The sequence below is a fragment of the Streptomyces sp. NPDC037083 genome, assembly GCF_055606485.1.
The window spans coordinates 1-227484 of sequence record NZ_JBVJSQ010000001.1 but is presented as its reverse complement, the minus strand read 5'-3'; the positions used below and the strand labels follow the sequence as shown (position 1 = coordinate 227484).

The window sequence follows — 227484 nt, the reverse complement described above, 5'->3', positions numbered from 1 at the left end:
GGTTTCTCAGCATGTTGGGGTAGTGAAAGAAGCAAATCCGTTCCCAGAACGGTCAGTTGTAGTGCTGAATGGGGAGTGCGGGGATACGCAACGGCGCACGCCCGGCACGGCGGTAGGGGTGTGCGCCCACTGGCGGCTGAGAGGGGTTGTTCGTGCCAGCTTTCCCATACAGCACCACATACAGCACCACCGCGACGGTGACCGCGCCCGTGGTCCCGCCCTCGCTCTCTCTTCCTGTCATCGAGGCGGCGTTTCCCCGGCAACTGCATCCATATTGGCCCCAGTTGCAGGAGAAGACCCGCTCCTGGCTGCTGGAAAAGCGGTTGATGCCGGCGGACAAGGTCGTCGAATATGCCGACGGTCTTTGCTACACCGACCTGATGGCGGGCTACTACCTCGGCGCACCCGACGACGTCATGCAGGCCATCGCCGACTACAGCGCCTGGTTCTTCGTCTGGGACGACCGGCACGACCGTGACGTCGTGCACGGCCGGGTCTCGTCCTGGCGACAACTCAGGTTCCGCTTGCACGCGGCCCTGGACTCCCCGGCGGCCCATCTGCGCCACCCGGATCCGCTGGTCGCCGCGCTCGCGGACACCGTGGCCCGGATGTTCTCCTTCCTTCCGGGCACCTGGAACGCACGGTTCGCCCGCCACTTCCACTCCGTGATCGAGGCGTACGACCGGGAATTCCACAACCGAATCGAAGGGCGCATTCCAGGCGTTGAAGAATATCTCGCGCTGCGTCGGCTGACCTTCGCGCACTGGATCTGGACCGACCTGCTGGAGCCGAGTGCCGGGCGCGAACTCCCCGACCTGGTACGCAAACATCCCTCCTATCGGCGCGCGGCTCTGCTCAGTCAGGAATTCGCCGCCTGGTACAACGACCTCTGCTCCCTTCCGAAAGAATTGGCGGGCGACGAGGTACACAATCTCGGGATCAGTCTCATAACCCATCAGGGGATGACGCTGGAAGAGGCTGTCGAGGATCTGCGGCGACGCATCGAGGAATGCATATCCGATTTCCTCCTCGTCGAGCAGGGCGTCTTACGTCTCGCCGACCGGCTCGCCGACGGGACGGCATACGGAAAGGAACTCGGCGCAGCCGTTGAGGCCTGCGTCGGCAATATGCGGAACTGGTTCAGTTCCGTCTACTGGTTCCACCACGAGTCCGGCCGGTACATGGTCGACAGCTGGGACGACCGGTCCACGCCCCCGTACGTCAACAACGAAGCGGCAGGTGAGAAATGACCGTCGAGTCGGTGAAACCCACGACCCCCGCGGCGCCCGAACTGCGTGAGCCACCGTTGGCCGGTGGCAGGGTCCCGCTCCTCGGGCACGGCTGGAAGCTGGCCCGCGACCCGCTGGCCTTCCTGGCGCGGCTGCGCGACCACGGCGACGTCGTCCGCCTCAGGCTCGGTCCCAAGACGGTGTACGCCGTCACCGCGCCGGAGCTCACCGGGGCCCTCGCGCTCAGCCCCGACTACATCATCTCCGGGCCGCTGTGGGAGTCCCTGGAGAGCCTGCTCGGCAAGGAGGGCGTGGCCACGGCCAACGGCCCGCTGCACCGCCGCCAGCGGCGCACGATCCAGCCCGCGTTCCGGCTCGACGCCATCCCGGCCTATGGGCCGATCATGGAGGAGGAGGCGCACGCGCTCGTCGAGCGCTGGACGCGGGGCGAGGTCGTCGACGTCACCGCGGAGGCCTTCCGGGTGTCCGTGCGCATCTCGGCGCGCTGTCTGATGCGCGGCAGCTATATGGACGCCCGGTCCGAGCGCATCACCTCCGCGCTCGCCACCCTGTTCGCCGGTATGTACCAGCGCATGGTGGTGCCTCTCGGGCCCCTTTATCGGGTACCGATTCCGGCCAACCGCGAATTCAACCGGGCTCTGGCCGATCTGCATCGGCTGGTGGACGAGATCGTCGCCGACCGCAGGGCATCCGGTCAAAAACCGGACGATTTGCTGACCGCTTTGCTGGAGGCGAAGGACGAGAATGGGGACCCGATCGGGGAACAGGAGATCCACGACCAGGTCGTCGCGATACTCACCCCGGGCAGCGAAACCGCCGGCTCAGTGGTCATGTCGCTGCTCCACGTCCTCACCGAGCACCCGGATCAGGTGGACAAGATCCGCGAAGAGGTGAAAAACGTTGTCGGCGACCGTCCGGTCGCATTCGGCGACGTCCGAAAGCTCCAGCACACCGCCAATGTCGTCGTCGAGACCATGCGGCTGTATCCCGCCGTATGGATATTGACCCGGCGCGCGGTGACCGACACCGAGCTCGGCGGCTACCGCATTCCCGCCGGCGCCGACATCGTGTACAGCCCGTACGCGGTTCAGCGCGATCCGCGGTCGTACGAGCGGCACGCGGAGTTCGACCCCGACCGCTGGCTGCCCGGCCGCTCCCCGGAGGTGCCGAAGTACGCGATGACGCCGTTCGGGGTCGGCAACCGCAAGTGCCCGAGCGACCACTTCTCGATGGCCGAGCTGACACTGATCACCGCGGTGGTGGCGTCGGCGTTCCGCTTCGAGCCGGCCCCCGGCTCCGACGCGCGGACGCACATCGGCATCACGCTGCGCCCCCGCAAGCTGCTGCTGCGGGCGATACCGGGGTGAGAGGCACGGCTCAGGCGACGGCCTGCGGGCCGCGGAACGTGCGCCGGTAGGCGTTGGGGGTCGTCCCCAGCGCCTGCACGAACTGGTGGCGCAGCGCGCCCGCCGTGCCGAAGCCGGCCCGCCAGGCGATCGCGTCCACCGTCTCGTCCGTCGCCTCCAGCAGGTGCTGGGCCAGCAGCACCCGCTGGCGCAGCAGCCACCGGTAGGGGGTCGTGCCCGTCTCCTGCTGGAAGCGGCGGGCGAAGGTGCGCGGGGACATGTGGGCGCGCTCCGCGAGCTGTTCGACCGTGACCTCCTGGTCGAGGTGCTGCTCCATCCAGGCGAGCACCTCGCCGACGGTGTCGCACCGCGACCGGGGCAGCGGCCGCTCGATGTACTGGGCCTGGCCGCCGTCCCGGTGCGGCGGCACCACCATCCGACGGGCGATCCGGTTGGCGATCTCCGGGCCCTGCTCCTTGCGGACGATGTGCAGGCAGGCGTCGATGCCGGCGGCCGTTCCGGCCGAGGTGATCACCGGGCCCTCGTCGACGTAGAGCACGTCCGGCTCGACCGTGGTGCGCGGGTACAGCCGGGCCAGCTGCTCGGCGTGCCGCCAGTGCACCGCGCAGCGCCGCCCGTCCAGCAGCCCCGCCGCGGCCAGCACGAACGCCCCGGAACAGACGCTGAGCACGCGCGTGCCCCGGTCCACCGCCCGGCGCAGCGCGTCGAGCAGCTCCGGCGGGAAGTCCCGTCGGCCGTACGTCTCCCCGGCCGGGACGGCGATCAGGTCGGCGCTCTCCAGCCGTTCGAGCCCGTGCTCGGTGCCCACGGTGAAGCCCGCGTGGGTGCTCAGCGTCGGCCCCTCCGCCGAGGCCACGGCGAAGTCGTAGACCGGCAGCCCCTCGTCGCTGCGGTCTATCCCGAAGACCTCGCAGACGACGCCCAGTTCGAAGGGGTGCACACCGTCCAGCAGGATCGCGGCCACGTTCTTCAGCATGCCGACAGTATGCCGCGGCAGTGGCAGTAATTTGAAGATGTGCGGCAGTCCTGCCACTCACGGTCAGGGGCGTCCGGCACAACACTGGTGTCCATGAACGCAAACCAGATCGAAGGCCTCATCGGAATGCTCATGGTCCTCGGGATCCTCGTCCTCCTGGTCCTCCCGTCCGTGTTCGGCATCGTGCGCGACCGTCGCGCCGACCGGCAGATCAGGGAGGCCCAGGAGGCCCGGGGCGAGAGGGAGGGTCAGAAGTCCTCGTCCAGGTCGACGGTGCCCTCCACCGCCACCTGGTACGCCGAGGGACGGCGCTCGAAGAAGTTGGTCAGCTCCTGAACACCCTGGAGCTCCATGAAGGAGAACGGGTTCTCCGAGCCGTAGACCGGGGCGAAGCCGAGCCGCGACAGACGCTGGTCGGCGACGCACTCGAGGTACTGCCGCATCGAGTCGGTGTTCATGCCCGGCAGACCGTCGCCGCACAGGTCCCGCGCGAACTGCAGCTCGGCCTCGACGGCCTCCCGGAGCATGTCGACGACCTGCTCCTGGAGCCGGTCGTCGAAGAGCTCCGGCTCCTCCTTGCGGACCGTGTCGACGACCTCGAACGCGAAGCTCATGTGCATCGTCTCGTCGCGGAACACCCAGTTGGTGCCCGTGGCGAGGCCGTGCAGCAGGCCCCGGCTGCGGAACCAGTAGACGTACGCGAAGGCGCCGTAGAAGAACAGGCCCTCGATGCACGCGGCGAAGCAGATCAGGTTGAGCAGGAAGCGACGGCGGTCGGCCTGGGTCTCCAGGCGCTCCAGCTTCTCGACCTCGTTGATCCACTTGAAGCAGAACTCGGCCTTCTCGCGGATGGAGGGGATGTTCTCCACCGCGTCGAAGGCGGCGGCGCGGTCCTCCGGGTCGGGGAGGTAGGTGTCCAGGAGCGTCAGATAGAACTGGACGTGGACGGCCTCCTCGAACAGCTGCCGCGACAGGTACAGGCGCGCCTCGGGGGAGTTGATGTGCTTGTACAGCGTCAGCACGAGGTTGTTCGCCACGATCGAGTCGCCCGTCGCGAAGAACGCGACCAGCCGGCCGATCATGTGCTGCTCGCCCTCGGACAGCTTCGCCAGGTCGGCGACGTCCGAGTGGAGGTCGACCTCCTCGACGGTCCAGGTGTTCTTGATGGCGTCCCGGTAGCGCTCGTAGAAGTCGGGGTAGCGCATGGGGCGGAGAGTCAGCTCGAAGCCCGGGTCGAGCAGGTTGGTGTTACGGCTGGTCATTACTGGCAGGCCTCGCAGGACTCGGGGTTCTCAAGGGAGCAGGCGACGGCGTCGGGGTCGGCCGCCTGCTGCACGGGGATGGTCTTCTCGGGCTGCGCCTGGGCCTGGGCGGCGCGCGCGATGCGGGTCGCCGGGCGGGAACGCAGGTAGTACGTCGTCTTCAGGCCCGACTTCCAGGCGTACGCGTACATGGAGGAGAGCTTGCCGATGGTCGGCGTCTCCAGGAACAGGTTCAGCGACTGCGCCTGGTCCAGGTACGGGGTACGGGCGGCGGCCATGTCGATCAGGCCGCGCTGCGGAATCTCCCAGGCCGTGCGGTACAGGGCGCGCACCTCGGCCGGGATCCACGCGAAGTTCTGCACCGAGCCGTTGGAGTCGCGCAGCGCCTCACGGGTGCGCGCGTCCCAGACGCCGAGCTCCTTGAGGTCCTGCACCAGGTAGGAGTTGACCTGGAGGAACTCGCCGGACAGCGTCTCGCGCTTGAACAGGTTGGACACCTGCGGCTCGATGCACTCGTACACGCCCGCGATGGAGGCGATGGTGGCGGTGGGCGCGATGGCGAGCAGCAGGGAGTTGCGCATGCCGGTCGCGGCGATCCGCTCGCGCAGGGCCGCCCAGCGCTCGGGCCAGGTGAACTCGACGCCGTAGTGGTCGGGGTGCAGCACGCCCCTGGCGGTACGGGTCTTCTCCCAGGCCGGGAGGGGGCCGTTGCGCTCGGCCAGCTCGGCGGAGGCCTCGTAGGCGGCGAGCATGACGCGCTCGGCGATGCGGGTGGACAGCGCCCTGGCCTCGGCGGAGTCGAAGGGCAGCCGCAGTTTGAAGAAGACGTCCTGCAGGCCCATCGCGCCCAGGCCGACCGGCCGCCACCTGGCGTTCGAGCGGCCCGCCTGCTCGGTGGGGTAGAAGTTGATGTCGACGACGCGGTCGAGGAAGGTGACGGCGGTGCGGACGGCCTCGTCCAGCCGCTCCCAGTCGATGTCGCCGGCCGTCGTGTCGACGAACGCGCCGAGGTTGACCGAGCCCAGGTTGCACACGGCCGTCTCGCCGTCGTTCGTGACCTCCAGGATCTCCGTGCAGAGGTTGGAGGAGTGCACGACGTGGCCCGGCTCGGCCGTCTGGTTGGCGGTGCGGTTGGCCGCGTCCTTGAAGGTCATCCAGCCGTTGCCGGTCTGCGCGAGGGTGCGCATCATGCGGCCGTACAGGTCACGGGCCGGGATGGTCTTCTTCGCCAGGCCGTCCGCCTCGGCCCTGCGGTAGGCCGCGTCGAACTCCTCGCCCCACAGGTCGACCAGTTCGGGCACGTCGGAGGGGGAGAAGAGCGACCACTGCTCGTCGGCGTTGACCCGGCGCATGAACTCGTCCGGGATCCAGTGCGCGAGGTTCAGGTTGTGCGTACGCCGGGCGTCCTCACCGGTGTTGTCCCGCAGCTCCAGGAACTCCTCGATGTCGGAGTGCCAGGTCTCCAGGTACACCGCCGCCGCGCCCTTGCGCCGGCCGCCCTGGTTCACGGCGGCGACGGAGGCGTCCAGGGTCTTCAGGAACGGGACGATGCCGTTGGAGTGCCCGTTGGTGCCGCGGATCAGCGAACCGCGGCTGCGGATGCGGGAGTACGACAGTCCGATGCCGCCGGCGTGCTTCGACAGCCGGGCCACCTGGTGGTAGCGGTCGTAGATGGAGTCCAGCTCGTCCAGCGGGGAGTCGAGGAGGTAGCACGACGACATCTGGGGGTGCCGGGTGCCGGAGTTGAAGAGCGTGGGGGAGGACGGGAGGTAGTCCAGGCGGCTCATCAGCCCGTAGAGCGCGGCCACCTCGTCCACGGCGCGGACGGTGTCATCCTCGGCGAGGCCGGAGGCGACGCGCAGCAGGAAGTGCTGGGGCGTCTCGACGACCTTGCGGGTGATCGGGTGCCGCAGGAGGTAGCGGCTGTGCAGGGTGCGGAGCCCGAAGTAGCCGAAGCGGTCGTCGGCCCGTTCGTCGATCAGGGCGTCGAGGCGGGCCGCGTGGACCCGCACGAACTCGGCGGTGCGGTCGGCGATCAGACCCTCACGGTGACCGACGGCGACCGACGCGGTGAACGAGGTGACGCCCTGCGACGCGGCCTCCGCGGCGATGCTGATCGTCAGCAGCCGGGCGGCCAGCTTCGAGTAGGCGGGGTCCTCGGAGATCAGGCCCGCGGCCGCCTCCGTGGCCAGCTCGCGCAACTCCGCCTCGTCGGCCCGCGAGGACCGGCCGCGCAGGGCGGCGGCGGCGACCCGGCCGGGGTCGGCGTCGGGCAGGTCGGCGGTCAGCTCGGTCAGGGTCCGCAGCAACGCGGTACCGGGACCGTCGGACTCCAGTTCGGCGACTGAAACCGGTTCGGCTGGCGCGATGGTCACGTGGGGGCTCTCCCTCGCTCGGCAGGGGGCCTTGCGCAGGGCAGGGGGCAGCACGCGAGCACGCGGAGGCGTCGCGTCCACCGGCCCACTCCACGAGGCCCGGACGTCAGGGCGCCCGGACCGGAGGGCCGGGCACGCTGTCGGCAGGAGGTCGGACTGAACAGGCGTGCGCATATGGGTATGAATGCACGCGAGTACACCGTTGCGGGACAGTTCCGGATTCGCGCCGGATTCCCCTGTGGCGACAGCGAGCATGAGCATACATCTTGTGCTCGGCTGTCACGCCACCCCCAGATGTTGTGTCGCGCTGGTTTCAGAGCGTCAACTGGTAGGTGAGCAGAGTGATGTCGAACAGGTCCGGCAGGGGCGCCCAGTCCCGCTCGGGTGTGCGAACGAAACCGAGGCGTTCGTAGAGGCGGTGGGCCGTGTCCATGGTGCGCTGGGTCGACAGGACGACGGCCGTGCAGCCTTCCAGCGCGCGCGCCCGCTCCACGCAGGCCCGCACCAGGGCCTCGCCGGCCCCTCTGCCGCGTGCCCGGCGCGCGACCGCCAGCATCCTGATCTCCGCCTCGCCGGGGCGGGCGAGGTCGGCCATGGGGCCGGGGGCGGGGACGAAGGCGACCCCGCCGAGCAGGCGTTCACCGTCCACGGCCACCAGGACCTCGGCGGTGGCCGCCCGCTTCGCCACGTTCTTCAGCTCGTGCAGGTACGCGTCGCCCGACCCGAAGTCGAGCAGGCCGTCCTCCAGGTAGGCGTCGGCCGTGATGTCGCCGAGCGCCTCGTACTCGGCGGGTCGCGCCGTTCGGATGCGTATGTCCATGCCGGGCATTGTGCGGCACACGTACGACGGCGGGCCGCCGGATCTCTCCGACGGCCCGCCGACACCGAACCCGTGGACCGGCCTCGGCCGGTCCGGCGGCAGGGCCTAGTGGGACGCGCCCGCGGTCGCCGGCGGCAGCTCCGCCTGCACGCCCGGGTCGCCCGCGTCCGCCGTGTAGTCCTCGGGCTTCGTCTCGTCGACGCCCTCCGGGGCCTTGGCCGCCTTCAGGACGAACGTCAGCACCACCGTGACGACGACGTTGAGGACGAACGCCGTCAGGCCGATGTAGCCGATCTCGCCGATGCCCGGGATCTCCTTCGACGAGCCGCCGAAGTGCTTCTGGGTCGGGGACGCGACGCCGTACGCGGCGAAGGTGCCGTAGACCATGCCGACCGCCCAGCCGGCGAGCAGGGCCCAGCGGTGGAACCAGCGGGTGAAGAGGCCGCCGACCAGGGCCGGGAACGTCTGCAGGATCCAGATGCCGCCCAGCAACTGGAAGTTGATGGCGACTGTCTTGTCCATGGTGAGGACGAAGACCAGCGCGCCGACCTTCACCAGCAGCGAGACGAGCTTGGAGACGCGGGTCTCCTCCTTGGGCGTCGCGTCCGGCTTGATGAAGTCCTTGTAGATGTTGCGCGTGAAGAGGTTCGCGGCCGCGATCGACATGATGGCCGCGGGCACGAGCGCGCCGATGCCGATCGCCGCGAACGCCACGCCCGCGAACCAGGACGGGAACATGTCCTCGAACAGCTGGGGGATCGCCAACTGCCCGTTGGTGACCTTGACCCCGGCCGCGATCGCCATGAAGCCCAGCAGCGCGAGCAGGCCCAGCATCAGCGAGTACAGCGGCAGGATCGTGGTGTTGCGGCGGATCACCTCACGGCTGCGCGAGGACAGCGTCGCCGTGATGGAGTGCGGGTACATGAACAGCGCCAGGGCCGAGCCCAGGGCGAGCGTCGCGTACGTCCACTGGCCGGGTTCGGCCGGGGTCAGCGCGCCACGCGGCTTGCCCGTCGCCGGATTGGTCTGGCTGAACGCGTCGCCGGCCTTGGCGAAGATGTCGTCGAAGCCGCCCAGCTTGATCGGGATGTAGATGATCGCCACCGCGATGACGATGTAGATCAGCGTGTCCTTCACGAACGCGATCAGTGCGGGAGCCCGCAGACCCGAGGAGTAGGTGTAGGCGGCCAGCACGCCGAACGCGATCAGCAGCGGCAGGTCCTTCACGAACCAGTTGGTGTCCTCGCCGCCGCCGACGCCCATCACGTCGAGCACGGCCTGGATGCCGACCAACTGGAGCGCGATGTACGGCATGGTGGCCAGGATGCCGGTGACGGCGACCGCCAGCGACAGGCCCTTCGAGCCGAACCGGCCGCGCACGAAGTCCGAGGTGGTGACGTAGCCGTGCTTGTGCGACACCGACCACAGGCGGGGCAGGAACAGGAAGATCAGAGGGTAGACGAGGATCGTGTACGGCACCGCGAAGAAGCCGGCCGCGCCCGCCGCGTAGATCGCCGCGGGCACGGCGACGAAGGTGTACGCGGTGTACAGGTCGCCGCCGAGCAGGAACCAGGTGACCCAGGTGCCGAACGAGCGGCCGCCCAGGCCCCATTCGTCGAGGCTGTGCTCGTTCTCGGCCTTGCGCCAGCGTGCGGCCAGGAAGCCCATGACCGTGACGGCCAGGAAGAAGAAGATGAAGACGGCGAGCGCCACGCCGTTCACGCCGTCCTTCACTCCGACGCACCGCCCTTCGCGGAAGCAGAGCCCGCGCGACCGCGCTGGTCGAGCTGCCACAGCTTGTACGCGACCACCGTGAGCAGCGTGGAGATCAGCACCCACAGCATCTGGTACCAGTAGAAGAAGGGGATCCCGATGAACGCCGGATCCACCTTCGCGTACGAACCCACCCACAGCATCGCCACGAAGGGCGCGATCAGACACAGGGCGATGGCGACGCGCGTCGGCGTCACCACCGGTTCCCTCGTTTCCTCGTCGGACATCGGCGGCCGTCCCCTCACTCTGATCGCCTTGATCACAGATGTAATGCGCAGGCAATGTAAGTGACGGATAAGCCCAGCGGAAGACCCTCCACAGACCCTCTACTCGGTGGGCCGCTTCAGCCGCGCCACGAACTTGTACCTGTCTCCCCGGTACACCGACCGCACCCACTCGACCGGCTGGCCCTTCCGGTCCAGCGAGTGCCGGGAGAGCATCAGCATGGGCAGGCCCACGTCGGTGCCGAGCAGGCCCGCCTCGCGCGGGGTGGCCAGGGAGGTCTCGATGGTCTCCTCGGCCTCGGCGAGATGGACGTCGTAGACCTCGGCGAGGGCGGTGTACAGCGAGGTGTACTTGGCCAGCGAACGGCGCAGGGCCGGAAAGCGCTTGGCCGACAGGTGGGTCGTCTCGATCGCCATCGGCTCGCCGTTGGCCATGCGCAGGCGCTCGATGCGCAGCACCCGGCCGCCGGCCGTGATGTCGAGCAGCCCGGCGAGACGGTCGTCGGCGGTGATGTAGCCGACGTCCAGCAGTTGTGAGGTCGGCTCCAGACCCTGGGCGCGCATGTCCTCGGTGTACGAGGTGAGTTGGAGCGCCTGGGACACCTTCGGCTTGGCGACGAAGGTGCCCTTGCCCTGGATGCGCTCGAGCCGGCCCTCGACCACGAGCTCCTGCAGGGCCTGACGGACGGTCGTGCGCGAGGTGTCGAACTCGGCCGCCAGGGTGCGCTCCGGCGGGACCGGAGTGCCCGGCGACTGCGTCTCCGTCATGTCGAGCAGATGCTTCTTCAGGCGGTAGTACTTGGGCACGCGCGCGGTACGGACGGTCGCCCCACCCTCGTTCTCCGCACTGCTGACGTCGGTGCTCATGGCCTGCCTTCCCGGCTGCGGGTGCCGAAACGGCCGACACGCCGTCGGCCGCGGCTCACATCGTGGCACGGACGCGGCGGTGCGTGCGCCACCGTTCCGTGATCCCTCTGTATACCGTCGCAACCTTTGCTGGTCTAGTCCACCAGGGCAAATGGTCTACCGGAGTGCCGCCCTCCGAGGTCGATGTTTTCGACGGCTTCTTACTTAAAGGTTCCTGCATATGTAGGTCCCATAACGGCTGGTCGGAGGGGGTTCGGCCACCCTTGACAGGCTTATTGGTCTGAGCCAAGCTCTGCGCACTGGTCTACACCATTGGTCCAGATCGAGGTCCCGGCCCGTGGGCGGGGGGTGTGGCATCCCTGAGGAGGATGGCGTGAAGCGCAAGCTGATAGCCGCGATCGGTATCGCGGGCATGATGGTCTCCATCGCGGCATGCGGGGACGACAGTGGCAGCGGGGACTCGAAGGGCGCCGACGCCAAGGAACTGACCGTCTGGCTCACCGTCGACGCGCAGAACAACTGGCCCCAACTGGTGAAGGCCGCCGACGCGGCGGTGCAGAAGGCGCACCCGGGCGTCAAGATCAACCACGAGTACTACGGCTGGCCGGACAAGAACGCCAAGCTCGACGCCGTGCTCGCCACCGACAAGGCCCCCGACGTCGTCGAGATGGGCAACACCGAGATGCTCGGCTACATGGTCAAGGGCGCCTTCGCCCCCCTCGACCCCGCCAAGTTCGACAACTCCTCCGCCTGGCTCGACGGACTCAAGGCCTCGGTGACCTACGACGGCAAGACCTACGGCGTGCCGTACTACGCCGGCGGCCGCGTCGCCAACTGGCGCAAGGACGTCTTCGCCTCGGCGGGCGTCAAGTCCACGCCGAAGACGTACGCCGAGCTGACCGCCGCCCTGGACAAGGTCCAGAAGAAGGAGGGCGGCAAGTTCTCCGCCTGGTACCAGCCCAGCCGCGACTGGTACGCGGCCATGTCCTTCGTCTACGACGCCGGCGGCTCGATCGCCGAGGAGGACGGCGGCCAGTGGAAGGCCAACCTGTCCTCGCCCGAGTCCCTCAAGGGCCTCAACGAGTTCAAGACCGTCCTCGACACCTACATGCACGGAGACAAGACCAAGGACGAGTCCGACCGCTACATCGTCTACGGCCAGGGCAAGTCCGGCATGATCTTCGCCCCGGCCTGGGAGGGCGCGACCGCCGCCGCGAAGGAGAACGACAAGACCGGCAAGCTCGCCGGCCACGTCGAGAACTTCGTGATGCCCGGCCCGTCCGGCAAGAACCTCCCCGTCTTCCTGGGCGGCTCCGACCTCGCGGTCCCGGTGAAGTCGGACGCACAGGCCCTCGCCGCCGAGTGGATCAACGCCTTCACCGGCCCCTCCGGCCAGAAGGGCCTGATGGCCAAGGGCAACCTGCCCAACAACAAGACCGACCTCGCGACCCTCAAGAACGACCCGGCGACGGCCGTCCCGGCCACCGCGGCCGAGTCCAACTGGTTCGTCCCGATGGCCCCCGGCTGGGGCCAGGTCGAGAAGGCCCAGGTCCTGCAGACCATGCTGCAGAGCATCGGCACCGGCAAGAAGACGGTCGAGGCCGCCGCCAAGGACGCGGACGCCGCGATCGACAAGGTCATCAACAACAAGTGACCTGAGGGCAGGGCCCCGCAGCGAGCCGGGCCCTGCTCCCCGTACGACCCGAGGGACCGCTGAGGAGCGCGCGGATGAGTGCCGCAGACACGACCACTGCCAAAGTGCCGCCGACGCGGCAGTCGCCACCGCCACCGCCCCCCGGCGCACCGGGCGCCAGGAGACCGCGGGGCGGCCGCCGTTCCGGCGGGCCCGCGACACCCTGGCTGCTCCTCGCCCCCTGCCTGCTGGTCCTCGCCCTGGTGATGGGCTATCCGCTGGTCCGGCTGGTCACCCTGTCCTTCCAGAAGTTCGGCCAGTCCCAGCTGTGGGGCTTCCAGCCGGCCGAGTCCGCCGGGTTCGACAACTTCGCGGAGGCGCTCGGCGACGGGGAGTTCTGGCGGGTCGTCGTCCGCACGATCGTCTTCGCGGCCGGCTGCGTGATCTTCACGATGGTCCTCGGCATGCTGATCGCGCTGCTGCTGCAGCGGGTCTCCGGCTGGGTGAAGACCCTCGTCAACATCGCGCTCGTGGCCGGCTGGGGGATGCCCGTCATCGTCGCCACCACCGTCTTCAAGTGGCTGTTCGACGCCGACTACGGCATCCTCAACGCGGTCCTGAGCAGGCTGCCGGGCGTCGAGCTGATCGGCCACAACTGGTTCGCCAGCGGACCGCAGGGGCTGGCGGTCATCATGCTCCTCGTCGTCTGGGGCGCGGTGCCCTTCGTGGTCATCACCCTCAGCGCGGGCCTCACCCAGGTCCCCGCCGAGCTGGAGGAGGCGGCCCGCCTCGACGGCGCGGGCGCGTGGGGAGTCTTCCGGTACGTCACCCTGCCCATCCTCAAGCCGGTCATCGTGATGCTGACGACCCTGTCGGTCATCTGGGACATGGGCGTCTTCCCCCAGGTCTTCGTGATGCGCAACGGACATCCCGAGGCCGAGTTCCAGCTCCTGACGACGTACTCCTACGACCGCGCCTTCGTCGTCAACGACTACGGCCAGGGCTCGGCGATCGCCCTGATCACCGTGGTGCTGCTGCTCGGGGTGGTCGCCGTCTACATGCGCCAGATGCTGAAGATCGGAGAGGTCGAATGAGCGCCGTTGCCTCCGAGGCGAGCCGGGCGGGAAGCCGGTCCGGGCGCCGCAGGACCAGGTTCGGCTGGAACCTCCTCGGCCTGCTCGTCTTCGCCGTCGCCGGCTTCCCCGTCTACTGGATGCTCAACACGGCGTTCAAGCCGGCGAAGGACGCCATCGACCCGGACCCGAGCCTGCTGCCGACGGGCCTCACCCTCGCCAACTTCCGGCGGGCGCTCGACATCGCCGACTTCTGGGGCCCGGTGGGCCGCAGCCTGATCGTCTCCCTCGCGGTCGTCGGGATCGGCGTCGTCGTGGGCATGCTGGCCGCCCTCGCCATCTCCCGGTTCGCCTTCCGCGGCCGCAAGGTCGTGATCGTCGGCATCCTGGCCGTGCAGATGGTCCCGCTCGTCGCCATGATCATCCCGGTCTTCCTGCTGCTGAACGACCTGAACCAGTACGACAAACTGTCCGGCCTGATCATCACGTACCTGACCTTCATCCTCCCCTTCACGGTGTGGACGCTGCGCGGCTTCATCGTCAACATCCCCAAGGAGCTGGAGGAGGCCGCGATGGTGGACGGCTGCAGCCGCACCGGCGCCTTCGTCCGGGTCGTCTTCCCGCTGCTGGCCCCCGGCATGGTCGCCACCTCGGTCTACGGCTTCATCCAGGCCTGGAACGAGTACCTGTACGCCCTGATGCTGCTCAGTCAGAAGAACCAGACCGCGACCGTGTGGCTCAGCAACTTCTCCACCAAGCACGGCACCGAGTACGCCCCGATGATGGCCGGCGCCACCCTGATGGCCGTACCGATCGTCGCCCTCTTCCTCCTCGTCCAGCGCAAGATGGCCGCGGGGCTGACCGCGGGCGCCGTGAAGGGATAACGCCCCCGATGACGACACTCGCCAGCGGCACCACCACGTTCGGCAAAGACAGACTCACGCGCGACGCCCTGACCGTCCTGCAACCGGGCTTCCCCGGCACCACCGCCCCCGACTGGCTGCTGCGCCGGCTCGGCGAGGGCCTGGCGTCGGTGGGCCTGTTCGGCAGGAACATCACCTCCCCCGAACAACTCGCCGCCCTCACCGCCCAGTTGCGCGCCGAGCGGGACGACGTCCTGGTCGCCATCGACGAGGAGGGCGGAGACGTCACGCGCCTGGAGGTGCGCACCGGCTCCAGCTTCCCCGGCAACCACGCCCTGGGCTCCGTGGACGACGTCTCGCTCACCCTCGAGGTCGCCGCCGAACTGGGCCGCCGCCTCGCCGAGTGCGGGGTCAACCTCAACTGGGCGCCCTCCGCCGACGTCAACTCCAACCCCGCGAACCCGGTCATCGGCGTCCGCTCCTTCGGCGCCGACCCCGACCTGGTCGCCCGGCACACCGCCGCCTACGTCACCGGCCTGCAGTCGGCGGGCGTGGCGGCCTGCACCAAGCATTTCCCGGGCCACGGCGACACGGCCGTCGACTCCCATCACGCGCTCCCGCGCATCGACGCCGACCCGGCGGTCCTGACCGAACGCGAGCTGACCCCGTTCCGCGCGGCCATCGCCGCCGGCACCCGCGCGGTGATGAGCGCGCACATCCTGGTCCCCGCCCTGGACCCGGCCCGCCCGGCGACGTTGTCCGCCCGCGTCCTGACCGCCCTCCTGCGCGACGAACTCGGCTACGACGGTCTGATCGTCACCGACGGCATGGAGATGCAGGCCGTCGCCGCGACCTACGGCATCGAGCGCGGCAGCGTCCTCGCGATCGCCGCCGGCGCCGACGCCATCTGCGTGGGCGGCGGCCTCGCGGACGACGACACCGTGCGCCGTCTGCGCGACGCGCTGGTCACCGCCGTCCGCACGGGCGAACTCGCCGAGGAGCGCCTCGCGGACGCGGCGGAACGCGTCCGGGCACTGGCCCGCTGGACGGCGTCGGGTCCCGGTCCGACCGCCGCGCACGCGGGCGCGGCCGAGGGGGAGCCGGGGCGCACGCCCGCGAACGGCGTGCGCGCCGACGTCGGCCTGATCGCCGCCCGCCGCGCCCTCCGGCTCACCGGCGGCGAGGTGTTCACCCCCTTCGCCGAGGCCCCGTTCGTCGCCTCGCTCACCCCGGTCGCGAACATCGCGGTCGGCGACGAGACCCCGTGGGGCGTGGCCGCGGAGCTGGCGGCCCTGCTGCCGGGGACCGAGACGGGCAGCTTCGCGGGCGCGGACGCGGGGCACGCCGCGCTGGCCGCGGCGGGGGAGCGGCGGATCGTCGCCGTGGTCCGGGACGAGCACCGGCACGCCTGGATGGCGGCGGCCCTCGGCACGCTCCTGGCGGCCCGCCCGGACACGGTCGTCGTCGAGATGGGCGTCCCCCAGGCCCCGCCCCGGGGCGCCCTGCACATCGCCACCCACGGCGCGGCCCGGGTGTGCGGCCGCGCGGCGGCGGAGGTCATCGCCGGACGCCGGCGCTGAGACGGCGAAGGCGCCGGTTCCCGACCGGGAACCGGCGCCTTCGCCGTCGTCGTGCGCCGGTCTCAGATGCCCTGCCACTCCGGCTTGGCGGCGTACGTGTGCCGGAAGTACTCCGCCAGCTTCAGCTTGGACGCGGCCGCCTCGTCGACGACGACCGTGGCGTGCGGATGCAGCTGGAGCGCCGAGGCCGGGCACACCGCCGCGACCGGGCCCTCGACGGTCGCCGCGACGGCGTCCGCCTTGCCCTCCCCGGTGGCGAGCAGCACCAGGTGCCGGGCCTCCAGGATCGTGCCGATGCCCTGGGTGATGACGTGGTGCGGAACCTGGTCGATGTCCCCGTCGAAGAAGCGCGCGTTGTCGACGCGGGTCTGCTCGGTCAGCGTCTTGATCCGGGTGCGCGAGGCGAGGGACGAGCACGGCTCGTTGAACCCGATGTGCCCGTCGGTGCCGATCCCGAGCAACTGGATGTCCACACCGCCGGCCTCGGCCAGCGCGCGGTCGTACGCCTCGCAGGCCGCCTGTACGTCCTCGGCCGTGCCGTCCGGTCCGAGGAACGCCCCCATGCCGACGCCCAGCGGCTCCAGCACCTCCCGGCGCAGCACCGAGCGGTAGGACTCGGGGTGCTCGGCGGGCAGTCCCACGTATTCGTCGAGCTGGGCGATCCGCGCCCGCCGGGTGTCCACGGCGCCGGAGCGCACCTTGGCCGCCAGCGCCTCGTAGACGGGCAGCGGGGTGGAGCCGGTGGCCACGCCGAGCAGGGCCTCCGGCTTGCGCCGCAGGAGCTGCGCCATGGCCTCGGCGACGAGCTCGCCGCCCGCCCGGGCGTCCGGAACGATGACAACTTCCACGCTGGCCCGCCGTTCTCGTGTCCGTGTGGTGTGCACGTCTGGGTGGACGTCTTGGGGACGTCCGGAGTGGACATGTGGTTTAGACCAATCCAGGGGTCCAATCTAACAGAATCGGGTGTCCCGGCCCAGGCCGGGACGGGTCCGGCACCGGTACCGCAGGCCACCGAATGTTCTCTAGCGGCCGCTATAAAATGCCCCCATGGTGAGCAGCGAGCAGACCCGGCCCCGGGGCCGCCCCCGGTCCTTCGACCGCGGGGCCGCGCTGGAGAAGGCGGTCCGGGCGTTCTGGGAGAACGGCTACGAGGCGACCTCCGTCTCCGATCTCACCCGGATCATGGGCATCGGGGCCCCCAGCCTCTACGCGGCCTTCGGTGACAAGCGGTCGCTGTTCGAGGAGGTCGTGCGCGTCTACGACGACACCTACGGCTCGTTCCCGCGGCACGCCCTTCAGGAGGAGCCGACGGCCCGCGCCGCCGTCGAGCGGCTGCTGCGGGAGGCGGCCTCGGAGTTCACCGACCCCGACCACCCCTACGGCTGTCTGGTGATCCACGCGGCCGCCAACTGCTCGACGCCCGAGGTGGCCGACGCGCTGCGCCGGCAGCGCGGCGCGAGCATTGCCGCCGTGCGGCGGCGGATCGCGGCGGGCGTCGAGGCGGGCGAGCTCGCGCCGGACGTCGACACCGCGGCGCTCGCCCGTTTCGTCGCCGGGGTCTTCCAGGGCATGTCGCAGCAGGCGCGCGACGGGGCGAGCAGGGGAGAGCTGGAGGCGGTCGCGGAAATTGCCCTGTCCATCTGGCCCCGCACAGGAACCCGCACAGGCTAGGCTGCGTTGTGGATGATAGGGCGTCCGAATACTCACACCAACGAACAACCTCCCCCGCATGGACACCCCTAGTGGTCTAGTCCACAATGACGAGGGGAGAACTGCACACAGAGCTTCCGTCTTCCCCGCACAGGAAGGCGGACCGAGGATCCGGTGCTCTCTGCCCTGACTGCCCCGGCTCCTCACCTTCGGTCGACGGGACCGCACACCCCGCGGCCGATATTGCTCCGGGCTGCGGTGCCGGGAGGGTTGAGGGTCCCTCCCAGGCGCCGCGGCCCGCGGGTGTTTTCACACCCCGCAGATACCCCCAGGTACGCTCGCAGCGTGCCCTCCATGAACGAACTCGTACGCCAGCACACCGCACTCGACGACTCCGACCTCGAGTGGCTGCACCTGCTGGTCTCGGAGTGGCAGCTGCTCTCCGACCTCTCCTTCGCCGACCTGGTCCTGTGGGTCCCCACCAGCGACGGCGCCCGCTACGTCTCCGTCGCCCAGATGCGCCCCAACACCGGCCCCACCTCCTACCAGGACGACATGGTCGGCCACCTCGTCCCCCGCGGCCGCCGTCCCCTGCTGGACGCCGCCCTGGACGAGGGCCGGATCGTGCGCGAGGGCGACCCGGAGTGGCGCGAGGAGGTCCCCGTCCGGGTCGAGTCCATCCCCGTACGGCGCGACGGCCGCGTCCTCGGCGTCATCGCCCGCAACACCAACCTGCTCACCGTGCGCACCCCGAGCCGCCTGGAGCTCACCTACCTCCAGAGCGCCTCCGACCTCGCCCAGATGATCGCGGCCGGCTCGTTCCCGTTCCCCAACCAGCAGATGGACATGGACGCGGCCCCGCGCGTCGGCGATGGTCTGATCCGCGTCGACGTCGACGGCGTCGTCCAGTACGCCTCCCCGAACGCGCTGTCCGCCTATCACCGCATGGGCCTCGCCTCCGATCTGGTCGGCCAGCACCTCGGTCAGACCACCGCGGAACTCGCCCCGACCCGGGGCCCGGTCGACGAGGCGCTCGCCAAGGTCGCCAGCGGATGGGCGCCCCGGGAGTTCGAGATCGAGGCGCATGACGGCGTCATCCAGTTCCGCACGATCCCGCTCAAGCCCAAGGGCACCCGGATCGGCGCGCTCGTCCTGCTCCGTGACGTGACCGAACTGCGCCGCCGAGAACGCGAGTTGATCACCAAGGACGCGACCATCCGGGAGATCCACCACCGGGTGAAGAACAACCTCCAGACGGTGGCGGCCCTGTTGCGGCTGCAGGCCCGGCGCATCGAGTCCGAGCGCGGCCGCGAGGCCCTCGAGGAGGCCGTGCGCAGGGTCGGTTCGATCGCCATCGTGCACGAGACGCTGTCCCAGAACCTGGACGAGCGCGTGGAGTTCGACGAGATCGCCGACCGGGTCCTGGCCATGGTCGCGGAGATCTCGCCGGGCAAGGTCACCGGCCGGCGCAGCGGACGCTTCGGCATCCTGGACGCCGAGGTCGCCACCCCGTTGTCCATGGTCCTCACCGAGATCCTGCAGAACGCCCTGGAGCACGGCTTCCGCGAGGGGGAGACGGGGACCGTCGAGGTCTCGGCGGTCCGCGGCGGCACCACGAAGGAGGGCCGCCTGCTGGTCACCGTCCAGGACGACGGTGTCGGCCTGCCCGCCGGGTTCGACCCGCACACCTCCGGAAACCTCGGCCTGCAGATCGTGCGGACGCTGGTGGAGGGCGAGTTGAGCGGAACCTTCGACATGGTCCCGGCCCCGGAACGCGGCACGCGGGTCATCCTGGACATCCCCGTGCTCGCGCAGAAGTAGGACGCGAGCGGCGCGGGGCCGCGCAAGAGCGTGCGCGCACAGCAAGAAGCCCCGGACCGTTCAGGGGTCCGGGGCTCGAATGCTCGTTGCCAGCTTGTGCTGCGCATCGGGGGTACTGCGCGCTGCGGCTCGGGGGCGGGAGAAGCGTACTCGCTGTACGCGCCGCCAAGCTCAGGCTTGCGGGGTGGGTGTTGTCAGGCGGAGGCCTGACGGGCCCGGTTGCGGGCGGCGCGGCGCTTCATGGCGCGACGCTCGTCCTCGCTGAGACCACCCCAGACGCCGGAGTCCTGGCCGGACTCGAGCGCCCACTGCAGACACTGCTCCATAACCGGGCAGCGACGGCAGACGGCCTTGGCTTCCTCGATCTGCAGCAGCGCAGGACCGGTGTTGCCGATGGGGAAGAAGAGCTCGGGGTCTTCCTCGCGGCAAACGGCGTTGTGACGCCAGTCCATGGCTGCTACCTCTCCTTGGTATTACATGCAGGTTGCTTGTGAATGTGAACGCTTTCACGAATCCCTCAACAGGTGAAGGGCCACCAGCCAGGTTTCCCTGGCGCGGTCCTGATGTTTGAAGAGGGGTTCCGGTGATCAGTGGATGCCGGTGTTGCGGGCTGTCCCGATCGCCACGTAGAGACTCGCAAACCTCAGCGGCGGATACAACCCCTTCCGGAAAGTTTTTTTTGATTCCTCGGTGTCGACTAGGTCACAGCCGTACTTCCATGGGGTGGATCCTGGCCTAAACGTTCGAGTGAAAGGACTTCAGCCCTTTCTGCTCACACAATCACACGCAGTGCACGGCGTACGCCTGTGAACGTCACGCTGGTTCGCAGGCCGAGGTGGTCACCGTCCATCTGGAGGGGGAGTGGGACCTTCGAATGCAAGGTGAACTGGTCCAGATCGTGCAGTGAGACGGCGTGCTTTCCATGCGGTCCCCGCTCGGGGGACGAAGTGAGCAACTGGGTGCCATATCGGGCAACCGCGGCGGTGGACAGACGGCTGAGACCGAGTACGTCGAGCCCGGTATCGAACGAGGCCTTAGGTGACGCGTACACCGGGCGATTGCCCAGATAGGTCCACGGAGCCGTGTTGCAGACTATGGACAGCACCAAATCGGTCACCGGTTCCGCGCCCGGCCGCTCCAGGGTGATCGTCCCGTGCCGGCGCTGCGGCTCGCCCAGAAGCTGGCGCACGGCCTGGCGGATGTAAAGAGCGTGGGTGGATTTCCTGCCCCGTTCGCGCTGCTGCTCCACACGGCCCACCACTCCGGCGTCGAAGCCGAGGCCGGCGTTGAACGTGAACCAGCGCGACGGCACCGCCTCGTCCTCCGTACCGGGCGTCCCCGCGGCCAGCCCGAGGCCGACCGTGCGCTGGCGGCCCTCGCGCAGGGCGTCCAGCAGGGCGCCGGTGGCCTCCACGGGATGGTTGGGCAGGTCCAGGGCGCGCGCGAAGACGTTGGTGGAGCCGCCGGGGACCACCGCGAGGCCGGGCAGGTTCTCCGGATCCGGGCCGGCGTGCAGGAGACCGTTGACGACCTCGTTCACCGTGCCGTCGCCGCCGAGGGCCACCACCAGGTCGACGTTTCCGCTCTCCGCCGCCTGGCGGCCCAGGTCACGCGCGTGCCCGCGGTACTCGGTGGTGACCGCCTCGAGCTTCATCTCGCTCGCGAGCGCGTGGAGGAGGACGTCGCGCGTCCGTGCACTGGTAGTGGTTGCCGCCGGATTGACCACGAGAAGTGCACGCATGAGTTGCAGCGTACCTACTGGGTGGTACCGGGCACAGGCCGAGGTGGGGATCGGGTAAGAGATCACCAAGTGAGCCTCGACACCAGCGCTGTCCCCGTGCGGACCGGCGGTCGGGGGGCCCACGGGGCCTGCGGGCTACCCTTCAGGGGTGAGCAGTGAGCAGACCCCGACAGCCCCGGAAACCGCAGAGCCCCGCCCGCGCCGGGTGACGTACGCCGCCGCGCTCTGCGCCCTGGAAGGGCTGGCGCTGGTCGTCGGCGGGGTGTGGATGCTCGTCCTGGGGATCACCGGAGATCCGGACGACCGTCAGCAGGCCGTCACCGGAGGAGTCACGCTGGTCGTGCTCGCCCTGCTGCCGCTGCTGGCCGCCCGCGGACTGCTGGGCCTGCGCGGCTGGAGCCGCGGGCCCGCCGTCATGACGCAGATCATGGCGCTGCCGGTGGCCTACAACCTGCTGCAGGCCGACAGCATGGCCATCCCGGCGGGCATCGCGCTCATGGCCGTCGCCGTCGCCGCGCTCGTGCTGCTCGTGAACCGCGAGACGACCAGGGCCCTCGGCATCCGGGGGCCCGGCCGATCGTCTGAGTGACCGCCGCGGCGGCCCGTCACTCCCCGGCTGTTCCCCGCCCGTCCGCGTTCTCGTCTACTCCTCGACGAGGAGCTTCTCCCGCAGCTGCGCCAGCGTGCGCGCCAGCAGCCGGGAGACGTGCATCTGCGAGATGCCGACCTCCTGCGCGATCTGCGACTGGGTCATGTTGCCGAAGAACCTCAGCAGCAGGATCCGCTTCTCGCGCGGCGGGAGGTCCTCCAGGAGCGGCTTGAGCGACTCCCGGTACTCGACGCCCTCGAGCGCCTCGTCCTCCGCGCCGAGGGTGTCCGCGACCGCCGGCGACTCGTCGTCGGTGTCCGGGACGTCCAGGGACAGCGTGGAGTACGCGTTGGCGGACTCCAGGCCCTCCAGCACCTCCTCCTCCGAGATCGCCAGCTTCTCGGCGAGCTCGTGGACCGTGGGGGAGCGGCCGTGCTGCTGCGACAGCTCGGCCGTCGCCGTGGTCAGGGCCAGGCGCAGCTCCTGGAGTCTGCGCGGTACCCGCACCGCCCAGCCCTTGTCGCGGAAGTGGCGCTTGATCTCGCCGACGACCGTCGGGGTCGCGTACGTGGAGAACTCCACGCCGCGGTCCGGGTCGAAGCGGTCGACCGACTTGATCAGACCGATGGTGGCGACCTGGGTGAGGTCGTCCAGCGGTTCGCCGCGGTTGCGGAACCGGCGCGCGAGATGTTCGACCAGCGGCAGATGCATCCGTACCAGCTGGTTGCGCATCTCCGCGTACTCGGGGCTGCCGTCCTGCAGCTTGCGCAGCTCGACGAACATCGCCCGTGCCCCGCTCCGGTCCGCCGGAACGTGGGGTGGTGGTTCGTGCTGCGTGCCCGGCACGCTGTGTTCGCCGTCTCGCTCGTGCTCGCTCATTGTCCCGCCCGTCGCCCTCTGTCGAGCCCTCGCCCCTGCTCGGCCTGGGGGCGAGCCCCCGGTCCGCCTCTCCCGGGACGAGTCCTGCACGGCAGCTTCCGCCAGACCCGCCCGCGCGGAGGCCGAGTCGTCCTCCGGATGCGGCCGGGCCTGCTCGGGAATGCCGTCGATGCCGTCCGCCATGCGTCGGGAACCGTCCGGAGAGACTGGAATCCCGGCGTCGCCGGCCGGCAGCTCCCGTGTGCCGCGCTCTTCGTCCCGCACCGGCCCGTCCCCGTTCCTCACGCCGGCCCGGGTCCCGCGCCGCGCTGTTTGTAGAGGCTGATCGACACGGTCTTGTCCTCGTCGACGGCGGAGGACACCTTGCCCGCCAGGGCGGACAGGACGGTCCAGGCGAAGGTGTCACGCGAGGGGGCGTGGCCGTCCGTGGTCGGCGCCGAGACGGTGACCTCGAGCGAGTCGTCGACGAGTCGGAACACGCAACTGAGTACCGAGCCGGGCACGGCCTGCTGGAGCAGGATCGCGCAGGCCTCGTCCACCGCGATGCGCAGGTCCTCGATCTCGTCCAGGGTGAAGTCCAATCGGGCCGCGAGGCCGGCCGTGGCCGTCCGCAGCACCGACAGGTAGGCACCCGCAGCCGGCAGCCGGACTTCCACGAAGTCCTGGGTCGCGGGCTCGCCTGCGATCTGGGACACCCTCACCTCCAAGGTGGTACAAGCTTTTCGGGGCCGAGGGTCGCCCCCCGGGGTAACGCGTGTGTGGTGCAGCGGTGACGCTATCGCGCTCTCAAGTTTCCTGTCCCCGGGACCCCAACCCCCTGGCGTCACTCACAGTAAAGCTGTGAACACGCTCCGTGTCTAGAGGTCTGCGGACCCAAATGGGAAGAGGGCGCGCCGGGTTGACGTACCCAGGCGTCAGATGGTCGAACCGTACCCGCCGGACGACCGGGGCGTCTCATGAGTTCAACGGTCGCACGGCCTCAGAAGTTCACGCGAGGCCACGCCGTCCGGAACCGGACGCCGGAGGCCGGGGCATACGGGGACGGGAGGTGCGGGGACGGGGCATACGAGGACGGTTCATACGAGGACGTGGTCGACGAAGCACCAGCGCCAGTTCTCGCCGGGCTCGAAGGTCCGCATCACCGGGTGGCCGGACTCCTTGTGGTGCTCGGTCGCGTGCCGGCTCGGCGAGGAGTCGCAGCAGCCGACGTGGCCGCACGTCAGGCACAGTCGCAGCTGCACCGGGTGGGTGCCGTCCCGCAGGCACTCCGGGCACGTCTCGCCGAGCGGGACGGGTTCGGGGTGGGGCAGCGCGTCGGCGTGGGTGCACTGTTTCATGATTGCCAGATTACGACGGGTGTGCGGACGACCGCGCGGAAAAACGAGGGCGGGCCAGACATGGACGTGATGCCACTGCTGTTGCTGGTGGCCGGCAGCGCGGCGACCGCCGCGGCGGCCCGGCGTACCCCGGTGCCGGCGCCGCTGCTGCTGGTGGCGGTCGGCCTGCTGGTGTCGTACGTGCCGGGGGTTCCGGACTACACCCTGGACCCCGACGTCGTCCTGCCGCTGCTGCTGCCGCCGCTGCTGTACACCTCGGCCACCGACAGCTCCTACCTCGACCTGCGGGCCCAGCTGCGGCCGGTGGCGCTGCTGTCGGTCGGGTACGTGCTGTTCGCGACCTTCGTCGTCGGCTGGGCCGCCTACCTGCTCGTCCCCGGGCTGCCGCTGACGGCGGCGCTGGTGCTGGGCGCGGTGGTCGCGCCGCCGGACGCGGTCGCGGCCACTGCGGTGGCCCGCCGGGTCGGCCTGCCCTCGCGGATCACCACGATCCTCCAGGGCGAGTCGCTGCTGAACGACGCCACCGCGATCACCGCCTACAAGGTGGCCCTCGCGGTGGTGGTCGGCGAGGGCGCGTCCTGGGCCGGCGGCATCGAGGAGTTCCTGGTGGCCGCGGTCGGCGGCACCGCCGTCGGCCTGATCCTCATGGCCCCGCTGCACTGGCTGCGCACCCACCTCAAGGAGCCCCTGCTCCAGAACACGCTCTCCCTGCTGATCCCGTTCGTCGCGTACGCGGCCGCCGAGCAGTTCCACGCCTCCGGCGTCATCGCCGTGGTCGTCGTCGCGCTCTACCTCGGCCACCGCGCGTGGGAGGTCGACTTCGCCACCCGCCTGCAGGAGGAGGCCGTGTGGAAGATGGTGGCCTTCGTGCTGGAGTCGGCGGTCTTCGCGCTGATCGGCCTGCAACTCCCGGTCGTCCTCAGGGGCCTCGGCGCCTACGAGGGCCTGGACGCCGCCTGGTACGCCGTCGCGCTCTTCCTCGTGGTCGTCGCGGCCCGCTTCCTGTGGGTGTACCCGGCGACCTTCCTGCCCCGGCTGTTGTGGCCACGCATCCGCGCGCGCGAGGAGAACCCGACCTGGCGGGGCCCGATCGTCATCGCCTGGGCGGGCATGCGCGGCGTTGTCTCGCTGGCCATCGCCTTCTCCATCCCGCTCACCGTGGACGACGGCGACGCGCCCTTCCCGCACCGCAACCTCATCCTCTTCCTCACCTTCACCACGGTCATCGGCACCCTCGTGGTGCAGGGCCTGACCCTGCCGCCGCTGATCCGCCTGCTGAGGTTCCCCGAACCCGACCCGCAGGCCGCGACGCTCGCCGAGGCCAATGCCCAGGCCCAGGCCTCCCGGGTCGCCGAGGAGCGCCTGGACGCGCTTCTGGCCGACGAGCGCAACGCCCTGCCCCCTCCTCTCGCGGACCGGCTCCGCAACGTCCTGGAGCGCCGCCGCAACGCCGTCTGGGAGCGCCTCGGCCAGGTCAACCCGGTCACCGGCGAGACCGTCGACGACACCTACCGGCGTCTGTCGCGCGAGATGATCAGCGCCGAGCGGGAGATGTTCGTCCGGCTGCGCGACGGCCGCTACATCGACGACGAGATGCTGCGCACGCTGCTGCGCCGACTGGACCTGGAGGAGGCGGCGGCATACCGGGAGACGACGTGAACGGGCCTCGCGCGCGGTCTCACGCGTCGAACGGCGAGCCCGTCACCACGGCCGCGAGGCGGGTCCCGGGCGGGAAGGCGCCCTCCTCGGCCAGGACGACGAGGGCGTAGAGCGACTTGGCGACATAGAGACGTTCGACGGGGACGCCGTGCCGTCGCCCGAAGTCCTCGGCGAAGGCCTCCAGCGCGGGGGTGACGCGCGCGTACCCGCCGAAGTGGAAGCGCTCGTCGAGCCGCCACTCGCCCCGCCGGCCCCCGAAGGCCTCCTCCTGCAGTGCGAGTACCGCCTCACCCAGGAAGCCGCCCTTGAGGACCGGTATCCCCAGGGCCCGCTGGCCGGGCGCGAGACCGGCGGCCAGGCCGGCGAGCGTGCCCCCGGTGCCGCAGGCGAGGGCGACCACGTCGGCACGGCCGCGCAGCTCCTCGCCGAGCGCCCGGCAGCCGCGCACGGCCGCCGCGTTGCTGCCCCCCTCGGGGACGACGTACGCGCCCTCGGCGCCGGCCGCGCCCAGCAGCCTCTCCAGCACCTCGGGCTCGGCCTTGCGGCGGTAGGTCGAGCGGTCCACGAAGTGCAGCCGCATGCCGTCGGCCGCGCAGCGGGCCAACGAGGGGTTCAGCGGCCGCCCGGCCAGCTCGTCGCCGCGCACCACGCCCACCGTGGGCAGCCCCAGGAGCCGGCCGGCGGCGGCCGTGGCCCGCAGGTGATTGGAGTAGGCGCCGCCGAAGGTCAGCAGGGTCCGTCCCGCCGCCCGTTCCAGGTTGGGCACGAGTTTGCGCCACTTGTTGCCGATCAGCTCCGGATGGATCAGGTCGTCCCGCTTCAACAGCAGCCGGACGCCGTGCCGCTCGAACCGGTCGTCGTCGACCTCCTGGAGCGGGGAGGGCAGGCGGGGGTGGAGGTCGCTCACCCGCTCATTGTCGAACATCGTTCGGTGAAACGTGCCTCTTCCCAGCCCACGATGATCCATTCCCGCTCGTTCGGGTAATAGCACGAGCACACTCCGTGATGGAAGGCTGGTCTGCGTGAACAGTGCATCGGCGCAGATCGGCGCCCGTGCATGAATCGGGAGGGCAATTTCTCATGTCGGTAGGCGAAGAGGTCCGCACGGAGTCGGGCAAGCCGCAGCAGAGTCTCGGCACCGCGGCCGCGCGGAACCTGGCCACCACGACCAAGTCCGCACCGCAGATGCAGGAGATCAGCTCCCGCTGGCTGCTGCGGAATCTGCCCTGGGTCGACGTGCAGGGCGGTACGTACCGGGTCAACAGGCGGCTCACGTACGCGGTGGGCGACGGCCGCATCACGTTCGTCAAGACCGGCGACCGCGTCGAGGTCATCCCGGCCGAGCTGGGCGAACTGCCCGCGCTGCGCTCCTACGAGGACGACGAGGTGCTCGGGGAGCTCTCCCAGCGCTGCCGCCAGCGGGAGTTCGGCCCCGGCGAGGTGATCGCCTCCTTCGGCAGCCAGACCGACGAGGTCTACCTGCTGGCGCACGGCCGCGTGGAGAAGGTCGGCACCGGCCCCTACGGCGACGACCAGGTGCTCGGCGTCCTCGCCGACGGCGCCTACTTCGGCGACCAGGCGCTGCTCGACGCGGACGCCATCTGGGAGTACACGGCCCGTGCGGACACGGCCTGCACCCTGCTCGTCCTGGCCCGGCAGGACGTCGAACAGGTCGCGGAGCGCGCCGACTCCCTGCGCGAGCACCTCCGGCAGCTGCGCGCGATCCCCCAGCAGCGCACCAACAAGTACGGCGAGAAGGAGGTCGACCTCGCGGCGGGCCACGCCGGCGAGCCGGACATCCCGCACACCTTCGTGGACTACGACGCCCGGCCCCGCGAGTACGAGCTGAGCATCGCGCAGACCGTCCTGCGCATCCACTCGCGCGTGGCCGACCTGTACAACCAGCCCATGAACCAGACCGAGCAGCAGTTGCGGCTGACGGTCGAGGCGCTCAAGGAGCGTCAGGAGCACGAACTCGTCAACAACCGGGAGTTCGGTCTCCTGCACAACTGCGAGTACGACCAGCGGCTCCAGCCGCACGACGGCGTGCCCGGCCCGGACGACCTGGACGAACTGCTCAGCAGGCGGCGCGGCACCAAGATGCTGCTCGCCCACCCGCGTGCGATCTCCGCGATCGGCCGTGAGCTCAACAAGCGCGGCCTCGTGCCCGAGACGATCGACGTCGGCGGCAACCGGATTCCCACCTGGCGCGGGGTGCCGATCTACCCGTGCAACAAGATCCCCGTCACCGAGGCGCGCACCAGCTCGATCATCGCCCTGCGTCTGGGCGAGCAGGACCAGGGCGTCATCGGCCTGCGCCAGTCCGGCATCCCGGACGAGATCGAGCCCAGCCTCTCCGTGCGGTTCATGGGCATCAACGAACAGGCGATCATCAAATACCTGGTCACGGCCTACTACTCGGCCGCGGTCCTGGTGCCGGACGCGCTGGGCGTCCTGGAGAACGTCGAGATCGGCCGCTGGCGGTGACCTCCGCCGTCAGGCGGTACGGGGGCGAGGCGCGCGAGGGGCGGAAACCCATCGGGAGCCAGGGCGAGGGCGCCCCGGGCGCGGCCGACGGGCACGAGGCGACGGAGATCCTGGAGCGTTCCCGGGCGTCGGTCGACCCGGCGCTGCGGGCGGCGATCGATTCGCTGCCCGGCTCGATGCGCAGGATCGCGCTCTACCACTTCGGCTGGGAGCACGCGGACGGCACTCCGGCGGCGGGCAACGCGGGCAAGGCGATCCGTCCGGCCCTCGTGCTCGCCGCGGCCGCGGCGCTCGGCGGCCCGGCGGCCCGCGCGGCGGCGGTCCGGGCCGCCGCGGCGGTCGAACTGGTCCACAACTTCACGCTGCTGCACGACGACGTGATGGACCGGGACGCCACCCGCCGCCACCGTCCCACCGCCTGGACCGTGTTCGGCGACGCCGACGCGATCCTCGCGGGGGACGCCCTGCAGGCCCTCGCCCTCGGGCTGCTCGCCGCGGACCCGCACCCCGCTTCCTCGGCGGCCGCGGCCCGGGTCGCGGCCTGCGTGGTCGAGCTGTGCGCGGGCCAGCAGGCGGACACCGCCCTGGAGAGACGCGGCCCCGCCGAGGTCACCCTCGACGAGGTGATCGTCATGGCCGAGGCCAAGACGGGCGCGCTGCTCGGCTGCGCCTGTGCGGTCGGCGCGCTCTACGCGGGGGCGGCGGAGGAGGACGTCGAGGCGCTGGACGCGTTCGGCCGGGAGGCCGGGCTCGCCTTCCAGCTCATCGACGACGTCATCGGGATATGGGGCGACCCGCGGCACACCGGCAAACCGGCCGGCGCGGATCTCGCGGCCCGCAAGAAATCCCTCCCGGTGGTCGCCGCGCTGACCTCCGGCACCCCGGCGGCCGGCGAACTGGCCGAGCTGTACGCGGCGCCCTACCGACCGGCCGACCTGGACCGCACGACGACGGCCGTCGAACGGGCCGGCGGCCGCGCGTGGGCACAGGAGCAGGCGGCCGACCGGATGTCCCGCGCGATGCACGAGCTGGCCCGGGCGATCCCGGACCCGGAGTCGGCGGGCGGCCTGCTGTCCCTGGCGGAATTCGTAACCCGCCGCAACAACTGACCCACCCGCCCGCCCCCCCGTGGGGCTCACCAGGCCTCGCCTCACCCACCGGCCGACCAGGGCCGGCCGACCAGGGCCGGCCGACCGCCGGACCCACTCGACCGGCCCGGCCGGCCAGCGCGGGCCAGCCGGTCCCGAGAGTCCCCGTGCCCCCCGTGACCGCGGCTCAAGGCCGTGGGTTCGGGGGGCTTGAGGGCTTGAGGGCTTGAGGGCCTGAGGGGGCGGGGGTGGACGGCGGGCAGTTCGGAAGGGCCTGGGGGCTGTCGGCGGTTCGGCCGGGTGGGGCGGCGTGCCGGCGGACGTCAGGGGCCGGCGGTCGGTACCACCGTTTCGACGATGCGCTCGACGAGGCCGTCCGGCACTCCCACGTCCGGCAGGACGCCGTCGACGACGAGATCGACGAGCCGGTGACCAAGACCTACCCGATCGTCTACGGCGCGGGCATGCCGATGTTCGGCGCCGGCTTCGACCTCGCCCGCTTCACCCTGGGCGCGGTGCGCTCCTTCGGCAACGGCGCGGTGGTCCGTACGTACGGCAGGGCACGCTGACGCTCGGCGGGGGGCCGCTTGCGTACGGCGGGGGGCGCTTGCGTACGGGCCGTCCTACCCTGAGGACATGGACAGGGAACAACGCGTCTGCCCCGCCTGCGGGAAGCCCGTGCAGTCCGTCATCCGCCGGCACAAGACGCTGGGCGCGTGGGTGCCGCGGTGGGTGCCGGGGCCGTGCCACAACCCGGAGTGCGAGGCGTACGTGGAGCCGGGCGCCCAGCGCGAGCACGCCGACCCCGAGCACTCCGACCCCGAGCACGCCTCCTCGCCCGAAACCGTCGCCCCGCCCGGAACTGTCTCCGCGCCCGAACCCGTCTCCTCGTCCGAACAGGAGCCCGGCGCCCCGACGGCCCGTACCTCCTGACAGCCGGCGTCACTCGTCCGGCGGCTGCCTCTGCGGTCGCTCGCGATCCGGCATCCGCATACGGCGGGCGCGGCCCCGGGCAGCCGGCGCAGGACGGCGGGCAGGGCGCCCGCCGGCACATGCCGTGCGGGACGACGAGCGGTCAGCGACCACCTGTCCGGGGAAGTCCGCCCGTATCCGCGTCACGCCCGGTCAGGCAGTACAGGCCGCCCGCCGGATCGCGCATCACCGTCCAGTGGGGGTGCCGGGCGACGAACCGCGCGCCGAGCCGCTCGTGGCGGGCGCGCGCGGCGTCGACGTCCGCGCCGCAGGCGAGGTCGAGGTGGGCGGAGACCGGGCCGCCGTCCTCCGGCCGCTCCTCGTCGAGCCGCTGCAGCAGGATGCGGACCGCGAGCCCGGGCGGCGGTTCGAGCACATGGAACTCGGGCCGGGATCCGGGCCGGGCCGACCAGTCGGACAACAGGGCAGTCCAGAAGGCGACTTCCGCGTCGAACGCAGACGGCGGGAGGTCGACGCACACCTGGTCGAGACGGCTGCCGGCCACCACGGGCGGCCGCACGGCCTCGCCGTGCCACGGCACCGCACAGAACGGCTGCCCGGCCGGGGAGCGCAGCACCGCCCAGTCCTCGTGCGCGGCGGCCGATTCCGCCCCCAGCTCCAGCGCCTCCTCGACGAACCGGGGCACGTCCTCGACCGCGAAGTCGAGATGTGCGCCGCCGGCGCCGTCCGCGACGCCCTGGATCTTCACGCAGGCATCCGTGCCCTCGGCCAGCAGGGTGACGAACTCCCCCTTGTCGCCCCTGGCTTCGGACAGGCGGGTGTCCGTGACGGCGGTCCAGAAGGCACAGGCCCGCTCGAACAGCGCGGCGGGCCGGTCGACGAAGGCGTACGTCCAGCGGACGGGTCGGCTCACGCCTTGCGCTCCATGAACCGCAGCATGTTCCCGGCCGGGTCGCGGAACGCGCAGTCGCGCACCCCGTACGGCTGGTCCGTCGGTTCCTGGAGCACCTCGACGCCGGCCTCCTGCACGCGCGCGTGCAGGGCGTCGCAGTCGGCGGTGGTGAAGATGACCCCGCGCAGCACGCCCTTGGCGAGCAGCCGGGCCATCGCCTCCCGGTCGGCCGGGGAGAAGTCCGGGTTCGCGCCCGGCGGCTCCAGCACGATGTTCACGTCCGGCTGCAGCGGAGACCCGACGGTGACCCAGCGCATCCCCTCGAAGGAGACGTCGTTGCGGACTTCGAGACCGAGCACCTCGACATAGAAGTGCAGGGCCTTGTCGTGGTCGTCGACGGCGACGAAACACTGGTGGAGTTTGAGATCCATGGCATCCACCCTAGGGCCGGCCCCGCCGGGGCCGGGTGAACGTGCGGGCCACGCACGGCGGGATCACCGCGCTCTCGTCGTGCGACCGCGCCCGGTACGCGCTCGGGGTCTCGCCGACCAGCTCGGTGAAACGGGAGCTGAACGAGCCGAGCGAGGTGCAGCCGACCGCGATGCAGACCTCCGTCACGGTCAGGTCCCCGCGGCGCAGCAGAACCTTGGCACGCTCGACGCGGCGGGTCATCAGATAGCCGTAGGGCGTCTCGCCGTACGCCTCGCGGAAGCTGCGCTGGAAGTGGCCGGGGGACATCAGCGCCGTGCCGGCCAGTGCGGCGATGTCGAGGGGCTCGGCGTACTCGCGGTCCATCCGGTCGCGCGCCTGCCGCAACCTCACCAGGTCCTCCCGTGTCATCACGCCAGGATCGCACGATCCTTACACGTCGGGCGCGGAGAGCGGAAACAGGCTTTGCCTCCAGTTCGCCTCACGTATGGAAGCGCTTGCTCCCCTGAGGGAATGGACCACATCACGTTCCTCGTGGCGGTCGTCATCGTCACGGCCCTGGCCTTCGACTTCACCAACGGATTCCACGACACGGCGAACGCGATGGCGACCTCCATCGCCACCGCCGCGCTCACACCGAGGACCGCGGTCCTGGTGAGCGGAGTCCTCAACATCGTCGGCGCCTTCCTGTCCACCGAGGTCGCGAAGACCATCTCGGGCGGCATCGTGGACGACAGTCTCGTCTCACCGGGGATGATCTTCGCCGGGCTGGTCGGGGCCATCCTGTGGAACCTGCTGACCTGGCTGGTCGGCCTGCCGTCGAGTTCGTCGCACGCGCTGTTCGGCGGGCTGATCGGGGCGGTGTGGGTCGGGGCCGGGTCCCATGGGGTGCACTTCGACAAGGTCGTCGAGAAGATCCTGATCCCGGCCGTGGCCTCCCCGCTGGTGGCGGGCGTGGCGGCGCTGCTCGCGACCTATCTCGCCTACCGGCTCACCGAGCGCGCCCGGCGGGGACCGGTCACCCGGGGTTTCCGGATCGGGCAGATCGCCTCCGCCTCGCTGGTCTCCCTCGCGCACGGCACGAACGACGCGCAGAAGACCATGGGCGTCATCACCCTGACCCTGATCTCGGCGGGCGCGCTCGGCCATGACGCAGGGCCGCCGGTGTGGGTGGTCGCCTCCGCCGGACTCGCCATCGGCCTGGGCACCTATCTCGGCGGCTGGCGGATCATCCGCACCATGGGCAAGGGCCTGACCGAGATCCAGTCCCCGCAGGGCTTCGCCGCCGAGACGGCCTCCACGACCGTCATCCTCACCTCCGCGCACCTCGGCTTCGCCCTGTCCACCACCCAGGTCGCCTCCGGCAGCATCCTCGGCGCGGGTCTGGGCCGGCGGCTTGCGGAGGTGCGCTGGGGCGTGGCGGGCCGCATGGTGATCGCATGGCTGGTCACCCTGCCCGCGGCGGCGCTGGCCGGCGGCCTCGCGGCGAGCGCGGTCACGCACGGCGGCAACCTCGGCACGACGGTCGTCGCCCTGGTGGGCATCGCGCTCGCCGCCGGCATCGTCGTGATCTCCCGCCGCAACCCCGTGCACGCCCACAACGTCAACGACGGCCGTGAGGTCGCCCTGCGCACCGCCCCGCCCACCGACGTCCGAACGGCCGCCTGAGCAGACACCGGAGTTCACGCCATGAGTATCGACTGGACCGCACTCGGCCAGGTCACCGCGGTGAGCGTCGGCGTCACCGTCGCCGTGGTCACCGTCTTCGCCCTGGGAGTCCTGGGCCTGGCCCGGGCGGACGGCACGCGCGAGGAGAGGCCCGGCGTCTCCGCCGCGGGCCGGGCGCAGGCCGCACTGTGCTTCCTCGCCTGCGCGGCGGTGGTGGCCTACGGGATCCGCCTCATCGTGCCGCAGTTCCACTGAGTCCCGAGATCCGACCCCCGAGACATGACACGCGACACGAGATCCGAGACCGGGAGACAGACGCCGTGACGACACCGCCCCCGCTGTCCGAACCGGCCGACCTGCGGGTCGACTACAGCGACCACGACGACCCCGTGCTCGTCCGGCCGGACGGAAGCCCGGTGGACACCTGGCGGGAGAACTACCCCTACCCGCGGCGCATGGAGCGCAAGGAGTACGACTGGCACAAGCGGCTGCAGCAGATCGAACTGCTGAAGCTGCAAAGCTGGATCAAGGAGACCGGACGTCGGCTCGTGATCGTCTTCGAGGGCCGTGACGCGGCCGGCAAGGGCGGCACCATCAAGCGGTTCACCGAGCACCTCAACCCGCGCGGCGCCCGGGTCGTGGCCCTGGAGAAGCCCACCGAGCGCGAGCGCGGGCAGTGGTACTTCCAGCGGTACGTCGAGCAGCTGCCCACCGCGGGCGAGATCGTCCTCTTCGACCGGTCCTGGTACAACCGGGCCGGCGTCGAGCGGGTCATGGGCTTCTGCACCGACGACGAGTACGAGCGCTTCGCCCGCCAGGCCCCCATGTTCGAGCGGATGCTCGTGGACGACGGCGTCGACCTGGTGAAGTTCTGGTTCTCGGTCTCGCAGAGCGAGCAGCGCACCCGCTTCACGATCCGCCGGATCGACCCCGTACGGCAGTGGAAGCTCAGCCCGATGGACCTGGCCTCGCTGGACCGCTGGGACGACTACACCGCCGCCAAGGTCGCCATGTTCCGCGAGACGGACACGGCGTACGCGCCCTGGACGGTGGTCAAGAGCAACGACAAGAAACGGGCCAGGGTCGAGGCGATGCGCAGCGTGCTCGCCCGGTTCGACTACGACGACAAGGACGAGGAGGTCGTCGGGACGCCCGACCCGCGCATAGTCGGCGCGGCGGCGGGACTGCTGGAGGTGGGCGAGGACGACCCGGCCGGCGGGGCCTGAACGTCACGACGGAGGGGCCCGGTCGGCTGTCCGACCGGGCCCCTCGCGCAAGGTGTGACGAGCGTTCCCCACGACCCGCGACGGTGCACCTGCCGCAGGTCATGGACGAGGAACGGCCGGTCAGGCCTTCTTGGTCTCCCAGAAGATGTCGCTGATCTCGGCGATGAGCTCCAGGGCCTTCTCGCCGGTCTTCGGGTCGGTCGAGCCCTTGGCGGCCGACAGCGCCTTCAGGGCGTCGTTGACCAGCTGGTGCAGCTGGGGGTACTTCTCGAAGTGCGGGGGCTTGAAGTAGTCGCTCCACAGCACGGAGACGTGGTGCTTCGCGAGCTCGGCACGCTGCTCCTTGATGACGGTGGCGCGCGCCTGGAAGTGCGGGTCGTCGTTGGCGGCCATCTTCTCCTGCACGGCCTTCACCGACTCCGCCTCGATGCGGGCCTGGGCCGGGTCGTACACACCGCAGGGCAGGTCGCAGTGTGCGCTGACCTTGACCGTGGGGGCAAACAGGCGGGAAAGCATGGAGCGTTCCTTCCTCGTGATCGTCTTCTCAGGTGGGACATTACTCCCTGAGCGACTGCTTTTGGCGGGTGCCCCCATGGGCTTAGGACAAAAGTCCGGGGTCAGACTGAGACTGGTGGACGAACGGACCGGGGAGGTGCCGGGCATGCCGGAACCGTCGCAGGAGACCGAGCGGGGCATGGCCCCCGCGCCCTTCGGGCTGGCCGAGGTGACCGGTCCGTCCATGGTGCCCACGCTCCACCACGGGGACCGGCTGCTGGTGCAGTACGGCGCGCGGGTGCGGCCCGGTGACGTGATCGTGCTGCGGCATCCCTTCCAGCAGGACCTGCTGGTCGTCAAACGGGCCGTCGAGCGCCGTGAGGGCGGGTGGTGGGTCCTGGCGGACAACGCCTACGCAGGCGGCGACAGCACGGACTACGGGACCGTGCCCGACGAGCTGATCCTGGGCCGGGCGCGGCTGCGCTACCGTCCGCTGAAGCCGGATCAGCGCTCCCCGCTGGCGGTGGTGCGCTGGGCGCTGTCGGCGGCCAGGCCCGTGCCGGCCGTGCGGTCCGCCTCCAGGCGCTTGCGGGCGCGGTAGGCGGCCACGTTGGCGCGGGTGGCGCAGCGGTCGGAGCAGTAGCGCCGGGAGCGGTTGGTCGAGGTGTCGAGGTAGGCGTTGCGACAGGGGCTCGCCTCGCACAGGCCCAGCCGGTCGACTCCGTACTCGGTGAGGTGGAAGGCCAGGCCCATGGCCGCGATGGCCGCGTAGCCGGCGGTCGCGTTGGACGGGTGGTCGGCCAGGTGCATGTGCCACAGCGGGCGGCCGTCGTCGTCGCGGAAGTCGTGGCCGGAGATCTGCGGGCTCACCGGGAACTCCAGCAGCAGGGAGTTCAGCAGGTCCACCGCGAGGGTCTCGTCGCCGCCGTCGGCCGCCTCGAAGACCGCGCGCAGCCGGCCGCGGACCGAGCGGAACCGGGTGACGTCCGCGTCGGTGGCGCGGCGGGCGGCCGACTGGTTGCCGCCGAAGAGCGCTCGGACGGCCTCGACCGAGGTCAGGGCGTCCTTGCCGCGGGTCGGCTCCTCGCTGTTGACGAGCCGCACGGCGTAGTCCGAGTAATAGGCCAGTTCCACTTGTAGTCCTTACGGGGGCGCTCTATGGTCGGGATGCGGGCGGAGTAACGGCCGTTCGTGCTTCCAGGGTATTACGTGACCTATGCGGAGGATGGCGATGACGGACGCGCAGACGACCCCGACCGGTGCCACGGCCGACACCGAGCCCGATGCCTCGCCCCACGCCACGACCGCAGCCGCGGCCGGTGCCGACTGGGCTGCCTGGCAGCGGAGCTGGGACCGCCAGCAGGAGTGGTACATGCCCGACCGCGAGGAACGCTTCCGGATCATGCTCGACATGGTGGAGGCGCTCGTCGGGCCCGCCCCGCGCGTCCTCGACCTCGCCTGCGGCACCGGCACCGTCACCGCCCGGCTGCTGGCCCGGCTGCCCGACGCCACCAGCACCGGCGTCGACCTCGACCCGGCGCTCCTCGCCATCGCCGAGGGGACCTTCGCGGACGACGACCGCGTCACCTTCGTGACCGCCGACCTCAAGGACCCCGACTGGCCGGCCCGGCTGCCCCACGAGTCCTACGACGCCGTCCTGACCGCCACGGCCCTGCACTGGCTGCACAGCGAACCCCTCGCGGCCCTCTACGGTCGGATCGCGGAACTCGTCCGCGACGGCGGTGTCTTCATGAACGCGGACCACATGATCGACGACGCGACGCCCCGGATCAACGCGGCGGAGCGCGCCCAGCGCCACGCCCGCATGGATCAGGCCAAGGGCGACGGGGCCCTGGACTGGGCCGAGTGGTGGCAGCTCGCCGCCAAGGACCCGGTGCTCGCCGAGCCGACGGCCCGGCGCTTCGAGATCTACGGCGAGCACGCCGACGGCGACATGCCCTCCGTGGGATGGCATGTGCGCGAGCTGCTGGCGCGCGGGTTCGGTGAGGCCCGGGCGGTGTGGTGCTCGCCGTCGGACACCTTGGTGCTGGCGCTGAAGTGAGCGTGCGGGGGCCGCGGCCCCCGGCCCGGAGAAGCGGCGGCGACGGCGAAGGGGCGGCGACGGCGAAAGGGCGGTACGGCGAAGGGGCGGTACGGCGAAGGGGCGGTACGGGATCCCGTACCGCCCCTTCTTCGCGCGCCGTTCCTGCTACAGCACCTTCGACAGGAACGCCTGCGTCCGCTCCTGCTGCGGGTTGGTCAACACGTCCCGCGGGTTGCCGGACTCGACGACCACACCGCCGTCCATGAAGACCAGGCTGTCGCCCACCTCGCGGGCGAAGCCCATCTCGTGGGTGACGACGACCATCGTCATCCCGGACTCGGCCAGGTCGCGCATGACGTCGAGGACGTCGCCGACCAGCTCCGGGTCGAGGGCCGAGGTCGGCTCGTCGAACAGCATCAGCTTCGGGTCCATCGCCAGCGCCCGGGCGATGGCGACGCGCTGCTGCTGGCCGCCGGAGAGCTGCGAGGGGTAGTTGTCGGCCTTGTCGGCCAGGCCGACCCGGTCCAGCAGCTCCCGCGCCCGCTCCCGGGCCTGCGCCTTGCTGACGCCCTTGACCTGCACCGGGGCCTCGACCACGTTCTCCGCCGCCGTCATGTGCGGGAACAGGTTGAACCGCTGGAACACCATGCCGATGTCCCGGCGCTTCAGCGCGACCTCGCTGTCCTTGAGCTCGTACAGCTTGTCGCCCTTCTGGCGGTAGCCCACCAGGTCCCCGTCGACGTACAGCCGGCCGGCGTTGATCTTCTCCAGGTGGTTGATGCACCTGAGGAAGGTCGACTTGCCGGAGCCGGACGGGCCGATGAGGCAGAACACCTCACCGTTCTTGACCTCCAGGTCGATGCCCTTGAGGACCTCGACCGCGCCGAAGGACTTGTGGACGCCCTCCGCCTTCACCATCGCGGTCATGCCGCACCCCTTTCGCGGCCGATCGTGAGCAGGTTCGCCCTGATCCTCTGGAAGACCGTGGGCGGGAGGCTACGGCTCGAACCCCGTGCGTAGTAACGCTCCAGGTAGTACTGGAAGACGCTGAAGATGCTGGTCATGACCAGGTACCAGATGGAGGCCACGAAGAGCAGTTCCATCACGGCGAACGACGAGGAGCCGATCACCGAGGTCGAGCGCAGCAGTTCGTTGTAGGTCACCACGTACACCAGCGACGAGGTCTTCAGCATGTTGATGAACTCGTTGCCGGTCGGCGGCACGATCACCCGCATCGCCTGCGGGATGACGATCCGCCGCAGCGTCTTGCCGTGGCTCATGCCCAGCGCGTGGGCCGCCTCGGTCTGTCCCTCGTCCACGGCCAGCAGGCCGGCCCGGCAGATCTCGGCCATGTACGCGGCCTCGTTCAGGCCGAGACCGAGCAGGGCGCACATGAACGGCGTCATGACGTCCGTCATCTCGTCCTTGTAGATCGGACCGAGGTTCAGGACGGGGAAGATCAGCGCCAGGTTGAACCACATCAGCAGCTGCACGTACACCGGGGTGCCGCGGAAGAACCAGATGTACAGCCAGGCGACCGTGCTGGTCACCGGGTTCTTCGACAGGCGCATCACGGCCAGCAGGACGCCCAGGACCACGCCGAGCACCATGGACAGGATGCTGATCAGCAGGGTGCGCCCGGCGCCCGCGATCACCGTCGAGTTGAACAGCTGGTCGCCGACCGTGTCCCACTGGATGTCGCCGGCCGCGAACGCGTTGACCAGCAGGGCGAGGAGCGCGATGACGACGACGGCGCTCACCCAGCGGCCGTAGTGGCGCACCGGAATGGCCTTGATCGCCTCCGGCGGGCCGGAGAACGCCGGCTCCTTGGCGGCCGGTGGGGTGTCCTCCGGCGGTGCGCCCGCGGAGGACTTGTCGAACTTGTCAGTCATGGGGACTGCCCTTCGAAGACTTCAGGAGGTGCGGGTGGATCACTTGCCGCCGTTGATCGCGGCGGCCTTGATCGCGCCGCTCTCGGCGCCCCACTTCTCCAGCACCTTCTGGTACGAGCCGTCCTTGATGATGGCGTCGACGGCCTCCTTGAGGGCGTCGCGCAGCTGGGTGTTCTTCTTGTCCACGACGATGCCGAACGGAGCGGCCTCGTACTGCTTGTCGAGAACCTCGAAGGTGTTGCCGTTGCCCGCCTTGCGGGCCATGTCCACGGCGACCGGGTAGTCGTTGACGCCGGCCACGGCGCCGCCGGACTTCACTCGGGTCTGGGCCTCGGTGTCGTTCTCGAAGGACTCGATCTTGAGGGCCTTCTTGCCGTCGGTGGTGCACTTCTTCGACTGCGTCTGCAGGGCCTCTTCGTACGTGGTGCCCCGCTGCACCGCGACCGTCTGACCGCAGAGGTCGTCCAGCGTCTTGATGCCCTTGGGGTTGCCCTTCTGGACGTAGACGGCCGTGCCGGCGGTGAAGTAGTCGACGAAGTCGACGCCCTCGCCCAGCTTCTTGCCCTTGTCGTCCAGCCCCTCCTGGCGCTGCTTGTTGTCAGTGATCGACGACATGGCGACGTTGTAGCGGCCTGTGTTGACCGCGGTGATCAGGGTGTCGAAGCCGCCCGAGGTGAACTGGAAGTCCACGCCGAGCTGCTTGCCGAGCGCGGCGGCGATGTCGGGGTCGACGCCCACGATCTTGCCGCCCTCGACGGACTCCATCGGGGCGTACTCGGCGTTGGTGCCGACCTTGATGACACCCGCCTTCTGGATGTCGGCCGGAAGCTTCGAGAAGAGGGGAGCCTTGTCGGAGCCGCTCGACGACTGGGAGGAGCTGCCGCCGCCCTCGGTCTGGTCGCCGCAGGCGGTGAGCAGCAAGGCGCCCGCGACCGCGAGGGATCCGACCGCTGCCAGGCGGGTGCGCGCGGCGGTCGTGCGTCGGGTGGAGCTTGCGGTCATGGTGGATTCCTCCGGCGGATGGATGGAGATGCCGATGGGTCGACAAATGCCGATGGGTCGACGAGAACACACACCTTCGGGTGTCGCGACCTCGTGTGATGACGGCATCTTGCCATTCGGACGACGGCATTCAGGGGGCCAGCCATGTCAAAATCGGATAACGGGCGACCCCCGAACCGCATCAGTCCGGTACATCACGACCGGACGGAGCCGGACCATCTGCGGGAATCCCCCCTTCCGGCCGAAAGATCTTCGGTTCATCTCACCATGTGATCGCTCGTCGTGCGCCCCATACGTTGACTTGAGTGCGTGTCAAGGCTTGTCAAGGGCTTCGGTGACCCCGGCCGTTCTTCGTGCATGACTCATGTCACTCGCGGTGACCTCTGTCGAAGGTCCACAGGCCCGGGGATGTGACCTTGCACCGAATGGACTCGTCGGCTGTGGTCTCCGTCCGGTAAGAAGGTTTTTTACACCCCTCATCCGGGGCTCAGGGCGCGTGTGCGGCGCGCCCGACGCGCAGGCGCTCGTACGCATCACCTCAGGGCCCTGTGCGATGCCCGCCCACTTCTCAATCAGGAGTGGCCACCCTCAAACCATGCAGACCTAAGGGGTAAGACACAGTGGCAGCGGAGATCGTCAATCCTCGCAGCGAGAGCGCCGACCGAGCGGGCCAGGAGGGCGGTGCGGAGCCCCTCGACTCGTTCGACCCGGTGTTCGCGCTGCACCGTGGCGGAAAGATGGCCGTCCAGGCCACCGTCCCGGTCCACGACAAGGACGACCTGTCCCTCGCTTACACGCCCGGCGTCGCGCGCGTGTGCACCGCGATCGCGGAGCAGCCGGAGCTGGTGAACGACTACACCTGGAAGTCGTCCGTCGTCGCCGTCGTGACCGACGGCACGGCCGTGCTCGGGCTCGGGGACATCGGCCCGGAGGCCTCCCTTCCGGTGATGGAAGGCAAGGCGATTCTTTTCAAGCAGTTCGGCGGTGTGGACGCGGTCCCGATCGCGCTCGCCTGCACGGACGTGGAAGAGATCATCGAGACGGTGGTGCGCCTCGCGCCCTCGTTCGGCGGAGTGAACCTGGAGGACATCTCGGCGCCGCGGTGCTTCGAGATTGAGCGCCGCCTCCAGGACGCCCTCGACATCCCGGTCTTCCACGACGACCAGCACGGCACGGCGATCGTGACGCTGGCGGCGCTGCGCAACGCGGCGCGGTTGAGTGGACGGGCCGTCGGCGAGCTGCGGGCCGTCATCTCGGGAGCCGGCGCGGCCGGGGTCGCCATCGCGAAGATGCTGGTCGAGGCAGGTATCGGGGACGTCGCGGTCGCCGACCGCAAGGGCATCGTCTCCGCGGACCGGGAGGACCTCACCGACGTCAAGCGCGAGCTGGCCGGGTTCACCAACAAGGCCGGGCTGAGCGGCTCGCTGGAGGACGCGCTGGCCGGCGCCGACGTCTTCATCGGCGTCTCCGGCGGCACGGTGGCCGAGGAGGCGGTGGCCTCGATGGCGAAGGGCGCGTTCGTCTTCGCCATGGCGAACCCGAACCCGGAGGTGCACCCGGACGTCGCCCACAAGTACGCGGCCGTGGTCGCGACCGGGCGGTCGGACTTCCCCAACCAGATCAACAACGTGCTGGCGTTCCCGGGGATCTTCGCGGGCGCGCTGCAGGTGCGGGCGTCCCGGATCACCGAGGGCATGAAGCTCGCGGCCGCCGAGGCGCTGGCCGGGGTCGTCGGGGACGACCTCGCGGCGGACTACGTGATTCCGTCGCCGTTCGACGAGCGCGTGGCTCCTGCGGTGACGGCCGCGGTGGCCGCTGCCGCTCGTGCCGAGGGCGTTGCCCGTCGCTGACGTGTGCCACGGATGGCCCCGCCTGCCCAGGCGGGGCCATCTCCTTTTTTTACCCACCGGTCTGCCCGTTCGGGTGATGACGAGGCGTCGGACGGGCTGAATCGTCCTGACCGGGGCTCGGCCGGGGCTCGGTCGGCACCGTCCGGTCAGGGCCGGGGCGGACGGAGCGCAAGAGGGCATGTCTCACAGTGCCGTCCGGTTTCGCTCGCCGCCGCGGGACCCTAGGGTCGGGTGCATGTTCGCCGCCTACGCCGCCCGAATCGACCGTGACCAGCCGCTTTCCGGCCTGGAGTTGGGGGAGCGCCCGGCCCCCGAGGCCCGTCCCGGCTGGAGCGTCGTCGACGTCAGGGCCGCCTCCCTCAACCATCACGATCTCTGGTCGCTTCGGGGCGTCGGTCTCCCCGAGGGCCGGCTGCCGATGATCCTCGGCTGCGACGCCGCCGGTGTCGACGAGGACGGCAACGAGGTCGTCCTGCACTCCGTGATCGGACAGACCGGACATGGTGTCGGCCCCGACGAGCCCCGCTCCATCCTCACCGAGCGCTACCAGGGCACGTTCGCCGAGCAGGTCGCCGTGCCGACCTGGAACGTCCTGCCCAAGCCCAAGGAGCTCTCCTTCGCGGAGGCCGCCTGCCTGCCCACGGCCTGGCTGACGGCGTACCGCATGCTGTTCACCAACGCCGGGGTGCGTCCCGGCGACTCCGTCCTCGTCCAGGGCGCCGGCGGCGGTGTCGCCACGGCGGCCATCGTGCTGGGCAAGGCGGCCGGGTTGCGGGTCTTCGCCACCAGCAGGGACGAGGCCAAGCGCAAGCGGGCCCTGGAACTCGGCGCCGTCGAGGCGGTGGAGTCCGGTGCGCGGCTGCCGCAGCGGGTGGACGCCGTGATCGAGACCGTCGGCGCGGCCACCTGGTCCCACTCGGTGAAGTCCCTGCGGCCCGGCGGCACGCTCGTCATCTCCGGCGCCACCAGCGGCGACCGGCCCTCGCACGCCGAGCTCACCCGGATCTTCTTCCTGGAGCTCAAGGTCGTCGGCTCCACCATGGGCACCAAGGACGAGCTGGAGGACCTGCTCTCCTTCTGCGCGGCCACCGGTGTGCGTCCCGTCATCGACGAGGTGCTCCCGCTCGACCGGGCCCGCGAGGGCTTCGAACGGCTCGCGTCCGGCGACCAGTTCGGCAAGATCGTGCTCACCAACGGCTGATCTCCGCCACGCGTGTGAGGCGGGTCCGGGGTCCCCGGGCCCGCCTTTTGCGCGCCCCATGCGTCAATCACGGTTGACAGATGCGGAGTGTCAACGTAGGTTGACGTCATGACCGAAGCAACGGATCTCGCCGCGCGAGCCGGCGACCGCGATCCACGGGTCGGGCTGCGCGCCGTCGCGGCGCTGCGCAGGCTGCTGGAGCAGCTGGAGGCGGTGCAGGTGCGCAGTGCGCGCAACCAGGGATGGTCGTGGCAGGAGATCGCCGCGGAACTCGGGGTCAGCAGGCAGGCCGTGCACAAGAAGTACGGGAGGCAATGATGTTCGAGCGGTTCACGAAGGACGCGCGGGCCGTGGTGCTGGGCGCGGCGGTGCATGCCGAACGGACGGGGGCGGAGCGGGTCGACGAGACGCATGTGCTGCTCGCCCTCCTCGACAGGGAGGGCAGTCGCGGCTCGTTCGCGCTGGCCTCGCTCGGGCTGCCGCCGGGCGGCCGTGCGGGACTCGTCCGGGATCTGGGCGAGGTCCGACGCCGGGGCGGCCTCTCCCGGGCCGACACGGACGCCCTCTCGGGGCTGGGCATCGACGTCTCCGAGATCGTCTCGCGGGTGGAGGAGGCGCACGGGGAGGGCGCGTTGGCGGCCGACGGCAAGGGCGGCTCCGGCGGACGCCTCTTCGGCGGGCGGCCCTTCGACCGCGGAGCCAAGGAGCTGCTCACCGACACACTGCGCATCGCCCTCGCCCGCCGCGAACGGAAGATCGGCGACGAGCACCTGCTGCTCGCCCTCACCGCCCGCCGTGGCGTGCCCGCGGAGATCCTCGCCGACCACGGCGTCACGCACACCGCCCTCACGCGCGTGCTGTACGGGGGCGTGGACGGCCGCGCGGACGGCGGTGACGGCGGCGGCCGCGCGGCCAAGGCGAGCTGAGCAGGATCCCGGCCGAGGCGGGGGCGGGCTGAGCAGGATCCCGGCCGAGGCGGAGGCGGGGTGAGCGGCGTGCCGGCCGAGGCGGAGGCGGGGTGAGCGGCGTGCCGGCCGAGGCGGAGGCGGGCTGAGCAGCGTCCCGGCCGGCGCGGAGGCGGGGTGAAGCCGGCTGGGGGCTGCTCGAGGGTGGAGGCCGGTCGAGGTGCGAGGCCGGGCCCGGCCCCCCGTCAGGACCTCGGGGCTCGGAGCACCACGCCGATGTGTGCGGCCGCCGTCGACAGATGGCGTCGGGCCTCGCGGAGCTGTTCGCCGGTGACGCCGTGGTCCCGGGCCGCGTCGCGGATGTCGTCCCGGAAGCGGTCGAGGAGGCGGTCCAGGTCGCGGGCCGGGTCGCCGCTGGGGTCCTCGTGGGCCCAGGTCGGCTCGTACTCGGCGGGGAAGGCCTCCGGGGTGTCGGAGTACTCCGGGGTGGGGGAGTACTCGGGACGCGCCGTGGCCGCGGCCGCTCCCGTGGTGCCGGGGCGGCCGAAGCCGAAGTCCCTGCCGTACTCGCGACCGAAGTCCTTGCCGAACTCCCCGAACTCCTTGGCGAGTTCCGTCAGGCCCTCTCGGACGCCCGTCGGCCAGTCGCCCCGCGTGAAGTGGTCCTGGACCTGTTCCTGCACCCGGCGCGCTATGCGCTGGACCTCTTCCTGGGCCTGGGAGCGGGCCCGCTCCTGCGCCTCCTTGGCCTGGCGGCGCGCCCGCTGGGCCTCCTCGCGTGCGCGTCGGCTCTCGTCCTTGGCCCGGCGCGCCTGCTCCTTCCACTCCTGCTTGACGCGGCGCATCTCCTCCTTGGCGGCCCGCCACGCCTCCTTGTCGCCGTACTCTCCGTACTCTCCTTGCTCGCCCGGCTCGGCGGAGCCCGTCCCCGCGCCCTGGCGCGCCTGTGAGGCCGCCGCCCGCATCTCGCGCCGCAGATCGCCCGCGGCGCCGCGCACATCGGCTCGGATCTCCGCGGCCAGCTCGGCGACCGACTCGCGGATCTCCAGCTCCAGATCGGCCAGTTCGCCGCTGCGGTCGGCCAGTTCGGCCCGGCCCGTGTCGGTGATGGCGTACACCTTGCGGCCGCCCTCGGTGGTGTGGGTGACCAGGCCTTCGGCCTCCAGCTTGGCCAGCCGGGGGTACACCGTGCCCGCCGACGGCGCGTAGAGACCCTGGAAGCGTTCCTCGAGGAGGCGGATCACCTCGTAGCCGTGGCGCGGTGCCTCGTCCAGCAGTTTCAGAAGGTAGAGGCGGAGACGGCCATGGGCGAAGACGGGAGGCATGTCAGAGCACCTTCTTGTCGGTCGTGCTGTCGGCCTGGCCGTCGGATGAGCTCTCGCCGCCCGGGCCGGAATCGGCATTGTCCCCCGAGCCGGAGCGTGGGCCGGATCCCGCTTCCCCCTCCGGTACGACTGTCGGTGTCGGTGCCGTGGCGGACGTCTTCGCCGGGTCCGCGCGCTCCCCGGCCTGCCGTGCCTCGCCCTCCGCCTCGTCTGCCGCGGGCCTGCGCAGCAGGGCGATCGAACCGGAGACCGTCGTGGCCTTGAGGCTGCCGTTGCCGGCGCCCAGGCGGCCGGTGATGCGCTTGGCGCCCCACTGGCCGCTGACCCGGAGATCCTCGAAGGCGTTGGAGACCGAGCCGCTCGCGGTGTTGGCCTCCACCTGCGCGTCCGCGGGGTGGGGCAGCCGGATGGCGATCTCGCCCGAGATGCTGGTGAGCGCGATGTCGGTGGGCCGGCCGACCGGGTCGAGGTCGACGATCATCGACCCGCTGACGGAGTCGGCCTTCACGGAGGAGCCCGCCTCGACCACGGTCAGGTCGCCGGAGACGGAGTTGAAGCGCAGATCGCCGGTGAGCGCCTGGGCGTCCACGCTCCCCGAGACGGTGTCCGCGCGCACCGGGCCCGCGAGACCCACCAGGGTCGTGTCGCCGTTGACCCCCTTCACCTCGGCGGGGCCGTCGATGCCCGAGACCACCGCCCCGGCGCTCACCACGCCCACCTCCACCCGGGTGCCGGCCGGCACGGCGAGCGAGACGACGGCGCTGCGCCGCCAGCCCTTGCGGTCGAGCCACTTGAGGAAGCCCTTCCAGGGCAGGTCCTCGTAGGCCACCGTCAGGGTTCCGTCGAGATGACTCACCACCAGGGGCGGTCCCTCGATTTGGGACACCTCCAGACGGGCGGATCGGTCGTCGGTGCCCACCACGTTCACGGTGCCGTCGACGATGCGCACGTGCAGTTCGCGCACGGGCTCGTCGAAAGACAGCTTCCTCGGCTCGGCGACGGACCACTCGGACATGGTGCGGACCTCCCTCACGACGACACGACACGCAATATCGCGTCTCCGTGAAACACGATATATCGCGGCCGCCGAAAGTCAAGGCACCCGATCCGGTGATCCGTCCGGGCCCGGAAACACGAAAGAGGGGCGTCACCCGACGCCCCTCCGTGCACGGCCGGCCGCGAACGGGCCGCCGGTCGGCCCTGACCCCGCGCCGCTCACCGGCGCGGGTCGCCGCCTCTCGCCGCCGTCGGCCGCGGCTCGCCGCCGGCTACTCGTCGTCCTCGTCGTCCAGTCGCGCCAGCCACGTCGCCAGCCGTTCCACCGGCACTTCGAAGTCCGGATTCAGGTCGACGAACGTCCGCAGCTGCTCGGCGAGCCACTCGAAGGTGACCTCCTCCTCGCCGCGCCGCTTCTCGAGTTCCTCGATTCCGCGATCGGTGAAGTACATGGATCGTGCTCCGTGGGTGGGTCGCAGGGATAGGGATCCCCCCTCGGGGGAATGACCTTTGTTCCTGCGAGGGAGGAAGGGGTCGCCCTCCGGTGCGGAGGGGACAGGAAAAGGATAGGCGCAGGGGGACGGCGTCCAGCGGGCCGCCGGGGGCCCCTGCGCGATCGGGGTCCTGCCGCCGGCCTGTGGGCGGGCGGGGCGGGATCAGGGGGACCGGGGAAACGGGGGAGTGGCATGAGCGGTGACGACGTGACACGGGTGGCGCGGATCGCGCTGCCGGACGGGACGCCCGTGTGGGCCCGCATCTCGGGCGCCGGCGAGCTGTCCGCGCCGTCCGGGCGGCTGTCGTACAGCGACACCGGGTTCGCCGAGCGGGTGGAGGCGAGCGTGGAGAGCCTGCACGCGCTCGTCACGGGCGTCGCGCGGTCGCTGGCCGAACCACTGCGCGCGGTGCGGCCCGACGAGGTGAGCGTCGAGTTCGGCATCGAGCTGACCGCCAAGGCCGGGAAGGTCGTGGGCCTGCTCGCGGACGGCGAGGCCAAGGCCGGCATCACGGTCACCCTCACCTGGAACAGCGGCCCGCCGGACCTCGACGCGCCTGCCCCGGCCGCCGGGGCGCACGGGGCACCCGCGCGTGACGGCGCGGCGCCGGGGCGCGCGCCCGCCCCCGCCCCCGCCCCCGGCGCGGGCCCCGGCCCCGACCGCCCTGCGGCGAACGCACCGCACGTCCCCCGTCCACCCCACCCGCCCCGCCCGCCCCACGCACCCCCCGTGCCGGACGCACCCCCCGGCGCGGACGCCCGCGCGGGAGGCGCCCCGTCGGGGGACGCGGACGGCGCCGGGCGCGCGGGGGCGTCTCCCGGCGCGCCGATGCACGGGGGCGGCGACGGCCCCCTCGGCGGGGGCGGGGCATGAACGGCGGGCACGCCCCGGGCGCATCGAACGCGTTCGATGCGGCCCGGCGTGCGCTGCGTGGACTCGTCGTGGCGGCGACCGTACGCATTCATCGTCCGGTGGTCGGGTATGCCCTGGAGGAGCCCGGCACGTTCCTCGGGAGCGGCTTCTTCGTCGCCCCGAACTGGGTTCTGACCTGCGCACATGTGGCCTGCGGCGGGGAGGGGGGCGAGGTCGCGGTGGTGTACGAGACAGCGCCGGGGCGGGGCGTGTCCACCGCCCCCGGCAGGGTGGTGGCGACCCTCCCCGACTACGCCGACGCCGCCGGGCGGACCGCGTCCGGCGGCAACTGGCCGGCCCCGGACCTCGCTCTGGTCCAGCTGACCGAACCCGTCGTCGACCACGAGTGCGTCTACGTCTCGGAGCGCCCCGCGGCCTATTACGGCGAGGGCCGGGTGCTGTACGCGGGCTGGACCGAGAACGAGGGCCGCCTACAGGTGATGGACGGCACGCTCACCGTGCAGGGAACCATCGGCGGCTGGTCGTCCGACGTGCAGATGCGCCTCGGCGACAACGATCTGCCGTACGGCGTCTCGGGCGGCCCGGTGATCGACCCCGTGCGCGGCGAGGTGATCGGCGTCCTCAAGGCGCGCTCGGACCACCGTCCCGGCGGCACGTCCACCGGAATCGAGCAACTGCGCACCCTGCGGGTCCCCGCGGAGCGGGCGACGGCCGAGCACGACGACGTCTACCAGGCCGTCTTCCACGCCCACGACCGCTACCACCGCGACCGGCAGCGCCACCCGGCCTCCCGGCGGCAGACGTGGACCGACGTACAGGGCCGGCTCGGCGCCCGCCCGGGCCACACGCTCAGCCCCGACGAGCGGATCCAGCTGCTGGGCCGGCTCGCCGAACTCCCGCCGCCCGAGAGCACCCGCGGTCTGCTGGACGTCCTCGACTCGCTCCCCGACTTCCAGGCCTCCACCCCGCTGCCCGCTCCGCGCGGCTGGCGCGACGGTCTCGGGGCGCTCTACGAGAGCGCCAGCGACGACGGGGCGCTGGAGCTCGTGCTCGACTACGCGATGCGGGCGATGTCCGCGCCGCGCCCCTTCGTCGTGCCCAGCACCCCCGACGCCGAGAAGGCGCTGTGGGTGTGGGTGTGGCAGGCCGCGCAGCGACTGGGCGTCCGCTATCGCTCCGGCCTCGCCGAGCAGCGGATGGAGCGGTTGCGCAGGCGCGAGGAGGAACAGCGGTCGGCCCCCGAGGACGAGCCCCGCACGATCCTGCGCAGTGCGGCCCGGCCATCCGCCCTGCTCGAACTGGTGCGGCGTGGCTGGGAGCCCGACCGCTGCGACTGGTCGGTCTCGGTGGCCGCGCCCGGCGGCGAGGCGGTCCGGCTGCACGAGGCCGAGCGCACGCCCCTCGCCGACCTGCCCGCGCACCTGGCCGGTCCGCTCGCGGAGGCCTTCCGGCACTGCGACGAGCCCGGCAGACCCGCACTGCTGCAGGTGGCGCTGCCCCACGCGCTGCTCGGCCTCGAGGTGGACACCTGGCAACTGCCGCCCGAGACCGAGCCGTTGGGGGCGCTTCGGCCGGTCGTCGTGCGCTGCGCCGACCGCGACCGGCTGCCCGAGGAGGCGTTCGACGCGTACGGCGAGGTCGACCCGGACCACGCGGGCGGCTCCCACGGCACGGCCGGCGGGGGCGGCGGGGACGACGTGGACGAGGAGCGCCGGGCCCGCTGGCGCTGGCTGCACGCGCACCGCGCGCGGGCCGAAGTCCTGGACTGCGACGAGGGGTTGCGCAAACCCGTGCCGTCGGTGGAACAACTGCGCGCCCTGTCGCACGGCACCGTACCGGTGCTCTGCCGGTACGGCGATCTCCGCTTCGAGGACGACGCGGAGGCGCTCGCCCGGATCGTGCTCGGCGGCTACGGGGTGGCCCTGTGGCGCCGGCGGCGTGGCCGCCCCGACGCCGTGTGCGGGGAGTTCCACCGCGGCACGATCGACGAGATCGCAGAACCGTCCAGCGCGCAGTACCTCCCCGAGGCCGTGCACGACCTCCGCATGCGGCTGCGCGCGGGCCGCACGGAGTCCTTCTGGGCCGACGGCGTCGCCCTGCTGTACGACGATCCCCACCAGCCCCTCCCGGGCGCCGGTGACCTGCTGGAGGCCCCTTGAACCCAGCCGCCCGCGGGGCGGGTCAGCCCCTTACCAGGCACCCTCAGGATGGATAACGTGATGCACGTTCGGACGGCCGCGGCGGTGGACGAGTGACGAGGACCGGATCATGACCGAATCCAGCGAGTGGCTCATCTACCGAGGCGCCGGCGAACCGCACGACGGGATCGACCGACTGCCCTCTCCGCCCCCCTGGCGGGACTTCACCAGCCGGGACGCGGCGGGCTCCGGCGACGGCTCCCAGGACCGCAGGCTCGGCGCACACCGGCACCTGGCGGAACTGCACCGGCCGGGCGCCGAGGAACTGGAGATGATCAACGCGGCGCTCTATCTGCGCCGCCCTCTGCTCGTCACCGGCAGCCCCGGCGCGGGCAAGAGCACGCTCGCGCACTCGGTGGCGTACGAACTCGGACTCGGCAACGTGCTGCGCTGGTCCATCGTCAGCCGCTCCGCGCTCCAGGACGGGCTCTACCACTACGACGCGATCGCCAGGCTGCAGGACGTCCAGATCGCCGCGCAGGGCGGGTTCGGGTCGGCGGCGGGCTCGCCGGGCGCGGTCGAGGGCATCGGCAGCTACATCAGGCTCGGCCCGCTCGGCACCGCGCTGCTGCCCTCCGACACCCCGCGCGTGCTGCTCATCGACGAGCTGGACAAGAGCGACATCGACCTGCCCAACGACCTGCTGAACGTCCTGGAGGAGGGCGAGTTCGCCATCCCCGAACTGGAACGCATCGCCGACCGGCTGCCGGACGGCGAGGCCGAGGTGCTGACCGCCGACGGCGTGAAGGTCCGGGTGCGCGACGGCCGGGTGCGCTGCCGGGCCTTCCCGTTCGTCGTGCTCACCAGCAACGGCGAGCGCGACTTCCCGGCCCCGCTGATGCGCCGGTGCATCCACCTGGAGCTGGGGCGCCCGGACCACAACCGGCTCGCCACCTTCGTACGCGCCCATCTCGGCGACGAGGCGGCGCGCGCGGGGGACGATCTGATCACGCGGTTCCTGGAACGGTCGCACACGGAACTCCTCGCGGCGGACCAGCTGTTGAACGCTATCTACCTCACCGACGCGGCCGCGCCGCCCAGCCGTGACCGCCTGGCCGACCTGCTCATCCAGCGACTCGACCGCCCGAGGTGAGGGCCTGATGCCCGACGCAGCGGCCCGCCACGGCCCCGTCCCGCCCGAGGGGAGCCGCCCCGACGCCCCGGCCCCCGCGGCGCACGGCGGCGATCCGCTCGCCGAGTTCGTCGCCCGGCTGCGCGGCGTCGGACTCGACCCCGACGTGACGCAGTTGTGCGACGCCCTGTGGCTGGCCCGGTGGACCAGGCCGCCTGCCGCCCCGGACGCCGAGGAGGCGTCCGCCGCAGGCGGCGGTCGTCCGGCGCCCCGGCTCGGCCGGCCGCCGGCCGCCGGTGGAGCCGCACCGCCGGACGGCGGCCGGACCGAACGCCCCCGACCGCCGCGGGGCGTGGGCGCCGACGGGCGGGTGAGCCTGTACCCGGTGCCGCAGGACGGCGTGCCCCGTGCCCGTGGCGCGGGCCGGACCACCGCGCTGCCGGTGGGCGTGCCCGCCGCTCCCGCGCTGCCGTCCCCGCTCGAACTCCAGCGCGCCCTGCGGCGGTTGCAGCGCTACCGCAGCCCCGCGCCGCCGCTGCGCACCCGGCTCGACGAGACCGCGACCGCCGAGCGCAGCGCACAGGCGGGTGGGCTGATCATGCCCGTCCACCGGGCCGTCGTCCGGGGGGACGCCCGGCTGCAACTGGTGCTGGACGCCTCGTCGTCGATGCGCGTGTGGGACCGGCTGTTCGTCGAACTGCAGCAGGTTTTCAGCCAGTTGGGCGCCTTCTCCGACATCCAGGTCAGCCATCTGCACCAGGGCCCGGACGGCGAGGCCGCCGTCAGCCGCAGCCCGGACGCCTACGCGGCGCCGCTGCACTCCACGGACCGGCTCAGCGACCCCACCGGCCGCCGGATCGTCCTGTTCGTCAGCGACTGCGCCGGACCCCTGTGGCACAGCGGCCAAGCGCACCGGCTGCTGCACCACCTCTCCCGGCAGGGCCCGGTCGCCGTGCTCCAGCCGTTGCCGCAACGCCTGTGGAACCGCACCCGGCTCCCCGTGGTGTTCGGCGAGTTGAGCCGCGGCGAGACACTCGGCGGAGCCGCCGCACTGCGCCTGCGCACCCCGGTCGGCGTCCCGTCGGAGGCCCGCAGGGGAGCGTTGCCCGTGCCGGTGCTGCCGCCCGAGCCGGTGGCGCTCGGCGCCTGGGCGAGGCTCCTGGCCGGCGGCGGGCCCGTGCCCGGCGCCGTCGGCTGGGTGCGCGCGGACCAGCCGCCCGCCCCGGCCTCGCGCGCGGACCGGCGGCGCACGCCGTTCGAACGGGTCAGCAGGTTCAGCTCCAGCGCGTCCCCGGCCGCCGGACGACTCGCCGTCTACCTGGCCGCCGCACCGCTGTGCCTGCCGGTGATGCAGCTCGTCCAGCGCACGATGCTGCCCGACTCGGGCCCGTCCGAACTCGCGGAGGTGCTGGTCGGCGGCCTGGTGACGCGCGCGTCGGAGGAGTACGCCGACGGCGGCGCCCAGTGGTACCGCATCGAGCCGGACATCCGGGACGCCCTGCTGTCCCGGCTCGGCCGCGACGAGGCCGTGCTCGTGCTCAAGCACTGCTCGGAGTACATCGAGCAGCGCTTCGGCAAGGGCGGCCCCAACTTCCCCGCGCTCGCCCTGGCCCAGCTCGGCGACGGCGGCGCGGGCCGCCCGAACGCGCCCGCCGAGCGCCCGTCCGACCACGGGGACCACGGGGACAACGGCGACCACGGGGACAACGGCGGCAACGGCGAGGAGGCCTCCGTGCCGCAGCCCTTCGCCGAGGTCGCGGCCCGGGTGCTGCGACGGTTCATGCCGCTGCCCGAGCAGTTCGAGAGCCACGCCGGCCACACCGGCCCGGGACAGCCCGCCGACCGGCCGACCCACCAGGCGGTCCGCCGCGCCCGCGAGCTCATCGAGCGCTTCGACAGCGAGGGCATGATCCAGGACGTCATCGACGCGGTGCAGTTGCTGCGCGGCGCCACCGAACGCGAGCGGCCCGCCGGCGCGGACCCCGAGCTGTGGGCCGAGTACGCGCACTGCACGCTGCGCCTGTGGGAGGTGCAGGGCGGCGACGACCTGCTCCAGGAGGCCGAGGCGGCCGCGGAACGCGCCGCCGCCCATCCGCGCCGCCTGCACGAACGGGCCGTCCTGGCACGGGTGCTGCACGCGGCCGCGACCGACCGTCGGCGGCGCGGCGACCGGACCGGCGCCCTGGACCTGCTGCGCCGCGCCGACCGCGAGTACGCCGTCGCCTGCGCGGCGCCCGAACTCGACGAGAACCAGGCCCTGAAACTCACCCTTGAGCGGGTGCGCGCCCTGGACGCGCAGTGGCGGCTCGGCGGGGACAGCGCGCTGCTCCAGGGCGCGGTCGGCATGCTGGAGGCCTTCGCCGACGTCTGGCCCGACCGTCGCCAGCGCCCGCCCGAACTCCCCCTGGAGCACGGCCGGATCCTGCTGCGTCTGTCGGGCGCCACCGCCGACCCCGTCCAGGCCCGCCTCTACGCCGAGCAGGGCGCGCAGTCGCTGCGCAACGCCCTGGACACCGGCGTCGAGCCGTACACCGCCGAGTCGGCACGCGCGCGGGTACGGATCCTGCTCGACCTGGTCGACGCGCTGTTGCAGGCGGGCGGCCCGCTGGACGACGCCCAGGCCCGGGTCGACGAGGCCCTCGACCTGGTGCGCGAACAGGGCCGGCGGGCGGCTCTGCTGGCGCGGTCCGGGCGGATCGCCGTGGCCCGCTACGCCGAGTCGGGCGAACCGGCGGAACTGGAGGCGGCCGCCGACCGCTTCGCGCAGGCCGCCCAGCGCATGTCCCGCGACGCGCCCACGCACGCCGACGTTCTCGCCGAGTGGGGCGAGGCGCTGCTGCGGCTGGCCGGCCTGCAGTCCGGGCAGCGTGCCGAGGGCACGCTGTCCCGGGCGATCCGGGTACTGCGGGACTGCCGGATGGAGACCCCGGCGGGCAGCCGCCGGATCGCCCACCGGCTGCTGCTGCTCGGCCGTGCGCTGATGCTGCGCTACCGGGGCCGCGGGGACCGCGTCGACCTGCGCGAGGCCGAGCACCTCTTCGGCCTCGCGGCGGCGGGCGCGGAGGATCCGCTGCTGGCCGCCCGCTGCCGGCTGGACCTCGGCCAGGTCCAGTACGAGGCCTACCGCAGCCTGCGCCGCCCGGCCCGCCTCGACCTCGCGGCCGACGCCTTCCGGGACGCGGCGGAGTCGGCGCGGGAGGCGGAGGGGATGGCCGAAACCGACCGCCGACGCCAGGAGGCGGTCGAACTGTGCGCGCAGGCGCACCACTGGCGGGGTAGGTCCTATGAGGCGGCCGCGCGGCCACGCGCGGCCCGGGAGGCCTACCGGATCGCCCGCGCGGAGTGGTCGCGGTTGCCGGAGGGCACTTTGGTCGCCGAAGGCCCGACGCCCGACGAGACGGCGGAGCGGCTGGCCGCGCTGGAGCGGGCGACCTGAACGGGGCGGAGCCGAGAGGGGCGGGGCATGGACGTACGGGACGAGTTCGCGGGGGTGACGGCGGCGCCGGAGGGCTTCGGCGCCGGTGAGCCGCTGCCGGATCTGCTGGCGTTGGGCCTGGCGGAGCTGGCGACGATCGGGCATCCCGTGCTGCGTGAGGTGGTGGCGGAGCTGCGGGACCGCTCGGGCGAGTCGAGCGAGCCGCTGTGGGGGTTCGCCTCCGCGCTCTGACCGACGGACGAACCCACGGATTCCGGTCGTGGGCCGGTGCGTGGCCGGTGCCGGTGCTGGGCCGGTCGCAGGTCGGCCGGGGTCGGCCATGGGCCGGTCGTTGTCCGGTGTCGACCGGTGTCGATCGGCGCCGACCGGTCGCGTTTCGGTCGGATTTCAGTGCGATTCCGGTCCGATTGTGGATTCTCCCGAACATGACTCGGACAAGTTCGGTCGGCCCGGGTTTGTGCCCGGCCCGTGTCCGGGCATGCGCCCTGTGCGGCGCGCGCCGCCGCGCGAGGGGCGCAGGAGCGCGGGCCCTACGGCATGGGGGTGCTGGAGTGTCTGGAACACCTGGACATGCCTTCCGGCAGTTCATCGTGAAGATGCACAGCCGCTGCAACCTCGCCTGCACCTACTGCTACGTCTACGAGGGACCCGACCGCACCTGGCGCTCCCGTCCCGCCGCCGTCGCCCCGGAGATCCTCGACCACACCGCGACCCGTATCGCCGAGCACGCCCGCGCCCACGCCCTCACGGACGTCTCGCTCGTCCTGCACGGCGGCGAACCCCTGCTCGCGGGCGCCGGCACACTGGCCCGCTTCACCGCGCTGGTCCGTGAACGGGCCCCGGCCGACTGCACGGTCCACGCCGTCGTCCAGACCAACGCCACCCTGCTCACCCCGCGGCGGCTGGCCGTCCTGGCGGACGCCGGGATCCGGATCGGCGTCAGCCTCGACGGCGGTCTGGCCACGCACAACGCGCGCCGCGTCGACCACGCCGGCCGGCCGTCCTGGCCCGCCGCCTCGCGCGGCGCCCTCCTGGTGGCCGAGCGGGCCCCCGGGACGTACCTCGGCGTCCTCACCGTCGTGGACGTCACGCTGGACCCGGTGGAGACCTACGAGTCCCTCCTCGCCCTGCGGCCGCCCGCGCTGGACTTCCTGCTGCCGCACGGCAACTGGTCCGCCCCGCCGCCCCACTGGGCGGGCGTTCGTCACGGGGAGTGGCTGTGCGCCGTCTTCGACCGCTGGTGGGCGGCCGGCCGGCGAGAGACCAGGGTGCGGCTCTTCGAGGAGTGCGTCGCGCTGCTGCTGGGACTGCCCTCGGCCACCGAGTCCCTGGGACTCGCGCCCTTCGACGCGGTCGTCGTGGAGACCGACGGATCCATCGAGCAGGTGGACTCGCTGAAGTCCGCGTACGACGGCGCCGCGCGGACCGGCCTGCACGTCTTCCGGGACGCGTTCGACGAGGCGCTGCGGCATCCGGCCGTGGCGGCCCGGCAGGCGGGCGCGGCCGCCCTCGCGGACCAGTGCCGGGCCTGCCCCCTGCTGGCCGTCTGCGGAGGCGGTCAGTACGCCCACCGCTACCGGGCGGGGCACGGTTTCCGCAACCCGTCCGTGTACTGCGCCGACCTCCAGCACTTCATCCGCCACGTCGCCGGGCGGCTCGCCGCCGACGCGACCGCCGCGAACGCGACCGCCGCGACGCCGGCCGGCCGGGAAGGAAACGCGTCGTGACACGGCGGACGGTCCCGGACCGGGTCCTCGTGGAACTCGGCCGCACCGAGGCCGGTCCCGACACCCTGGCCCTCCTGACCCGGGACCAGGACACCCGACGGCTGCTGGTGCTGCGTGCGGTTCTCGACGCGGTCGAGGCGGCGGACCCGGCCCTGTGCCCGCCGGAGCTGAAGGTGCGGCTGCGGGAGGACTGGGCACTGCTCACCCAGGCCGACGGCCCGCTCCAGCCCCCCGGACCGCCCCCACCTCACGGCCCCGCCGATCCGTGGGGTGACCCTGCCGCATCGGGGCAGGGTCCCGGCGGGCGGGGCCGGAGCCCCGGCAGCCCGGGCGGTCAGGACCTGAGCCCCGCCGGCCCGGGCCATCACCCCCCCGCCGAGCCCGGCGATCACCGCTCCGCCGGGCCGGGCCACCACCGTTCCGCCGGCCCCCCGCCTCGGACGCCCGGCGCGCCGCCCCCGCCCCCCGGCACCCCGCACGCCCCGCCCCCCGGCACCCCGCACGCCCCGCCCCCCGGCACCTCGCCCGGTGCCGGGCTCTCGCCCGCGCGTGCGCGGCTCTTCGCTCCCCTGACGGGCCCCTGGGCCCTGAGCTGTCTGCGGGGGCTCGACGAGCGGCGCGGCCGACCGGACGAGCACCGGATCCGTGGACTCCGGCAGGACCTCGCCCATTTCGGCGCGATCGCCGCCGCGGCCGCCGCACGCGCCGGAATCCCCTTCACCCTGCGGCTGACCGCGCGCGCCGGACTCCTGGCTCTGCCCTCCCTCGGCGCGCTGCACACCGCGGCGTCCGGTGACGCGCCCGTCGAAGCCACCCATCGCCACGGCCGTCTGACGTTGCGCCAGTGCGACGCGCCGGACGTCGTCGTGCAGTTGGAGAGCGGCATCGGGGCCTGGTCCGGGGCCCTCGCCTGGACGCCGCTGCACGCGCTGCCCGGGCTGCCGCCCGCCACCGCCCCCCTGCCCCTGGACGACGTCGACCCCTATCGTGTGGCGCCCGGCCCCCGGCACCGGACGTTCGGCGGACCGGCCGTGCTCGACGACGCGGACCGCAAACGATGGCTCCAGGCCTGGTCGGGCGTGGCCGCGGCGCTGCGTGTGGGCGGCGAGCACCGCGTGGCCGAGACGGCGGCCCTGCTGCGCTGCCTGGTCCCGCTGGAGCGGCCGCCCGGCGCCGACGGACGGGACTCCTGCAGCGCGACCCGGCACGAGGCGTTCGGCGCCCTGCTCGCCAGCACCCCGCAGGACGCCCTCGCCCTGGCCGAGACCCTCGTGCACGAGCTGCATCACGCCAAACTCGCCGCCCTCGGCGACCTGGTGACACTGCATCACGCCGACTCCGAGCCGAAGTACTTCGCCCCCTGGAAGACGGACCCACGCCCCTACGACGGCCTGCTGCAGGGGACTTACGCACACCTTGCCGTGGCCCACTACTTCCAGCGGCGGGCGCTCACCGCGCCCGCGCCCGACAGCGAGTACGCGTGGTCCCGGCACGCCCGCTACCGCGCCCAGGTGGGAGCAGCTCTCCCGGCGCTGGTGGGCTCGACCGACCTCACGGTACGAGGACGCCGGTTCGTCGACGAGATGGCGGCCACCTTCGAACGCATGGCCGAGCATCCGGCGCCCCGGGCTCACACGGCGCGAGCACAGGCGTATGTGAAGGCGGCGCGCGCTCTGTGGACACAACGTCATGCTCCCGCCTTGCCACGCCCGAAAGAATGAGGATGGCCTGCGCGGGGCGGTCCGGTGCGCGAAGATCTTCCCGCCGAGGCGCGCGTCGGACAGGTCGGCGCACTTACGCACGATGCGCCGAGGTCCTAGGATTTTGGTACTACGCGCTGGAGGCCGCTGCATGTCTGGAGCTCGTACGCCGGTCGGGGCAACCGGGAGAGGGGCCGCGAGGCAGACGGTCACGATCCACTTCGCCGGCTTCAACCGAGCCTGGGCGGCCTGGATCGGGGACCGGCTGGAACGGCGCGGCCTGCGGGTCGTCTACCTGCGCTGGGACTCCCCTGCCGAGGTGCCCCTCGTGGACCTGTTGCGCGACCTGGAACTCGCCGAGGGGCGCATCCTCATCGTCGTCAGCGAGTGGTACTTCCAACTCGGCCCGCGCACTCAGGAGGAGTGGAACGCCGCGCTGCGCGAGGTCGTCGCCCCCGACGCCTCCCGGTTCGCGGCCGTCTCGGTCACGTCGGCGTCCGTGCCGTCGGCGACCGCGGTCCTCGCCCCCGTCGACCTGACCAACATGGGCGCCGAGGAGGCCGAGCGCCGGCTGCTCGACCGACTCGACCTGCCGACCGACCCGCTGCCCGACACCGGCGACGGCGCACGCCGCGGCCCGCGCTTCCCCTCCTCGATGCCCGAGGTCTGGGGCGGGGTGCCCCGCCGCAACACCCGCTTCACCGGACGTGAGTCGCTGCTCAACGACGCCTACCACGTGCTGAGGGGCGCCGAGCCGGGCGCGGGCGTGGTCACGTTCCACGGCATGTCCGGGGTGGGCAAGACGCAGATGGCCGCCGAGTACGTGTACCGGTTCGGCTCCGAGTACGACGTCGTGTGGTGGGTCAACGCCGAGAAACGCGTGACCTACCGACGGCTGCTGGCCGAACTCGCCCCGAAACTGGGCCTGCAGACCGGCCAGGAGTACGGCGAACGGCTGCGCGCGGTACGCGACTCGCTGCGCCGCGGCGAGCCGTACGGACGGTGGCTGCTGATCCTCGACGGCGCGGACGAACCGGACCAGATCTGGGACCTGGTGCCCACCGGCCCCGGCCATGTCATCATCACCTCCCGCAATCCCGAATGGACCGAGCACAACAGCAAGTTGCTGGAGGTGCCCGTCTACGCCCGCGACGAGTCGGTGGCGTTCATCCGACGCCGCGCGCCCCGGCTGTCGGAGGCGGAGGCCGACCAGCTCGCGGAGGCGCTGGAGGACCTGCCGCTGCTGCTGGACCAGACGGCGGGCTGGCTGAACGACTCCGACCTGTCGGTGCGGCAGTACATCGCCCTGCTGGACGGCGGCATCGACAGCGACGTGGTGAAGGTGTCGGCGGACTTCCCGCTCGCCTTCCAGACCGCGTGGTCGATACTGCTGAACAAACTCCGCGAGACCGTCCCCGAGTCGGTCGACCTGCTCCGGCTGTGCACCTTCTTCGCCCCGGGCTTCATCCCCATCCGGCTGCTGCGCGAGATGTCCAGCGACGAGCTGCCCGAACAGCTCGCCGGGCTGCTCAACGACCCCCTGCTGTGGAACAAGGCGATCAACCAGCTCCGCCAGTACTCGGTGGTGCGCCTGGAGTCCCACGAAGCGGTCGGCGACGAGGCGGCGGCCTCCGGGGAGTCCCTGTACCTGCACCGCATGGTGCACCAGATCGTGCACAAGGACATGCCGGACGCGGACCGCAAGGAGTTCATCGACGTCGTACGGCAGGCCCTCGCCGCGGCCGACCCGCGGCGGCCCACCGACCCCGAACTGTGGCCCGGCTACGCCCAGATCGTGCCGCACCTGAAGTACGCGGACGTGCTGCAGACCCAGGACCCCAACGTCCAGCGGCTGGTCTTCAACTGCCTGCGCTACATGTACTTCTCCGGCGAGTACAACGCCGGCATCAAGCTCGGCGAGCGCGCCATGGCCGCCTGGCGCGAACTGCTCGGCCCCACCCATCCCAGGATCTGGGAGCTGAGCTACCACTTCACCAACCTGCTGCGCGCGGTCGGCGACTACGCCAGGACCGAGTCCCTCAGCCGCGCCGCGTCCGAGCACCTGAAGGCCGAGCGGGGCCCCCAGGACCTGGAGCATCTGCGGGCCGCCGCCGGCCTCGCCGCCGACCTGCGCGGCCTCGGCCGCTACGACGAGGCGCTGGAACTGTCCCAGTGGGTCCTGGTGGGCTACCGCGACCTGCTGGGCGAGCAGGACTCGCGCAGCCTCAACTCGCTGAACAACCTCGCCGTCTCCCTGCGCCTGCTCGGCCGCTACCAGGAAGCCCTGGACATCGACCGGCAGACCCTGGAGTCCCGGCGGGTACTGCTGCGGGCCCGCCATCCGTGGACGCTCAGCTCCGAGATCTACTACGCCATCGACCTGCGGCTCCTCGGCCGCTACGCCGAGGCGGAGTCCGTTCAGGCGAAGAACGTGCGCGAGAGCCGTCTCGTCATGGGCCGCGACAACCCCCAGACCCTCAGCGCCGAGCACAACCTGGCGCTGTGCCGCTACCGCCTCGGCGAGCGCGACCGCGGCAGGGACCGCGCCGGCGAACGGGAGGAGCCCGGCGAGCTGCTGTCCAGCGTGCTGGAACGCGGCGAGCGGGTGCTGGGCGAGACGCATCCGCTGACCCTGATCTTCGCGACGGCCCAGAGCTGCTACGCCCGCGAGCACGGCGACATCGACCAGGCCCGCGAGCTCAGCGAGGCCGTCGTCGCGCGCTACGAGGTGATGCTCGACGAGGGGCACCCCTTCGTCGCCGGCGCCCGGGCCAACCAGGCGCTGATCCTGCGCAACGTCGGCGAGCGGGAAGCCGGTCACGTCCTCCTGGAGCAGGCGCTGGCGTCCATGACCGAGGCGGTGGGGGAGAACCACCCCTGGACGCTGGGCTGCGCCCTGAACGCCTCCGCCCTGCGCAACATCGTCGGCGATCCCGAGAGCGCCGCCGACCTCAGCCGGGAGACCGTGACCCGGGCCATCGAGTCGCTCGGGCGCACCCACCCGCTGACCCTGTCGGCCCGGATCGCGTACGCGGCGGACCTGCGTGCTCTGCGGGACCGGCGGCAGGCGGAGAAGGTCGAGCAGGAGGCCCTCTCCGACTTCGACGCGACGCTGGGCAGCAAGCACCCGCACACCGTCTCGGCCCGCTCCCGCAACCGCCCCTACTGGGACTTCGAACCCCAGGTCATCTGACACCCCGCGAACCCCGCGGCCCGCGCGCCCCGGCCGGGCACGCCGAGGAGCCCGGCCAGACGGCCAGGTGCGCCGAGGAGCCCGGCCCCGGGCGAGAGGTGCGCCGAGGGCCCGGCCCTGCGGCCAGGCATGCTGGATGGCCCCGGCCCCGGCCAGCAACGCCGAGGAGCCAGCCCCCGCCACGCACGCCGAAGAGCCCGGCCACGCGGCCAGGCACGCCGAAGGGCCCGCCCCCGGAAACCTCCGGGGGCGGGCCCTTCACCGTCGAACGGGTGGCCGGGGGGCCGAGGCTCAGGCCTCGAACACCTCACGCACCAGCTGCTCCTGCTCCGCCTGGTGGCGCTTGGCGGAACCCACCGCCGGGGACGAGCCGTGCGGGCGCGAGATGCGGCGCAGGCGCTCGCCGTGCGGCACGTCCGCGCCGACCGCGAGGTCCAGGTGGTCGATCAGGTTCAGGGCGATGAACGGCCAGGCGCCCTGGTTGGCCGGCTCCTCCTGGGCCCACAGGTACTTCTCGGCGTGGGGGTACTTGTTGACCTCCGCCTGGACCTCGGCGCCCGGCAGCGGGTACAGCCGCTCCAGGCGGATGATCGCCGTGTCCGTGACCCCGCGCTTCTGACGCTCGGCGTCCAGGTCGTAGTAGACCTTGCCGGTGCAGAAGACGACCTTCTTGACCGCGTTCGGGTCGACCGACGTGTCGCCGATGACCGGGCGGAACTGGCCCGTGGTGAACTCCTCCGCCTTCGACGCGGCGGCCTTCAGGCGCAGCATCGACTTCGGGGTGAAGACCACCAGCGGCTTGTGGTGCGGGTTGTGCACCTGCCACCGCAGGAGGTGGAAGTAGTTCGACGGGAGCGTGGGCATCGCGACCGTCATGTTGTTCTGGGCGCAGAGCTGGAGGAAGCGCTCGACACGGGCCGAGGAGTGGTCCGGGCCCTGGCCCTCGTAGCCGTGGGGGAGCAGCAGCGTCACACCGCTCGTCTGGCCCCACTTCTGCTCGGCCGCCGAGATGTACTCGTCGACCACCGTCTGCGCGCCGTTGACGAAGTCGCCGAACTGCGCCTCCCACATCACGAGCGCGTCGGGGCGGGCCAGCGAGTAGCCGTACTCGAAGCCCATGACCGCGTACTCGGACAGCAGGGAGTTGTAGACGTTGTAGCGCGCCTGGTCCTCGGCGAGGTACTGGAGCGGGGTGTGCTCCTCGCCCGTCTCACGGTCGATGAGGACCGCGTGGCGCTGGCCGAAGGTGCCGCGCTGGGAGTCCTGGCCGGACAGCCGGACCGGGGTGCCCTCGAGGAGGAGGGAGCCCACGGCCAGCGTCTCGCCCATGCCCCAGTCGATCGTGCCGTCCTCGACCATCGACGCCCGGCGCTGCAGCTGGGGCAGCAGACGCGGGTGCACGTGGAAGTAGTCGGGGATGTTGACCTGGGACTCGGCGATGCGCTTGACGACCTCCGTGGAGATCGCGGTGTTCACGGCGACCGGGAACTCCGCCTGCGGGTCCGAGACCGGTCCCGCGCTCGGCTGGGCCGTGACGGCCTCGCGGACCTCCGTGAAGACCTTCTCCAGCTGGCCCTGGTAGTCCTGCAGCGCCTGCTCGGCCTCTTCCAGGGTGATGTCGCCGCGACCGATGAGGGACTCGGTGTACAGCTTGCGCACCGAGCGCTTCTTGTCGATCAGGTCGTACATCAGCGGCTGGGTGAAGGCCGGGTTGTCCGACTCGTTGTGACCGCGGCGGCGGTAGCAGATGAGGTCGATCACCACGTCCTTGTTGAACGCCTGACGGAACTCGAAGGCGAGCCGCGCGACGCGGACCACGGCCTCCGGGTCGTCGCCGTTCACGTGGAAGATCGGGGCCTCGATCATGCGCGCCACGTCCGTGGCGTACATCGACGAGCGCGACGACTCCGGGGCGGCCGTGAAGCCGACCTGGTTGTTGATGACGATGTGGACCGTGCCGCCCGTGCGGTAGCCGCGCAGCTGCGACATGTTCAGGGTCTCGGCCACCACGCCCTGGCCCGCGAAGGCCGCGTCGCCGTGCAGGGCGACCGGCAGGACGGTGAAGTCCGAGCCGCCCTTGTTGATGATGTCCTGCTTGGCGCGGGCGATGCCCTCGATGACCGGGTCGACCGTCTCCAGGTGGGAGGGGTTCGCGGCCAGCGAGACCTTGATCTGCTCGCCGTCCAGACCGGTGAAGGTGCCCTCGGCGCCCAGGTGGTACTTCACGTCGCCGGAGCCGTGCATCGACTTCGGGTCGAGGTTGCCCTCGAACTCGCGGAAGATCTGCGCGTACGACTTGCCGACGATGTTCGCCAGGACGTTCAGGCGGCCGCGGTGGGCCATGCCGATGACGACCTCGTCCAGCCGCGACTCGGCCGCGCTGTCCAGCACCGCGTCGAGCAGCGGGATGACGGACTCGCCGCCCTCCAGGGAGAAGCGCTTCTGGCCGACGTACTTGGTCTGCAGGAAGGTCTCGAAGGCCTCCGCCGCGTTCAGCCGGCGCAGGATGCGCAGCTGCTCCTCGCGCTCCGGCTTGGTGTGCGGGCGCTCGATGCGGTCCTGGATCCAGCGGCGCTGCTTGGGGTCCTGGATGTGCATGAACTCGACGCCGGTGGTGCGGCAGTACGAGTCGCGCAGCACGCCGAGGATGTCGCGCAGCTTCATCAGCGACTTGCCGGAGAAGCCGCCGACCGCGAACTCGCGCTCCAGGTCCCACAGGGTGAGGCCGTGCTCGGTGATGTCGAGGTCGGGGTGCTTGCGCTGGCGGTACTCCAGCGGGTCGGTGTCGGCCATGACGTGACCGCGGACCCGGTAGGAGTGGATCAGCTCGAAGACGCGGGCGGCCTTGGTGACGTCGTCGTCGTGGCTGGCGTCGATGTCCTTGAGCCAGCGGACCGGCTCGTAGGGGATGCGCAGCGCCTCGAAGATCTCGTCGTAGAAGCCGTTCTCGCCGAGGAGGAGGTTCGCGACGATCCGCAGGAACTCGCCGGAGGCGGCGCCCTGGATGACCCGGTGGTCGTAGGTCGACGTGAGCGTCATGACCTTCGAGATGCCGAGCTTGTTCAGGGTGTCCTGGCTGGTGCCCTGGAACTCCGCCGGGTAGTCCATGGAGCCGACGCCCATGATCACCGACTGGCCGGGCATCAGACGCGGCACCGAGTGCACGGTGCCGAGACCTCCGGGGTTGGTCAGGGAGACCGTGACGCCGGTGAAGTCGTCCATCGTCAGCTTGCCGTCGCGGGCGCGGCGGACGATGTCCTCGTAGGCCTGCCAGAACTCGAAGAAGTTCAGCGTCTCGGCCTTCTTGATGCCGGCGACGACGAGCTGGCGGTCGCCGTTGGCCTTCACCAGGTCGATGGCCAGGCCGAAGTTGACGTGCGGCGGCTTGACGAGGGTGGGCTTCCCGTCCTTGTCCGCGTAGTGCCAGTTCATCGACGGCATGGCCTTGATGGCCTGCACCATCGCGAAGCCGATCAGGTGCGTGAAGGAGATCTTCCCGCCCCGGGCGCGCTTGAGGTGGTTGTTGATGACGATGCGGTTGTCGAACAGCAGCTTCACCGGGACCGCGCGCACGGACGTGGCCGTGGGCAGCTCCAGCGAGGCGTTCATGTTCTTGGCGACCGCGGCGGACGGGCCGCGCAGCGTCACGAACTCGGGGCCCTCGGGGGAGGCGGGCGCCGCGGCGGCGGGCGCGGGCTTCGCGGCGGCGGCGGGCTTGGCGGCCGGAGCCGCCTTCACCGGGGCCGGAGCGGCGGCCGCGGGCTTCGGCGCGGCGGCCTGGGCCGGCGCTGGAGCCGGGACAGCGGGCGCCGCCGGGGCCGGAGCGGCCGGAGCGGCGGGGGACGCCGGAGTGGTGGTGGTCGCTGCGGCCCCCGCGGCCGCAGTACCCGCCGGAGCCGAGGGGGCAGCGGCCCCTGGCTTGTAGTCGGCGAAGAAGTCCCACCAGGCACGGTCGACCGAATTCGGGTCCTGGAGGTACTGCTGATAGATCTCGTCGACGAGCCACTCGTTCGGTCCGAACGCGGCCGCGGGATTCTTGCCCGCTTGGTCTGCGTCGGTCGAGATGCTCGATGCGTTACTGGGGGACTGTGGCGACACGGCGGCAACCGCCCTCTTCCGCTTCACAAGGTGATGGACAGCGGGAATAAAGGCTACGCCCCCTTGAGGGGGAAGGTCAGGCCGGGCCGGTGCAACGTCGCGCAAGTCACATCGGAAAGCGTGTTTCGGCGCTGGAAATGGCGGGAAACAAGCGCGGTTGCGCGTCAAAAGGGATGAGTTGATGCAGGCCGCGCGCACAAGGCGTGCGGACCCGTGCCGACCTGGGCCGGTTCTCTGCCTGATCACACGTGTCCGACTGCGCGGACGCCCGTGGATCTTGTGGCTCCGCTTCGAACTTTACGTCAACTTTGAACGGATGACTCTCCCGGAAGAGTGATAAGAATCCGGCAGCCCCGCTCGGATTCGGCCACTCCGATCCGGCCTCCGTGGAGATCGACGGCCCAGCGGGCGATCGCCAGCCCCAGCCCCGTGCCGCCGTCGCTGCCCGGCCCGTGCGGCCGGCGGACGGCTCCCCGGTTGAACCGCTCGAACACGCGGTGCCACTCCGAGCGCGGAATGCCGGGCCCCTCGTCCAGGACCTCCAGCTCCAGTGACTCCGGCTGTGCCCCGCGCCGCGCCTTCACCGTCACCCGTCCGTGCGGCGGGCTGTGCTTGACCGCGTTGTCGATCAGGTTGGCGACGACCTGGTGGATGCGCTCGGGGTCGGCGTGCGCGGTCAGCTCGGGCGGGGTGACGTCCAGGTGCAGATGGACGTCCGTGCGGGTGTGATTGCCGCCCGAGCCCATGGTGGCGCGCGCCGAGGCGACCATGTTGGCCTCCTTCAGCACGCCCGACAGGTAGGGCCACACCTCGAAGCGCCGCTTGCGCAGCGGCACGACGCCGTTGTCCAGGCGGGACAGGTCCAGCAGCGTCTCCACCAGCCGTCCGAGCCGCTCCGTCTGCTTCAGCGCCGTGCGCATCGTCTCGGTGTCGGCCTCGGCGATGCCGTCGACGACGTTCTCCAGGACGGCGCGCAACCCGGCGATGGGCGTGCGCAGCTCGTGCGAGACGTTGGCCACCAGCTCCTTGCGGTGCCGGTCCTGCGCCTCCAGCTCGTCCGCCATGACGTTGATCGTCTGGGCCAGGTCGCCCAGCTCGTCACGGCGGTTCTCACTCACCCGGCGGGTGTAGTCGCCGTGCGAGATGGACCGGGCGACCGTGTTCATCTCGCCCAGCGGCGCGGTGAGCGAATGCGCCACGAACTGCGTAATGAGCAGCGTGGCGATCATCGAGAAGACCGTGATGAAGCGAAGCTCCGTCTTGGTGTGCACCGCGATCATCGACAGGCCGGTGGTGATCAGCACCGAGATGACGACCAGCGCACCCAGCTTGGTCTTGATCGAGAACGGTCGCACGCCGCCCCACGGCTCCCCGGCTCCGGGGCTTCTCGGTCCGTCCGGCCCGGGGCTCATGGCGTCGGGGTCTCCAGCGCGTAGCCCACGCCGTGCACCGTGCGGATCCGCTCGGCGCCGATCTTCCGGCGCAGCGCCTTGATGTGGCTGTCGACCGTGCGGGTGCCGGAGGCGTCCGCCCAGTCCCAGACCTCGGCCAGGAGCTGCTCACGGGAGAGCACCGCGCGCGGGGTGTTCGCCAGGCAGACCAGCAGGTCGAACTCCGTGGGCGTGAGGTGCACGTCCTCCGAGCGGACCCGTACCCGGCGCTGCGCGTGGTCGATCTCCAGCTCGCCGAGCCGCAGGATCCCGCTGCGCGGGGTCGTCGCCGCGATCGCGGCCCGCTCCACCCGGCGCAGCAGCACGTGCACGCGTGCCGCGAGCTCCCGCATCGAGAAGGGCTTGGTCATGTAGTCGTCGGCGCCCACGCCGAGCCCGACCAGCATGTCGGTCTCGTCGTCGCGCGCGGTGAGCATCAGCACCGGCACCGGGCGGGCGGCCTGCACACGGCGGCAGACCTCCAGACCGTCGAAGCCGGGCAGCATGATGTCGAGGATCAGCAGGTCCGGCTGCCAGGCCTCGGCGGTGTCGACGGCCGCGGGGCCGTCACCCGCCGTTTGCACGAGGAATCCCTCGGCGCGCAGGCGGGCCGCGATGGCGTCGACGATCGTCGCGTCGTCCTCGACCACCAGGACGCGCCGCTGCGCTCCCGGAGTCGCCGTCGCCGTGCTGTTGTGTGCGGTGTGTGTCTGCTCCATCGCCCGCCCCTGAGTGTGCTTTCCGGAATCAGTGGGGTGATCCCTTGTCTGCGCATGACTGCGGTTGACGCGTAAATGATCGGCGTCAGGGATGCAGCGTACGGGGAGTCACCACGGCTTTGCTATCCAGGTCGGACGGCGAGATGTACGACGTCGGGCACGCCTCGGGCAACGGGGATCTCTTCGGTACGCACCCGTTGGAACCCGGCATTCCCCAAGGTTCCCTCGAATTCCGGAGAGGGTCGGGCGGACCACACCGCCAGCACTCCGCCGGGTCTCAACACCCGTGCGCAGCGCGCGAGTCCGGCCGTGGAATAGAGGCTGTCGTTGCCCTCGGTGACGGTCCAGCCGGGTCCGTTGTCGATGTCGAGGCATACCGCGTCAAACGTGTCGCATGTCTCATTGACGTAGTCGAGCAGATCCGTTTCGACGATCTTCGTCCGGGGATCGGCCAGCGCCGGGCCGGAGACGGCGGCCAGCGGACCGTCGAGGTGCCAGTCGACGACGGCGCGCTCGCGCTCCACGACGGTGACGGCGTCCCAGCGGGGATCGGCGGCGGCGTGCGCGAGTGAGAAGCCGACGCCCAGACCGCCGATCAGCAGCGCGGGGGAGGGCCGGCCGTCCAGGGCGTCCCGTGCCGCGTCGACCAGCAGCCGTTCCGAGCGGCCGTCCGAGGTGTCCATCAGGAAGCAGCCGTTGGCGATGATCTGGAGCAGTTCCCCGTGCCGGCGCAGGACGACCTCGCCGTACGGGCCCTCGCGACGGTCCAGGACCTCCGGTGCGTCGGAGATGTCGTAGGGGAGGGGCATCGGGCCATCCTGGCACTGTGCGGGCCCCGTGGTGAGGGAATTTCCATGAGTGGCGCATGAGGTTGACGCACGTCTTGTCGGGAACGGGTTCGAGACGGGTGTGAACCAGCCGGGGAAAGTCTCGGAACTTCCTGTGAATCGGCCTCGGCGTGGCGCCGGTCACAGACAGCGCACGGGGACGCCGCGAAGGGTGGGGGAAACGGAAGGAGCGCCTCACAGTGGAACGCACGGCCGCCCCCACGAGCCCGCCCCTGCCCGACGCCGCCGGGCTGCCCGACGCCGCCGGGCTGCTGGACGGCATCCCGGGCCAGCGCGTTCCGCTGCGCGAGCCGCCGCCCGCCGGGACGAGCCCATGCCCGCGCCGCCGCTTCCCCGTCCCGTTCACCCTCGGCTATGCGGCCGTCCTCGCCGTCACCTCGTACGTCGCCGCGCACGTCGACCCCGCTGTCGTGTACGCCCTGCACCAGGGCTCCAGCACCGACGTCGCGCATCTGCTCCGTACCCCGGTGCTGGTCCTGGCGGCCAGCGCGCTGTGGGTGGCGGGCGGCTTGGCCTCGCCCTTCACGATCGGCTTCCTGGTCGTCCTCGTCGCACTGGAACGGCGTCTCGGCGGCGTCCGCACGGCCGTCGTCTTCCTGCTCGGGCACGTCCTCGCCACCCTCGCGACCGAGGTTCCGGTCGGCCTGGCGGTGCTGGTGGGCCGGCTGCCCGACAGCTCGCTGCACCGTCTCGACTACGGCATCAGCTTCGGCGTCGCCGCATGCGTCGGCGCCCTGGCGGGGCTGCTCAGGCCCTGGCTGCGCTGGCCCCTGCTGGCGGCGTTCGGCGGGATGCTGGTGCAGGACCTGCTCGCCTTCACCGACCCCATGACGAACTGGGGGCACCTGATCGCGCTGGCGACAGGAGTCGCCGTCTGGCCGTGGATCCGCCGCTGGGCGGCCCGGACCTGACACGACCTCGGCGGTCAGTCGTCGTACTGGACCGTGCCGTTGTCGCGCAGCGTCGGGTGGAGCTTCATCGGGCCGTACTCGTCGAGGTCCGACGGGCGGGGCGGTTCCGGGCCGTCCGGGCCCAGCCGGACCATCCGCTCGACGCGGCAGATCCGGAAGAGGCGGCCCTCCACGCTCGCCTCGTCGGCCCGCCCGGCCGCCCGGAACGCCTCGGCGGCCCGCGTGTACAGAGCCTTCCTGCCCTCGTCGAAGCGGTACAGCATGGCCCAGACGCGTGCCATCCCCTCGTACAGCGAGCGGCGTGCCTCGTGCGGGGTGGCCGCCAGGGAGCCGCACGGGGTCCAGCCCGAGTCGTCGCGTTCGGCCACCGAGAAACCGACCGGCAGACGAACCACGTCCGGGTGCGTCCCGGCCGCCCGCGCGGAGTCCGCGCGCACGTCGGCGGGGAAGCGGGCGCCCGTGTACGTGAAGTCGCGCAGGCCCAGCCGCAGGGCGCCCGCCATGGGGCCCTCGTCCCGGTCGGGGTCGAGCGCGAAGCCCACGTCGGGGGACGGGACGGCGCTCTGGTGCTCCCACGACGGGTCGGGGGCCTCCGGGTCGGTGGGCCGGGGCGGCTCCAGACCGTCGTCGCCGGTACGGGCGAACTCGTCGCCGCGCACCACCCGGTAGCGGACGCCCAGCGCCTCCACCTCGTCGGCCGGGGCCCGCTCCAGCACCGCGACGGCCGCCAGCAGGTCGCGCCGGGCGGCCGGACCGCCGGCGCCGTCCTTCGCCTTGAACCACAGGTGCGAGTTGAGCCCGTCGCGGGCCTGCTGGGGCATGGAGTCCACCACCGGCTTCAGCAGCCGCCAGCACGGCTCGGCGGCCGCCGGATCCAGCGCGGCGATGCCGAAGACGGGCCCGCGCAGCGCGATGTGCGGATAGCGCCGGGAGGCCTCGACGGCGTCCGCCTCCATCACCCAGGCGACGGGGTCGTCACGGCGGACCAGCTCCGCGTGGAGGGCGTCCAGACGTCGCTTCCAGTCATCGGTCATACGCGCATTGTGGTCGGGTCGGAGGGCGGTTCGGGGCGAATGCCGCGAGTGCGCGGGGTACGGGCAGGGGGCGTGAGGGGCGTGCCCCGTCGTGCGGCGGCGAGGGGCGCGCCCTCTCGCCGCCGCACGTCTCCCCGTGCGTCCCCCGTGAGCCCCGTGCCGGTATCCGGCGGCGGACGCGCCGGACGGGCACCCCGTGCCGCGCCCGCCCCGCCTCCTCCGCCACTCGCCTCCGGGCCGCCGCGGCAGGCGGTCTTGATCGCCCACAGCGAACGGGCGGCAGCACGGGGAACATTCGAAGGCGCCCATGCATTGAGTCGGCATAGCTCAACTTGACTGCCGAAGGGGAGATCATGGCTTCGACGTCCGCACCGCTCACCTTGCCCGTGTTGCCTCTCGATGACGAGGTCGTGCTCCCCGGCATGGTGGTTCCGCTGGACCTCAACGACACCGACGTACGCGCCGCGGTGGAGGCCGCGCAGGCCGCCGCCCGCTCGGAACCGGGCAAGCCCCGCGTGCTGCTGGTGCCGCGCATCGACGGGACGTACGCGGGCACCGGTGTGCTCGGCACCGTCGAACAGGTCGGCCGGCTGGCCGACGGCGACCCGGGCGCGCTCATCCGCGGCCGCGGCCGCGTGAAGATCGGCGCCGGCACCACCGGCCCCGGCGCCGCGCTGTGGGTCGAGGGGACCACGGTCGAGCAGACCGTCCCCGAACCGCTGCCCGGGCACGTCGCCGAACTCGTCAAGGAGTACAAGGCGCTCGCCACCGCCTGGCTGCGCAGGCGCGGCGCCTGGCAGGTCGTCGACCGCGTCCAGGCCATCGACGACGTCTCCGCGCTCGCCGACAACTCCGGCTACTCGCCGTTCCTCACCACCGAACAGAAGGTGGAGCTCCTGGAGACCGCCGACCCGGTGGCCCGTCTGAAGCTCGCCACCCAGCAACTGCGCGACCACCTGGCCGAGCAGGACGTGGCCGAGACCATCGCCAAGGACGTCCAGGAGGGCGTCGACAAGCAGCAGCGCGAGTTCCTGCTGCGCCGGCAGCTGGAAGCCGTCCGCAAGGAGCTGCGCGAGCTCAACGGCGAGCAGGAGGGCGAGGAGTCCGACGACTACCGCGCCCGCGTGGAGGCCGCCGACCTGCCCGAGAAGGTCCGCGAGGCCGCCCTCAAGGAGGTCGACAAGCTGGAACGCTCCAGCGACCAGTCGCCCGAGGGCTCGTGGATCCGCACCTGGCTGGACACCGTCCTCGAACTGCCGTGGAACGAACGGACCGAGGACCGCTACGACATCCAGGGCGCCAAGACGGTCCTCGACGCCGAGCACGCGGGCCTCGACGACGTGAAGGAGCGCATCACCGAGTACCTGGCCGTGCGCAAGCGCCGCAGCGAGCGAGGCCTGGGCGTGGTCGGCGGGCGGCGCGGCGGCGCCGTGCTCGCCCTGGTGGGCCCGCCCGGTGTCGGAAAGACCAGTCTGGGAGAGAGCGTCGCCCACGCGATGGGCCGCAAGTTCGTCCGCGTCGCCCTCGGCGGCGTGCGCGACGAGGCCGAGATCCGCGGCCACCGCCGCACGTACGTCGGCGCGCTGCCCGGCCGGATCGTGCGGGCGATCAAGGAGGCCGGGTCGATGAACCCGGTGGTCCTGCTCGACGAGATCGACAAGGTGGGCTCGGACTTCCGCGGCGACCCGGCGGCCGCCCTGCTGGAGGTCCTGGACCCGGCGCAGAACCACACCTTCCGCGACCACTACCTGGAGGTAGAGCTCGACCTGTCGGACGTGGTCTTCCTGGCCACCGCCAACGTGCTCGAAGCCATCCCGGAGGCCCTGCTCGACCGCATGGAGCTGGTCCGCCTCGACGGCTACACCGAGGACGAGAAGGTCGTCATCGCCCGCGACCACCTGCTCCCGCGCCAGCTGGAGCGCGCGGGCCTGGCGGCGGACGAGGTCGCCCTCGACGAGAGCGCGCTGCGCAAGCTCGCCGGCGAGTACACCCGCGAGGCGGGTGTGCGCACCCTGGAGCGGTCCATCGCGCGGCTGCTGCGCAAGGTCGCGGCCCAGCACGAGCTGGGCGAGCGGGAACTGCCGTTCACCGTCCGCGACGAGGATCTGCGCGCTCTGATCGGCCGGCCGCACCACGTGCCCGAGTCCGCCCAGGACCCCGCCGAGCGCCGGACCGCGGTGCCCGGCGTCGCGACCGGCCTCGCGGTCACCGGCGCGGGCGGCGACGTCCTGTACGTCGAGGCCTCGCTGGCCGACCCGGAGACGGGCGCGGCGGGCCTGACCCTGACCGGTCAGCTCGGCGACGTGATGAAGGAGTCGGCGCAGATCGCGCTCAGCTTCCTGCGCAGCCACGGAGCCGAACTGGAACTGCCGGTGGGCGACCTGAAGGACCGGGGCGTGCACATCCACTTCCCGGCGGGCGCGGTCCCCAAGGACGGCCCGAGCGCCGGCGTCACCATGACGACCGCGCTGGCGTCCCTGCTGTCGGGCCGGCTCGTCCGCACGGACGTGGCCATGACCGGCGAGGTCTCCCTGACCGGCCGGGTCCTGCCCATCGGCGGAGTGAAGCAGAAGCTGCTCGCCGCGCACCGGGCGGGGGTCACCACCGTGATCATCCCCAAGCGCAACGAGCCCGACCTGGACGACGTCCCGGCGGAGGTGCTGGACGGGCTCGACGTCCACGCCGTCACGGACGTCCGCCAGGTCCTGGAGCTGGCGCTCGCGCCCGCCGCGAACGGCGCGACGCCGGAGGTTCCCGTGGCGGCGTGACGGACGCCGCGGGCGGCGCGGCCCGGGTCCCGTGAGGGAGGCCCGGGCCTTCGCCGTTCCGACCCGGCCCCCTGGGAGGCGCCGCCGGTCCGCGCCTGGGAAATACTTAAGAGCTGCGCGCCGACGGCGGCGACCGGTGAGATCAGGGGTGCACGTGCACGAGGACACGAACGACGACGGACGTGGGGGCGGGTCCGGCACGTCGTCGCGCGGTGAGCGCGGTGTGGAGCAGGGCGACCGGGAGTTCCTCTCCCTGGAACGGGAGCTCACGGTGCTGCTGCGCCGCGCCCGCGCCAACCAGGGCGAGATGGCCCGCGAGGTCCATCCGGACCTGGAGTCAGCCGCCTACGGGCTCCTCGTCAGGCTGGAGGAGTGCGGCCGCCAGCGCGCCACGGAGCTCGCCGCCTACATCGGCGTCGGCAAGGCCACCATGTCCCGCCAGCTGCGCGCCCTGGAACAGCTCGGCCTGGTCGCGCGCGCCCCGGACCCGGCCGACGGCCGCGCCTGGCTGGTCGACCTCACGGAGGAGGGCCGCACCCGCGTGAGCAGGGTCCGCGAGGCCCGCCGCGAGCGGTACGTCAGCCACTTCTCCCACTGGGACCGCGCCGAGGTCGCGGAGCTGGCGCGGCTGCTGCAGCAGCTGAACCGGGGCATGGAGAAGTAACCCCGCCGCACCCGCGCCACCCCCGGGCGGCCCCCACAGACCAACGCCCACGGCGTCCCAGCCACGCGCCCACGGCCTCGTTGTCGCAGCCGCAGGCGCGCGCCCACGGCCAGGGCGTCGCAGCCGCGCGCCCACGGCCCACGGCTCAGAGCTGCACGTGCACGGCCATGGAGGCAGAGCCCGCGCCCACGGCCAGGGCGTTCCAGCCGCGCGCCCACGGCCCCGGCGTCGCAGCCACAGGCCCGCGCCCACGGCGTCGGAGCTGCACGCGAACGGCCCACAGCGTCGCAGCCGCAGGCGCACGGCCGTGGCGGCAGAGCCCGCGCCCACGGCCACGGGGTCGCAGCCGCACGCCCACCGCCACCGCGTCCCGGCCACAGGCGCGCGCCCACGGGGTCGCAGCCACAGGCGCGCGCCCACGGCCACCGCGCCCCAGCCGTACGCCCACGCCCGCCGCGTCCCGGCCGCAGGCGCACGGCCATGGCGTCACAGCTGTACGTGTACCGCCGTCGCGTCGTCGTGGGTTTTCGCGCGGCCCAGCAGGGGGCGACCGGCCGCGTCGTCCGCCCGTTCCAGCTCCCGCACCCGCTCCACCAGCCTTCCCGGCCCCTCCTCGCGGAGGAGGGCGAACAGGTCGGTCCAGTCGCCCTCGCGGAAGAGCTCCGCCCAGCGGGCGGCCCCGTCCGACAGGGCGGCCAGCGAGCGGACCCGGGCGCGCGGCACGGCGCCGGTCACCGCGCGGGCGGCCACCGAGGGGTCGGCGGCGGCCGTGAAGAACCCGCCCTCCTTGTTGCGCAGCGTGCCGTCCACGACGTCGGCGCTCCGCAGCAGAGCGCGCGGCAGCCGGGCCAGCCGGTCGTCGTGGACGGGGATGACCCCGCCGTCCGGCGAGGCCAACAGCAGCGTCGCGTCGCACAGGACCAGGTACTCGACGCTCTCCGGCGACCAGCGCGCCAGGACCACGGTTGCCTGCGGGGTACGTGGGTGAGAAAGGTCACAGGTTTCCGCGTGGGCCGCGGCGGTACGTGCGATGGCGAGGGCAAGTGCCTCGTCCAGCGGGACATCCGTGAGGGAAACGGTCAGTTCGGTCAGGGCGCCGCCCAGCCGTGCCGTGAACCAGGGGACCGAATGCAGACAGCCCGCGCCGCCCTGCGGCGGAGTCACCCCGTCCAGCAGGACGAGCGAACCGCCCTGTCCGGAGGCGGGAAGTCCGACACTCGCGAAGTCCTCGTTGGGCCGGTCCCGGTCGCCGCCGTCCGACACAAGTTCCGTGCGCATTCGGCCAGTCTGCACGACCCCTTCACAGCCTTCGCAAAAGGCTGGCATCACTCCCCGAACGGGCGCACCGCCGCAGGTCAGACGCCTGGTTTGGGCGGTAATGAAGCACTCCGGGAAGGCGTGGCGGCGAATACTGCCAAAGCCCGCCGCCCACGTCCAACCGGCCTGCCGCGCAAGGCCGCTGCACACGCCAGGGGAACTTGCCCGCCAACTCTTCTCCGATGTTCACTCCTTCGGGTGGCGGGGCAAGCGATGCGCGGCCCCCGCACACCGGCACTGGGAGGGTCGGGAACCGTACCGGACGTACACGCCAGTTGACGGCGCGTCATATCCGGCCCATGGGTACACGAGTCAGGAATGCGAGCACCGGTGCAGAAGACGCGGCCTCGGCGTACAGGCAGGCAGACGGCCTCCGAGGGGGGCGCGGAGCGCACCCCTGTCGGCAAGGGCCGTCCCACCCACGTACGCAACCGGCTGATCGTCGCGGTGGCCGTGGTGGCCGCCGCCGTCGCCGGAGCCGGCGCCCCCTCGATCCTGGCCGCCTCCGGTGAGTTGAAGGACTCCCAGGACCTGGTCACCCTGGCCGAGCAGACCCAGGACGCCCTCGCCCTCGCCCAGTCCCTGGCGGACGAACGCGACGAGGTCACCACCTACGTGGCGGCAGGCCGCGTCAAGTCCAGGGCGCCCTCCGCCCAGGGCAGCGCACGGGTGGACCGTCAGGCGCGCGAGCTGATCACCGAGACCGAGGTCTCCGCGGAGCTGCGCAAGGCCCTCGGCGCGGTCCCGACCGTGCGGCAGTCGGCCCTCACCGGCAAGAGCACGGCGCTCCAGGCGCACGAGGACTACTCCGACGTCATCGCCGCCCTCCACGTCCTCGTGGACCGGCTGGCCGAGCAGATGCCGCCGCGCGCCGGATCCGGCGCCTATGCCCTCGCCGAGCTCGACACCGCCGTCCAGCAGGCCTCCGCGACCCGGGGACTGCTGCTCGCGGCGCTGAACGTGCCGACCAGCACCGAGAGCTCCTACGACCCGGTCACCGGCCGGTCGAGCACCGAGAAGGTCTCCTCCGACGCCGACACCAAGCAGCGCGACGCCCTCACCGCCGCCGCGCAGCAGGCCCGTCTGCGCTCCGACGCGGCCCTCGCCGACTTCCGCGAGGGCGCGCCCCAGGAGACGGTGGCCTCGTACGACTCCACGGTCACCGGCGGCGATGTCGACGCCGCAGAGGCGGCCCTCGCGTCCCTCACCGACCAGCCGGAACTGAGCGGCCGCGAACTGGACACCAGCGTCAAGAAACTGGACGCCGCGCTCTCCGCGCGCGTCGACCTGATGCGCGGCGCGGAGTCGTCCCTGTACGGCCACCGCACTCAGGACCTCGCGCAGTTGCGCGACGACGACGTCACCGGGCTGGAGATCCGCGTCGCCGTTCTCGGCGCGCTGATGCTGCTCGCCGTCGCCGTGGCCGCGGGCATGGCGCGCAGCCTCACCCGGCCGCTGTCCGTGCTGCGCCGGGGATCTGCGCGGCTGGCCCAGTCCGAGAACCCGGCGGCCGAGGAGCCGGTCGCGTTCACCGGCCGCAACGACGAGTTCGCCCAGGTCGTCCGCTCCGTCAACGCCCTGCACCAGCACGCCGTCGCCCTCCACGAGCGCGTCGCCACCCTGGAGTCCGACCGCAAGCACCTCGTCGGCCAGCGCCAGCGGATGGCCGACGCCCGCGAGGAACTGCGCGCCGAACTCGCCGACTCGGCCGCCCGGCTGGACGGTCTGCGGGACAGCATCAGCGGCACCTTCGTCAGCCTCGCCCTGCGCACCCTCGGACTGGTCGAGCGTCAACTCGCCGTCATCGAGGGCCTGGAGGAGCGCGAGCAGGACCCCGACCGGCTGGCCACGCTCTTCAAGCTCGACCACTTCGCCACGGTCATGCGCCGGCACAGCGAGAACCTGCTGGTCCTGGCCGGCACGGAACACGTCCAGCAGCACGCGGGCCCGATCCCGCTGGTCGACGTGGTCCGCGCGGCGGTCAGCGAGATCGAGCGCTACGAGCGGGTGCGCATCTCGGCGCTGCCCCCGCACGCGCACGTGGCGGGCTTCGCCGCCGACGACCTCTCCCACCTGCTGGCCGAACTCATGGAGAACGCCACCGCGTTCTCCCCGCCGGACCTGCCCGTCGAGGTCTCCGGCTGGCTCCTGGAGAACGGCGAGGTCATGCTCTCCGTCCAGGACGAGGGCATCGGGGTCCCGGACGACCGGCTGGGCCGCCTCAACGCCCGCCTCGCCGAGTTCGACCCCGAGACGCCGTACGACCAGGAGGGCGAGGAAGGGCTCGGCCTCGGCCTGTACGTGGTGGCCCGGCTCGCCCACCGGCACGGGGTGCGGGTCCGGTTGCGGGAGCAGAAGCAGGGCGGGGTGGCCGCCGTCGTCGTCCTGCCGACCCAGCTCCTCGCCGCGGCCCCGGCCGCCGCGGTCCCCCCGACGGCCCCGGCCTCCGCCGCCGCCCACGCCTTCACCCTGCCCGGCGCCGACGCTGAGGCCAACTCCAACGTCCTGCCGGGCCGTTCCTCGTCCACGGATCCGCTGGTCGCGCTCGCCGAGAAGGCGGTACGGCAGGCGAAGAGCCCGGCGGAGTCGCCCGCCGAGACGACCATGGAACTCCTGCTGCCGGACCCCGAAGGGGAGAGCGGCGCCGCACCGGACGAGCACGCCCACGCCTCCCCGGCCGCCGACGGCGGGGACGCGCCCCCGGACCCGCCCGCGTCCGGCGACGAGGCCGCCGCGGACGAAGCCGAGGCGGAACACGAACGCACCCCCGACGCCCCGGAGGAACCCCTCACCGACAAGGGCCTCCCGAAGCGAACCCCCAAGATCACCGCACCCGCCCAAGCTCCGCGCCAGCGGACCGGTTCCGTCGACGCGGACGCCCTCCGCCGCCGTCTGGGCGGTTTCCGCCGGGGGGCGGAGGCCGGCTACCGCGAGGTGGAGGCGGAGATCTCCGAGAAGACGGGCCAGAACCGGGTCCCATCCCCGGAAGCGGAACGGGCCGCGGCACGAACCGCGGCACGCAACACAGCACCGAACGCACGCGAAGCAGCTCAAGAAGTACACGCACACGCCGAAGATGACACGGGGGGCACAGTCGAGGAGGCAAGCAGTTGACCGCGCCCAGTACCTTCGGACTGAGCAGTGAAGCCCGTAACCTGCACTGGCTGTTGACCAATCTGGTCGACGAAGTGCCCGGCATCCAGTCCGTCGCCGTCGTGTCCTCGGACGGCCTGCTCCTGCTCTCCTCGGACCCGGGCCGCAACGACGAGGCGCGCCAGGCCCGCGAGACCAAACCCGCCGGCCCACGAGGCTCCTCCGCCGACCTCGCCACGATCGTCTCCGGCATCGGCAGCCTCACCATCGGGGCCGCCAAGCTGATGGCGTTCGGCGGGGTGAAGCACACCATGATCGCGATGGACGAGGGAAGCCTCTTCGTCATGTCGATCAGCGACGGCTCGCTCCTCGGCGTGCACGGCTCCGCCGACTGCGACATGAGCGTGGTGGCCTACCACATGGCGCTCTTTGTGGGCCGCGCCGGCCACGTCCTGACCCCCGAACTGCGCAGCGAGCTGAGGCAGTCGCTGGAGTCGGCGACGACGGGGAGCCTGCGATGAGCGCCGTCCCGCAGCAGCCGCAGCGCGGCAGGCAGCAGCTCCCCGTCCGCGGCGGCGACCGCAAACCGGCCCGGGTGCGCCCCTACTCGCTCACCGGCGGCCGCACCCGCTTCGGGCACGTCCTCCTCGTCGAGACGTTCGTGGCGGCCCTCGAGGCCCCCGAGGAGCGCAGGGAACTGACCAACGGCTCGCTCAAGTCCACGGTCATGCCCGAGCTGCGCGCCATCGTCGAACTGTGCCGCCGCATGCGCACGGTGGCCGAGATCGCCGCGCTGCTGAGGATGCCGCTCGGCGTGGTCCGGGTGCTCCTCAGCGACCTCGCGGACCAGGGAAAGATCCGTGTGTACGGCACCGGTACCGCTCACGGTACGGGCCGTCCCGACCGCGCTCTGCTGGAAAGGGTGCTGAGTGGACTCCGTCGTCTCTGACGCCGCCTCCTCCTTTGGCGTCACCCCCCTCGTCGAACCCGACGAGCCCCTGCAGCCCTGGCAGACGGACCGCACCCGGGCCCCCATAGCCACCAAGATCGTGGTGGCGGGCGGCTTCGGGGCCGGCAAGACCACCCTCGTCGGCACCGTCTCGGAGATCGAGCCCCTCCAGACGGAGGCGCTGATGACCGAGGCGAGCGAGGAGACCGACGACCTCACCGGCACGCCCGAGAAGACCACCACCACGGTGGCCATGGACTACGGCCGTCTCACCCTCGACGACGACCTGGTCCTCTACCTGTTCGGCACGCCGGGCCAGCAGCGGTTCTGGTTCATGTGGGACGACCTGGTGCGCGGCGCGATCGGCGCCGTCGTGCTGGCCGACACCCGCCGGCTGAAGGACTGCTTCCCCGCCCTCGACTACTTCGAGAGCTGCGGACTGCCGTACGTCGTCGCCGTCAACCACTTCGACGGCAGCGAGCTGTTCGAGCCGGAGGACGTGCGGGAGGCGCTGACCATCCCCGCGCACATACCTGTCATGATCATGGATGCGCGGCGCCGGATCTCGGTGATCGAGACCCTCCTGGCCCTGGTGGGCCACGCGCTCGACGAAACCCCCGAGTAAGGCCCTTCAAGGAGAGTTCCCCGCATGCGGAAGATACTCGTCGTCGGAGCCGGCCAGTCCGGTCTCCAACTCGCCCTCGGCCTCCAGTCGCACGGGTACGAGGTCACCCTGATGTCGAACCGGACGGCGGACGAGATCCGTTCCGGCCGGGTCATGTCGACGCAGTGCATGTTCCACACGGCCCTGCAGCACGAGCGCGACCTCCAGCTGAACTTCTGGGAGCAGCAGGCCCCGAAGATCGAGGGCCTCGGCGTCTCGGTCGCCGCCCCCGGCTCCCACGACCCGGGCCCCACCCAGCGTGCGATCGACTGGCTGGGCCGGCTCGACGGGTACGCCCAGTCCGTCGACCAGCGGGTGAAGATGGCCGGCTGGATGGAGACGTTCGCCCAGCGCGGCGGACAGCTGGTCATCCACGGCGCCGCGGTCTCCGACCTCGACTACTTCTCCCGCGCCTACGACCTCGTCCTCGTCTCCGCCGGCAAGGGCGAACTCGTGCAGATGTTCGGCCGCGACGCCGAGCGCTCCCCCTACAGCGAGCCGCAGCGCGCCCTCGCCGTCTCCTATGTCCACGGTCTGGGCCCGCGCCCGGAGCACCCGGACACCGAGGCGGTCCGCTGCAACCTCGTCCCCGGCGTCGGTGAACTCTTCGTCATGCCGACGCTCACCACCTCCGGCCGCGCGGACATCCTGTTCTGGGAGGGCATACCCGGCGGCCCGCTGGACGTCTTCAACGGCGTCAAGGACCCGGCGGAACACCTCTCCCTGACGCTGGAGCTCATGGAGAAGTTCACGCCCTGGGAGTACGCGCGGGCCACCAGGGTCGAACTGACCGACGCCGGCGGCACCCTGTCCGGCCGCTACGCCCCCACCGTCCGCAACCCGGTCGGCCGCCTTCCCGGGGGCGGTCTGGTGCTCGGCGTCGCCGACGTCGTCGTCGCCAACGACCCCATCACCGGGCAGGGCTCCAACTCGGCCGCCAAGTGCGCGGCCGCCTACCTCGCCTCGATCCTGGAACGCGGGGAGAAGGAGTTCGACGAGGAGTGGATGCGCGCCACCTTCGACCGGTACTGGGACACCGCCCAGTACGTCACCAAGTGGACCAACGCGATGCTGGCGCCGCCGCCGGAGCACATCGTCAACCTGCTGGGCGCGGCCGGGCAGCTCCAGCCCGCGGCTGATCGTTTCGCCAACGCGTTCAACGACCCGGCCGACTTCGAGAACTTCTTCTACGAGCCGGAGAAGACGGCCGCCTACCTGGGGTCGCTGACCGGAGCCTGACGGCCCGCCGCCGCTGCCGCTCCCGTCACCGCGGGCGGGAGCTTCGGCGGCCGGTACCGCCGCACGGGCCGGCCCTCCGGATCCGGACGCACCGCGCCGAGCACCGGGTTGGACGCGAGCGGGGAGACCTTCACCTTCTCGCCGGTCCTCGGGGCCTGGATCACCTTGCCCTCCCCGAGGTACATCGCCACATGGGTGGCCTCGGGGAAGTAGATCACCAGGTCGCCCGGGCGCAGCTCCTTCAGCGGGATCTTCGGCAGCCGCGCCCACTGTTCCTCGCTGGTGCGGGGGACCGGGGCGCCGGCGTGCTCCCAGGCCTGGGAGGTCAGGCCCGAGCAGTCGTACGACCTCGGCCCCTCCGCACCCCACTCGTAGGGCTTGCCGACCTGCTGCACCGCGTACCGCACGGCCTTCTCGCCCTCCTCGGACGGCTTGTGGTCCTCTCCGAGCGCACCGGACGCCATGAGACGGTCCTGCGCCCGCGCGACCCCGTGGCCCTCCAGCTCGGCGACGGCGGTGAGCTGCTCGGCGGTGAGGGAGGCCAGCAGCTTCTCGACGTCGTCCAGCCGCCTGCGCACGTCGTCACGCGCCTTCTTCCTGCGCGCGGTGAGCGTGAGCTGCTCGTCCAGGGCGGCGCGGGCCCGGCGTGCCAGCCCGTCGGCCCTGCGCTCGCCGTTCTCCAGCCGCCCGACCGTCTCGGCCCGCTCGCGCGCCAACTGCCCGATCACATGCCCCTGGTCGAGGGCGTGCTGCGGATCGCGGGCGAGCAGCAGCCGTACGTACGGGGAGATGTCGGTGCTGCCCTGGTACTGCTGGCGGGCCAGCCGGCCGGCCGCTCCCCGGCTCTCGTGCAGGGACAGGCGGGCCTTCGCCAGGTCGCTGTCCAGCCGTCCGGTCTCGGCCCGCCGCCGCTTGAGCTCCTCCTCGGTGGCGTTGTAGGCCTCGGTGGCCGCCTCGGCCTCCCGGTACAGCCGCTGAAGGTCCGTCAGCAGCTCGGCCACGGTCCGCCCGTCGGCGCCGGGGGCGTCCGGGGCGTCGGCGGCGTCCGCATCGGCCGTCGGCGGTTCGCCGGGGTCCGGGGTCCGTGCTGCGGGCGCCGTCCGTTCGCCGGGCGCCGGTGGCTGCGGTGCGGCCACGGCGAGTCCGGGAGCCAGGACGGCCTGTGCGGCGAGCGCCGCCGTCGAGACCGTACAGGCCAGACGCAGCAGCCTTTCTGACACGTCATCACCTCCGCTGCGGGGTGGCCCCTCCATCCCGCAGGGCGAGCATCAGGCGTGCGCGCGCGGTCCGCGCGCCGGTGTGCGCGGTTCGGCGCAACAGGATCACCCGTCGGCGTCGTCCCGCCGTCCGTCCGGCGTGGCGTCGGGCCGGCCGGCGGTCGGGGTGTCGGCCGGGGCGCCGGGCTTCGTGTCGGGCCTGGACCAGGGCCACCGCAGCCGGCCGTTCCCCTTCCCCTCGGGGTCGAACTCGTACTTCCAGCCCCGGGGCAGCCCGAGCCGCCTGCTGTGCCCGCGCGGCACCCGACGGTAGACCAGGACGGTGGGCGGCTCCCCGGCCGCGCCGGGGACGGGGATGCGGTACGTCTTGGGCGGGTGTCCGGTCGGGCCCAGCAGCACGGGCAGCACCCGGCCGTCCATGGGCCCGCCCTCGAAGGGGGTGTCTTCGCTCTTCACGACACCAGTGTCGATCAGGTCTCCGCGGCCAGCGCACCGCGCACCAGCTCGGCGGTCTGCGCGTCCCGGGCCGCGGTCACCATGAGCACCGCGGCGAACTGGTCCACCAGCCAGTCCCGCAGCTCGTCGACGGGCGGCTGCTTGTCCTCGTCGAGCCAGATGAGCGACGCCGCCTCGACCGCGGTGATCCACATCCGTACGGTCATCCGCAGTCGCGGCCCCGGATCGGCGACCCCCAGGTGGCTGTAGATGTGCTCGGCGGCGGCCCGCCGCACGCCGTCCACGATGGCCGTCGTACGGGACGTCTCGACGACGCTGCCGCCCTGCAGGAGAGCGCTGAAGCCGGCGTCGTGGCGGCCGACGAAGGACAGGTAGCGGTCGAGGGCGCGCGCGAGGCGGGGGAGGAGGGGGCCGTCGTGCGGCTCGTCGAAACAGTGGTGCAGCTCCTCGGCGGCGGAGCGCAGGGCTGCCTCGTACAGCTGCTGCTTGCCGCCGGGGAAGTACCGGTAGACGAGCGGCCGGGACACCCCGGCGGCCTCCGCCACGTCGTCCAGCGAGACCTCCTCGGGAACGCGGTGCGCGAAGAGCGACAGCGCCGCGTCGAGGAGCTGACTGCGGCGCTCCTCGACGCTGAGACGACGGTAGGCGGGGGCGGCGGGCGTCATGACGAGCAGCGTAATCGCCCGCACCCCCGAGCGCCCCGACCCCGGTCGGGCGAGCGGCACTACTCGGTCGGGCGCCGCCGACCCCCGGTCAGGCGAGCAGTCCCGACGACTTCCACAGCCGGCGGCCCACCCCGCGCAGCACCCCGATGTCGTCCAGGAAGTCCGTCAGGCGCTTCGCCCCCGTCTGCATGACCTCCCGCCGGTGCCCGCTCGCCCGGACCTGTGCCATGGCCTCACGGCGGTCCAGACCCACGTTCGTGTAGACGTCGGGGTTCACGAAGGCCACGGAGAACACCCGGGCGAACTCGCCGGACGTGACCCGGGTGAACTCCTGCGACCACTTCGGGGCCGTCACCATCTGCCGGCGCAGCTCCTCGCGGGCGTAGCGCACGTGCCGGGCCTCCTCCACGACGTGGATCCGGGTCACGCCCCTGACCAGCGGCTGGACCCGCTCGTCGGGGAAGGTGAGCCGCTGCATCCAGTCGAGGACCTCCTCGCCGAGCAGGGTCGCGGTGAAGGAGCCCGGGGTGGTCGAGATCGTCTTGAAGAGGCGGCCCAGGTTCTGGTGGGCGCGGCTCACCGGGTACCAGGGCGTGTCGCCGTGCGAGATCAGCCGGGCGAACATCTTCGAGTGCCGGCACTCGTCCTCGATCTCGGTCAGCGCGTACCGCACGTGCGCGCTCGTCGCCGCCTTGTCGTAGACGTGCCGGACGAGCAGCTGCATCAGGATGAGCTCGAACCAGATCCCGAGCGAGGCGAGCGCGGCGGCCTCGTGCTGCGACAGCAGGATCCGCTGCTCCTCGCCCATCCGCCGCCACATCGGCGTGTCGTACAGCGACACCAGCTCCGGCGGCCAGAACCACTTGCCCTCCTCGAAGGGCGCGTCCCAGTCCAGCTCCTTGTCGGGGTCGAAGGAGTGCTTGGCGGAGGACGCGAGCAGCCGCTCGGCCACCTGCTCCCGGTCCTTGAGCAGGCCCAGCGCGTCCCGCAGCCCTTCCAGCGCGTCGGCATCCGTGAGGGTCGTCATGGCTCTTATGAGACTGCTTGTCAGCAAGGCCGTCAATCCCTGGGACGCCACTTCTTGCCCCGCCGACGAGAACTGTGGGGATCCGCGTCGGCGGGGCCCGTCCCGCCCAGTGCCGTGACCGGGAAGGTCCACCGGCTCGCGACAGCGCTAGACCGAGCAGCCCAGGTCCTCCGGCACCGCGAACGCGACCGGCTCGGCGCCCTGGGCCGGGAACGACGTGCGCAGGGTGAAGGCGTACGGCGTCGGGCCGTTCGCGCGCAGGTGGAGCAGGCGGGACTCGGCCTCCGCGACCGTCGGACGGTGGCCGGCCGGCACCCACCACAGCGCCGTCATCGCCTCCGCCACCCGCTCGAACCACTCCCTGCGGCGGGACAGCAGCTCGCGGTGCCTGCCCTGGTACATGAACGCGGTCAGGGCGTCGGCGTCCCGCCACACCGTCATGTTGACGATCAGCCAGTCGTCGCCGAAGACCTTGATGTCGGTCGCGTTGCCGTCGTCGGACTGCAGCCGCCACACATAGCCGTCCGCCGACTCCGCGTCGGCGTTGACCGGGTCGAGGGCGTCGACGAAGTCCTTCAGCTCGGGGGAGTCCAGCGGGAACTTCAGACGGGAGATGTTGACCTGGGCGAGTTCGAATCCACAGGGGCGGACGGCGGGTTCGGCGACGGCTTCCTCGACCGCCTCGGAACGGGATTGCGGCGCGGGCTCAATGCGGGCGTCAGTCATGAGCGGACCGTAGGACACTCCTGTACAGCCCTGGAACCCCCCGTCTCACGAGTCGAGCACCGCCTCCATCACCGCCCGGGCGATCGGCGCGGCCATCCCGCCCCCGGTGATGTCACCGCGGCGCGCCGAACCGTCCTCCACCACCACCGCGACCGCGACCCTCGGCTCCAGGTCCCGTGCGCCCTGCGCCCAGGAGACGAACCAGGCGTAGGGAATGCCGGCGTTGCCGAGCCCGTGCTGGGCGGTGCCCGTCTTGCCGCCCACGATCGCGCCGGGGATCGCGGCGTTGGTCCCGGTGCCCTCCCGCACCACGTCCGCCATCAGCTCCCGCAGGCGCCGCGCCGTCGAGGGGAGCATCGCCTGCCGGGACGGGCGCGAGCCGGCCGTGGCCACCGTCGCCCCGCCCCGCCGCGTGGTCCGCTCCACCAGGTACGGCGTGCGCACCTGACCCCCGTTGGCCACGGCCGCCGACACCATCGCCATCTGGAGCGGGGTCGCCCGCGTGTTGTACTGGCCGATCGAGGACAACGCCAGCTGCGCCCTGTCCAGCGAGGTGTCGAAGGTGCTCGGCGCGACGGCGAACGGGATCCGCAGCTCCGCGTCGTTGAAACCGAAGGCCTGAGCCGTCCGGGTCATCCGGGGCAGCCCGGTGTCCACGCCGAGCTTCGCGAACACCGTGTTGCACGACCACTCGAAGGCCTCCCGCAGCGGCGCGTCCTCGCAGCCGTCGCCCTCGTTCGTCAGACGCGTCGTCGTCCCGGGCAGCCGGTAGGGGGCGGGGGAGTCGGTCGGCGCGTCCAGATCCGTGATCACGCCCGCGTCCAGCGCCGCCGCCGCGGTGACCACCTTGAAGGTCGACCCCGGCGGATAGGTCTGCCGCACCGCCCGGTTCAGCATCGGCTTGTCCGGGTCGCGGTTGAGCCGAGCCCAGGCCCGTTCGGCCGCGGCGTCGTTCCCGGACAGCACCGCCGGGTCGTACGACGGACTCGACACCAGCGCCAGCACCCGCCCCGTCGACGGCTCCACCGCCGCCACCGCGCCCTTGCGCCCGTCCAGCCCCTCGTAAGCGGCCCACTGGGCATGGCGGTTCAGCGTCGTCACCACGTTCCCGCCGGCCGGCCGGCCGTGCGTGAGGTCGTTCCACAGCGGGAACGGCGAGAGCATCGGATCCGACCCCGACAGCACCGCGTCCCCGGCGTGCTCCAGGAGCGTCGTCCCGTACACCTGCGACGCGAACCCGGTCACCGGCGCGTACAACGGCCCGTCCTGGTACGTGCGCTCGTAGCGCAGTTGCTCGCCGGTGTCCCGGGAGCCGGTGACCGGGGAATCGCCGACGAGGATGTCGCCGCGCGGCTGGGCGTAACGGGCGATGGAGCCGCGCCGGTTGGCCGGGTTGTCGTCGTAGATCCCGGACTGGACGACCTGGACGCGCGCGGCGTTGACCAGGAGCGCCGCCAGCAGCAGGGCGCAGAAGACGGCGGCATGCCGGATGTGCCGGGTCACCGGGTTCTCCCTGAGCTCTTGTCGACCAGCGTGTCGACCGGGTCGTCGCGCAGTGCGGAGACGCGGTCGGCGTGCGTGGTGGCGGCGGGGTCGGCGTGCGTGGCGGTGACGGGGTCGGCGTGCCCGTCTGCGACCGGGTCGCCGTGCACGTCTGCGACCGGACCGGCCGTCGGGCGGACCACGGGATCGGCCGTCGGGCGGACCACCGGACCGTCCGGCGCGTCGGCCCCCGGTCCGTCCGGTGCATCGACCGGCGCATCGGCTCCCGGACCGTCCGGCGCACCGGCTTGTGAGCGGGCCACCGGAGCGTCCGGCGCACCGGCTTGCGCGTGGGCTCCCGGACCGGCCACCGGACCGTCCGGCGGGTCGGCGTACGGCCGCCGGGCCGAGTCGCTCACCCGGATCAGCAGCGCCACGATCGCCCAGTTGGTGACGACCGAGGAGCCGCCCTGCGCCAGGAACGGCATCGCCATGCCGGTCAGCGGGATCAGGCCGGTCACCCCGCCCGCGATCACGAACACCTGGAGCGCCACGATCGAGGCGAGGCCGGCGGCCAGCAGCCGTCCGAAGGGGTCGCGCAGGGACAGGCCCGTCCGGAAGCCGCGCTCCACGAGCAGGCCGTAGAGCAGGAACAGCGCCGACAGCCCCGCCAGGCCCAGTTCCTCGCCGGCCGTCGCCAGGATGAAGTCCGACTTCACGGCGAAGCCGATGAGCACGGAATGGCCGAGGCCCAGTCCGGTGCCGAGCGCCCCGCCGGCCGCGAAGGAGAACAACGACTGCGCGAGCTGGTTGGCGCCCTGCCCGGCCTCGATCGAGGCGAACGGGTGCAGCCAGTCCTCGACCCGGCTGTGCACGTGCGGTTCCAGGCGGCCGACGGCGACCGCGCCGAGCGAGGCGAGCACCAGGCCCACCGCGATCCAGCCGGTGCGGCCGGTGGCGACGTAGAGCATCACCACGAACAGACCGAAGAAGAGCAGGGAGGTGCCGAGGTCCCGCTCCAGGACCAGCACGCCGACGCTCAGCAGCCAGATCGTGACGATCGGGCCGAGCACCCGCCCGGTGGGCAGCTGCATCCGGCTGAAGCGCCAGATCCGGCGGCCCGCATACGTCAGCGCCGTGCGGTTGGCCGCCAGGTACGCGGCGAAGAAGACCGCGAGCAGTACCTTCGCGAACTCGCCCGGCTGGATGGAGAAGCCGGCGATCCGGATCCAGATGCGGGCCCCGTTCACGGCCGGGAACAGGATGGGGAGGGTGAGCAGGGCGAGCGCGGCGACCACGCACACGTACGCGTAGCGCTGGAGCACGCGGTGGTCGCGCAGCGCGGCCACCACCACGATGAACAGAGCCACCCCGACCGTGGACCACACCAGTTGTGTGGGCGCCGCCCGGTCGCCCGGCGTCTCCAGGTCGAGCCGGTAGATCAGCACCAGGCCCATCCCGTTGAGCAGCACCGCGATCGGCAGCAGCAGCGGATCGGCGCAGGGGGCGCGCAGCCGCACCGCGAGATGTGCCAGCAGTGCGAGCACCCCGAGCCCGGCGCCGTAACCGGCGGCGCCGGGCGGGACGGCGCCGCTCTTCGCGAGGCCGACGGCGCAGTAGCCGTACACCGAGAGCAGGACGGCCAGGACGATGAGGGCGAGTTCGACGCCACGGCGCCGGGGGAGGCCCACCGTGGCGGCCGGCGCGTCGGCCGCCGCCACGGTGGTACCGGCACCTGCTCCGACTCCGACTTTCGTCATGTCCGGAACCTACCCAAATGGGGCTCCTTGTGAGCCGTGGATGATCTTTCGTGTCAGCACCGGCGCGGCGTCGCCCCGATGACGTCGATGTAGCGCGCCGAGCCCCAGGCCCAGGTGCCGTCCGTCAGGAGGTACCAGACGGAGTTGCCCTGGACGTTCTGGCCGGGAGCCCTGCAGAAGATGGAGACGATCTCGCCCCGGTGGGCCACCCGGATCACCTGGCTCGCCCGGGTGGGCGCGCTGCGCAGCAGCAACTGGCTCGCGGTCACGCGCCCCCGGTAGCGGCGGGAGTCGTTCTGGTTGCCGGACTGCCAGTTGCCGCCGTCGCCGCCGCCCCCGGACTGCCAGTTGCCGCCCCCGCCGCCGCCCCCGGACTGCCAGTTGCCGCCGCCGCTCCCGCCCCCGGACTGCCAGTTGCCGCTCTGCCCGTTGTGGTTCCCTTGGCCGTTCTGGTTGCCTTGGCCGTTCTGGTTCCCGTGGCCGTTCTGGTTGCCCTGGCCGTTCTGGTTCCCGTGGCCGTTCTGGTTGCCCTGGCCGTTCTGGCCGCCGCCGCCGCCGCCGTCGCCGTCACCGCCCTGGTTCTGCCAGTCGTGCGAGCCGTTGCCCTGGGCGTTGAGGCCGCTGCCGTCACCGTCCCAGTCGTCGGCGACGGCCGGGGCGACGGCCGTGGCGGCGGCGAGCGTGCCGGCTGCGGTGACTATGGCGAGACGGGTGAGAGCGGAACGCAGGGACATGGCGATACCTCCACGAAGAGGGTGAAGCTGACTTATCGCCACATTAGGAGCGGGTCGCGCGTGTCGCCCGTCACGCTGCGCCATCGGGGAGGGCGGCCGCAGCGGGAGGCGTCTGAGGGAGCGTCAGCGTCGCCACCGCACCGCCGTCCGGCGCGTTCGTGAACGCCAGCCGCGCGCCCAGCACCTCCGCCTGCCCGGCAGCGATGGTCAGCCCGAGCCCGTGCCCCTTCGCCCCGCCCTCGGTGCGGAACCGCTGCGGCCCGTGCGCGACGAGGTACTCCGGATAGCCCTCCCCGTGGTCCCGCACGGTGACCACGGGCCCGTCCACCGTCAGCGTCACCGGGGCCCGGCCGTGCCGGTGCGCGTTGGCCAGCAGGTTGCCCAGCACCCGCTCCAACCGCCGCCGGTCGGTCTCCACGCGCGCGTCCCGCACGACGACGACCGTGACCTCGCCGCCGGTCGCCGTTCCCCCGAAGGAGTCCGAAGCCTCCGCCGCCCGCACCACCCGCGCCGCCAGCGCGCCCAGTTCCTCGGTGTCCAGCTCCAGCCGCTCCCGCCCGGTGTCCAGCCGGGAGATCTCCAGCAGGTCCTCGGTGAGCGTGCGCAGCGCCGCCACCCGGTCGCGCACCAGCTCCGTCGGCCGCCCCGGCGGCAGCAGTTCGGCCGCCGCGTGCAGCCCGGTCAGCGGCGTGCGCAGTTCGTGCGCCACATCGGCGGTGAAGCGCTGCTCGCTGAGCAGCTTGCCCTGCAGCGAGGACGCCATGGAGTCCAGCGCGACGGCGACCGCGCCCACCTCGTCCTGCGGCCGGCCGGGCTCCTTCGCGCGGCGGTCGTCCACGCGCGCGTCCAGGTCGCCTGCGGTGATCCGCCGGGCCACCTGCGCCGTGGTGTGCAGCCGCCGGGTCACCCGGGTCACGGCGACGGCGCCGACCAGCAGCGTCGCCCCGATCGCCAGCGCCGACGACCACAGGATCGCGGTGTCGAGCGCCTCGATGGTGCGAGCGCTCTGCGAGTAGTCGATCGCGACCGCGAGGGCCCGCTCACGGTCGGCGGGGCCCGCCGCCCACATCGTGGGGCGCCCCCGGTCGTCGGCGACCACTGTGCCGCGCTCCCCGGAAAGGGCCAGCGCCCGCAGCGACGAGGGCAGCCCAGGCGGGTCGAGATCGGCGCCCCGGCCGAGCGTCTCCCCGGCCTCGAACGCCTCCGTCGCGTCCTTCAGCCGGGACAACGCCAGGTCACGGGCCTGGCCGACGGTCTGGTTCGTCACCGAGACGTGCACCAGGATGCCGAGCAGGGCCGCCAGTGCGCAGCACATCACCGTGATGAAGACGGCGGCCTTCACGGCGAGCGTGCCGGCCCAGGAGGGGAGCACGAACCTCATCGGCCGCTCGCGGAGGAGGCGGACGACGAGGCGGACGGCCGCGGGGAGTGCTTGCGGCCTCCGGTGCGCAGCATCTCGTCGTGCGTGAGCAGCATCGCCTGCTGCTGCTGGTCCCAGGTCCACTGCAGGCGGTACTCGTAGCCGGCGACCTCCGAGGGAGCGCGGATGATCACGGACCGCCCGGCCAGCTCGACCCCGCTCACGGCGTCCTCGTAGGCCATGATCTGCACGAGCCTGTCCTTGCGGACGGTGTAGACGCGGACGGCGGTCAGATTGCCGGGCAGCTGGCGGAAGCCCAGGGTCAGGTCGTCGTGGCCGTCGCCGGTGAGGTCGCGGTAGTAGGCCTTGAGGACGGGGCATCTGCTCCCCTCCTCGCCGCCCCTGCCGCAGTCGGCCATCCGGCGCGCCGTCTCGTCGTATCCCCCCGCGCCGTAGTCGCCCGGGCTCTGGGCGATCTCCCGGCGCACCACCGCGACCGGATTCACCCGGCGGATGTCGCCGTCGGGCACCGTGATGCCCTTCACCGCCTTGGTGTCCACCTCGCCGATGTCGAAGGCGGGACTGGAGGCCGGGGTCAGGTCGGGCCAGAGCTTGTCCGGACTGATCGCGGTCGGCGTCGCCCCCGCGCCCTGCAGCTCTCCTGCGTCCCCGCAGCCCACGGCGACCGAGGCCAGCAGAACGGCGGCCACGACGGCGAGCACGGGACGGCCGCGACGCCCGCGACGGAGACGCCCGCGACCGCCTGGGCGACGGAGACGCCCGGGGAGCCCGGGAAACCCGACGGGGTCGGGAAGGCCGACGAGACCGGGAAGACGGGGACGGCCGCGGAGCCCGGGACCAAGCGCCCGGATGCGGAGCCCGGGGAGAGCGGGACGACTGCGGAACACGGGACTCCTGTGGCTCCTCTCGGGCTACGACGACGCCAGGCCCCGTACACCTTATTCATAAGGAAGTCCGTTTTACGTACCGGAGCGCCGGACGTGCCAAGGCGCGGTCCTGTGGCGCTGACCACGGCTGAAACGATTACTCGGCCAGTTCCTCCAGGAGCCTGGCCGTGGGCAGCCCCGCCCGCAGGTACTCCACGAACAGCTCGTTGTGCAGGGCCCACGGCGAGCGCCGTGACCGTATCAGCCGAATGGCCTCCTCGGCCGAGTGCCCCCGGCGCACCAGCGCATGGGCGACGACCAGGCCCGAGCGGTTGTAGCCGCTGTAGCACCGGACGAGCACGGTGCGGCCCTCGTCCACCGCGTCCGCCGCGGCCTGCGCCAGCCGGATCACCCCCGCGAGCTGGGTCCCGTCCAGCGGCCCGTCGGGGATCGGCCACACCTGGTGGCGCACACCGGGATCGGGCCCGTACCCCTGCCGGGCCCGGGTCAGCGTCTGGACGAGATCGAACTCGCCCCTCACCACGTCGAGCTCCAGCTCTCCGCCTGGTCCCCGGAACTCGTGCCCGCCCATCCACAGGCCCGGCACGATCTCGCTCCACGGACGGTCCGGAACAGGTACGTCGGGCTGCTTCCTGCGGGTCCGCAACGGCGCCTCCCCAAACGCGCTGCTCAGTGCTTGCCCAACTCGCGCCGGGGGTAACCGCCTTCTTGCCCCGGAGCGCCCCTGCTGTTCCCATGGTCGGAGGGGTGATGGTGCATGAACGGACTGCGCGTCATACCGACCTGGCGACATGGCCAGGAGCGGCTCTACGTCTGCCTCTCGGACGGCAGCAACATCGCCTGGTACGACCGTGAGGCGGCCAGGATCAACCTGATCGGGGACGACCGCAGGGACGACGTCCTGGAGGCCCTCGGCCCCTTCATCACCGGCCCGGTCACGGTGGGCCCGCCCCCGGTGCCGACCCCCGCGGAGCTGGCCCGACTCTCCCTTCACCCCGACGACGATCTGGCCCCCAACCGTCCCGGCGAAGCCCTGCTGATCGACCTGGACCGCGAACCTCCCCCCGCCCACCGACTCCGGACCGACCCGCGGCGCCGCGCCCTGGCGGCCGAGCAGGCGGTCGGCGAGGCCCTGGACCGTCTCGACGGCGCCGGCTGGCACACCGTGCACTCGGTCGCGCTGCCCGGCGGCGACCGCGTCCACCACCTGGCCATCGGACCCGGCGGCCTGCTCGCGATCCACACGCTGCCCGCCCGCAAGCAGCGCGTCCGCATAGCCGACCCGATGGTCGCCCTGGGCCGCCACGCCCCGGAGCCCCTGCTGCGCCGCGTACGAGCGAACGCCGACCGCGCCTCGTACGCCCTGACGGCCGAGGTCCGCCCCGTACTGACCCTGGTGGGCCCGACGGACGTCTCCGTCACGGCGCCCCCGAGGGAGACCCGGGTCCTGACCGACACCGACCTCCCCGGCCTGGCCCGCCTGGGCGGCGTACTCAAACCGGCGGACGTGGAGGCACTGCACGCGATGGCCAGAGACCGGCGCACCTGGGCGAGAGTGTGAACGCGGGCCTCTCACGAAACCCCCGTCTCACAGCACCCCGTCTCACAGCACCCCGTCTCACGGCACCCCGTCTCACGGCACCGCCCCCGCCCGCCCGGCGTCGGCCAACGGCGCGAGCAGATCCCCGAAGTCCTGCAGACGCGGCACCACGTCCGGAGCCAGGAACGTGAGCGTCTCGGCCGACCGGCACGCCTCGACCTCCTCCCACGTGACCGGCGCCGACACGGTCGGCTCGGCCCGGGCCCGCAACGTGTACGGCGCGGCGGTCGTCTTGCGCGCCGCGTTCTGACTCCAGTCCACGAACACCTTCCCCGGCCGCAGACTCCGCGTCATCCGATGCACGACCAGCCGGGGAGCGGCCTGCTCCGCCTCCACGGCCAGCCGCTTGGCGTACTCCGTCACCCGTTCGGACGACGCCCCGCGCACCGCCGCCAGCAGATGCAGCCCCTTCGACCCGGACGTCTTCGGGTACGCCTCGATCCCGTCCGCCGCCAGCCGCTCCCGCAGCCACAACGCGACCTCGCAGCATTCGACGACGGTCGCGGGCGCGCCGGGGTCGAGGTCGAAGACGAGCCGGTCGGCCGCCTCGGGCTCCTGGATCACCCACTGGGGCGTATGGAACTCGGTGACGAGGTTCGCCGCCCAGACGAGGCTGGCCAGGTCCTGCACGATCACCATCCGGGCCGGCCCCTCCGAGCGCGGCACCTCGGCGGTGGTGACCCACTCGGGCGTGCCCGGCGGCACGTTCTTGGCGAAGAAGACCTGCCCGTCGGGCCCGTCGGGGTAGCGCAGGAAGGACAGCGGCCGGTCGCGCAGATGGGGGAGCAGGGCGTCGGCGACGGTCGCGTAGTAGTGCAGCACCTCGCCCTTGGTGAATCCGGTCGCCGGATACAGCACCTTCTCCAGATTGCTGAGCGCGAGCCGCCGCCCCTCCACCTCGGTGATCGGCGTCATACGATGAGAATCACACGAAACCGGTGCATAACGCTCACTCGGGAGGGTGCTCCACGTGAGATCCATTTGGAACGGCGCCATCTCGTTCGGCCTCGTCAGCATCCCCATCAAGCTGGTGAATGCCACCGAGAGCCACTCGATCTCCTTCCGGCAGATCCACACGGAGGACGGCGGCCGCATCCGCTACCGCAAGGTCTGCGAGCTGGAGGAGCGCGAGGTGAGCTCGGCGGAGATCGGCAAGGGATACGAGGACGCGGACGGCACGATCATCCCGATCACCGACGAGGATCTCTCCCACCTGCCGATCCCGACCGCGAAGACGATCGAGATCGTGGCCTTCGTCCCGGGCGACCGGATCGACCCGCTCCAGATGGACGCCGCCTACTACCTCCAGGCGGGCGGCGCGCCGGCGGCGAAGCCCTACACGCTGCTCAGGGAGGCCCTGAAGCGCAGCAACAAGGTGGCGATCGCGAAGTACGCCCTGCGCGGCCGCGAACGCCTCGGCATGCTCCGCGTGGTCGGCGACGCGATCGCCATGCACGGTCTGCTGTGGCCCGACGAGGTCCGCGCACCGGAAGGCGTCGCCCCGGACACCTCCGTCACCGTCCGCGACAAGGAACTCGATCTCGCGGACGCCCTGATGGACACCCTCGGCGAGGTCGACCTCGACGACCTGCACGACGAGTACCGCGAGGCCGTCGAGGAGGTCGTGGCGGCGAAGGCGGCCGGTGAGACGCCTCGCGAGATTCCGGCCCCGCCGTCCAGCGGCAAGGTGCTGGACCTGATGGCCGCCCTGGAGAAGAGCGTGCGGGCGGCGAAGGAGTCGCGGGGCGAGGGAGCGGAGCCCGCGGAGGACGCGAAGGTGAGAAGCCTGCCCCCGCGCAAGTCGGCCCGCACCGCGCCGAAGGAGACCGGCGGCAAGAAGTCGACGTCGACGGCGAAGAAGACGACGGCGGCGCAGAAGAAGTCGACCGCGGCCACGAAGAAGTCGACGGCAACGAAGAGCACGAGCACGTCCGGAACGAAGAGCACGGCGAAGAAGACCGCAGCGAAGAAGACGACGGCGAAGAAGACCCCGGCAAAGAAAACAACGGCCCGCAAACGCACAGCCTGACCCGACAGGGGGCCGGCGCACGGTGGCGGAGCCACCCGGTCGCGGAGCGCTGCCGGGCCTGCCCCCCGCCGCCTCCTCCCTTCATCCCTCCCCGCGACCCTCTTCACCTGGGTTGCTCACCGTGGCCGTCTCCCTCCGGCGCCCCCGTCCGGCCGGGACGACCGTCGTCGCCAGGACCCCGGACCGCCCCCACTCCACCCCCTCAATAGTCCTTGCCGCAACGACTGCCGCCCGGGAGGACGCCCCCCCCGCTCCCGTCGGCCTGTGCAAACACCTTGACCCACCGAATGTTACCGGTAACATCGACCCTCGTCGGAGTATTCAACCGCCCCACACCGCAGTGGGCCGTCCGTCCCTGGAGTCCGTGTGACCGACCACCCCACGGCACAGCGCACCCCGGCCACACCCCCACCCACCCCCACCACCAGGGCGCCCACCCGCACCCCCGCCCCGCCGGTCTTCACCGCACCCGCGGTGGCGGCCTCCTGCGCCGGCTTCGTCCTCATAGGCGCCCTGCAGGCCCTCTACGGCCCCGCGATCCCGGCCCTCCGCGACCAGTTCGACCTGTCACCCTCCGCGGCGGGCCTGGGCCTGAGCGCCCACTTCGTGGGCGGAGTCGCCGGAGTCCTCCTCTTCGACCGCCGCTACGGACATACGAGCAACCGCCGGATCCTCGCCGCCTCGTACCTCCTGATGGCGACCGGAGCCGCAGGCTTCGCCCTGGCGCCCGACTGGCCCCTCGCCCTCGCCTCGTCCCTCCTCGCAGGCCTCGGCTTCGGCGGCATCGACTACGGCCTCAACCGGCTCTTCTCCATCGGCTTCGGCCACCGTTCCACCGCGATGCTCAACATCCTCAACGCCCACTTCGGCATCGGCGCGATCCTCGGCCCGGCCCTGATAGGCGTGGTCGGCTCCGAGCACTACCCGGCCCTCTTCCTGGCCTTCGCCCTCGCCAACCTCCCCCTGCTGCTCTGCCTGAGAGGCGTGCGCGCCCACACGCCCCCGCCGCCCGGAGATCTGCCCGCCGCCTCCGCCGCCCTCCGCCGCAGCCTCACCTCCGTACTCGCCGTCTTCGTCACCCTCTACGTCCTGCACGTCGGCATCGAGGCGGGCGTGGGCGGCTGGGAACCGACCCACCTGGAGACCGTCGGCTACGGCGCGGGCGCGGCCGCCACCGCGACCAGCGTGTTCTGGCTGATGATGACCGTGGGCCGCTTCCTGGTCGCCCCGATCGCCCTGCGCTTCTCCGCCCAGGCCATCATCACGCTCTCCTGCGCCGGCATGACCGTCTGCCTCCTCCTGGCAGCCGTACCGGACCTGGCCCCCTACGCCTATGCCGGCGTGGGCCTCTTCATCGCCCCGATCTTCCCCACCGGCCTGCCATGGCTCAACCGGGCCGCGCCCCGGGCCCGCCGCGCCGGCGCGGTCGTCATGGCCGCGTCCATGCTGGGCGGGGTGGCGGCGGGTCCGGCACTGGGCAGGACCATCGAGTGGTCCGGCGTCCGAGCGGTCCCCCTGATCCTGGCCACCGTCTCGGCCGCCTGCCTGGCGGCCGCGCTCTGGCTGACCCGGGCGACCTGCCGAAGGTCCCCCTGAGGGCAGGGGAACGCGCCCGCGGCCGCCCGTCCACGGGAGCGGGTCGTGGCGGTGCGGCGCAGCCCGTCGCTTAGCTCGTCACTGCCACGTCCCACCGTGGCGGCGGGCAGCAGTACGCCCAACACGCGACGGGCTCGCCGCACCGCCACGACCCCGACCCGCCCCCCGGCCGGACGCGACAGCGCACCACCCACCTCACCGAACCCGAACCGAACCCGAACCGAACCCGCACCGCATCCCAAACCCGAACCGCACCCGAGCCCAAACGCGCACCCGCACCCGAACGCGACCCGAAGGGACCCGACCCCATGCCCGCCCTCACCACAACCTCCGACGGCTTCCTCCTCCACGGCACCCCGTTCCGCATCCTCTCCGGCGCCCTGCACTACTTCCGGGTCCACCCAGACCAGTGGGCCGACCGCCTGCGCAAAGCCCGCCTCATGGGCCTGAACACGGTGGAGACGTACATCCCCTGGAACCTCCACCAGCCCGAACCCGGAACCCTGGTCCTGGACGGCCTCCTCGACCTGCCCCGCTTCCTCCGCCTGGCCGCCGCGGAAGGCCTGCACGTCCTCCTCCGCCCCGGCCCCTTCATCTGCGCCGAGTGGGACGGCGGCGGCCTGCCCCACTGGCTCACCGACGACCCCGGCATGCGCCTGCGCAGCAGCGACCCCCGCTTCACGGCCGTCATCGACCGCTACCTCGACCTCCTCCTCCCGCCGCTCCTGCCGTACATGGCGGAGGAGGGCGGCCCGGTCATCGCCGTCCAGGTGGAGAACGAGTACGGGGCCTACGGCGACGACACCGCCTACCTCAAGCATCTCGAGCAGTCCTTCCGCTCACGAGGCGTCGAGGAACTCCTCTTCACCTGCGACCAGACCGGCGGCGACCACCTCGAGAACGGCACCCTGCCCGGCGTCCTGGCCACCGGCACCTTCGGCAGCCGCGTCGACGAATCGCTCCGGCGACTTCGCGAGGCGCAGCCCGAAGGCCCGCTTATGTGCTCGGAGTTCTGGATCGGCTGGTTCGACCACTGGGGCGGTCCCCACCACGGAAGGAACACGGAGGAGGCCGCCGCGGACCTGGACCGACTCCTCTCCGCGGGCGCCTCCGTGAACATCTACATGTTCCACGGCGGCACCAACTTCGGTTACACCAACGGCGCCAACCACCACCACGCCTACGCCCCCACCGTCACGTCCTACGACTACGACGCCCCCCTCACCGAGAGCGGCGACCCGGGCCCGAAGTACCACGCCTTCCGCGAGGTGATAGCCCGCCACGCCCGGGTCCCGGACGAGCCGACGCCCGCCCCGTCGCCCAAACTCCCCGTCACGACAGTGGAGTTGACGCCCCGCACCCCCCTCTTCTCCCTCGCCGGGAGCCCCTTCCAGGCCAAGGATCCGCTCACCGCGGACGACATGCACCAGCGAGCCGGATACACCCTGTACCGGACGACGGTCCCGGCGGACGGCCCCGGCCTCCTCCACTTCGCCGGCGGGGTGGGAGACCGAGCGCAGGTGTTCGTGGACGGCGCCCCCGTAGGCGTTCTGGAACGCGAGCGCTACGACGAGACGCTGCCCGTGCGCATCCCCCGCCCCGACGCCGTCCTCGACGTACTCGTGGAGAACATGGGCCGGGTCAACTACGGCCCCCGCATAGGCGTCCCGAAGGGCCTGCTGGGCCAGGTCACCTTCAACGGCACCCCCCTGCAGGGCTGGGACTGCCACCCCCTGCCCCTGGACGACGCCCCCGCCGAAGCCACCTCCACGGCACCCCCCACCCCCACCGAACCGGCGTTCCACCACGGCACGTTCGAGGTGGAGACCCCCGCAGACACGTTCCTCTCCCTCCCCGGCTGGACCAAGGGCCAGGCCTGGATCAACGGCTTCCACCTCGGCCGCTACTGGAACCGGGGCCCGCAGCGCACCCTCTACGTCCCGGCCCCCGTCCTGCGTCCCGGCGCCAACGACCTCGTCCTCCTCGAACTGCACGGCACGACGACACCCCGAGCCCACCTCACGGACACCCCCGACCTGGGCCCCACAGGCCCCTGACCCGACGACGACCACCCGGAGGCAGGCCGCGGCCGGCACCCCGTACCGCCGCGCGACAGGACACCGCCTACCGCCGTGCGACAGGACACCGCCTACCGCCGCGCGACCGGGGCACCGCCTACCGCCGCGCGACCGGGGCACCGCCTACCGCCGCGCGACCGGGGCGGCGGCCCCTTCCGCCGTGCGCCGTCCTCCGCCCGGCCTATCCTGTGGGTCCGCCGGGCAGGGCAAGCCCGTCGGATCCGCGGTCGTGACCGGACTCGACCACGGATCACCCCAGGCCGAAGGAAGAAGAGCACCCACCATGACCCCAGGCGCCGCCGACGGCCCGGCGACCAAGGGACGCAGCCGCCGCAACTTCGCGGGCGCCCGCCCGGTGATGGACGATGTCGCGAAACTGGCCGGCGTCTCCAAGCAGACGGTCTCCCGGGTGCTCAACAACCACCCGGCCGTCCGCGCCGAGACCCGGGAGGCGGTCCAGGCGGCCATGCGTACGCTCGGCTACCGCCCGAGCAGCAGCGCGCGCTCGCTGGCCAGCGGCCGTACGCGCATGCTCGGGGTGATCTCGTTCGACGCCGCGCGCTACGGTCCGGCCTCCACCCTGACCGCGATCAACACGGCGGCACAGGAGGCGGGCTACCTGGTGAGCTCGATCGCCCTGGACACGGCGGACCGGGACACGGTGGTGCGGGCCGCGGACCGCCTGTCGGCGGAGGGCGCGGAGGGCGTGATCGCGATCGCCCCGCAGGTGAGGGTGGCCAGGGCGCTGGCCGAGGCACGTCTGGACACCCCGCTGGTCGTCATGGACAACGACCTCGGCGACGGCACCCCCATGGTCACCTCCGACGCCCGCACCGGCGCCCGGAAGGCGACGCAGCACCTCCTCTCCCTCGGCCACCCCACGGTCCGTCACCTCGCGGGCCCGACGGGCTGGTCCTCGGCGGACCGCAGGGCGGAAAGCTGGCGCGACACCCTCAGGACGGCCGGAGCCGAGATCCACGCCCCCCTCATCGGTGACTGGAGCGCCGACTCCGGCTACGACCTGGGCCGGGAGCTGGCGAAGGACCGGACCCTCACCGCGATCTTCGTGTCGAACGACCAGATGGCGCTGGGCCTTCTGCGCGCCCTCCACGAGGCGGGCCGCCGGGTCCCAAAGGACGTCAGTGTCGTCGGCTACGACGACATCCCGGAAGCCGCGCACTTCCTGCCCCCGTTGACCACGATCCGCACGGACTTCACGGACATCGGCACCATCGCGCTCCGCGTCCTGCTGGACCGCATGGACACCCCACCGCCGCCCGGCGGCGCACCCGCAACGCCCGGCAGCTCGCTGACCCTCGTCCCCGTCGAACTGAGAGTCCGCCGCAGCACCACTGCCCACGACCAGCCCTGAAGGCCGAGCAACCGAGCAACCGAAACCGCACAACCGAAACCGCACAACCGAAACCGCACAACCGAAACCGCACAACCGAACGGCCGAACAACGCCGAAGGCCCCGACGCCCGTGGCGCCGGAGCCCAATCCCGCAATATCCGCGTCAGACGGTCAGCCCGTGTGGCACGCCGTGTCTTCCGGGATGCAGGTGCCGACGTCATCGCCGGGCACGTGAATCAGGTCGTCCCGGACCCAGCCGGTCTTGCCCTTGGCGTTGCCGGTCGTCATCTTGACCTTGTACCAGATGTAGCCCCCGGCGTAAGTCGAGCTCTTCTCGGTGCACTTGTTGTTCTTGTAGGCCACGCCAAGGCTGGTGGAGCTGGTGGACGCCTTGGAGCGGAGGTTCGCCGAACTCGCCGTGATGTAACAGCCCGAGGCCGCCTGGGCCGGAGCGGCAGCGAGAACCAGTCCCGGGACAGCGAGTGAGGCGGTCAAGGAAAGAGCCGTCATGGCTCGACGTACACGCATGAATTCCCCGTTTGCGTTGAGCACCATGTGGTGCCTGTGCGAATCGACCTCAAGAGTCAAGATCACGCACGAGCAGCCCGTCAACTGCCATTACAGAACTGAGACGTTGCCGCCCAAGCCCCCCACCCTCACCCCCGAACGGATTGCACCCGCGCAGGGTGACCGCCCTCTGCCCCCTGAAGCCTGAAGCCTGTGGCCTGAAGTTTGAAGCCGGTGGCCTGTGGCCTGAGGCTTGAAGCCTGTGGCCTGAAGCCTGAACCCGAAGTCTCAAGCACAGCCGGTGACTCCGGCACACGGCGGGGACCCGACCCTCGGCCGAGCCCCCGCAGTACGTCCCTGCCGTCAGCCGCCGACGTACCAGCTGAACCCGCCATTGCTGGCAGCGACGCCGAGCAGCACGAGCCAGAGCACCACGTCGACGACGCCGAGGATGATGCCGGCCTTCGCCATTCCGGCCCCGTTGCTGACAGCCGCCTGGCGCCGGGCGACGGCGCCGAAGACGATGGCCAAGGGGCCCAGGACGATGTTCAGGATGAACAGTCCGACGATGCCGCAGCAGAGGCTCGCGATCGCCAGGCCGTTGGTGCGTGATCCGGAGGACGCGGTGGAAGAGCTGCCGTAACTCGTCATTGCACACTCCCGGTTGTCGGTTGCACGGACCGAACGGGTCACGCGCTCCTTACTTTCGACTTACCGGTCCGAATGCCCCTTCGAGACGTTCCCATGTCGCACACGCCAAGAACCGGAACAACCACAGCCCGAACCACCACGAGCCGCACCCCGGGACGAGTGCAGGTCTGAACGAGCGCAGGATCAGAACCAGTGCAGGCAGTGCGGGGACCGCTCGGCGTGGAAGAGGTCGTCGGCGATGGCGGCCGCGCCCGGCCGGTGAGCCCGGATCCGTCCGGCGCGCACGAGCGTGCTCGGCGCGGTGCCGCCGAGGTAGACCGACCCCAGGTCGCTCACGTCCAGAGACAGGTCGGCCTCCCGCTCCGTCACGACGCAGTCGGCCTCGCCGTCCCGCACGGTGAGCAGGTAGCGGCCGTGCTCACCGAGGACCGGGTCGTCGACGTCGAGGACGATCTCGCCGTCCGTGAACCAGCCGCGCGCGGTCAGCGCGCGCGGGACGTCCAGCAGCCGCACCCAGAGCCAGTCGGTGTCGTCGCTCACCTGGCCGGCGCGGAAGTCCGCGAACTGCCAGCGCAGCGGATGCCCGGGCGGGAAGTGCTTGAACACGACCTGAGAGACCAGGTCGTGGTTGAGGACGAACCGCGCCAGGGCGGTGAAGACGGCGTCGCCGGCGGCGATGGTCTCATCGACGGTCAGGGTCTCGCGCTCGCCGAGCGCATAGCTGGCGTACCCGTCAGGGACGCCGTCGGAATCCCGGTGGACGGCCACGTGGCGCGGCGTCCGAGAGACCGGGGGCTGCCCCGCGCCCAAGGCCCACCAGCGGTGCGGCCGGGACAGCGCGCCGGGCTGTGCGCGACGGTACCGGTCGTAGACCTCTTCCAGGATCTCGCCGCAGTCGGCCCGCCGCAGCAGCTCGATCGTGCCGGAGTCCGAGCCGTTCGCGGAGGCCTCGACCGTCCCGTGCACCCGGGGAGGGACGAGGGCGGCACGGTGACGCGGCACCGTCAGCCGCTGCGTGTAGGTCGCCGGCCCGTAGCCGAACCTCCGGTAGATCAGGGCCTCGGAGGCCAGCAGCACGGAGAGGAACTCCCCTCGGGCCCGCAGGTCGGTGAGCTGACGCCGCATCATCGCGCTGAGCACGCCTTGACGTCGGTGCGAGGGCAGAACGCCGACGGCGCTCACCCCGGCGGCCGGGACGAGGATCTCGCCGGGCAGGGTGAGCTCGAACGAGTACGAACCGGCGGTGCCCACGGGCCGCCCGTCCGCGGTCACGGCGAGCAGGCCGCGGTCCATCTCGAGCGCTGCCCACCAGACCCCGCCGCCGTCGGTCGGGGTCTCCGGAAATCGCCCGAACGCGGCGTGGAGCGTGTCGACGAAGACGTCGAGATCCTGCTCGGTCGTGGGACGGATCTCCATTGCTGCCGCTGCCTCCCCGGCTACCGACACCACGACGCGCGGCGTCCCGCCACAGTGCAGCGCCACCCCGCAACCAGGTCAAGCGAATTCCCCCGGAGCCCGCCGGCCCCCGAGCGGGCAGCCCCGTGGCCGGGCGGCCACGAAGAGGGAGCGCGACCACAAGAGGCAAGCCACAAGACGCACTACGCGTCGGTCATCAGCCAGGCCAGGCCAGGTCAGGTCAGGTTCAGGTCAGGGCAACTGCACCACCGCACACGCGGGCCCGTGAAGCGACCGGCTCTCGCAGTCCCCGTCCCCGCCGACGGTCTGAGCGAAGATCTGGAGCCCCCAAGCGTTCCGCGGAGCGGAGAGCGCCACGCTGGCCCGGTGGTCGATGTCGCCCTTGTCGTCAGGCCTGAGGCTGACGTTGTACAGGTTGGGGAGGCCGGGAAGGTCAGTCGTGTGTGCGTCTACGGCAGTCACATACACGTTGACACTGGCCCACCGGTCGACACCGTCCGCGTGGACGCCGAAGCTCAACCGCCGATCGGATTCGGACCCTTCGACCTTGACGTCGACCAGCGTCGGCCGCCCGTTCCCACTCGCCGCCTGGGAAGCACCGACGACCGCCACGCTCAAGGCCACCATGTAGAAGACGACACCGAGCCCGAGGACGACCGTCTCCCACACGTTGCCTCGCCGCGTCGGATGGATGAGCAGGGCGACGATGCTGCAGACGATGGCGAGGATGGCGCTGAGCGCGGCCACGAAGATGGGCCACGACTCGTTGTTGAGCGCGACGAACACGACGTCGCTCGTCAGCCCCAGTGCCGTCATGATGCCGGCCACGGTGACGAGCGCCCCGGCAAGGACCTTGGCGACGTCGTCCAGACGCTTCCCGATCCTGGCCTGGACGTCGTCGAGCGTGAGAGGGCCCTGGTCACCGCCTGGCAGCTCCATCCGTTCATGGTGGTGGCGGCAGAGCGCATTCCGTCGCAACCTCGCACACGATTGGCCCCAATAGAGCACCTGACCAACAACGAATCGCCTCGACGGACGAACGAACGAACGGCAGTCGGCCCCGCGCCCCTGACCCCTGGCCCCTGGCCCCTGGCCCGAAGTCTCCAAGTACGACACTGTGTCCCCACGGAAAGCGCCGACAGAGGGGGAATTGGCGTTGTGGGAGCAGTTGCCGGCGTTGCTGGGTGTCGTAGTAGGAGCAGCGAGTTCCTACGTGGCGACGAACATCGCGGAGCGGAACCGCTGGCGACGAGGCAGAGCCGAGCGGTGGGACGCAAGGAAGCTGGACACCTACGCGACCTACGCCAACACCCTGAAGCAGCAGTTGAGCGTTGCGCAGCGCATGGGCGCGGCAAGGGGATTCCCGCATACGGCGGACCCACTTGATCCCGACCTGGGTATGACGCAGCTCGCGGAGAACGAGGTACGGCGTGCAGCCGAATGGGAATCCGTGCTGCTGATCGGAGAAGCGGAAACGATAGGGGCGGCTCGTAAGTGGCACGAGGCGGTGTGGAACGTGGAGCTGTACGCCCGCGGCCTGAAGGACGATCACGCGGGATGGACCAGAGCCGTGCAACAGGTGAGCCGAGCTCGCGACGCCTTCTACGCCCTGGCCCGCCGCGACCTGGACATAGCGGGCCCACCGCCCCCCTCAGGCAACTGGCCCCGAGCCTGGCAACAGGAGGACACCCCGAGCGAGTAGCCCCCTGACCCGCAATCCAGAAGCATTAAGAACCCACACAATGCGAATTCCCCGAACCGACGCACTGGGCATCGATCCGAGGAATTCCCTCACGCTGGAACGCTATCGGCACGCACTAACTCTGCAAAAAGAACTCTTATTTCCGACCGTCATTGCCGCCACGGCCATGCCAATTGAAGATGGCCAGTACGGCAGCCGTTGCCACCCCTGCGATTGCAGCTGCGGCTGACGTCTGTTCTGTACCGAGAACTCCCGCGAACACGAGCACGCACAGAACTCCGGCCGCCGCCAACACGCTGCTGACCAGCAGGTTCCGGCGCCGAGCCGGCCAAGGTGGCTGGGCTTGCGACGGTGCGCATGGGCTTTCGTGGCCATCCGCCGTAGAGTGGTGCATGGAGAGGGCTCTCCCTTCTGGGGACCTGTGAAAAGCCACTCCAGGCGGCCTCCTGTTACAGCAGGGGGCCGCCATTTTTCGTTCAGGCGACCTGGGCCATCCGGGTGACTTGGTGCCTCCATGGTGTACCCGAGAATCGCCGGATGCAATCAACGGGCCGCACCTTACGCCGAATGGTGGGCCCCTATGCTCACGGCCGTGGAAAACCCACCCAGCCCCGTACAGCAGCCTTCTTCGACCTGGCCCGACGCGCCCTCACGAAGTCGAGCAAGCCCACATTCAGCAAGTCGTTCCACCAAGGCGGTCCGATCAGTAGCAGGGCGCCCTCGCGCACCACGTACATCCAGTCAGCGGTCCTGGCGGGCAGCACCGACCACGGCTGGAGGAACCCCGCCCTCAAGCGGCCGCGGGCGCGAACCTCAGCAGATCAAGGAGATCGTCGCCGAGACACTGCACGACCGCCCTCATCGCCCGGATCGTCCACGACGAGACGCAACGCTCAGCGACGAGCACCACCAGGCGGGCCGGCCACGACGTCGTGTGCAGAGATGGCCGAGCCGATCGACAACGGCTCGGTGTGAACCAGGTGGTGGCGACCCGCCGGCTGTCGGCGAGGGCGGCTGCTTCACAGGCGAGGTGGAGTACTACGCCTACGGGCCCACACAGCCGCAGACATGGGTTCCGCTTCCTGCCCCTGCTGTACGAAGGATGCAACGCCCCGCGAGACCAAGGACGCCCAAGATGGATTCGGCCGCCCGAGCTCAGCGATGGCCCACGGGCCTGCTGAACGCTGCTCGACGAGCGAGGCAAGCCCGAGTTCAACCCTGCGCGGCCCCGGTTGCTGTAGCTGGCCGGCCGCTACGCGCCAGGAGCCCGGTATTGGATCTGCTCGGCTGTGCGCAGGGCTCGCATCGTTTCGTCGACGGTCAGGAGAACGGTCGTCTCGAACGAGCTGAGCGCGCCGCCCCCGCTGATCGCCAGCGCAACCGCGGCCATGGACACGTTGTCCGGGGCTTCCCACAGGTTGTAGCCGTCGTGCGTGCCGAAGGCATACCAGAAGCCGTGGAGCTTTCCACCGACGGACGCGATGTACGACTGTGCGGCCTGGGCGCGGTCCTCCGGGCTGTCGATCAGCCGTGCCCAGGTCTCCGGCGTGTAGCTGAACCTCGATAGATAGAGCGGCATCATGTCTCCCTTTCGTCCCGTCAAGGGATGCCCCCACGGGAAAGGAAGGGCGCCGACGGCGGCTCATGTATCCCCCAAACGCCCCGGACGATGACCGTCACGGCGGCAGGCAGGAGACGAAAGACCGGAAGGGGCGGTGGTCTCCGCCAGCTCGGGCCCCTCCGTCGGCTCCAGAGAGATCCGCAGCGTCGCCGCAGGCATCCTTTTGCGCACTGTCTCAACTTCATGCAGATGGGTGAGCACAAGGAGCGTGCGCCACTGGACACCCGCTCTCATGGAAGACATGACGCTGAGAAGGGCATTGAGCGCGGTTCTCATAGCGACCCTGTTCCTCACCGCCGCTGAGTTCACCTGGCTCGGTTCCGAGGACGTCAATGGAGCCCTCACCTATGCCGGCCGTCTGAACGGAGCTCTCCTGCTGCTGGTGGCGTTGATCGAGTTGGCAGCACTCGCCGCGTACTGCCACCACCGTGCCACCGACACCAGACTCGCGGGATACGCGGGAACCACGGTGGTGGTCGCCCTAGCCGCATCCATGCTCGTCAACTTCACATTGCTCGCTCTGCAGGCGGAGAGCTGGAGTTACACGCACTGCCTGTGGGTCTGGCTGCTTCTGAGCATGGCGTCACTCTTGTCCCTCGCCTTTCTCTACACGCGGCATCAGCGTCAGCAAATCGAGCTTCCGAGGCCCAAATCACTGGCCCTCGGCGCGCTCTTCACCACTTTGGCCGCAGCCGTCAATTTCGGGTACGCGCAGATCTACCAGCCGTACAGCACGCCGGCAGCCGTCTCCACCACAGTCGAGCTGGGGAGGGCCCACATCACGAATGGAAGGGTGACGCTGCCGGTCCGCCTGCGATCGAAGAACACCGGATCCGTGACCGTCTACGCCCTGGGCTCTCTCTTCCAGGTGTCGGCCAGAGGTCCCATCGCCACCGACGTCCCGCGGACCAAGCGGGACTGGCTGCAGGACCTCAGCGACAGTCAAGCCGTTCTCCTTCGGTATGCGGACGAGCGGAAGATGAAGTACGACCTACTCGCCCAGGGACGGTTCATGCGTGTGGGCCGCAAGCTCGACCCCGGCACGGAAGTCGCGACGGACAGCCTTGTTCAATTCCCTGAAAGCGCGTCATACGAAGCGATCAACGCCACCGCTGACATGATCTACGTGCGGGCCGACAGAGTCGTACTGACCAGCGAAGAGTACGCACGATCAGGGCGAAATTCATGGCATGTGGACAAGAGTCATCCTGAAGTGGAATCGGCTCCGAGATGGGTCGCAGATCGCGGTATCGATATATTGAGGTACCAGTCGCGCATCGTCCACAGCAACGCATTTCTCGAGCACACTCGCAAGGCCAGGTACGCCACCCTTTGGTGGGTCCTTGAAGAGCCGGACAAGTCTTGGATCGGGCCATACCTCGTGGCCAAAGTCAGCCCGGCGGACAAGGTCAACCTCAGACCCGACCCCGCTGAGGCACAACAGCTGACCGCCGCGTATGGCCTCGACCACTCACCGAGCGGACGAACGCAGGCAACAGTGCAACAACTCCTGAATTGACCCCGGACGCAGTCGACGGCAAGGCATCGGACCTGTCCTGTGCGAAGGCCGCCATCGACCGGCCGCGCCACAGTCATCGCGGATGGCGCCTACCGACGCACCGGACCGGTCATCCCACACCGCCGCGACCGTCGCGACAGCTTCGGTTGGCACACAGAGGACGAATACGCCGATTTCGTCGTCAGATATGGGTTCGACGTGCGGGCGCGAATCCGCGCGGCCGAGAAAGTTGAGAAGGTGGTGGAAAGTCTGCGCTCCGGTGAATCTCGCCCGGACTGGGCGCCTTTTTGAGCGTCTGCGGCGACGACGCATACCAGGTTCACGGGTTGCTCAGGCGTACTGCATCACCGTGTGCCGGCCGAGCTGCTGTGGATCTCACCCGCCCTGCCGGGTCGCACCCACGATCTGACCGCAGCCCGCACCCATCGCATCATCCGGACCTGCGAACGCCAGGGCGTCCCTGTCCTCGCCGACCGCGCCTACACCGGCGCAGGCCCCTGGGTCACCACTGGACTCAAACGGCCACCGGGCGGCGAGCTCACCCTCACCCAGCGCACCGTCAACCGGGCCCTGGCCGCAGCCCGGGCACCGGTCGGACGCGGCATGGCACGGCTGAAGTCTTGGCAGATCTTCCGCAGATCCCGCATCAGCCCGAACTGCATGACCGTCATCGCCAAAGCCGTCCTCACCCTGGAGAGGCAACGCTGAAAACGCTCACTGGATGCTTGACGCCGTGCGCTTCGGCCTGGCTACAAAATGAGCGGTAGGCAGAACGATCACCCTGGCAGGATGTCGCCATGGGGAACACGCATGCTTGGCCCGTGTTGCGGACCACGAACCTGGATGAGGCGCTGACGCTCGCGGAGAGCCTGCTGTCGGTCGCGTCCTGGTACGACCCCGATTACTGCTACCTGGACGCATGGGCGCACGACGACGATCAACTGCGGCGTCTGACCGGGGCCTCTCCAGAGGCGAGAGTCGAGTGGTTCGGGGTGGGCGATCCCAGCCCGCGCGCGAGTGTGAGCATGGGGGCCACGACTTTTACGCAGGCACGCGAGGCCTTGGGAACCTGGGCGGACATCACCAGGTGCTACATCCTGTGGCACAACATGAAGTGGCCGGCCGTGCCCGAGCTTGGGCTGGGCGAGGAGTACAAGTACGCCGAGTTGCAGGTCGCGTGTAACAGCCACACGATTCACTGTGAGGAGTGGGCACCCGAGCACACCGTCTTCATTCATGCGCGACCCGGGCATGACGAGCGTGCCGCGTGGCTGGCGGCTCAGGTCGGAGCCCGGGTGGTCGGCCCCCCTGAGTTCGGGTGGTAGGTCGTTCGGCACCTGAGACTGGCGATCATCGCCATTTAGCATCCGGCGTCTCCTGCTCCGTGGTGTAGAACCCTGGGTATGGGGAGTGAGCGACGGGAGCGGATGAAGGCGCTCGGGGCGCGTCTTCGGGGGCTTCGGACAGAGGATTGGTCTGACTGGTGCCGGGTTGGCGCAGCGTGCGGGTGTGGGGCAACCGACCGTGTCCAAAGTCGAGAACGGGCGCATGGTTCCTAGCCTCGACGTCCTGGGTCGCTTGTCGCTGGCTCTTGATCTCGACGAGTCGACCACTCGTGAGGTGCGTGACCTCCTGGGCGCCGTGGAAGCTGCGCCGGACACGGTCGAGGTATCGGACGAGGAGGTTCCCGCTGGGGCAGCCCTTGATGACGCGGTGCGGTCTGCTCGATTGGTCCGCTCGTTCGAGTGCGTCGTTCTGCCGGCCATGCTCCAGAGCGCGGAGTGCTCCCGTCACTTTTTCGAGAGTGCGCCGAACTCGACCCCTGAGGGGATCGGTCGTGCGGTGGCTGCCCGTGTGGAGCGGCAGAGCCTCCTGTACGAGCCTGGGCGGGAGTCGGTGTTCGTGCTGACGGAAGCCGTGTTGCGGACCTGGCCAGGGAACCCCTCTTGACGCTCGCCCAGTTCGACCGGCTCCTTGCCGTCGAGAGTCTGAGCACGGTGCGCCTCGGGGGCATCCCCTGGCGTCGGGCCGTACCCGTCATGCCTCGTCACGGGTTCACCTTGTGCGACCGGCGGGCCGTCGTCGTCGAGACCTCCCGAGGTGAACGGGTCCTGGACGACTCCGCCGAGGTCACGGCGTACGAGAAGACCTTCGCCCGGTTCGAAGAGGCTGCGATCTTCGGGACCGAGGCGCGGGAGCTGCTGCTCCAGGTGATGCAGGAGTTCCGGGAGTTGGAGGACTTCACCACTCGTTAGAGGAACAATTCCTCTGGATGCCTGGCTCATCGGTCACGCGTAGGAATACTCTGCTCGCAATGCCGTCGGGCATCGGTGAGGGCCTGGTGATGGGTGCTCCGGTCATCATGTCCGGACTCATCGCCCGGCCGTGAGAGAGCGAGTTCGGTGGGCGGATGCGTCACGGCATCGCCTATCGGGCGGACGCCGTCATGGTCAACGCCCCCGCTCCGGTGCAGGGCTGATCACCATGACTGACACCCTCTGGGGACTGGTGCTGTGCCTGCTGGCCCTTGGCGCGCTGCTGGTCCTGCGCCGTCGCCTGCCGGTTGCGTTCTGGTGGCTCGTGGGCTATCCGTTCGTGGCGCTGCGCGTGCTCACCACGTACCGGGCCACGATGGACGCCTGTGGTCTGACGGTTCCGGCTTCGGCCGTCCGTCGGCCACGGCCCGGGTGATCGGGCGGGAGGCGGCACCCGTACCGCCTCGCCGGTCGCTGCCGCTGCCGACCGGGTCCGGTCTCGTGATGCGGCTGCGCATGGCGACCGGGCAGGCTCCTGAAGACTTCATGGCTCGGCTGACCGGCTGCGGCAAGCCTGGGCCGCGCACGCCGTGCACATCCGTCTACCAAGCCGGGGTGGCTCGAACTGCGGCTGATCGGTTGGGACGTGCTTGCTGACGTGCGGCCCGCCCGGCGGTGGCAGAGGAGCGGCCCGCTCTCCCTGCCCATGGCGCTTCGCGATGACGGGCGATGGCACGTGCGGAACTTCCGCGCCGTGCCGCATGAAACTCATCCTCGGCGCAACGCAGTCCGGCAAGTCCGTGTACCTGCGGAACCTGATGTGCGGCCTGGCCCGGCAACGGGTCGTGCTCGTCGGGATCGACTGCAAGTGGGGCGTCGAACTCGCGCCGTTCGCACCCCGGTTGTCGGCACTCGCTGACACCTCCGACCGTGCCAACGAGCTCCTCGACGTCCTGCTGGAAGAGATGGAGGCACGGTTCCGGCTCATTGGTCTCCGGTCCGGGGCGGGTGCGGATGCCGTGCTCACCTCGGACGTGTGGGGGCTGCCGGAGGCGGTGCGGCCGGTGCCGGTCGTGGTCGTCGTCGACGAGGTCGCGGAACTCTTCCTCGCCGCAAGCCGGGACGACGAGAAGCGACGCGACGCCATGGTCACCAAGCTCATCCGCATCGCCCAGCTCGGCCGCGCGGCCGGCATCTACCTCGAAGTGTGCGGACAGCGCTTCGGCTCCGAACTCGGCAAGGGCGCGACCATGCTCCGCGCCCAGCTCACCGGCCGTATCTGCCACCGCGTCAACGACGAGTCGTCGGCGAACATGGCGCTGGCCGACATCTCCCCTGAGGCGGCGCTCGCTGCCACCTCCATCCCGGCCGAACGGCCCGGCGTCGCGATCGTCGGCGACTCCTCCGGCGGCTGGTCCCGCGCCCGCTCACCCCACCTCACCCTCGACGAGGCGGCGGCGATCTGCCGCGCGACCTCCGCTCTGGTGCCGGAACTGCCCCGCCTCGGCCCCTTCCGGCCCTTCGTCGCCGTCGAGTCCGCCGGGTCTGCCTCTCCCGCCGCTGCTGCACCCACCGCGCGCCCGGTGACCGAGGCCCGTGTGGACGCCGTGATCGTCCAAGCCGTCATCGCGGGTGCCCTGTCCTTCTCGCACCTGCACGACCTTGCTGAGGCGGCTGGACAGGGCGGCTGGAAGGCGTGGGCCTATCCCGTCAGCGTCGACCTGCTGTTGGTCGCCGCCTGGCGTCGGATGCGGGAAGCGCAGCGCGCCGGACAGCCCGCTGGGGGACCGCGGCTGTGGTTCCTCGTCGCCCTGGCCGCATCCCTCGGCGCGAACGTCGCGACCGCAGGGCTCCTCGACCTGGACGACGTTCCCGCGTCGCTCCGCGTCGTGGTGGCCGGCTGGCCCGCCGTCGCCTTCTTCGGCGGAACGCTGCTCGCCCACACGTCCCGCATCCCGGCGGCGACCTCGATCACGCATGCCCCAGAGACGCCCCCGGCCGCCGTCGACGAAGCCGACCCCGGCGCGCTCCCGGTGCCCTCCGTCGACCCGGAACCGGCTCCGGAGCCCGTCTCAGAACCAATCACCGCCCCCGCCTCGGCGCCCACTGCTCCCGCTGTCTCCCTGCCGCCCGTCCTCGTCGACCGCGTCCGGGTCCTGGCCGAGGAACACCGCGCCACCACGGGCCAACCGGCCGACCCCGACGCGGTCCGAGCCCGGCTCGGTCTTCCCGCGTCCATGACGCCGTCCGTCGCCGCCCACCTCTGAAAGGAGACGCACGCGATGCGCCCCGCCATCCGCTCCGCACTGGAGTACGCCGCAGAACTGACCCGCCGCAATCGGCTCGTCGAAGCCGTCGCCGTCGCACAAGCCGCGTTCCAACAAGCCACCGAGGACGAATTCCCCGAGATCAGGCAGTGGCTCACCGACCACGCCGACGACTTCACCGGAGAGGACGCCCAGCAATGACCAGCCCCAGGTTCCGCAACGTCCGCCGCATCGGCCCCGTCCAGGTCGCCTCGTTCATCGCCCGTGGCCGTAACCGCCACCTCGCCGCCTGCACGGCTCCGCGCTGCGACTTCTCCGCCGAATACGACAGCCGCGCCGCCGCCGAACTCGCCGCCCGCACCCACCGCTGCAAGGCCTGACAGGAGATCAACGCCATGGACGTCCCGCTCTGGTTCGCCGTGCTCGTCGTCGGCTTCCTCGGCATTCAACTCGCCCGTCCGCCCTGGTGGCTGGTCGCCCTGCTCCTCCTGGGCGGCTACCTCGTCGCCAACAGCGTTCTCGCCCCCGCCGTCGCCACGCTCCTCGACTGACCCACCGAAGGGACCGCCTCGTGTTCACCCCCAAGTACCCCCGCCCGGACACCGCACCGATCCCCACCAGCACACCCCCGACGACCTACAGCTCGTCGGTCTACAACCCCACCGCCTATGCCCCGGCCCCGGTCCCGGCGGCCCCGCCTCCAACCGGCCGGCGGTCCAACTCACCCCGGGCAGCGTGCTCACCCTCGCCGCCGGCGGGGGAGCCCTGGTCCTGGTCGTCGGCGCGGTCCTGGTCTCCATGCTCCTCGCGGTCGCCGTCACTGCCGCTTCCGTGGCCGTCTGCGCGGTCGTCATCCGCTCGATCCTCAAGAGCGACCGCCGCTGACCTCAACTGCGCAGCATCCCGGCCTGCCCGCGCTGTCTAGCCCCCTATGCAGGCCGGGATGCCCGCCCAAAACTCCCACCCTCCAAGGAGGAACCCGCACATGCGCCCCGAGGCTCCCACCGGAGCCATCCGTCAACTGGCCGCCCTCGCCCAGTACGGAGATCTCAGCACCTACGCACACCAGGTTCAGCGGCTCGGCGGCTGCGAGCGGCCCGTACGGATGGAGGGCCACCGCCTCGACGTCCACTCGGCAACCGGCGAAATCGTCCGCGAGATCTTCGACCACGACCTTCCCGCCGGACAGCTCCTCATCCGCTGCAACAACCGCCGGGCAACCCGGTGCGCCGCCTGTGCGGAGGTCTACCGCAAGGACACCTTCCACCTCGTCGCGGCCGGCCTGAGCGGCGGCAAGGGAATTGGCCCGGCCGTCGCCGGACACCCCCGCGTCTTCGCGACCTTCACTGCTCCGTCCTTCGGGCCCGTCCACAACCGACCGGGCGGCGGTCGCTGCCGCTGCGGACGCAGCCACCCGGACGACGACCCCGCTCTCGGCACGCCCTTGGACCCGGAGCGTTACGACTACCGTGCGGCCGTCCTCTGGAACGCGCACGCTGGTGCCCTCTGGGCCCGGTTCACCACCTACCTGCGCCAACAGCTTGCCTCCCGCGCGGGTATCGGCCGATCGGCGCTGCGCGACTGCCTCAAGGTGTCGTACGCCAAGGTCGCCGAGTATCAGCGGCGCGGGGCCGTCCACTTTCACGCTGTGATCCGGCTCGATGGCCCGGACGGTGCCGAGGACACCCCGCCGGTCTGGGCCACGACAGAACTCCTCAGCGACTCGATCCGCTCTGCAGCCCGGCTCGCCGAGGCGCCCGGCCCGACCCTCGACGGCCGCGCCCACACCTTCCGCTTCGGCGAACAGCTCGACATCCGCCCCATCGCCTCGGCCGACTTCACCGGACCCACCGACCTGACCAGCCGGGCTGTCGCCGCATACATCGCCAAGTACGCCACCAAGGGCGCGGAGAGCGCGACGGGCACCCTCGACCGTCCGATCCGCAACCCCGTCATCGACCTCATCGGCACCGACGTCACCGACCACGCCCGTCAGATGATCCTGACTTGCTGGCACCTCGGCGCACGCCCCGAACTCGAAGAACTCCGCCTGCGCAAATGGGCTCACATGCTCGGCTTCCGCGGCCACTTCTCCACCAAGTCCCGCGCGTACTCGGTCACCCTCGGGGCCCTCCGCCAGGAGCGCGCCGACCACAACGAAGCGCTCACCCGCGAACGCGCGGCCCTGGCCGGCCACCCCCTCCCGGACCCGGACACCGTCCTCGTCCTGTCGCACTGGCGCTTCGCCGGTACCGGGCTGACCGCCGCCGAATCCTGGCTCGCCACCTCACGGCGACCCGACACCCCGGACACGGAAGGAGACTCGTCGTGGACCGCCGACGAGACGAACTGATGACCGTTCCGCAGATCCTCGCCGAGCTGGGCGGAGTTTCCCGCCGCACCTTCTACCGCTGGCGCGAACTGGGACAGGCTCCGGAGGCGATCAAGCTTCCGAACGGTGAACTCCGCTTCTGGCGCAGTGACTTCACCTCGTGGCTTCACGGACTCGGGGAGGCGGCGTGAAGTCCCATGACGTGAAGGTGTGGAGCATCCGCAAGCGGCCGTACAAGACGCCGTCGTACGACGTGCGATGGAAGGTCGGCGACGTCCCGCCGTTCTCCGAGACCTTCCGGACCAAGGCGCTCGCCGACAACTTCCGAGCGAAGCTGCTCCGGGCTGCGCAAAAGGGCGAGGCATTCGACACGGAAACCGGTCTGCCCGACTCTATGGCGCCGACTCGTCGCGCTCTTCGCCTGCATGTACTTCGGTGGGCTGCGGCCGGCGGAAGCCGTGGCGCTACGGCGTGCTGACTGCACGCTGCCGGACACCGGGTGGGGCTCGCTGATCCTGGAGAAGAGCCGCCCCACCGTCGGGAAGCGCTGGACCGGAACGGGGGAGGTGCACGACAACCGCGGCCTCAAGAACCGGCCCGCGAGCGAGACCCGCATCGTCCCGATTCCGCCCCGCCTCGTGCGCATGCTCCGAACCCACATCGAGGAGTTCGGTACGGCGAAGGACGGCCGGCTGTTCGCCAACGAACGCGGGGGAGTGGTCGCCTCGACGACGTACTGGCGCGTCTGGGACGAGGCTCGGCACCTGGCGCTCACGCCGGAACAGGTGGCTTCACCGCTGGCCGCTCGAGCGTACGACCTGCGGCACGCGGCGCTCTCCTCGTGGCTCAACGCCGGTGTGGACCCCACCGAGGTTGCGGAGCGCGCGGGCAACAGCGTCGAAGTGCTCCTCAGCCGCTACGCGAAGTGTCTCGACGGTCGGCAGGACGTCGCCAACTGTCGGATTGCCGAGTTGCTGGACGATGCCCGCGAAGAATGAAGCAGCGGAGCGCCTGAGCCCAACCTACTCACGTGAGTAGGTTGGGCTTCTCTGCGTCCCGAGTGAAGGCGTGCAGAGCAATGCCTGTGGCAGCTCTCAGCAGGTGGCCAAGCGTCCCCCTGCTCAGGGCTGTCCCGTAAATGATCTCTGGTGTGCTGAGTGAGCTGCTGAGGCAGTCACCCGCGGGGAACCGGTTGAGAGCGGTCACCGCCGGAAATGCGGAGCTCAGGCGACCGATGCTCTGAAGGGATCAGTGGGGATGATCTCTGCCTCGTCGAAGAGCTGTTCCAACGCCTCGTGTCCGTGTTGCCGACGGAATTCGATTTCGGCGGTGGTCACCGGCAGGGTCCACAGGATGCGGGCGTGTCCTCCAGGCAGCGGGCAGTGTTCGAGGTCGGGGCCGTGGAGATAGGGCAGGCTGATCAGCAGGTGGTCGCAGGTCGACCCCGGCACCCACGGTTCACCGATCGGCATGCTGTGCTCCAGGTCGAGTTGATGCCCTCCGCAGTGGTAGTAGGCAATCATCGCCATGAGCTCGATGAACCGCTGGTCGCGGACGTGTGCGGTCATGACGAACTCAAGGCCGTTACCGTGCTGCTCCATCGAGGCCCAGCACCCGGCGGTCACATAGGCCCAACTGTCGCTGCGAGGGCCGGGCTCCACAACGAGAACTCGCAGAGCGGGCAGTGCCGCTCGCCGTTCTGGGCCGAGGTCGTAGTCGACGGCCTCCACGGCATGCCCTACGAAGAACGCCCGGACGTGTGACTCAACGGCCTCCGCGGCCGGCAGCCTTGCATCATTCACCGCTTGATCATTCCAAACTGCGATCGACTACCCCTGACCTCTTGCACAACACCAGTAGGTAGACGAGCCCGGCGACGGGCCCTGATCCACACGCCCCTCACGCACACCTGCGGCATGATGGCCTCTGGACCACGGTCCGGGGGCCTCGTCGTTTTCCGGGGCTGACCTGCTGGTTCCTGGTCGGCAGCCAGTCCACGCATAGTCCACAGCACCCGACATACGGCCGCTCCGAGCGGCACACGGCTGCACATACGCGAAGACCCCGTCCTCAGCGTTCTCGCTGATGGCGGGGTCTTTGGGCACCTAATCCAAGGTGCCCCCGGCAGGATTCGAACCTGCGCACACGGCTCCGGAGGGCGCTTGCCCAACCGGCGTTTTGCCTGGTCAGGAGGCTGACAACAGACCGCCGCGCGGTGCTGGTCCACGTCTAGGCCACGACCGCGAGCGGCTGGCACAGGCTTGCCCTCGCTGCGGCATCCGTGGCCGCCCAGTGACCCCGACGACGGGCAGGTCGATGCCATGCATGAACGCCCCCTAGTCCGCGGCCTGGAGCTGAGGCTAGTCTCGGCCGCAAATCAGTTGATCTTGCCAGCGTTGAGGACTCCACTGCATGACTAAGCGACCCACGCGCGCCGCCCTTCCGGCCCCACAGGTCCAAGACTTCCGTGACCTGTTCACCAGCGCCCTGCGAGCACAGGACTCGCAGGGCAGAAAGTGGGCCGACGCCAAGTGGGGCTGTTATGCCTTCTATGACTACGACGGTGAGCCGATCTATGTCGGGCAGACAAACGAACAGCTCCGGGTACGCGTCCGTCGCCATCTGACGAACCAGAGAACGGACGCTGTGGCGATGCGCATCTTGGACGTCTTCGAGGTTGCCGAGATGGAGTTGTGGCCGCTCTGGGAGTTTGAGGGAGTGAAAGGAGATGACAAGGAGGCTAAGAAACAACTGGACGCAGTCGAGTACTCGGCTTACCTGCGGGCCATCGAGGAAAGCCGCTTCAAGGCGATTCTCAACGAGAAAATTCCCCCGCGGTCTCAGAGGGTCGAGCTACCAGCGTCCGAGCGATTTGATCTGATCAGTGCTGAAACGCGCCGCGAACGCGGACACCCAGATATTCGGATCGCGCGCCGTGCTGAAACGATCTCCCGCCTTGCAGCCGTGGCGCACGAGCGCGGCGAGGTGTCGGATGGGTTGCGCCGAGTGCTCGTGATCCAGGCTGTCCGTTTGGCCCACCTCGCGGCCTCCAGGCTTGCCTTCGTGGAAGGCCGGCCGGAGCCCGACGCTGCCGCTATCGACGTGGAGGGACTGGTGGGAACAGTTCTCCAGGAGCACCGAGCTCAGCTGCCCTCAGAAGACCTCGACTGATTCGCTTTGCCTTCGCTTGCGCGACGGTGGCGGACTGCCTCCGCCACGGATAGCGCTGCTGTTGCGGGGTTCTCATGCTCCCAGACGCGGATCACGAGCCACCCCGCTTCAGTCAACCGCGCTGTGGTGTCCAGATCACGCTCACGGTTGCGGTTCACCTTCGCGGACCAGTACTCGGAGTTACGAGCCGCTCGCGTATGGTGCTCGGGGCAACCGTGCCAGAAACACCCGTCGAGAAAGACGGCAACCTTTTGGCGGGGAAAGACGAGGTCGGCGGTGCGGCGCAGAGCCGGCAGCGGTCTAGCGGCCACGCGGTAGCGGAGCCCGAGACTGTGCACCGCGCGACGCAAGGCGAGTTCCGGGCGGGTGTCCCGGCTGCGATTGGCCTGCATGCTGGCCCGTACACCTGCGTTTGAAGCCCACGATTCGCCCGGATCAGTCACGAGTTCATTATGGTCGGCTCTGAACCCTCGTCGGCGACCAGGGCAGATTGTCAGTGGCTGCGGCTATGTTGGTGATCGTTTGAGCGCCGCCTGGTCGTGGTGCCATGCGCCGCTGTGCTGGTGAAACAACCTGTCCAGACGTAGGAGTCAGCCGTGTCCGATCACTTGGACCTGCCGTTGGGCGACGTGAGTCCCGTCTCAGACCGCCGGAGGGCTAGAGGCAGCGTTTCGGAGCCAGATGGAGGCTCTACGGCTCGTGGTACGTCGCCATCAAGCTCAGGAGACCTGTCAGGCCCCGACTCGGCATCGGCGGTGTCAAGGATGCTCAGGACTGAAGCTGTCGAGGGAGCGTGCTCTAGGATCCATCCCGTGACTCTAGCGCCCGATCTAACTCTGTTTCCCGCCCCTGCGGCTGCCGAAGCCCCCCAGAGGGCAACCACCAGCACCTTCACGGTGGCAGAGTTCTTCGCGGGAATCGGTCTGGCGCGACTCGGCCTCGAGCGGGCGGGCTTGAATGTCGTCTGGGCCAACGATCTGTCCTCCGACAAGCAGGAGATGTACGTCGGTCACTTCGGGCAGGCCGCTCAAGAGCACTACAAGCTCGCTGACATCAAAGCGGTCGCAGAGACCATTGACGAGATGGGCGTTCCCAGGGACCTCGGACTTGCGTGGGCTTCCTTCCCATGCACCGATCTCTCCCTGGCTGGCGGACGCAAGGGGCTAGCGGGAAAGCACTCGGGGACTTTCTGGAACTTCACTGACATCTTGCGGAAATTGGGTCCCGACAAGCCGCAAGTCGTGGCCTTGGAGAATGTAAATGGATTTGCTACTAGTCATGGCGGAAAGGACCTGCGTGCGGCAATCGAGGAGCTGAACGGTCTAGGCTACTCGGTAGATGTTCTGACTCTGGATGCGCGCAGCTGGGTTCCCCAGTCGCGTCCTCGACTTTTTCTTGTGGGAACCCTTGAAGTTCCTTTGGAAGAAGACCCGGATGCTAGGGATAAATTTTTGCGTCCAGCTTGGCTGGATAGCGTATTTGCTGACGAAAGCCTAACCACTCACCGGGCAGCACTTCCTAGCCCGCCGCAGCACTCCAGCCATGGATGGACGGAACTCGTCAAGAAGAATCCCGAGGTTCCACATGAGCTGTGGTGGGACGAACAGCGAATGGAAAAGTTCCGCGCTCAGCTGTCTCCCGTCCAGTCGGACCGTATTGCTGCACTTGAAGAAACCGGCGAGGTCGTTTACCGAACGGCTTACAGGCGCACCCGAGGTGGGGTACCGGCGTGGGAGATCCGCGCGGACGACATTGCTGGTTGCTTGCGTACAACTGGGGGCGGCTCCTCCAAACAAGCAGTGGTACGAATTGAACAAGGAAAGCCGCTGCAGGCTCGCTGGATGACCCCTCGGGAGTACGCCTGCCTGATGGGCGCCGGCGACTACAAACTCCCTACGCGAACGAACCAGGCCCTCATGGGATTCGGTGACGCGGTGTGCGTCAACGCCGTGGGATGGCTTGCTGTTAATTACCTCGAGCCGCTCCTGTCGGGGAAGCTGTCTCTGCCTCATCAGCAGTTGGCTTAGGCTATGTCCTACGTGGCGAGGCGGACGAGTAGTTTGTGCTCCGAGGCTTGAAGTAGCAGCCACGGAGGGCATGCCGTCTCGTTTGGATATCGACCATAGGCCTCAGCCGTCGCTGTCACGGGTGTTGTCGGCTGAGAAGGCTCACCTCAGTGTGAGCATTAAGGACAGCCTCACTGACAGGAAGAGGTCTTCACCGCAGGGCCTTCCGCCGCCCAGCCCATGGGCCGCCTGATCTTCCCAAGCAGTGTGGTGATGTTGAAGTCCTTTGGGTACGGCTCAAGTTCTTTCGGTGTGCGAATCCACTGCCTCCCATTGCTATCGGTAAATGCTAGAGCAACTTCCTGCAAGGTGGCCCCTGATGGAACCGGCTTATAGCCGAGTTTAGGGTATCTAAGCATCGACTTGTCGAGTACTGCCTCAGAGCATGGAGCGAGCCCCTGCAAGGGCATGACGAATCCGACCTCCTGTAGGAGGAAAGCTGTGAGCACAAAAGAGACGGGGTCGGAGGAACCGTTCTTGATGTGAAGCTGTGGTCGACCTGTAGCGTGATCGACCCAAAAGGTGACATGGGCTGCCTGTTCGCGCTGTCGCAGCGCAGAGTCCTCTTGGGCCTGTTGGAGTTGATTGGAAGAGACGCGTGCCTGGTAGATGGTCGTGACGCCGGTAAAGATCAAGGTTCCTATTGCAGCTATGGCAGCAACTACAGCGCCCCATGCTTTCCAATGGAGGCGACGCCACCATCGCTCACGGAGGCCGACTTCCTCGGCCGCCTTCTTCCAGTCCGGGCCTCCCGCAGGGCGGCCGCGGCCGGGTGAGAAATCGGCTGTGTCACGCCACGGCAACCTCATACATCCCATTCGTACCGCTAGTCACTGCTGATCGCATCAGCAATGCATCGTCGTACGACAGCCTCCGCGTAGCGAGAGGGACTGGAAAACGAGGTCGGCTACACCTATACCTTCGACCGGCGCTTGGCCGGCCGCGCCACCCTCCGCATCTACACCGGCGAAGGCCCTAGCACCCGGACGGAGCTCTTCTAGGACTGCCGTACTACGTGTGGAACAACAAGCACGACACCGCCCCCGCTATGACCGCGGCCGCTTCGTCGACGATGGGTCCTGGGGCCACCGCCGCCGAGCCACGCTGTTGATCCCCTAGCGCGTGGGTGACGGCCGAGTTCGGCACCCACATACCAGCAAGATACGAGTGCGCGCCCAGGCCTCTGGCCTTTGTCCACGAGAGTACTCGTGGACAAAGCCAGGCCTCCCACGGCTGGGACGCTTCGTCCGCGAGTGACGAGCTGCACGATCTTCTCCGACAACCGCTTCAGGGGAGAGGCGGGGGAGCGGGGCGGCTGCTTTGGGCCTTCGATACCCGCTGCGGCTTGCCGCAACTGAACCACAGGGCACCCTCATTGACCGTGGCTGCCCCCTGCATCAGGCACGCCACCGGCGCGAACCTCAGCCGACGACAGTCAGCCACGACGGCGGGTGCGTCGGCCGGCCACGCACGCGTATGCCTCGCCGCACCCCCACCGGCCTCAGCCACGCTACCGGCTTGTGTCGTCGACCAGAGCAAGCTGCGACGGCGGAACCGTGGTGGCGAGGCCTTGGGCAACGGCTGCTTCGTCCCGCAGCAATTTGGGGGAGGACTCGACCTTGGGCTCTCACCTGCTGCGATAGTTCGCAGGTGTTTGCGGGCCCGCCTAGTCTTGCATCTCGTACCTGCGGTGATCCAGGGAAGGTGGCCTTGCCCTGGGATCGCGATGAGCGATGGTCTCCCTGGGCTAAGTGGCGTCATGCGCCGGCAAGGCACGCACCGAGTTACAGCGGCCTGGCAACCACGGTGCGACGGGTTCGCCCGTTCTAGGAGAACCAACCTCCGAATCTATTCCTTCACTTCCTGGAGAACCTCATCTCCTGAAATAATGGAAAATACTTGATTGGCTAGCCACAACTTCGCTCCCCCTCTTCCCGTCGTCCCGATAGGTGAGAGCCATCCACGGGATTCAAGAGATCGAATCAGATTAAGTGCCCCCTGATTGGTTACCTTAAGATTTTCACGAACCAGCCCAGTTGTGATCACGGGGTTAGTGAACAAGGTTTCCACTACGTCCGTTGCTCGACTGCGGCTTCCACTCAGCTCTGCCCGGTACTTCTCGCGCAAGTCAAGCAGTCGGCGGGCGCGAAGAACTCCGTCTTCTGCCTGTGCTGCAACTGCTGTTAGGAAGAACTGGAGCCATTGCTGAATCTCTCCTCGCTCTCGGACTGCCTGCAAGCGATCATAATACTCGCGGCGGCGAGAAGCGAAGTACGGGCTGACGTAAAGTAGGGGGACGGACACCCTATTTTCATGCCTGAGAAACAGGAGTACGAACATCCTGCCAACTCGTCCATTCCCGTCGAGGAAGGGGTGAATGGTAAGTAGTTGATAGTGGAGCAGAGCCGCCCTGATCAAGATGGGCATCCTGGGCGGTGAAAGTAGAAAATCCTCCCAGTCGGCGAGAGCTCGGTCGAGAGCTTTTCCGATAGGTGGAACAAAGACTGCTGTCTCCGGTCGGGCAGTTGGCGATCCTAGCCAAACTGGCACCTTTCTCCTGCGGCCGGGTTCCTTGCCGTGAATATCTCTCATAAGCATGGAATGGACTCGGAGGACGAGCGCTATGTCCACGTTTGTGGCCGCCAGTTCGAGTCCTTTTTCAAGGGCATCGATATGGGCAGCTACCTCTTCTACTTCCTGATGGGTGCTGCTCTGTGCGGCTTGAGCTTGGAATACCTGGGTAAGGCTGGCTTGGGTACCTTCGATGCGAGCGCTGGCCAGCGCCTCTCGGACTGCGTAGGGCCGCAAGAGTAGGCGTGGCTCCTGGAGCATGCCGCCCACCCCAGAGAGGCGACCTAGTGCGGCGTCGGCGTCAGATAGGGCGAGCTGAGTCTCTGGTTCTAGGTCCAGCTCCCGAGGCATCGGTGCTGGGTCGAACCACCAGAAGTCGCCCTCCTCGTCGTGCTGGAGCTCGCCGAAGCGGGACGACGCAATCTGATCTGGGCGCATAGGGCTAACTTACAACGCAGACGGGAACTTCGTTGAGACGTCGTCGGCTGGGTGTACCCTGTGTTGAGTCAGAGTGGACTGGAGGGCAGTTACGTTGGCGGTTGTCGCAGCGGCCGTTGTGGACAGCCGCAACGTGTTTCACCAGGCCGGAGAGGCGCTGGGCGTCCCGGCGTGCCCATCTGTCCCGGGGGTGCGCGCGGCTATGGCTCGCTATGGCTTCGATGTGCAGGAGATCCATGTCGGGCTGGCTGTTGCCAGGTCCAGGGATCGGCAAGCCTTGGCGCGGCAGCATGCTGTTAACGATCGCTACCGGCAGCAGGTGCTCGCCGACGGTGGTCAGGTACTCCTGGGTGAGCTGCACAAGAAGTCGAGTGGCCCAGTCCAGGAAAAGATGGTCGACAGTTCCTGTTGCGTGAGGATTACTCGATACGTCGACGAGATCGCCTACGGCCGTTCTGGCGTCCAGGCCATCCTTGTTTTGAGCAAAGACATTGATCTTCAGCCAGCGGTCGACTACGCGGTCGAGTCCCAAGTTCCGATCTTCGTCGGAGCCCTCGACGTGGTTCAGCACCGGCCGCACCCCTATCTGCTGCTCGGCCCACACGCCTACGCGGAGATGACAGCAAGCTCCCGAGGGGCCAGTGGACATGACCTTCGTGAGGAACTCGCAACAATGCTCTACACGGGGGCTGCCCAACACTGGACTGTAAGGCAGGCTGGGGCTCAAGTCTTCTTGGAGCACGTCACGGGTCTCAGGGGAACAGCTGTGACAGGGGTGCGTCTCCCCGGCAGGGGAAGATCGGTTTCGTTGTATCCCGTGGACGTGGAGTTTCCGGCAGGAGCGTTCCCCAGGCTGGTGTGCAACGTTCAGCCGGCGCAGACGCCTGCCTGGGACACGGCGACCGTCACTCAGCGCGCAGCGCCAATGGGGCTGTGTGTCAAGCGTAGTGGCGGTGCAGTTGAGCGCCCCCACTTCCCTCAGGGCGGCGTCGTTCCGGGAGAGGTGGTTTTGGTACATAGGGCGACCGGCAAGGTCTTGGGGCGGCTGCCTCGACTTTGTGCTGCACGCTCCTTCGACCCCGACGTGGTTACTGTGGTCAGAGTCATTTCGGCGCTTCCGCGAGGTGGTGCTCTGGCTGCTGATGGCTCAGGCCAGCGGGGACTTCTCAACACTGACCAGAAGGTTCGGCCAGGTCAGCGGATTGCCGCAGCGCAGGTTGGGCTCAAACCCAAGGGGCCGGTTTGGGTTGCCACCAGCTCACCACTGGCCTAGGAGCGCTGCAAAATGCGAAAGGGGCGACCTAAGTCGCCCCTCCGTTAAAGCGGGCCCTAAGTCCCGCACTGAGTCTTCGCCAGCGTACACAGCCACGCCGTTGCGGTCAACCAAACTGGCGGGCTCATGAGGGTCGGTGCTAGCGGCGGAGTCTCGGCAAAATACCAGGTCAGACGGACCCTTGGCTACAGTGATGGGGGGTCTCGGTTCACTGCAACAGTCATCGTTTGAGTGGTGCGTACGGGTGATGTCCGGACTTGAGATGGTGCTGCCTTGGCATCTGATGAGCCCCTTCTCCGAGACATGCTCGGAGGAGCGGCTTTGGGGTGGCGCTGCTTTGGCGCGAGTCATCAGGGCCCCGTAAGCTTCCGGCACGTCTGGCAGTCTGTGGACCTGCCCGGTAAAGCACGACGTTGAGGCCATGATCTTCGAGGCTCGCGTCGAAGTGGCTCCGTAAGCCGTGGAGCAGACCACCCCAGCCACGACGTGCCCCTTCTACGGTAAGAGTGCGCGCGGCGCGGGCGCCGGTCGGGCTGGAGCGGGGCGGAGACAGGAGCGCAGGCCCGGCCGGGGGCCGGGTCGCGCGCGGGGAGCGGAGCGAGCCGCCTTGAACCCGTGAAGAAGGTTGTTACTCAGTCGCGGCTGGAATGCTCCAAAGCGGTGCACAGTACCGCTCCGGTCGGCTGCTGATGAGTAGCTGGCGTAGGTCGTCTCGCTGGGTGCCGCTCAGGTTCAGGGCCTCTGTCAAGTGGCGGAAGGTCGTGTGGGTGACTCCGCGGCTTCGGGCCTCGTCCTCGAACGCATCGAGCTCGGAGAGCACGGTGTCCGGATCGAGCTTCACCGCTGGCTGGTCCTTGAGCCAGGCGGCCTTGTTGCGTTCGTAGTCGATCTCCGAGTAGCCGCAAACCTCCCGGCTGTGGGTTTCGGCCTCGTACAAGCTGGTGGTCGACAGGACCGCGCGGGCCAGCTGGTTGCGGTGCAGAGCGTCGTCCATGTCGACTTCGTGCACTGTAGGGCTGTCATCGGTGAGTGGGATGAGGAGTCCGGCGTCGCGTACCTCGCAGACGCCCCTCGCCCCTCGTGCTGCCGCAGCAAGCATTCCCGTGGCCTCGGAGGGATGCCACTCCAGAACGCCGCTCACCGGTCCCGTGTCTTTCAGGGCGAACCCGTGGACCAGAGGACCGAGCACGCTGAGTACCTCATCGGCTGGGAGTTCGCCGTCCAAGCCGGGGCCGGCCACCAGGAGCCGCACAGGAGCGTTCACCTGGCAGCAGGCGGCCAGAGTCAGAGCGTCCCCAAGAGGGCTCTTAAGGGTCGGTTCGTCGCCTCGCGCGAGGATGTCTCCCCCCACGTCCAGGAGATCGACTGAGGTCGGTGCCAAGAGGGCTATCAGCTCTTCGAGTTGGCGCGCTACGCCTTCGGCGCCATGGCGCGGGTCGATCAGGGCGAAGGTATGGGGGAGCTCCGCGGCGAGCCGGGGGAGGGTGGATCCTGCCGGGGCGATCGGGCGGGCCGCAGCCGGCACTGACCACACGGTTTTGGTGAGCTGCTGTAGGCCGGTGAAGTCGGAAGGGGCTCGGGGGCCCGGCACCGGGTCGACCAACAGGCGGTCCCACGCGTACGTGAGGATCACCGCCTGGCCGTCGTCGCCGTACAAGGCGGCGTCAAGCATTGCGGCGGCGACTGCGTCGCCCCCTCCTCCTGCTGCGACGATCAACCGCGTCATGTGCTCAACATTACGGGCTCGGGGTCTGGCCACCCACCCTATAGTGGCTAGAGGCCATAGCCACTTGGACGAGGAGGGGACATGCCTCAGATCGAAGAGGCGCAGCCGAAGTATCTCCAGATCGCTCACTACATCCGCGATCAGATCCTTCGGGGCGACCTGAGGCCAGGGGACGAGGTCCCCTCGGAACGGCAGCTTGCGGCCAATTGGAAGGTGTCGAGGCCGACGGCTGCGCGGTCCCTGGAAGCGCTGAGCCACCAGGGGCTCGTCGAGAAGCGGCAGGGGTCGGGCACGTATGTGCGCAGTCTCGAAGTGAATCGACGTGCGCGGGAGTTGTACGGGCGGGCCCGGCAGACCGGGAAGATCTACACGCCTGGTGAATACGCCGTCATCACGTCGGCCGGTTGGCTGGACGCTCCTGACTACGTCGCTGAGGCGCTGGGACTGGTGAAGGATCGTCGGGCGGTGCACCGCCGACGGGTGACCAACAACCAGGACGGGCCCATCACGCTCTCCACATCGTGGTTCGCGCCTGACGTCGGGCAGCGGGCGCCCAAGCTCTTGGACCCGGAGCGGATCCAGGAGGGAACACTGATGTACGTCGAGAACGCGACTGGGCGGCAGGGGAGTTACGCCGAGGACCGCATGTGTGCTCGGCAGGCGACCGGCGAGGAGTCGGCGGACCTGCAACTCGACCCCGGCTCGCCGGTCCTGGTCGTGCACCACGTCGTCTTCGATCTGCAGGACCGGCCGTTGGAGTTCGCCGAGGCCACCTACCCGCCGCAGCGCTGGGCGTTCGAGCAGGGCTACCCCCTCACCTGAGAAATCGCGCCATTTCAGCGAACGGCTTGCATCGCCCAAGTGGCCAATGCCACTATCCATTCAGTGGCTAAGGCCACTTCAGAAGGGGGTGCGGTTGTGACGAGTCAGGGGTCGGTTCGGGGCGGGCACTTAGCTTGCCGGGCATGCCGTGGTCGGGGTTGGAAGCGGGTCAGCTCGCGCTCTGCTCTGGCGCTCTCCGTCGTCAGCGACCGCGCCCGTGCCGCATCAAAACGGCGCTGCCTCGACTGCGACGGTAGTGGCAAGGAGTGAGCACGGATGGCCTACATGATCGATCGCTATCCCTCTGAGGACTCGCCGCGACTGGGGGCGATGACCTTGTACCCTGTAGCGGAGTCCGCGGCCCTGTCACGGCGTTGGTTCCGCAAGTTCATCGCCCCGTACAACCCGGCCTGCTCGGTCGACGACTGCGTGCTGATGATCTCGGAGCTGGTCACCAATGCCATCCTCTACGGTCAGTCGGACGAGGTCTGGCGGGTGCGAGTGGAGTGGTTTCGGGAAGGCGCCTCGCTCAAGGTCGAGGTGCACAACGCCGGCTTCCCGGCGAGGGTGCGGCTACGGCGGCCAGACGCGGCCGACGCGCACGGACGTGGTCTGCTCCTCGTCGATTCGATCTCCGACTCCTGGCAATGTGGGCCCAGTCGTTTCGGTGGAACGGTCGTCTCCTTCGTGATGGCCGATGCCTGGCCTTCCTGAGGCGGGAGCGGACACCCGGTACTGCGCCATCGGATTACTCGCTAGTCTGGTTGACCAGTTGACTTGGCCAATCCCGACGGGCGGCGTTCATGGCGTATGAAGTGGAGGCACCCAAGTACGTACGCCTCGCCCAGACGATCCAGGGCCGCATCGAGGACGGCACGTACCCTCCGGGCTCGAAGGTGCCCAGTGAGAATCAACTGGTGCAGGCCTTCGGCATGTCCCGGCCGACCGTCGTGCGCGCCCTTGAGTTGTTGAAGCGAGACGGCTGGCTGGAGTCCCGGCAGGGATACGGGACGATCGTGCGCGGTCGGCCGGCCGTCGTTGAGCAGAAGGACCGCCGTGGGCGGGAAGTACTAGAGCGTGACGAGTCGCAGAGTCCTGGACGTCTGGTTGTAGTCGACCAAGTGCCGATTCCGGCGCGTGTCGCTTCTCTGCTCGGGTTGCCGCATCGTGCTGAGGTCTTGATGCGCCGGTTCCTGGTTGAAGAGGACGGGGAGGCGGTCGAACTCATCTCCTCGTACTTTCCCGCCGGCCTCGTCGAAGGTACCGAGCTGGGGAGCTCCGAACCGCTCGGTGTGGGCCTTCGGGAACATCTTGAGGGCCGGAAGAAGGTCCGCTTCGATCACGTGACGGAACGGGTCTCGGCTCGGATGCCTGACGCGGGTGAAGCCGAGCTCCTCGGCCTGCCCGGTGGCGTGCCCGTTCTCAGTGTCTTGGTCGTCGCCTGTGATGCTGCCGGCCAGGCGCTTCAGGTGTCCGACGTGGTGCTTCCTGCCGATGGCCAGGAGCTCGAAGACACGTATCGCTTGAACTGAGCCTCTTTTCCGGGCGAGTTGGCCACTGATCTGACTTGACAAGTCAACTTGGCAACTCTAGTTTCAATCTTGCTAAGTCAACCTGTCAGGTGGCGGGTTGATCCATCTCAGAAGGAGATTTCTCTGTGCGTGTGATCCGCGTTGACGCCTCGACCGCGACGATCCTGCTCACCGAAGCGCCGGCGCCGAAGGTGCGTGACCGGCAGACCGGTGAGATCGCCAAGGACGCCGTGAGCGGTGAGGCGCTGATGACCGTCGGCGTCGTCTTCATCGACGAGGGGGACTCGTCGCTCATCCAGGTCACCGTTCCTGAAAGCGGTGTGACGGAGGGTCTGACCGTCGGCGCTCCCGTCTCCCTGCCGGGGCTCATCGCCCGGCCGTGGGAGAGCGTGTTCAACGGCCAGCAGCGGCATGGCATCGCCTACCGCGCTACCGCGATCGCGCCGGGTGCCTTCCCGGTCCCGGTCGCTCAGGCGGGCTGATCGTCGTGACGGACCTGAGCACGTTGGCCGAGCTGGGCGCACCCCTCGCTGCGATAGGCGGCGCGGCCTACGTCCGGCACGCCAACCCGGCCGCGTACTGGTCCACGGTCGGGCTGCCAGTTTCGGTGGCCCGGCTGCTGGCCTCGTACTCCTCGACCATGGACGCTTGCGGTCTGACCGTCGAGCCCTCGCGGTTGCGGGTATTGGCCATCAAGGCGACCACTCGGCGAGAGATCCGTCCGGTCCCGCCTCGGCGGGGCGTCATCCGGCCCACTGCGACTGGCCTACGCGTCCGGCTCCGCCTCGCTCCCGGCCAGGAACCGGCCGACGTCGCAGCCTCGGCGGAACGACTCCGCCACGCCTGGGGCGTGCACGGCGTGTACGTGAAGGACGTCAAGCCTGGTGTCGTCGAACTGCGTCTCATCGGCTTCGACGTCCTGCGCAAGGTGCGGATGCCTCGGCGGACTGAGGGCGGGTTCCTCAAGGTGCCGGTGGCCTTAAGGGAGGACGCTACGGCGTTCTTACGGGACTACCGCGCCGCCCCGCATGGACTCGTCCTTGGTGCAACGCTGTCGGGCAAGTCCATGTACCTGCGGAACCTCGTTGCCGGGCTCGCCCGACAACCCGTCGCCCTGGCCGGCATCGACTGCAAGCGGGGCGTCGAGCTGGCCCCGTTCGCCGCTCGCTTCGCCGCGCTCGCCACGGACCCGGATGAGGCCGCTGAATTGCTGCCCGTCCTGGTCAAGGAAATGGAGAACCGATACGACCTCATCAAGGCTCGGCAGGGCATCGCTCCTGGTACCTGCGACGAGGAGATCACCTCGGACATCTGGGGCCTGCCCGAGAGCGAACGGCCCACCCCCATCGTGCTGTTCGTCGACGAGGTGGCGGAACTCTTCCTCGTGGCATCCCGCAAGGACGAGGAGCGTCGGGACGAGATGGTCACCCAGCTCATCCGCCTCGCCCAGCTCGGCCGCGCGGCCGGCATCTACCTGGAGGTCTGCGGCCAGCGCTTCGGCGCGGAACTTGGCAAGGGCGCGACCATGCTGAGGGCCCAACTCACCGGCCGTGTCTGTCACCGCGTCAACGACGAAGCCTCGGCCAAGATGGCTTTGGGGGACATCGCCCCCGAAGCGGTCGACGCCTCCTGCGCCATCGCCGCCGAGCTGCCGGGCCTGGCCGTGGCCGGTGACACGTCCGGCGGCTGGTCCCGCATTCGCACCCCGAACCTGTCCCTTGCCGCTGCTGCGGCCACCTGCCGCGAGACGGCCCACCTCGCCCCGGACATTCCGGCGCTCACGCCCTTCCGGCCGTACGTCCCGCCTGTCGCCCTCGACCACCCCGAACCGGTACCTACCGCGCGCCTCGCCTCCGGCACACCGGGGGACTGATCGATGCGCACCTCCGGCATTCGCATTGACCCCGTCCTGGTCCAAGCGGCCATCGCCGCGGCGCTCTCCTTCGCCCACTTGCACGACCTCGCTGCGGCGGCCGGGCAGGACGGTTGGAAGGCGTGGGCCTATCCGATCAGCGTTGACCTCCTCCTCGTTGCGGCCTGGCGGCGGCTGCGCTCCGGTACGGCGAAAGCCGCCGGCTGGTGCTGGTTCGTCGTCGCCCTGGTCGCGTCGCTGGGCGCGAACGTCGCCACCGCCGGCCTGCTCGACCTCGGCGACGTCCCGGCCTGGCTGCGCATCCTCGTCGCCGGATGGCCCGCGGTCGCCTTCCTCGGCGGAACACTCCTCGCGCACGGCACCCCCGATCGCGACGAGGCGCCGGTGTCGGACCAGGACGAGACACCCGCCACGCCCGTCACGACGACCGCCCCTGAGCTGCCCGTCGCCGCTCCCCGGCCGGCCGCGGAGCCCGCAGCCGCCCCCGTCCCGCCCGCCCTCGTCGCCCTCGCCCGCAAGGTCGCCGACGACCACCGGACCCGGACCGGAACGGACATCGACACCCCGACCCTTCGCACCCGCCTCGGCGTTCCGCTCACGCTCGCCGAAGCCATCGCCGCACAACTCACCTGATCTCGGAGGACTCTCCACCTTGCGCCCGTCCACGCTCCGCACGCTCAACCGCGCCGCCGAGTTGACCCGTCAGAACCGCCTCACCGAAGCAATGCTCATCGCCGAACCCGTGATCCTCACCGCCGACGAGTACGAGGGCGCAGAGATCCGGCGCTGGCTGCTCGATCACGTCGCCGACTTCACCGGCGAGAACCACGACGAACCGAAGGAGCTGCCCTGATGCCCGCCAACCGCCGCTTCCGCCGAGTCGTCCGCATCGGACCCGTCCAGGTAGGCACCGCCTACGACGGCCGCGGCCGCGAGAAGCACACGGCCGTCTGCACCGCCCCGCGCTGCGGCTTCTCCAACGACTTCGACACCCGCGCCGCCGCCGAGCTCGCCGCCCGTACCCACCGCTGCCGCGTCCGCTGAGGAGACCCCGTGACCGTCTCGCTCCCGCTCGTCTTCGTCCTGGGCGTCATCGCCTGGGCCGCGATCAAGTTCCTCGGCGTGCGCATGTGGGTCGCCGTCGTGATCGCCCTCTTCGGCTTCTGGCTCTCCCACACCTTCCTCGCCCCCGCCATCGAGTCCGGCACCCGCTCCGGGGTCGGCGTCGTCAACGGCGACAACCGCTGAAAGGAGCTCCGCCATGTTCCGCCCCAAGCTGCCCGACGTCCCCACTCCGCCGCCGACCCTCATCCCGCAGCAGCACCAGCACAACCCGGCTCCGACCGCCGCCGGCCGCTCGCTCAGCCCCTACGCGGGCCCGGTCGCCGCCCTCCTCATCGGCGGAGTCGTCCTCACCGCGCTCCTGGCGGCCGTCGCCATCACGGCCATGTCCGTGGCCATCGGCGCCGTGGTCCTGCGCTCACTCCTCAACAACGCCAACAGGCGCTGACCGGCCGCCGGGGCGGCAAACGCCGCCAAGCATCCCGCCGCCCCGGGGCCGTCCCTCCCAACCGCCGAAACAGCCGAAAGGAACACCCATCATTACCCGGCAGACTCCGCCCCCGCTGGCGGAACTCTCCATGCTGGCCTCTCTCGGCACCATGCCTGAGCTGGCCCGCCAACTCTCCGGCCTGGGCGGCTGCACCCGCCCTGTCCGCCTCGACGGCCACCGCACCGAATACGCCGTCGACACGACAACCGGCGAGATCGGCCGCCCCCTGCACCACCTCGACTCGACCGCGCTCCCGGCCGGCCAACTCCTCATCCGCTGCAACAACCGCCGCGCGACCCGCTGCCCGGCCTGCGCCGAGACCTACCGCCGCGACACCTACCACCTGATCACCGCCGGACTACGCGGCGGCAAAGGCACCTCGGACCAGGTCGCCACCCACCCGCGCGTCTTCGCCACCTTCACCGCCCCCGGCTTCGGCCCGGTCCACAACCGCCGCACCGACGGACGCCCCTGCCGCTGCGGTGCCCGCCACGACGAGAACGACAGCACGTTAGGCACGCCCCTCGATCCGGACCGGTACGACTACGAAGCGGCCGTGCTCTGGAACGCCCACGCCGGGCACCTCTGGCGGCGCTTCTCGATCTACCTCCGCCGGGAGATCGCCAAGCGCGCCGGCCTCACCCAACGCACCTTCCGCGACCACGCCCGGGTCTCCTTCGCGAAGGTCGCCGAATATCAGAAGCGCGGTGCCGTGCACTTCCACGCGGTCATCCGTATCGACGGCCCGGAAGGCGGAGACACCTCACCGCCCGCCTGGGCGACGGCAGAGCTCCTGACCGACGCCATCCAGGCCGCAGCCACCGCCGCCCGCGTCGACGGCCCGACCATCGATGGACGCGCCCATACCTTCGCCTTCGGCCCCCAACTCGACGTCCGCACGATCCGATCCGCCGACTTCGACGACGGCCAGGACCTCACCGAGCGCGCCGTCGCCTCGTACATCGCGAAGTACGCGACCAAGGGTGCCGAGACGGCGACCGGCACTCTTGACCGTCCGCTCAAGTTCCTCGCCGAGCTCGCCCAGGCACGCATCTCCGAACACGCCCGACGCATGATCCGCGTCGCCTGGACCCTCGGCGCACGCCCGGAGCTCGCCGAGCTCCGCCTACGCGCCTGGGCGCACATGCTCGGCTTCCGCGGCCACTTCTCCACCAAGTCCCGCCGCTACTCCACCACCCTCGGCGCCCTGCGTACCGCCCGCGCCGACTGGCGACGCGAACAGGTCGCCCCGGTGGTCGAGACAGAGCCGACGGAAACGACCCTCGTCCTCTCGCACTGGGTCTTCGCCGGAACCGGCCTCTCCCGCGCCGAAGCCTGGCTGTCCGCATCCCTCGAACCCGCCCCCGGAACGGAAGGAGAACCGACATGGACGCCCGTCGCGACGAGCTGATGACCGTTCGCCAGGTCCTGGACGAGCTGGGCGGCGTCTCTCGCCGCACCTTCTACCGCTGGCGGGAGCTGGGATACGGGCCGGCCGCGTTCAAGCTGCCCAACGGAGAGCTCCGGGTATGGCGGAGCGACTTCACCACGTGGCTTCGACAGCTGGAGGCAGCGGCGTGAAGTCCCTTGACGTGAAGGTCTGGGCGGTTCGCAAGCGGGACACCAAAACGCCCTCGTACGGTGTCCGCTGGTCCGTTGCCGGCAATGTGCTCTCGGAGTCATTCCGCACGAAGGCGCTCGCCGACCACTTCCGCACGAAGCTCATGCGTGCGATGCGCGACGGCGAGGAATTCGACACGGAGTCGGGGCTCCCGGCCTCGATGGAAGAGAAGAAGTCGGCCCTGTCGTGGTACGCCTTCGCTCTCAGATACCTCGCCATGAAATGGCCCCATGCCGCCCCCAATACGAGGGACGGCATCAACGAATCCCTCACCAGCGTGACGCTGGAGCTCCTCGACGAGCGTGCCGGACGGCCGTCCGATGAGGTGATCCGCAAAGCATTGCGCAACTGGGCCTTCGTGTTGCCGGGGCCCGACGACCGGGAAGTCCCGGACGACGTGCGGAACGTTCTGCACTGGGTGTCCAAGGCCTCCCGACCGCTCGCCGATCTTGCTGAGCCCGCCACGGCCCGCGTGGTCCTCGACTCGCTGAAGCTCAAGCTCGACGGCACGGCGGCAGCTGCAGAGACCGTGCGGCGCAAGCGTCGGACGCTCGTCAACGCCGCCAACTATGCGGTTGACCTGGGGGAGCTGCGCGAGAACCCCATCACGGCGGTTCGCTGGCAGAAACCGAAGGTGTCCAATCAGGTGGACCCGCGCGTAGTCGCCAACCCGGAGCAGGCTCGCAACCTCCTGGCGGCCGTCTCCTACGTGGGCGGATACCGGCGTGCCCGCGGCCGTCGTCTCGTGGGTCTGTTCGCCGCGATGTACTTCGGTGGCCTTCGGCCGGCTGAAGCGGTCGGCCTCGCGGAGACGGACCTGATCCTCCCGGAGCAGGGCTGGGGCTCGGCGCTGCTCCACCGAACCCGCCCGTCGGTCGGCAAGCAGTGGACCGATTCTGGGGAGACCCACGATGACCGCGGGCTGAAGAACCGGCCGACCGAGGACGTCAGGTGGGTACCTATTCCGCCTCACCTCGTCGCCGTGTTCCGTGAGCACCTGGCCACCTTTGGCACGGCGGACGACGGGCGCCTGTTCTTCAGCGAGAAAGGTTCGGTCGTCCCGTCCTCGACCTACTACCGCGTGTGGCAGGAGGCCCGGCTCCTCGCGCTTCCACCGGCCGCCGCCTCCTCGCCGCTCGCGAGTCGGCCATACGACCTTCGACACTCGGCGCTGTCGACCTGGCTCAATGCCGGTGTCGACCCGACCGAGGTGGCCGAGCGTGCCGGCAACAGTGTCGAGGTCCTGCTGACCCGCTACGCGAAGTGTCTCGACGGACGGCAGGACGTCGCCAACCGGCGTATCGAGGACCTCCTGCGCGAATACGAGTGAGAGACCCTGCACCCACCAATGCCCCGGGCATCTTGTCCGGGGCCTCTCTCGTTTTGAGCGCTACCTGCTGCGATGCTTCGAGCCGAGAGCGGACGAGGGGGGCTCGTGGAGCTGAGGGTGACGCGCTGGAAGCGGTACGGACAGGATCGTCTGTACGCGAACCTGCCGGATGGCACCGCGGTCGCCTGGGCGGACGTCAGGACAGGGAACATTACGATCCTGGTCGCCGAGTATCGCGACGACGTGAGTGCCGTGCTGACACGCCACTTACGGAACGACTCCGAGTCGGTCATGCCGCAGCGGGCATCTGCGGCTGAAGCGCGTCCGATGCTGCCGCCTTTGACGTCGGCCGACGACCTGTCCACCAACCGTCCTGGTGAGTCGCTCCGGGACCTGCTCGACAAATCCGGCGTGGGTCTGATCGAGCGGCTCGTCTCACAGCTCTTGCGTCGCCGCACAGAGTGGGATTCCTGGCGCAAGGGGCTGGCGGGGGAGAAGAGGGTGGGCGCCGAGCTGAACCGTCTGGCACGCCATGGCTGGAGGGTCCTGCATTCCCTTCCCCTGGCTGACAAGGTGGATGTCGACCACTTGCTGATTGGGCCGGGCGGGGTGTTCAGCATCAACACAAAGCACCACCACAGAAGGGCCGTATGGGTCGGCGACGATTCCGTGAAGGTCGACCACGGAAAGCCGGCGCCCTACGCACGCAAGAGCCGGGCAGAGGCCAAGCGAGTGGCCCGAGTGCTTGAGCACTACTGCGGCTTCCCCGTACCGGTGGAGCCGGTGCTCGTCTTCGTCGGCGTCACCGATCTGAAAGTGGTCGCCACCCAGCTCAGCGTGCGCGTGTATCAGGAGCGTCAGGTGGCGGCACTGGCGCCGCTTTCAGGGGTGCTGACGGCCGAACAGGTCGAGCAGGTGTACAGCGTCGCTCGCCATCGACAGGCTTGGAGCCAGGCCTGAGGCAGTCCGTCTCAGCGGGGGGTCAGTCATCCCTGCCGGAAGCGGTTCACCCGTCCCAGCGGGTTGCAACGGCATCCGCGACGCTGAAGACAGCGTCGCACTCGGCGCATTGCGCTTTGCCGAAAAGATAAGTCAACTTGCCCGCGACATCGGGCTGGTTGTCGGCAAGCGCGCGACTGTGCAGTCTTTGGGCAAGCCCCTCCAGTGCTGAGGAGTCTGCAGGCTGAAGAGGGATCTTCTTTGCCGCGGTCTCATTCATGTACATGCTGTCCGTGGTTGAGAAGAAGCCGTACTCACCGAAGGCTATGAAGTTCTCGGCGCTGCACGCGGGGCAGGGCACTTCGTATTCGTCGTCGTTCAGGCCGTCGAGTTGTTCGCCCCAAACCGGGACATCCTCGAATCCGAGGAGTGCGGCGAGCAAGTAGACGTAAGTTCCGGGGTCATCACTCAGGCTCGGATCCCGGAGAGCTTCCTCAGTCAGTTGCAGCAGGTCGGACATCTCTGACGCGTAGGCCACGTGGGGATCCTGCTCGCCATATGGCTGGTCGGTGCTGGCCGCGATGGCGCCGGCCAGCAAGAGTGGTTGCTGCCTGTCCGCAGGCGACCACTGGCGCGCCATGTCTCGTAGGGCCGGCAAGGCGGCATGGCTTGCCGAGTAGACGGTGCCCTGATGGCACAGGCGCGACCAGAGCTCGGACCAGTCTGAGCCGTTCGGGGCTTGGCTCACCCTGTCGAGCAGACGGGGGACGTCTTCTGCCGTGCCGTAGGCGTGCTTGAGCTGCGACCAGTCCGTCATGTCGGCGCCAAGCAGTCGGGTGCCGCAGACTTCACGACCGGGGGCGTGCCAGTCGCCCTGTCGTCGGAAAGCGTTCGGCGACCTGCGGCGATGCTCCAAGATCCCGTCCACGCCTCGTCCACGGACCCCGACATACGGCCGCTTCGGGCTGCATCTGCCTGCACATACGCGAAGACCCCGTCCTCAGCGTTCTCGCTGGTGGCGGGGTCTTTAGGCACCTAATCCAAGGTGCCCCCGGCAGGATTCGAACCTGCGCACACGGCTCCGGAGGCCGTTGCTCTATCCCCTGAGCTACGGGGGCGTGTCGGTCGTGAGGTGTTGCTCGCGGCGACGGGTAGAACACTACCAGCTCGCTCGGGGTGATCAGGAACGGGTTTGCGGGGGCGTGGAGGGCCGGGTCGCCCGCACGGGGTGGAAGTGGGGAAAACCCGGACGCGGTGGCCGGTGCCGACCTACTCTCGAGTTGTGTCAGGCGCGTCGGGCCGGGTGCTTGTTGTGGACGACAACAAGGTGATCCGGCAGCTGATCAGGGTCAATCTCGAGCTGGAGGGCCTCGAGGTCGTGACCGCGTCCGATGGTGCCGAGTGTCTTGATGTCGTTCATCAGGTGCGGCCCGATCTTGTAACCCTCGATGTAGTCATGCCCCGGTTGGACGGGTTGCGCACCGCTGCTCGGCTGCGTGCCGATCCCCGGACCTGTGATCTGCCCCTTGCCATCATCAGCGCCTGTACGCAGTACGAGGTCGAGGCCGGCCTCGAAGTGGGCGTCGACGCTTTCCTCCCCAAGCCGTTCGAGCCCGCCGAACTGGTCTCCGTCGTGCGGACGTTGATCGGGCGGGCAGCCGGCGAGGGCGAGGGAGAAGGAGAAGTGGGGAGGCCTGTCGGGGTGGGTCTCGGGGTGCGGTGGGGGCTGGGGCCCGGGTCGGGGGCCGCAGTCGGGGCCGGGGAAGGCGTGGGAGCGGGGAAGGGCGGGGGGCGGCACGAGGCGACTGGGGGGCCTGCGGTCGGTGGCGAATAGGGCTCTGTGGGGCCGGTGGATGTTTCCTGCGGCTGGCCCCCGGGCCACCAGCTTCGATGCCACCACCCCCGAGGGCAGCGACGCGACCGTCGAGTCAGGTTGAAGGGGGCGGCAGGTGGCGCGTGCTGTTGTATGGGGGCGGGTCAGTGCTTCGGTCGTTCGGAGGTTTCTTGGCCTCCCTGTCGTTCGCTTCCCCTGACCGTCCCTGGCCGTCCCCGACGGTTCCTGGCGTTCGTCGGGGCCCGGGGGCACCTATGGACGTCGGTGTTCCTCGGCATCGTTCGGCGTCCACATCTCGGACCCTTGTCAAACCGACTCGCCTACCCACCCCCCTCCTCCCATACGCTGGTCCCGTGACCCCCGTCGAGCTCTCCCGTACCGTGCTGCGCGCGGTGCGTCGTGCTGTTGACGACGGTGAGCTCAGCGTGGTCGTTCCTGCGCGTGCGGTGGTCACGCCGCCGGGGCCCGGAGGGTCGGGGGACTACGCCACCAACATCGCCCTGCAGCTGGCCCGCCCCGCCGGGCAGTCCCCGTTGCACGTCGCCGAGGTTCTGCGGCCGTATCTGATGGACGCCGAGGGCGTCTCGGGGGTCGAGATCAGCGGGCCCGGGTTCCTCAACATCAGTCTCGACGGTTCCGCCGTCTTCGGTCTCGTCCGGCGGATCCGGCGCGAGGGCCTGCGGTACGGGCACACCGACGTCCTCGCCGGCGAGGTCTTCGAGGTGCGTGTGCCGTACGAGGTGCGGGCCGAGGTTCTCGCCGACGTGCTCGCGCGGATCATCGGGACGCAGGGCGGCCGCGTCGACGTCAGTCACGACAACCGTCGCGATGTCCGCGGCCACCCGCGCGACGGCGTCGGGCCCCACACCGGTCCCGTCGCCGTGCTGCACGACGACGGCAGTCACCGCCTCGGTCATGACGGGCACCAGGCCTCCGGGGTGCCCACCCTTCTTCGGCCCGTTCCCGCTCCCGAGGACCCCACTCCGCTCGGTCTGGACGCCGCCCGCTGGGCGCTGCTCCATCCCGCGCCGCACGACCGGCCCCGCATCACGGCCGACCATCTGGTCCAGCGCGAGGGCAATCCCCTCTTCCGTGTCCGCTACGCCCACGCCCGCACCCGGGCCGTGCGCCGGAACGCCGCCGACCTCGGGTTCTCCGCCGAGCCCGGGCATCCGGACCTCCAGCCGGGGGGATCGGCGGAAGCCGGTGGCCCCGGTGGCTCCGACGACCCCTCGTGCACCGCCCCAACCGCTTGCACTGCCTCCATCGCCTCCACTGCCCCTACCGTCTCCGCCGCGTTCGGTGACTCCGCATCCGCCGGTTCCACCACGTTCGACGCCGCCGGTCTCGTCACCTTTCTCGCGGACTATCCGCGCGTCCTCGCCACCGCCGTCACGGCGACTCCGCAAATCGGTCCGACAGTCGGTCCCACAGGCGGTTCGGCAGGCCGTTCGACAGCCGATTCGAGAGTCGGTCCCACGACCGGTTCGGGAGTCGGTTCGGCGGGGCTCGATCTCGCCGCTCCCTCTCGGCTGGCCCGGCATCTGGTCGGGCTGGCCGACGCCACGCTCGTGCTGCTTCCCGCCGTTCTTCCTCGTGGTGAGGAGAAACCCTCGGCCGCCCATCGTGCCCGGCTCGCGCTTGCCGAAGCGGCCGGGGCGGTGCTGGCCGGCGGCCTGTCCCTGCTCGGCATCGACGCACCCGACCACCTCTGAAAGAGCACGCCCAGATGAGCCGTTCCGCCCACCCCGCCGGGCCCCGTCACGCCGACGTCCTGCCCGAGGGCCACTACTCCGCTCCGCCCGCCGACCTCAACGCCCTCGACCCCAAGGTGTGGGCGCGGACCGTCGGTCGTGACGCCGACGGTGTCGTGACCGTCGGCGGCGTCGACGTCGTCACGCTCGCCGAGCAGCACGGCACCCCGGCCTACATCCTCGACGAGGCCGACTTCCGCGACCGGGCCCGGGCCTGGCGCACCGCGTTCGGGGCCGACGCCGACGTCTTCTACGCCGGCAAGGCGTTCCTGTCCCGGGCCGTCGTGCGGTGGCTGCACGAGGAGGGGCTCAACCTCGACGTCTGCTCCGGGGGCGAACTCACCACCGCCCTGTCCGCCGGCATGCCCGCCGACCGGATCGCCTTCCACGGCAACAACAAGTCCACGGACGAGATCCACCGGGCCGTCGACGCCGGGGTCGGGCGGATCGTCCTCGACTCGTTCCAGGAGATCGTGCGGGTCGCGCACATCGCGCAGTCGCTGGGCAGGCGGCAGCGGGTCCAGATCCGGATCACCGTGGGCGTCGAGGCGCACACGCACGAGTTCATCGCCACCGCTCACGAGGACCAGAAGTTCGGGATCCCGCTCGCCGGCGGGCAGGCCGCGGAGGCCGTTCGGCGCGCGCTGCAGCTCGACGGGCTGGAGCTGATCGGGATCCACTCGCACATCGGGTCGCAGATCTTCGACATGTCCGGTTTCGAGGTCGCCGCGCACCGGGTCGTCGGACTCCTCAAGGACATCCGGGACGAGCACGGGGTCGAGCTGCCCGAGATCGACCTCGGCGGCGGGCTCGGGATCGCGTACACGAGTGCCGACGACCCGAGCGAGCCGCACGAGATCGCCAAGGCGCTGACCGAGATCGTCACCCGGGAGTGTGAGGCCGCCCGGCTCCGTACCCCGCGCATCTCCGTCGAGCCGGGGCGCGCGATCGTCGGGCCGACCGCGTTCACCCTGTACGAGGTGGGCACCGTCAAGCCGCTCGACGGGCTGCGGACGTACGTCTCCGTCGACGGCGGCATGTCGGACAACATCCGTACGGCGCTGTACGACGCCGAGTACAGCGTCGCGCTCGTCTCGCGCACCTCCGACGCCGAGCCGATGCTGGCGCGGGTCGTGGGCAAGCACTGCGAGAGCGGGGACATCGTGGTCAAGGACGCGTTCCTGCCCTCCGACCTGGCACCGGGTGACCTCATCGCCGTGCCCGCCACGGGCGCGTACTGCCGGTCGATGGCCAGCAACTACAACCATGTGCTGCGGCCGCCGGTCGTCGCCGTGCACGAGGGAGAGTCGCGGGTCGTCGTGCGGCGGGAGACGGAGGAGGATCTGCTGCGGCTCGACGTCGGCTGAGAGCGGCGGGACCGCAGCCGAGGCCGCTGCGACCGCGGTGGCGCGGAGCCGGGGCTGCCGTACACGCGGTGGCGCGCGCAGCCGCCGGGGCGGTGGCGGCAACGGCCGGGGGAGGGCCGGCGGGAGGGCGGAAGATCTCCGGTCGGCCGTCCCGAGGAAATGAAATAGACGTCTCACGATCCGGACCCAGGGCAGAAAGTCCGGTCCGGTGAGTGAGACTGGGTCAACCGGAAACAACCGTAGACGGTACGAGGAAACGAGGTCGGATGATGCGTACGCGTCCGCTGAAGGTGGCGCTGCTGGGCTGTGGAGTGGTCGGCTCAGAGGTGGCGCGCATCATGACGACGCACGCCGACGACCTCGCCGCGCGCATCGGGGCCCCGGTGGAACTCGCCGGCGTGGCCGTCCGGCGGCCGTCCCGGGTCCGGGAGGGCATCGACCCCGCCCTGGTCACCACCGACGCCACCGCGCTCGTCAAACGCGGGGACATCGACGTCGTCGTCGAGGTCATCGGCGGCATCGAGCCCGCTCGTACTCTCATCACCACCGCCTTCGAGTACGGCGCCTCCGTCGTCTCGGCGAACAAGGCGCTCCTCGCCCAGGACGGCGCCGCGCTGCACGCCGCCGCCGAGGAGCACGGCGAGGACCTCTACTACGAGGCCGCCGTCGCCGGCGCCATCCCGCTGATCCGGCCGCTTCGCGAGTCCCTCGCCGGGGACAAGGTGAACCGGGTGCTCGGGATCGTCAACGGCACCACCAACTTCATCCTCGACAAGATGGACTCCACCGGCGCCGGGTATCAGGAGGCCCTCGACGAGGCCACCGCCCTGGGGTACGCCGAGGCCGACCCGACCGCCGACGTCGAGGCCTTCGACGCCGCGGCCAAGGCCGCCATCCTCGCCGGGATCGCGTTCCACACGCGCGTGCGCCTCGATGACGTCTACCGCGAGGGCATGACCGAGGTGACGGCCGCCGACTTCGCGTCCGCCCGGGAGATGGGCTGCACCATCAAGCTGCTCGCCATCTGTGAGCGGGCCGCAGACGGGGCCTCCGTCACCGCGCGGGTGCATCCCGCGATGATTCCGCTGACCCATCCGCTCGCCTCCGTGCGCGGCGCCTACAACGCCGTGTTCGTCGAGTCGGACGCGGCCGGGCAGCTCATGTTCTACGGCCCCGGCGCGGGTGGCTCGCCCACCGCGTCCGCCGTGCTCGGCGACCTCGTCGCCGTCTGCCGCAACCGGCTCAGCGGGGCAACGGGGCCCGGCGAGTCGGCGTATGCCGCTCTGCCGGTGTCGCCCATGGGCGATGTCGTCACCCGCTATCACATCAGCCTCGACGTCGCGGACAAACCGGGTGTTCTCGCCCAGGTGGCGACCGTCTTCGCCGAGCACGGGGTGTCGATCGATACCGTTCGACAGCAGGGCAAGGACGGCGAGGCCTCCCTCGTCGTCGTCACCCACCGCGCGTCCGACGCCTCCCTGACCGGGACCGTCGAGGCGTTGCGCAAGCTCGACACCGTGCGGGGTGTCGCCAGCATCATGCGGGTTGAAGGAGAGTAACCAGCAATGACCCACCAGTGGCGCGGAATCATCGAGGAGTACCGGGACCGGCTGCCGGTATCCGACAGCACGCCCGTCGTGACGCTCCGTGAGGGCGGCACGCCCCTCGTGCCCGCGCAGGTGCTCTCCGAGCGCACGGGCTGCGAGGTCCACCTCAAGGTGGAGGGCGCCAACCCGACCGGCTCCTTCAAGGACCGGGGCATGACCATGGCCATCACGCGGGCCAAGGAGGAGGGCGCGCAGGCCGTCATCTGCGCCTCCACCGGCAACACCTCCGCCTCCGCCGCCGCCTACGCGGTGCGCGCGGGCATGGTCTCGGCCGTCCTCGTGCCGAGCGGCAAGATCGCGCTCGGCAAGATGGGCCAGGCGCTGGTCCACGGCGCGAAGATCCTCCAGGTCGACGGCAACTTCGACGACTGCCTCACGCTCGCCCGTGCGCTGAGCGACAACTACCCGGTCGCGCTGGTGAATTCGGTCAACCCGGTGCGGATCGAGGGGCAGAAGACGGCCGCCTTCGAGATCGTGGACATGCTCGGGAACGCCCCCGACATCCATGTCCTGCCGGTCGGCAACGCGGGCAACATCACCGCGTACTGGAAGGGGTACCGGGAGTACGCCGCCGACGGGATCGCCGCGCAGACGCCCCGGATGTGGGGCTTCCAGGCCTCCGGCAGCGCCCCGATCGTGCGCGGCGAGATCGTCAAGGACCCGTCGACGATCGCCACCGCCATCCGCATCGGCAACCCCGCCTCCTGGAAGTTCGCGCTGGCGGCGCAGGAGGAGTCCGGCGGCTTCATCGACGAGGTGACGGACCGTGAGATCCTGCGCGCCTACCGGCTGTTGGCCGCGCAGGAGGGCGTCTTCGTGGAGCCCGCGTCCGCCGCGTCCGTGGCCGGTCTGCTGAAGGCGGCCGAGCAGGGCAAGGTCGACCCGGGGCAGAAGATCGTCTGCACTGTGACCGGCAACGGTCTGAAGGACCCCGACTGGGCCGTCGCGGGCGCACCGCAGCCGGTCACCGTCCCGGTCGACGCGGCGACGGCGGCCGAGCGTCTCGGGCTCGCGTAAGCGACATCGAGCCACTTCGGGCGACGTCGAGCGACCTCGGGCGACATCGAGTCACTCCGGGCAACCTCGGGCGGCCTCGAGTGACTTCGAAGCCGCCTCGGTCGACGCGGCGCGACACCGAGCGTGCCGTCGAGCGCGACACGCCGAGCGTGCCGCCGGCCACGACGTCGAGCACGACGCCGAGGGCGCCGTCGAGGGTGCCGTCGAGCGGGCCGGGTCTTCCCGACGCCCGCTCGGTGAGCGACCTCGAGCCACCTCGAGCGACCTCGAGCGACCCGCCGGGGAGGTTTCCCCGGCGGGGGTGCACAGGGGGCTTACGACACGCATCGTGCGCCTCCTGTGCGCCCTATGTCGCCGCAGAACCTTCCTTCGATAGGCTGTACTGAACCCGCCTGCCGCATATGCCGCAGTGCCGCGTAGCCGTCGCGGTCCCGGGCCCTCACACACCGCATCGAATCTCATTCGACAGCCCCGCAGCTCAAGGAGAGTCATCGCGAGATGGCCGGTCCCGCCTTCCGCGCCGCCCCCGTCCGGGTGCGCGTCCCCGCCACCAGCGCCAACCTCGGCCCGGGTTTCGACGCCTTCGGCCTCGCGCTGGGGCTCTACGACGACGTGGTCGTCCGGGTGGCCGACTCGGGGCTGCACATCGACATCGCGGGGGAGGGCAGCGAGACGCTGCCGCGAGACGAGAAGCATCTGCTCGTCCGCTCCCTGCGCACCGCCTTCGACGTCCTGGGCGGCCAGCCGCGCGGCCTGGAGATCGTCTGCGCCAACCGCATCCCGCACGGCCGCGGCCTCGGCTCCTCCTCGGCCGCGATCTGCGCCGGGATCGTCGCCGCGCGAGCGGTGACCATAGGCGGCGAGAGCAAGCTCGACGACGCGGCCCTGCTGGAGCTGGCGACCGAGATCGAGGGGCACCCGGACAACGTGGCGGCCTGTCTGCTGGGCGGATTCACCCTGTCCTGGATGGAGTCCGGCGCCGCGCGGGCGATCAGGATGGAGCCCGCCGATTCCATCGTTCCGGTGGTTTTCGTGCCCGGAAAGCCGGTGCTGACCGAGACCGCGCGCGGACTGCTCCCGCGCTCCGTCCCGCACGTCGACGCAGCCGCCAACGCGGGCCGGGCGGCTCTGCTCGTCGAGGCGCTCAGCCGGCGTCCGGAACTGTTGCTCCCCGCCACCGAGGACCGCCTGCACCAGGAGTACCGCGCGCCGGCCATGCCGGAGAGCGCGGCACTGGTGGAGCGGCTGCGCGCCGACGGGATCCCCGCGGTGATCTCCGGCGCCGGACCCACCGTGATGGCGCTGGCCGACGCGGGAACGGCCGACAAGATCGAGTCCTCGGCCGGCGCGGACTGGGCCGCGAACCGCCTGGCCCTGGACCTGCAGGGGGCGAGCGTGCTGCCCCTCGCACCCTCCGGCGACATCTAGAAGTGCACGGTTGCCGGATTTCGAGAGGGGGAATGTTTGTTGGATCCGGTAGTGTTAACCTCAAGTCTGCACCCGACCCCACCATGGCGAGGTGCTTCGTGTCCCCCTTCGGGACAGACATTCTTCCGGGAGCTTCCCAAGCCGCACTGCGTTCCGTACGTCGTACCTGGGCAGTACGCCGTGCAGCGACGCTGAGCGGTCCTCGGGGCACGCTCCGGAATCGGTGCGACCACGCCACGTGACACTGGGTGTCACGGCTCGTCGCGGTAGCGCCATCACCAGCAAATACTCTTCCGCCGCTTTGGCGGACCACCGCCCCGGCTTCGCCACAGCAAGGACCGAAGTCGGACAGCACAAACGGTCGCCGAGCCAGACAGGCCGACGTCCGCTCCAGGGAAGGACCCTTCGTGAGCGACACCACCGATCTGATGGGCGCACGTGTCGAGGAGACCGCTGCCGCGCCCGCCACGGACGCCTCCGCGCCTGCCACCGGTGCAGGCTCCCGGCGGCGCCGCGGTACCGGCCTCGAGGGCATGGTGCTGGCCGAGCTGCAGCAGGTCGCATCCGGCCTCGGCATCAGGGGCACCGCGCGTATGCGCAAGAGCCAGCTGATCGAGGTCATCAAGGAGGCGCAGGCGGGAGGCGCGGCCCCCGCGAAGGCGGCCCCCGCGGCGGACGCCGCCGAGACCAAGCCCAAGCGCCGCGCCACCTCCAAGGCGCGTACGGGCGAGGCCGCCGAGAAGAAGGCGGACGCCGCCCCGGCCGAGGCCCCCGCCGAGAAGGCCGTGGCCCAGCAGCAGATCGAGATCCCCGGCCAGCCGGGTGCGGGGAACGACGCCCCCACCGAGCGCCGTCGCCGCCGCGCCACCGCCGAGGCGGGCAGCCCGGAGACGGTCGCCGCCGAGGCGAAGAGCGCCGCGAAGGCCGAGGCTCCGGCGCAGGCCGAGGCCCAGGCCCAGCCGCAGGGCGACGCCCGGAGCGACGCCGACGGCGGCGAGGGCCGTCGTCGTGACCGCCGTGAGCGCGGCCGCGACCGCGGTGACCGTGGTGACCGCGGTGACCGCCGCAAGGGCGACGACCAGCAGGGCGGTCAGCAGCAGCGCGGCGGCCAGCAGGGTCAGCAGCAGAGCGGCGGTCGTCAGGACCGTCAGCAGCGCGACAACGGCCCGCAGGACGACGACGACTTCGAGGGCGGCCGGCGTGGCCGTCGCGGCCGTTACCGCGACCGCCGCGGCCGTCGCGGGCGCGACGAGATCGGCGCCGCGGAGCCGCAGCTCGCCGACGACGACGTCCTGATCCCCGTCGCGGGCATCCTGGACATCCTCGACAACTACGCGTTCATCCGGACCTCGGGCTACCTGCCGGGCCCCAACGACGTCTACGTCTCCCTCGCCCAGGTCCGCAAGAACGGCCTGCGCAAGGGCGACCACGTCACCGGCGCGGTCCGTCAGCCCAAGGAAGGCGAGCGGCGCGAGAAGTTCAACGCGCTGGTCCGTCTGGACTCCGTCAACGGCATGGCGCCCGAACACGGCCGCGGCCGCCCGGAGTTCAACAAGCTGACCCCGCTGTACCCGCAGGACCGCCTCCGTCTGGAGACGGACCCGGGCGTGCTGACCACCCGGATCATCGACCTCGTGTCGCCGATCGGCAAGGGCCAGCGCGGTCTGATCGTGGCCCCGCCGAAGACCGGCAAGACCATGATCATGCAGGCCATCGCCAACGCGATCACGCACAACAACCCCGAGTGCCACCTGATGGTCGTCCTGGTCGACGAGCGTCCGGAAGAGGTCACCGACATGCAGCGGTCGGTCAAGGGCGAGGTCATCTCCTCGACCTTCGACCGCCCGGCCGAGGACCACACCACGGTCGCCGAGCTCGCCATCGAGCGCGCCAAGCGTCTGGTGGAGCTGGGCCACGACGTCGTCGTGCTGCTCGACTCGATCACGCGTCTGGGCCGTGCGTACAACCTCGCCGCGCCCGCCTCCGGCCGCATCCTGTCCGGTGGTGTCGACTCGACCGCCCTGTACCCGCCGAAGCGCTTCTTCGGTGCGGCCCGCAACATCGAGGACGGCGGCTCGCTGACCATCCTCGCCACCGCGCTGGTGGACACCGGGTCCCGCATGGACGAGGTGATCTTCGAGGAGTTCAAGGGCACCGGCAACATGGAGCTCAAGCTCGACCGCAAGCTCGCCGACAAGCGCATCTTCCCGGCGGTGGACGTCGACGCGTCCGGCACCCGTAAGGAAGAGATCCTGCTCGGCAACGACGAGCTCGCCGTCGTCTGGAAGCTGCGCCGGGTGCTGCACGCGCTCGACCAGCAGCAGGCGATCGAACTGCTTCTCGACAAGATGAAGCAGACGAAGTCGAACGGCGAGTTCCTGCTGCAGATCCAGAAGACGACGCCGTCGCCGGGCAACAACGACTGACGTCCGTCACACCTGCCGGAGAACCGGCTAAGACCGGTGCTCAAGGGCCGCTCCCACACGTGGGGGGCGGCCCTTTCCGTTGCCCGGCGACAGGATACGATCTCGCCTTCGGTCATGTTTTCGAGCATGAACGTCCGAGCATGAACTTCAGATCCCGAGGGGGGACTTGAGTGGGCACAGCCACGTCCGGGGGCGGTCGTAAGCACAGACGTCGGATGCGCATCGGTCTGCCGGTAGCCGCGGCAGCGCTGGCCGCCGCGGTCGCCGGCGCGCTGCTGACCTCGTCGGCGGAGGCGGCCGAGGCGCCGCCGGCGCCCAAGGTCACCGTGCCGTCGGCGAAGGAGCTGCAGAAGCGGCTCGACATCGCCCTCGCCGGGGACGACGTCGCGGGACAGACGTCGAAGGAGTCGCTGACCTCCGGCAGCCGCACCACCGTCGACCCGAAGATCATCGGCGGAACGACCACCACCATCACCACGGCGCCCTGGATGGCGCAGCTGTGGTACGGCGACGACCGCGGCACGCCCGACAACGAGAGTGACGACATCGGCTTCTTCTGCGGCGGCTCGGTCGTGTCGCCGACGAAGATCGTCACCGCCGCGCACTGCGTCAAGGGCTACGACTGGAACGCCCACGGCACGATCGTCACCGGCACCTCGCAGCTGCCGACCTCGGGCGACCTGCACGGCGGCACCGCCACCGGCGTCTGGCGCCAGTGGAGCCACTGGTCGTACAACTCGTCGACGATCGACAACGACATCGCCGTGCTGACCCTCGGGGCCCCGGTCGCGGCCAAGCCGATCCCGATGATCCCGGCCGGCAACACCGGGTCGTACCTGCCCGGCACCAAGGCGACCGTCTACGGCTGGGGCCGCACCAGCTCCACCAGCCAGGACATCTCCGACACCCTGAAGACGGCCACGCTGCCGATCCAGTCCGACACCACCTGCGCGGGCTACTACGGCGCCGACTTCATCAAGAGCCACATGGTGTGCGCGGGCGACCCCGCCACCGGCAGCGACGCGGGCACCACCTCCGCCTGCAACGGCGACTCCGGCGGCCCGCTGGTCGTCGGCGGCCGGCTCGTGGGCGTCGTCTCCTGGGGTGTGACCGACTGCGTCGAGAGCGGCGCGTACAGCGTCTTCAGCAAGGTCACGTCGTACTTCGGCACCGTCTATCCGCGCGTCGACGACACCAACCTGAGCTTCGACCACAACGCCGACCTGTTCGTGCGCAACTCCAGCACCCAGGAGGCTTTCGAGCTCGATTCCAAGGGCACCTCGCTGGCCCCCCGGGTGTCCTGGGGCACCTGGAGCGGCTACAACGTCATCCTGCAGTCCGACCTCAACCGGGACGACTTCCAGGACCTGATCGTGCGCCGCACGTCCGACGGCGACGTCTTCTGGAAGCACTACGTGCCCGCCAGCTCGAGCTGGGCCACCCAGCTCATCGGCGACAACTGGAAGTCCCGCCTGTCGATCGTCGCCCCCGGCGACGTCACCGGCGACTTCCTGCCGGACCTGGTCTCCGTGGACTCCGCGGGCAACCTGTGGATCAACCCGGGCAAGGGCAACGGCAGCCTCGGCGCCTCGGTCAAGGCCGGCACCGGCTGGAACAACTACAACGTCGTGCGCGGCCACGGCGACTTCAACGGCGACGGCCGGGCCGACCTGATCGCCCGTAACAAGACGAGCGGCGCCGTGTACCTGTTCCGCGGCCGGGGCGTGAGCGGTACGTCCGCCTTCGCACCCGGTCTCAAGGTCGCCACCTGGAGCAACACCACGTACAACGCGTTCGCCACGGTCGGCGACGTCAACGGCGACGGCAAGGCGGACCTGCTGGCCCGCACCCCCGCCGGCACGCTCTTCCTGTACCGCGGCAACGGAAGCACGGGCAGTGTGATCTTTTCCGCAGGAATATCACTCGGCACGAGCTTCAAGCAGTACGACATCCTCGGCTGAAACCGCAGGTGGGCGCGGAATTCCGCGCCCACCTGAGTGACGCTCCGTGCCCGGTCCCTCGCGGACCGGGCACGGAGCGTTTGTGCAACCCTGTCCCGAGTTTCCCCGTCTGACCTGGCGGAGTGACGATGGTGAGGTTGCACGAGAACAGAGGAGCACATGTCCGCCGAGAGCACGCCGGAGCCCGGCATACCGGGTGAGACCGGAACGACGAGCGGGGCGGCAGGCAGCAAGGGCCCCCGCCACCGCAAGCAGCGAGGCAGACGCAAGGGGCTGCTGATCGCCGCGTGGACCGCCGCGGGCGTCGTGGTGCTGGGCGGCACCGGTGTGGGCTACCTGTACCTCAAGCTCAACGGCAACATCAAGAGCGTCGACATCGACCAGGCGCTGGGCACGGACCGGCCCGCCAAGGCCGACAACGGCTCCGAGAACATCCTCGTCCTCGGCTCGGACACCCGCTCCGGCGCCAACAAGAAGCTGGGCGGCGGCGCCGACGACGGCAGCGCCCGCTCCGACACGGCGATGATCATTCACGTGTACGAGGGGCACAAGAAGGCCAGCGTGGTGTCCATCCCGCGCGACACCCTCATCGACCGTCCCGCCTGCACGGACACCCAGGGCGGCACGCACGACGCCGCGTCCGACGTGATGTTCAACTCGGCGTACTCGACGGGCGGCGCGGCCTGCGCCGTGAAGACGGTCGAGTCGATCAGCGGCGTCCGCATGGACCACTACCTCGAGGTCGACTTCGCCGGCTTCGAGAAGCTCATCGACGAGCTCGGCGGCGTCCAGGTCACCACGACCAAGGCCATCAAGGACCCCGACAGCCATCTCGACCTCAAGGCCGGCCCGCACACCCTCGACGGCGAGCAGGCCCTCGGCCTGGTCCGCACCCGTCACGGCGTCGGCGACGGCTCCGACCTCGGCCGCATCCAGCTCCAGCAGGCCTTCATCAAGGCGCTGGTCAACCAGGTCAAGCACGTCGGACTGTTCACCAGCGGCACCAAGCTGTACGACCTGGCCAACACGGCCACCAAGGCCGTCACGACCGACTCCCGCCTCGGCTCGCTGAACTCCCTGATGTCGTTCGCCAACGGCCTCAAGGGCATCAGCGCGACCAACATGAACATGGTCACGATGCCGGTCCTGTACGACCCGTCCAACCCCAACCGGGTCATCGTCTCGAAGGCCAAGGCCGAACAGGTCTGGACGGCCCTGAGGAACGACCGGCCCATCCCGAGCACGGCGACGACGGGCAACGCGACGGGAGAGGCGTCCGGGGTCGTGACGTCGTCCTGAGGCGGTCGTGACGCCGTCCTGAGGCGGTCGTGACGTCGTCCTGAGGCGGTCCTGACGCCGTCCTGGCGCCGTCGTGCAAGGGCGTGTGCGACGTGGTCCTCGGCCACGCCACGGCCCGCGGGGAATAGATCCCCCCACCCCCCGGTTTTGGGGGATGCGGCCAGTCCTGGCAGACTGGTACGTCGGCTCCGGTTCACGCTCGTCGTATCCCGCGGCAGCGACCCGGCGCCCTCCCGAAACTAGGAGACACCTTGAAGCGCGACATTCACCCCGAGTACGTCGAGACGCAGGTCAGCTGCACCTGTGGCGCGTCGTTCACCACCCGCAGCACGATCGAGAGCGGTTCCATCCGCGCCGACGTCTGCTCCGAGTGCCACCCGTTCTACACGGGCAAGCAGAAGATCCTCGACACCGGTGGCCGTGTGGCCCGCTTCGAGGCCCGCTTCGGCAAGGCCGCCGCCGGCTCCAAGAAGTAGCGAGCCCCTTTTCGCCGGTCCACGGCATGTCCCCGCCCGGGGGCACGCCGGGACCGGCGTTTTTGGTCGCCCGCCCTTCCCCCACGTACGTCATTCAGGAGCCCACCATGTTCGAGGCCGTCGAGGAGTTGCTCGGAGAGCACGCCGACCTGGAGAAGAAGCTCGCCGACCCGTCGGTCCACGCCGACCAGGCCAACGCGCGCAAGCTGAACAAGCGCTACGCCGAGCTCACCCCCATCGTCGGCACGTACCGCTCCTGGAAGCAGACCGGCGAGGACGTCGAGACCGCTCGCGAGTTCGCCGCCGACGACCCCGACTTCGCGGCCGAGGTCAAGGAACTGGAGAAGCAGCGCGAGGAGCTCACGGAGAAGCTGCGGCTGCTGCTCGTTCCCCGGGACCCGTCCGACGACAAGGACGTCATCCTGGAGATCAAGGCGGGCGCGGGCGGCGACGAGTCGGCCCTGTTCGCCGGCGACCTGCTGCGGATGTACCTGCGCTACGCCGAGCGCGTCGGGTGGAAGACCGAGATCATCGACGCCACCGAGTCCGAGCTGGGCGGCTACAAGGACGTCCAGGTCGCCGTGAAGACCAAGGGCGGCCAGGGCGCCACCGAGCCCGGCCAGGGCGTGTGGGCGCGGCTGAAGTACGAGGGCGGCGTGCACCGGGTGCAGCGGGTGCCCGCGACCGAGTCCCAGGGGCGGATCCACACCTCCGCCGCCGGCGTGCTCGTGACGCCCGAGGCCGAGGAGGTCGACGTCGAGATCAACGCCAACGATCTGCGCATCGACGTGTACCGGTCCTCCGGGCCGGGCGGCCAGTCCGTCAACACCACCGACTCCGCGGTGCGCATCACGCACGTTCCCACCGGAGTCGTCGCCTCCTGCCAGAACGAGAAGAGCCAGCTGCAGAACAAGGAGCAGGCGATGCGTATCCTGCGCTCCAGGCTGCTGGCCGCGGCCCAGGAGGAAGCGGAGCGGGAGGCCGCCGACGCCCGCCGCAGCCAGGTCCGCACCGTCGACCGCTCCGAGAAGATCCGCACGTACAACTACCCGGAGAACCGCATCTCGGACCACCGCGTGGGCTTCAAGTCGTACAACCTGGACCAGGTCCTGGACGGCGACCTCGACGCGGTGATCCAGGCCTGCGTCGACGCGGACTCGGCCGCCAAGCTCGCAGCCGCGTAGGCGCTGCAGGACACACGCACGACGAGTACGACACGGAGGACTTGCGTGCAGCAATCATTTGGGGGACGCCCCCCAAGCCCCCGAAGTCTGCTGCTCGCTGAGGTAGCTCAGGCCACCCAGCGGCTGGCCGACGCCGGCGTGCCCTCGCCGCGCAACGACGCGGAGGAACTCGCCGCGTTCGTGCACGGCGTGAAGCGCGGTCAGCTCCACTCCGTGCAGGACTCCGACTTCGACGCCCGCTACTGGGAGGTCATCGCCCGGCGCGAGCAGCGCGAGCCGCTGCAGCACATCACCGGGCGGGCCTTCTTCCGGTACCTGGAGCTCCAGGTGGGCCCCGGAGTCTTCGTGCCGCGCCCCGAGACCGAGTCGGTCGTCGGCTGGGCCATAGACGCCGTACGCGCCATGGACGTCGTCGAGCCCCGGATCGTCGACCTGTGCACCGGCAGCGGGGCCATCGCGCTCGCCCTCGCCCAGGAGGTGCCGCGCTCCCGCGTGCACGCCGTGGAGCTGTCCGAGGACGCCCTGCGGTGGACGCGCAAGAACATGGAGGGGTCCAGGGTCGACCTGCGTCAGGGAGACGCCCTGGACGCCTTCCGCGACCTCGACGGACAGGTCGACCTGGTCGTCTCCAACCCGCCGTACATCCCGCTCACCGAATGGGAGTACGTCGCCCCCGAGGCGCGTGACTACGACCCCCAACTCGCCCTGTTCTCCGGCGAGGACGGCCTCGACCTCATCCGCGGCATCGAACGCACCGCGCACCGCCTGCTGCGCCCCGGCGGCGTCGTCGTCATCGAGCACGCCGACACCCAGGGCGGCCAGGTGCCGTGGATCTTCACCGAGGAGCGCGGGTGGGCCGACGCGGCCGACCACCCCGACCTCAACAACCGACCGCGCTTCGCCACCGCCCGCAGGGCGATGCCGTGAGCGCCCCCCGGACTTTCGACCCCCAGCAGGACGCGTACGCACACGCGCAGAGGTACTTCGTGTACGAGGAGGCTCGCTAAATGGCACGGCGATACGACACCAACGACGCGCCCGACCGTGTGACCGGTCTGCGCGAGGCCGCGTCCGCCGTCCGCCGTGGCGAGCTCGTGGTCCTCCCGACCGACACGGTGTACGGGATCGGCGCCGACGCGTTCTCCTCGGAGGCCGTCGCCGACCTGCTGGCGGCCAAGGGCCGGGGCCGCAACATGCCCACCCCCGTGCTCATCGGTTCCCCGAACACGCTGCACGGGCTCGTCACGGACTTCTCCGAGCTGGCCTGGGAGCTCGTCGACGCGTTCTGGCCGGGCGCGCTGACGCTCGTGGCCAAGCACCAGCCGTCCCTGCAGTGGGACCTGGGCGACACCCGGGGCACGGTCGCCGTGCGGATGCCGCTGCACCCCGTCGCCATCGAGCTGCTCACGGAGGTCGGCCCGATGGCGGTCTCCTCGGCCAACCTGACGGGCCATCCGGCGCCGGAGAACTGCGACTACGCCCAGGAGATGCTCGGCGACTCCGTCTCCGTCTACCTCGACGGCGGCCCGACCCCCGGCAACGTGCCGTCCTCGATCGTCGACGTCAGCCGTGAGGTGCCGCTGCTGCTGCGTGAGGGCGCGATCTCCGCGGACGAGCTGCGGAAGGTCGTACCCGACCTCGAGGTGGCGAATTGACAGCCCCTGACGCGGGGCGTGGCATAGGCAACGGGGAACGTGCCGCGGAGCAGACGACGACGTTCGGGTATCCGCGCGACACCTTCCGCATCCTCCACGTCAGCACCGGAAACGTCTGCCGCTCGCCCATCACCGAGCGGCTGACCCGGCATTTCGTGTCGCAGCGGCTCGGCCTGCTGGGCGGCGGGCTGATCGTGGAGAGCGCGGGCACCTGGGGCCACGAAGGCGCGCCGATGGAGGCCAACGCGGAGACCGTGCTGGCCGACTTCGGCGCGGACGCCTCCGGCTTCACCGGCCGTGAACTGCTCGACGAGCACGTCATCATGGCCGACCTGGTCCTGACGGCGACCCGCGACCACCGCGCGCAGGTCATCTCCATGGGCCATTCGGCGGGTCTGCGCACCTTCACGCTGAAGGAGTTCACCCGCCTGGTGAACGCCATCGACCCGGCCACGCTCCCGCCGCTGGACGAGGGCGTGGTGATGCGGGCGAGGGCGCTGGTGCGCGCCGCGGCGGCTCTACGCGGGTGGCTCCTGGCCCCCACGCTCGAGGCCGACGAGGTCTACGACCCCTACGGGGCTCCGCTCCCCTTCTTCCGCTCGATCGGCGACGAGATACACCAGGCGCTGGACCCGGTGGTGACGGCCCTGACAGGGGTGCCGGCGCGGGCCTGACCCGGGACGCGGGGCGGGCGGGCGCCCGGGTGGAGGCCGACGCGGGGCGTCGCGCGGGCGTCGGGCCTACATTGGACGTACGTCACCGTCGACGCCCCGGAGTGCATCATGTCGGTCACCCATGTCCCCGAGGCCGATGTCCTGCGCCGGCAGGACCCCGAACTGGCCGAGATCCTGCTCGGGGAACGGGAGCGGCAGTCCTCGACGCTGCAGCTGGTCGCCGCCGAGAACTTCACCTCGCCCGCCGTGCTGGCCGCGCTGGGCTCGCCGCTGGCCAACAAGTACGCGGAGGGCTACCCGGGGAACCGGTACCACGGCGGCTGCGAGATCGTGGACGTCGCCGAGCGCATCGCGGTGGAGCGCGCCAAGGCGCTGTTCGGGGCCGAGCACGCCAACGTCCAGCCGCACTCGGGGTCCTCGGCGGTGCTGGCGGCGTACGCGGCGCTGCTGCGGCCCGGCGACACGGTCCTGGCGCTGGGGCTGCCCTACGGCGGGCATCTCACCCACGGCTCGCCCGCCAACTTCTCCGGGCGCTGGTTCGACTTCGTCCCCTACGGGGTGGACGCGGAGACCGGGCTCATCGACCACGAGCAGGTCCGCATGCTGGCCCGGGGCCACCGGCCCAAGGCGATCGTGTGCGGGTCCATCGCCTACCCCCGCCACATCGACTACGCCTTCTTCCGCGAGGTGGCCGACGAGGTCGGCGCCTATCTGATCGCCGACGCCGCCCATCCCATCGGGCTCGTCGCCGGGGGAGCGGCGCCCAGCCCGGTGCCGTACGCCGACATCGTCTGCGCCACCACCCACAAGGTGCTGCGCGGGCCGCGCGGCGGGATGATCCTGTGCGGCGGCGAGCTCGCCGAGCGGGTGGACCGGGCGGTGTTCCCGTTCACGCAGGGCGGTGCGCAGATGCACACCATCGCCGCGAAGGCGGTCGCGTTCGGCGAGGCGGCAACACCGGCGTTCACCGCGTACGCCCATCAGGTGGTCGCCAACGCGAGGGTTCTCGCGGCCGCTCTGGAGGGTGAGGGCGCGGCCGTCACGACCGGCGGGACCGACACGCATCTCATCACCGCCGACCCCGCCCCGCTCGGCGTCGACGGCCGCGGCGCACGCGGGCTGCTCGCGGCGGCCGGGATGGTGCTGGACTGCTGCGCGCTGCCGCACGCGGACGTCCGCGGCCTGCGCCTGGGCACCGCCGCGACGACCACCCAGGGCATGGGGGAGGACGAGATGCGGCGCGTCGCGGCACTGCTGGCGGGGGTGCTGCGGGACGAGATCGAGGGTCGCAAGGCCCGTGAGGAGGTGCGCGAGCTCACTCTGGCGTTTCCGCCGTATCCGGCCTGATCCGGGGTAGGCGGCTTCGGTGCACACCCTGGTGCGCACCCCCGAACACCTCTACGCACAGCCTCGCGTGAAACCATCCTGACTACCCGGAAGTCCTCTCACATATGCGCCGTGCAGTAGTCGATCGCTAGGGTGTGGGACTGAGATGGCCAGCGAGACCTGTGGGGAAGCCCGTGCGTGAATACCTGCTGACGCTCTGCATCACGGCCGCGGTGACGTATCTGCTGACCGGGCCGGTACGCAAGTTCGCGATCGTGGCCGGAGCGATGCCGGAGATCAGGGCCCGTGACGTGCACCGGGAACCCACTCCGCGGCTCGGCGGGATCGCCATGTTCTTCGGCCTGTGCGCCGGTCTGCTGGTCGCCGACCACCTCACCAACCTCAACGAGGTCTTCGAGAAGTCGAACGAGCCGCGCGCCCTGCTTTCGGGGGCGGCGCTGATCTGGCTGATCGGCGTTCTGGACGACAAGTTCGAGATCGACGCGCTGATCAAGCTGGGCGGCCAGATGATCGCCGCCGGCGTCATGGTCATGCAGGGTCTGACGATCCTGTGGCTGCCGGTGCCGTGGGTCGGCACGGTCGCGCTCACCCAGTGGCAGGGCACCCTGCTGACGGTGGCGCTGGTCGTGATCACCATCAACGCCGTCAACTTCGTGGACGGCCTCGACGGCCTCGCCGCCGGCATGGTGTGCATCGCGTCGGCCGCGTTCTTCATGTACGCCTACCGCATCTGGTACTCGTACGGCATCGAGGCGGCCGCCCCGGCGACGCTGTTCGCGGCGATCCTGATGGGCATGTGCCTGGGCTTCCTGCCGCACAACATGCACCCCGCGCGGATCTTCATGGGCGACTCGGGCTCGATGCTGATCGGGCTGGTGCTGGCCGCCGGCGCGATCTCCATCACCGGCCAGGTCGACCCGGACGTCATGAAGCTGTTCTCCGGGTCCGAGCGCAACGCCGTCCACCAGATGGTTCCGGTCTACATCCCGCTGGTGATGCCGCTGACGATCATCGCGATCCCGGCCGCCGACCTCATCCTGGCGATCGTACGGCGCACCTGGCGCGGCCAGTCGCCGTTCGCCGCGGACCGCGGACACCTGCACCATCGGCTGCTGGAGATCGGCCACTCGCACAGCCGCGCGGTGCTGATCATGTACTTCTGGTCGGCGCTGATCGCGTTCGGCGCGCTGGCGTACTCGGTGAACTCGGCCTCGATGTGGATCGTCCTGGGCGTCGTGGTCCTCAGCGCGATCGGTCTGGGGCTGCTCCTGCTGCCGCGCTTCACGCCGCGCACGCCGCGCTGGGCCGAGTCCTTCGTCCCGCCGCGCTACCGGCGTCGCGCGGCGGCCCCGAGCGGGGGCGTGGCGGCCTCCGTCGGCGCGGTCGCGGTGGCGGCGGCCCCGCCCGGGCGGACCCCGGAGACCGTCCCGGCCCGCGAGCCGGGCGCCCACCGGAAGATGAACGGCAGCACCGCCCTGTCGGAGCGGGCCTCGCGAGTGCGCGCGCAGGAGCGCGAGCGCGCGTAGCGCACCGGTCGCGTCCTTGCACAAGGTAAGAATCTGACTAGAGCATTGCCAAGTCGTGGGGGAACGGGGAGAGGGCAAAGGCTCTCAATACCAGACAATCTCCCCGGGAATCCGCACAGACGCGCACTGTCACTCTCATGTGTGACAGCAAGCACACCAGCTAGGTAAAGACCTCATCAAATAGTTTGTGATACGGTTCACGAGAACCCCCGGATAGAGCCGAAGGGCCGCACTACGACGGTCCGTCGGAGCGAGGCGGCGTGAGGTCTCTCGCCCCTCAGGCCGGGACTACGCTCGTCCATGACGACACCCTGCCCCCCTTGATTGCGGAGTTGCCGCCATGCAGTCCAACGACGTACGAACGCTCCTGCACTGTGCCCTGCCCACCGCTGTCGCGGGTGTGGCGGGAGTCGCGGTGAGCGCCGCCGTTGCCGGCGGCAAGGGAGCGCTCGGCGCCGTTTTCGGCGCGGCTCTCGTCCTGCTGTTCATGAGCAGCGGACTGGTGGTGCTGCTGCGCACCGCGCGCCAGCTTCCTCATCTGTTCCAGTCGATGGGGTTGCTGCTCTACACCACCCAGATCCTGTTGCTGATGATCGTCCTGATCACTTTCAAGGGGACCTCGGCCTTCGATCCCAAGTGCTTCGCCTTCACGCTGCTCGCGTCCACCCTGGTGTGGATCGCGGCCCAGGTGCGCTCGCACATGAAGTCCAAGATCCTCTACGTCGAGCCGGACTCCGCCCGGACGTCGTCGTGACCTGTAGGGCCGGTGTAAAGGGCCTTCCGCTCTTTTGCTATGGTCTCGCCACAACTGCGGCAGAGCTGGCGCGGGCGGCAAGCGTGCCTGTGACGTCTCACGGTTCGGAGCCCAGTCGCCGCCCCCTAATCCGCAAGTCCAGTCCAGTGCCGTCCCGCGGTCGCAGGCCGCGCCGACACATCGAGGTTGCCGAACCCATGCGCCACGCTGAAGGAGCTCGCGGTGAGTAACGCCAAGACGCTCGCCTTCGAGACCGACTGTCATATTTTCGACGGGTGCGGTTTCCCGACCCCCGGCCTGCACTCGTTCCTGTTCGAGCCGCTCTTCACGGTCGGCGGCATCGAATTCAACAAGCCGATGCTGCTCTCGCTGGTGAGCACCGTCATCGTCATCGGGTTCTTCTGGGCGGCCTTCAACAAGCCGAAGCTGATCCCCGGCAAGCTCCAGATGGTCGGCGAGGCCGGCTACGACTTCGTACGCCGCGGCGTCGTCTACGAGACGATCGGCAAGCGCGAGGGCGAGAAGTACGTCCCGCTGATGTTCGCGCTGTTCTTCTTCATCTGGATCATGAACCTGTGGTCGATCGTCCCGATCGCCCAGTTCCCGGCCACCGCGGTCATCGCGTTCCCGGTCGGTCTGGCCGCCCTCGTCTACATCGTGTGGATGAGCGTGACGTTCAAGCGCCACGGGTTCATCGGCGGATGGAAGAACATCACCGGCTACGACCCGTCGCTCGGCCCGGTGTTCCCGATGGTCATGTTCTTCGAGTTCCTGTCGAACGTGTTCATCCGGCCCTTCACGCACGCCGTCCGGCTCTTCGCCAACATGTTCGCCGGACACGTGCTGATCCTGATCTTCACCATCGGAACCTGGTACCTGCTCAACGGCATCGGCATCGCCTACTCGGCGGTCTCGTTCCTGATGGTCATCGTGATGACGGTCTTCGAGCTGTTCATCCAGGCCCTCCAGGCCTACGTCTTCATCCTCCTGTCCTGCAGCTACATCCAGGGCGCGCTCGCCGAGCACCACTGAGCACCCGCACCACCCCCTGAACTTCCGGTGGCCAACCCCCACCGGCCTGTGTAAAGAGAAGGAAGTTACGGCATGTCCGCTCTCGACACCCTCGCCGCGGTCGAAATCAAGGGCAACCTCGCTGCCATCGGCTACGGTCTCGCGGCCATCGGCCCCGGCGTCGGCGTTGGCATCATCTTCGGTAACGGCACCCAGGCTCTGGCCCGTCAGCCCGAGGCCGCCGGCCTGATCCGTCAGAACCAGATCCTCGGCTTCGTGCTCTGTGAGGCGCTCGCCCTGATCGGCCTGGTCATGGGCTTCGTCTACCCGACGTCCTGATCCGGTCCACGCCGACGAGAGAATTCCACGGAAGGAACTGATGTGATCTCGCCCTTGCTGCAAATCGCGGCTGAGGAGGAGGCCCAGAATCCTCTGATCCCGGAGATCCCCGAGCTCGTCATCGGTCTGATCGCGTTCGCGATCGTGTTCTTCGTCCTGGGCAAGAAGCTCCTTCCGAACATCAACAAGGTTCTGGAAGAGCGCCGCGACGCCATCGAGGGCGGGATCGAACAGGCCGAGATTGCTCGGACCGAGGCTCAGAGCGTTCTGGAGCAGTACAAGGCCCAGCTCGCCGAGGCCCGTCACGAGGCCGCGCGACTGCGCCAGGAGGCGCAGGAGCAGGGCGCCACGCTCATCACCGAGATGCGCGCGGAAGGCCAGCGCCAGCGCGAGGAGATCGTCGCCGCCGGACACAGCCAGATCGAGGCCGACCGCAAGGCCGCCGCGTCCGCGCTGCGTCAGGACGTCGGCAAGCTCGCCACCGAACTGGCCGGCAAGCTCGTCGGCGAGTCCCTCGAGGACCACGCCCGCCAGAGCCGCGTCATCGACCGCTTCCTCGACGAGCTCGAGGAGAAGGCCGAGGCGTCTCGATGACCGCACACGGAGCGAGCCGCGAGGCATTCGCAGCAGCCCGTGAGCGTCTCGACGCGCTGACGGACTCCACGTCCGTGGACGCGGCGCGGCTGGCCGACGAGCTGGCGGCCGTCACGGCGCTGCTCGACCGCGAGGTCTCGCTGCGTCGGGTCCTCACCGACCCGGCGCAGGCCGGCGACCGCAAGGCCGAGCTGGTCCAGCGCCTGCTCGGCAGCCAGATCAGCGGCACCACCGCCGACCTGGTGTCCGGCACGGTGCGCTCCCGCTGGTCGCAGTCCCGCGACCTGGTGGACGTGCTGGAGGAGCTGGCGAACATCGCGGACCTCACCGCCGCGCAGCAGGCCGGTGCGCTCGACGACGTCGAGGACGAGCTGTTCCGCTTCGGGCGGATCGTCTCCTCCAACACCGAGCTGCGCGCCGCACTGACCGACCGGAAGGCCACCGTCTCGGCCAAGAGCGAGCTGCTGCGCAGCCTGCTCGGGGGCCGGGCCGACGCGGCCACCGAGCGACTGGTGACGCGCCTCGTGACCGCACCCCGGGGACGTAGCCTGGAAGCGGGCCTCGAAGCCCTGTCCAAGCTCGCCGCGGAGCGCCGGGACCGCATGGTCGCCGTCGTCACCTCGGCGGTGCCGCTGAGCGACCCGCAGAAGCAGCGCCTCGGCGCCGCCCTCGCGAAGCTCTACGGCCGGACGATGCACCTCAACCTCGACGTGGACCCCGCGGTCCTCGGCGGGATCCGGGTGCAGGTCGGCGACGAGGTGATCAACGGTTCCCTGGCGGACCGCATCGAGGACGCCGCCCGCCGCATGGCGAGCTAGCAGCAACTCAAGACCGCAGTACGTACATGACGGCCCGGTTGGGCCGTGCAGAAGAATCCTGGGGGTCGCCCCCAGACCCCCAAAGAAACTTCGGGCCCAACAAGGAGAGCAGGGAACCCAGATGGCGGAGCTCACGATCCGGCCGGAGGAGATCCGGGACGCGCTGGAGAACTTTGTCCAGTCGTACAAGCCGGACGCGGCCTCGCGCGAGGAGGTCGGTACGGTCACCCTTGCCGGCGACGGCATCGCGAAGGTCGAGGGCCTCCCCTCGGCCATGGCCAGCGAACTGCTGAAGTTCGAGGACGGCACCCTCGGCCTCGCGCTGAACCTGGAAGAGCGCGAAATCGGCGCCATCGTCCTCGGCGAGTTCAGCGGTGTCGAGGAGGGACAGCCGGTCACCCGTACCGGCGAGGTGCTCTCCGTGGCTGTCGGCGAGGGCTACCTCGGCCGCGTCGTCGACCCCCTCGGCAACCCGATCGACGGCCTCGGCGAGATCGAGACGTCCGGCCGCCGCGCCCTCGAGCTGCAGGCCCCCACGGTCATGCAGCGCAAGTCGGTGCACGAGCCGATGGAGACCGGCTACAAGGCCGTCGACGCGATGACCCCGATCGGCCGTGGTCAGCGTCAGCTGATCATCGGCGACCGCCAGACCGGCAAGACCGCCCTGGCCGTCGACACGATCATCAACCAGCGCGACAACTGGCGCACCGGCGACGTGAACAAGCAGGTCCGCTGCGTGTACGTCGCCATCGGCCAGAAGGGCTCGACCATCGCGTCGGTCCGCCGCGCGCTGGAGGAGAACGGCGCGCTGGAGTACACGACCATCGTCGCCGCCCCGGCGTCCGACCCGGCCGGCTTCAAGTACCTGGCGCCGTACACCGGTTCGGCCATCGGTCAGCAGTGGATGTACGAGGGCAAGCACGTCCTCATCATCTTCGACGACCTGTCGAAGCAGGCCGACGCCTACCGCGCCGTGTCCCTGCTGCTGCGCCGCCCGCCGGGCCGCGAGGCCTACCCGGGTGACGTCTTCTACCTGCACTCCCGTCTGCTGGAGCGTTGCGCGAAGCTCTCCGACGACCTGGGCGCGGGCTCGATGACCGGTCTGCCGATCGTCGAGACCAAGGCCAACGACGTCTCGGCGTTCATCCCGACCAACGTCATCTCCATCACCGACGGCCAGTGCTTCCTGGAGTCGGACCTGTTCAACGCCGGTCAGCGTCCCGCGCTGAACGTCGGTATCTCCGTCTCCCGAGTCGGCGGTTCCGCGCAGCACAAGGCGATGCGCCAGGTCTCCGGCCGTCTGCGCGTGGACCTCGCCCAGTTCCGTGAGCTGGAGGCGTTCGCCGCCTTCGGTTCCGACCTGGACGCCGCGTCGAAGGCGCAGCTGGAGCGCGGTTCGCGCATGGTCGAGCTGCTGAAGCAGGCCCAGTACCAGCCGATGGCCACCGAGGACCAGGTCGTCTCCATCTGGGCCGGCACCAACGGCAAGATGGACGAGGTCCCGGTCAACGACATCCGCCGCTTCGAGAAGGAGCTGCTGGAGTACCTGCACCGCAAGGAGCAGGGCCTCATGACCTCCATCAAGGAGGGCGCGAAGATGTCGAACGACACCATCCAGGCGATCGACGACGCCGTTGCCGAGTTCAAGAAGCAGTTCGAGACCTCGGACGGCAAGCTGCTCGGCGAGGACGCTCCGTCCGCCGCCAAGTGACGTAAGGAAGGGACCTGACTCATGGGAGCTCAGCTCCGGGTCTACAAGCGTCGCATCCGATCCGTCACCGCGACCAAGAAGATCACCAAGGCGATGGAGATGATCGCCGCCTCGCGTGTCGTCAAGGCGCAGCGCAAGGTGGCGGCCTCCACGCCGTACGCCGCCGAGCTCACTCGTGCGGTCACGGCGGTCGGTACCGGCTCGAACACCAAGCACGCGCTGACCACGCAGGCCGAGACGGTCGTGCGGTCCGCGGTGCTGCTCCTGACGAGCGACCGCGGTCTCGCCGGCGCCTTCAACGCCAACGCCATCAAGGCCGCGGAGCAGCTGACGGCGCGCCTCGAGGCCGAGGGCAAGCAGGTCGCCACGTACATCGTCGGCCGGCGCGGTCTGGCCCACTACAACTTCCGCGAGCGCAAGGTCGCGGAGTCGTGGACGGGCTTCACCGACGAGCCCACGTACGCGGACGCCAAGAAGGTCGCGGCCCCCCTGATCGAGGCCATCGAGAAGGACACGGCGGACGGCGGCGTGGACGAGATCCACATCGTCTTCACCGAGTTCGTCTCGATGATGACGCAGACGGCGCTCGACGACCGTCTGCTGCCGCTCAGCCTCGACGAGGTGGCCAAGGAGGCCAAGCCCCAGGGCGAGATCCTCCCGCTGTACGACTTCGAGCCCTCGGCGGAGGACGTCCTCGACGCCCTTCTGCCGCGCTATGTGGAGAGCCGCGTGTACAACGCGCTCCTCCAGTCGGCGGCCTCGAAGCACGCCGCGACGCGGCGCGCGATGAAGTCGGCCACCGACAACGCGGGCGAGCTCATCGAGACGCTCTCCCGTCTTGCCAACGCGGCCCGCCAGGCCGAAATCACCCAGGAAATCAGCGAGATCGTCGGTGGCGCGAGCGCCCTGGCCGACGCGACCGCGGGGAGTGACCGCTAATGACCACCACTGTTGAGACCGCGACGGCCACGGGCCGCGTCGCCCGGGTCATCGGCCCGGTCGTCGACGTGGAGTTCCCCGTCGACGCGATGCCGGAGATCTACAACGCTCTGCACGTCGAGGTCTCCGACCCGGCGAACGCGGGCGAGAAGAAGACGCTGACCCTGGAGGTCGCCCAGCACCTGGGTGACGGCCTGGTCCGCACCATCTCCATGCAGCCGACCGACGGTCTGGTCCGCCAGGCCGCGGTGACCGACACGGGCACGGGCATCACCGTCCCCGTCGGCGACTTCACCAAGGGCAAGGTGTTCAACACCCTCGGTGAGGTGCTGAACGTCGACGAGAGCTACGACGGCGAGCGCTGGTCCATCCACCGCAAGGCGCCGAACTTCGACGAGCTCGAGTCGAAGACCGAGATGTTCGAGACCGGCGTCAAGGTCATCGACCTTCTCACCCCGTACGTCAAGGGTGGAAAGATCGGTCTGTTCGGCGGCGCCGGCGTCGGCAAGACGGTGCTCATCCAGGAGATGATCTACCGCGTCGCCAACAACCACGACGGTGTCTCCGTGTTCGCCGGCGTCGGTGAGCGCACCCGTGAGGGCAACGACCTCATCGAGGAGATGTCGGACTCGGGCGTCATCGACAAGACCGCCCTGGTCTTCGGCCAGATGGACGAGCCCCCGGGCACCCGTCTGCGCGTGGCCCTGGCCGGCCTGACCATGGCGGAGTACTTCCGCGATGTGCAGAAGCAGGACGTGCTGTTCTTCATCGACAACATCTTCCGCTTCACGCAGGCGGGCTCCGAGGTGTCGACCCTGCTCGGCCGTATGCCCTCCGCGGTGGGCTACCAGCCGAACCTGGCCGACGAGATGGGTCTCCTCCAGGAGCGCATCACCTCGACCCGTGGTCACTCGATCACCTCGATGCAGGCGATCTACGTCCCCGCGGACGACCTGACCGACCCGGCCCCGGCCACCACGTTCGCCCACCTCGACGCGACGACGGTTCTGTCCCGTCCGATCTCCGAGAAGGGCATCTACCCGGCCGTGGACCCGCTGGACTCCACGTCCCGCATCCTGGACCCGCGGTACATCGCGCAGGACCACTACGACGCCGCCATGCGCGTCAAGACGATCCTGCAGAAGTACAAGGACCTCCAGGACATCATCGCGATCCTCGGTATCGACGAGCTCGGCGAGGAGGACAAGCTCGTCGTCCACCGTGCCCGTCGCGTGGAGCGCTTCCTGTCCCAGAACACCCACGTCGCCAAGCAGTTCACCGGCGTCGACGGGTCGGACGTCCCGCTGGACGAGTCGATCGCGGCCTTCAACTCGATCTGCGACGGCGAGTACGACCACTTCCCGGAGCAGGCGTTCTTCATGTGCGGTGGCATCGAGGACCTGAAGGCCAACGCCAAGGAGCTGGGCGTCTCCTGAGCCTCGCGCTCGGCTGAGGGGGCGGGGTACGTCCCGCCCCCTCTTCCACGCCCACTAGACTTGTAACCAACACCCGGCACGAGAAGCCGGGTGGTGACCCGAGGAGCCACCTTGGCTGCTGAGCTGCACGTCGCGCTGGTCGCGGCCGACCGAGAGGTCTGGTCCGGCGAGGCCACCCTGGTCGTCGCGCGCACCACGTCCGGCGACATCGGCGTCATGCCCGGTCACCAGCCGCTGCTCGGTGTGCTGGAGTCGGGCCCGGTGACCATCCGTACGAGTGATGGTGGAACGGTCGTCGCCGCGGTGCACGGCGGTTTCATCTCGTTCGCGGACAACAAGCTGTCGCTGCTGGCCGAGATCGCCGAGCTGTCGGACGAGATCGACGTCCAGCGCGTGGAGCGGGAGCTGGAACGCGCGAAGGCGGAGGGCGACGCCGCCGCCGAACGTCGCGCGGACGTACGACTGCGTGCGGCGGCCTCACACTGACCCTGGGGGCCCCTCCCCGGCCCTTGAGGGGCTGGGGGAGCAGAACCGCATGACGTCACTCAGCCGCGGTCGGCACCGGAGCAATCCGGAGCCGACCGCGGCTGAGGCAGATATGGATGTTTTTTCCGTTCCGTTACCTATTTCGGTACCTAGGAGACGAGGAGGTCGGTGTCGATGGTCCTCGCTCTGACTGTGTGCGGAATCGTCGTGGCCCTGGTGGTGCTGGGGTTGTTCGTCTTCGGTCTGCGGCGCAGGCTCATCCAGCGTTCCGGCGGCACCTTCGACTGTTCCCTGCGCTGGGACGTCCCCGAGAATCCGGACGCGAGTGGAAAGGGCTGGAGCTACGGCGTCGCCCGCTACAACGGCGACCGTATCGAGTGGTACCGGGTCTTCTCCTACGCCTACCGGCCGCGTCGCGTCCTGGAGCGCGGCTCGATCGAGGTGGCCGGCCGCCGTCTTCCCGAGGGCGAGGAGGAGCTGGCACTGCTCTCCGACGCGGTGATCCTCGTCTGTCTGCACCGGGGCACGCGCCTGGAGCTCGCGATGAGCGAGGACGCGCTGACCGGTTTCCTCGCGTGGCTGGAGGCGGCTCCGCCCGGCCAGCGGGTCAACGTGGCCTGAGTCCGGTACACCGGCCCGGTGGCACACTGCGCGCGGCGCCTGGCGCGCGAAACGCCGCGAGCGGGCCTGGGGCCCACCCGCGGCGTCGGTGCGCGCAGGCGCGTGGCGGCTACTGCAGGCCGCCGCTGATGGCGCTCACCAGCTCTCCGTTGGCGGTGTCACCGCTGAACTCCCAGAAGAACGCGCCGCCCAGGCCCTGGTTCCTGGCCCAGGTCATCTTTCCGGCGATGGTGGCCGGGGTGTCGTAGGACCACCAGTTGCTGCCGCACTTCGCGTAGGCCGTGCCGGCGATCGTGCCGGTGGCCGGGCAGGACGTCTTGAGGACCTTGTAGTCCTCGATGCCCTGTTCGTAGGTTCCCGCCGCCGGGCCCGTGGCCGTGCCGCCCGGGGCGTCCTGGGTGACGCCGGTCCAGCCGCGCCCGTAGAAGCCGATGCCGATGAGCAGCTTGCTCGCGGGCACGCCCTTCGCCTTGAACTTGGCCATCGCGTCGGCCGTGGTGAACCCGGCCGTCGGGATGCCGCTGTAGGAGGTGAGCGGGGAGTGCGGGGCCGTCGGTCCCTGGGCCGCCCAGGCGCCGAAGAAGTCGTACGTCATCACGTTGTACCAGTTGACGTAGGCCGCGGCGCCCGCGTAGTCGGCGGCGTCGATCTTGCCGCCGGAGGAGCCGTCGGCCGTGGTGGCCGCCGTGACCAGGTAGTTCGCGCCGAACTTGGCACGCAGCGCCGACATCAGGTTCTTGAAGGCCGCGGCTCCCGAGGTGTCGCAGGACAGACCGCAGGCGTTGGGGTACTCCCAGTCGATGTCGATGCCGTCGAAGACGTCCGCCCAGCGCGGGTCCTCCACCAGGTCGTAGCAGGACTGCGCGAACGCGGCCGGGTTCGCCGCCGCCTGGCCGAAGCCGCCGGACCAGGTCCAGCCGCCGAACGACCACAGCACCTTGATGTGGGGGTACTTGGCCTTCAGCTGGCGCAGCTGGTTGAAGTTGCCCCGCAGCGGCTGGTCCCAGGTGTCGGCGACGCCGCTGACGGACTGGTCGGCGGTGAAGGCCTTGTCGTAGTCGGCGTAGGAGTCGCCGATCGCGCACTTGCCGCCGGTGACGTTGCCGAAGGCGTAGTTGATGTGCGTGATCTTCGCGGCCGAGCCGGACGTCACCAGGTTCTTGACGTTGTAGTTGCGGCCGTAGATGCCCCACTCGGTGAAGTAGCCGAGCTTGACCTTGTCGCCGGTGGGCGGGGGGTTGGTGCCGCCGCCGGTGGTGTGGACGGCGACCGCGCCGCTGGCCGGTCCGGTCTGGTCGGCGGTGTCACGGGCCTGGACGGTGTAGGAGTAGTCGGTGCCCGCGGTCAGGCCGGTGTCGGTGTACGAGGTCGCCGTCACCGTGGCGACCTTGGCGCCGTCGCGCAGCACGTCGTAGTTCTTGACGCCCTTGTCGTCGGTGGCGGCCGACCAGCTCAGCTTCACCGAGGTGTCGGTGACGGAGGAGGCCGTCGGGGTGCCCGGGGCCGAGGGAGCGGCGTCGCCGGGGACCGTCGTTCCGTCGCAACCGCCGCCGTTGAGCTTGCAGTTGGCCGGGGAGCCGGAGCCGGCGCCGTTGAAGCCGAAGGTGACCGAGGCGCCCGGGGCGAGGGAGCCGTTGTAGGACTTGTTCTTGGCGGTCCAGTGGGCGCCGGAGGAGGTGACGTCGGCGTCCCAGGCCGAGGTGACGGACGTGCCGGCGGGGAAGTCCCACTCGACGGTCCATGAACTGATGGCGCTGGTGCCGGTGTTCTTCACCGTCCACCTGCCCTCGAAGCCGGTACCCCAGTCCGAGGCCTTGGTGTAGGTGGCGGTGGCGGCGGTCGCGGCCTGAGCGGGGCCCGCCAGGCCGACCAGGCCGGCCAGCGGGAGCAACAGCGTCGCGAACCCTGCCGCGGCTCTGTGTCTGAAGCGCATCCTGCGCCTCCTAGGGAGGAGTCGGGGGGCGTGACTGAGCCTCCACGCCCACGGTGCCGCGAGAATAGAAAGGTCTGGACCACAGGTCAATAGGTCTGGACCAGTGGGCCGTTCCAAACCTCCGGCCGCCCTCCGGTTCTCCTCCGGGAACGCGCTAGATCCCCAACTCCTGAGCCAGAACCGCCGCTTGAACCCGGCTGCGCAGTTCCAGCTTTCCCAGCAACCTGCTGACGTGCGTCTTCACCGTCGCCTCCGCCATGTCCAGACGCTCGGCGATCCCCGCGTTGGACAACCCCTCCCCGAGGCAGGCCAGCACTTCCCGCTCGCGCCGGGTGAGGGAGTCGAGCACGGCGGGATCGGCCCCCGGCGCCCGTACGGGCCCGGCGGCGAACTCGGCGATCAGACGACGCGTCACGGCCGGTGCGATCAGGCCCTCCCCGGCCGCCACCGTACGGACCGCGGTCAGCAGGTCCCTCGCCTCGATGTTCTTCAGCAGGAACCCGGCCGCACCGGCCCGCAGCGCCCCGAACACGTACTCGTCGAGGTCGAAGGTGGTCAGCACCAGGACGTCGGCGAGACCCTCCTCGACGACCTGCCGGGTCGCCGACACCCCGTCGAGCCGCGGCATCTGAACGTCCATCAGCACCAGGTCGGGCCTCAACTCCCGGGCCAGCGCTACCGCCTGCTCACCGTCCGCGGCCTCGCCGACCACCTCGACGTCGTGGGCGCTGCGCAGGATGAGGACGAGTCCGGCACGAACGGCGGACTGGTCCTCGGCGACCAGGACACGGATGGCCGGGCTCATGCGGTCTCTCCTTCGACGAGGGGCAAGGTGGCGCGTACGGTCCAGCGCGGGCCCTCCGGCCCGGCGGCGAACGTGCCGCCGAGCAGCGCGGCCCGCTCCCGCATCCCGACGAGCCCGGCGCCGGATCCCGGGGCGCGGGGCCCCTCCCGGTGACCGTACGGACTGCGCACCCGCACGTCGAGCGCGCCCTCGCGCTGGACGAGGTCGACGGTGACCCGGCCGGGGCACGCGTGCTTGAGGGCGTTGGTCAGCGACTCCTGGACGATGCGGTAGGCGGCCAGCTCGACGGGGGTGGGGACCTTGCCGTGGTCGGCGTCGAGGGTGACGTCGAGCCCGTTGGCGCGGGCGCCGTCGACGAGGGACCGCAGACCGTCGAGGGTGGGGGCGGCCGCGGGCTCCCGGTCCCCGCTGCCGTCGCGCAGGATCCCGATCAGTCGCCGCATCTCCGCCAGCCCCTCGACGCTGTTCTCGCGGATGACGGTCAGGGCCTGCCGGGAGGTGTCCGGATCGTCGAGCGAGAGGGCCGCCGTCGAGTGGATGGCGATCGCGGAGAGGTGGTTGGCGACCATGTCGTGCAACTCCCTTGCCATGCGCGCCCGTTCGGCCGCGACCGCCTGGGCGCGGTCCGTCTCGGCGAGCAGCGCGGTCTGTTCGGCCCGCAGCCGGGCGGCCTCGGCGGCGTCGCGGTGGTCGCGCACGATCCAGCCGGTGGCGGCGGGCCCGTACGCGACGATGCCCACGACGACGCCGATCAGCAGCGCCTCCGGCACCCGCCACACCGCGAACGGCACCAGCGTCCCGGCCACCGTGAGCAGCCCGGTGATCCACTGGATGCGGCGGGCCGAGGCGAGCGGGCCGTACAGGACGGCCGCGTACATGACGTCGGTGAACATCAGGACGGTGGACAGGCTGCCCTGGGTCACGAGGTCCGCGGTGACGGCGGCGCTGCCGACGAGCAGGGCCGTACGGGGGGCCGTCCGGCGCAGCAGTTCGCAGCCGGCCATCACGGTGAGCGGCAGCAGGACGGGCCAGGGGCCGTCGAAGAGGGTGAGGGGATCGTCGGCCGGCCGTTCGCCCAGGCCGACGACCGCGAGGAGGAGCCCGCCGAGCAGTCCGCCCACCGCGATCCAGACGTCGAAACGGTGCGGGCGGGGCAGTCGGCGCGCGGGCATGTCCTCCATCCAACACGGCCCGCGTCCCGTGCGCCTGCTCCCCGGGAACGGTCCCGGACTGCATCTTTCGATGTACCGCGAGTTCGTCACCGGCGACGACGAACCCGGCCGCGCGCGGCGGGAGCCTGGACGGGTGACCGAGAGGAGCGAACCGTGGTCGTCGGACTGATCATCGCCTGCGAGGTGGCCTTCTGGGTGCTGCTCGCCGCCGGGCTGGCCTTCCGGTACCTGTTCCGGATGCCGAGGCTGGGCCTGGCGCTGCTGCTGTGCGAGCCGCTGCTGGAGCTCGTGCTGTTCGCCGTGACCGCGGTCGACCTCAGGAACGGCGCCGAGCCGGACTGGCGGCACGGCCTGGCCGCCGTCTACATCGGTTTCACCGTCGGCCTCGGACACTCCACGGTCAGGTGGGCCGACGCCCGGGTCGCCCACCGTTTCGCCGGCGGTCCGCCGCCCGTGCGACCGCCGAAGTACGGCACGGCCCGCGCCGTCCACGAGTGGAAGGTCGCGGGCCGCTGGATCCTCGCCTCGCTGGTCGCCGCCGCCCTGCTCCAGGCGGCCGTCTGGTACGTCGGCGGCGACGGCGAGACCGGCTCGCTGCGCGCGTGGCAGCAGCGGATGCTGTTCGTCGTCGGCGTCAACGTCGTCATCGCCGCGAGCTACACCCTCTTCCCGAAGCGGCCGCCGAAGGGCGAACCGGAGCGGGAACCGGCCAACCTGCGTTAGCGCTCCCCGCCCGGCACCCAGAGCACGTCCCCGGCGGCCTTGTTGGCGGTGCGCGCCAGGATGAACAGCAGATCCGACAGCCGGTTGAGATAGGTCGCGGTGAGCGGGTTCATCACCTCCGCGTGCACCTCCAGCGCGGCCCACGTGGAGCGCTCGGCCCGCCGGACGACCGTGCAGGCCTGGTGCAGCAGGGCCGCGCCCGGGGTGCCGCCGGGAAGGATGAACGAGCGCAGCTTCTCCAGCCGCTCGTTGAAGCGGTCGCAGTCCGCCTCCAGCCGGTCGATGTAGAACTGCTCGACCCTCAGCGGCGGGAACTCGGGGTTCTGCGCGACCGGCGTCGACAGGTCCGCGCCCACGTCGAACAGGTCGTTCTGGACGCGGGTGAGCACCGTGACGAGTTCCTCGTCGAGCCCGCCGAGCGCGAGCGCCGTGCCGATGACCGCGTTCGCCTCATTGGCGTCGGCGTACGCGGTGATCCGCGGGTCGGTCTTGGCGACCCGGCTCATGTCGCCGAGGGTGGTGGTGCCCTGGTCGCCGGTCCTGGTGTAGATGCGCGTCAGATTGACCATGCGGCCAATCTAGACCGTCCCCCAGGTTCCGTTCCGTTCCCTTCGTCACGGCCGCCGACCCGGGGGCACTTCAGGTTCAATCGCCGTGAATCGGACAGGATTTGACGACGTGACCGGCGTCTCACGCCCTGAGACGTGAAACGCGTTACTAACCGGTCACACAGCGCCTCACGACCGCTAATCTCCGGCCGAGAGGCACACGGCCCGGCGACCGGGACGGCTGCGCCGGATGGTTGACGCCGGTGACATCGGACGCGTGAGCGGGCAGGGCTTCTACAGGCACCAAACCGCACAGGCCACACGGGCCTCACCCCTGCGGGTGAATTCGGTATCGGTTCGCTCACAGACGGCAACCTCCGGCCGCTTCGCGCAGTCAGAGGATGCAACGCAACACCGGACACACACCGCGGAGCACGAGACGCACGCTTAGGGGAGCGCTATGCACATCAGGGGCGACCACGTCGAGCTGGTCGTCGGGGGCCGTCTCGACGTCCGCAGCGCGGCGGACGCCCGTACGGTCCTGCACACGGCCGTCGACGACGGCGTCGGCGACCTGGTGCTCGACCTGTCCGAACTGGACTCCTGGGACGCCACCGGACTCGGCGTCATCATGGGCGTCCACCGACGGGCGGGCCGCTGCGGCCGACGGCTGGTGCTGCGCGGCGTACCGCCGCAGATGCAACGCCTGCTGGTGGCGACCCGGCTGCACCGGATCCTCGCGATCGAGGGCGGCATCGGCGTGGAGTCACTTCCCCGCGTGTGACGGGACAGGGCGTGGCCTGCGGCGGAAAACGTGCGACGGGCGCAATCCTCACGAGACTGTGACGCTTCGGGCGGCGCGGCACCCCGGGCTGTCGTAGATACTGTGCGAAGGTTTACGGTTCGTCTGCCCGCCGCTCTCAGCCCTCGAGCGGGTACCGGACCAGAAGCGACAGCGCAGTGTGCAGCAAGGCCGGGAGGGGCTACCGCCACACGACGCTTTTGGGGGGCTTTAGCCTATGGACCCGAACATGCGGGGACCCGAGGAGCACGGCCAGGAAGGCGACGGACACGCGCCGCGCCCGCGCCCGCCCAGGGACCCCCTCACACCCGACTTCGCCCAGCACGCGCCGGCCCAGGCCCGCACCGTGCGGCTCGTCGTCGGCGAACACCTGCTCACGGTCAACCCGGTCGACGGCAGCGAGATAGAACTCTGCCCGCCCACCGAGCGGGCCGAGCGGCCCGCCAAGCGGACGCCCGAGCAGCGCGCCGAGGCCGAACGGGCCGCACGGCCGCCCGCCCCGGCCGGACCGGCCCGCTCCGCGCTGCCGCTCCTGGGCCGCCAGGACGAACGCGAACAGCTGGTCCGCCTGCTCGCCCGCGGCCGCTCCGTCCGTCTCACCGGCGCCCCCGGCTCCGGCCGCACCAGCCTCCTCGACCTCGTCGCCGAGGACTGCGAGGACCTCGCCCCCGACGGCGTCGTCCGTCTCTGCGGCCACGGCCGCACCGCGACCGAGCTGCTGCACGACCTCTTCCACGCCGTCTACGACGCCCCCCTGCACCGTCCCGAGGACGACGACCTGCGCGCCCTGGTGCGCGAGATCGGCGCGGTCGTCGTCGTCGACGACCTGGACCTCGGCGGCGCCGCACTCGACGAGCTGCTGGACGCGACGCCCGAGTGCGCCTTCCTGCTCGGCGCCACCCCGGACGCGCCGGCGCCCTCCGCGGAGTCCGCCGTCGAGGAGGTCGCCCTCACCGGCCTCGACCGCGCCGGCGGCGTCGAGGTGATCGAGCGGGCCGTCGGCCGCGTCCTCACCGAGGAGGAGGCCAACTGGGCCGGCGACCTCTGGTTCGAGTCCGAGGGCCTGCCCCTGCGGTTCGTCCAGGCCGGCGCCCTGCTCTCCCAGCGCGACCGGCTGCGGGCCGGCGCCGAGGCCGTCGACGCGTTCGGCGTCTTCGAGGACGCCCGGCCGCTCGCCGGGGCCGTCGAGGTCGGAGCCGGAGCCGGCGAGGCGGAGGAGATACCCCTGCCCTCGCTCGGCGAGGCCGCCGCGCCCGCGCCGCTGCTCGCCGCCCGCCTGGGCGCCTCCGCCCGCGCCACCCTGCGCTTCGCCGTCGCCCTCGACGGCGAGGTCCCGCACCAGGCCCACCTGCCCGCCCTGGTCGGCGACACCCACGCCGACGCGGCCCTCGGCGAACTGGCCGCCTGCGGGCTCGTCTCCCCCGTCGGCACCCGCTACCGGCTCGCCACCGGCGTCCGGACCCAGCTCGAGGCCGCCGGATACGCCGACGACGTCGAGGCCCGCGCGCACACCGCCGCCCAGCACTACGCATGGTGGGCCGGACACCCCTCCGTCACGCCCGAGCGGGTGTGCGCCGAGGCCGACGCCGTGCTCGCCGCCCTCACCGCCGTCGTCCCCGGCACCACCCGGCCCGACGAGGGCGAGGAGGCCACCGCGATCCGGCTCGCCCGCACCGCCGCGCCCGCCTTCGCCGCGGGACTGCACTGGGGCGCCTGGGAGAGCGCCCTGCACGAGGGCGCCGAGGCCGCCCGGCTCGCCGGCGAGTCCGCCGACCGCGCCTACTTCCACCACGAGCTGGGCGTCCTCGCCCTGTGCACCGGGGAACTCGACCGGGCGCGCTCCGAGCTGGAGGCCTCCCTCGCCCTGCGCGGGGCCATCGCCGACAAGCGCGGCACCGTGGCCGGCCGCCGCGCCCTCGCCCTGGTCGCCGACGCCTCGGGCGACGTGCCGGGCCTGGTGACGGCGACGGCCGGCGAGGAGGTTCCCGACACCCGCCACGAGGAGTCGGCGTCCCCGCCGCGGGGCATCCAGGCGGCGCTCCCGTCGGCCCCGCCGAAGACCGACACCCTCGTCACCCGCCGCGAGCCGCTCGTCGCACCGGCCCGGCACAGCCGCGGCGGACTGAAGGGCCTGGCCAAGCGCAACCTCGTCGCGGCCGGCGCGGGCGCCCTGCTCGTCGCCGTGCTCGGCACGGTGGTGACGCTCGGCGCGACCTCCGACAACGACGCCCACAACCCGTCCGACCGGGTGGGCGTCAATCCCTCCGCCGGCACGGGCACGGGCGACGGCGACCTGGACCCCGACACCCCGAGCGGCGGCGACTCCTCCGACACGGGCGAGGCCACCAGCAGGCCGACGGACCCGGGCCCGGACGGGACGATGGGCACCTCGGACGACCCGACGCCGACGGGGGAGGCGGACCCGTCCGCGGGCGCGAGCGGTTCGCACGGCCCGGGGGGCGGGGGATCGCCGTCCGGCACGCCCAAGCCGTCGTCCTCGCCGAGCACGAGCCCGAGGCCCTCGCCGTCGCAGTCGGCGTCGTCGTCGCCGAGCGCCTCCCCGTCGGCCACCGGTTCGCCTTCTCCGTCGACGTCCACCCAGCCCAGCGGGACGCCGTCCGGCACCACCTCGAACACGGCCGGCAGCTCGATGTCCTCCTCGCCCGCGAGCTCGGCCAGTTCCGCCGGCTCCGGCGGGAGCGCCGGCACGGGGGCCTCGCCGGACCAGGTGATCTGACCCTTCGGACCATGACGAGGGCCGGGTTCCCCCAGCGGGAACCCGGCCCTCGTCGGCGTGCCGGAACTCAGAACAGGCGCAGCTTGTCGTCCTCGATGCCGCGCAGGGCGTTGTAGTCGAGGACCGTGCAGCCGATGCCGCGGTCCGTGGCCAGGACGCGTGCCTGCGGCTTGATCTCCTGGGCCGCGAAGACGCCGCGGACCGGGGCGAGGTGCGGGTCGCGGTTCAACAGCTCCAGGTAGCGCGTGAGTTGCTCGACTCCGTCGATTTCGCCGCGCCGCTTGATCTCCACCGCGACGGTCTGTCCGGCCGCGTCCCGGCACAGGATGTCGACCGGGCCGATGGCCGTCATGTACTCGCGGCGGATCAGGGTGTAGCCCTCGCCGAGGGTCTCGATGCGGTCGGCGAGCAGCTCCTGAAGGTGCGCTTCCACGCCGTCCTTGATCAGGCCGGGATCCACGCCCAGTTCGTGCGACGAGTCGTGGAGGATCTCCTCCATGGTGATGATGAGCTTCTCACCGCCCTTGTTGACGACGGTCCAGACGGCCGCCGTGCCCTCGGAGTCCCCCTCCTCCTCCTTCAGCGTGCAGGGCGGCGACATCCAGTTGAGGGGCTTGTAGGCCCGGTCGTCCGCATGGATCGAGACGCTGCCGTCCGCCTTCACCAGGATGAGACGGGGGGCGGAGGGAAGGTGGGCGGTGAGCCTGCCGGCGTAGTCGACGGAGCACCGGGCGATGACGAGACGCATGGGTCGCAACGCTATCCGACGCGTCGGCCCCCGGGCGATTCGCCCGCCCTTCTCCCGGCACCGCCCGCCACCGGAGCCCCTTGCGGCCCGCCCTTTTCGACCTGGAAAAAGATCGTTCGACAGTGGCCGATTGTGAGCCCAACAGGGGTTCCCTATGTGCCCATTCTCCTGGTGCCGTCACGGTCCGTTGCCTACCGTAGGGAACGGGAGGTCGCGATGCGTGTACTCAGCGTGTGCGGTGTTTCGGCATGCGGACTCCCTTTCCCTGTCCGGCAACCCCTGATGTTCTGGGGGTGCGAGAGGAGTACCCATGTCGCTCGACGTCTCACCGGCCCTACTCGAACAGGCCGAGCGAGGCGAGGTCGACGAAGCAGAATTCGTCGACTGCGTCCGGACCTCCCTGCCCTACGCATGGGAGATGGTCAGCTCCCTGGTGGCACAGCTGAAGGTGGACGGCGGAGACTTCGCCGACAACCAGACGCCCCCGCCGGACGAGCAGGCACGCGGCCAGTTGCTGCGCGCGCTCGCGAGTGACGCCATACGCGGTGCGCTGCAGCGGCACTTCGGTGTGCGGCTGGCGTTCCAGAACTGCCACCGGGTGGCGGTGTTCCCGTTGGACTCGGCTGTCGACGAGAAGCTCACCCGCTTCACCTCGGTCCGCAGCCAGGTGCTGAACCAGTCCCCGGAATTCCGGGACTGCTGACTCTGTGAGGCTGTCGCTTGCCGCTCCTGACGCGGGAGACTCCATCAACACGGGAGCGGCAAGCTTCGCGGTCGTCCGGGCTGTTCACCGGAGGTGGGGGAGGACCTCCGAGCCCAGCCGCCGTACGTTCTCCTCCGTGGCCGCGAGGTCGCCCGAGCCCTCGACGAGCAGAGCGAAGCGCGAGATGCCGGTCCGTTCGCTGGTCGCGGCGAGGCGGTCGCCGCACAGCCGCGGGGTGCCCACCGGGTGCAGCCCGCAGAGCAGTTCGGTGTACGCGACCGGGTCCCGCATGCTGCGGGCTCGGCCGTCCACCGTCATATGCGCGTCCAGACCCTGTTTCAGCCAGCCCGGCATCGCCTTCACCAGGGTCTCCACCGCGTCCGTGCGCCGGTCCGCGATCTGGCAGACGCCCGCGGAGACATGGGCCGCGCCACGGATCTCGTCCCCGGACCGCCCGGCGGCGCGCGCGAACCGCCGCCACTGGGCGACCATCTCGGCCTTCTCCTCGTCCCCCACGTGCATCCCGAGCAGCATCGGCAGCCCGCGCTCGGCGGCCAGCCTCACGCTCGCCGGTGAGGTGCACGCCACGACGACCTCCGGTCCCGCCGTCTCCGTCAGGGCCTCCGACGGCCGTGGCACGACCGGGACTTCGCGGAAGCGGAAGCGCTCGCCGTCGGCTCCCACCGAGGGTTCCCGCAGCCAGCGAACCAGCAGATCGAGTGATTCCGGGAACCCTCGCTCGTACGCCTCCAGACCCGCGCCGAACACCTCCAGGTCGACCCACGGCCCGCCGCGGCCCACGCCCAGCGAGAAGCGGCCGCCACTCGTCAGGTGCAGCAGCGCGGCCTGTTCGCCGAGGGCCACGGGGTGGACGGTGGGCAGCACGCTGACCGCCGTGCCGACCCGGATGCGGCGGGTGCGGCCCAGCAGCAGAGCGGCGAGCGTGACCGCCGACGGGCACGTGCCGTACGGCACGAAGTGGTGCTCGGCCAGCCAGACCGAGTCGAGACCCGCCTCCTCGGCCACCTCGGCAGAGCGGACCGCGCGGTGCAGCGCCTCCCCCTGACCCTGGCCGGGGAACTGGGCTCCCAACACGAAACTTCCAACGCGCATGGACTTTCCTGCTTCCTTGGCTCCGACACGGAGCTCCCCCACCCGGCATAACCGTCTGACACGTGCCGAGGACACGGCCTGGCGGAGAGATTTGCGGATTGTCTGCAGAATCGGACGCCCGCGAGGGGGACTTGCGGCCCCGGCTGCCCTACGGGTACCCGGGGCCGGGCCGCGTAGGCTGGATGCCGAGCCTGCTTCCTGTATAGCCCCGTGAGGTGTCCTGTGTCCCCGCGTCGCAACCGACCCAAGGGTGAGAACTCGTCCGGCCGGAGCGCCGAGGACGACTCCGCGAGCCGTTACGGCGGCTGGCAGTCCGCGGAGGCCTGGCAGGGCGAGCGGTGGAGCGTGCGGCACGTGGCCGGCGCGAGCGCGCAGGGCAAGGCGTACCGGTGCCCCGGCTGCGACCAGCTGATCCCCGACGGCGTTCCGCACGTCGTCGCCTGGCCGGAGCACGCGGGCGTCGACGACCGCCGGCACTGGCACAAGGCGTGCTGGAACGCACGGGACCGCCGCACCCCCGGGGTGCAGCGGTCCCGTAACGCGCCGAGGTTCTAGGGCCGGTTCCGGCGGGCCGGCGGCGGATCAGACGTCCCGCTTCTCCAGCAGCGCGAAGGCGGCGGCGAGGGCGGCGGCCGTCACGCCCAGCGCGATCCACAGCGGGTCCCAGCCGCTCGGGCCGCTGTCGCTGAGCGAGGTCGAGTAGAAGACGCCCAGCTGGTTCGGGATCGAGTACTCGAACAGGGCCTGGCGCAGGTCCTCCAGCGAGGACGAGAACATGAAGATCGCGATGACCAGCGGGGCCAGCAGCAGACCGATCATGATGGTGATGGCGCCGGCCGAGTGCCGGATGATCGAACCGACGGCCAGCGAGAGCAGTCCGAGCAGCGCGACGTAGAGGGACACGCCGAAGGTGGCCTTGAGCCACTCCCCGCCGGTCGGCTGGCGGGCGTCGCCCAGCATGCCCACGTGCACCATGGCGACGAAGCCGGACGACAGGAGCGTCACCGCGAAGGCGACGCCGAAGAAGACGACCGCCTTCGCCGCGAGGACCCGGCCGCGTGACGGGCAGGCCACCATCGTCGTGCGGATCATGCCGGTGCCGTACTCCGAGGCCGTGGTCAGCACGCCGAGCGTGATGACGCACATGCTGCCCAGGAGCAGTCCGAAGAAGCCGAACGACAGCGCGGTCTCGCCCTCGAGGTCGCGCTCGGAGGCGTTCGCCGCGACCACCGCTCCGGCCAGCAGACCGATGCCCACGACGAGCAGCACGAACACGCCCAGCGTCCACATCGTGGAGCGCACCGACCGGATCTTGGTCCACTCCGAGGCGACGGCGTGTCCGAGGTGCGTGCGCACGATCGGGATCGGCGAGGTGTAGGCCGGGCCGTGCCCGGCGTACGAGGGACCGGGCGCCGCCTGCCAGGCGGGCGCGGCCTGCGGCGACGGGTGCTGCGGGGTGCTCATCGGGCGTCCTCGGACTTGGTCGGGGCGACGTCGGGGGCGGGGGCGGCGGGCGCGGCCGGCGCCTTGTCGAGTGAGGCGGCCGGGGCCGGGGCCTCGGCCGGAGCCTGGGCGGGCCCCTGTGCGTACGGGTTGGCTCCGCCCGGGCCGGGAGCGCCGGCGGGCGCCCCCGGGGCGCCGTACGCGCCGTAGGAGGCCGCCGGGGGCGTCTGGGCCGGCTGCGGCGGCGCGTAACCCTGCTGCGGGGGCGGCGGGGCGTACCAGCCCGGCTGCCCCTGACCCGGCACCGGCATCGGCGGCTGTGCGCCGGGCGGCAGCTGCTGCTGGAGGCCGGCCTTCTGGTCGGTGGTCGACCGGTAGTCCACGGCGCCCTGCGTCATCCGCATGTACGCCTCCTCCAGCGAGGCCTGGTGCGGCGACAGCTCCCACAGGCGTACGTCGGCCTCGTGGGCGAGGTCGCTGATGCGGGGCAGCGGCAGCCCGGTCACCCGCAGCGCGCCGTCCTGCTCGGGCAGCACGTGGCCGCCCGCCTCGGTGAGCGCCGAGGCCAGCTTCTCGCGCAGCTGCGGGTCGGTGTGCGGGGTGCGGACGCGCGCGAAGTCGGCGGAGTTGGCCGAGATGAAGTCCTTCACGCTCATGTCGGACAGCAGTTGCCCGCGTCCGATGACGATCAGGTGGTCCGCGGTCAGCGCCATCTCGCTCATCAGGTGGGAGGAGACGAACACCGTGCGGCCCTCGGCGGCCAGCGACTTCATCAGGTTGCGCACCCACAGGATGCCCTCGGGGTCGAGGCCGTTGACCGGCTCGTCGAAGAGCAGCACCTGGGGGTCGCCGAGCAGCGCGGCCGCGATGCCGAGCCGCTGGCCCATACCCAGGGAGAAACCCTTGGAGCGCTTGCGGGCCACGTCCTGCAGACCGACCACGCCGAGCACCTCGTCGACCCGCCGGGCCGGAATGCCGGACAGCTGGGCCAGACACAGCAGGTGGTTGCGGGCGTGCCGGCCGCCGTGCACCGCCTTGGCGTCGAGCAGGGCGCCCACCTGGCGGGCCGCGTTGGGCAGCCTGCGGTACGGATAGCCGCCGATCGTCACCGTCCCGGCGGTCGGGTTGTCCAGGCCGAGGATCATCCGCATGGTCGTCGACTTGCCGGAGCCGTTCGGCCCGAGGAAGCCCGTCACGGCGCCGGGCCGCACCTGGAAGGAAAGGTTGTACACAGCGGTCTTGTCACCGTAGCGCTTGGTCAGGCCGACTGCTTCGATCATGCTCCGCACCCATCGAAAGGATCAGGACAGCAGGGCACACGCCCCCGTAAGGGTTAGGAGGATATCGGGGCGCTGACGGTTCCGCTCAAATGAAAGCAAAGCCCAAAGCGTTACGCGTCGCGTTTCCTCAGCAGCAGGTAGCCGCCCGCCACCGCGGCGACCGCCCACAGCGCCATGATGCCGAGCCCTCCCCACGGCCCGTACGGGGTGTCGTCGTCGATCGGCGTGACCACCTGCATGATTTTGCTGCCGGCCTGGTCGGGCAGGTACCGGCCGATCTTCTTCGTCGCGGAGACGTTTCCGAGGATGTTGGAGATCAGGAAGAAGAACGGCATCAGAATGCCGAGCGACAGCATCGGCGAGCGCAGCATCGTGGCCACGCCCATCGAGAACACCGCGATGAGGGTCATGTACAGGCCACCGCCGATGACCGCTCGCAGGACCCCGGTGTCCTCGATCGACGCCTTGTGGGAGCCGAGCATGGCCTGCCCCAGGAAGAACGTGACGAAGCTGGTGGCCAGCCCCACCACGAGCGCCAGCCCGGTGGCCACCGCGATCTTGCTGAACAGGAAGGTGCCGCGCTGCGGCACGGCGGCCAGCGAGGTGCGGATCATGCCGGTGCTGTACTCGTTCGACACGACCAGCACCCCGAACACGATCATCGCGAGCTGGCCGAGGGTCATCCCGGCGAAGCTGATGAAGGTGGGGTCGAAGTCGAGCCGGCGGGTGCGGCTCATGTCGTCGTACTCGTTCCTCGACAGCGCGGAGATGAGCATGCCGAGCGCGACGGTGACGACCACGGCCAGGGAGAGCGTCCACACCGTGGACGCCACCGACCGGATCTTGGTCCATTCGGACCGGATGACCTGGGTCGCCGCCATCGTCAGCTCCTCGTCCAGTCGTCGCCCCACGGCTGTTCGGGGGGTGCGTCCGTGTGCGCGTGGTACTCCACCGACTCCGCGGTCAGCTGCATGAACGCCTCCTCCAGCGAAGCCTGTTGCGGGCTCAGCTCGTGCAGCACGATCTGGTGCTGCGCGGCCAGCTCCCCGATGCGCTCGGACTTGCCGCCGTCCACCTCCAGCGAGCCGTTGCCGGTCTCCACGACGGTGATCCCGGCGCCGTGCAGCACATCGAGCAGCCGCTCGCGCTGCGGGGTGCGGATGCGGACGTACGACCGTGAGTTCTGCGCGATGAAGTCGGCCATCGAGGTGTCGGCGAGCAGTCGGCCCTGTCCGATCACCACGAGGTGATCGGCGGTCAGCGCCATCTCGCTCATCAGATGGGAGGAGACGAACACCGTCCGACCCTGCGCCGCCAGCGACTTCATCAGGTTGCGGATCCAGTGGATGCCCTCCGGGTCGAGACCGTTGACCGGCTCGTCGAACATCAGGATCCGCGGGTCGCCGAGGAGCGCGCCCGCGATGCCGAGCCGCTGGCCCATGCCCAGCGAGAACCCCTTGGCCTTCTTCCTCGCCACGGCCGTCAGCCCGACGGTGTCCAGCACCTCGTGCACCCGGCTCTTCGGGATGCCGTTGCTCTGGGCCAGACACAGCAGATGGTTGAAGGCGCTGCGGCCGCCGTGCATGGCCTTGGCGTCCAGCAGGGCGCCGATGTACTTCAGGGGGTCCTTCAGCCGGTCGTAGTGCTGACCGTCGATGTGGACGTCCCCGGCCGTCGGCCGGTCGAGGCCCAGCATCATCCGCATGGTGGTGGACTTGCCGGCGCCGTTGGGCCCGAGGAAGCCCGTGACGATGCCCGGTCTGACGGTGAAGGTGAGGTTGTTGACCGCCACTTTCTCGCCGTACCGCTTCGTCAGGCCCGCAAGCTCGATCATGCCGACACGCTATGACCCGTGTGGGGCGGCTGCCACCCGGCCGGGCAAACAGGGGGCGACGCCCACGGCAACGGCCCGCAACGGCCCTCGACACGACCGCCCGGACGGGGGAGAGCGGGCCCCCGGACGCAGGACGCCGGGCATCCGCCCACGGCAGGCGGACACGGCAGAGGCCCGCACCCCGAGGGAGCGCGGGCCTCGACGTTCGTACGGGAGACTACCGGGACTGCTGCGCCGGAACCCCGCGCGAGATCGACTCGTCGTCCGTGGACGGCGTGCCGGCCGCGGCCACCGCGGCGCCGGTCAGCGTGGCGAGCATCTCGCGGACGTTCGTCAGCTGAGCGTTGATCGAGTCGCGGCGGTTGGTGAGAGCCGCCAGCTCGCGCTCGGACTCCGAACGGATCCGGTCGGCCTTGGCGTTGGCGTCGGCCACGATGTCCTCGGCCTGACGCTGCGCCGTCTCGACGGTCTGACGGGCGCGACGCTCGGCGTCGGTGCGCAGCTTCTCGGCCTCCAGGCGCAGCTGCTCCGCGCGGTGCTCGATCTCCGCGAGACGCTTCTCCGCCTTCTGCTGACGGGACGCGAGGTCGCGCTCCGACTGCTCGCGGCGCTTGGCCAGGTTGGTCTCGAAGTCCGCGGCGGCCTGAGCGGCCTTGGCGCGGGTCTCCTCGAAGAGGGCGTCGGCCTCCTCACGCTTCGACTGCGCGTCCTTCTGCGCCTCGGAACGCAGCTGCGACGCGTCGCTCTTGGCCTTCTCGACGATCCGGACGCCCTCGTCCTCGGCCTTGGCCTTGCGCTCCGCAGCGAACGATTCTGCGTCGTTGCGGACCTGCTGGGCCGCGGACTCGGCGAGCTCACGGTGCTGCTCGGCAGCGCGACGGGCCTCCTCGCGCAGATCCTTGGCCTCTTCCTCGGCGAGGCGGAGGATCTTCTCGACACGCGCGCCGAGACCGGCGTACGACGGCTCCGCGTCGCTTACCTGGGCCTGGGCGTTCTGCGTCTCGAGGTGGAGCTCCTCGATGCGCTTTTCCAGAGCAGTGATACGAGCCAGAGCGCTGTCACGGTCGGAGACGAGCTTCGAGATGCGTTCGTCCACCTGAGCGCGGTCGTACCCACGCCGCACAAGCTCGAAGCCGTAGGGGGAAGTGTCGCTCATGGGGTTCCTGTCGAATGAGACCGGTGAGGTGATAGGTGGAATCCTAGGGGCCTTTGCGGTGTGTCATCGAGCGTATGCGTGTTTGATCTGGAGAATGACACCCCTTTTGGGTGGCTCAAGGGCGGAGCGCTTGCCAAAGGTTAGGTCAAAGGCTCCAGACTTTAACGCAATCCACACATTCCGCTAGGCATCCGAGGACTTCCCACCTGATCGTGGCGCGCCGATGGCAGCCCCGGCCTTGACGCCCCCGTCCTTGCCTCCGGCCGGTGCCTCGAAGGACTCCAACGCCTCCAGCACGTCCTGGACGCGGGAGATCTCGGCGTTGATGTCCTCACGCCGGCGCACCAGGACCTCCAGCTCGCGCTTGCCCTCCTCGACCGTGCGCCGCGCCTCGCGGATCGCCTCGGCCTTGAGCTCCTCGGCCTCCCGCACCAGCGTCGACTTCTTCTGCTCGGCCTCCTTGAGCAGGCCCTCGGCCTTCTTCACGGCGGCGATGCGGACCTTGCCCGCCTCGGAGTTGGCGTCCGACACCAGCTCCTTCGCCTTCGCCTGCGCCTTGGCCAGCTGCTCCTCGGCCGCCTGGATGAGCGCGTCGCAGCGGTCCCCGGTCGACTTCATCGTCTCGGCGGCCTCACGGCGCGCCCGCTCGTGCAGCGCCTCGATCTCGCTGGTGATGCGGTCGCGCAGCTCCTCGGCCCGCTCCCTTATCGCGGTCGCGTCCCGACGGGCGCCGACCAGCAGCTCGTCGGCGTCCGTGCGGGCCTTCTCCACCCGGGAGTTGCCCTCGACGGTCGCCTCGGAGACCAGCCGCTCGGCCTCGCTGCGGGCCGCGCCGACCATCGAGTCGGCCTGCGCCTCCGCGTCCGCGGTGGTCTTCTGGGCCTGCTGCTGCGCCTCGGTGAGCAGCTTGTCGGCCTCGGCGGCGGTCTCCGTGATGAGCGTGTCGACCTGTTCGGCCGCCTCGGAGCGCCGCTTGTTGGCCTCCTTGCGGGCCTCGTCCAGCGTCGAGTCGGCCTCCTCGCGGGCGACGCTCATCAGACGGTCGGCCTCCGCCGCCGCCTCCGCCTTGACGCGCTCGGCCTCGGCCCGGACCCGCTCGGCGTGCTGCTGCGCGGAGCCCACCGTCTCGGCGGCCTCGGCCCGCAGCCGCTCCGCGTCGCCGGACGCGTCCGAGATCAGCTTCTCCGCCTTGGCGATCGACTCGGCCCGCAGGCGCTCGGCCTCCGCCACGGTCTCGGCCTGCAGTCGCTCGGCCTCGGCGAGGGTCTCCGTCTGGAGCCGCTCCGCCTCGTTGCGCGCCTCGGTGATGAGGGTGTCGGCCTGGGTCGCCGCGTCCGAGCGGATGCGGTTGGCGTCGTCGCGGGCGTCCGCCCGGGTGCGCGCCGCGTCCTGATCGGCCTGCGCGATGGCGTCCGAGACCTCGGTGCGCACCCGCTGGGCGTGCGCCGCCGCCTCCGAGCGCAGCCGCTCCGACTCGGCGATCGCCTCGCCGACGGTCCGCTCCGCCAGCTCCTGCGCGGCCTCCGACGCCTCGTTCGCCTCGCGCCGGACCCTGCTCGCGTCCTCGGCGGCCCGCTCCCGCTCGGCGTAGGCGTCGGCGCGGACCCGGTCCGCCTCCTCCTCGGCCTCGCGCCGGGTACGGTCCGCCGCGTGCTCGGCCGCGGAGCGCAGCCCGGTGATCTCGTCCTGGGCCTGCTCGTGCAGCCCGGCCACGGAGTCCCGTACCTGCTGCGCGTGCTGTTCGGCCGCCGACACCATCTCGTTGGCCCGCCGGTCGGCCTCCTCCACCAGCCGCACGGCCTCGGTCTGCGCGTCCTCCACGCGCCTGCGCGCCGAGGCCAGCAGTTCCTCGCTCTGCTCGCGGGCCCGCTCGCGCTCCTGGTCGGCCTCCTGGCGGGCGGAGCCGAGAAGCTCCTCGGCCTCGCGACGGCGCCTCAGCGCCTCCTCCTGGGCGGCGGCCAGCGTCTCGGAGGCCTCGGCGGCCAGGCGCTCGGCCGCGGCCTGTGCCTCGGCGCGCACCCGGTCGGCGGTGTCCTGCGCCTCGGTCTTGAGACGCTCGGCCTCGGCGGCGGCCTCGGAACGCAGCCGTACGGCGACGGCCTCGCCCTCGGCACGCGAGGCGGACGCGTCGGCCGCGGCCTCGTTGCGCAGCCGTTCCGCCTCGGCGTCGGCCTGCTGCTGCAGGGAGCGGATCCGCTCCGCGGCCTCCGAGCGCAGACGGTCGGTCTCCTCGGCGGCCTCGCGACGGATCCGCGCGGCCTCCTCACGGGCGTCCGTCAGCGCCTGCTCGGCGGAGGCGAGGCGGGCCTCGGCCTCCGTCTGCAGCCGGTTCAGCTCCTCGGCGGCCTCCGCCTGCCGGGCCTCTATCGCACGTTCCGACTCCACGCGCAGCTCGCGCGCGGCCTGCTCGGCGTTCGAGGTGATGGTCTCGGCGAGCTCGACCGCCTCCTCGCGGGAGCGCTCGGCCTCCGCGCGGGTCCGCTCGAGGGTCTCCTCGGCCTGGCGGCGCAGCGCGGTGGCGCGCTCGATGGCCTCGGTGCGCACCTTCTCGCTGTCGGAGGTGGCCTTCTGGCGCAGCTCGTCCGCGTCGGCCTTCGCCTTGGACAGCAGCTCCTCGGCGGACCGGGCCGCCTCCTCGATCTGCTGGACGGCCTCCTTGCGGGCCTCCGCGCGGATCTTCTCGCCCTCGGCGACCGCGTCGGCGCGCAGCTGCTCGGCCTCGCCGCGCAGCCTGCGGGCCTCCTCCTGCAGCTCGACCGTCTTGGCGCGGTACTCCTTGGTGTCGTCCTTCGCCGAGCCCTTGAGCTGCTCGGCGATGTCGTGCGCCTCGGCGCGCAGCCGGTCGGCCTCGGTCTCCGCCTCGCGACGGATCCGCTCGGCCTCCTCGGCCGCGGCCTTCGTGGTGCGCTGGGCGTCCTCCTGTGCCTTGTTGAGGACGTCCTCGGCGGTCTTGGCCGCCTTCGACAGCTGGGTCGCGCTCTCCTCGGCGGTGAGCGTGCGGGCCCTCTCGGAGGCCTCCGCGACGATCTTCTCGGCCTCGGCGCGGGCGTCGGCGACTACCTGCTCGGCGTCCGCCTTGGTGGTCTCGGCCTCCTTGGTGGCCTCGCTGACCAGCCGGGCGACCTGCTCCTTCGCCGTGCGGGTGCGCTGTTCGTTGGCCGACTCCGCGCTGGAGAGGGCCTTGGCCGCGGCCTCCTTGGCCTCGGCGAGCACCTTGTCGGCCTCGGCCTGCGCCTTGCGCAGCGCCTCCTCGGCCTCGGACATGCGCTGCTCGGCGGCGCGGCTGAGCTCGCCGGCCTGACGGCGGGCCGCGTCGGACTCCGTGACGGTGGAGGTGCGCAGCTGCTCCGCGTGGTCGCTGGCCTCCTGGGCCTGCGTGGAGGCGGCGTTCAGCAGCCGCTCGGCGTCCGTGCGGGCCCGCAGCAGCAACTGCTCGGCCTCCGCACGGGCGGCCTCGGCGTCGGCCTGGAGCCGCTGGCGGGCCTCCGTGGCCACCCGTTCGGCCTCGGCGCGCGCCGTGGCCAGGGCCTGCTCGGCCTCCGCCCGCGACTCGTCGAGCAGCCGGCGGGCCTGTGCCTCGGTACGGGCCCGCAGCTGCTCCGCCCACGCCACGTTCTCGTTGACGTGCGACTCGACGTTCTGCCGGCGCTCCGCCAGCTCCTGGTCGAGCTGCTGGCGACGGGTGACCGCCTCCTGGTGCAGCTCCGCCTGCAGCCGGGCCGCCTGCTCGGCGTGCTCCTGCAGGATCCGCTGCGTCTGCGCCCGCACCTGGCTGAGCTCGCGCTCGGCGTCCTGGCGCAACTGGTCGGCCTGCATCTGCGCGTTGCGCAGCAACTGTTCGGCCTGGTACCCGAGGTCGCCGCCGTCGAAGGCGGGCCGGGACATGATGGTGCGACGCGCCTCGTGCAACTTGGCGCGCAGCACCTCGACCTGGTAGCCGAGGTCCTCGGCGTGCTGAATCGCCTTTTCCCGCTCGGTCTTCAGCCGCTTCATCTCGGCTTCGAACCGAGTCAGGTGGTCGACGTCAGCCGCCGGCTCCCGCTCCTGGCTCTCGTAGCCCCGCACTGCGCGGTCCCATCCGTCCCTGGTCGCAAGCTTCCCGAACGGGCTCCGTCCATCCGCCGAACGGGGCCCCCGGGGAATGGTGTCAGATCAACGACGGAGCATGGGCTGCTGCCCCGACGCTCGTCCCCCGAAACCCGGACCCCGGCTGCGTCCTGCCGCCGTACGGCAGGACCGGGTCGCCCCGGTGTGAGCGGCGACCGAGCCCAACCCTACCGGCCCATATGTACGAGGGTCAGTGCTCAGGTGACTCAACAGGTGCCGATGTGACCAGTTCTGTCAGAACTCCGTGGCAATCCTTGGGGTGCAGGAAGGTGATTCGTGACCCCATGGAGCCGCGTCGGGGCTCTTCGTACAGAACGCGTACGCCCTTGGAGCGGATGTCCTCGGCGTCGCCGTCCACATCCGCCGTACCGAAAGCGATGTGGTGGACCCCCTCGCCGTTCTTGGCGAGCCACTTGCCGACGGCGGAGTCCTCCCGCGTCGGCTCGAGAAGCTGCAGGTAGGAGGCGCCTCCGTCGGACGTTTCGTTGATCTTGAGCATGGCCTCGCGCACGCCCTGCTCCTCGTTGACCTCGGTGTGGAACACCTCGAAGCCGTATGTGGAACGGTAGAACTCGACGGTCGTGTCGAGGTCGTGGCAGGCGATCCCGATGTGGTCGATTCGCGTCAGCATGTTGTCAGTGCAGCGCGCCGGAGGTGGTTACGCAACGTGCGCGCGATCACACTGACGGCCCGATGACGGCACGGAGTGCCACTCAGTACATTCGAAGTAAACCCTCGTTCACTCCTCGGCCTGTGCAGGCCGGTAAGGGGAATCGCAGCTCATGACTGGATCGACTGGTTCCAACGGCACGACCTCGGTGATCGTCGCGGGCGCGCGTACGCCCATGGGACGGCTGCTGGGCTCCCTCAAGTCCTTCTCCGGAGCCGACCTCGGCGGCTTCGCGATCAAGGCCGCCCTCGACCGTGCGGGGATCGGCGGCGACCAGGTGCAGTACGTGATCATGGGCCAGGTGCTGCAGGCCGGGGCGGGGCAGATCCCGGCCCGGCAGGCCGCGGTCAAGGCCGGCATCCCGATGAACGTCCCCGCGCTCACGATCAACAAGGTGTGTCTGTCGGGCCTCGACGCGATCGCGCTCGCGGACCAGCTGATCCGTGCGGGCGAGTTCGACATCGTGGTGGCGGGCGGCCAGGAGTCCATGACCAACGCCCCCCACCTGCTGCCGAAGTCCCGCGAGGGCTTCAAGTACGGCGCGATCGAGATGCTCGACGCGATGGCGTACGACGGGCTGACCGACGCCTTCGAGAACATCGCCATGGGCGAGTCCACCGAGAAGCACAACGCGCGCCTCGGCATCGCCCGTCCGGAGCAGGACGAGATCGCGGCGCTCTCCCACCAGCGGGCGGCCGCCGCGCAGAAGAACGGCGTCTTCGAGGCCGAGATCACCCCGGTGGAGATCCCGCAGCGCAAGGGCGAGCCGGTCGTCTTCAGCAAGGACGAGGGCATCCGCGGCGACACCACCGCCGAGTCCCTGGGCAAGCTCCGCCCGGCGTTCGCCAAGGACGGCACGATCACCGCGGGCTCCGCGTCGCAGATCTCCGACGGCGCGGCGGCCGTGGTCGTGATGAGCAAGGCCAAGGCGCAGGAGCTCGGCCTCGAGTGGATCGCCGAGATCGGCGCCCACGGCAACGTGGCCGGGCCGGACAACTCGCTGCAGTCCCAGCCGTCCAACGCCATCCTGCACGCCCTGAAGAAGGACGGCCTGGAGGTCTCCGACCTCGACCTGATCGAGATCAACGAGGCCTTCGCCGCCGTCGCGGTCCAGTCAATGAAGGACCTGGGCGTGTCCACGGAAAAGGTGAACGTCAACGGGGGTGCGATCGCCCTGGGCCACCCGATCGGCATGTCCGGCGCCCGGCTGGTCCTGCACCTGGCGCTGGAGCTCAAGCGCAGGGGCGGCGGCGTCGGCGCGGCCGCGCTGTGCGGCGGCGGCGGTCAGGGTGACGCGCTGATCGTCCGGGTACCCAGGGCCTGAGACCGTCGTCGAGCCGGACGAGCGGATCCGGACGGAGCTGAACGGAGCTGAACGGAGCTGTGATGCAGGACGTCTCCTCGCTGGCCGCCCAGGCCAGGGAAGGCCGACCCCGGGCCGTGGCCCGGCTGATCTCCCTGGTGGAGGGGGCGTCCCCGCAGCTCAGGGAGGTGATGGCGACCCTGGCGCCGCTCACCGGCAACGCGTACGTGGTGGGTCTGACCGGTTCGCCGGGCGTGGGCAAGTCCACCTCGACCTCCGCGCTGGTCACCGCCTACCGCAGGCAGGGCAGGCGGGTCGGGGTCCTGGCCGTCGACCCGTCCTCGCCGTTCTCCGGCGGCGCCCTGCTCGGCGACCGCGTCCGGATGTCCGAGCACGCCTCGGACCCCGGCGTCTACATCCGCTCCATGGCCACCCGGGGCCACCTGGGCGGCCTCGCCTGGGCGGCGCCGCAGGCGATCCGCGTGCTGGACGCGGCGGGCTGCGACGTGATCCTGGTCGAGACGGTCGGCGTCGGCCAGTCGGAGGTCGAGATCGCCTCCCAGGCCGACACCAGCGTCGTGCTGCTCGCCCCCGGGATGGGCGACGGCATCCAGGCCGCCAAGGCCGGGATCCTGGAGATCGGCGACGTCTACGTCGTCAACAAGGCCGACCGGGACGGCGCGGACGCCACCGCCCGCGAGCTGAACCACATGCTCGGCCTCGGCGAGGCCCGTGCCCCGGGCGACTGGCGGCCGCCGATCGTGAAGACGGTCGCCTCCCGCGCCGAGGGCGTCGACGAGGTCGTCGAGGCGCTGGAGAAGCACCGCGCGTGGATGGAGGAGCACGGCGTCCTCGCCGAGCGGCGCCGGGCCCGGGCCGCCCGCGAGGTGGAGACGATCGCCGTCACCGCCCTGCGCGAACGCATCGGAGACCTGCACGGCGACCGCCGGCTGAGCGCGCTCGCCGAACGCATCGTCTCCGGCACGCTGGACCCCTACCGCGCGGCGGACGAACTGGTGGCGGGGCTCACCGAGGGGTGAGACGGCCACCCGGCGGAAAAGGCGTGGTGCGCCGCCGGGACGCACTGCTACGTTCGACCACGTGTTCCTCCTCTTGGCATAGGGCCCGCCTCGGCGCGTGCCCGGTGAGCGGCAGTCGGCCGCACCGGGCACGGCGATCAGGCGTCCCCTTTCCCCCGCCATGAGTCGAGGAACCTCTCATGTCCGCTCCGCACGCGGTGCTGCCCTCGTACGCCGCCGTTCTGCGCGTCCCGCACGCCCGCCGCACCTTCGCCGCCGCCCTGACCGGCCGCCTGTCGTACGGGATCGTCCCGCTGTCCGTGATGCTCGCCGTGACCCGCGCCAGCGGTTCGTACACCGCGGCGGGCGCCGTCATGGCGCTGTTCGGCGCCACCGCCGTCTTCCTCTCGCCCGTCCGGGCGGCCTTCGTCGACCGTCACGGGCCGCGCCGGGCCATCGCCTCGATGACGGCCGGGTACGTCGCTCTGCTCGCGCTGCTGACCGCCGCCGTCTCCCGCCCGGACACCTCCGCTCCCATGCTGGGCGCCCTGGCCGCGGCCGCCGGCGCCTGCGTTCCGCCGCTGGGGCCGGCCATGCGTGCGGTGTGGGCCGGGCTCACCCCGGAACGGGGGCTGCTGCAGCGCGCCTACAGCCTCGACGGGGTCGCCGAGGAACTGCTCTTCGTCACTGGCCCCCTGCTGGTCGGCGCGCTCGTCGGCGTCGCCCCGCCGTCCGCCGGGATCGCCCTCGGCGCGGCCCTGATGGCCGTCGGCGCGGCCGGGTTCGTGTCGTCGCCTGCCGTGCGCGACGCGCGGCCCGCCAAGACCGGCGGGCCGCGCGGCGGCGGTGGGCTGCGCGGACTGGGGCGGCCCCTGGTCGCCGTCGCGGGCGTCGGGCTGGCACTCGGCGTGGTCGACCTGCTGGTCGTGGCCTTCGCCGAGCGGCACGGGCACGGCGACGGCGGCGCGAGCGTCGCCTGGGTGCTGGCCGCTCTGTCCGCGGGCAGCGCCGTCGGCGGCCTGCTCAACGGGGCCGTCGCCTGGCGGTCCCCGGCCGGGGCACGGCTCCCGCTGCTCACCGCGGGACTCGGGCTGACGCTGTGCGGCGCGGCACTCGCGCCGGGGCTCGGCACGCTCGCCGCCGCCGTCGCGGTCGCCGGGTTCTTCGTGTCCCCGGCGCTGACCACGGCCTATCTCGCCGCCGACGCGGTCTGCGCGCCGCATGCCCGGGTGCGGGCAGGGGCCTGGGTCAACACGGCGGTCAACGCGGGGATCACGGGCGGAACGGCGGTCGCGGGTGCGCTCGCCGGGCGGCTGCCCGTCGGGGCGTGCTTCGCGCTGACGGGGGCCACGGTGCTGGCCACGGCGGCGGTCGTCACCCTGATGCCCCGCAAGGACGGGCACCAGGAGACACGACGGCGACAGGAGACGGGCGAACTCGCGCCGCTGGCCCGGTGACCCGCCCCGCGGGCCGGTCGTCGAGGCCCTGCGCGCCCTGACCCGTGCGCACGCCCGCCTGCCACGCCCCGCGCTCGACGGTGCCGCCCTTCGGGCCCTTCGGGCCGCACCCCCGGCCGTCGTCGGGGCCGATGCCGGTCCCCGCGCCCTGGCAGCGACGGCGGGGGAGGGGGACCGGGGCGTCGACGTCGCGCCCTTCGGCGGGGAGGTGTCCGGATCGCGGGGGCAGCGGGGGCGGGTGCCGGCCAACCTGCTCGGCGACGCGCGACGGCGTGTCGGGACGGCGTGTCGGTGGTCGAGGCGGGCGTGCGGCGGGCGGGCGACGAGGTCGTCGACGTGGTCGCCGATGTCGGGGAGGGGGCCCGAGGGGACGGCGGCGGGCCTTCGGGCGAGCATTTCGAGCGTTTCGTGCGGCTCGGTGCGGCTGGGTTCGGCCCGCGGCCGGGGACGAGCACGGGGCGCGCCCTAGGGAGACCATCACCCGGGAGGGGGCGGCCCACTCGGCGGCACCTCACGGTAAGCAGGGTGACGGCAAGGCGGAACCCCGGATGCCGACAGGCGGAGCCCTGTTCGAGCTCCGCCTGTCGATCGCCCGGAAGGGAAGCCGCCTACGGCCGTCCCCGCTGCCCGCGCAGGTGTTCGGCCACGGGCTTGAGGGCCTTGGAGAGGTCCGCGAGGGCCTCGGAGGAGAGGTGGTCGATGAAGTGCCGCCGCACGGAGTCCACATGGTGGGGTGCGACCTTCTGCATCGTCTCCAGGCCGTGCTCGGTCAGGACCGCGTACAGGCCGCGACGGTCCGACTCGCAGTTCTCACGGCGCACCAGGTCGGCGTTCTCCATCCGGGTGATCTGGTGCGAGAGGCGGCTCTTGGACTGGAGGGTGGCGGACGCGAGGTCGCTCATCCGCATCCGGACGCCCTCCGACTCGGAGAGGTTCACCAGGATCTCGTAGTCGTTCATGGTCAGGCCGAACGGCTGCAGATCCTTTTCGAGCTGGTACGTCAACAGCCTGTTGACCTCCAGATGGGTGCGCCAGGCGCACTGCTCCGCGTCGGTCAGCCACCGAGTGGCCGTTTCGGTCTCCATAAATGAAGTCTACCTAAAATGTTGAAAGGCGAACTAGTGAGGGTGGTGTGACGGTGCGCACGCGTTCGATGTCACACTCCGCAGACTACCGCTCACAGCCCGAAGCGACGCTGGAGGTCTCCGAGCTGTCCGGGAAGGCGCGGTGCGCCGGATTGCGCTCCGGGCCCGCCGTGCCCACCCGGCACACCGCCCGATCCGGGCACTCCCGGCTCGTGCGGAACCACCCCCGTGGCCTGCTCGGCCATGAGGGTCTCGGACGACTGCAGCAGCACCGTGCCGGCACCCACGAACTCGAACTGGTGCTCCTCCCCGGAGGCGCCTCCGAGGCCCGTCAGTGCACGTAGACCGCCCATCACGCCCGTCATGTACCCGTGGTCGTAGTGATGGCACGGGGACGGGCAGTCGGCCCAGCCGACGAGTGCCTGAGGGTCCACCCGCAGGGGAGGTTCCATGAACACCACCGGCCCGTTAGATGCGGCCACGAACTTTCCGGTTCCGATGAGTGTGAGAAAACCCGGCACGATCGACTGCTTGAGCGACAGACTTGGCTGAAAAGCGAGCAGATTGCCCGAGCGAATGGTCAGGTTGCCGTCGTCCAGATCGTATGAATTCACGTCGAAGGCCCGGTCGGCGAGCAGCATCTTGCCCGAGCCCTCCGCCACCACCCAGTCGCTCGCGTGCAGAGGCGAATGGAAGGAACTGCGCACCAGACGGTCCAGTCGGCCGTGTCCGACGCCGTTGAAGTCGATCGACCCGTAGTAGGCGATCATCTTCCCCTTCTGCAGGAACCACTGGCTCCCCTTGAGCTCCACGCAGAAGGTGTAGTTGTTCACGTTGTCGTCGACCGGCAGGGTCATGGGGTCGTACACCGTCGGGCCGCCGCCCGGAGCCCCGTACATGCTCACAGCTTCTCCTCCGACGCCTGGACGAACACCGCACCGCTGCCGCTGAGCTCCAGCTGGAACGCCTCGCCGGAGCCGCGGCCCACCATGTCCCGCCAGCCCAGCGCCGTCGACAGCTTGTTGCGGACGTCGCCGTGGTGGGCGACGTAGGCCTGCGGGTCGACGTGGACCGGGCGCTGCGGGGTGATGGGAACCTCGAAGACCCCGCCGTGGGCCATCACGGCGACGGCCCCGTGCCCCTTCAGGGTGGTGGTGAACAGCCCCTGGCCGCTCACCTGTCCGCGCACCATGCCCATGACCCCGCCCTGCGAGCCCAGGAACATGGTGCCCTGCGTGAGCGTGCCCTCGAAGGCGAGCAGCCGGTCGGCCTCGACGTACAGCGTCTCGCCGGTCAGGCGGACGACCTGGACGTGGTGGCCGCCGTGCCCGAAGAGAACCGTGCCGTTGCCCTCGACGGTCATCAGGGGTGTGTCCTCGTTGGCGAGCCGCCGCCCGATCATGGACATCACCCCGCCCTGGCCGCCCTGGACGTTGGGTGTGAAGGACACCTCGCCGCGGTACGCCAGCATCGCGCCGCGCTGACTGAAGAGCCGTTGGCCGGGGACCACGGTCGCCTCGAGCACTTTGGAGTTGATCTCGCGGAAGCTCATCTCACACGTCCCCCGCGATCGTGTTGCGCTCGCTCGGCTGCACGTACACCAGGCCGTCCCCCTCGAACCGGATCTGGAAGGCCTCGCCGCCGCCCTCGCCCAGGAAGGTGCGGAACGTCACCCCGGACTGGAAGGACTGCCGGACGTCGCCCTGGTGCGCGATGTACGCGCCGGGGTCGACGGTCAGCGGGTACTGCGGGCTGACGCGCAGCACCACGGCCGGCCCGTCCGAGGTGATCGCGGCCTGCCCGTGTCCCTCGACGGTCGTCGTGAACAGTCCGTTGCCCTGGGTCGCGCCGCGCAGTCCGGTGAAGCTCGTCCCGGTCCGCAGCCCGGCGTCGGTCGCGAGCAGATTGCTCGACTCGACGTAGAGCTTGTCCCCCTGGAGCCGGACGAGGTTGATCTCGGAGGCCCGGTCGGCGAACCAGCACGTCCCCTGCCCCTTCACCTCCATCACGGTCATCTGCTCGCCGGTGAGACGCCGGGTCACCATGCCCCGGATGCCCTCGCCGCCGCCGCTGAGCTTCTTGAAGGCCATCTGCCCGTCGTACGCGACCATCGAGCCGTTCTTCGCCTTCACGGCGTCCCCGGTCATGTCGACGGCCAGCACCTTGCTGCCTTGGAGTCGAAACATCGCCACGCGGTGAAGGTATCGGCCGGACGGGTGTGCACAACAGCACCCGGAGGTGGAGAACGACCCTGAACGCACCCTTAGGGGGACCGTTTGCCACAATGGACGAACGCTTGTGCGTGCATTCACAAACCGCCCGTTCAGATCGCCGTACCTCCCCCCGAAGGTGACCCGTGGACCTGAAGACAGCCTCCGCCCTCCGCCGACTGCGCCTGGTCTCCGCCCCCGAGGCCGTGTCCTTCCTCCTGCTGCTGCTCTGCTCGGTGCTGAAGCGGACCACGGACTTCAACGCCGTGCCCGTGATGGGCATGGTCCACGGCGTGCTGTTCGTCCTGTACGTGCTCTTCTGGGCGGACGCCTGGAACCGCACGAAGTGGTCCCTGGGGACCGCGGCCGTCTACTTCGTCCTCTCGGTCCTGCCGACCGGCGGTTTCTTCGCCGAGCGCAAGCTGCGCCGTGAGGCCGAGGACGCGGTCATCGCCTCCCGCGCCCGCAACGAAGGCGTCGTGAACGCATGATCGTCGCCTTCTCGGTCACCCCGCTGGGCGTCGGCGAGGACGTCGGCGCCCATGTCGCCGAGGCCGTCCGGGTCGTCCGCGAGTCGGGCCTGCCGAACCGCACCGACGCCATGTTCACCTCCGTCGAGGGCGAGTGGGACGAGGTGATGGACGTCGTCCGGCGCGCCGTGGCCGCCGTCGAGGCACGCGCTCCCCGGGTCTCCCTGGTCCTGAAGGCGGACATCCGCCCCGGCGTGACGGACGGGCTCACCTCGAAGGTGGCGACCGTGGAACGGCACCTCGCGCCCTAGCAGGCTGAGCACCCGTATGACGAGTCACCCGAATGGGTGCGCAAATACGGGGTTCTGGCGCGCGCCGCCTGGCTAATGTCTCCCGGAGTCGATCAAGTCCGCGCGCAGGCGCGGCGTCGAAGGGAGCACGCGGTGGCAGGGCGGCGCGGGCCGGGACTTCCCGGCAGGGTGATCACGGCGTTCGTACTGGCGGCGTCTGTGGCGGCGGTCTGCGTGGGCGAGGCGCCCCGGACGCCCGCCTGCGCCCTCGCCCGCGGCGAGCTGACCGTCGAGGATCTGCCCCCCGGCTCGTCCGTGCTGGACTGCCCCGTCGTCGGCCGTGTGGTCACCCATGACGGTGCGGGTCTGGCGGTGCCCGAACCCGGCACCACGGTCAGCGTCGACGCGCTCACCACCAGCGGCTCGGCGCACGGCTTCAGCCTGGCCGTCGCGGCCGACGGCACGGTCTCCTACTCCTACGAGGCGGAGCACACACGGAGCCGCCCGGGCAGCCGGGCCGACGCCCCGGCCCCCTGCGCCGACGGCGCGTACTCCACCGCCCGGCGCAAGGAGTACGGCACGTACGAGTGGTTCATCGGCGACGGCCCCTTGCCGGGCGGTCTCTCGCACGCCGAGGCCCGGCGCGACTTCGAGGCCGCCGTCGCCACCATCACCACCAGCCGCAACGACTGCGGCTTCGACGACAGCGTCTCGGCCAGGTCCCGGTACCTGGCGACCACGACCAAGGAGGCCGGCATCGACGGCGAGGCCCGCTGCGTCCGCCGGGACGGCCTGAGCGTGTGGGACGCGGGCGACATCGGCGCCGGCGCCGTCGCCACGACCTGCACGTGGAGCCGGCCGGTGCCCGGCGGCCGCCCCGAGAAACTGCTGGAGGCCGACGTCCGCTTCAACACCCACGACTACACGTTCACCAGCAACCCGACCGGCGCCTGCACGAACGCCTACGACCTCCGCAGCGTCGCCACGCACGAGGCCGGGCACGTCTTCGGCCTGGGCCACTCGGGCGCCGGACACGAGAACCTCACCATGTACGCCCGATCGTTCGCCTGCTCCACCAGCGCCCGCACTCTAGGCAAGGGCGACGTCCTCGGCCTGCGCAGCCTCTACTGACCCCGGGCGGCTAGCCGTACGGAGTGCCGCCCGACACCAGCGCGATCCCCAACGGCGTCCGCTCGTAGAGCACATGGTGCCCGTAGCGCCGGGACACCAGCAGCCCGCAGTCGCGCAGCAGCGTCAGGTGCGCGGACACCGACGACGGGGCGAGCCCGAGACGCCGGGCGAGCGCGGAGGTGCCGGCCGGCTCGTCGAGCGCGCCGAGCACGGCCGCCCGGCCGCGTCCCAGCAGCCGCACGAGCGTGTCGGGGAGGCGGTCGGCGTGGTCGGAGGGGTCGGCCCACAGGCCGGCGATGCCCCGCGCGGGGTAGACCAGCGTCGGCTGCCAGGGCGGGTCGAAGGCGCTGACCACGTCCGGCCACGAGAACACGCTCGGCATCAGCACCAGCCCCTGCCCGCCCAGGTGCCGCTCGTGCTCCCCGTTCGAGGCGACGGTGAGGGTTCCCGCCCGCCAGCCGCACCGCCGGTTGATCTCCGGCAGCAGCCCGCCCAGGCCCACCTCGGCCAGCCGCCGTGAGTGGAAGGCGACGTCCGCCTCCAGCAGGGCCCGCAGCCGCGGCCAGTCCGGGGCGAGCAGGGTGAGCCAGATCTCCTCCAGCACATCGGCCAGCTCCCGGATCATCCGCTCCGGATCCGCGAGCCACGCCCGGCCCCGCGGCGAGTCCAGCGCGCCCGGCGTGTCCGCGAGCGAGCGGGCGGTGCCGTCGCGGGCGTCCCGTGGATCGGCGGCCCGGACCGCGGCGATCTCCTCCTCGAACCCGGCCGCCGGGCCGAGCGGCGGCGGGCACAGCCAGTCGGGGCAGTAGCCCCGGCGCGGCATCAGCAGCCACAGGCCGGTCAGGTCGAGCGTCTCGGCGGCCGCCCTGATCCGGCGCAGCCAGGGCGCGTGGTAGCCGTGCCGGTCGGGCCGCTTGAGGGTCCGCGCGACCTCCTGCGTCTCCCACAGCGGGGACACCGCGAACCGGCAGCGCAGGAAGTCGTCCTCCCCGAAGTGCAGATGTGACGGCACGGACCCACCTCTCGGACATGCGGCCCGGACACGTGCCGCCCGCCCCCGTCCGGCCCGTACATTCGGCCGTGCCCGAAACTCTAGGCCGCGCGCCGCCGCCCGAGCACGCTGCTGCCCATGTCAGAAGTCACGACGGCCCCCACCGGGGCGCCCGCGCCGGCCGGCTATCGCCGCGTCCTCGCCGTCCGCGAGTTCCGGGCCGTCTTCGCCGCCCACCTGCTGTCCATGCTCGGCGTGATCGTCGCCGAGATCGCGCTGTCCGTGCTCGTCTACGACCTCACCGGCTCACCCCTGATGAGCGCCCTGGCCTGGGCCCTCGGCTTCCTGCCGTACGTCGTCGGCGGCACCCTGCTCGCCGGGGTCGCCGACCGCTTCCCGGCCCGGCGCGTCCTCGTGGGCTGCGACCTGGTGTGCGCGCTGTGCGTGGTGCCGATGACGGCGCCGGGCGCGCCCCTCGCCGTGCTGCTCGCCCTGCGCTGCTGCCTCGCCGTCGTCTCGCCGGTCTTCGCGGGCACCCGCATGGCCACCCTCGCGGACATCCTCGGCGACGGCGACCTGTTCGTCCTCGGCCGCTCCCTGCTGCGCATCACCGCGCAGAGCGCGCTGCTCGTCGGCTTCGGACTCGGCGGGGTGCTGCTCACCGTCGCCTCCCCGCGCCAGGCCCTCGTCGTCACCGTCGGCACCTTCCTCGCCTCCGCCGTCCTGCTGCGCCTGGGCACCCGTCGCCGCCCCGCCCGGGCCCGGACCGGAGGCGCGCTGGTCACCGACTCCCTCAAGGGGGCCCGGCAGATCCTCGCCGACCGGCGGGTACGGGCGCTGCTGCTGCTCTTCTGGGTGCCGCCGGCCTTCACGGTCGCCCCGGAGGCGCTGTCCGCGCCCTACGCCGACGACCTCGGCGTCGGTCCCGTCGGCCTGGGCCTGCTGATGTGCGCGCTGCCGGTCGGCACGGTCGCCGGCGAACTGTTCGCGGGGGCCCGGCTGCGCCCCGTCACCCGCGAGCGCGTCGCCCTGCCGCTCGTCTGTGTGACCCTGCTGCCCTACCTCGGCTACGCCCTGCACCCCGGTCTCGTCGTCTCGCTGCTCCTGCTGCTGGTCTCGGGCGCCGGTTCGGCGTACACCCTCGGCCTCGACCAGTGGATCGTCCGGGACGTGCCCGAGGAGCTGCGCGGACGGGCCATGACGCTGCTCACCGCCGGACTCATGACGTTCCAGGGCGTCGGCATGGCGCTGGCGGGGGCGGCCGCCGAGCTCGTGGGGGTGACGGCGGCCGTCACCGGGGCGGGCGCAATGGGGACGGTGTGCTGCGTCCTGACGGCCAGGGCGGTCCGGCGGACCGAAACGCGAGACGGGGCTGACCGCGATGTGACCGGCCGGTAAGGTCTGGAGGCGTGCCGAAACCGCTCAGTCTTCCCTTCGACCCCATCGCCCGCGCCGATGAGCTCTGGAAGCAGCGCTGGGGGAACGTGCCGTCCATGGCCGCGATCACCTCGATCATGCGCGCGCACCAGATCCTGCTCGCCGAGGTGGACGCCGTGGTCAAGCCGTACGGCCTGACGTTCGCACGCTACGAGGCGCTGGTGCTGCTCACGTTCTCCAAGGAGGGCGAGCTGACCATGTCGAAGATCGGCGAGCGGCTCCAGGTGCACCCCACCTCGGTGACGAACACCGTCGACCGGCTGGTGCGGTCGGGCCTGGTCGACAAGCGCCCCAACCCCAACGACGGCCGCGGCACCCTCGCCGTCATCACCGAGAAGGGCCGCGAGGTCGTCGAGGCGGCCACCCGCGACCTGATGGCGATGGACTTCGGGCTCGGGGTGTACGACGCGGAGGAGTGCGGGGAGATCTTCGCGATGCTGAGGCCCCTGCGGGTGGCGGCGCACGACTTCGAGGACTGATCCGCCGGACGGGGTCCAACCCCGCGCAAGATCGCCCGAAAACCGGTGGTTACGCTCGTCCTCATGAAAAAGAGCGTGCTGACCCGCTACCGCGTCCTGGCCTACGTCACCGGTGTGCTGCTGGTCCTGCTGTGCCTGAGCATGATCGCCAAGTACGGCCTGGACGTCGACGGCGCCGCGGACTTCACCCGCGTCGTCGCCATCGCGCACGGCTGGCTGTACGTCGTCTACCTGGTCTTCGCCTTCGACCTGGGCTCGAAGGCCAAGTGGCCGGTCGGAAAGCAGCTGTGGGTGCTGCTGGCCGGGACGATCCCGACGGCCGCCTTCTTCGTCGAGCGGCAGATCAGCCACGAGCTCGCCGACCGGGCCGCGGACGCGGCTCCGGCGCCCGTCAAGGCGTAACCCCACCGCCGTCCGCACCCGCGCGCGGCGGTTCGGTGTCGACGTTTACTAGGACGTCCTAGTAAATTTGGGGTATGGACGCTGACGCCATCGAGGAGGGCCGCCGTCGCTGGCAGGCCCGCTACGACGCCTCGCGTGAGCGCGAGGCCGCCGGGGGCCCGGGTGACCGGACACGCCGCACGCTCTCCGGGGATCCCGTGGAGCCGGTGTACGGGCCACGGCCCGGCGACGTGTACCAGGGCTTCGAGCGCATCGGCTGGCCCGGGGAGTACCCCTACACGCGCGGCCTGTACCCCACCGGCTACCGCGGGCGCACCTGGACCATCCGGCAGTTCGCCGGGTTCGGCAACGCCGAGCAGACCAACGAGCGCTACAAGAAGATCCTGGGCGCCGGAGGGGGCGGCCTGTCGGTCGCCTTCGACATGCCGACCCTCATGGGCCGCGACTCCGACGACCCCCGCTCGCTGGGCGAGGTCGGCCACTGCGGGGTCGCGGTCGACTCGGCCGCCGACATGGAGGTCCTCTTCCGGGACATCCCGCTGGGCGACGTCACGACGTCCATGACGATCAGCGGGCCGGCCGTCCCCGTCTTCTGCATGTACCTCGTCGCCGCCGAGCGGCAGGGCGTCGACCCGAGCGTCCTCAACGGCACGCTCCAGACGGACATCTTCAAGGAGTACATCGCCCAGAAGGAGTGGCTCTTCCGGCCCGAGCCGCATCTGCGGCTGATCGGCGACCTGATGGAGTACTGCGCCGCCGAGATCCCCGCCTACAAGCCGCTGTCCGTCTCCGGCTACCACATCCGCGAGGCCGGCGCGACGGCCGCGCAGGAGCTGGCCTACACGCTGGCGGACGGCTTCGGGTACGTGGAACTGGGGCTGAGTCGGGGGCTGGACGTGGACGTGTTCGCGCCCGGCCTGTCCTTCTTCTTCGACGCCCACGTCGACTTCTTCGAGGAGATCGCCAAGTTCCGTGCGGCACGCAGGATCTGGGCGCGCTGGATGCGGGACGTCTACGGGGCGAGGTCGCAGAAGGCGCAGTGGCTGCGCTTCCACACGCAGACCGCGGGCGTCTCGCTGACGGCCCAGCAGCCCTACAACAACGTGGTGCGCACGGCCGTGGAGGCGCTCGCGGCGGTGCTCGGCGGGACCAACTCGCTGCACACCAACGCCCTGGACGAGACCCTCGCGCTGCCGAGCGAGCAGGCGGCGGAGATCGCGCTGCGCACCCAGCAGGTGCTGATGGAGGAGACCGGGGTCGCCAACGTGGCGGATCCGCTGGGCGGTTCCTGGTACGTGGAACAGCTGACGGACCGGCTCGAGGCCGACGCAGAGAAGATCTTCGAGCAGATCCGGGAGCGGGGCGCGTCGGCCCACCCCGACGGGCGGCACCCGATCGGTCCGATCACGTCCGGGATCCTGCGCGGCATCGAGGACGGCTGGTTCACCGGGGAGATCGCGGAGTCGGCGTTCCGGTACCAGCAGGCGCTGGAGAAGGGGGAGAGGAAGGTCGTCGGCGTCAACGTGCACACCGCGTCGGTGACCGGGGAGCTGGAGATCCTGCGGGTCGGCCACGAGGTGGAGCGGGAGCAGGTGCGGGCGGTGGCCGCGCGGAAGGCGGCCCGGGACGACAGCGCCGTGCGGACCGCGCTCGACGCCATGCTGACGGCCGCCCGGGACGGGTCCGACATGATCGGGCCGATGCTCGACGCGGCGCGGGCGGAGGCGACGCTGGGGGAGATCTGCGACGCGCTGCGGGCGGAGTGGGGGGTGTACACGGAACCGGCGGGCTTCTGAGGCGGAACGCGGCTCCCCGGGGCGGGGGCGCAGCCGCGGGCGTCCCCTTCAGGAGCCGGACGGGCCCGACAGGCCGGACACGCCCAATGGGCCGGACGTGCCGGGCGTCGCGGACGCCGACGACAGGCCCTGCAGCAGCACCCGCGTGAAGCCGCGCACCCACTCCTCGTCCGCGGGTTCCGCGCTGACCAGGGTGCGGTGCACCACGGCGCCCGCCACCACGTCGAAGATGAGGTCGACCGTGCGGGCCGCCTCCACCGGGTCCGACTCCGGGGGGAGTTCGCCGCGGGCCTGGGCGCGGGCCCGGCCCTCCAGGACCAGCCCCTTCTGCGGATCGACGATGGAGGCGCGGATGCGCTCGCGCAGGGCGTCGTCCCGGGTGGACTCGGCGACGGCGGCCATCAGTCCGCTCTTGGCCTCCGGGCGGGCCAGGATCGCCGCGAACTGCAGGACCACGCCCTCGATGTCGGCGGCGAGGCTGCCGCGGTCGGGGAGTTCGAGTTCGCCGAAGAGCTCCGCGACCGCGTCGACGACCAGTTCGTTCTTGCCGGCCCAGCGGCGGTAGAGGGTCGTCTTGGCGACGCCGGCGCGTGTCGCCACGTCCCCCAGCGTCAGTTTCGACCAGCCCAGCTCGACCAGTGCCTCCCGCGTCGCGGCCAGGATCGCGGTGTCCGCGGCGGCGCTGCGCGGACGGCCGGGACGGCAAGCGGGAGTGCGGCTCTGCATGTTCCGACCATAACCGCAGGTTTTTTCCGCGCTTCCGTGAGGGAGATCACCGGAGCGGGGTGTTGCGGAGGCACCCGGTGCCATTACGCTACGACTCGTAGCGAAAGCTCGCGACGGACGTACGCGGGCCAGGCCTGACAGGGCGCGGGGTGGGGACCCGGGCGCTCCTGTTCGGGAAGTTCGGGAAGTATTCGGATCGCTTTTCACGCAGGCGCGCGGACGGGGGAGGATAGACGCATGCAGCCACGGAACATGTCCATGAGCGGAGTCGTCGACCTCGCCGCGGTGAAGGCGGCCCAGGAGGCCAAGGCGAAGGCGGAGCAGACGCGCGCCGAAGCGGCGCGGCAGGGCGGCACGGGAGCCGTCTCCCCGGCCGATCTCGTCATCGACGTCGATGAGGCGGGCTTCGAGCGGGAAGTCCTGCAGCGGTCCGCCGAGGTGCCCGTCGTCATCGACTTCTGGGCCGAGTGGTGCCAGCCCTGCAAGCAGCTGAGCCCGGTTCTGGAGCGGCTCGCCGTCGAGTACAACGGCCGCTTCCTGCTCGCCAAGATCGACGTCGACGCCAACCAGATGCTGATGCAGCAGTTCGGGGTGCAGGGCATCCCGGCGGTGTTCGCCGTCGTCGCCGGGCAGGCGCTGCCCCTCTTCCAGGGGGCCGCCGGCGAGGCGCAGATCCGCCAGACCCTCGACCAGCTGGTGCAGGTCGCCGAGCAGCGCTTCGGGCTCACCGGCCTGACCGTCGACGCCGACGCGGAGGCGGGCGCCGCCCAGACGGTCGCGGCCGAGCCCGTCGGGCCGTACGACGGCCTGCTCGAAGCCGCCGTACAGGCGCTGGATGCCGGTGACTTCGGCGGCGCCGTACAGGCCTACAAGAACGTGCTCGCCGACGACCCCGGCAACAGCGAGGCCAAACTCGGGCTCGCGCAGGCCGAGTTGCTCCATCGGGTGGGCGCCATGGACCCGCAGCAGGTGCGCAAGGACGCCGCCGACAGGCCGAAGGACGTCGAGGCGCAGATCGCCGCGGCCGACCTGGATCTGGTGGGCGGTCACGTCGAGGACGCGTTCGGCCGGCTCATCGACACCGTCGGCCGCACGGCCGGTGACGACCGGGACGCCGCGCGGCTGAGGCTGATCGAACTGTTCGAGGTGGTCGGCCCCGAGGACCCCCGGGTGGCGGCGGCCCGGCGCGCGCTGGCGCGCGCGCTGTTCTGATCCGGCAGGAGTCCGGGTTCTGACCAGTCGCTAAACGTCGGAGCCCGTGCTGCCGGAGTGAAAGTTCTGCTGATCTGGTTCCCCAGCGGCCGCGCTTTACCAAATCTTGGTAATCGCGGCCGCTGTTACTGCGAGTAGGACCAGGGCGTCGATCTGTCGGATTCCGTCCATCGATCAACAGTTTTGTCCTGGGCATGAAAGACACCCTGAGTTGCTGCCCGAGACCTGTGGGTCGTTGTTCGGTTATCCGGCCGTTACTAGCGAGTAACGAACCCCCTTGTGCGGGCGGCGAGAATGCACCACGATCGGCCACGCTCGGTCCAATCCCGTACCCCGACAGCCGGTTGGGTCAACGGACTTTCCTGGGTCCCCACCGAGCAGGGTCGACGGCGCTGCCGCCGGCCCTTGGGCAGGGGGGTCTTCGCTGCCGCGAAGCCTGTCCAGCAAGGTTGTGCGTGATGCGTGTCAGGCGCGACCAGTGGTTGTCGCTCGGGGGTGATCGCCGGTGATCGGTGCGCGGTTCGCGCCTCCGAGACGGGCGCTCCCCTTCCCGAGGACGTAGCACTTCTCCCATCCCTGCCCGGTTGAGTCGCCGTCTCGGGGGCGAGCCGGGAACAGGAGATGTACGTCCGAGAAGGAGGAAATATGGAGTCCCAGGTGCGTGGCGGGACCAGATGGAAGCGGTTCGCTGTGGTCATGGTGCCCAGCGTTGCCGCCACGGCATGTATAGGTGTCGCCCTCGCGCAGGGCGCACTGGCCGCGTCGTTCAGCGTGTCCGGTCAGTCGTTCAAGGTGACGGCGGACAAGCTCGAAGGCACCGGCTTCTCGCAGTACGGCGCGATCGACTCGGGTTACACCCTCGACGGCAAGAAGACGGCTCACCCCGTCGCCGTCTCGGCGTTCAAGAGCGCCTCGATCACGAACATGTGCCAGTCCGTGGTCACCCCGAACATCCCGCTGATCGGTTCCGTCAGCCTGATGCTGAAGGCGGGCGGCGGCGGTACGCCGGCCGAGGCCGAGAACCTCTACATCGACGTCGAGGACCTTGAGGCGAACGCGACCTTCAAGAACATCGACATCGGCGTCGCGGCCAAGGACGCCAGCAAGGGTCCCGGCATCAAGAGCGGTGACACGGCGAACCCGTTCGGTTTCGCTCAGCAGGCCGACTCGGCCACGCTGACCGACGTGAAGCAGACGGCGTGGGCCACCACCGCCGGAACCTTCAAGCTCAGCGGCCTGAAGATGTCGCTGTCGACGGGTGTCAAGGAGTGCTACTAAGCACTCTCTGACGGGCGGGGGAGCCGGTGGCGCCCCCGCCCGTCCAGTCTGAAGCCCGGGTCTTCACCGGCCGCACGACTCACCACCACAGAAACGCCGCACCAGGGAGCTGTTTTCCATGAGCGCCGAGACCCCTGCCGCCTCCGGCCAGTTCACTCGCCGGAGGGAGCAGTTCCGCGCCTGGCGGGGCACCAGGCCGTTCTGGGCGGGCTTGTTCGTCCTTCTCGCCGGCTTCCCCATCGCCTACTTCCCTTACGCGCACCTCCAGGTGGGCCATCTGACCTTGGCGATGGCGACCACCGCGGGCGCGGGGTCACTGATCATCGGCGTGCTCCTGGGCGTCCTCGGCATCAGTCTGTGGTTCCAGAAGCACGTACAGGTCTTCGCGGGAGTCGCGGCGATCCTGCTCGGGCTGGTCTCCATCCCTGTGTCCAACCTCGGCGGCTTCCTCATCGGCTTCCTGTTCGCGCTGATCGGCGGGGCGATGGCCGTGTCGTGGGCCCCGGGCGCGCCGCCCGCGCCGGCCCCGGCGCCGGAGGTCGGCGAGAACGCCGGAGACGCCCCCGAGGGCGCGTACCCCGGCCCCGCCCCGGCGGGCGACCTGAGCGAGAACCCGTACAGCACGGGCCCCGCGGTCACCGAGAAAACGTCCCTCACCAAGGACGACGAGAGCACGGGCGAGCCGCACGATCTGCACGACCTGTCAGGAACGAGCCCGGCCAACGGGGCGAACGGGAGGCACAGTGCCGGCTGACGAGGTTTCCACCGGGAGCGATGTGGACGCTGCCCGCGTGAGAACCAACGGGCCGCGCCACGCGGCACCCAAGAAGCCGCTGTTCACCAGGTTCCACATGCCGGCCGGCAAGGCGATAGCCCTGGCGGCCATGCCGACGGCGGTCCTCATGGGGATGGGCTTCACGCCCACCCTCGCCAACGCCGACGACCAGCCGGCGTCCAAGAGCCTCACGATCGACGAGTACAAGGACTGTGTGGCGGCCCTGGAGGGCGCGGACGCCTCCGCGTCGGCCTCGCCCACGCCGTCCGCCTCCGAGAGCGCGAGCGAGTCCGCAGAGGACTCCAAGGACGGCTCCAAGGACGACTCCTCGGACAGCGGCCAGAGCGACTCGGGCGGTTCGAAGGACACTTCGGGCGACTCGGACGGCAAGGACGGCTCCTCGTCGTCGGATTCAGGTTCCGACGACGCTGCCGAGCCCTCTCCGTCGGCGTCCTCCTCACCCGAGAAGTCGACGACGTCCGGTGACACCGCGACGGCGAGCCCGTCGGCCGCCGAGACGGACAAGAACGTCCTGGACACCATCGGCGACGCCATCACGGACCTGCTCGACGGCAAGGAGGGCGACGCGCCGGCCGATGCGAGCCCGTCGCCGTCGGCCTCCGCCTCGGCCGGCGACCCCACGTCGGACTCGGGTTCGGGCTCCTCGGGCTCCACCGGTTCCTCCGGTTCGTCGGACTCCTCCGACTCCTCGGGCTCCTCCGGTTCCTCGGGCAAGGACACCTCGGACACGTCCAAGGACACGGCCGACTCCGTCACCGACAAGGCCAAGGGCACCGCCGAGGACGCCGCCGACACGGCGAAGGACAAGGCGAAGGACACCGCCGACGCCACGGCCTCGCCGAGCCCCTCGGCGAGCGCCGCCACGGACGCCGACGACTGCCCCGCCGCCACGGACGAGGAGGGCGGCATCGACAACAAGACCAGGCTGCCCGACGACCCCTGGTTCCTGAACGCCAGTTCGCTGCTCCTCAAGGGCGCCGACTACCAGGGCATAGTCAAGGTGAAGACCGCCAACGGCACGGTCAAGGAGGTGCTGAAGTACGTCATCTCCGACGGCACCGACATCGGCGACCTGCACCAGACGGTGAACGACAAGCAGTCCGGCCGGACCTACCACGTCCAGGCGGGCAAGGGCACGACGTCCACCATCCGTGACGGCGACACGGTCATGTACACGGAGAGCATCTCGGGCAACCTGTTCGGCCTGATACCGGTGACGTTCAGCCCGAAGAGCCCGCCGCCGCTGAACATCCCGCTGATCTACTTCACCAACGTGAAGGTGCAGCAGGCGGGCCAGTTCGGCGGCACGCTCACCGTGCCCGGCCTGCACCAGTTCACGAGCGCCGGCTGACCGAAGCCCCCAGAACCGTCCGGGAGCCGCGAGAAAGCGCTGAGGGCGCCCCCTGTCACAGGGGGCGCCCTCAGCGCCGTGCGGGACCCTTCGCGGGGCCGGCCGCTCAGTCGCGGGAGCCGCCGCCGAGGTGGTGGACCCGGAGCATGTTGGTGGTGCCGGGCACGCCGGGGGGCGAGCCGGCGGTGATGATCACGATCTCGCCCGGGTTGAACCGGTTGATCTTCGCGATCTCCTGGTCGACCATGTCGACCATCTCGTCGGTGGTGTTCACGAACGGCACGATGTGCGACTCGACGCCCCAGCTGAGCGCCAGCTGGTTGCGGGTCCCCTCGTCGGTGGTGAAGGCGATGATCGGCTGGGACGCGCGGTAGCGCGAGAGCCGACGGGCCGTGTCGCCGGACTGCGTGAAGGCCACCAGGCCCCGGCCGCCGAGGAAGTCGGAGATCTCGCACGCGGCGCGGGCGATCGAACCGCCCTGCGTGCGCGGCTTCTTGCCCGGCACCAGCGGCTGCAGCCCCTTGCTGAGCAGCTCCTGCTCGGCCGCGGTGACGATCTTCGACATCGTCTTCACGGTCTCGATCGGGTACGCGCCCACGCTCGACTCGGCGGACAGCATGACCGCGTCCGCGCCGTCCAGGATCGCGTTGGCCACGTCGGAGGCCTCGGCGCGGGTCGGACGGGAGTTGGTGATCATCGACTCCATCATCTGGGTCGCCACGATCACCGGCTTGGCGTTGCGCCGGCACAGCTCGATGAGCCGCTTCTGCACCATGGGCACCCGCTCCAGCGGGTACTCGACGGCGAGGTCGCCACGCGCGACCATCACACCGTCGAACGCCATCACGACGTCCTCCATGTTCTCCACCGCCTGCGGCTTCTCCACCTTGGCGATGACGGGGACGCGACGGCCCTCCTCGTCCATGACCCGGTGGACGTCGGCGACGTCCTTGGCGTCCCGGACGAAGGACAGTGCGACCAGGTCGGCGCCCATGCGCAGCGCGAACCGCAGGTCCTCGATGTCCTTCTCGCTCAGCGCGGGCACGTTGACGGCCGTGCCGGGCAGGTTGATGCCCTTGTGGTCGGAGATGACACCGCCCTCGATGACGATGGTCCGCACCCGCGGCCCCTCGACGTCGAGGACCTTCAGCTCGACGTTGCCGTCGTTGATGAGGACCTGGTCGCCGCGCGAGACGTCGCCCGGCAGGCCCTTGTACGTCGTGCCGCAGATCGTCTTGTCGCCGGGGACGTCCTCGGTGGTGATGGTGAACTCGTCACCGCGCACCAGCTCGACGGGGCCCTCGGCGAAGGTTTCGAGACGGATCTTCGGGCCCTGGAGGTCGGCGAGGACACCGATGGCCCGGCCGGTCTCCTTGGCGGCGGCCCGGACCCGGTCGTAGCGACCCTGGTGCTCGGCGTGTGTGCCGTGGCTGAAGTTGAAGCGGGCCACGTTCATGCCGGCTTCGATCAGCGACACGAGCATTTCGTGGGAGTCGACCGCGGGGCCGAGAGTACAGACGATTTTCGAACGGCGCATGGGGCGATCCTATCGGTTTGTTTCGCTACGGAATATTCCGTCTGGCGGAAGATACAAATGAGAGTGGGGGTGCTCAGTTGCTTTCCATCTCAGTTTGTGTTTCCCACCAATGCGTAGGTCTGCGTGGCGATCTCCAGTTCCTCGTCCGTCGGCACCACCGCGACCGCCACCCGGGCGCCCGCCGGAGAGATCAGCCGCGGCCGTTCGCCGCGTACGGCGTTCAGCTCGTCGTCCACCGCCAGGCCCAGTGAGTCCAGGCCCGCGACGGCCGCGGCCCGCACCGGAGCCGCGTTCTCCCCGACCCCGGCGGTGAACGCGACCGCGTCCACCCGTCCGAGCACGGCGTAATAGGCGCCGATGTACTTCCTCAGCCGGTGAATGTAGATGTCGAACGCGAGCTTCGCCTGCTCGTCGCCCTCGTCGATCCGGCGTCGGATCTCCCGCATGTCGTTGTCGCCGCACAGTCCGACGAGTCCGCTCTTCTTGTTGAGAAGAGCATCGATTTCGTCGATGGACATTCCGCCAACACGCGCCAAATGGAAGATGACGGCCGGATCGGTGTCCCCGGAACGCGTACCCATCACGAGCCCCTCCAAGGGCGTCAGCCCCATCGAGGTGTCGACGCACCGGCCCTTCTCCACGGCCGACGCCGACGCCCCGTTGCCGAGGTGCAGCACGATGACGTTCACGTCCTCTGGGGCCTTGCCGAGCAGCTTCGCCGTCGCCCGGGACACATACGCGTGCGAGGTCCCGTGGAAGCCGTAGCGCCGCACGCGGTGCGTGTCGGCGGTCTCGACGTCGATCGCGTAGCGCGCGGCCGCCTCCGGCATGGTCGTGTGGAAGGCGGTGTCGAAGACGGCGACCTGCGGCAGGTCGGGGCGCAGGGCCGTCGCCGTGCGGATGCCGGTGAGGTTGGCCGGGTTGTGCAGGGGAGCGACCGGGATCAGCCGCTCGATCTCGGCGAGGACGGCGTCATCGATCACGGTCGGCCGGGTGAAGTGCTTGCCGCCGTGCACCACGCGGTGCCCGATGGCGGCGAGTTCGGGGGAGTCCAGGCCGAGCCCGTCCTTCGCCAGCTCCTCCGCCACGGCCTTCAGCGCGGCGCCGTGGTCGGCGATCGGCCCGGTCTGCTCGCGGGGCTCGCCGCCCGTGGCGAGCGGGGTGTGCTTCAGCCGGGAGGACCGCTCGCCGATGCGCTCGACGAGCCCGCTCGCCAGCCGGCTGCTGTCCCGCATGTCGAGCAGCTGGTACTTCACCGACGAGGAGCCGGAGTTGAGGACGAGGACGCGGGTCGCGCTCACAGATCGGTCGCCTTCTCGCTGGAGGTCCGGGACGGGCTCTGGGCCTGGATCGCCGTGATGGCGACGGTGTTGACGATGTCCTGGACCAGAGCGCCCCGGGACAGGTCGTTGACGGGCTTGCGCAGACCCTGCAGCACCGGCCCGACCGCGATCGCGCCGGCCGAACGCTGCACGGCCTTGTAGGTGTTGTTGCCCGTGTTGAGGTCCGGGAAGATCAACACGCTGGCCTGCCCGGCGACTTCGGAGCCCGGCAGCTTGGTCGCGGCGACGGTCGGCTCGACGGCGGCGTCGTACTGGATGGGCCCCTCGATCTTCAGATCGGGCCGCCTCTCGCGCACCAGCTCCGTCGCCTCGCGCACCTTGTCGACGTCCGCGCCCGAGCCGGACGTGCCGGTGGAGTACGACAGCATCGCGATCCGCGGCTCCACGCCGAACCGGGCGGCGGTGGTGGCCGACTGGATGGCGATGTCGGCCAGCTGCTCGGCGTTCGGGTCCGGGTTCACCGCGCAGTCGCCGTAGACGAGGACCTTGTCGGCCAGGCACATGAAGAAGACGGACGAGACGATGTCGGCGTCCGGCTTGGTCTTGATGATCTCGAAGGCGGGCCGGATGGTGGCCGCCGTGGAGTGCACGGACCCGGACACCATGCCGTCGGCGAGCCCCTCCTGGACCATGAGCGTCCCGAAGTAGTTCACGTCGGACACGACGTCGTACGCCAGCTCGACGCTGACGCCCTTGTGGGCGCGGAAGGCCGCGTACTTCTCCGCGAAGGCGTCGCGCAGGTCGCTGGTCGCCGGGTCGATCAGCGAGCAGTCACCGAGGTCGATGCCCAGGTCGGCGGCCTTCTTGCGGATCTGGTCGACGGGCCCGAGGAGGGTGAGGTCGCACACCCCCCGGCGCAGCAGCACCTCGGCCGCGTGCAGCACGCGCTCCTCGGTCCCCTCGGGCAGGACGACCCGGCGCCGGTCGGAGCGCGCCTGCTCGAGGAGCTTGTGCTCGAACATCATCGGCGTGACGCGGTCGCTGCTCGGCGCGGAGACGCGCTTGAGCAGCTCGCTCGTGTCGACGTGCCGCTCGAACAGACCCAGCGCGGTCTCGGCCTTGCGCGGGGTGGCCGCGTTCAGCTTGCCCTCCAGGGAGAACAGCTGCTCCGCGGTGGGGAAGCTGTTGCCTGGCACCGAGACGACCGGGGTGCCGGGGGCGAGACGGGCGGCGAGGGTGAGGATCTCGTCGGTCGGGACCTCGCCCAGGGTGAGCAGCACACCGGCGATCGGCGGGGTGCCGGCACTGTGCGCGGCCAGCGAGCCGATGACCAGGTCGGCCCGGTCGCCCGGGGTGACGACCAGACAGCCCGGCGTCAGGGCGTTGAGGAAGTTCGGCAGCATCGCCCCGCCGAAGACGAAGTCGAGGGCGTCGCGGGCCAGCCCGGAGTCGTCCCCGAGGAGCACCCGGGCGCCCAGGGCGTGGCTGATCTGCGCGACGGTCGGCGCGGACAGGGCGGGCTCGTCGGGCACGACGTAGCAGGGCACGGGCAGCCGGGTGGCGAGCCCGGCGGCGATGTCCTCCCGGTCCTCGCGGGCGACCCGGTTGGTCACCATGGCGAGGACGTCGCACCCGAGGCCGTCGTACGCCCGGTAGGCGTTGCGGGTCTCGGCGAGCACCGACTCCGCGGTCTGCTTGCGGCCGCCGACGACCGGGATCACGGACGCGCCGAACTCGTTGGCCAGGCGCGCGTTGAGCGCCAGCTCGTCCGGGAACTGCGTGTCGGCGTAGTCCGTCCCCAGCACGAGGACGACGTCGTAGTCGCGGGCGACGCGGTGGAATCGCTCGACGAGGGTGGAGACCAGTTCGTCCGCCCCCTGTTCGGCCTGGAGGGCGGACGCCTCGTGATAGTCCATGCCGTAGACGGTGGCCGGATCCTGCGCCAGCCGGTACCGGGCGCGCAACAGCTCGAAGAGCCGGTCGGGCCCGTCGTGGACGAGGGGCCGGAACACGCCCACCCGGTCGACCTGCCGGGTCAGGAGTTCCATGACCCCCAGCTCGACGACCTGGCGGCCGTCGCCGCGGTCGATACCGGTCACGTACACGCTGCGGGTCACGCGAGCTCTCCGTTTCGTTCCGGGGCAGTTTGTCCGGGTGCTCTCTCCGGCGCACAAAAATCGCCCACCTAGGTGAGCAGATCCCTCTTGACAATACCCCCGGCTGTGATTAAGGCGCCCGTCAAGCGACAGCCCGCTCGGCGGCGTGAAACAATCGGACCCGGCTCCCCGGTACCCACAGCGAGCAGGAGACACAGCACGATGCGCATCGGAGTTCTCACCGCCGGCGGCGACTGCCCCGGCCTGAACGCAGTGATCCGTTCGGTCGTGCACCGCGCCGTCGACAACTACGGCGACGAGGTCATCGGCTTCGAGGACGGCTACGCGGGTCTGCTGGACGGTCGCTACCGGACCCTCGACCTCAACGCGGTGAGCGGCATCCTGGCCCGCGGCGGCACCATCCTCGGCTCCTCCCGCCTGGAGCGCGACCGGCTGCGCGAGGCCTGCGAGAGCGCGTCCGACATGATCCACGACTTCGGCATCGACGCCCTGATCCCGATCGGCGGCGAGGGCACGCTGACGGCGGCGCGGATGCTGTCGGACGCCGGACTGCCGGTGGTCGGCGTCCCGAAGACGATCGACAACGACATCTCGTCGACCGACCGCACGTTCGGCTTCGACACGGCGGTCGGCGTCGCGACCGAGGCGATGGACCGCCTGAAGACGACCGCGGAGTCCCACCAGCGGGTGATGGTCGTCGAGGTCATGGGCCGCCACGCGGGCTGGATCGCGCTGGAGTCCGGGATGGCGGCGGGCGCGCACGGCATCTGTCTGCCGGAGCAGCCCTTCGACCCCGCCGACCTGGTGAAGATGGTCGAGGCGCGGTTCGCGCGCGGCAAGAAGTTCGCCGTGATCTGCGTCGCGGAGGGCGCACACCCGGCCGACGGCACCATGGACTACAGCAAGGGCGCCATCGACCAGTTCGGCCACGAGCGCTTCCAGGGCATCGGCACGGCACTGGCCTACGAACTGGAGAAGCGCCTCGGCAAGGAGGCCCGCCCGGTCATCCTCGGCCACGTCCAGCGCGGCGGCGTCCCGACGGCGTACGACCGTGTCCTCGCCACCCGCTTCGGCTGGCACGCGGTGGAGGCGGCGCACCGCGGCCAGTTCGGGCGGATGACGGCGCTGCGCGGGACGGACGTGGTGATGGTGCCGCTGGCGGAAGCGGTGACCGAGCTGAAGACCGTGCCGGCGGACCGGATCGTGGAGGCCGAGTCGGTCTTCTAGCCGGCCCGGCCTTCCGGGCGGGCCGCGGTCGTCAGGCGGTCCGCTTCTCCAGGCTCGTCCAGAAGCAGTCGAGGATCCGGTCGAGGAAGTCCCGGCCGGCGTCGCTCGCCTCACCGGCCGCGCTGCCCTCGCCCCAGCTCAGCGTGGCGACCATCTGCCCCTGGTAGTCCTGGTGCAGCTCCCGGAGGGTCTCCTCCAGGAGCGGCCGGTCCAGGGGCACGATCCTGCCCACCGGCTTGACGTAGGCCTGCCAGCGCGTGCGGACGGCGGAGCGCAGCAGGTCGGCGAGCTTGTCCTCCCGGCCGGTGACGGTGACCAGGTCGGGCGGCGAGAGGTCGAGCAGCCCGGCCAGGGCGGCGGACTGCCGTTCCGTGCCACGCCACTGGCCGCTCTCCTCCATGCGCGTGTACGCCAGGAACTCGTGCCCCACGGCCCGGGCGACGTCCTCGGGTGCCAAGCCGCGGGCGACGCGGTGTTCGCGCAGGGTGCGGGGGCGTCCGATGAGTTCGGCCGGGGAACACCACAGGACGCCCGCGAGAGCGGTGAGTTCGGCGTGGGCGGGGGTGACGGCCCCCCGCTCCCAGGCGTTCACGAGGTCGGGGGTGGCGTGCGGGAGGGCGTAGGAGGCGCGCAGCCCGTGGGCGACGTGACCGGGGGTCATGCCCAGGGCGACGCGGAGCCTGCGGGCGGCGGGGGCGTTGAAGGGGGGACCTGGCTGACGGGTGTGAGCTGGTGGTCTGGGCACGGGGGCCAAGGTAGGGGTCGAGGCGTGCGATGACTACGGGGTGTTCGGACATAGTCACCGGTTGTGGGAAGCGACGACGGTGCCGGACGGGTCACTCGGGTCTTCCGGTGATCTTCCCGATGACGGGTCCGTAGTAGGTGCCGCCCTGGAAGGTGATCCGGTCGCCGCCGGTCGCACGCCGGGGCCGCCCGTCGGCGGCGGACGCGTCCGTTGAGCGGGGGCCGTGCTTGCGCAGGATCGCCGCCGCGACCCTGGCCGCCTGTCCCGCCGCCAGCTCCTGGGAGCCCTCCGCGTCGGCCGTGCCCTTCTCCGCGTCGGCGAGGTCGCTGACGCCCCGGATGACGAGGGCGTCCAGGCGGCCGCACAGATGCGCCGCGTGGGACGCCCCCGAGCCCTCCATCTCGATGGCGTACGCGTCGTTGTACGTCCGCCGGATGTACGCGCGCAGCGCGGACCGCTCGTCCGCCAGCACGACGTCCCCGCAGGCGATCGGCTTGCGGTGGGCGCGCACCCCGTCCAGGTCGCGCAGCGCCGACCGGGCCGCCTGGATCAGGCGGTGCGAGCCGTGCCAGGCCTCGGGGCGGGCCAGGAAGCCCTCGGGAGTCCGCTTGCCGCCGTGGACGGCGTAGACCTTGGTGCCGACGACGACGTCCCCGAGCCGCAGGTGGTCCCTGAGCCCGCCGGCCACGCCCACGAACAGCAGGCACTCCGGGGCGAGTTCGGAGACGATGCGGGTGGTGAGCGCCGCGGTGGTCAGGGCTCCCTCGCCGAGCTCGGCGAGCGCCACGGTCCAGTTCGTACCGGAGAGCCGCCCCTCCTCGAGCCGGGTCCCGTCGTCGAGGACGACTTCGTGGAGGTTCTCGAGCAGCGCGCGCATCGCGTCGTACTCGACCGGAAGGGCGGTGAGGACCACGACAGTGGGATTTGTCTCCGACACCCCTTTAAGGTACTGCCTAGACCATGGGGGAGGGGGCGGTCGCGGTGGCCGAACAGGACGTGACGTCAGGGCAGTTGCTGCTCGCGGAGTACCAGAGCGTCAAGGACGAGCAGAAGGCCCGGATCGGGTTCCGGGACAACCTGCTGTACGTGACCCTGGCCGTGGTGGCCGCGGTCGTCGCCGCGGCGGCCCAGGCCGAGCAGTCGTCGATGCTGCTGGGCCTGCCGCCGGTGTGCGTGGTCCTGGGGTGGACCTACCTGGTCAACGACGAGAAGATCTCGGCCGTCGGACGTTACGTGCGGCAGGAGTTGGGGCCGCGTCTCGCCGAACTGGCGGGCGCCGACGTGGCGTTCCGGTGGGAGACGTTTCACCGGGGCGACGCCCGGCGGGTGTCCCGGAAGATCGTGCAGTGCGTGGTCGACCTGCTGGCCTTCTGCGTCGTCCCGCTCGCCGCGCTGGTCGTGTACTGGGGCGGCGGACAGGTCACGTCCGGCCTGCTCGTGCTGTCCCTGGTCGAGGCGGGCGCCGTCGCGGGGCTCGGGGTGTTCGTCGTGCGGTACGCGGTGCCCTTCGGGGGCGGCGGCTGACGATCCCGCCTGCCGGCCCGCGCCCCCGGCCTCGGGCCGTCGGCGTTCGGGTGTGCGCGTCGGCGCCGTCGCGTCGAGCCCCCGGGCCCGTGCCGAGGCGAGCCGCCTCACCGTCCCTTGGCCGGTCCCGGCACCCATCGGTAGACCAGCTCCGGCCTTCCCACCTGCCCGTACAACGGCTTGCGCTCCGCCCTTCCCGCCTCCACCAGGTGTTCCAGGTACCGGCGCGCCGTGATCCGTGAGATGCCCACCGCCTCGGCCACCCCGGCCGCCGTCAGCCCCTCCTCGGCCTGCCGGACGGTCTCCGTCACCCGTTCCAGGGTCGGTGCGCTCAACCCCTTGGGCAGTGCGGCGGGGCCGGGTGCGCGCAGTGTCGCCAGCGCCCGGTCCACCTCGTCCTGGCCGCTCGCCTCGCCCGCGGCCCCCCGGAACTCGGCGTAGCGCACGAGCCGGTCCCGCAGGGTGGCGAACGTGAAGGGCTTCAGCACGTACTGCACGACCCCCAGCGAGACGCCCTCGCGGACCACCGTCAGGTCCCGTGCCGAGGTCACCGCTATCACGTCCGCGTGATATCCGGCCGCCCGCAGCGAGCGAGCCAGCTGCAGGCCGTGGCCGTCCGGCAGGTGCAGGTCCAGCAGGAGGAGGTCCACCGGCGTGCGGTCCAGCAGGCGGCGCGCCTCCGCGCCCGTGTGCGCCTTGCCCACGGCCACGAACCCCGGGACCCGTCCGACGTACATGACATGGGCGTCCGCGGCGACCGGATCGTCCTCCACGACCAGTACTCTGATCGGCTCGTCACTGGTCATCCTCTGCCTCCCGACGCGGACGCCGGCTCCGACGCGGGCCCCGACGCGGACGACGCGGGCCCGGTCCCCGGCGCGGCCGCGACCGTCGTCCGCAACGGCAGGCGCACCACGAACTCGGCCCCGCCGCCCTCGGCCTCGGCCACCGACAACGTGCCCTCGTGCCGGTGCACGGCCTGCCGGACCAGGGCCAGCCCGAGACCCCGGCCGCCCGGCCCGGCCGGTTTCGTGGAGAAGCCGCGTTCGAAGACCAGGGAGGCGTGCGCGGGATCCACCCCGGCTCCCGTGTCCACGACCCGCAGCAGCAGCTCGGGACCCTCCGTGGACGCCGTCACCGACACCTGCGCCCGGACGCTGCCCTGGGCCGCGTCCACCGCGTTGTCGATGAGGTTGCCCAGGATCGTCACCAGATCCCTGGCGGGCAGGGACTCCGGCAGCAGGCCGTCGTCCAGCGTGCTCTCCTGCGACACCACCAGCTCCACGCCCCGCTCGTTCGCCTGCGCCGTCTTGCCCAGCAGCAGGGCCGCCAGGACCGGCTCGCTGACCGCCGCGACCACCTGGTCCGTCAGCGCCTGGGCCAGCTCCAGTTCCGCCGTCGCGAAGTCCACCGCCTCCTGCGCGCGTCCCAGCTCGATCAGCGAGACGACCGTGTGCAGCCGGTTCGCCGCCTCGTGGGCCTGGGAACGCAGCGCCTGGGTGAAGCCGCGCTCGGAGTCCAGCTCGCCCATCAGCGACTGGAGCTCGGTCACGTCGCGCAGGGTGACGACGGTGCCGCGGTGTTCGCCGCCCGACACCGGGGACGTGTTGACGACGAGCACCCGGTCCGCCGCCAGGTGCACCTCGTCCACCCGGGGCTCCGAGGCCAGCAGCGCGCCGGTCAGCGGGGCCGGCAGACCGATGGCCGCGACCGACCGGCCCACCACCTCCTCGGAGACCCCCAGCAGCTCGCGGCCCCCGTCGTTGATCAGCGCCACCTTGTACTGTCCGTCCAGCATCAGCAGCCCCTCGCGCACTGCGTGCAACGCGGCCTGGTGGTAGTCGTGCATCCGGCTCAGCTCCGTCGCGTTCATGCCGTGGGTGTGCCGGCGCAGAGACGCGTTGATGACGTACGTGCCGATCGCGCCGAGGGCCAGAGCCCCGGCGGCCACCGCGAACAGCGCCGTGACCTGGTCCTGCACCCGCTTGCTGATCGACTCGACCTTGATGCCCGCGCTGACCAGGCCGACGATCCGCTCGCCGTCCTCTATCGGGGTGACCGCGCGGACGGACGCGCCGAGAGTGCCGGTGTAGGTCTCGGTGAAGGTGTCGCCCTTCAGGGCCTTCGCCGTGTTGCCGCGGAAACGCTGGCCGATCTGGGCCCGGTCCGGGTGGGTCCAGCGGATGCCCTGCGGATTCATGATCGTGACGAAGTCGACGTCCGTGTCCCGCATGATCCGCAGAGCGTACGGCTGCAGCTCGGCGGTCGGGTCGGAGGTGCGGATCGCCGCCCGCACGGAGGGGGAGTCGGCGACGGAGCGGGCCACCGCGGTGGCCTGGCTGCGCGCCGCCTCCTCGGCCTGGTCGCGGTCGCTGACGTACGTGAACAGCGCATATCCCGCCACGAGGACCGCGATCAGCACGGCCTGCATGGCGAACAGCTGGCCGGCGAGGCTGCGGGGTCTGGGCAGGTCGGGGATGCGCATGCCGTCAGTGTGCCCCCGTGGTCGAGCGTGAACTAAATGAACGGAAGGGTGACCGCCCTCACAGGGCGCGAGAGAGTCACGGCATCCCCCACAACTTCCCGGACGTGAGCCGCACGCCGGTGAATGCCGACGAAGACGTCAAGGAGGGCAGCCGTGGCCGCCAGCAGCACCCCCGATACGGCACCAGCACCCGTGGTGAAGCGGGACCGCACCCACTACCTGTACATCGCGGTGATCGTCGCGGTCGCCCTCGGCATCGCCGTGGGCCTCGCCGCCCCCGACTTCGCCGTCGAGCTCAAGCCCATCGGCACCGGCTTCGTCAACCTGATCAAGATGATGATCTCGCCGATCATCTTCTGCACGATCGTGCTGGGCATCGGGTCCGTCCGCCAGGCCGCCAAGGTCGGCAAGGTCGGCGGCATCGCGCTCGGCTACTTCGTGGTCATGTCGATGGTCGCGCTCACCATCGGCCTGGTGGTCGGCAACATCCTGGAGCCGGGCAGCGGCCTGCACATCACCGACGCCGTGAAGGAGACCGGCCAGGCGCAGGTCTCGGCGGAGGCCAAGGACACCACCGAGTTCCTGCTCGGCATCATCCCCACCACCATCGTCTCCGCCTTCACCGTGCCGGACGTGCTGCAGACCCTGCTCATCGCGCTGCTGTGCGGCTTCGCCCTGCAGGGCATGGGCAAGGCGGGCCAGCCGATCCTGCGCGGCGTCGAGCACATCCAGCGGCTCGTCTTCCGCATCCTCGCGATGGTCATGTGGGCCGCTCCGGTCGGCGCCTTCGGCGCGATGGCCGCGGTCGTCGGCTCGGCGGGCGTGGACGCGCTCAAGAGCCTCGCCGTTCTGATGCTCGGCTTCTACACCACGTGCTTCCTGTTCGTCTTCGTCGTGCTCGGCGCCCTGCTGAAGATCTTCACGGGCCTGAACATCCTGACGTTCTTCAAGTACCTCGCCCGTGAGTTCCTGCTGATCCTCTCCACCTCCTCCTCCGAGTCCGCGCTGCCGCGGCTCATCGCGAAGATGGAGCACCTGGGCGTCAGCAAGCCCGTCGTCGGCATCACCGTCCCGACCGGCTACTCCTTCAACCTCGACGGCACCATGATCTACATGACCATGGCGTCCCTGTTCATCGCCGACGCGATGGGCACGCCGATGTCGATCGGCGAGCAGATCCCGCTGCTGCTGTTCCTGTTCGTCGCCTCCAAGGGCGCGGCCGGCGTCACCGGCGCGGGCATGGCGACCCTGGCCGGCGGCCTGCAGTCGCACAAGCCCGCCCTGGTGGACGGCATGGGCCTCATCGTCGGCATCGACCGCTTCATGAGCGAGGCGCGCGCCCTCACCAACTTCGCCGGCAACGCCGTCGCCACCGTCCTGGTCGGCACCTGGACCAAGGAGATCGACAAGGAGCGCGTCCAGCTGGTGCTCGCCGGCGGCCTGCCGTTCGACGAGAAGACCCTGCTCGACTCCGACCAGGACGAAGCCGTGCCGGCCGACCTGCCCGAGCAGCGCGGGGAGGGCGAGAAGGAACTCGCCAAGGCCTGAGGACCAGGTCCCGGGCCCCTCAGCTCCGGGTGTCCGGCCCCGCCTGAACCGGGGCCGGACACCCGGCCACCGCCCCCCTGCCCCCCGGCTCCGGGCGGCCGAGCACTCCCCCGTGGCTCGGTCGCCCGGTTTCTCTTTGTCTGCCTTCACAGCCGATGCGATGGCAAAGCAGGCGGGGACGCCCGCCGCGAGTCATGACCCGCGGCGGGCGTCCCCGCCTCACATCTTTTAGGCCCGTGCAGGGCCTCGTCTCAATTCACGTGGAGTTCACCGGATTCACCGGAAAACCTCAGCGCGAATCACGGCTCAAGGAAAGGTGGCGCCATCCGAAGTAGAGCGTGCCCAGCGCTCCTCCGGTTGCGCCGACGAAACACAGGATCGTCGCCCAGGAGGCCATGTCCTGTGTCATCCACAGCAGGCTCACCACGACCAGCGCCACGGAGAGCGCGCATCGCTCCCCATGGCCCGGGCCCCGGCGACCTGTCAGTCCCCGATAGCGCTGCACTTATAGGTGACGCCCTTCATCTTGATGTCCCGGAAGCCCACCCGCAGCGTCGTGTTGACGGGGGCGACATCGCCGCCGCCGCCACCGCCGCTGCTCGCCCTGCGGCAGTCGTATCCGAGGGCTTCGAGCTTCTTGAGGTCGCTCTTCGCCTGGTAGCTGTTGTACGAGGCGATCATGGCCGCTCGTTTCTGCGCGGGCGTGGCGTTCTTCGCCTGCGAGTACAGGTAGCAGCCGATGCTGGCGCCGATGCCCACCCATGACGCGCCCTTGGCAAGTGCGCGGGACAGGCCCGCCGCGCCGCTGCCGATCCCCAGGACCGTGCAGAGTTCGTCGGCTCCGGCGCGAAGCTGTGCTTCCGTCACCGCCTGTGCGGCGGTCCCCTCACCCTCGGCCGAAGCGGCGAATGCCGTCTGGGCGCCGACGCCGCACATCGCCCCGGTCATGGTGAAGGCGATCAGGGCAGAAATCCCCTTGCTTCGTACGTTCACGAAGTTCAATCCCCCATATGTTTTCGAAAATGCTTGGTCAGAGCGATGTGGACGCTACCAGCGGTGACATGTGGGGGCAATCAATAATTCACCAAGAGTGGGTTTCCGTAAGGGGTGGGATCTGTGGACACGGTGAATCCCGCGCAATCCAGCTCAATCCCGCAGAACGGGCGTTCTGGTCGTATGCAGACGTAAATACCCCACGGTGTCGCACCGTCGAAAGGGTGGGGTGCGGTGCGCCGGACGTCAGGGCGGGGGCGCCCAGGCCCGCGCCCGGGCAGGCGGCCGTGCCGGGCTCCCGCTCCCGGGGGGTTGCCTTGACGTCGGCGTCAAGGCTTACGTTCGTCGGCATGCGCATCGGCGAGCTGGCCGCGCGGGCCGGGACGACGACCCGGACCCTGCGGTACTACGAGGCGCGCGGGCTGCTGCCCGCGCGCCGCGGAGACAACGGGTACCGGACGTACGACGAGAGCGACCTGAAGCTGCTGCGGCAGATCAGGACGCTCCAGGACTTCGGGTTCGACCTGGAGGAGACCCGGCCCTTCGTGGAGTGTCTGCGGGCGGGTCACCCGGAGGGTGACTCGTGTCCGGCGTCGCTCGCGGTCTACCGGCGCAAGCTGGCGGAGCTGGACGAGCTGATCGGGGAGCTGCAGGCGGTGCGCGCCCAGGTCGGTGAGCAGTTGGACAGGGCCGAGCGGGCGCGCGACGAGCTGGCGGTCGAGGCGACGGTTCCGGGTGGTCCGGATCCGGTGTGCGAACTGGGAGGGCGGACGCGGTGATCAAGGCGGCGGGTGTGGCCGAAGTGACGGACGAGGACTTCGCGGCGGAGGTGATCGGGGCTGAGCTGCCGGTGCTGGTGGAGTTCACCGCCGACTGGTGCCCGCCGTGCCGGCAGATGGGTCCGGTGCTGACCGCCCTCGCGGCGGAGGAGGGCGAGCGGCTCAAGGTGGTCCAGCTGAACGTGGACGCCAACCCGGAGACCACCAACGCCTACAGGGTGCTGTCGATGCCGACCTTCATGGTGTTCCGGGACGGCGAGCCGGTGAAGGCGATGGTGGGGGCCAGGCCCAGGCGGCGGCTCCTGGAGGAGCTGGCCGACGTGCTCTGAGGCCCACTCGACACGAAGAAATCCCCCGGGCAATTGCGCCCGGGGGATTTCTCTGCGTATATTCGATGATTCGCGACTTCATGGAAATCGAGTCGCAAAGAAGCTCAGTGGACACAGTATATCCGGGCGGGAGTGGAATTGTCAAACACCGGTTTTCCACACAATGAAGACGCGGAATTGCGGCGCGAGCAGGAATTCATCGACGGCCTGTACGCGCGCGTGGACGCCCTGCGTGGGGACACCGAGGCCGGCGTCACGGACGCCCTCGCTCAGGGCGACAAGCCCATGCAGGCCCGGCTGGAGCGGGACATCCTCGTCGCCGAGCGCTCGGGGCTGCTGGCCGCGCTGAACGCGGTGGACGGCTCCCTGTGCTTCGGCCGCATCGACCTCGCCTCGGGAACGAACCACCACATCGGCCGCATCGGCCTGCGCACCGACGACGCCGAGCGCACGCCCGTCCTGATCGACTGGCGTGCCGACGTCGCCCGCCCCTTCTACCTGGCCACGGGCCACACCACGATGGGACTGCGCCGGCGCCGGCACCTCACCACCGAGGGTCGCCGGGTCACCGCCCTGCACGACGAGATCCTCGATCTCGGCGACGCCACCCGCACCGGCCACGAGGACCCCACCGGTGACGCGGTGCTGCTCGCCGCGCTCGACTCGGCGCGCACCGGCCGGATGAGCGACATCGTGCAGACCATCCAGGCCGAGCAGGACGAGATCATCCGCGCCCCCCACCGCGGGGTGCTGGTGGTGGAGGGCGGCCCGGGCACCGGCAAGACGGCCGTCGCCCTGCACCGGGCGGCCTATCTGCTCTACGAGCACCGGGAGCTGCTCGCCAAGCGGGCCGTCCTCATCGTCGGCCCCAACCCCGCGTTCCTCGGCTACATCGGCGAGGTGCTGCCCTCGCTCGGCGAGACGGGTGTGCTGCTCGCGACGGTCGGGGAGCTGTTCCCCGGCGTCCGGGCGACGGCGACCGACACCCGGGAGGCGGCGGCGGTCAAGGGCCGCGCCGACATGGCGGACGTGCTCGCCGAAGTCGTACGCGACTGGCAGGCGCTGCCCGACCCGGTGATCGCGATCGAGCACGACCGCGAGATCCTGATGCTCGACGACGGTCTCGTGAAGGTGGCACGCGAGCGCACCCGCGCCGCGAACCTCCCGCACAACGCGGCCCGTGAGCACTTCGAGGGCCACATCCTCAACACGCTCACGGACATGGTCGCCGAACGCATCGGCACGGACCCGTTCGACGGCACGAACCTGCTGGACCCGAGCGACATCACCCAGATCCGCGACGAACTCGCCGAGAACCCCGAGGTCTGGGCCGCCGTGGACCAGCTGTGGCCGCGACTGACCCCGCAGCGCCTGGTCGCGGACTTCCTCGCCGACCCCGTCGGCTACGTCTCCGACGACGACGCGGCCGTCATCCGCCGCCCCGTGACACGGGCGTGGACGGTGGCGGACGTGCCGCTGCTGGACGAGGCCGCCGAACTGCTCGGAGTGGACGAGCGGGTGGCGCGGGCCCGGGCGGAGCGGGAGCGGGAGACACAGGTCGCCTACGCGCAGGGCGTGCTGGACGTGTCCTACGCCTCGCGCACCTACGAGTTCGAGGACAAGGACGAGGAGGACTCCGAGGTCCTGTCCGCGCACGACATCATCGACGCCGAGCGGTTCGCCGAGCGGCACGAGGAGGACGACCACCGCAGCGCCGCCGAGCGCGCGGCGGCCGACCGGACCTGGGCGTTCGGGCACATCATCGTCGACGAGGCGCAGGAGCTGTCGCCCATGGCATGGCGGCTGCTGATGCGGCGCAGCCCGACCCGCTCGATGACGCTGGTCGGCGACCCGGCGCAGACCGCCGAGGCGGCGGGCGTCGGTTCCTGGGAGGGAATCCTCCAGCCCTACGTCCAGGACCGCTGGAAGCACACCCGCCTCGGCGTCAACTACCGCACCCCGGCGGAGATCATGGCGGTGGCGGCCGCGGTGGTGCGCGCCGAGCACCCGGACTTCGAACCGCCCGGCTCCGTCCGGTCGACGGGCGTGCGGCCGTGGGCGCGCGAGACCGGCGACCTGCCCGACGCGGTGGCCGAGGCGGTCGGGGAAATGACGCCCGCCGAGGGCCGGCTCGCGGTCATCGCCCCGCGCGACCTGCACCGCAAACTGGCGGCACGGCTGGACGGCGTGACGGCGGGCGCGGAGCCGGACCTGACGCAGCCGGTCGTCCTGCTCGACCCCCGGCAGTCGAAGGGGCTGGAGTTCGACTCCGTCCTGGTGGTGGAGCCGGCCCGGTACGGCACGAGCGACCTGTACGTGGCGCTCACCCGCGCGACGCAGCGGCTGGGCGTGCTGCACAGCCGGACGCTGCCGAAGGCCCTGGCCGACGCGTTCGCGTCACCGGGGATCACCGAGGCGTAACGTCCGCTCCCGCCTCACCGCACCCGCACGGCCGGTGCGGTACGCGTTCGGCAGGACAGCCGGCCGTACGCGTACCGCACCGACCGGCGACCCCGCGCCCGCCCGGACCGCAGCCCGTCCAGCCGTCGCCGCCGCGGCGGCTCGGGTGCGCCGGGACACGGGGGCGGGGGCGCGGGCGCGTGGGACGCCGGGCTCCCGGGCCGTCCGCGGCGAGTCGGAGGCCGGGGTGCCGACCGCGCCGGCCTCACGCCGGCCGCAGCCACACCGCCGCCAGCGGAGGCAGCGTCAGCCGGACGCTCGCCGGGCGGCCGTGCCGCCCCTGCGCCTCCGGCTTGACCGGATCGGGGCCGGTGACGCCGCTGCCGCCGTACGCGGCCGCGTCGGTGTTGAGCGCCTCGTGCCAGGCCGGGACGTCGTCGGGGACGCCGAGCCGGTAGTCGTGGCGCACCACGGGGGAGAAGTTGCACACGCACAGCAGCGGGGAACCCTCGGCGTCGTAGCGCAGGAAGGCGAAGACGTTGTCCTCGGCCGCGTCGCCGACCACCCACTGGAACCCGGCGGGGTCGGTGTCCAGCTCCCAGAGGGCCGGCGTCGCCCGGTAGACCGCGTTGAGGTCCCGGACCAGGTCCCTGACGCCCCGGTGATCGGCCTCGGCCCCGTACGCCGGATCCAGCAGCCACCAGTCGGGGCCGTGCGCCTCCGACCACTCCGCGCCCTGCGCGAACTCCTGCCCCATGAACAGGAGCTGCTTGCCGGGGTGGGCCCACATGAAGGCCAGATAGGCCCGCAGGTCGGCGCGCTGCCGCCACCAGTCGCCGGGCATCTTCGACACCAGCGAGCGCTTGCCGTGCACCACCTCGTCGTGCGAGATGGGCAGCACGTAGTTCTCGCTGTAGGCGTACACCATCGAGAAGGTCATCTCGTGGTGGTGATACCTGCGGTGCACCGGCTCGTGGCTCATGTACTGCAACGAGTCGTGCATCCAGCCCATGTTCCACTTCAGCCCGAACCCCAGGCCGCCGAAGCCGCTCGGCCCCGGATGGTGGGTGGCCCGCGTGACGCCGTCCCAGGCCGTGGACTCCTCCGCGATGGTGACGACCCCGGGGCTGCGGCGGTAGACCGTCGCGTTCATCTCCTGCAGGAAGGCCACCGCGTCCAGGTTCTCCCGGCCGCCGTGCTCGTTGGGCGTCCACTGTCCGGGCTCGCGCGAGTAGTCGAGGTAGAGCATCGAGGCGACGGCGTCCACGCGCAGTCCGTCGATGTGGAACTCCTCGCACCAGTACGAGGCGTTGGCCACCAGGAAGTTGCGCACCTCGCGGCGGCCGAAGTCGAACTCCAGCGTGCCCCAGTCCGGGTGCGCGGCCCGCAACGGGTCCTCGTGCTCGTACAGCGGACGACCGTCGAACTCGGCGAGGGCCCACTCGTCGCGCGGGAAGTGCGCGGGCACCCAGTCCATCAGGACGCCGATGCCGGCCCGGTGCAGCGCGTCCACCAGGTACTTGAAGTCGTCCGGAGTGCCGAGCCGGGCCGTGGGCGCGTAGAAGCCGGTGACCTGGTAGCCCCAGGAGCCGCCGAAGGGATGCTCGGCGACCGGCATCAGCTCGACATGCGTGAAGCCCAGGTCGCTGACGTACGCGGGCAGTTGATCAGCCAGCTGACGGTACGTCAGACCGGGTCGCCAGGACGGCAGATGGATCTCGTACACCGAGAACGGGGCCTCGTGCACGGGTATCTCGGCCCGCCGGGCCAGCCACTCCTCGTCGCCCCACTCGTACCGTGAGGAGTCCACGATCGACGAGGTCGCGGGCGGGACCTCGGTCCGCCTGGCCATCGGGTCGGCGCGCAGGGTGTGCGAGCCGTCGGGGCGGGTGATGTCGAACTTGTACAGCTCGCCCTCGCCGATCCCGGGCACGAACAGCTCCCAGACGCCCGACGAACCGAGGGAGCGCATCGGGAACCCCGTGCCGTCCCAGAAGTTGAAGGAGCCGGTCACCCGCACACCGCGCGCGTTCGGGGCCCACACGGAGAAGCTGGTGCCGCTGACCCCCTGGTGGGTCCTCGGGTGCGCGCCGAGCACCGTCCACAGCTGTTCGTGCCGGCCCTCGCCGATCAGGTGCAGGTCCAGTTCGCCCAGCGTGGGCAGGAAGCGGTAGGCGTCCTCGGTCTCCACGGTCGTGTCCTCGTACGCCACGATCAGCCGGTGGACCGGGACCTCCGCCAGGGGCAGCAGACCGGAGAAGAAGCCGTCGCCGTCGTCGTGGAGCTCGGCGCGCAGGTCGCCCGCGAGCACCGTGACGGACCGCGCGTACGGGCGCAGCGCCCGGAAGACGACCCCGCCGGGCACCTGGTGTGCGCCGAGCACGGAGTGCGGGTCGTGATGGGAGCCGTGCAGAAGGCGTTCGCGGTCGCCGGCGTCCGGGGCGGGGGAGAGGATCGGTGCCGGTGTCGGCGTCGATTCCGGTGTCGGTGCTGTGACTGGTGCCGGCGTCGGTTCGGCGGGGAGCTGCTCGTTCTTCGCGGCGGCTTTCTTGACCTTCTTCGGGGGAGTCACTGCGGAGCCTCCTCAAGGCAGGTCGGGTGCGGCGAGGCGATGTATCGCGGACAGGGGGACGGCGAGCCAGTCGGGGCGGTGCCGGGCCTCGTAGACGACCTCGTAGACCGCCTTGTCCGTCTCGTAGGCCCGCAGCAGCACGGGGTCGGTGCGTGGGTCGACACCGGCCGTCTCGGCGTATCCGGAGCAGTAGGCCGCCCGGCAGGCGTGCGCCCAGCCCGGGGCGGGCGGGTCGGCCGAGTGGGCCGCGTAGTCGAAGGAACGCAGCATGCCCGCCACGTCCCGGACGGTCGGCTGCGGCATGCGGCGCTCCGCCAGCGGCCGGGCCGGCTCTCCCTCGAAGTCGATCAGCGTCCACTCGCCGGCGGCCGTGCGCAGGCACTGCCCGAGGTGCAGGTCGCCGTGGACGCGCTGGGCGGTCCAGGTGCGGCCCTCGGCCGCCAGGTCGGCCAGAGCGGTGAAGGCGGTGCGCAGCGCCGGCGCGTAGGGGCGCAGCGCCGGCACCGCCTGCGCGGCCGCGTCGAGCCGCTCGGTCATGCCGTCCACCATCGGCCCTATCTGCGTCTGCCCCAGGGTCGCCGTGGGCAGCGCCCGGGCCAGCGCCCCGTGCACCTCGGCCGTGGCCCGCCCCAGCGCCCGGGCCTCGGCGACGAAGTCCTCGCCCTTGGCCAGTTCCCGCAGCGCGAGCTCCCAGCCGTCCGCCGCGCCCTGCAGATACGGCTGCAGGACGCCCAGGACGTAGGAGTCGTCCTCGCCCTCGTCCAGCTCCGCGTGCAGCCACGCGGTCGGCGCAGGCACCCGGGGGCAGCCTTCGCGGGCCAGCGCCAGCGGCAGCTCCAGGTCGGGGTTGACGCCCGGCACGACCCGGCGCAGCAGCTTCAGGATGAACGTATCTCCATAGACGACGGACGAATTCGACTGCTCGCCCGTCAGCCGGCGCGGGACCAGTCCCGACCGGATCTCCTGCCCCGGATCGCGCTCGCAGCGCAGCGGGCCGATCCGGGCCCGGGTGCGCAGGGCCTCCAGCAGCACCTCGGCCGGGCGGGTGTCGTACAGGGCGTCGAAGACGGTCCGCCCGGTCAGCGGCCCCTGCGTGACGTGTCCGATCATCGCGGGGGCCAGCCGGGGCGGCAGGGCCTCGCGGACGCCGATCAGGAGCTGGTAGCAGTCGCCGGGGCCCGCGCCCTGCCGGGCGCGCACCAGCAGGTGGTACAGGCCCAGCCTGGACCCGGCGGGCAGCAGCTCGGTGGCCGCCACCAGCGAGAACCCGGTGACCGGACGCCCTTTGCCGGCGAACCAGCGCTGCCGTGGCAGCCATTCACGCAGCAGGGGGTCCAGTGACGCGAGGAGGCCGGGGATTGTCTTGCCGGAGAGCGTGACCGTTTCCGCCATGGCGCCACATTCCTTTCCCCGCGGGTCGGGGTGTTACTGATGCGTGCCCCGGGCGGGGCAGGGGAAACCGCCCCGCCCCGGGGTTCTAGGCCGCGTCCTTGCGCAGCCTGAACCAGTAGAAACCGTGCCCGGCCAGGGTGAGCAGGTAGGGCAGTTCGCCGACCGCCGGGAAGCGCACCCCGCCGAACAGCTCCACGGGGTAGCGCCCGCGGAACCGGCTCAGATCGAGCTCGGTGGGCTGTGCGAAGCGTGAGAAGTTGTGCACGCACAGCACCAGGTCGTCCTCGTACTCGCGCAGGAAGGCGAGG

206 protein-coding genes, 2 tRNA genes and 8 pseudogenes are annotated in these 227484 nt (G+C 70.7%); 128 read left to right on the top strand and 88 right to left on the bottom strand.

Annotation, left to right across the window (positions count from 1 at the left end):
- Window positions 1-152: 152 nt before the first annotated feature.
- Together cyc1 and ACZ7DE_RS01075 are read left to right on the top strand one after the other, a co-directional pair.
- The gene (gene cyc1, locus ACZ7DE_RS01080) at window positions 153-1250 is read left to right on the top strand and encodes an epi-isozizaene synthase (protein ID WP_470756573.1); all 1098 of its coding nucleotides are present in this window, start codon (window positions 153-155) and stop codon (window positions 1248-1250) included.
- Entirely contained in the window at window positions 1247-2617 is a 1371-nt protein-coding gene (locus tag ACZ7DE_RS01075; RefSeq protein WP_470756571.1) for a bifunctional albaflavenone monooxygenase/terpene synthase, read from the top strand. The genes cyc1 and ACZ7DE_RS01075 overlap by 4 nt, the downstream gene beginning before the upstream one ends.
- Window positions 2618-2627: 10 nt before the next feature.
- Here the strand turns inward: ACZ7DE_RS01075 and ACZ7DE_RS01070 are convergent, their stop codons facing one another.
- On the bottom strand, window positions 2628-3593 hold the full coding sequence (locus ACZ7DE_RS01070; RefSeq protein ID WP_470756569.1) for a GlxA family transcriptional regulator: 966 nt from the start codon (window positions 3591-3593) through the stop codon (window positions 2628-2630).
- A 93-nt stretch (window positions 3594-3686) separates the two neighbouring features.
- Here ACZ7DE_RS01070 and ACZ7DE_RS01065 point away from each other — a divergent pair, with 93 nt between their 5' ends.
- Window positions 3687-3929: a hypothetical protein gene (locus tag ACZ7DE_RS01065; RefSeq protein WP_470756567.1), complete on the top strand. Its 243-nt coding sequence runs from the start codon at window positions 3687-3689 to the stop codon at window positions 3927-3929.
- Here the strand turns inward: ACZ7DE_RS01065 and ACZ7DE_RS01060 are convergent.
- From ACZ7DE_RS01060 to ACZ7DE_RS01035, 6 genes are all read right to left on the bottom strand, one after another.
- Window positions 3842-4855 (bottom strand): ribonucleotide-diphosphate reductase subunit beta, encoded by a 1014-nt coding sequence (locus tag ACZ7DE_RS01060; RefSeq protein ID WP_470756565.1) that lies wholly within the window; start codon window positions 4853-4855, stop codon window positions 3842-3844. The two genes, ACZ7DE_RS01065 and ACZ7DE_RS01060, sit on opposite strands and share 88 nt — an antisense overlap.
- Window positions 4855-7230, bottom strand: coding sequence for a ribonucleoside-diphosphate reductase subunit alpha (locus ACZ7DE_RS01055; RefSeq protein ID WP_470756563.1), 2376 nt, complete (start codon window positions 7228-7230; stop codon window positions 4855-4857). The genes ACZ7DE_RS01060 and ACZ7DE_RS01055 overlap by 1 nt, the downstream gene beginning before the upstream one ends.
- Window positions 7231-7543: 313 nt before the next feature.
- Entirely contained in the window at window positions 7544-8050 is a 507-nt protein-coding gene (locus tag ACZ7DE_RS01050) for a GNAT family N-acetyltransferase (protein WP_470756561.1), read from the bottom strand.
- A 105-nt stretch (window positions 8051-8155) separates the two neighbouring features.
- Window positions 8156-9784 carry a monocarboxylate uptake permease MctP gene (gene mctP, locus ACZ7DE_RS01045; RefSeq protein ID WP_470756559.1) on the bottom strand — a complete coding sequence of 543 codons (1629 nt, stop codon included), beginning with the start codon at window positions 9782-9784 and terminating at the stop codon, window positions 8156-8158.
- The gene (locus ACZ7DE_RS01040) at window positions 9781-10050 is read right to left on the bottom strand and encodes a DUF3311 domain-containing protein (RefSeq protein ID WP_470756557.1); all 270 of its coding nucleotides are present in this window, start codon (window positions 10048-10050) and stop codon (window positions 9781-9783) included. Before ACZ7DE_RS01040 ends, mctP begins: the two co-directional genes overlap by 4 nt.
- Window positions 10051-10149: 99 nt before the next feature.
- The gene (locus ACZ7DE_RS01035) at window positions 10150-10914 is read right to left on the bottom strand and encodes a GntR family transcriptional regulator (protein ID WP_470756555.1); all 765 of its coding nucleotides are present in this window, start codon (window positions 10912-10914) and stop codon (window positions 10150-10152) included.
- A gap of 373 nt (window positions 10915-11287) precedes the next feature.
- Between ACZ7DE_RS01035 and ACZ7DE_RS01030 the strand changes: the two genes are divergently transcribed.
- From ACZ7DE_RS01030 to ACZ7DE_RS01015, 4 genes are all read left to right on the top strand, one after another.
- Complete coding sequence (locus ACZ7DE_RS01030) at window positions 11288-12568, top strand: extracellular solute-binding protein (RefSeq protein WP_470756553.1); 1281 nt, start codon at window positions 11288-11290, stop codon at window positions 12566-12568.
- A 74-nt stretch (window positions 12569-12642) separates the two neighbouring features.
- Window positions 12643-13641, top strand: a complete 999-nt coding sequence (locus ACZ7DE_RS01025) for a carbohydrate ABC transporter permease (protein WP_470756551.1) — start codon at window positions 12643-12645, stop codon at window positions 13639-13641.
- Window positions 13638-14504 (top strand): carbohydrate ABC transporter permease, encoded by an 867-nt coding sequence (locus ACZ7DE_RS01020; RefSeq protein ID WP_470756549.1) that lies wholly within the window; start codon window positions 13638-13640, stop codon window positions 14502-14504. The genes ACZ7DE_RS01025 and ACZ7DE_RS01020 overlap by 4 nt, the downstream gene beginning before the upstream one ends.
- 8 nt (window positions 14505-14512) lie before the next feature.
- The gene (locus tag ACZ7DE_RS01015; protein WP_470756547.1) at window positions 14513-16063 is read left to right on the top strand and encodes a glycoside hydrolase family 3 protein; all 1551 of its coding nucleotides are present in this window, start codon (window positions 14513-14515) and stop codon (window positions 16061-16063) included.
- Window positions 16064-16125: 62 nt separating this feature from the next.
- Here ACZ7DE_RS01015 and nagB read toward each other — a convergent pair whose 3' ends face one another.
- Window positions 16126-16911 carry a glucosamine-6-phosphate deaminase gene (gene nagB, locus ACZ7DE_RS01010; protein WP_470756544.1) on the bottom strand — a complete coding sequence of 262 codons (786 nt, stop codon included), beginning with the start codon at window positions 16909-16911 and terminating at the stop codon, window positions 16126-16128.
- Window positions 16912-17110: 199 nt separating this feature from the next.
- Between nagB and ACZ7DE_RS01005 the strand changes: the two genes are divergently transcribed.
- Together ACZ7DE_RS01005 and ACZ7DE_RS01000 are read left to right on the top strand one after the other, a co-directional pair.
- Window positions 17111-17734: a TetR/AcrR family transcriptional regulator gene (locus ACZ7DE_RS01005; RefSeq protein ID WP_470756542.1), complete on the top strand. Its 624-nt coding sequence runs from the start codon at window positions 17111-17113 to the stop codon at window positions 17732-17734.
- A 333-nt stretch (window positions 17735-18067) separates the two neighbouring features.
- On the top strand, window positions 18068-19534 hold the full coding sequence (locus ACZ7DE_RS01000) for a sensor histidine kinase (RefSeq protein ID WP_470757904.1): 1467 nt from the start codon (window positions 18068-18070) through the stop codon (window positions 19532-19534).
- A gap of 194 nt (window positions 19535-19728) precedes the next feature.
- On the opposite strand, the gene ACZ7DE_RS00995 is transcribed toward ACZ7DE_RS01000, so the two are convergent.
- Window positions 19729-19986, bottom strand: a complete 258-nt coding sequence (locus ACZ7DE_RS00995) for a WhiB family transcriptional regulator (protein WP_016639615.1) — start codon at window positions 19984-19986, stop codon at window positions 19729-19731.
- Window positions 19987-20306: 320 nt separating this feature from the next.
- Window positions 20307-21275 carry a diacylglycerol/lipid kinase family protein gene (locus tag ACZ7DE_RS00990; RefSeq protein ID WP_470756540.1) on the bottom strand — a complete coding sequence of 323 codons (969 nt, stop codon included), beginning with the start codon at window positions 21273-21275 and terminating at the stop codon, window positions 20307-20309.
- A 148-nt stretch (window positions 21276-21423) separates the two neighbouring features.
- Between ACZ7DE_RS00990 and ACZ7DE_RS00985 the strand changes: the two genes are divergently transcribed.
- A complete protein-coding gene (locus ACZ7DE_RS00985; protein WP_470756538.1) occupies window positions 21424-21864 on the top strand; it encodes a hypothetical protein in 441 nt (146 codons plus the stop codon).
- Window positions 21865-21918: 54 nt separating this feature from the next.
- Here ACZ7DE_RS00985 and ACZ7DE_RS00980 read toward each other — a convergent pair whose 3' ends face one another.
- From ACZ7DE_RS00980 to ACZ7DE_RS00970, 3 genes are all read right to left on the bottom strand, one after another.
- Window positions 21919-23028, bottom strand: a complete 1110-nt coding sequence (locus ACZ7DE_RS00980; RefSeq protein WP_470756536.1) for an RNA polymerase sigma factor SigF — start codon at window positions 23026-23028, stop codon at window positions 21919-21921.
- Window positions 23025-23438, bottom strand: a complete 414-nt coding sequence (locus tag ACZ7DE_RS00975) for an ATP-binding protein (RefSeq protein ID WP_004925829.1) — start codon at window positions 23436-23438, stop codon at window positions 23025-23027. Before ACZ7DE_RS00975 ends, ACZ7DE_RS00980 begins: the two co-directional genes overlap by 4 nt.
- Window positions 23439-23819: 381 nt before the next feature.
- Window positions 23820-24080, bottom strand: coding sequence for a UBP-type zinc finger domain-containing protein (locus tag ACZ7DE_RS00970; protein ID WP_328479770.1), 261 nt, complete (start codon window positions 24078-24080; stop codon window positions 23820-23822).
- A gap of 60 nt (window positions 24081-24140) precedes the next feature.
- Between ACZ7DE_RS00970 and ACZ7DE_RS00965 the strand changes: the two genes are divergently transcribed.
- Complete coding sequence (locus tag ACZ7DE_RS00965; protein WP_470756533.1) at window positions 24141-25739, top strand: Na+/H+ antiporter; 1599 nt, start codon at window positions 24141-24143, stop codon at window positions 25737-25739.
- A gap of 19 nt (window positions 25740-25758) precedes the next feature.
- Here the strand turns inward: ACZ7DE_RS00965 and ACZ7DE_RS00960 are convergent, their stop codons facing one another.
- Window positions 25759-26664, bottom strand: coding sequence for a 1-aminocyclopropane-1-carboxylate deaminase/D-cysteine desulfhydrase (locus tag ACZ7DE_RS00960; RefSeq protein WP_470756531.1), 906 nt, complete (start codon window positions 26662-26664; stop codon window positions 25759-25761).
- Window positions 26665-26819: 155 nt separating this feature from the next.
- On the opposite strand from ACZ7DE_RS00960, the gene ACZ7DE_RS00955 reads away from it, so the two are divergent.
- The 4 genes and pseudogenes from ACZ7DE_RS00955 (at window position 26820) to ACZ7DE_RS00940 (ending at window position 30247) form a co-directional block, all read left to right on the top strand.
- A complete protein-coding gene (locus ACZ7DE_RS00955) occupies window positions 26820-28226 on the top strand; it encodes a family 2B encapsulin nanocompartment shell protein (RefSeq protein ID WP_470756529.1) in 1407 nt (468 codons plus the stop codon).
- Window positions 28227-28276: 50 nt separating this feature from the next.
- Window positions 28277-29335 carry a family 2 encapsulin nanocompartment cargo protein polyprenyl transferase gene (locus ACZ7DE_RS00950; RefSeq protein WP_470757902.1) on the top strand — a complete coding sequence of 353 codons (1059 nt, stop codon included), beginning with the start codon at window positions 28277-28279 and terminating at the stop codon, window positions 29333-29335.
- A gap of 389 nt (window positions 29336-29724) precedes the next feature.
- Window positions 29725-29883 (top strand): annotated as a pseudogene (locus ACZ7DE_RS00945) (dihydrofolate reductase family protein); the annotation flags it as partial.
- 67 nt (window positions 29884-29950) lie between these two features.
- Window positions 29951-30247 (top strand): hypothetical protein, encoded by a 297-nt coding sequence (locus ACZ7DE_RS00940; RefSeq protein WP_470756527.1) that lies wholly within the window; start codon window positions 29951-29953, stop codon window positions 30245-30247.
- Window positions 30248-30389: 142 nt separating this feature from the next.
- Here ACZ7DE_RS00940 and ACZ7DE_RS00935 read toward each other — a convergent pair whose 3' ends face one another.
- Genes ACZ7DE_RS00935 through ACZ7DE_RS00925 form a run of 3 tightly spaced genes read right to left on the bottom strand, consistent with a single transcriptional unit; the run spans window position 30390 to window position 31979 of the window.
- On the bottom strand, window positions 30390-31160 hold the full coding sequence (locus ACZ7DE_RS00935) for a VOC family protein (RefSeq protein ID WP_470756525.1): 771 nt from the start codon (window positions 31158-31160) through the stop codon (window positions 30390-30392).
- A complete protein-coding gene (locus tag ACZ7DE_RS00930; RefSeq protein ID WP_470756523.1) occupies window positions 31157-31570 on the bottom strand; it encodes a VOC family protein in 414 nt (137 codons plus the stop codon). Before ACZ7DE_RS00930 ends, ACZ7DE_RS00935 begins: the two co-directional genes overlap by 4 nt.
- Window positions 31571-31580: 10 nt before the next feature.
- Window positions 31581-31979, bottom strand: coding sequence for a helix-turn-helix transcriptional regulator (locus tag ACZ7DE_RS00925; RefSeq protein ID WP_470756521.1), 399 nt, complete (start codon window positions 31977-31979; stop codon window positions 31581-31583).
- Between the two features lie 102 nt (window positions 31980-32081).
- Here ACZ7DE_RS00925 and ACZ7DE_RS00920 point away from each other — a divergent pair, with 102 nt between their 5' ends.
- The 3 genes from ACZ7DE_RS00920 (at window position 32082) to ppk2 (ending at window position 34462) form a co-directional block, all read left to right on the top strand.
- Window positions 32082-33236 (top strand): inorganic phosphate transporter, encoded by a 1155-nt coding sequence (locus ACZ7DE_RS00920; protein ID WP_470756520.1) that lies wholly within the window; start codon window positions 32082-32084, stop codon window positions 33234-33236.
- 21 nt (window positions 33237-33257) lie between these two features.
- Window positions 33258-33491 carry a hypothetical protein gene (locus tag ACZ7DE_RS00915; protein WP_470756518.1) on the top strand — a complete coding sequence of 78 codons (234 nt, stop codon included), beginning with the start codon at window positions 33258-33260 and terminating at the stop codon, window positions 33489-33491.
- Between the two features lie 65 nt (window positions 33492-33556).
- Entirely contained in the window at window positions 33557-34462 is a 906-nt protein-coding gene (gene ppk2 / locus ACZ7DE_RS00910) for a polyphosphate kinase 2 (RefSeq protein WP_470756516.1), read from the top strand.
- A 120-nt stretch (window positions 34463-34582) separates the two neighbouring features.
- Here ppk2 and sodN read toward each other — a convergent pair whose 3' ends face one another.
- Window positions 34583-34978: a superoxide dismutase, Ni gene (gene sodN / locus ACZ7DE_RS00905; protein ID WP_470756514.1), complete on the bottom strand. Its 396-nt coding sequence runs from the start codon at window positions 34976-34978 to the stop codon at window positions 34583-34585.
- Between the two features lie 145 nt (window positions 34979-35123).
- Between sodN and sodX the strand changes: the two genes are divergently transcribed.
- On the top strand, window positions 35124-35558 hold the full coding sequence (gene sodX / locus ACZ7DE_RS00900) for a nickel-type superoxide dismutase maturation protease (protein WP_470757900.1): 435 nt from the start codon (window positions 35124-35126) through the stop codon (window positions 35556-35558).
- On the opposite strand, the gene ACZ7DE_RS00895 is transcribed toward sodX, so the two are convergent.
- Window positions 35462-36091: a CGNR zinc finger domain-containing protein gene (locus tag ACZ7DE_RS00895; RefSeq protein WP_470756512.1), complete on the bottom strand. Its 630-nt coding sequence runs from the start codon at window positions 36089-36091 to the stop codon at window positions 35462-35464. The two genes, sodX and ACZ7DE_RS00895, sit on opposite strands and share 97 nt — an antisense overlap.
- 97 nt (window positions 36092-36188) lie before the next feature.
- On the opposite strand from ACZ7DE_RS00895, the gene ACZ7DE_RS00890 reads away from it, so the two are divergent.
- Complete coding sequence (locus ACZ7DE_RS00890; RefSeq protein ID WP_470756510.1) at window positions 36189-37019, top strand: class I SAM-dependent methyltransferase; 831 nt, start codon at window positions 36189-36191, stop codon at window positions 37017-37019.
- A 147-nt stretch (window positions 37020-37166) separates the two neighbouring features.
- Here the strand turns inward: ACZ7DE_RS00890 and ACZ7DE_RS00885 are convergent, their stop codons facing one another.
- Genes ACZ7DE_RS00885 through ACZ7DE_RS00875 form a run of 3 tightly spaced genes read right to left on the bottom strand, consistent with a single transcriptional unit; the run spans window position 37167 to window position 39895 of the window.
- A complete protein-coding gene (locus ACZ7DE_RS00885; RefSeq protein ID WP_470756508.1) occupies window positions 37167-37928 on the bottom strand; it encodes an amino acid ABC transporter ATP-binding protein in 762 nt (253 codons plus the stop codon).
- Complete coding sequence (locus ACZ7DE_RS00880; RefSeq protein ID WP_470756506.1) at window positions 37925-38893, bottom strand: amino acid ABC transporter permease; 969 nt, start codon at window positions 38891-38893, stop codon at window positions 37925-37927. Before ACZ7DE_RS00880 ends, ACZ7DE_RS00885 begins: the two co-directional genes overlap by 4 nt.
- Before the next feature lie 39 nt (window positions 38894-38932).
- Window positions 38933-39895: an ABC transporter substrate-binding protein gene (locus ACZ7DE_RS00875; protein ID WP_470756504.1), complete on the bottom strand. Its 963-nt coding sequence runs from the start codon at window positions 39893-39895 to the stop codon at window positions 38933-38935.
- 620 nt (window positions 39896-40515) lie between these two features.
- On the opposite strand from ACZ7DE_RS00875, the gene ACZ7DE_RS00870 reads away from it, so the two are divergent.
- The 4 genes from ACZ7DE_RS00870 to ACZ7DE_RS00855 all read left to right on the top strand — a co-directional run bounded on the left by ACZ7DE_RS00870 (window position 40516) and on the right by ACZ7DE_RS00855 (window position 43872).
- Window positions 40516-41745, top strand: coding sequence for an NAD(P)-dependent malic enzyme (locus ACZ7DE_RS00870; RefSeq protein ID WP_470756502.1), 1230 nt, complete (start codon window positions 40516-40518; stop codon window positions 41743-41745).
- 235 nt (window positions 41746-41980) lie between these two features.
- A complete protein-coding gene (locus ACZ7DE_RS00865; RefSeq protein WP_470756500.1) occupies window positions 41981-42946 on the top strand; it encodes a zinc-binding dehydrogenase in 966 nt (321 codons plus the stop codon).
- Between the two features lie 108 nt (window positions 42947-43054).
- Complete coding sequence (locus ACZ7DE_RS00860; protein WP_093780812.1) at window positions 43055-43264, top strand: helix-turn-helix domain-containing protein; 210 nt, start codon at window positions 43055-43057, stop codon at window positions 43262-43264.
- On the top strand, window positions 43264-43872 hold the full coding sequence (locus ACZ7DE_RS00855; RefSeq protein WP_470757898.1) for a Clp protease N-terminal domain-containing protein: 609 nt from the start codon (window positions 43264-43266) through the stop codon (window positions 43870-43872). The genes ACZ7DE_RS00860 and ACZ7DE_RS00855 overlap by 1 nt, the downstream gene beginning before the upstream one ends.
- 224 nt (window positions 43873-44096) lie before the next feature.
- Here the strand turns inward: ACZ7DE_RS00855 and ACZ7DE_RS00850 are convergent, their stop codons facing one another.
- The 3 genes from ACZ7DE_RS00850 to ACZ7DE_RS00840 all read right to left on the bottom strand — a co-directional run bounded on the left by ACZ7DE_RS00850 (window position 44097) and on the right by ACZ7DE_RS00840 (window position 46624).
- On the bottom strand, window positions 44097-45176 hold the full coding sequence (locus ACZ7DE_RS00850; RefSeq protein WP_470756498.1) for a PadR family transcriptional regulator: 1080 nt from the start codon (window positions 45174-45176) through the stop codon (window positions 44097-44099).
- Between the two features lies 1 nt (window position 45177).
- Window positions 45178-46191: a DUF4097 family beta strand repeat-containing protein gene (locus ACZ7DE_RS00845; protein WP_470756496.1), complete on the bottom strand. Its 1014-nt coding sequence runs from the start codon at window positions 46189-46191 to the stop codon at window positions 45178-45180.
- A gap of 253 nt (window positions 46192-46444) precedes the next feature.
- Window positions 46445-46624, bottom strand: coding sequence for a DUF6104 family protein (locus tag ACZ7DE_RS00840; protein WP_003992906.1), 180 nt, complete (start codon window positions 46622-46624; stop codon window positions 46445-46447).
- Window positions 46625-46858: 234 nt separating this feature from the next.
- On the opposite strand from ACZ7DE_RS00840, the gene ACZ7DE_RS00835 reads away from it, so the two are divergent.
- From ACZ7DE_RS00835 to fxsT, 8 genes are all read left to right on the top strand, one after another.
- Window positions 46859-47539: a CU044_2847 family protein gene (locus ACZ7DE_RS00835; protein WP_470756493.1), complete on the top strand. Its 681-nt coding sequence runs from the start codon at window positions 46859-46861 to the stop codon at window positions 47537-47539.
- A complete protein-coding gene (locus ACZ7DE_RS00830; RefSeq protein WP_470756491.1) occupies window positions 47536-49698 on the top strand; it encodes a VMAP-C domain-containing protein in 2163 nt (720 codons plus the stop codon). Before ACZ7DE_RS00835 ends, ACZ7DE_RS00830 begins: the two co-directional genes overlap by 4 nt.
- A gap of 109 nt (window positions 49699-49807) precedes the next feature.
- Complete coding sequence (locus ACZ7DE_RS00825; protein ID WP_470756489.1) at window positions 49808-50830, top strand: AAA family ATPase; 1023 nt, start codon at window positions 49808-49810, stop codon at window positions 50828-50830.
- 7 nt (window positions 50831-50837) lie between these two features.
- Window positions 50838-54245: an SAV_2336 N-terminal domain-related protein gene (locus ACZ7DE_RS00820; protein ID WP_470756487.1), complete on the top strand. Its 3408-nt coding sequence runs from the start codon at window positions 50838-50840 to the stop codon at window positions 54243-54245.
- 27 nt (window positions 54246-54272) lie between these two features.
- Window positions 54273-54476 (top strand): FxSxx-COOH cyclophane-containing RiPP peptide, encoded by a 204-nt coding sequence (fxsA, locus tag ACZ7DE_RS00815; protein ID WP_470756485.1) that lies wholly within the window; start codon window positions 54273-54275, stop codon window positions 54474-54476.
- A 365-nt stretch (window positions 54477-54841) separates the two neighbouring features.
- Window positions 54842-55972: an FxsB family cyclophane-forming radical SAM/SPASM peptide maturase gene (locus ACZ7DE_RS00810; RefSeq protein ID WP_470757896.1), complete on the top strand. Its 1131-nt coding sequence runs from the start codon at window positions 54842-54844 to the stop codon at window positions 55970-55972.
- Complete coding sequence (locus tag ACZ7DE_RS00805) at window positions 55969-57693, top strand: aKG-HExxH-type peptide beta-hydroxylase (protein ID WP_470756483.1); 1725 nt, start codon at window positions 55969-55971, stop codon at window positions 57691-57693. The genes ACZ7DE_RS00810 and ACZ7DE_RS00805 overlap by 4 nt, the downstream gene beginning before the upstream one ends.
- A 130-nt stretch (window positions 57694-57823) precedes the next feature.
- The gene (gene fxsT, locus ACZ7DE_RS00800; RefSeq protein WP_470756481.1) at window positions 57824-60865 is read left to right on the top strand and encodes an FxSxx-COOH system tetratricopeptide repeat protein; all 3042 of its coding nucleotides are present in this window, start codon (window positions 57824-57826) and stop codon (window positions 60863-60865) included.
- A gap of 291 nt (window positions 60866-61156) precedes the next feature.
- Here the strand turns inward: fxsT and ACZ7DE_RS00795 are convergent, their stop codons facing one another.
- From ACZ7DE_RS00795 to ACZ7DE_RS00780, 4 genes are all read right to left on the bottom strand, one after another.
- Window positions 61157-64963 (bottom strand): multifunctional oxoglutarate decarboxylase/oxoglutarate dehydrogenase thiamine pyrophosphate-binding subunit/dihydrolipoyllysine-residue succinyltransferase subunit, encoded by a 3807-nt coding sequence (locus ACZ7DE_RS00795; protein WP_470756479.1) that lies wholly within the window; start codon window positions 64961-64963, stop codon window positions 61157-61159.
- A gap of 302 nt (window positions 64964-65265) precedes the next feature.
- Window positions 65266-66375 (bottom strand): HAMP domain-containing sensor histidine kinase, encoded by a 1110-nt coding sequence (locus tag ACZ7DE_RS00790; RefSeq protein ID WP_470756477.1) that lies wholly within the window; start codon window positions 66373-66375, stop codon window positions 65266-65268.
- Window positions 66372-67112 (bottom strand): response regulator transcription factor, encoded by a 741-nt coding sequence (locus tag ACZ7DE_RS00785; protein WP_385274234.1) that lies wholly within the window; start codon window positions 67110-67112, stop codon window positions 66372-66374. The genes ACZ7DE_RS00790 and ACZ7DE_RS00785 overlap by 4 nt, the downstream gene beginning before the upstream one ends.
- A gap of 122 nt (window positions 67113-67234) precedes the next feature.
- Window positions 67235-67921, bottom strand: a complete 687-nt coding sequence (locus ACZ7DE_RS00780) for a spermidine synthase family protein (protein WP_470756474.1) — start codon at window positions 67919-67921, stop codon at window positions 67235-67237.
- 218 nt (window positions 67922-68139) lie between these two features.
- Between ACZ7DE_RS00780 and ACZ7DE_RS00775 the strand changes: the two genes are divergently transcribed.
- Complete coding sequence (locus tag ACZ7DE_RS00775) at window positions 68140-68871, top strand: rhomboid-like protein (RefSeq protein WP_470756472.1); 732 nt, start codon at window positions 68140-68142, stop codon at window positions 68869-68871.
- 14 nt (window positions 68872-68885) lie between these two features.
- On the opposite strand, the gene ACZ7DE_RS00770 is transcribed toward ACZ7DE_RS00775, so the two are convergent.
- Complete coding sequence (locus ACZ7DE_RS00770; protein WP_470756470.1) at window positions 68886-69905, bottom strand: DUF5954 family protein; 1020 nt, start codon at window positions 69903-69905, stop codon at window positions 68886-68888.
- A gap of 353 nt (window positions 69906-70258) precedes the next feature.
- Between ACZ7DE_RS00770 and lon the strand changes: the two genes are divergently transcribed.
- Window positions 70259-72673: an endopeptidase La gene (gene lon, locus ACZ7DE_RS00765; protein ID WP_470756468.1), complete on the top strand. Its 2415-nt coding sequence runs from the start codon at window positions 70259-70261 to the stop codon at window positions 72671-72673.
- Window positions 72674-72827: 154 nt separating this feature from the next.
- On the top strand, window positions 72828-73337 hold the full coding sequence (locus ACZ7DE_RS00760) for a MarR family winged helix-turn-helix transcriptional regulator (RefSeq protein WP_470756466.1): 510 nt from the start codon (window positions 72828-72830) through the stop codon (window positions 73335-73337).
- Between the two features lie 486 nt (window positions 73338-73823).
- Here ACZ7DE_RS00760 and ACZ7DE_RS00755 read toward each other — a convergent pair whose 3' ends face one another.
- Window positions 73824-74615: a hypothetical protein gene (locus tag ACZ7DE_RS00755; protein WP_470756464.1), complete on the bottom strand. Its 792-nt coding sequence runs from the start codon at window positions 74613-74615 to the stop codon at window positions 73824-73826.
- Between the two features lie 369 nt (window positions 74616-74984).
- Between ACZ7DE_RS00755 and ACZ7DE_RS00750 the strand changes: the two genes are divergently transcribed.
- Genes ACZ7DE_RS00750 through ACZ7DE_RS00730 form a run of 5 tightly spaced genes read left to right on the top strand, consistent with a single transcriptional unit; the run spans window position 74985 to window position 80599 of the window.
- Window positions 74985-77768: a sensor histidine kinase gene (locus ACZ7DE_RS00750; RefSeq protein WP_470756462.1), complete on the top strand. Its 2784-nt coding sequence runs from the start codon at window positions 74985-74987 to the stop codon at window positions 77766-77768.
- Window positions 77765-78268 (top strand): roadblock/LC7 domain-containing protein, encoded by a 504-nt coding sequence (locus ACZ7DE_RS00745; protein WP_470756460.1) that lies wholly within the window; start codon window positions 77765-77767, stop codon window positions 78266-78268. Before ACZ7DE_RS00750 ends, ACZ7DE_RS00745 begins: the two co-directional genes overlap by 4 nt.
- The gene (locus ACZ7DE_RS00740) at window positions 78265-78696 is read left to right on the top strand and encodes a DUF742 domain-containing protein (protein ID WP_470756458.1); all 432 of its coding nucleotides are present in this window, start codon (window positions 78265-78267) and stop codon (window positions 78694-78696) included. Before ACZ7DE_RS00745 ends, ACZ7DE_RS00740 begins: the two co-directional genes overlap by 4 nt.
- The gene (locus ACZ7DE_RS00735) at window positions 78677-79321 is read left to right on the top strand and encodes a GTP-binding protein (protein WP_470756457.1); all 645 of its coding nucleotides are present in this window, start codon (window positions 78677-78679) and stop codon (window positions 79319-79321) included. The genes ACZ7DE_RS00740 and ACZ7DE_RS00735 overlap by 20 nt, the downstream gene beginning before the upstream one ends.
- A 24-nt stretch (window positions 79322-79345) precedes the next feature.
- Window positions 79346-80599 (top strand): styrene monooxygenase/indole monooxygenase family protein, encoded by a 1254-nt coding sequence (locus ACZ7DE_RS00730; protein ID WP_470756455.1) that lies wholly within the window; start codon window positions 79346-79348, stop codon window positions 80597-80599.
- On the opposite strand, the gene ACZ7DE_RS00725 is transcribed toward ACZ7DE_RS00730, so the two are convergent.
- The 11 genes and pseudogenes from ACZ7DE_RS00725 to ACZ7DE_RS00675 form a co-directional block, all read right to left on the bottom strand.
- On the bottom strand, window positions 80572-81819 hold the full coding sequence (locus tag ACZ7DE_RS00725) for a C40 family peptidase (protein WP_470756453.1): 1248 nt from the start codon (window positions 81817-81819) through the stop codon (window positions 80572-80574). The genes ACZ7DE_RS00730 and ACZ7DE_RS00725 overlap by 28 nt on opposite strands.
- Window positions 81820-81921: 102 nt before the next feature.
- Window positions 81922-82272: a hypothetical protein gene (locus ACZ7DE_RS00720; protein ID WP_470756451.1), complete on the bottom strand. Its 351-nt coding sequence runs from the start codon at window positions 82270-82272 to the stop codon at window positions 81922-81924.
- A gap of 14 nt (window positions 82273-82286) precedes the next feature.
- The gene (locus ACZ7DE_RS00715; RefSeq protein WP_470756449.1) at window positions 82287-82937 is read right to left on the bottom strand and encodes a TetR/AcrR family transcriptional regulator; all 651 of its coding nucleotides are present in this window, start codon (window positions 82935-82937) and stop codon (window positions 82287-82289) included.
- Window positions 82938-83025: 88 nt separating this feature from the next.
- Window positions 83026-83964, bottom strand: a complete 939-nt coding sequence (locus ACZ7DE_RS00710; protein ID WP_470756447.1) for an AurF N-oxygenase family protein — start codon at window positions 83962-83964, stop codon at window positions 83026-83028.
- A gap of 147 nt (window positions 83965-84111) precedes the next feature.
- Window positions 84112-84690, bottom strand: coding sequence for a DUF3291 domain-containing protein (locus ACZ7DE_RS00705; RefSeq protein WP_470756445.1), 579 nt, complete (start codon window positions 84688-84690; stop codon window positions 84112-84114).
- 45 nt (window positions 84691-84735) lie between these two features.
- Window positions 84736-86193 carry a peptidoglycan D,D-transpeptidase FtsI family protein gene (locus tag ACZ7DE_RS00700; RefSeq protein ID WP_470756443.1) on the bottom strand — a complete coding sequence of 486 codons (1458 nt, stop codon included), beginning with the start codon at window positions 86191-86193 and terminating at the stop codon, window positions 84736-84738.
- Window positions 86194-86561: 368 nt separating this feature from the next.
- Window positions 86562-87932 (bottom strand): annotated as a pseudogene (locus tag ACZ7DE_RS00695) (FtsW/RodA/SpoVE family cell cycle protein); the annotation flags it as partial.
- Between the two features lie 53 nt (window positions 87933-87985).
- Window positions 87986-88666 (bottom strand): SH3 domain-containing protein, encoded by a 681-nt coding sequence (locus ACZ7DE_RS00690; protein WP_470756441.1) that lies wholly within the window; start codon window positions 88664-88666, stop codon window positions 87986-87988.
- A 70-nt stretch (window positions 88667-88736) separates the two neighbouring features.
- Entirely contained in the window at window positions 88737-90047 is a 1311-nt protein-coding gene (locus ACZ7DE_RS00685; RefSeq protein WP_470756439.1) for an ATP-binding protein, read from the bottom strand.
- Window positions 90044-90736 carry a hypothetical protein gene (locus tag ACZ7DE_RS00680; protein ID WP_470756437.1) on the bottom strand — a complete coding sequence of 231 codons (693 nt, stop codon included), beginning with the start codon at window positions 90734-90736 and terminating at the stop codon, window positions 90044-90046. Before ACZ7DE_RS00680 ends, ACZ7DE_RS00685 begins: the two co-directional genes overlap by 4 nt.
- Window positions 90737-91070: 334 nt before the next feature.
- Window positions 91071-91580, bottom strand: coding sequence for a protein-tyrosine phosphatase family protein (locus tag ACZ7DE_RS00675; protein WP_470756435.1), 510 nt, complete (start codon window positions 91578-91580; stop codon window positions 91071-91073).
- 111 nt (window positions 91581-91691) lie between these two features.
- On the opposite strand from ACZ7DE_RS00675, the gene ACZ7DE_RS00670 reads away from it, so the two are divergent.
- Complete coding sequence (locus ACZ7DE_RS00670) at window positions 91692-92495, top strand: nuclease-related domain-containing protein (protein WP_470756433.1); 804 nt, start codon at window positions 91692-91694, stop codon at window positions 92493-92495.
- A 72-nt stretch (window positions 92496-92567) separates the two neighbouring features.
- On the opposite strand, the gene ligD is transcribed toward ACZ7DE_RS00670, so the two are convergent.
- Complete coding sequence (gene ligD / locus ACZ7DE_RS00665) at window positions 92568-93449, bottom strand: non-homologous end-joining DNA ligase (protein ID WP_470756431.1); 882 nt, start codon at window positions 93447-93449, stop codon at window positions 92568-92570.
- A gap of 55 nt (window positions 93450-93504) precedes the next feature.
- On the opposite strand from ligD, the gene ku reads away from it, so the two are divergent.
- From ku to ACZ7DE_RS00645, 4 genes are all read left to right on the top strand, one after another.
- Window positions 93505-94563: a non-homologous end joining protein Ku gene (gene ku, locus ACZ7DE_RS00660; RefSeq protein ID WP_470756429.1), complete on the top strand. Its 1059-nt coding sequence runs from the start codon at window positions 93505-93507 to the stop codon at window positions 94561-94563.
- Window positions 94564-94929: 366 nt separating this feature from the next.
- Window positions 94930-96159, top strand: a complete 1230-nt coding sequence (locus tag ACZ7DE_RS00655) for an MFS transporter (protein WP_470756427.1) — start codon at window positions 94930-94932, stop codon at window positions 96157-96159.
- Window positions 96160-96467: 308 nt separating this feature from the next.
- On the top strand, window positions 96468-98216 hold the full coding sequence (locus tag ACZ7DE_RS00650; RefSeq protein WP_470756425.1) for a glycoside hydrolase family 35 protein: 1749 nt from the start codon (window positions 96468-96470) through the stop codon (window positions 98214-98216).
- 304 nt (window positions 98217-98520) lie between these two features.
- Window positions 98521-99609 (top strand): LacI family DNA-binding transcriptional regulator, encoded by a 1089-nt coding sequence (locus tag ACZ7DE_RS00645; protein ID WP_470756423.1) that lies wholly within the window; start codon window positions 98521-98523, stop codon window positions 99607-99609.
- 152 nt (window positions 99610-99761) lie between these two features.
- Here the strand turns inward: ACZ7DE_RS00645 and ACZ7DE_RS00640 are convergent, their stop codons facing one another.
- The 4 genes from ACZ7DE_RS00640 to ACZ7DE_RS00625 form a co-directional block, all read right to left on the bottom strand.
- Window positions 99762-100145: an SH3 domain-containing protein gene (locus ACZ7DE_RS00640; RefSeq protein ID WP_470756421.1), complete on the bottom strand. Its 384-nt coding sequence runs from the start codon at window positions 100143-100145 to the stop codon at window positions 99762-99764.
- 315 nt (window positions 100146-100460) lie between these two features.
- Window positions 100461-100748, bottom strand: a complete 288-nt coding sequence (locus tag ACZ7DE_RS00635) for a DUF4190 domain-containing protein (protein WP_470757894.1) — start codon at window positions 100746-100748, stop codon at window positions 100461-100463.
- Between the two features lie 183 nt (window positions 100749-100931).
- Entirely contained in the window at window positions 100932-102164 is a 1233-nt protein-coding gene (locus ACZ7DE_RS00630) for a GNAT family N-acetyltransferase (protein ID WP_470756419.1), read from the bottom strand.
- 231 nt (window positions 102165-102395) lie between these two features.
- Window positions 102396-103103 (bottom strand): hypothetical protein, encoded by a 708-nt coding sequence (locus ACZ7DE_RS00625; RefSeq protein WP_470756417.1) that lies wholly within the window; start codon window positions 103101-103103, stop codon window positions 102396-102398.
- A 274-nt stretch (window positions 103104-103377) separates the two neighbouring features.
- Here ACZ7DE_RS00625 and ACZ7DE_RS00620 point away from each other — a divergent pair, with 274 nt between their 5' ends.
- The gene (locus ACZ7DE_RS00620; protein WP_470756415.1) at window positions 103378-103866 is read left to right on the top strand and encodes a hypothetical protein; all 489 of its coding nucleotides are present in this window, start codon (window positions 103378-103380) and stop codon (window positions 103864-103866) included.
- Between the two features lie 1252 nt (window positions 103867-105118).
- Here ACZ7DE_RS00620 and ACZ7DE_RS00615 read toward each other — a convergent pair.
- The gene (locus tag ACZ7DE_RS00615) at window positions 105119-105445 is read right to left on the bottom strand and encodes a GYD domain-containing protein (RefSeq protein ID WP_470756413.1); all 327 of its coding nucleotides are present in this window, start codon (window positions 105443-105445) and stop codon (window positions 105119-105121) included.
- A 274-nt stretch (window positions 105446-105719) separates the two neighbouring features.
- Between ACZ7DE_RS00615 and ACZ7DE_RS00610 the strand changes: the two genes are divergently transcribed.
- The 15 genes and pseudogenes from ACZ7DE_RS00610 to ACZ7DE_RS00540 all read left to right on the top strand — a co-directional run.
- On the top strand, window positions 105720-107006 hold the full coding sequence (locus tag ACZ7DE_RS00610; RefSeq protein WP_470756411.1) for a hypothetical protein: 1287 nt from the start codon (window positions 105720-105722) through the stop codon (window positions 107004-107006).
- Between the two features lie 360 nt (window positions 107007-107366).
- A pseudogene (locus tag ACZ7DE_RS00605) lies at window positions 107367-107714 on the top strand (transposase family protein); the annotation flags it as partial.
- A 113-nt stretch (window positions 107715-107827) separates the two neighbouring features.
- Complete coding sequence (locus ACZ7DE_RS00600) at window positions 107828-108331, top strand: hypothetical protein (RefSeq protein WP_470756409.1); 504 nt, start codon at window positions 107828-107830, stop codon at window positions 108329-108331.
- A 184-nt stretch (window positions 108332-108515) separates the two neighbouring features.
- Window positions 108516-109261 (top strand): annotated as a pseudogene (locus ACZ7DE_RS00595) (helix-turn-helix domain-containing protein).
- 68 nt (window positions 109262-109329) lie between these two features.
- A pseudogene (locus ACZ7DE_RS00590) lies at window positions 109330-109485 on the top strand (SCO3933 family regulatory protein); the annotation flags it as partial.
- Between the two features lie 5 nt (window positions 109486-109490).
- A pseudogene (locus tag ACZ7DE_RS00585) lies at window positions 109491-110853 on the top strand (FtsK/SpoIIIE domain-containing protein); the annotation flags it as partial.
- Window positions 110845-111528, top strand: a complete 684-nt coding sequence (locus tag ACZ7DE_RS00580) for a DUF2637 domain-containing protein (protein ID WP_470757892.1) — start codon at window positions 110845-110847, stop codon at window positions 111526-111528. The pseudogene ACZ7DE_RS00585 and the gene ACZ7DE_RS00580, both read left to right, overlap by 9 nt.
- Before the next feature lie 15 nt (window positions 111529-111543).
- Window positions 111544-111729: a hypothetical protein gene (locus tag ACZ7DE_RS00575; protein WP_093776441.1), complete on the top strand. Its 186-nt coding sequence runs from the start codon at window positions 111544-111546 to the stop codon at window positions 111727-111729.
- A complete protein-coding gene (locus ACZ7DE_RS00570) occupies window positions 111726-111908 on the top strand; it encodes a mobile element transfer protein (RefSeq protein WP_470756406.1) in 183 nt (60 codons plus the stop codon). The genes ACZ7DE_RS00575 and ACZ7DE_RS00570 overlap by 4 nt, the downstream gene beginning before the upstream one ends.
- Window positions 111909-111923: 15 nt before the next feature.
- Window positions 111924-112079: a hypothetical protein gene (locus tag ACZ7DE_RS00565; protein WP_470756404.1), complete on the top strand. Its 156-nt coding sequence runs from the start codon at window positions 111924-111926 to the stop codon at window positions 112077-112079.
- A gap of 20 nt (window positions 112080-112099) precedes the next feature.
- Window positions 112100-112413: pseudogene (locus ACZ7DE_RS00560) on the top strand (SpdD protein).
- A gap of 100 nt (window positions 112414-112513) precedes the next feature.
- On the top strand, window positions 112514-113881 hold the full coding sequence (locus tag ACZ7DE_RS00555; protein WP_470756402.1) for a replication initiator: 1368 nt from the start codon (window positions 112514-112516) through the stop codon (window positions 113879-113881).
- A complete protein-coding gene (locus tag ACZ7DE_RS00550) occupies window positions 113881-114051 on the top strand; it encodes a helix-turn-helix transcriptional regulator (RefSeq protein WP_041669189.1) in 171 nt (56 codons plus the stop codon). The genes ACZ7DE_RS00555 and ACZ7DE_RS00550 overlap by 1 nt, the downstream gene beginning before the upstream one ends.
- Window positions 114048-114338, top strand: a complete 291-nt coding sequence (locus ACZ7DE_RS00545; RefSeq protein ID WP_470756400.1) for a hypothetical protein — start codon at window positions 114048-114050, stop codon at window positions 114336-114338. The genes ACZ7DE_RS00550 and ACZ7DE_RS00545 overlap by 4 nt, the downstream gene beginning before the upstream one ends.
- Window positions 114259-114858, top strand: a pseudogene (locus ACZ7DE_RS00540) (tyrosine-type recombinase/integrase); the annotation flags it as partial. The gene ACZ7DE_RS00545 and the pseudogene ACZ7DE_RS00540, both read left to right, overlap by 80 nt.
- 225 nt (window positions 114859-115083) lie before the next feature.
- Here the strand turns inward: ACZ7DE_RS00540 and ACZ7DE_RS00535 are convergent.
- Together ACZ7DE_RS00535 and ACZ7DE_RS00530 are read right to left on the bottom strand one after the other, a co-directional pair.
- Window positions 115084-115590: a suppressor of fused domain protein gene (locus ACZ7DE_RS00535; protein WP_470756396.1), complete on the bottom strand. Its 507-nt coding sequence runs from the start codon at window positions 115588-115590 to the stop codon at window positions 115084-115086.
- A 386-nt stretch (window positions 115591-115976) separates the two neighbouring features.
- Window positions 115977-116035, bottom strand: a tRNA-Ser gene (locus tag ACZ7DE_RS00530).
- 237 nt (window positions 116036-116272) lie between these two features.
- On the opposite strand from ACZ7DE_RS00530, the gene ACZ7DE_RS00525 reads away from it, so the two are divergent.
- Complete coding sequence (locus ACZ7DE_RS00525) at window positions 116273-117031, top strand: GIY-YIG nuclease family protein (protein WP_470756394.1); 759 nt, start codon at window positions 116273-116275, stop codon at window positions 117029-117031.
- On the opposite strand, the gene ACZ7DE_RS00520 is transcribed toward ACZ7DE_RS00525, so the two are convergent.
- Window positions 117004-117474, bottom strand: coding sequence for a very short patch repair endonuclease (locus ACZ7DE_RS00520; protein ID WP_470756392.1), 471 nt, complete (start codon window positions 117472-117474; stop codon window positions 117004-117006). The genes ACZ7DE_RS00525 and ACZ7DE_RS00520 overlap by 28 nt on opposite strands.
- Before the next feature lie 453 nt (window positions 117475-117927).
- Here ACZ7DE_RS00520 and ACZ7DE_RS00515 point away from each other — a divergent pair, with 453 nt between their 5' ends.
- The gene (locus tag ACZ7DE_RS00515) at window positions 117928-119058 is read left to right on the top strand and encodes a DNA cytosine methyltransferase (protein WP_470756390.1); all 1131 of its coding nucleotides are present in this window, start codon (window positions 117928-117930) and stop codon (window positions 119056-119058) included.
- Between the two features lie 170 nt (window positions 119059-119228).
- Here the strand turns inward: ACZ7DE_RS00515 and ACZ7DE_RS00510 are convergent, their stop codons facing one another.
- The 4 genes from ACZ7DE_RS00510 to ACZ7DE_RS00495 form a co-directional block, all read right to left on the bottom strand.
- Complete coding sequence (locus ACZ7DE_RS00510; RefSeq protein ID WP_470756388.1) at window positions 119229-119732, bottom strand: hypothetical protein; 504 nt, start codon at window positions 119730-119732, stop codon at window positions 119229-119231.
- Between the two features lie 1213 nt (window positions 119733-120945).
- The gene (locus tag ACZ7DE_RS00505) at window positions 120946-122106 is read right to left on the bottom strand and encodes a Fic family protein (RefSeq protein ID WP_470756386.1); all 1161 of its coding nucleotides are present in this window, start codon (window positions 122104-122106) and stop codon (window positions 120946-120948) included.
- Window positions 122107-122110: 4 nt separating this feature from the next.
- Window positions 122111-122677 carry a hypothetical protein gene (locus ACZ7DE_RS00500; protein WP_470756384.1) on the bottom strand — a complete coding sequence of 189 codons (567 nt, stop codon included), beginning with the start codon at window positions 122675-122677 and terminating at the stop codon, window positions 122111-122113.
- 1330 nt (window positions 122678-124007) lie between these two features.
- The gene (locus ACZ7DE_RS00495) at window positions 124008-125105 is read right to left on the bottom strand and encodes a DUF1152 domain-containing protein (protein ID WP_470756382.1); all 1098 of its coding nucleotides are present in this window, start codon (window positions 125103-125105) and stop codon (window positions 124008-124010) included.
- An 81-nt stretch (window positions 125106-125186) separates the two neighbouring features.
- Between ACZ7DE_RS00495 and ACZ7DE_RS00490 the strand changes: the two genes are divergently transcribed.
- The 14 genes from ACZ7DE_RS00490 (at window position 125187) to ACZ7DE_RS00425 (ending at window position 134795) form a co-directional block, all read left to right on the top strand.
- On the top strand, window positions 125187-125927 hold the full coding sequence (locus tag ACZ7DE_RS00490; RefSeq protein WP_470756380.1) for a GntR family transcriptional regulator: 741 nt from the start codon (window positions 125187-125189) through the stop codon (window positions 125925-125927).
- Between the two features lie 276 nt (window positions 125928-126203).
- Complete coding sequence (locus ACZ7DE_RS00485; RefSeq protein WP_470756378.1) at window positions 126204-126641, top strand: ATP-binding protein; 438 nt, start codon at window positions 126204-126206, stop codon at window positions 126639-126641.
- 89 nt (window positions 126642-126730) lie between these two features.
- Window positions 126731-127459, top strand: coding sequence for a GntR family transcriptional regulator (locus tag ACZ7DE_RS00480; protein ID WP_391040304.1), 729 nt, complete (start codon window positions 126731-126733; stop codon window positions 127457-127459).
- Window positions 127460-127584: 125 nt separating this feature from the next.
- Window positions 127585-127941 (top strand): SCO3933 family regulatory protein, encoded by a 357-nt coding sequence (locus tag ACZ7DE_RS00475; protein WP_057603435.1) that lies wholly within the window; start codon window positions 127585-127587, stop codon window positions 127939-127941.
- Between the two features lie 5 nt (window positions 127942-127946).
- Window positions 127947-129332, top strand: coding sequence for an FtsK/SpoIIIE domain-containing protein (locus ACZ7DE_RS00470; RefSeq protein ID WP_470756375.1), 1386 nt, complete (start codon window positions 127947-127949; stop codon window positions 129330-129332).
- 3 nt (window positions 129333-129335) lie between these two features.
- Entirely contained in the window at window positions 129336-129965 is a 630-nt protein-coding gene (locus tag ACZ7DE_RS00465; RefSeq protein WP_470756373.1) for a DUF2637 domain-containing protein, read from the top strand.
- A gap of 19 nt (window positions 129966-129984) precedes the next feature.
- Complete coding sequence (locus tag ACZ7DE_RS00460; protein ID WP_334525545.1) at window positions 129985-130185, top strand: hypothetical protein; 201 nt, start codon at window positions 129985-129987, stop codon at window positions 130183-130185.
- The gene (locus ACZ7DE_RS00455; RefSeq protein ID WP_069769931.1) at window positions 130185-130376 is read left to right on the top strand and encodes a mobile element transfer protein; all 192 of its coding nucleotides are present in this window, start codon (window positions 130185-130187) and stop codon (window positions 130374-130376) included. The genes ACZ7DE_RS00460 and ACZ7DE_RS00455 overlap by 1 nt, the downstream gene beginning before the upstream one ends.
- A gap of 9 nt (window positions 130377-130385) precedes the next feature.
- A complete protein-coding gene (locus tag ACZ7DE_RS00450; RefSeq protein WP_037680541.1) occupies window positions 130386-130580 on the top strand; it encodes a hypothetical protein in 195 nt (64 codons plus the stop codon).
- A gap of 13 nt (window positions 130581-130593) precedes the next feature.
- The gene (locus ACZ7DE_RS00445) at window positions 130594-130842 is read left to right on the top strand and encodes a SpdD protein (protein ID WP_470756370.1); all 249 of its coding nucleotides are present in this window, start codon (window positions 130594-130596) and stop codon (window positions 130840-130842) included.
- Window positions 130843-130972: 130 nt separating this feature from the next.
- Window positions 130973-132295 (top strand): replication initiator, encoded by a 1323-nt coding sequence (locus ACZ7DE_RS00440; protein ID WP_470756368.1) that lies wholly within the window; start codon window positions 130973-130975, stop codon window positions 132293-132295.
- Window positions 132271-132465 (top strand): helix-turn-helix transcriptional regulator, encoded by a 195-nt coding sequence (locus ACZ7DE_RS00435; RefSeq protein ID WP_132888890.1) that lies wholly within the window; start codon window positions 132271-132273, stop codon window positions 132463-132465. The genes ACZ7DE_RS00440 and ACZ7DE_RS00435 overlap by 25 nt, the downstream gene beginning before the upstream one ends.
- Complete coding sequence (locus ACZ7DE_RS00430; protein WP_470756365.1) at window positions 132462-133835, top strand: tyrosine-type recombinase/integrase; 1374 nt, start codon at window positions 132462-132464, stop codon at window positions 133833-133835. The genes ACZ7DE_RS00435 and ACZ7DE_RS00430 overlap by 4 nt, the downstream gene beginning before the upstream one ends.
- A 72-nt stretch (window positions 133836-133907) precedes the next feature.
- Window positions 133908-134795, top strand: a complete 888-nt coding sequence (locus ACZ7DE_RS00425; protein ID WP_470756363.1) for a nuclease-related domain-containing protein — start codon at window positions 133908-133910, stop codon at window positions 134793-134795.
- 46 nt (window positions 134796-134841) lie between these two features.
- Here the strand turns inward: ACZ7DE_RS00425 and ACZ7DE_RS00420 are convergent, their stop codons facing one another.
- Window positions 134842-135702, bottom strand: a complete 861-nt coding sequence (locus tag ACZ7DE_RS00420) for a hypothetical protein (protein WP_470756361.1) — start codon at window positions 135700-135702, stop codon at window positions 134842-134844.
- 118 nt (window positions 135703-135820) lie between these two features.
- A tRNA-Arg gene (locus tag ACZ7DE_RS00415) sits at window positions 135821-135892 on the bottom strand.
- A gap of 194 nt (window positions 135893-136086) precedes the next feature.
- Here ACZ7DE_RS00415 and ACZ7DE_RS00410 point away from each other — a divergent pair.
- From ACZ7DE_RS00410 to ACZ7DE_RS00285, 26 genes are all read left to right on the top strand, one after another.
- A complete protein-coding gene (locus ACZ7DE_RS00410; RefSeq protein ID WP_470756359.1) occupies window positions 136087-136608 on the top strand; it encodes a response regulator in 522 nt (173 codons plus the stop codon).
- 353 nt (window positions 136609-136961) lie between these two features.
- Window positions 136962-138323: an ArgS-related anticodon-binding protein NrtL gene (gene nrtL, locus ACZ7DE_RS00405; RefSeq protein ID WP_470756358.1), complete on the top strand. Its 1362-nt coding sequence runs from the start codon at window positions 136962-136964 to the stop codon at window positions 138321-138323.
- 14 nt (window positions 138324-138337) lie between these two features.
- Entirely contained in the window at window positions 138338-139729 is a 1392-nt protein-coding gene (gene lysA, locus ACZ7DE_RS00400; protein ID WP_470756356.1) for a diaminopimelate decarboxylase, read from the top strand.
- A 266-nt stretch (window positions 139730-139995) separates the two neighbouring features.
- The gene (locus ACZ7DE_RS00395) at window positions 139996-141288 is read left to right on the top strand and encodes a homoserine dehydrogenase (RefSeq protein ID WP_470756354.1); all 1293 of its coding nucleotides are present in this window, start codon (window positions 139996-139998) and stop codon (window positions 141286-141288) included.
- A 6-nt stretch (window positions 141289-141294) separates the two neighbouring features.
- Window positions 141295-142353 (top strand): threonine synthase, encoded by a 1059-nt coding sequence (thrC, locus tag ACZ7DE_RS00390; protein WP_470756352.1) that lies wholly within the window; start codon window positions 141295-141297, stop codon window positions 142351-142353.
- A gap of 498 nt (window positions 142354-142851) precedes the next feature.
- Window positions 142852-143781, top strand: coding sequence for a homoserine kinase (gene thrB, locus ACZ7DE_RS00385; RefSeq protein WP_470756350.1), 930 nt, complete (start codon window positions 142852-142854; stop codon window positions 143779-143781).
- 407 nt (window positions 143782-144188) lie between these two features.
- Window positions 144189-146207, top strand: a complete 2019-nt coding sequence (gene rho, locus ACZ7DE_RS00380; protein ID WP_470756348.1) for a transcription termination factor Rho — start codon at window positions 144189-144191, stop codon at window positions 146205-146207.
- A 215-nt stretch (window positions 146208-146422) separates the two neighbouring features.
- Complete coding sequence (locus tag ACZ7DE_RS00375; RefSeq protein ID WP_470756346.1) at window positions 146423-148168, top strand: trypsin-like serine protease; 1746 nt, start codon at window positions 146423-146425, stop codon at window positions 148166-148168.
- Window positions 148169-148327: 159 nt separating this feature from the next.
- Window positions 148328-149467, top strand: coding sequence for an LCP family protein (locus ACZ7DE_RS00370; RefSeq protein WP_470756344.1), 1140 nt, complete (start codon window positions 148328-148330; stop codon window positions 149465-149467).
- Window positions 149468-149718: 251 nt separating this feature from the next.
- Window positions 149719-149943, top strand: a complete 225-nt coding sequence (rpmE, locus tag ACZ7DE_RS00365) for a 50S ribosomal protein L31 (RefSeq protein WP_189919687.1) — start codon at window positions 149719-149721, stop codon at window positions 149941-149943.
- A 107-nt stretch (window positions 149944-150050) separates the two neighbouring features.
- Window positions 150051-151127: a peptide chain release factor 1 gene (prfA, locus tag ACZ7DE_RS00360; RefSeq protein ID WP_470756341.1), complete on the top strand. Its 1077-nt coding sequence runs from the start codon at window positions 150051-150053 to the stop codon at window positions 151125-151127.
- Window positions 151128-151214: 87 nt separating this feature from the next.
- Window positions 151215-152054 carry a peptide chain release factor N(5)-glutamine methyltransferase gene (gene prmC, locus ACZ7DE_RS00355; protein ID WP_470757889.1) on the top strand — a complete coding sequence of 280 codons (840 nt, stop codon included), beginning with the start codon at window positions 151215-151217 and terminating at the stop codon, window positions 152052-152054.
- Window positions 152055-152134: 80 nt separating this feature from the next.
- The gene (locus ACZ7DE_RS00350; protein ID WP_470756339.1) at window positions 152135-152782 is read left to right on the top strand and encodes an L-threonylcarbamoyladenylate synthase; all 648 of its coding nucleotides are present in this window, start codon (window positions 152135-152137) and stop codon (window positions 152780-152782) included.
- Window positions 152779-153456, top strand: a complete 678-nt coding sequence (locus ACZ7DE_RS00345; RefSeq protein ID WP_470756337.1) for an arsenate reductase/protein-tyrosine-phosphatase family protein — start codon at window positions 152779-152781, stop codon at window positions 153454-153456. Before ACZ7DE_RS00350 ends, ACZ7DE_RS00345 begins: the two co-directional genes overlap by 4 nt.
- A gap of 108 nt (window positions 153457-153564) precedes the next feature.
- A complete protein-coding gene (locus ACZ7DE_RS00340; protein ID WP_470756335.1) occupies window positions 153565-154803 on the top strand; it encodes a serine hydroxymethyltransferase in 1239 nt (412 codons plus the stop codon).
- Between the two features lie 173 nt (window positions 154804-154976).
- The gene (locus tag ACZ7DE_RS00335) at window positions 154977-156329 is read left to right on the top strand and encodes an MraY family glycosyltransferase (RefSeq protein ID WP_470756333.1); all 1353 of its coding nucleotides are present in this window, start codon (window positions 154977-154979) and stop codon (window positions 156327-156329) included.
- 340 nt (window positions 156330-156669) lie between these two features.
- Entirely contained in the window at window positions 156670-157083 is a 414-nt protein-coding gene (locus ACZ7DE_RS00330; protein WP_470756331.1) for a hypothetical protein, read from the top strand.
- 222 nt (window positions 157084-157305) lie between these two features.
- Window positions 157306-158115, top strand: coding sequence for a F0F1 ATP synthase subunit A (atpB, locus tag ACZ7DE_RS00325; RefSeq protein WP_470756329.1), 810 nt, complete (start codon window positions 157306-157308; stop codon window positions 158113-158115).
- A 72-nt stretch (window positions 158116-158187) separates the two neighbouring features.
- Window positions 158188-158433: an ATP synthase subunit c family protein gene (locus tag ACZ7DE_RS00320; RefSeq protein ID WP_020131181.1), complete on the top strand. Its 246-nt coding sequence runs from the start codon at window positions 158188-158190 to the stop codon at window positions 158431-158433.
- A 45-nt stretch (window positions 158434-158478) separates the two neighbouring features.
- Window positions 158479-159027, top strand: coding sequence for a F0F1 ATP synthase subunit B (locus ACZ7DE_RS00315; RefSeq protein ID WP_107448729.1), 549 nt, complete (start codon window positions 158479-158481; stop codon window positions 159025-159027).
- A complete protein-coding gene (locus ACZ7DE_RS00310; RefSeq protein ID WP_470756327.1) occupies window positions 159024-159845 on the top strand; it encodes a F0F1 ATP synthase subunit delta in 822 nt (273 codons plus the stop codon). Before ACZ7DE_RS00315 ends, ACZ7DE_RS00310 begins: the two co-directional genes overlap by 4 nt.
- Window positions 159846-159966: 121 nt before the next feature.
- Window positions 159967-161556, top strand: a complete 1590-nt coding sequence (atpA, locus tag ACZ7DE_RS00305) for a F0F1 ATP synthase subunit alpha (protein ID WP_470756325.1) — start codon at window positions 159967-159969, stop codon at window positions 161554-161556.
- A 21-nt stretch (window positions 161557-161577) separates the two neighbouring features.
- Window positions 161578-162495: a F0F1 ATP synthase subunit gamma gene (locus tag ACZ7DE_RS00300; protein WP_470756323.1), complete on the top strand. Its 918-nt coding sequence runs from the start codon at window positions 161578-161580 to the stop codon at window positions 162493-162495.
- Window positions 162495-163931 carry a F0F1 ATP synthase subunit beta gene (gene atpD / locus ACZ7DE_RS00295; RefSeq protein ID WP_470756321.1) on the top strand — a complete coding sequence of 479 codons (1437 nt, stop codon included), beginning with the start codon at window positions 162495-162497 and terminating at the stop codon, window positions 163929-163931. The genes ACZ7DE_RS00300 and atpD overlap by 1 nt, the downstream gene beginning before the upstream one ends.
- A gap of 111 nt (window positions 163932-164042) precedes the next feature.
- Complete coding sequence (locus ACZ7DE_RS00290) at window positions 164043-164417, top strand: F0F1 ATP synthase subunit epsilon (RefSeq protein ID WP_470756319.1); 375 nt, start codon at window positions 164043-164045, stop codon at window positions 164415-164417.
- A 174-nt stretch (window positions 164418-164591) separates the two neighbouring features.
- Entirely contained in the window at window positions 164592-165038 is a 447-nt protein-coding gene (locus tag ACZ7DE_RS00285) for a DUF2550 domain-containing protein (RefSeq protein WP_470756317.1), read from the top strand.
- A 109-nt stretch (window positions 165039-165147) separates the two neighbouring features.
- Here ACZ7DE_RS00285 and ACZ7DE_RS00280 read toward each other — a convergent pair whose 3' ends face one another.
- The 3 genes from ACZ7DE_RS00280 to ACZ7DE_RS00270 form a co-directional block, all read right to left on the bottom strand.
- Window positions 165148-166971 carry a glycosyl hydrolase family 18 protein gene (locus ACZ7DE_RS00280; RefSeq protein WP_470756315.1) on the bottom strand — a complete coding sequence of 608 codons (1824 nt, stop codon included), beginning with the start codon at window positions 166969-166971 and terminating at the stop codon, window positions 165148-165150.
- Window positions 166972-167125: 154 nt separating this feature from the next.
- Window positions 167126-167776, bottom strand: a complete 651-nt coding sequence (locus ACZ7DE_RS00275) for a response regulator (protein ID WP_470756313.1) — start codon at window positions 167774-167776, stop codon at window positions 167126-167128.
- Window positions 167773-168957, bottom strand: coding sequence for a sensor histidine kinase (locus ACZ7DE_RS00270; RefSeq protein ID WP_470756311.1), 1185 nt, complete (start codon window positions 168955-168957; stop codon window positions 167773-167775). The genes ACZ7DE_RS00275 and ACZ7DE_RS00270 overlap by 4 nt, the downstream gene beginning before the upstream one ends.
- 144 nt (window positions 168958-169101) lie before the next feature.
- Between ACZ7DE_RS00270 and ACZ7DE_RS00265 the strand changes: the two genes are divergently transcribed.
- On the top strand, window positions 169102-169671 hold the full coding sequence (locus ACZ7DE_RS00265) for a hypothetical protein (RefSeq protein ID WP_470756309.1): 570 nt from the start codon (window positions 169102-169104) through the stop codon (window positions 169669-169671).
- On the opposite strand, the gene ACZ7DE_RS00260 is transcribed toward ACZ7DE_RS00265, so the two are convergent.
- Entirely contained in the window at window positions 169668-170240 is a 573-nt protein-coding gene (locus tag ACZ7DE_RS00260; protein WP_470756307.1) for a cob(I)yrinic acid a,c-diamide adenosyltransferase, read from the bottom strand. The genes ACZ7DE_RS00265 and ACZ7DE_RS00260 overlap by 4 nt on opposite strands.
- Before the next feature lie 439 nt (window positions 170241-170679).
- On the opposite strand from ACZ7DE_RS00260, the gene ACZ7DE_RS00255 reads away from it, so the two are divergent.
- Complete coding sequence (locus ACZ7DE_RS00255; protein ID WP_392240937.1) at window positions 170680-171003, top strand: STAS domain-containing protein; 324 nt, start codon at window positions 170680-170682, stop codon at window positions 171001-171003.
- 235 nt (window positions 171004-171238) lie between these two features.
- Window positions 171239-173758: an ATP-binding protein gene (locus ACZ7DE_RS00250; protein ID WP_470756304.1), complete on the top strand. Its 2520-nt coding sequence runs from the start codon at window positions 171239-171241 to the stop codon at window positions 173756-173758.
- Window positions 173759-173825: 67 nt separating this feature from the next.
- On the opposite strand, the gene nucS is transcribed toward ACZ7DE_RS00250, so the two are convergent.
- The gene (nucS, locus tag ACZ7DE_RS00245) at window positions 173826-174506 is read right to left on the bottom strand and encodes an endonuclease NucS (RefSeq protein ID WP_470756302.1); all 681 of its coding nucleotides are present in this window, start codon (window positions 174504-174506) and stop codon (window positions 173826-173828) included.
- A gap of 310 nt (window positions 174507-174816) precedes the next feature.
- Between nucS and ACZ7DE_RS00240 the strand changes: the two genes are divergently transcribed.
- Window positions 174817-175209 (top strand): SCO5389 family protein, encoded by a 393-nt coding sequence (locus ACZ7DE_RS00240; RefSeq protein ID WP_351913261.1) that lies wholly within the window; start codon window positions 174817-174819, stop codon window positions 175207-175209.
- Window positions 175210-175293: 84 nt separating this feature from the next.
- Here ACZ7DE_RS00240 and ACZ7DE_RS00235 read toward each other — a convergent pair whose 3' ends face one another.
- The gene (locus ACZ7DE_RS00235; protein ID WP_470756300.1) at window positions 175294-176322 is read right to left on the bottom strand and encodes an LLM class flavin-dependent oxidoreductase; all 1029 of its coding nucleotides are present in this window, start codon (window positions 176320-176322) and stop codon (window positions 175294-175296) included.
- Between the two features lie 222 nt (window positions 176323-176544).
- Here ACZ7DE_RS00235 and ACZ7DE_RS00230 point away from each other — a divergent pair, with 222 nt between their 5' ends.
- Window positions 176545-176877 (top strand): ATP/GTP-binding protein, encoded by a 333-nt coding sequence (locus ACZ7DE_RS00230; RefSeq protein WP_470756298.1) that lies wholly within the window; start codon window positions 176545-176547, stop codon window positions 176875-176877.
- 27 nt (window positions 176878-176904) lie between these two features.
- Here the strand turns inward: ACZ7DE_RS00230 and ACZ7DE_RS00225 are convergent, their stop codons facing one another.
- From ACZ7DE_RS00225 to mce, 7 genes are all read right to left on the bottom strand, one after another.
- Complete coding sequence (locus ACZ7DE_RS00225) at window positions 176905-177786, bottom strand: ABC transporter permease (protein ID WP_470756296.1); 882 nt, start codon at window positions 177784-177786, stop codon at window positions 176905-176907.
- Window positions 177783-179045 (bottom strand): ABC transporter ATP-binding protein, encoded by a 1263-nt coding sequence (locus tag ACZ7DE_RS00220; RefSeq protein WP_470756294.1) that lies wholly within the window; start codon window positions 179043-179045, stop codon window positions 177783-177785. Before ACZ7DE_RS00220 ends, ACZ7DE_RS00225 begins: the two co-directional genes overlap by 4 nt.
- 110 nt (window positions 179046-179155) lie before the next feature.
- The gene (locus ACZ7DE_RS00215; protein WP_470756292.1) at window positions 179156-179926 is read right to left on the bottom strand and encodes an ABC transporter permease; all 771 of its coding nucleotides are present in this window, start codon (window positions 179924-179926) and stop codon (window positions 179156-179158) included.
- Between the two features lie 2 nt (window positions 179927-179928).
- Window positions 179929-180879, bottom strand: a complete 951-nt coding sequence (locus ACZ7DE_RS00210; protein ID WP_470756290.1) for an ABC transporter ATP-binding protein — start codon at window positions 180877-180879, stop codon at window positions 179929-179931.
- Between the two features lie 217 nt (window positions 180880-181096).
- The gene (locus ACZ7DE_RS00205; RefSeq protein ID WP_470756288.1) at window positions 181097-182035 is read right to left on the bottom strand and encodes a cellulose-binding protein; all 939 of its coding nucleotides are present in this window, start codon (window positions 182033-182035) and stop codon (window positions 181097-181099) included.
- A 183-nt stretch (window positions 182036-182218) separates the two neighbouring features.
- Window positions 182219-186100: a polarized growth protein Scy gene (gene scy, locus ACZ7DE_RS00200; protein ID WP_470756286.1), complete on the bottom strand. Its 3882-nt coding sequence runs from the start codon at window positions 186098-186100 to the stop codon at window positions 182219-182221.
- A 232-nt stretch (window positions 186101-186332) separates the two neighbouring features.
- The gene (gene mce, locus ACZ7DE_RS00195; RefSeq protein WP_470756284.1) at window positions 186333-186773 is read right to left on the bottom strand and encodes a methylmalonyl-CoA epimerase; all 441 of its coding nucleotides are present in this window, start codon (window positions 186771-186773) and stop codon (window positions 186333-186335) included.
- 151 nt (window positions 186774-186924) lie between these two features.
- On the opposite strand from mce, the gene ACZ7DE_RS00190 reads away from it, so the two are divergent.
- The 3 genes from ACZ7DE_RS00190 to ACZ7DE_RS00180 all read left to right on the top strand — a co-directional run bounded on the left by ACZ7DE_RS00190 (window position 186925) and on the right by ACZ7DE_RS00180 (window position 190591).
- Window positions 186925-188136: an acetyl-CoA C-acetyltransferase gene (locus ACZ7DE_RS00190; RefSeq protein ID WP_470756282.1), complete on the top strand. Its 1212-nt coding sequence runs from the start codon at window positions 186925-186927 to the stop codon at window positions 188134-188136.
- Between the two features lie 62 nt (window positions 188137-188198).
- The gene (gene meaB / locus ACZ7DE_RS00185; RefSeq protein ID WP_470756280.1) at window positions 188199-189155 is read left to right on the top strand and encodes a methylmalonyl Co-A mutase-associated GTPase MeaB; all 957 of its coding nucleotides are present in this window, start codon (window positions 188199-188201) and stop codon (window positions 189153-189155) included.
- Window positions 189156-189334: 179 nt separating this feature from the next.
- Window positions 189335-190591, top strand: coding sequence for an MFS transporter (locus ACZ7DE_RS00180; RefSeq protein ID WP_470756278.1), 1257 nt, complete (start codon window positions 189335-189337; stop codon window positions 190589-190591).
- A gap of 608 nt (window positions 190592-191199) precedes the next feature.
- Here the strand turns inward: ACZ7DE_RS00180 and ACZ7DE_RS00175 are convergent.
- From ACZ7DE_RS00175 to ACZ7DE_RS00160, 4 genes are all read right to left on the bottom strand, one after another.
- Window positions 191200-191676, bottom strand: coding sequence for a MarR family winged helix-turn-helix transcriptional regulator (locus tag ACZ7DE_RS00175; RefSeq protein WP_470756276.1), 477 nt, complete (start codon window positions 191674-191676; stop codon window positions 191200-191202).
- Between the two features lie 92 nt (window positions 191677-191768).
- On the bottom strand, window positions 191769-192575 hold the full coding sequence (locus ACZ7DE_RS00170) for an AIM24 family protein (RefSeq protein ID WP_470757887.1): 807 nt from the start codon (window positions 192573-192575) through the stop codon (window positions 191769-191771).
- Window positions 192576-192577: 2 nt separating this feature from the next.
- Window positions 192578-193228, bottom strand: a complete 651-nt coding sequence (locus ACZ7DE_RS00165) for an AIM24 family protein (RefSeq protein WP_470756274.1) — start codon at window positions 193226-193228, stop codon at window positions 192578-192580.
- Between the two features lies 1 nt (window position 193229).
- Window positions 193230-193862: an AIM24 family protein gene (locus ACZ7DE_RS00160; protein ID WP_470757885.1), complete on the bottom strand. Its 633-nt coding sequence runs from the start codon at window positions 193860-193862 to the stop codon at window positions 193230-193232.
- A 170-nt stretch (window positions 193863-194032) separates the two neighbouring features.
- On the opposite strand from ACZ7DE_RS00160, the gene ACZ7DE_RS00155 reads away from it, so the two are divergent.
- The 3 genes from ACZ7DE_RS00155 to ACZ7DE_RS00145 all read left to right on the top strand — a co-directional run bounded on the left by ACZ7DE_RS00155 (window position 194033) and on the right by ACZ7DE_RS00145 (window position 195777).
- The gene (locus ACZ7DE_RS00155; protein ID WP_470756272.1) at window positions 194033-194377 is read left to right on the top strand and encodes a DUF3817 domain-containing protein; all 345 of its coding nucleotides are present in this window, start codon (window positions 194033-194035) and stop codon (window positions 194375-194377) included.
- On the top strand, window positions 194374-194667 hold the full coding sequence (locus tag ACZ7DE_RS00150; protein ID WP_470756270.1) for an MTH1187 family thiamine-binding protein: 294 nt from the start codon (window positions 194374-194376) through the stop codon (window positions 194665-194667). The genes ACZ7DE_RS00155 and ACZ7DE_RS00150 overlap by 4 nt, the downstream gene beginning before the upstream one ends.
- A gap of 132 nt (window positions 194668-194799) precedes the next feature.
- Window positions 194800-195777 carry a matrixin family metalloprotease gene (locus tag ACZ7DE_RS00145; protein ID WP_470756268.1) on the top strand — a complete coding sequence of 326 codons (978 nt, stop codon included), beginning with the start codon at window positions 194800-194802 and terminating at the stop codon, window positions 195775-195777.
- Window positions 195778-195787: 10 nt separating this feature from the next.
- Here the strand turns inward: ACZ7DE_RS00145 and ACZ7DE_RS00140 are convergent, their stop codons facing one another.
- On the bottom strand, window positions 195788-196789 hold the full coding sequence (locus tag ACZ7DE_RS00140; RefSeq protein WP_470756266.1) for an ArsR/SmtB family transcription factor: 1002 nt from the start codon (window positions 196787-196789) through the stop codon (window positions 195788-195790).
- A gap of 117 nt (window positions 196790-196906) precedes the next feature.
- Here ACZ7DE_RS00140 and ACZ7DE_RS00135 point away from each other — a divergent pair, with 117 nt between their 5' ends.
- From ACZ7DE_RS00135 to ACZ7DE_RS00120, 4 genes are all read left to right on the top strand, one after another.
- The gene (locus ACZ7DE_RS00135) at window positions 196907-198166 is read left to right on the top strand and encodes an MFS transporter (RefSeq protein ID WP_470756264.1); all 1260 of its coding nucleotides are present in this window, start codon (window positions 196907-196909) and stop codon (window positions 198164-198166) included.
- Between the two features lie 11 nt (window positions 198167-198177).
- Window positions 198178-198684, top strand: coding sequence for a MarR family winged helix-turn-helix transcriptional regulator (locus ACZ7DE_RS00130; RefSeq protein ID WP_470756262.1), 507 nt, complete (start codon window positions 198178-198180; stop codon window positions 198682-198684).
- Window positions 198685-198747: 63 nt separating this feature from the next.
- Window positions 198748-199086 carry a DUF3817 domain-containing protein gene (locus ACZ7DE_RS00125; protein ID WP_470756260.1) on the top strand — a complete coding sequence of 113 codons (339 nt, stop codon included), beginning with the start codon at window positions 198748-198750 and terminating at the stop codon, window positions 199084-199086.
- A 74-nt stretch (window positions 199087-199160) separates the two neighbouring features.
- Complete coding sequence (locus ACZ7DE_RS00120) at window positions 199161-200882, top strand: acyl-CoA mutase large subunit family protein (RefSeq protein WP_470756258.1); 1722 nt, start codon at window positions 199161-199163, stop codon at window positions 200880-200882.
- 48 nt (window positions 200883-200930) lie between these two features.
- On the opposite strand, the gene ACZ7DE_RS00115 is transcribed toward ACZ7DE_RS00120, so the two are convergent.
- Window positions 200931-201608, bottom strand: coding sequence for a TetR/AcrR family transcriptional regulator (locus ACZ7DE_RS00115; protein ID WP_470756256.1), 678 nt, complete (start codon window positions 201606-201608; stop codon window positions 200931-200933).
- Between the two features lie 237 nt (window positions 201609-201845).
- Here ACZ7DE_RS00115 and ACZ7DE_RS00110 point away from each other — a divergent pair, with 237 nt between their 5' ends.
- The 4 genes from ACZ7DE_RS00110 (at window position 201846) to ACZ7DE_RS00095 (ending at window position 206245) form a co-directional block, all read left to right on the top strand.
- Window positions 201846-202820, top strand: coding sequence for a tetratricopeptide repeat protein (locus ACZ7DE_RS00110; protein ID WP_470756254.1), 975 nt, complete (start codon window positions 201846-201848; stop codon window positions 202818-202820).
- A 645-nt stretch (window positions 202821-203465) separates the two neighbouring features.
- Window positions 203466-204098, top strand: coding sequence for a DUF6230 family protein (locus ACZ7DE_RS00105; RefSeq protein WP_470756252.1), 633 nt, complete (start codon window positions 203466-203468; stop codon window positions 204096-204098).
- A 118-nt stretch (window positions 204099-204216) separates the two neighbouring features.
- On the top strand, window positions 204217-204852 hold the full coding sequence (locus tag ACZ7DE_RS00100) for a DUF6114 domain-containing protein (protein WP_470756250.1): 636 nt from the start codon (window positions 204217-204219) through the stop codon (window positions 204850-204852).
- The gene (locus ACZ7DE_RS00095) at window positions 204842-206245 is read left to right on the top strand and encodes a hypothetical protein (protein WP_470756248.1); all 1404 of its coding nucleotides are present in this window, start codon (window positions 204842-204844) and stop codon (window positions 206243-206245) included. Before ACZ7DE_RS00100 ends, ACZ7DE_RS00095 begins: the two co-directional genes overlap by 11 nt.
- 106 nt (window positions 206246-206351) lie before the next feature.
- On the opposite strand, the gene pyk is transcribed toward ACZ7DE_RS00095, so the two are convergent.
- The 3 genes from pyk to pta form a co-directional block, all read right to left on the bottom strand.
- Window positions 206352-207782 (bottom strand): pyruvate kinase, encoded by a 1431-nt coding sequence (pyk, locus tag ACZ7DE_RS00090; RefSeq protein WP_470756246.1) that lies wholly within the window; start codon window positions 207780-207782, stop codon window positions 206352-206354.
- 89 nt (window positions 207783-207871) lie between these two features.
- Window positions 207872-209083, bottom strand: coding sequence for an acetate kinase (locus ACZ7DE_RS00085; protein WP_470756244.1), 1212 nt, complete (start codon window positions 209081-209083; stop codon window positions 207872-207874).
- On the bottom strand, window positions 209080-211182 hold the full coding sequence (gene pta, locus ACZ7DE_RS00080; protein WP_470756242.1) for a phosphate acetyltransferase: 2103 nt from the start codon (window positions 211180-211182) through the stop codon (window positions 209080-209082). Before pta ends, ACZ7DE_RS00085 begins: the two co-directional genes overlap by 4 nt.
- Before the next feature lie 201 nt (window positions 211183-211383).
- Here pta and ACZ7DE_RS00075 point away from each other — a divergent pair, with 201 nt between their 5' ends.
- On the top strand, window positions 211384-212409 hold the full coding sequence (locus tag ACZ7DE_RS00075; protein WP_470756240.1) for an ATP-dependent 6-phosphofructokinase: 1026 nt from the start codon (window positions 211384-211386) through the stop codon (window positions 212407-212409).
- 31 nt (window positions 212410-212440) lie between these two features.
- Here ACZ7DE_RS00075 and ACZ7DE_RS00070 read toward each other — a convergent pair whose 3' ends face one another.
- The gene (locus tag ACZ7DE_RS00070; protein ID WP_470757883.1) at window positions 212441-213070 is read right to left on the bottom strand and encodes an XRE family transcriptional regulator; all 630 of its coding nucleotides are present in this window, start codon (window positions 213068-213070) and stop codon (window positions 212441-212443) included.
- 175 nt (window positions 213071-213245) lie between these two features.
- Window positions 213246-214091 carry a 5'-methylthioadenosine/S-adenosylhomocysteine nucleosidase gene (gene mtnN, locus ACZ7DE_RS00065; protein ID WP_470756238.1) on the bottom strand — a complete coding sequence of 282 codons (846 nt, stop codon included), beginning with the start codon at window positions 214089-214091 and terminating at the stop codon, window positions 213246-213248.
- Between the two features lie 23 nt (window positions 214092-214114).
- Between mtnN and ACZ7DE_RS00060 the strand changes: the two genes are divergently transcribed.
- The gene (locus ACZ7DE_RS00060; protein WP_470756236.1) at window positions 214115-214678 is read left to right on the top strand and encodes a hypothetical protein; all 564 of its coding nucleotides are present in this window, start codon (window positions 214115-214117) and stop codon (window positions 214676-214678) included.
- A gap of 107 nt (window positions 214679-214785) precedes the next feature.
- On the opposite strand, the gene ACZ7DE_RS00055 is transcribed toward ACZ7DE_RS00060, so the two are convergent.
- Together ACZ7DE_RS00055 and ACZ7DE_RS00050 are read right to left on the bottom strand one after the other, a co-directional pair.
- Window positions 214786-215484 (bottom strand): response regulator, encoded by a 699-nt coding sequence (locus ACZ7DE_RS00055; RefSeq protein WP_470756234.1) that lies wholly within the window; start codon window positions 215482-215484, stop codon window positions 214786-214788.
- Window positions 215481-217163, bottom strand: a complete 1683-nt coding sequence (locus ACZ7DE_RS00050; protein ID WP_470756232.1) for a sensor histidine kinase — start codon at window positions 217161-217163, stop codon at window positions 215481-215483. The genes ACZ7DE_RS00055 and ACZ7DE_RS00050 overlap by 4 nt, the downstream gene beginning before the upstream one ends.
- Window positions 217164-217286: 123 nt before the next feature.
- On the opposite strand from ACZ7DE_RS00050, the gene ACZ7DE_RS00045 reads away from it, so the two are divergent.
- Window positions 217287-218711 (top strand): cation:dicarboxylate symporter family transporter, encoded by a 1425-nt coding sequence (locus tag ACZ7DE_RS00045; RefSeq protein WP_470756230.1) that lies wholly within the window; start codon window positions 217287-217289, stop codon window positions 218709-218711.
- 289 nt (window positions 218712-219000) lie between these two features.
- On the opposite strand, the gene ACZ7DE_RS00040 is transcribed toward ACZ7DE_RS00045, so the two are convergent.
- Window positions 219001-219150 carry a hypothetical protein gene (locus tag ACZ7DE_RS00040; RefSeq protein ID WP_470756228.1) on the bottom strand — a complete coding sequence of 50 codons (150 nt, stop codon included), beginning with the start codon at window positions 219148-219150 and terminating at the stop codon, window positions 219001-219003.
- Window positions 219151-219194: 44 nt separating this feature from the next.
- Window positions 219195-219704, bottom strand: a complete 510-nt coding sequence (locus tag ACZ7DE_RS00035; RefSeq protein ID WP_470756226.1) for a hypothetical protein — start codon at window positions 219702-219704, stop codon at window positions 219195-219197.
- Window positions 219705-220054: 350 nt separating this feature from the next.
- On the opposite strand from ACZ7DE_RS00035, the gene ACZ7DE_RS00030 reads away from it, so the two are divergent.
- The 3 genes from ACZ7DE_RS00030 to ACZ7DE_RS00020 all read left to right on the top strand — a co-directional run bounded on the left by ACZ7DE_RS00030 (window position 220055) and on the right by ACZ7DE_RS00020 (window position 223233).
- A complete protein-coding gene (locus ACZ7DE_RS00030) occupies window positions 220055-220483 on the top strand; it encodes a MerR family transcriptional regulator (protein WP_470756224.1) in 429 nt (142 codons plus the stop codon).
- A complete protein-coding gene (locus ACZ7DE_RS00025; protein ID WP_470757881.1) occupies window positions 220480-220812 on the top strand; it encodes a thioredoxin family protein in 333 nt (110 codons plus the stop codon). The genes ACZ7DE_RS00030 and ACZ7DE_RS00025 overlap by 4 nt, the downstream gene beginning before the upstream one ends.
- Before the next feature lie 177 nt (window positions 220813-220989).
- On the top strand, window positions 220990-223233 hold the full coding sequence (locus ACZ7DE_RS00020) for a HelD family protein (RefSeq protein ID WP_470756222.1): 2244 nt from the start codon (window positions 220990-220992) through the stop codon (window positions 223231-223233).
- Between the two features lie 244 nt (window positions 223234-223477).
- On the opposite strand, the gene glgB is transcribed toward ACZ7DE_RS00020, so the two are convergent.
- The 3 genes from glgB to ACZ7DE_RS00005 form a co-directional block, all read right to left on the bottom strand.
- On the bottom strand, window positions 223478-225784 hold the full coding sequence (gene glgB / locus ACZ7DE_RS00015) for a 1,4-alpha-glucan branching enzyme (protein WP_470756220.1): 2307 nt from the start codon (window positions 225782-225784) through the stop codon (window positions 223478-223480).
- 12 nt (window positions 225785-225796) lie between these two features.
- Window positions 225797-227176 (bottom strand): maltokinase N-terminal cap-like domain-containing protein, encoded by a 1380-nt coding sequence (locus tag ACZ7DE_RS00010; RefSeq protein ID WP_470756218.1) that lies wholly within the window; start codon window positions 227174-227176, stop codon window positions 225797-225799.
- A gap of 85 nt (window positions 227177-227261) precedes the next feature.
- Window positions 227262-227484: alpha-glucosidase C-terminal domain-containing protein (locus ACZ7DE_RS00005; protein WP_470756216.1), on the bottom strand; the 223-nt coding region annotated here is incomplete at its 5' end.

Bases quoted from the DNA above. Each gene is read 5' to 3' on its own strand.
- ACZ7DE_RS01075 (WP_470756571.1), top strand. From the start codon at position 1,247: ATGACCGTCGAGTCGGTGAAACCCACGACCCCCGCGGCGCCCGAACTG.
- ACZ7DE_RS01070 (WP_470756569.1), bottom strand. From the start codon at position 3,593: ATGCTGAAGAACGTGGCCGCGATCCTGCTGGACGGTGTGCACCCCTTC.
- ACZ7DE_RS01065 (WP_470756567.1), top strand. From the start codon at position 3,687: ATGAACGCAAACCAGATCGAAGGCCTCATCGGAATGCTCATGGTCCTC.
- ACZ7DE_RS01060 (WP_470756565.1), bottom strand. From the start codon at position 4,855: ATGACCAGCCGTAACACCAACCTGCTCGACCCGGGCTTCGAGCTGACT.
- ACZ7DE_RS01050 (WP_470756561.1), bottom strand. From the start codon at position 8,050: ATGGACATACGCATCCGAACGGCGCGACCCGCCGAGTACGAGGCGCTC.
- ACZ7DE_RS01040 (WP_470756557.1), bottom strand. From the start codon at position 10,050: ATGTCCGACGAGGAAACGAGGGAACCGGTGGTGACGCCGACGCGCGTC.
- ACZ7DE_RS01035 (WP_470756555.1), bottom strand. From the start codon at position 10,914: ATGAGCACCGACGTCAGCAGTGCGGAGAACGAGGGTGGGGCGACCGTC.
- ACZ7DE_RS01025 (WP_470756551.1), top strand. From the start codon at position 12,643: ATGAGTGCCGCAGACACGACCACTGCCAAAGTGCCGCCGACGCGGCAG.
- ACZ7DE_RS01020 (WP_470756549.1), top strand. From the start codon at position 13,638: ATGAGCGCCGTTGCCTCCGAGGCGAGCCGGGCGGGAAGCCGGTCCGGG.
- ACZ7DE_RS01015 (WP_470756547.1), top strand. From the start codon at position 14,513: ATGACGACACTCGCCAGCGGCACCACCACGTTCGGCAAAGACAGACTC.
- ACZ7DE_RS01005 (WP_470756542.1), top strand. From the start codon at position 17,111: ATGGTGAGCAGCGAGCAGACCCGGCCCCGGGGCCGCCCCCGGTCCTTC.
- ACZ7DE_RS01000 (WP_470757904.1), top strand. From the start codon at position 18,068: ATGAACGAACTCGTACGCCAGCACACCGCACTCGACGACTCCGACCTC.
- ACZ7DE_RS00995 (WP_016639615.1), bottom strand. From the start codon at position 19,986: ATGGACTGGCGTCACAACGCCGTTTGCCGCGAGGAAGACCCCGAGCTC.
- ACZ7DE_RS00990 (WP_470756540.1), bottom strand. From the start codon at position 21,275: ATGCGTGCACTTCTCGTGGTCAATCCGGCGGCAACCACTACCAGTGCA.
- ACZ7DE_RS00970 (WP_328479770.1), bottom strand. From the start codon at position 24,080: ATGAAACAGTGCACCCACGCCGACGCGCTGCCCCACCCCGAACCCGTC.
- ACZ7DE_RS00965 (WP_470756533.1), top strand. From the start codon at position 24,141: ATGGACGTGATGCCACTGCTGTTGCTGGTGGCCGGCAGCGCGGCGACC.
- ACZ7DE_RS00960 (WP_470756531.1), bottom strand. From the start codon at position 26,664: ATGTTCGACAATGAGCGGGTGAGCGACCTCCACCCCCGCCTGCCCTCC.
- ACZ7DE_RS00955 (WP_470756529.1), top strand. From the start codon at position 26,820: ATGTCGGTAGGCGAAGAGGTCCGCACGGAGTCGGGCAAGCCGCAGCAG.
- ACZ7DE_RS00940 (WP_470756527.1), top strand. From the start codon at position 29,951: ATGGACAGGGAACAACGCGTCTGCCCCGCCTGCGGGAAGCCCGTGCAG.
- ACZ7DE_RS00930 (WP_470756523.1), bottom strand. From the start codon at position 31,570: ATGGATCTCAAACTCCACCAGTGTTTCGTCGCCGTCGACGACCACGAC.
- ACZ7DE_RS00925 (WP_470756521.1), bottom strand. From the start codon at position 31,979: ATGACACGGGAGGACCTGGTGAGGTTGCGGCAGGCGCGCGACCGGATG.
- ACZ7DE_RS00920 (WP_470756520.1), top strand. From the start codon at position 32,082: ATGGACCACATCACGTTCCTCGTGGCGGTCGTCATCGTCACGGCCCTG.
- ACZ7DE_RS00915 (WP_470756518.1), top strand. From the start codon at position 33,258: ATGAGTATCGACTGGACCGCACTCGGCCAGGTCACCGCGGTGAGCGTC.
- sodN (WP_470756514.1), bottom strand. From the start codon at position 34,978: ATGCTTTCCCGCCTGTTTGCCCCCACGGTCAAGGTCAGCGCACACTGC.
- sodX (WP_470757900.1), top strand. From the start codon at position 35,124: ATGCCGGAACCGTCGCAGGAGACCGAGCGGGGCATGGCCCCCGCGCCC.
- ACZ7DE_RS00890 (WP_470756510.1), top strand. From the start codon at position 36,189: ATGACGGACGCGCAGACGACCCCGACCGGTGCCACGGCCGACACCGAG.
- ACZ7DE_RS00885 (WP_470756508.1), bottom strand. From the start codon at position 37,928: ATGACCGCGATGGTGAAGGCGGAGGGCGTCCACAAGTCCTTCGGCGCG.
- ACZ7DE_RS00880 (WP_470756506.1), bottom strand. From the start codon at position 38,893: ATGACTGACAAGTTCGACAAGTCCTCCGCGGGCGCACCGCCGGAGGAC.
- ACZ7DE_RS00875 (WP_470756504.1), bottom strand. From the start codon at position 39,895: ATGACCGCAAGCTCCACCCGACGCACGACCGCCGCGCGCACCCGCCTG.
- ACZ7DE_RS00865 (WP_470756500.1), top strand. From the start codon at position 41,981: ATGTTCGCCGCCTACGCCGCCCGAATCGACCGTGACCAGCCGCTTTCC.
- ACZ7DE_RS00860 (WP_093780812.1), top strand. From the start codon at position 43,055: ATGACCGAAGCAACGGATCTCGCCGCGCGAGCCGGCGACCGCGATCCA.
- ACZ7DE_RS00855 (WP_470757898.1), top strand. From the start codon at position 43,264: ATGTTCGAGCGGTTCACGAAGGACGCGCGGGCCGTGGTGCTGGGCGCG.
- ACZ7DE_RS00850 (WP_470756498.1), bottom strand. From the start codon at position 45,176: ATGCCTCCCGTCTTCGCCCATGGCCGTCTCCGCCTCTACCTTCTGAAA.
- ACZ7DE_RS00845 (WP_470756496.1), bottom strand. From the start codon at position 46,191: ATGTCCGAGTGGTCCGTCGCCGAGCCGAGGAAGCTGTCTTTCGACGAG.
- ACZ7DE_RS00840 (WP_003992906.1), bottom strand. From the start codon at position 46,624: ATGTACTTCACCGATCGCGGAATCGAGGAACTCGAGAAGCGGCGCGGC.
- ACZ7DE_RS00835 (WP_470756493.1), top strand. From the start codon at position 46,859: ATGAGCGGTGACGACGTGACACGGGTGGCGCGGATCGCGCTGCCGGAC.
- ACZ7DE_RS00830 (WP_470756491.1), top strand. From the start codon at position 47,536: ATGAACGGCGGGCACGCCCCGGGCGCATCGAACGCGTTCGATGCGGCC.
- ACZ7DE_RS00825 (WP_470756489.1), top strand. From the start codon at position 49,808: ATGACCGAATCCAGCGAGTGGCTCATCTACCGAGGCGCCGGCGAACCG.
- ACZ7DE_RS00820 (WP_470756487.1), top strand. From the start codon at position 50,838: ATGCCCGACGCAGCGGCCCGCCACGGCCCCGTCCCGCCCGAGGGGAGC.
- fxsA (WP_470756485.1), top strand. From the start codon at position 54,273: ATGGACGTACGGGACGAGTTCGCGGGGGTGACGGCGGCGCCGGAGGGC.
- ACZ7DE_RS00810 (WP_470757896.1), top strand. From the start codon at position 54,842: ATGCACAGCCGCTGCAACCTCGCCTGCACCTACTGCTACGTCTACGAG.
- fxsT (WP_470756481.1), top strand. From the start codon at position 57,824: ATGTCTGGAGCTCGTACGCCGGTCGGGGCAACCGGGAGAGGGGCCGCG.
- ACZ7DE_RS00790 (WP_470756477.1), bottom strand. From the start codon at position 66,375: ATGAGCCCCGGGCCGGACGGACCGAGAAGCCCCGGAGCCGGGGAGCCG.
- ACZ7DE_RS00785 (WP_385274234.1), bottom strand. From the start codon at position 67,112: ATGGAGCAGACACACACCGCACACAACAGCACGGCGACGGCGACTCCG.
- ACZ7DE_RS00780 (WP_470756474.1), bottom strand. From the start codon at position 67,921: ATGCCCCTCCCCTACGACATCTCCGACGCACCGGAGGTCCTGGACCGT.
- ACZ7DE_RS00770 (WP_470756470.1), bottom strand. From the start codon at position 69,905: ATGACCGATGACTGGAAGCGACGTCTGGACGCCCTCCACGCGGAGCTG.
- lon (WP_470756468.1), top strand. From the start codon at position 70,259: ATGGCTTCGACGTCCGCACCGCTCACCTTGCCCGTGTTGCCTCTCGAT.
- ACZ7DE_RS00755 (WP_470756464.1), bottom strand. From the start codon at position 74,615: ATGCGCACGGAACTTGTGTCGGACGGCGGCGACCGGGACCGGCCCAAC.
- ACZ7DE_RS00740 (WP_470756458.1), top strand. From the start codon at position 78,265: ATGAGCGCCGTCCCGCAGCAGCCGCAGCGCGGCAGGCAGCAGCTCCCC.
- ACZ7DE_RS00730 (WP_470756455.1), top strand. From the start codon at position 79,346: ATGCGGAAGATACTCGTCGTCGGAGCCGGCCAGTCCGGTCTCCAACTC.
- ACZ7DE_RS00715 (WP_470756449.1), bottom strand. From the start codon at position 82,937: ATGACGCCCGCCGCCCCCGCCTACCGTCGTCTCAGCGTCGAGGAGCGC.
- ACZ7DE_RS00710 (WP_470756447.1), bottom strand. From the start codon at position 83,964: ATGACGACCCTCACGGATGCCGACGCGCTGGAAGGGCTGCGGGACGCG.
- ACZ7DE_RS00705 (WP_470756445.1), bottom strand. From the start codon at position 84,690: ATGACTGACGCCCGCATTGAGCCCGCGCCGCAATCCCGTTCCGAGGCG.
- ACZ7DE_RS00690 (WP_470756441.1), bottom strand. From the start codon at position 88,666: ATGTCCCTGCGTTCCGCTCTCACCCGTCTCGCCATAGTCACCGCAGCC.
- ACZ7DE_RS00685 (WP_470756439.1), bottom strand. From the start codon at position 90,047: ATGAGGTTCGTGCTCCCCTCCTGGGCCGGCACGCTCGCCGTGAAGGCC.
- ACZ7DE_RS00670 (WP_470756433.1), top strand. From the start codon at position 91,692: ATGAACGGACTGCGCGTCATACCGACCTGGCGACATGGCCAGGAGCGG.
- ligD (WP_470756431.1), bottom strand. From the start codon at position 93,449: ATGACGCCGATCACCGAGGTGGAGGGGCGGCGGCTCGCGCTCAGCAAT.
- ACZ7DE_RS00650 (WP_470756425.1), top strand. From the start codon at position 96,468: ATGCCCGCCCTCACCACAACCTCCGACGGCTTCCTCCTCCACGGCACC.
- ACZ7DE_RS00645 (WP_470756423.1), top strand. From the start codon at position 98,521: ATGACCCCAGGCGCCGCCGACGGCCCGGCGACCAAGGGACGCAGCCGC.
- ACZ7DE_RS00640 (WP_470756421.1), bottom strand. From the start codon at position 100,145: ATGGTGCTCAACGCAAACGGGGAATTCATGCGTGTACGTCGAGCCATG.
- ACZ7DE_RS00635 (WP_470757894.1), bottom strand. From the start codon at position 100,748: ATGACGAGTTACGGCAGCTCTTCCACCGCGTCCTCCGGATCACGCACC.
- ACZ7DE_RS00630 (WP_470756419.1), bottom strand. From the start codon at position 102,164: ATGGAGATCCGTCCCACGACCGAGCAGGATCTCGACGTCTTCGTCGAC.
- ACZ7DE_RS00625 (WP_470756417.1), bottom strand. From the start codon at position 103,103: ATGGAGCTGCCAGGCGGTGACCAGGGCCCTCTCACGCTCGACGACGTC.
- ACZ7DE_RS00615 (WP_470756413.1), bottom strand. From the start codon at position 105,445: ATGCCGCTCTATCTATCGAGGTTCAGCTACACGCCGGAGACCTGGGCA.
- ACZ7DE_RS00610 (WP_470756411.1), top strand. From the start codon at position 105,720: ATGGAAGACATGACGCTGAGAAGGGCATTGAGCGCGGTTCTCATAGCG.
- ACZ7DE_RS00575 (WP_093776441.1), top strand. From the start codon at position 111,544: ATGCGCCCCGCCATCCGCTCCGCACTGGAGTACGCCGCAGAACTGACC.
- ACZ7DE_RS00570 (WP_470756406.1), top strand. From the start codon at position 111,726: ATGACCAGCCCCAGGTTCCGCAACGTCCGCCGCATCGGCCCCGTCCAG.
- ACZ7DE_RS00565 (WP_470756404.1), top strand. From the start codon at position 111,924: ATGGACGTCCCGCTCTGGTTCGCCGTGCTCGTCGTCGGCTTCCTCGGC.
- ACZ7DE_RS00555 (WP_470756402.1), top strand. From the start codon at position 112,514: ATGCGCCCCGAGGCTCCCACCGGAGCCATCCGTCAACTGGCCGCCCTC.
- ACZ7DE_RS00550 (WP_041669189.1), top strand. From the start codon at position 113,881: ATGACCGTTCCGCAGATCCTCGCCGAGCTGGGCGGAGTTTCCCGCCGC.
- ACZ7DE_RS00525 (WP_470756394.1), top strand. From the start codon at position 116,273: ATGACTAAGCGACCCACGCGCGCCGCCCTTCCGGCCCCACAGGTCCAA.
- ACZ7DE_RS00505 (WP_470756386.1), bottom strand. From the start codon at position 122,106: ATGCGCCCAGATCAGATTGCGTCGTCCCGCTTCGGCGAGCTCCAGCAC.
- ACZ7DE_RS00495 (WP_470756382.1), bottom strand. From the start codon at position 125,105: ATGACGCGGTTGATCGTCGCAGCAGGAGGAGGGGGCGACGCAGTCGCC.
- ACZ7DE_RS00490 (WP_470756380.1), top strand. From the start codon at position 125,187: ATGCCTCAGATCGAAGAGGCGCAGCCGAAGTATCTCCAGATCGCTCAC.
- ACZ7DE_RS00485 (WP_470756378.1), top strand. From the start codon at position 126,204: ATGGCCTACATGATCGATCGCTATCCCTCTGAGGACTCGCCGCGACTG.
- ACZ7DE_RS00480 (WP_391040304.1), top strand. From the start codon at position 126,731: ATGGCGTATGAAGTGGAGGCACCCAAGTACGTACGCCTCGCCCAGACG.
- ACZ7DE_RS00465 (WP_470756373.1), top strand. From the start codon at position 129,336: ATGCGCACCTCCGGCATTCGCATTGACCCCGTCCTGGTCCAAGCGGCC.
- ACZ7DE_RS00455 (WP_069769931.1), top strand. From the start codon at position 130,185: ATGCCCGCCAACCGCCGCTTCCGCCGAGTCGTCCGCATCGGACCCGTC.
- ACZ7DE_RS00445 (WP_470756370.1), top strand. From the start codon at position 130,594: ATGTTCCGCCCCAAGCTGCCCGACGTCCCCACTCCGCCGCCGACCCTC.
- ACZ7DE_RS00440 (WP_470756368.1), top strand. From the start codon at position 130,973: ATGCTGGCCTCTCTCGGCACCATGCCTGAGCTGGCCCGCCAACTCTCC.
- ACZ7DE_RS00435 (WP_132888890.1), top strand. From the start codon at position 132,271: ATGGACGCCCGTCGCGACGAGCTGATGACCGTTCGCCAGGTCCTGGAC.
- ACZ7DE_RS00425 (WP_470756363.1), top strand. From the start codon at position 133,908: ATGCTTCGAGCCGAGAGCGGACGAGGGGGGCTCGTGGAGCTGAGGGTG.
- lysA (WP_470756356.1), top strand. From the start codon at position 138,338: ATGAGCCGTTCCGCCCACCCCGCCGGGCCCCGTCACGCCGACGTCCTG.
- ACZ7DE_RS00395 (WP_470756354.1), top strand. From the start codon at position 139,996: ATGATGCGTACGCGTCCGCTGAAGGTGGCGCTGCTGGGCTGTGGAGTG.
- thrC (WP_470756352.1), top strand. From the start codon at position 141,295: ATGACCCACCAGTGGCGCGGAATCATCGAGGAGTACCGGGACCGGCTG.
- thrB (WP_470756350.1), top strand. From the start codon at position 142,852: ATGGCCGGTCCCGCCTTCCGCGCCGCCCCCGTCCGGGTGCGCGTCCCC.
- ACZ7DE_RS00375 (WP_470756346.1), top strand. From the start codon at position 146,423: ATGCGCATCGGTCTGCCGGTAGCCGCGGCAGCGCTGGCCGCCGCGGTC.
- ACZ7DE_RS00370 (WP_470756344.1), top strand. From the start codon at position 148,328: ATGTCCGCCGAGAGCACGCCGGAGCCCGGCATACCGGGTGAGACCGGA.
- prfA (WP_470756341.1), top strand. From the start codon at position 150,051: ATGTTCGAGGCCGTCGAGGAGTTGCTCGGAGAGCACGCCGACCTGGAG.
- ACZ7DE_RS00350 (WP_470756339.1), top strand. From the start codon at position 152,135: ATGGCACGGCGATACGACACCAACGACGCGCCCGACCGTGTGACCGGT.
- ACZ7DE_RS00340 (WP_470756335.1), top strand. From the start codon at position 153,565: ATGTCGGTCACCCATGTCCCCGAGGCCGATGTCCTGCGCCGGCAGGAC.
- ACZ7DE_RS00330 (WP_470756331.1), top strand. From the start codon at position 156,670: ATGCAGTCCAACGACGTACGAACGCTCCTGCACTGTGCCCTGCCCACC.
- ACZ7DE_RS00320 (WP_020131181.1), top strand. From the start codon at position 158,188: ATGTCCGCTCTCGACACCCTCGCCGCGGTCGAAATCAAGGGCAACCTC.
- ACZ7DE_RS00310 (WP_470756327.1), top strand. From the start codon at position 159,024: ATGACCGCACACGGAGCGAGCCGCGAGGCATTCGCAGCAGCCCGTGAG.
- atpA (WP_470756325.1), top strand. From the start codon at position 159,967: ATGGCGGAGCTCACGATCCGGCCGGAGGAGATCCGGGACGCGCTGGAG.
- ACZ7DE_RS00300 (WP_470756323.1), top strand. From the start codon at position 161,578: ATGGGAGCTCAGCTCCGGGTCTACAAGCGTCGCATCCGATCCGTCACC.
- atpD (WP_470756321.1), top strand. From the start codon at position 162,495: ATGACCACCACTGTTGAGACCGCGACGGCCACGGGCCGCGTCGCCCGG.
- ACZ7DE_RS00285 (WP_470756317.1), top strand. From the start codon at position 164,592: ATGGTCCTCGCTCTGACTGTGTGCGGAATCGTCGTGGCCCTGGTGGTG.
- ACZ7DE_RS00280 (WP_470756315.1), bottom strand. From the start codon at position 166,971: ATGCGCTTCAGACACAGAGCCGCGGCAGGGTTCGCGACGCTGTTGCTC.
- ACZ7DE_RS00275 (WP_470756313.1), bottom strand. From the start codon at position 167,776: ATGAGCCCGGCCATCCGTGTCCTGGTCGCCGAGGACCAGTCCGCCGTT.
- ACZ7DE_RS00270 (WP_470756311.1), bottom strand. From the start codon at position 168,957: ATGGAGGACATGCCCGCGCGCCGACTGCCCCGCCCGCACCGTTTCGAC.
- ACZ7DE_RS00260 (WP_470756307.1), bottom strand. From the start codon at position 170,240: ATGGTCAATCTGACGCGCATCTACACCAGGACCGGCGACCAGGGCACC.
- ACZ7DE_RS00255 (WP_392240937.1), top strand. From the start codon at position 170,680: ATGCACATCAGGGGCGACCACGTCGAGCTGGTCGTCGGGGGCCGTCTC.
- ACZ7DE_RS00250 (WP_470756304.1), top strand. From the start codon at position 171,239: ATGGACCCGAACATGCGGGGACCCGAGGAGCACGGCCAGGAAGGCGAC.
- nucS (WP_470756302.1), bottom strand. From the start codon at position 174,506: ATGCGTCTCGTCATCGCCCGGTGCTCCGTCGACTACGCCGGCAGGCTC.
- ACZ7DE_RS00240 (WP_351913261.1), top strand. From the start codon at position 174,817: ATGTCGCTCGACGTCTCACCGGCCCTACTCGAACAGGCCGAGCGAGGC.
- ACZ7DE_RS00235 (WP_470756300.1), bottom strand. From the start codon at position 176,322: ATGCGCGTTGGAAGTTTCGTGTTGGGAGCCCAGTTCCCCGGCCAGGGT.
- ACZ7DE_RS00225 (WP_470756296.1), bottom strand. From the start codon at position 177,786: ATGAGCACCCCGCAGCACCCGTCGCCGCAGGCCGCGCCCGCCTGGCAG.
- ACZ7DE_RS00220 (WP_470756294.1), bottom strand. From the start codon at position 179,045: ATGATCGAAGCAGTCGGCCTGACCAAGCGCTACGGTGACAAGACCGCT.
- ACZ7DE_RS00215 (WP_470756292.1), bottom strand. From the start codon at position 179,926: ATGGCGGCGACCCAGGTCATCCGGTCCGAATGGACCAAGATCCGGTCG.
- ACZ7DE_RS00210 (WP_470756290.1), bottom strand. From the start codon at position 180,879: ATGATCGAGCTTGCGGGCCTGACGAAGCGGTACGGCGAGAAAGTGGCG.
- ACZ7DE_RS00205 (WP_470756288.1), bottom strand. From the start codon at position 182,035: ATGAGCGACACTTCCCCCTACGGCTTCGAGCTTGTGCGGCGTGGGTAC.
- mce (WP_470756284.1), bottom strand. From the start codon at position 186,773: ATGCTGACGCGAATCGACCACATCGGGATCGCCTGCCACGACCTCGAC.
- ACZ7DE_RS00190 (WP_470756282.1), top strand. From the start codon at position 186,925: ATGACTGGATCGACTGGTTCCAACGGCACGACCTCGGTGATCGTCGCG.
- meaB (WP_470756280.1), top strand. From the start codon at position 188,199: ATGCAGGACGTCTCCTCGCTGGCCGCCCAGGCCAGGGAAGGCCGACCC.
- ACZ7DE_RS00180 (WP_470756278.1), top strand. From the start codon at position 189,335: ATGTCCGCTCCGCACGCGGTGCTGCCCTCGTACGCCGCCGTTCTGCGC.
- ACZ7DE_RS00175 (WP_470756276.1), bottom strand. From the start codon at position 191,676: ATGGAGACCGAAACGGCCACTCGGTGGCTGACCGACGCGGAGCAGTGC.
- ACZ7DE_RS00170 (WP_470757887.1), bottom strand. From the start codon at position 192,575: ATGTACGGGGCTCCGGGCGGCGGCCCGACGGTGTACGACCCCATGACC.
- ACZ7DE_RS00165 (WP_470756274.1), bottom strand. From the start codon at position 193,228: ATGAGCTTCCGCGAGATCAACTCCAAAGTGCTCGAGGCGACCGTGGTC.
- ACZ7DE_RS00160 (WP_470757885.1), bottom strand. From the start codon at position 193,862: ATGTTTCGACTCCAAGGCAGCAAGGTGCTGGCCGTCGACATGACCGGG.
- ACZ7DE_RS00150 (WP_470756270.1), top strand. From the start codon at position 194,374: ATGATCGTCGCCTTCTCGGTCACCCCGCTGGGCGTCGGCGAGGACGTC.
- ACZ7DE_RS00135 (WP_470756264.1), top strand. From the start codon at position 196,907: ATGTCAGAAGTCACGACGGCCCCCACCGGGGCGCCCGCGCCGGCCGGC.
- ACZ7DE_RS00125 (WP_470756260.1), top strand. From the start codon at position 198,748: ATGAAAAAGAGCGTGCTGACCCGCTACCGCGTCCTGGCCTACGTCACC.
- ACZ7DE_RS00120 (WP_470756258.1), top strand. From the start codon at position 199,161: ATGGACGCTGACGCCATCGAGGAGGGCCGCCGTCGCTGGCAGGCCCGC.
- ACZ7DE_RS00115 (WP_470756256.1), bottom strand. From the start codon at position 201,608: ATGCAGAGCCGCACTCCCGCTTGCCGTCCCGGCCGTCCGCGCAGCGCC.
- ACZ7DE_RS00110 (WP_470756254.1), top strand. From the start codon at position 201,846: ATGCAGCCACGGAACATGTCCATGAGCGGAGTCGTCGACCTCGCCGCG.
- ACZ7DE_RS00105 (WP_470756252.1), top strand. From the start codon at position 203,466: ATGGAGTCCCAGGTGCGTGGCGGGACCAGATGGAAGCGGTTCGCTGTG.
- ACZ7DE_RS00100 (WP_470756250.1), top strand. From the start codon at position 204,217: ATGAGCGCCGAGACCCCTGCCGCCTCCGGCCAGTTCACTCGCCGGAGG.
- pyk (WP_470756246.1), bottom strand. From the start codon at position 207,782: ATGCGCCGTTCGAAAATCGTCTGTACTCTCGGCCCCGCGGTCGACTCC.
- ACZ7DE_RS00075 (WP_470756240.1), top strand. From the start codon at position 211,384: ATGCGCATCGGAGTTCTCACCGCCGGCGGCGACTGCCCCGGCCTGAAC.
- ACZ7DE_RS00070 (WP_470757883.1), bottom strand. From the start codon at position 213,070: ATGACCCCCGGTCACGTCGCCCACGGGCTGCGCGCCTCCTACGCCCTC.
- ACZ7DE_RS00060 (WP_470756236.1), top strand. From the start codon at position 214,115: ATGGGGGAGGGGGCGGTCGCGGTGGCCGAACAGGACGTGACGTCAGGG.
- ACZ7DE_RS00055 (WP_470756234.1), bottom strand. From the start codon at position 215,484: ATGACCAGTGACGAGCCGATCAGAGTACTGGTCGTGGAGGACGATCCG.
- ACZ7DE_RS00050 (WP_470756232.1), bottom strand. From the start codon at position 217,163: ATGCGCATCCCCGACCTGCCCAGACCCCGCAGCCTCGCCGGCCAGCTG.
- ACZ7DE_RS00045 (WP_470756230.1), top strand. From the start codon at position 217,287: ATGCCGACGAAGACGTCAAGGAGGGCAGCCGTGGCCGCCAGCAGCACC.
- ACZ7DE_RS00030 (WP_470756224.1), top strand. From the start codon at position 220,055: ATGCGCATCGGCGAGCTGGCCGCGCGGGCCGGGACGACGACCCGGACC.
- ACZ7DE_RS00010 (WP_470756218.1), bottom strand. From the start codon at position 227,176: ATGGCGGAAACGGTCACGCTCTCCGGCAAGACAATCCCCGGCCTCCTC.